This window comes from Dorea sp. AM13-35 (assembly GCF_003473885.1).
GTDB classification, from domain to species: Bacteria; Bacillota; Clostridia; order Lachnospirales; family Lachnospiraceae; genus Dorea_D; species Dorea_D hominis.
In genome coordinates this window covers 1-212,843 of the sequence record NZ_QUCZ01000005.1, presented here as the reverse complement: position 1 = coordinate 212,843, position 212,843 = coordinate 1, and the positions used below count along the sequence as shown (strand labels likewise).

Sequence of the window (212,843 nt, the reverse complement as noted above, 5' to 3'; positions counted from 1 at the left end):
AACTCTTTGTCAATAATTATTTTAATCTTTTTTGCAACTCATTTCTGAGTTATCCTGCTCTCTTGCGACAGCCTATCTAGATTATCATATCCAGATCTTATTGTCAATAGCTTTTTCATTATTTCCAGAAATTTCTACATCTCATTCGAACCGTATGCAAAACGGCAGGATGCGACAAGAAACTACTCATGAGTGCCCTGTCTACCGGAAGTTCATTGCAAGTTTTAATAACGGATTATAATCATATATTATTTTCAATATTGCATTGCTTTGTATCGTCTGATACATTTCTCTTCCAACAGAAGTTACATACATTAATGTAACTATAATAAACAGGAACCATATAATGATCAGTGCAATCAAAAGCCCCACTGCTCCTCCACCAAGCCGGTTAAAAAAGCCAAGCACAGGAAGGTTTGCTACTATATCTAATGCAAATACAACTGCCCGCACAAGAATTGTAACCAACAGGAATGTACAAAGAAACGCTACCATGTGTATAATGAGCTGTGCAAGGAATTCGCCAACATATTCTGCGAAGGTTTTTACCCCCAGATCTTTATATACACTATCATTATTATTGTCATTTAACATCGTTTTAAATACTTGCGGCAATTTTGCCATTTCAATCGCTTTATTTTGCAGGTCTTTTGGAATATCTGCGTTTTTAATCGCTTCTTCCACAGAAGAACTGTCCTTTTGGTTAAGTCCATCCAGAACACTGGAAGAAATTCCGTATTTTTTCAAATCTTCACTCGTAATCTTTCCATTTACAATATCATCTATTGTAACACCATGCTGTTTCAGCATTTCTTCAGTAATCCCTGCCGCCTTCAATACTTTCCTGACATTCTCAGCTGTCATGCCGGAATTATCTCCTTCAGAATCACCGGTTACAGCTGAAGTTGCCGCTCCTGCCATTGCTTTTACTACCTGGCTCTTGATCATCTCGTCTGCCGGTGTCAGTTCTGCGATCTTATCTGCTACAAACGGAGTCGCGATCACTACAACGATAAGCGTAAAAACGGTTGCTGCCAGCGACACTGCTATTTTCACCGCACCTTTATATATACCAACTGCAAATCCAATCAGAAAGATTGCTCCTATTGCCATTACCATCCAGTCCATATACTCTCCTTATCTGACAAGTCGTATGTTGTCCATTCCATTTACATCCAGCACAATATATTTATTTACCCCAAATACAGGGACAATTTCCAATATACTATCATCCATCGTGCCTTCAAATTTATGTATTCCATTTTTTAAATAAATACTGCATTTTTTACCATCGAAAAGAATCACCTGATTTCCGCAGATTCTGATGTTCCGGTAATTTTCTTTTATTTCTTTGGAAAGCACTTTTTTACCGGAAGTGTTGTACAAGCGAAGCTCGTATCCATCTTTTCCTGTGTTTTTAAGCAGCATACCAACATATTTTTCATTATGGGAGATGCTCTGGATCTGTTTATTGATCGTTACGGTTGTAACTTCTTTTGGTGTCTCTTTGCCATCAAAAAATGTCAGACAGTTGTCACCTGCAACAGCGGATACATTGCCTTTCATATAAAATCCATCAGCCAACACGCTGTCCTTATATTCTTTTTTCGCAACTTCGTGATCTTTTACATTTTCTCCTGCCGTTCCAAAATTGTAGTATGCTACTTTGGAAATAAGTTTTCCTCCCTGTACCTGCATATAAACTGCCTGCATGACTTCTCCATCCTCTGACATGGAAACATCCAGCGGATAGCCGGTTCCGCCAAGTGATGCCTGATGTTCCACAAGCAGATTACCGGCAGTATCATAGCAGACAATCTCCGGAGCGGATTCATTCTTTACAATTGCGCTTACGATTCCCTGTCCTGATACGGCGATCTTTTCAATAGGAAGGGTCGTGTGCACTTCTCCTTTTTCGCCATTTTTATCAAATATAAAAATATCATTTCCACCTTCATCCGCAATTGCGGCACAGTCTCCCATGACTTTTACGATCGGTGTCTTTAACTGGCAGGACTGGTTCCACTGCTCTTCCCCTTTTTCATTTACATAGGCTACACCGTCACGGCTGTATTTTAATACCCCTTTCGCAAATGTTTTATAACTGCTGTTCGCTGCTCCGCTGAGCGCATAAGTTTCAGATACGCGGACAGAAGTGTATGTTCTAAAATAAATAATCCCGAAAATCACCAGCACCAAAAGTAGCAACCCTCCCGCGAACAGAAGTGTACTCTTTTTCCACACTCTTTTGCGCTTTACATTCGGGATTCTCGGATCTGGAGAATGGTTCTCATCTACAACCCGGAATTTTCTATTTTTACTTTGCACGTTTTTATCCCCTTTGTTTTGATTTTGTGACCAGTATAGCACATCCCAGAAACAGACGCAAAGCCAAAACTTGTCACTTCACAGTTCCGGCTTTGCTTTTCTTATTTAAAATATTATGGAAGCAAAAGTTTTTGTCCTATATAAATCAGATTTCCGTCTGTCAGACCATTCATCTTACAGATAGCTTCTACATGATTTGCTGTTCCATACAGTTTCAGGCTGATCTTGTCCAGTGTATCGCCGCGCTGTACAGTATAATAATCTTCCTGCGCCTGTTTTCCTGTGGCTGTTGACTGTTCTGTCTTCTGCTGTTCATTTTCTGTTTTTTTTCGATTTTCGGTTTCCTTACTATCCGCTTTATTATCCACGGTTTTTTCTTCCGTTTTATTTTTCTGATTTTGTTTATCTTCTTTATTATTTTCAGCTTCTTTTACAGTTCCATTTGTCTCTTCGGTTTTGCCGATCGACATGGACAGCATGTCCAGGGATTTCTGTACCGAGCGCATCTTGTCCACATTATTCATGGTTGAGATTCCGATTGCAAGCACAACAACTACCAGAGATACACTCATCGCATAGCTAAATCTGGATGACTGCCTCTGTTCCCGATAATTCTTTTTGTTTCTTACTGTACTACGAAAATTCTTTGCAGCTCGATCCTCAACCAGCTCACTGGGTGTCACGCCATTTTCTTTTCTCGTCCGGATCATATAACTTTGCATCGTCGGATTTCTTTCATAATAAATATAATGTCCGCCCATCTGCATCAGCTCACCATATTTGCACGCATAAAAAATTTCATCCGTTTCCAGTGCATCACGCCATACGAAAACGGTATTTTCCTTTTCAAATAATTTCTTATGGAGCTCTCCCGCCCCCTGATTCAGTCCCATCGGATGACCGGTCTCAATCATACACCAGCCGACTGCTTCCTGTTCGGGGAAATGCGTCTCCCGCTCCTCCTGCGTCCGTTTCCATATCTCTTCATCCATCCGAATCTCTGTCCCTGCAACTTCGACCGTTTCAATCTGCAGCGCTCCTGATATGTATACAACTGCCTGTCCTTCCTGCTCCACAATCTCCCCTGTGAGCAGAGCTGCTATCGGCGAATCAATTGCTTTCATCCGCAATTGATTCAGATACGTATCTACATAGTCCTCCATGTAGATTTTTGGTTCGTCACTGACGTTCCCGATTTGCCTTACATTTTTTGGAAATTGTCTTTCCATATACTCCTCACCTCATTTATGAAATTTTTGTATATGGTAGCACGGGATTTTTGCAGATTTTAGCATATGATGGGGATAAAGTGGATAAAGTTTTCGACAGGGTGTGAATAAATGTAAAAAGGGGACGGGGATTTTCTAGAAAATCCCCGTCCCCTTTTAGGTCATATTTTTTCTTATACAAATGCTTTTACTTTTTCGTAAATGCTGTCTGCATCCAGTCCGTATTTCTTAATCAGTTCTACAGCCGGTCCAGACTCTCCATATGTATCATTTACACCAATCTTCAGAACTTTTGCAGGTGCTTTCTCAGCAACAACGTCGCATACTGCACTTCCGAGTCCTCCGATAACAGAGTGCTCTTCTGCTGTCACGATCTTGCCCGTCTTAGCTGCTGCTTTGATAACTGCTTTTTCGTCTAACGGTTTGATCGTGTGCATGTTGATTACTTCTGCACTGATTCCGTCTGCTGCAAGCTTCTCTGCTGCTACAAGTGACTCAGAAACAGTCAGTCCTGATGCGATAATTGTAACATCAGTTCCTTCTCTTAATGTTACAGCTTTTCCAAGCTCGAATTTGTAATCCGGATTGTCATTGATTACCGGAACAGCAAGTCTTCCGAAACGAAGATAAACAGGTCCTACATGTTCGTAAGCTGCTTCTACTGCTGCTTTTGCTTCAACATCATCAGCTGGGTTGATAACAACCATTCCCGGAATTGTTCTCATCAGAGCAATATCTTCGTTACACTGATGTGTTGCTCCGTCTTCTCCTACAGAAATACCTGCATGAGTTGCTCCGATCTTAACATTTAACTTCGGATATCCGACCGAATTACGAACCTGCTCAAATGCACGTCCTGCTGCGAACATTGCAAAAGAACTTGCAAATGGAACCATTCCTGTTGTAGCAAGTCCTGCTGCCACACCAATCATATTGCTCTCTGCGATACCGCAGTCAATATGACGCTCTGGGAATGCTTTCTTGAAGATTCCTGTCTTTGTAGCTGCTGCAAGGTCTGCATCCAAAACTACAACATTGTCATGTTTTTTACCTAATTCAACTAAAGCATTACCGTAGCTTTCTCTTGTTGCGATCTTCTTTACTTCTGACATAATGCTTCACCTACTTTCTCTAAATCTGCCATAGCAACTGCATACTGCTCATCGTTCGGAGCAGATCCGTGCCATGATACCTGATTCTCCATAAAGGAAACTCCTTTACCTTTCACAGTCTTGGCAATGATTGCTGTTGGCTGTCCTTTTATTTCTCTTGCTTCTTTGAATGCAGCATCGATTGCATCGAAATCATGTCCGTCGATATTGATTACATGGAAGTTAAATGCTTCAAACTTCTTGTCAATTGGATATGGGGAGTTTACTTCTTCTACAGTTCCGTCGATCTGAAGGTTATTGTTATCTACAATTACTACAAGGTTGTCCAGTTTTCTGTGACCTGCTAACATAGCAGCTTCCCATACCTGTCCTTCCTGAATCTCACCATCTCCAAGCAGAGTGTATACTCTGTAAGATGCATTATTTAATTTTGCAGAAATTGCCATACCAACTGCTGCTGAAATCCCCTGTCCAAGAGAACCACTTGACATATCAACTCCCGGGATGTGTTTCATATCCGGATGTCCCTGCAGGTAAGATCCCACTTTACGAAGTGTAGTCAGATCTTCAACCGGGAAAAAGCCTTTGTTGGCAAGTGTCGCATAGTAACCTGGTGCTGTATGTCCTTTGGACAGTACAAAACGGTCACGATCTGCTTTCTTAGGATCTTTTGGATCTACATTCATCTCTTCAAAATAAAGATATGTATAAATGTCAGCTGCTGACAGTGATCCGCCCGGATGTCCGGATTTGGCACTGTGAACTGCTGTGATGGCACCTTTACGAACTTCGTTCGCCATCTTCATTAATTCTAATTTGTTCATGGTGTTCCTCCTAATATGAAAATGCTCTCTATTCTCCAAATACAGCTTTGTAGTCAGCCTGGAATTTCGCGATTCCTGCGTCTGTTAATGGATGTTTTGTCATCTGCTCGATAACTTTGTATGGTACAGTTGCAATATCAGCTCCTGCTAATGCGCAGTCTGTTACATGCATTGGGTGACGTACACTTGCTGCAATGATCTCTGTGTCGATTCCTGCAACTTCGAAGATCTGAGCGATCTCTGTGATCAGGTCAGTTCCTCTTACAGAAATGTCATCCAGACGTCCAAGGAATGGAGATACATATGTTGCTCCTGCTCTTGCAGCCAGAAGTGCCTGGTTAGCAGAGAAGATTAATGTAACATTTGTCTTAATTCCCTCTGAAGAAAGTACTTTACAAGCTTTTAATCCTTCTACTGTCATAGGGATCTTAACTACCATGTTCGGATGAATCTTAGCGATTTCTCTTCCCTCTTTGATCATGCCTTCAGCATCAACAGTTGTAGCTTTTACTTCACCACTGATCGGTCCATCCACGATAGATGCGATCTCTGCGATTACCTCTTCAAATACTTTTCCTTCTTTAGCGATCAGAGATGGGTTTGTTGTTACTCCACAGATAACTCCCATGTCATTAGCCTTTCTGATGTCGTCAACGTTCGCTGTGTCAATGAAAAATTTCATTTTTTATTCCTCCTTTAATCATTCGTGAATCTCTTCACAGATCCTTATGTTCACATGATAAAATTATATCCTATCATGCGACATTTGGTCAATAGTTCATTTTTTTATTAATAATTTTCTCTATTAATAAATATGTTATATTAGTTAACATTTTTTAATTCCTTGTAAAATTGTTACGATATTTTTTCGATATTCTTTTATTTTCTGTTGTTTTCATGCCATGCTGCTTTTTCGATGCCATATTATTAATAATAATTTTCGAAAATATATTAATTTTCCATCTGTAATTTATTTTTATCCATAATTCTGCATGCAGATTTCACCCAACTCCCTGCCTTATTCCCACACACAAAGCTCACTTATTCTTGTTCTTTATTTCTGTATGTAAGCTTTATCCGTTCCCACTCTTTATTTCTATATGTAGCACCTACCTGCGCCTGCGTTTTATTTCCCGTGGGTAAGATGTTGTTCCGCGCACGATCAGTTGCGGTTCATATTCGACATGATAGGTACTGATTGGCTCAATGTCCGAATATTTCGTATTGTGAGATGCGATTTTCTTCATAATAATATCGCATGCATCCCTTCCTTTGAATATTACAAAATGTTCAATAGTCGTAAGATCTACTTTGTGCATCCGGGCAAATAATGTATTATCGCATCCCATCACAGACATATCTCCCGGCACTTTAAGTTTTGCTTCGTGCAGTGCATCGAGAATGCCAAAGGCGATCATATCGTTCAGGCCAACAATAGCCGTCACTTCCGGCGATTCTTTCAGGAGCTCACGTGTCAGCTCGTAACCAATCTTATACTCCGAATCAATATGTGCCACATCCAGATCAATTTCTTCTCTCGCCGCTTTGATGATGACTTGGTCTTTCAGACCTTTTTCCGCAAATCCATTCAGAAAACCTTCCACACGTTTTGACCGCTGTTTCTGCCTGGTCGTCAATGGCGGCGCCACATATGCCACCTTCCGGTGTCCCAGTTCAAGGAGATGTTCTGCCATCATGCGTCCCAGTTTGGAATTATCCAGTTCCACAGCATCTACATTCAGCCGTTCATTCTGGTTATTGATGATTGCAACCGGAATCGATCTTGACAATTCTTCTACCAGTTCCATAAAACAATGACTCGGATTACATGTATAAATAATGCCAAGTGGCTTTAATTCCCACATCATTTTCAGATATCGTTCTTCCATATGCAAATCACGCTGCGTATTGCAGACAAACAGTCCGAATCCCTGCTCTTTCGCTCGCGATTCAATCCCCTGCAGAAGCATTACATAGTATGGATTTGTAAGATTGGAGCAAAATACAACCAGAAGTTTTTCTTTCTTACTTTCTTTGCGGTGTTTACGTTTCTGCGGAACATATCCCAATTCTTTCGCCACACGCTCAACTTTTTCCACAGTCTCTTTTGAAAAAGACACATTATATTTTTTATTTAATACCATTGAAACGGTCGACTGCGACACTCCGGCAGCTTTTGCGATATCCATAGATGTCACTTTACGTTTTCCCATAGTTTTCCACACATCCTTCCACACTCTTTAAAAGGGGACGGGGCTTTTCTAGAAAATCCCCGTCCCCTTTTACTTTATAATTCCGTTCTGCCTTCCAGCGCTCGGAGCAATGTCACTTCATCAATATATTCCAGATCTCCGCCTACCGGAACACCACTGGCGATCCGGCTAACTTTCACGCCAATCGGTTTGATCAATTTGCTGATATACATCGCTGTTGTCTCACCTTCCAGGCTGGAATTGGTCGCGATGATCACTTCTTCCACATCGCCTTCCAGTCGTTTGATCAGCTCTTTCAGTTTAATATCTTCAGGACCGATACCAAGCATTGGTGAAATCGCTCCATGCAGGACATGATAAACCCCGTTGTATTTTCCCGTCTTTTCATAAGCTGCCAAATCTCTTGTATTTTCCACAACCATGATCGTCTTATGATCCCTGTTTCTATTACTGCAGATTGGGCAGAGTTCCTGATCGGTCAGTGTGCAGCATTCTGCGCAATATCTAACATTCTGTCTTGCTTCCACCATTGTATCTGCCAGTTTCTGTACATCTTCCTTTGGCATATGGATCAAGTGAAATGCAAGCCTTGCCGCCGACTTCGTACCAATTCCAGGCAGACAGGATAAGGCTTCGATCAGTTTGCTTATCTGGTTACTGTAGTAATCCATCTTCTGCTCACCATTCCCGTATTAGAATAATCCCGGCATTCCGCCGCCCATTCCGCCTGTAAATTTGGACATTGCAGAAGCAGACTCTGCATCTACTTTCTCAAGTGCTTCATTAACAGCCGCAACGATCAGGTCTTCAAGCATCTCCACGTCATCCGGATCTACTGCTTCTTCATCCAGTTTCAGTTTCACAATTTTTTTGGAACCTGAAACTGTTGCTTCCACAGCTCCGCCACCTGCTGTTGCTGTAAATTCTTTTGTTTCCATCTCTTTTGCCTGTTCTTCCATTTGACGTTGCATCTTCTGTGCCTGCTTCATCAGATTTGCCATATTTCCCGGCATTCCGCCGCCTGGGAATCCACCTCTTTTTGCCATGATTAAAATCCTCCTGTTTTGTAATAAAATTTGTAATTATCAGTCTATCTGTTGTATATAATTCTAATTATAATATCTGCGAGCGGTTCCGTATTCCGTATTCCGCATTCTCACACTTTTCCCCACCATTTATATGTCGTAGAATCTCAATCCCACTTTTATACATATACTGGGCAGTTTTCAAAATCTTTCATCCACTCATAAACAAGTTCAAGTTGATAAAAAAACCTAAAACCTGATATTTAAGTATCATTCGTCCTCAACTGTTATGTCCATGTGTATCAGGCTTTCAATATCCACAAACTGGTCTTCAAACCTATGTCCTTCTTCTACATGCCGTACATCGATCTCGACATCTTTGCCAATCTTCTCTGAAATAAGCTCTTTTATCTCTGCTTTATGTGCATCCGAGCCAACCATATCTGCACTCATTTCATCCGGAAGTACAATCATAAGCCGGTTGCCTTCACCTGCGCTGAGCCTTGCCCGCTTAAGAAAGTTACGCAGCATCGGGGATGCATCATTGGCGATCATCCGAAAATCTGCAGCAACCGCTTTCACATCTTCATTCAGTGCTTTCGGAAGCTCTGGCTTCTTCTCCTGTGCTGCAGAAGTATCCGATACCGGCATCTGGTAAGCTGCTACCGGCGCATTTGCAACTACCACGCCTTCATCCAGACGTTTTTCCACGGCGCGGATGCGGTCCAAAAGTGCATCCTGACTCGTCTCCATCGCCGGTTTGCATAACTTGATCAACGCAACTTCCAGCAACACTCGCTTCTGTGTTGCAAATTTTAACTGATTCGTAAGATCAGAAAATACACGGATATAACGGATCAGTGTATCGTTATCGATCATCTGCGCTTCTTCCTTCAGACGTGCAAGATTCTCCGTAGAAACATCCAGCACATCTTCCATGTCATCTGAACAGCGCACAAGTAACAGATTTCTCAAATACCATGTGAAATCAGCTGCAAGCTGCGACAGCTCGCGGCCCTGCATCGTCAGTTCTTCCACTGTCTCGATCACTGCATGCACATCCATGTCCAGCAGTCTGCGCAGAAGCTTGCTGAATACCTCGGTATCGACAGCGCCAAGCACCTCCAGCACATGGTCATATGTCAGCTTCTCTCCAATGTAAAAAGCCGCACACTGATCCAGGAGACTTAAGGAATCTCGCATAGAACCATCTGCCATCCGCGCCAGATACCGCACTGCTTTTTCTTCCACATCCCAGCCTTCCTTATTGATCAGCTCCCGGAGCCGTCCGGCAATCGTATCTATGGAAATCCGCTTAAAATCATACCGCTGGCAGCGGCTTAAAATCGTAATCGGTATCTTATGCGCTTCTGTTGTCGCTAAAATAAAAATAACATACTCCGGCGGTTCTTCCAGCGTTTTCAAAAGTGCATTGAAAGCGCCGATCGAAAGCATATGCACCTCGTCGATAATGTAAACTTTGTAGCGTCCTTCAGTTGGTCTGTAAGCAACTTCCTCACGGATCTCACGGATATTATCCACACCGTTGTTCGATGCCGCATCAATCTCGATTACATTCATGGAATTGCCGGCACTGATTGCCTTGCACATACTACATTCTCCGCATGGACTTCCGTCTACCGGATGTTCGCAGTTTACTGCTTTTGCAAATATTTTGGCAACCGTTGTTTTACCGGTTCCTCTTGTCCCACAAAACAGATATGCATGACCGATACGGTCTGCTTTTATTTGATTTTTTAAAGTCTTAACAATCGCATCCTGACCTTTAACATCTTCAAATTCATCCGGCCGGAATTTACGATACAATGCCATATAAGACATTTATTTACACTCCCTGTTTATCTGTCATTTATCTATTCATCACCAAAACTGATACCGGCAAGTTTTGCTTCATGCACGATCTCAGATTCTGGATCCACGTATTTTAATTTACCAGCCACCTCTGCCAGTGGGATACGGACAATCTTGTTATTTTTAACTCCGAGCATATTGCCGAAATCGCTGTCCAGAATTGCCTCTGCTGCCGCCGCACCGAGTCTTGTTGCAAGCACACGGTCATATGCGCACGGAGAACCTCCTCGCTGTGTATGTCCTGGCACTGTAATACGGACTTCCTGATCCGTCTTCTTCTGCACTTTCTCTGCCAGTTCGTACGCAACAGACGGATACTTTTCTTTTGCTTTTTTTGCTTTCAGGTCCTTCTTGGAAAGTTTCGCATCTTCTTTGGAAATCGCACCTTCTGCAACCGCAATGATCGTGAAATGTTTTCCGGCTTTTCCTCTCTTATTGATTGCTTCTGCGATCACATCAATATCATAAGGGATCTCCGGAAGCAGAATAATATCCGCTCCTCCTGCAATACCCGCATGAAGTGTCACCCAGCCAACCTTGTGTCCCATAACTTCCACGATAAATACACGGCTGTGGGATGTTGCAGTCGTATGGATCCGGTCGATCGTATCCGTCGCAATGTCTACCGCACTCTGGAAACCAAATGTCATATCCGTTCCCCAGAGATCATTGTCGATCGTCTTTGGGAGTGTGACTACATTCAGCCCTTCTTCTCTCAGCATATTTGCAGACTTATGTGTGCCATTTCCACCTAAGATCACAAGACAGTCCAAGTTCAGCTTATGATACGTGTGTTTCATAGCCTCCACCTTGTCTAGCCCATTCTCATCCGGAACACGCATTAATTTGAATGGCTGGCGGGATGTTCCCAGGATCGTTCCACCCATTGTCAGGATTCCGGAAAAGTCCTTTGCTGTCAGCATCTTAAAATTTGAATAGATCAAACCTTTATATCCATCTTGAAATCCATAAATCTCTACATCATCACGTTTCTCGCAGAGTGTCTTTACAACGCCGCGCATTGCTGCATTTAACGCCTGACAATCTCCACCACTGGTAAGCATACCTAATCTAAACATATTCATCATCCTTTCACAATTACACTTTTGTAAAGTATATATTTGCAAAATAACCAATCATTTTAAAATTATACATGATTTTTATCATCTACGCAATGGAGGATACCAAATTACCAAAAAGGTGCTATAATAAAATACAGTTCTAAATATTTTACAGAAAGCAGGTATTTAATGTGGATAAATTAGATGTGAAATTATGGTCCCTCGCAGCAAAGGGACAGATTGTACCGGATCGTTCTCTTTTAAAAACACCGGAGCAGATTGCTGCGATCCGAAAAAGTGCAGATCTTAATACAGCCGTGTTAGACCACGTTGCCGCGCACATCCATGCAGGCATGAGCACTGCTGAGATCGATAAGCTGGTTTATGATTTTACAACCGAACATGGCGGCATTCCGGCTCCGTTAAATTACGAAGGGTTCCCGAAGAGTGTATGCACTTCTATCAACAATGTCATCTGCCATGGTATCCCGGATGAAAATGAGATTCTGGAAGAAGGCGATATTATCAATGTAGATGTTTCTACTATATTAGATGGTTATTTTTCTGATGCATCCCGTATGTTTACGATTGGAAATGTGTCCCCGGAAGCAGAAAAGATCGTCCGTGTCACAAAAGAATGTGTAGAACTCGGATTAAAAGAAGCAAAACCATGGGGACATTTGGGCGATATCGCTTTTGCGATCAACCGTCATGCACAGAAGAATGGTTACTCTGTCGTAGAAGAAATCGGTGGACACGGAATCGGTCTGGAATTCCACGAAGATCCTTTCGTATGCTATGTCGCACCAAAGGGAAGCGAGATGGTTCTCGTCCCAGGTATGATGTTTACAATCGAGCCGATGATCAACGAAGGTAGCCCGGATTTCTTCGTAGACGAAGATAATGGCTGGACAGTTTTTACCATTGACGACGGTCTATCTGCCCAAATTGAATATATGGTGCTCATCACAGAAGATGGGGCTGAAGTATTGACAAAGTAATCCACATTTTCATCGGGAAAACGCTGAAATCAGCCTGTGGATAACTACTTGAAATGGGGACGGGGATTTTCTAGAAAATCCCCGTCCCCATTTCGTCTATCGTTTCGACAACTAACGCCGAATACGCTCCCATATTCACCACCAGTTCGCCGTCCCTGATAAGATATTTCTCATATTCCGTTGTATATCCATCCTTGTAAGAATACATCAGTCGTCTCATATTTGTTTTCACTGGCACTTCCGCCTTCCATACCGGAACCGTTACTTCTGCAAGTTCGCTCCGGTTATTCAGAATCACAATAATCTGCTCTTCTTCTGTAAATCTGCCGTAAGCCAGTATATTTTTCTCACAGTGCAGCATAACTACAGCTCCTGTCCGCAGCGCTTCATGCTCTTTGTGTATGCGGATCATTTCTTTATGGAATCCCAGCATCTGCTGATCTTCATGTCCCCACGGATAGGTTCGTCGGTTATCCGGATCTGTAAATCCACAGACACCAGCCTCGTCGCCATAGTATACCGTTGGCGCCCCGATCCACGTCATCTGGAAGGCAACCGCTTCGCGCATTACAGCCGGATTAACAAATTCATTCGCCGCTTCCGGTCCCAGTTCGGCAACACGGCCAACCATATGATTCGTACGCGTTAAAAATCTCGAATGATCGTGATTGGACAATTCATTCATGGATGTCAGAAGGGATGGAACCATCATATTTGCCATATGATACGTCATCGCTCTAGTAAAATTATCTGCATTTCCGCGGAGCTCTTCACGCATCTCATCACTGTGCTTTTCCATTCCGGTCAGGAACCAGGTGATTGGCTCCATAAATGCATCATAATTCATAACGGTATCCCATTCATCGCCTCCGAGCCATTCTCTCGGATCTCCGTAATGCTCTGCCAGAATAATCGCATCTGGATTCGCATTTTTTACCACTTCACGGAATTTCTTCCAGAATTGATGATTGTACTCGTTGCTTCGTCCGAGATCCGCTGCTACATCCAGTCTCCAGCCATCCACATTGTACGGCGGCGACACCCATTTGCGTCCCATATTTAAAATATAGTTCTCAAGTTTCACCGATTCCTCATAATTTAATTTTGGCAAAGTATCATGCCCCCACCAGCCATCGTATTTTCCATTATATGGCCAGTCTTTTTCCTCATCTGAGAAGAACCGGAAATAATCATGATACGGACTTTCTCTGGAAATATATGCTCCCGGAGCATAGCCTTTCTTCCTCTCGTAAATGCACTCCCGATCCATCCATTTATTAAATGATCCACAGTGATTGAAGACACCGTCCAGAATAATCTTCATACCGCGGCGATGCAGCTCTTCTACCAGTTTTATAAATAATTCGTTGCTTGCTTCCAGATTTGCAAAGGAAGTCGTACGTTTCTGATATTTCGTTGCTTTTTTATTCGATTTCTCGCCGGGCGAAAGCAGTTCGCCGCCATCTTCAACGATTTTTCCAAAATGCGGATCAATATAATCATAATCCTGGATGTCGTATTTATGATTCGAAGGAGAGACAAAAAGTGGGTTGAAATACAGTACTTCCACTCCCAGATCCTGTAAATAGTCCAGTTTGTCAATCACTCCCTGCAGATCACCACCGTAAAATTCCCGGACTCCCATCGCCGCCGGATATTTGTTCCAGTCCGTTACTTTGCTGCTGTAATCGCCAATATAGAAATACTCTCTTGTCTCCACATCATTTTCCGGATCGCCGTTATAAAAACGATCCGTATAAATCTGATAAATAACTGCGCCTTTTGCCCAATCCGGCGTGGAAAATCCCGGAGCCAGGCGAAAATCATAATATGGAATCCGCCCATCCGTGAGCCCGCTTCGATTGTAATACCAGACTTCCTCACCATCCTGAATCTCAAAATAATAGGAAGTCATCCCATCTTTCAGTTTCCATTCTGCCCGGTAATAAGTGAACGCACCATAGGTGCGTTCACTTTCCATCGTATATAATTCGTTATTGATCGCCAGCCTTATCTGTATATTATCTTCTTTTGCCGCCCGGAACTTAAGTGTAACTGTCTCCCCCACTTCCGGTTCCAACGGACACACATACCTCGCTGTTCCGTCACAAAATAAAGCCTGCTTATTCATGTTCTATCGTCCTTCCTTCTGCCGGTTCCGATTGCTACGCTTCCACTGGTTCATCGTGAAATAATGCTTCAAACTCTTCCCTTGAGATTTTCTCCTTTTCCAGAAGAAGCTCTGCACATGCATGAAGTACATCCTCATGCTCCTCAATGATCTGTTTTGCTCTGGCATAGCATTCATCAATAATACGCTTTACTTCCTTATCAATCACAGTTGCAACACTCTCGCCATAACCTCTGGATGTGTGTGCCAGGTCGCGTCCGATAAATACTTCATCGTTTTCATTATCATAACTTACCAGTCCGATCTCATCAGACATACCAAACTTTACAACCATGGATTTTGCCAGACCCGTTGCCTGTTTGATATCCTGCGAAGCTCCGGTTGTAATGTCGTCAAACACCTCTTCTTCTGCTACACGTCCGCCAAGCGATACCGTAATATCCTGCAGCATCTTGCCCTTTGTATTATACATCTCATCACGTTCCGGAAGCGGCATTGTATAACCGCCGGCTCCTCCGGTCGGGATGATAGACACGCTGTAAACCGGTCCGACATCCGGCAGTACATGGAACAGGATCGCATGTCCCGCCTCATGATAAGCTGTAATCTTCTTCTCTTTTTCGGAAATGATGTGGCTCTTCTTCTCCGCACCAATTCCGACTTTGACAAATGCTCTCTTAATGTCATCCTGTTTCAGGTAAATTCTCTCGTCTTTCGCCGCAAGGATTGCCGCTTCGTTCAGAAGATTCTCCAGGTCTGCTCCTGTAAATCCCGCTGTTGTTTGCGCAATCTGTTTCAGATCAATCTCTTCACTGAGCGGTTTGCCTTTGGCATGGACTTTCAGGATCTCCTCACGTCCCTTTACATCCGGTCTTCCAACCATAACTTTACGGTCAAATCGTCCCGGACGTAAGATCGCACGGTCCAGAATATCTACACGGTTTGTCGCAGCCATTACGATAATTCCTTCATTTACGCCAAATCCATCCATCTCTACCAGTAACTGGTTCAATGTCTGTTCTCTCTCGTCATGTCCGCCGCCCATACCGGTTCCACGGCTTCTTGCCACGGCATCGATCTCATCAATGAAAATAATACACGGTGCGTTCTTCTTAGCTTCTTCAAAAAGATCACGCACACGGGATGCTCCTACGCCGACAAACATTTCCACAAAATCTGAACCGGAAATTGTGAAAAATGGTACTTTTGCTTCTCCGGCGACTGCCTTGGCAAGCAGAGTCTTACCGGTTCCCGGAGGTCCCACAAGAAGTACACCTTTCGGGATTCTTGCGCCAACCTGGATATATTTCTTCGGGGATTTTAAGAAATCAACAATCTCTTCCAGATCTTCTTTTTCCTCCTGTAATCCTGCCACCTGTGCAAACGTAATTTTCTTATCCTGCTCTGTGCTGAGTCTTGCACGGCTTTTTCCAAAACTCATCGCTTTGGAATTTGCACCGCCACCCTGACGGTTCATCATCATAAAAATCAGGAAAAATCCAGCCATCGTAAGCAATACCGGGAAAATCGTTGTTGCAAACCAGTTATCTCTCGGAACATCCGACATCTCATAATCAATCTTTGCTTTGTCCAGATATTTCTGGATCTCATTTACATCAGATACATATAAGTAGTTCTTCTCATTTTCTCCGTTTTTCTTGTTCTTTAACTGCACTTCCACGCTTCCGGTCGGAACGTTTTTATTCTGTGTTATCGTCACACTGTCTACTTTTTCACTGGTAATCAGTTTTTCAAATTTCTGTCGGCTCAACTGACTCTCCTTGCTATCCAGTGTATTTGTAAACCAAAGTGCGCCAAGTACAATAAGTACAAACAGGAACAGAGTAATTCCACTCAGTCCTCTGTTCTTTTTATTATCTGTCACCGGCTCATCCTCCTTTTTTATTCTACGCCTTCTACTACACCAACATATGGAAGATTTCTGTATTTCTGTGCATAATCCAGACCGTATCCAACCACAAATTCATCCGGGATCTCAAAACCGACATAATCTACTTTTACATCGCGCACACGTCTGTCCGGTTTATCCAGAAGCGTACACAGCTTCATGCTGTTTGGATTTCTCTTCTTTAAGATCTCAAGCAGATAATATAAGGTACGTCCGGAATCAATGATATCTTCTACAACCAGAACGTCTTTTCCTTCCAGAGGCTCATCCAGGTCTTTTGCGATCTTAACAACACCACTTGAGGATGTTCCGTCTCCGTAACTACTTACGCTCATAAAATCCATGGAAACCGGAACCGTAATTCTCTTTGCAAGTTCACACATGAAGAACACTCCGCCCTTCAGCACGCAGATCAGATGCACCTGTTTTCCTGCATATGCTTCACTGATCTGTTTTCCCAGTTCCTGGATTCTCTTCTCTACATCTTCTTCAGAAATCATAACTTTAATTGTCTCTGCCATTTTCTTCTCCTCCGTAATATTGTATTTCTAATATCTTCGTTGTCTTCTCTGTAATCTGGTATTTCTGGCTCTGCCTGTAACCGACGATCCACAGCACTTCATCTCCGTCCGCTGCGATCCAGATCTTATCTCTGTCTTCCTGCGGAACCTTCTGGTCTGTGAAGTACTGTTTCAGCTTTTTCCTGCCTCCGTATCTGTTGATCACAATGGAGTCGCCAGCTATTCGATGTCTTATTTTTACAGTATTTTTAATTATATCATAGTCAAACCATTTCGTGTATATTTTTTCTGGAAATGTTACATTTCCAGGCTCTCTGTCAAATACACGAATGGAAAATAATTCATTTTCGTCTCCGGCATAAGACGCTTCAGGTATATTTTTTTCAAACCGGACACCTTCATATGTGCGGATTGCTGTCACCCCGTAAGGCAGATCGATCCTTTTGCCGACCTGTTTTGTAAATAAATCCCGCAGCATCTGTATATGCACTTCTTCAATGTCTTTGCGTCTGCCTGCTGTCTCACATAAAATCTCATGTAAGACATTATCCCGGAGTGCCTTCGGGATCTTTGTATATTCTGTCTGGCGAATGATCCGTCTACCATTCTTCCAGCCTGTACAGCTCTCTTTATACTTCCCGACTTCTTCTAATATATATTGCTCCAGTTCATACATCCGCTCCATCGTCTTTCCCATGTGCGAAACACTCTCCGTATTCACGCAGTCTTCCAAATACGGGATAACGTCCATCCGGATACGGTTTCTCATGTACCTGCGGTCTGCATTTGTCGTGTCTGTACAATAAGATATTCCCCGCTTTTTCAGATATGATTCAATCTCCCGCCTTTTTACGCAGAGCAGTGGTCTTATCCACACATCATTTACCGGCGCGATTCCTCCCAAACCCCGGATACCGGTACCCCTGCACAGATTCCAGAGCAGTGTCTCCACATTGTCATTTTCATGATGCGCCAGGGCGATCTTCGTTCCACCCCACTCTTTTAATACTTTACAGAAACAAGTACGCCGTATATCTCTTCCAGCCTCTTCTTCGGTCATACCATGTTCCTTCGCATATGCCGGCACATTTTCCCGGTACACTTTCAGCCGGACATTCCATTGTCTGCACAGCCGCTTCACATAAGCTTCATCGCGTTCTGCTTCTGCACCGCGGATGCCATGATTTACGTGCACTGCCATTAGGGCAAATCCCAGTTCCTTTTGCAGCTTTAGCAGCATGAAAAGAAGGCATACCGAATCGGCGCCTCCCGATATACCTGCAATAACACTGTCTTCTTTTTGAAGCATATGCCATTTCTTCACATATGCTTTTACTTTCTGATACATTTTCTTATATCCTTTGTTTTCCTGCTATTTTAAATTCGGAGCAAATTCTCCATCCATGATATCTAAAAATTGTTTTATGATATCATTTTTAATATATATAATTTTGCTGAAAATTGCAAGTTTTACAAGGGCTGCACCGTTTTTTCCCTCTTACAGTTTCCAGATGCCTGTCACAATGATCGTCATATCGTCCCCCGGAAGTGACTGTCCCCATTCCAGCGCCTGTCCAAGAAGATAATTGGCAAATTCTTTTGGATTTACAAGCGAAGACTGTTCGATCAGCGTACACATAATTGTGTCCTGCTCGCCTACCGTCAGCATATCCAGTACTCCATCCGTCACCATAATCACCATATCGCCGGATTCCAGTTCCAGTTTTTCCTGATCTGTTTCAATATCCGCAAGGACTCCGATTGGCAGGGATGTAGAGCGAATCATTTCCACTTTGTTCTTTCTCTTGATAAATGTCGTTGACGCGCCTGCTTTTACAATTTCGCATGTTCCATCATACAGATCAAACAAACTGACATCCACCGTGGAAAAACGCACCTCTTCTCTTCCGATTACAAGCGCCGTGTTCATCATCTGGATTGCTGTATTGACCGGGAATCCTGCCTCCAGAAGTTCTTCCAACATTTCCACAACCATTGTACTGTCCCGGAATGCTTCTTCCCCGGAACCCATGCCATCTGACAGGGCAATACCTTTCTTACCACCCGGAAGATCTGTCATCAAAAATGTATCTCCTGAAATACTCTCGCCTTCTTTGCCGATTCTGGCAACTCCCTGTATCGTCTGGTATTTTGCCCCTTCCACACAGGCGATGGACGCATATTCATTTCCGAGAATCGGGCGCTCATTCTGCCCCGGAATCATCGGGTGTCCCAGACATTTCCCCACTTCGTGTGCAAGCTCTTTTGTCGCAATACACTGCCCCTTCGGCGCTTTTACACTTAAATGTACTTCATATTTTCCCTGCGGGGTAATATAGAATACTGCCGACATCATTTTAATGTTCTGTTTTTTCAAGTAATTTTTTAATTTCTTTTCCAGATGCCGATCCTCAAAAATACTTGCCTCCAGTTCTCTTGTCGTATACTGGATCATTTTCGCAAAGCTCTGCAGCTGTCCTGCATAGCCTTCCCGGTTCTGCACCATCCGATTGTTCCATATGAGCTGCTGTTTTGCATTTTCAAATGCTTCCAATGTCTCCCGCAGAAAACGAGGTGCCATCACGCACTGTTTCTGAAGTTTTCTTTTTAATTCAATATTGATTTCCGCACCGTATTTCTCCACTGCACACAGGATGTCGTACATACGCTGATATGTCTGGATCTTTTTCTCGCCCAGACATTCTTCCCGGTTCTCACAATTTTCGCATACCTGCTCCGTCACTCTGGAAAACATTGTTTCCAGTTCCTCTCTTGAAAATGTTCCCTTATACCCTTCCAGTGTAAAGAATGTTCTGGATAAATGAACCAGCGAATCTGCAAATTTGTCCATCTGCATCACATACGGATTGGAAAATGCTCCTTTTTCTTTTAATTCTTCCACCCTTATCTCCCCTTTTATAATTGTAATGCCAGCAATAAATCAGCGATAAAACACGCGCTGCAAGTTTTATTCGCTGATTAGCGGTCGGTAAATGCTACCATGCAAGCATGGCGCATTTGCCTCGTCGCCATAACTGAAAAAGCTTTGGGAATTCTCCCAAAGCTTATCATCTGTATCTTTTATTTTGCTTTAAATATGATCTCATTCTTATGTACGAGATGTAACTTCTCACGTGCAATCTCTTCTACATATGCATCAGTATCTGCATACTTCTCCATATCTTCGATCTGTGCAGTCCGTGCTTTCTCCTGTTTGATCTGTTCTTCTAACTTTGTTTCTCTTGCAATACTCTGCTGTTCCTTTGCCTTAAGTGACATTCCACTTACGGTCAGTGTAATGATCATCAGCACCAGCACAGTTCCAATTGCAATCATGCTTCTCTTGTGTGTTCTGACACGCCTTCTCTGCCCAAAGCTCACGCGTCTCTTTTGTCTCTTTGCATTCATAATTATATACTCACCCTTTTGCCCGGTCCCACCCAGGCTTTTCCCTTAATTACTTATATATGATAAATGTTTTTCGGACATTTCGCAAGTTTTTAAGGGCATTTATTTTTCTTGCGTGTGTAGATTTTTTTTTGCACTTTTTTTAGATGAGTATACAGGATTGATATAAGAATCGCGCCTCCTACCACACCTAGTATGCAATACCATCTCATACTACCATTATTTGTGTGGTAATTCTGCACAAAGATATAAAATGCAGATCCAATCCAGAAAATTAGGTCTTCACTCTCCATAATGCGAAGATTATGTCTGACAATTTGACGGAACACATTCAGTCCGATATAAACCAACCGCACGATCATCCCAGTAAGCAGTGCAGCAAGAAAAATCACGACTTCTTCCCGAATCTGTGGCATGCGTTACCGGAACAATTTTGCAAAAATATTCTCGCCTCTGCTGACCGCCGACTGTACATCCGAATAAGCGATGCTGTCTATCGTCCCGGACAGATCCACCTCGCCTTTTTCCAGATTCAGCCGGTTCACATGCAGATCGCTCCCCTTGACCATAAGCATTCCCTGTTCCGTCTCCAGAAACACTTCATTCAGATCAAAAGACAACACATCCAGCACACCTGTCACCAGACTTGTCTTCCGGTTATTTACAACCAGTTTATGATTTTTCGATACCGTTGTTCTTTCTTCCATCTGTATCCCAACCTTTCTTAATCGAGCCGGACACGCAGGAGTTGCATACGCTTCTGATAAACACTGCTAACATTCACCTAAGAAAATTGCTGCACATTCCTGCGGAGCATTTATCTTAACCGAAATTGGCATTTCCTCCAGGCCATATTTATTGCCCGCCATTTATTCATAGAAGCAAGCGTCTCCTCCGACTAAAATAATTTTATGAAAGATCAGGATAAAATATGACATTTTATAAATATTTAAACAATTCTTTTGCTTCTTCTTTCTTCGTTGTCTCCTGAATTGCCAGGACTTCGACTTTAACTGTCTTCGTACCGAACTGGATCTCGATAATATCTCCGACTTTAACTTTCACGGATGCTTTCGCAACATTCCCGTTGACAAGCACACGTCCCGCATCACATGCTTCATTCGCCACGGTTCTGCGCTTGATCAGGCGGGATACTTTTAAAAATTTGTCTAATCTCATGTTTTTCTTCTCCTCGAAATTTTTCTCAGGAAATAAATTTTCTATATACCTTCACACTCTGCTGCCTGCAACTTATCTATTTTGTTTAAGATTTCTGCACACCACTTTTTTCTATATTTAGCTGAAAAAAATATGATATCTGTAATTTCATTTTGTATGTGATAAATTATTATTGTTCTTCTTGTACAATCTCTTTTAATTAATAATACAATTGACGAATATTTCATTACATTATTGAAGGTTTTCTTCATAATGTTAAAGTGCTTTCACCCAACCTGTAGATAGTCTGAAAGGTGTTGTTTTATAGGCAGCCTGCATTTCCTCATCGCCATAAATCACGACCACCGGCTTAGCCGGTGGTTTATTTGTTTTCCAAAGTTCCGTTTTTCGGATCAACGAAAAACTCCACAATGTAAAACAGGACTTTGCCCTAACAACAAAAGGAGTGCCTGACGCCACAGCGCAAGACACTCCGTTATAATCCACTACTATTACTGATTATGCATTAACAGCATCTTTTAAAGCCTTACCAGCTTTGAATTTTGGAGCTTTGCAAGCCTCAATCTTCATTGTCTTACCTGTCTGAGGATTTCTACCCTCTCTTGCAGCTCTCTTGCTTACTTCAAATGTACCAAAACCAACTAACTGGATTTTATGCTCTTTTTTCAGCTCTTCTGTAACAACATCAACAAATGCTTTTAAAGCTTTCTCGGAATCTTTTTTAGATAATTCTGCTGCGTCAGCGATTGCTGCTACTAATTCTGTTTTGTTCATGGATAATTTTCCTCCTCTTGTTTAACTATAGAATCCCTTATTTATTCTATTCTGTCATCGGTTTTCACGTCCCCGCGCCAACCGCCTTTAGTTACTGTTATACCTGTTTTCTTATTGTTTGTCAAGGAATTTCATCCAGAAAATGCCCATTTTCCGGCATTTTCACACTTTTTTGCAGTTTTCTGAAAGTCTCTTTTAAAGCCCCTGTACTGGTTCATTAAAAACAGCTTTTAAAAACTTCTTTTTCTGTTTCATCTGCATCACTGCCGTCTGCAATTTCTCGACATTTTTTACAGACATCCACGCCTTATTTGAATGATAGTACACACTCGCAACTTTCCAGAATTTTTCCGGATACATAAGCCGGATGCGCAGATAATCCATTTCATCCGAACTAATTGGACGGATCGCTGAATACGCATTTAACACTGCATCTGCAAAACGTTCTTTCCATCCATTTTTCTCCATTGTTTTTCTGAGAAAATAATACAGATCTTCCACCTGCACATCCTGATGAAACTTTTCGAAATTAGTGATCGCAGCGACCTTGCTGCTGCGCATATCCCGGCACATCAGTATATTATGATAATTGTATTCCCCATGAATCATCTTGCCCGTGAGAAAGCAGTCATTTCTAAGTTTCTCATAGTCTGAATTGCCAAGCCTTTCCGTTGCCGCCTGCGCCCATTCATACATACTGTCGAAAGCTTTCAGGAATGCACATTCAAACTCTCCTTTCAAAGGCACCTTTCTGATAAAACGGCGCACTTTTTTCAGTTCTCTGTCATGCTTTTCATATATTTTCACCAGATGTTCCGCCTGTCCGCATTTATTTTCCATGGGATGCTGAAGAAGGAGATGAAGCTTTGCAAGCTCTGCCGACGCCTCCACCAGTTCTTCTGATCGGCGTATTTCGCATTCTTTTCCATCACACCAGCGCTTCAATATATATTTCTCCCCATTTTCCATTTCTGTAATATGCCCGCCTTCCCTGTTCATTTCTATATGATCCAAATGAGTGTATCCTTCAGTTCTCAGATATTCATATAATTCACAGAGTGCAGGAATCCGGTTTGCGGTCAGCGACACTTCTTTAAGCAGAAACCATCCCCGATTTGTATCGCATAAAACAGCACCCCTGATCTTGCGGGTGCTGCTTATCTCCATATTATATTGTTCTAACACATTTTGTTCTAACTCCTGCATATCTATCCCCTGCACTTTACATATCATATTCTTTCTAAATGTATGTAAAAGCAGGCGTGAATATACCAAAAGGGGACGGGGATTTTCTAGAAAATCCCCGTCCCCTTTTGGTTACTTTATCCACTTACTTATTCACACATTTATACACTTAGTTATCCCAAATATTGGAATAACTTTTCTTTTGTATTCATATCCGGATCGTCAATTACAAGTTCCAGCAATTCTTCTAATTTTTCTCCGATTTTTTTACCCGGCTTCATTCCTGCTGCAATCAAATCACTTCCGTTTACTGCCAGTGTTTTCAAAGATACACACTGCCCAAGTGCGACAATTTTCCGGTATAACTCTTCTATTTCGTCCAGATTCTGTATTTTTTCTTCTCTTTTGTACAGGCTCTGCGCAAGTACATCCGCACGCCTTACTTCCATATAATATGGAAATAATTCTTCACCTATAATATTCATCGCGCGCCGCACATTTTTTTCCGTTGCTTCCATGCGGTAATCGTGATATTTTACAAGTTTTGTCACTTTACGCAATGTATCATTATCGAATTTCAGGCGCTTTAATACACGTCCGGCAATTTTCTCACTCTCTGCCGCATGTTTTTTAAAATGTGCAACTCCATTTGCATCCATCGTTTTTAGAGCTGGTTTTCCTGTGTCGTGTAAAAGCATAGTCAAACGCAGTATCTTATCTGCACGTACATTTTTCATCGCATGCAGTGTATGTTCACCCACGTTATACATATGGTGCGGTGTCTCCTGTATCGTTTCCATCATACGATCAAATTCTGGCAGAAATATCTGTGTAATTTTCAATTCCCATGCCATTTTAAGTAACTCCGGTCGGTCGGAAGTGAGCATCTTCACAAGCTCCACCTGTATCCGTTCCGCACTGATATTTCTAAGTGTTGGTGCCAGCTCACGCATACCTTCTTTTGTATCTTCTGAAATATCAAATCCCAGCTGTGCAGCAAAACGCACACCTCGCAAGATTCTGAGTGCATCTTCGCTGAAACGTTCTTTGGCATTTCCCACACACCGGATACATTTCCTTTGCAGATCCTCTTTTCCTCCGAAAATATCAATCAGTCCGTCTTTATCATTGTATGCCATTGCATTGATTGTAAAATCTCTGCGCAGCAAATCCTCTTTCAGGCTTCTTGTAAACGTCACTTCCCTCGGATGTCTGCTGTCGGTATATTCCCCGTCAATCCGGTACGTTGTAACTTCATATCCCTCTCTGCCAAATACAACCGTCACTGTACCGTGTTCAATCCCTGTGTCAAATGTTTTATCAAATAAAGATTTTGTCTCTCCGGGCATCGCAGATGTTGTGATGTCCCAGTCACCCGGCGTTCTATTTAAAAGTGAATCTCTTACACACCCACCAACTGCATACGCTTCATAACCATACATCTGCAATGTAGTGATAATCTTCTGCACATTCTCTGGTAATTGTAATTCTAAATATTCCACATTTTTACCTCCACTTATCCACATTCCATTTTATCATACCACATTTTTGAATTGGGGACGGGGTTTTTCCAGAAAATCCCCGTCCCCAATTCAAAAAGACCTGTCCCTAATTATCTAATATATTTCTTCTAACACTTGTTTTCTTATGTTTTCCACCATACATTGTGAAATATTAAGAGCCGTTTTTATTTTTCGATCAAATTCGTTTCTCATTGCTGAGTATTCTAATATTTCCTTCATAGATTCTTTATATTGCTGTGACATACTTTTTAATATCTCTACAGCAATCTCTTTCATTTGATCAAATTCTTCTTCCTTTATATCAATAAATAATAGCTTGTTACTACTATCCGGCAAATTATGAAATGCCCAGAACTGCTCTGCTGTTCCAAAAAATTCCTTGATTTTTTTATATACATTTTCATCCAAGATCTCTTTTTTTCTTATTTTACATAATTCATTCATGCTTCCATATTTATATGATCTTGGATCTTTACATAATTTTGCCTTTACGGGATTCAAATGAATATAGCGCAAACAGTTCCAAAAATAATTGGCATCTTCTATGCACTGGCTTTGAAAACGATTTTGAAAAACAACTCCTGATCTTTTATGTTTATAATTATAATATGATGCATATTTTGATGATATAACAGCCATAAATGCTGATAAATCTGATAAACTTGCTTTTATTAAAAGGTGAAAATGATTGGGCATGATGCAATAAGAATATATGCCCACATGATATTTGTCACAATTCTCCCGAATCAAATTTAACATTCGTCCTTTTTCTCGGTTTTGTGCAAATATAGATAAATGATTGACTCCTCGATTAGTTACATGATAAATATCTGATATACTTTTCTTCCTTGATTTACGAGGCATTCCTGTCTCCTTTCCTAAAAAGGGACAGGTCTTTTTCAATTGGGGACGGGGATTTTCTAGAAAATCCCCGTCCCCAATTATATTTTAATAAGATTTTCCCCAATATGCCATCTGTTTTGCAGGTTTTCCACAATAGATACATTTGTCGGAAATAAATTCTTCATCTTCAATCAGACATCTGGTTGCTGCTCCGCCTGTCAGATATTTTACTTCGCCTTCACATTCTGGATCTCCGCACCAGCAGGCTTTAACAAATCCACGATTTGCTTTGAACTTCTCTACCATTTCGTCCATTGTTGTTGCTGTATCGATGTGGCTGTTCAGGAACTCTTCTGCGCGGTTGTACATATCCTGCTGTTCCTGTTCAAGGATTTCACGCAGTTTTACAGCAATCTCATCCAGAGATACAACGATCTTCTCACGATTGTCACGACGTACAACCACAACCTGATTCTTCTCGATATCTTTTGGTCCAATCTCGATACGTGTCGGGATTCCGAGGATCTCCTGCTCAGAGAATTTCCATCCCGGGCTCTTGTCGGAATCATCAATCTTCACTCTGTATCCTGCTTTTTTCAGCTCATCAAACAGTGCATATGATCTGTCCAGAACGCCTTCTTTGTGCTGTGCGATCGGAATAACTCTACATTCTACCGGTGCAACATGCGGTGGTAATACAAGTCCGTCGTCATCACCGTGAACCATAATAAGTGCTCCGATACTTCTTGTAGACCATCCCCATGATGTCTCATAAGCACTGTGTAATTCGTTATTTTTATCTACATATTTAATATCAAATGCATCCGGGAATCCACTTCCGAAGAAATGACTTGTCGCAGACTGAAGTGCTTTTCCGTCATGCATCAATGCTTCAATCGTATATGTGTCTTCTGCTCCTGCGAATTTCTCGTGTTCTGCCTTTCTTCCTGCTACAAATGGAATAGCCATTGTCTCTTTATAGCAATCCTTATAAACTTCCCACATCTGAATTGTTCTTTCTTCAGCTTCTTCGTATGTTGCATGAAGTGTATGGCCTTCCTGCCACAAGAATTCTCTGGAACGTAAGAACGGTCTTGTTGTCTTCTCCCAGCGCAGTACGGAGTTCCACTGGTTCCATACCTTCGGAAGATCTCTGTATGATTTTACTGTTTTTGCCCACAGGTCACAGAATAAAGTCTCGGATGTCGGACGAATACATAATCTTTCCTGTAATCTCTCCATTCCACCATGTGTTACCCATGCAACTTCCGGTGCAAATCCTTCTACGTGATCTGCTTCTTTCTCAAGAAGTTCTTCCGGAATCAGAACCGGCAGGTATACATTCTCTACACCTGTTTCTTTAAAACGTCTGTCCAGATCTGACTGAATCAGTTCCCAGATCGCATAACCATTCGGTAAGTAGTTCATGCATCCTTTTACGCTGGAATAATCACAAAGATTTGCTTCACGTACAACGTCTGTGTACCACTGTGCGAAATCTTCGTCACGAGATGTGATATTTTTTACTAATTTTTCTTTTGCCATCTTTCTTTCTCCTTTTCTACTTTATTCTGGGAGCTCCTTTTATAAAGCTACAAATATAAATCCAACATTTTTACAGTGCCAGAAAAAAATATAATATGCTTTGACACATGTCTTGCATCAGCCGCATTACGGAACAACTATAACACTCATTTAGCAAGCCCTGATGTGGAACATAGATCGTTTGCGAATCTGCTCATAAATAAAATCATCTGGTACTCACTACGTTGTAAGCCTATAAGCGAAAAACATGGTGAAAGGTTTTGATTTCAACATCATCTTAATAAAACATCTACAGAACCTGCCACTGACAATTTTTTCCGGTGGTCAGGACAATAATGATAGCGATAGCATAAAACACGCTTTTCAAGTTTTATCCGCTGATTAGCGATCGTCAAATGTGATCATGCAAGCATGGTACATTTTCCTCGTCGCCATAATAAAAAACGCCGGACCTTTCAGCTCCCTAAAAAGGGACCGAAAAGCTCGGCGGTACCACCCTAGTTAACTGCAACCCTTTTGCAGTTCTCTTCATTCATCATTAACGCTGACGGAAACGCTGTATTTTCATACAGTGGCTCCAAGACCGGTTCCACAGTGCTCCTGCCAGACATCTTTCACCATTATGATGTCCTCTCTGCTGCCCGCTACCATGTACTAATTCTCTTCATCGCCATATTATTTATGGAATTGTTCATAATTTTAATCTATGGTTTTTCTTTTGTCAAGCAACAAGCATGATTATTTTTCGCTCCTAAATTGAAAATTTAAACTCCACTCTTAATCTCCATGATGGATCTTACTCCTGCATAAATAGAATTTAACCTTGCAAGCTCTAAATTCACATATGTAAAACACTTAACACAAAATAAATCATTCTATCAAGGCTCTACTCTATATTTTGCATATGCACAACAAATTACAATGTAGAAATTCAATAAAAGTCACAACTTTTAAAGTCTGAGTGGAATTTAGTTCCGCACTGGAATTTACTTTTTCAAGTCAGCCTCCTGCATTTGTATTTTCCGGCAATCCCGCTATAATTTATTTGCATATTCCATAGCTCTGTGCTTAAATAAAAAAAGAAATCCAGATTTCTGACAGGAGGAAATCATTCATGCAGAATCATATTCAAAAAAATTACAGAAAAAATAATTCTACTTTAAATATTTTATTCGAGGATTCCGATATTATCGTATGTGAAAAACCGCACGGCACAGCAACGCAGAGCCGCCGTATTGGTTCGCCTGATATGGTAAATCTGATCAAACGCCACATTTATGAAACATCTTCTGATAAAAGCGAGCCATATCTCGCAGTAATACACAGACTGGACCAGCCAGTCCGCGGTATTCTTGTCTTTGCCAAAACACCTGCTGCCGCAAAAGATTTAAACCGCCAGCTTCAGAATGGTGATTTTGGAAAATATTATCTTGCCCTGACAAACGGAATTCCGTCTGACACTTCTGGAACACTGGAAAATTATTTGTATAAAAATCCGCAGACTAACACTGCGTCTGTCTGTGATGCAAAAAAGAAAGGCGCAAAAAAAGCTCGCCTCTTCTACGAAATCCATAATGAGTTACGAGATTTTTTCACAGATACTTCCCGTTCCACTCCAGATACTATCAACACAAATTCCGAAGATATTTTTTTCAGTAAAAACCCCGTAAACGCCGGGGATGAACATGCTTCAGACATCCAGGATATTTTTTCAAGCAGCACCTCTGTGGACAACGGGCAGTCCACGAAGACACTTCTCAAAATCCATCTGGACACCGGACGCTTTCACCAGATCCGCTGCCAGCTCGCTGCTATCGGATGCCCGATCGTCGGCGACACAAAATACAATCCAGACTGCCGTGCAAAAAAAGGATGGCAGACATTATGTCTGTGTGCATATAAACTTGATTTTACACATCCTGTCACACATAAAAAAATGCATTTTTCTTTACTAGCCTGATTTTGATGACCAACCCGATATGAGCATACTTCTAAATACTATGACATCTGCAACAAAACGGGCAGTCGCGTAAAGTGCGATGATTCTTTCTCTTTTACAAGAAAAATTTTAAGGACGGAAGAGATGCATTTCTTCCGTCCTTAAACATTTCATTTCTTAATCAGTTTATATGATAGCGGCTACGCTTCCATAACTTCTTTACTCATTGCTTCTTCATACTTGCTAAGAATAATATTCTGGATACGCTCTCTCGTTCCGGAATTGATCGGATGCGCAATATCACGGTACTCTCCGTCCAATGACTTCTTGCTTGGCATAGCAATGAAAAGTCCCTTCTCGCCTTCAATCACTTTGATATCATGAATGACAAATTCTTCATCCATTGTGATCGAGACAACCGCCTTTAATTTGCCCTCCTTTGCTACCTTTCTCACTCGTACATCTGTAATCTGCATTTGTTCTAGCCCCTTTCTTTCAGCCGTTGTACTGTAATCTTTCTACAGCACATACCTCTCGTTCTTTTCGATGACCACTTTCACACCATCTTCCCCTACATGCCTTGTGTTCGCTCTGATGGTGTTACGACTTTCTACAATACAGTTTTCAATATAAGTATTGTCCCCAAGATAAACATCATTCAGAATGATAGAATTTTTAATTACACAATTATTTCCGACGAATGTCTTCTTAAATAATATAGAATTTTCGACGGTACCATTGATAATACTTCCACTTGCAATCAGACTGTTCTTTACAACCGCACCCGGATTATACTTTGCAGGCGGCAGGTCGCTTACCTTTGAATATACATCTGGCTGTTCCTTGAAGAAGTAGTTTCTTACCTCCGGTTTCAGGAAATCCATATTCGTCCGATAATATGCATCCACGGTCGAAATACTGTTCCAGTAGTCTTTTATTTTATAACCATATATTTTCTTCAGATTCTTGTATCTGATGAGAATATCGGTCACAAAATCATGTCTGTCCTCTTCCGCACAGTGCTCGATCATATCGATCAGATGTCTTCTCCTGATCACATAAATCCCGGTGGAAATAGTGTTGGACTTAGCCACCATCGGCTTCTCTTCAAATTCTTCCACGCGCATCGTATCATTCATCTTCAATGTTCCAAACCGGCTCGCATCCTCTCCTGGAGCAAGTTCTTTACACACGATCGTAATGTCTGCGCGTTTTGCTATATGATATTCCAGAACCTTGTTATAGTCCATCTTATACACCGCATCGCCGGATGTAATGATAACGTAAGGTTCGTGGCATCTCTTCAAAAAATCAAGATTCTGGTAAATCGCATCTGCGGTTCCTCTGTACCAGTATCCGTTATCTGCTGTGATTGTCGGGGTAAATACATAAAGTCCGCCCTGTTTTCTTCCGAAATCCCACCACTTGGAGGAATTCAGATGTTCATTCAACGAACGGGCATTATATTGTGTTAAAACTGCCACTTTCTGAATATGTGAGTTGGACATATTACTGAGTGCAAAATCAATCGCCCGGTAACTTCCTGCGATCGGCATTGCTGCTACTGCACGTTTCTGTGTAAGTTCTTTCATCTTATAACTGTTGCCACCCGCTAGAATAATTCCTACTGCTCTCATACCCGTTCACCTGCCTTTATCAAAGTCTCTCCGCTGTCCAGTACGCCATCCGGGTAATCCTCTGCCGTTGTCTTACCACTGATCGCAGTATTTTTTCCAATCTGTACTTTTTCCGGGATTACCGAATTCTCTCCAATCGTTACCAGTCCAAAAGAATATACGGACGGTTTCAGGCGGTTCGGTACATCTCTTCCGATTCCCATTACAACTTCATCACCGATTTTACAGTTCTCTGCGATAATCGCCTTGTCCACAACACAGTTTTTGCCGATTACTGCATCCTTCATAATGATAGAATCTCTCACAACGGTTCCTTCTCCTATCACAACACCAGATCCGATAACACTATTGTGAACTTCACCGTAAATTTCTGATCCATTACCGATAATGCATCTGTCGATCACTGCCTGTTCGGAAATATACTGCGGCGGCAGGATGCCACTGTTTGTATAAATCTTCCAGAACTCTTCATAAAGATTGAACTCTGGAATGATATCGATCAGTTCCATATTCGCTTCCCAGTAAGAACCAAGCGTTCCTACGTCTTTCCAGTAACCATTGTACTCGTAAGCAAATAAGCGTTCACCTTTTCTGTGACAATATGGAATAATATGTTTACCAAAATCACATCCAGACTCATCTCTCATCGTATGCAATGCTTCTTTGAGCACCGGCCAACTGAATATGTAAATTCCCATAGATGCGAGATTACTCTTCGGCTTCTCTGGTTTTTCCTGAAATTCTGTGATCCTTCCATCATCATCTGTGATCACGATTCCAAATCGGCTTGCCTCTTCCATCGGCACCGGCATCGCTGCGATCGTCACATCCGCATTATTCGCTTTGTGATAATCCAGCATAACTTCATAGTCCATCTTATAGATATGATCTCCGGATAAGATCAGTACATAATCCGGATGAAAAGTCTCTATGTAATCAATATTCTGATAAATCGCATTCGCAGTTCCGGTATACCATTCACTGCTCGTGCTCTTCTCATATGGTGGTAAAATCGTTACTCCACCATAATTTCTGTCCAGATCCCACGGAATTCCGATTCCGATATGAGCATTCAATCGAAGCGGTTGATACTGTGTCAGTACTCCCACGGTGTCAATTCCAGAATTAATGCAGTTACTCAGAGGAAAATCAATAATCCGGTACTTTCCTCCGAAAGCTACTGCAGGTTTTGCAACTTTAGCAGTTAGGACTCCAAGTCTGCTGCCTTGTCCGCCTGCCAGAAGCATTGCTATCATTTCCTTCTTTCTCATGTCTTCACCCCTTCACAGTCGTTTATTATCTTATTATAGCATATATTTATCCTTCCGTGAACATTTTTCACAATTTTAGTAAACGTTTCGTGACCTTTTTATGAAAATATACCAAGAAATTTTAGGTTGGTTTTTTTGCCAGATATGTTTATAATAATATGATAGAAGTAAGTAAATTATGAACACTTTCCGGCAACCCGCCGGAGCATTAAAACTAAGGATGGTAGCTTATGTATAAAATCAATTTTGAACAACCGGTACACGTACACTTCATTGGAATTGGCGGAATCAGCATGAGTGGTCTGGCAGAAGTTCTTTTGGAAGAACATTTCACAATCTCCGGATCAGATAACAAACGTTCTCCGCTTACAGAACAGCTTGAGAAAGCCGGCGTCACTATTTTTTACGGACAGAAAGCTTCTAATATAATAGAAGGAATTGATGTTGTTGTTTACACGGCAGCAATTCATGCAGACAACGAGGAATATCAGGCAGCAGTCCAGAAAGGACTTCCTATGCTGAGCCGTGCCGAACTCCTCGGACAGTTAATGACTAATTATGATACTCCGATCGCTGTATCCGGAACCCATGGCAAGACAACAACAACTTCCATGCTTTCCCACATTCTTTTAAGTGCCGAGATGGATCCAACGATTTCTGTCGGCGGTATTTTAAAAGCCATCGGTGGTAATATCCGCGTCGGTAATTCCGAAATCTTCCTTACAGAAGCATGCGAATACACGAACAGTTTCCTGCATTTCTTCCCGAAGATTGGAGTTATTTTGAACATTGATGAGGATCATCTGGATTTCTTCAAAGACCTTGCGGATATCCGTCACTCTTTCCGCAAGTTTGCTGAGCTATTGCCGGCAGACGGCACACTTGTTATTAATGGTGAGATTCCGGAGCTTCACGAGATCACAGACGGGCTTGCATGCCGTGTTGTAACTTATGGTCCGGACAGTTCTTATGACTACAGTGCAACAAATATTCTTCACGACCAGATCGGAGAGGCTTCTTTCGATTTCGTGAAAAATGGAGAGTTTGTAACAAGAATCGCACTCTCTGTCAACGGAGATCACAACGTATCTAACGCACTGGCAGCACTTGCTGTGGCTGATATTCTGAAAATCGATCCGAAGACGGCCGGACAGGGACTGAAAGATTTCCACGGTACAAACCGCAGATTTGAATACAAAGGTGAATTTGACGGCGTCACTGTCATTGATGATTATGCACATCATCCGACAGAGATCACTGCTTCCCTGACTGCTGCAAAACATTATCCACACCGTGAGATCTGGTGTATTTTCCAGCCTCACACTTATACACGTACCAAGGCTCTCTTCCCGGAATTTGCTGAAGCATTATCTCATACGGATCATGTGATCCTTGCAGATATTTATGCCGCAAGAGAGACAGACACACTCGGCATCTCTTCCAAAGACCTTGCAGACGCAATCGCTGAAAAAGGTGCAGATGTATATTATTTTCCTTCTTTTGAAGAGATCGAAAACTTCTGTCGCGAACATTGTCAAAAAGGTGATGTGTTGATAACTATGGGAGCCGGAGACGTTGTAAACATTGGGGAAACGCTCGTTAAGTAAGAGTTATCCACATTTTCCACAGGATTTTATCCACAAAAAACCTGATTTTTGGCTTAAAAATTTCTTTTTTGCCCGGTCAACTGATGTTATAATAATCCTGCAACATTTGAAAGACATTAGGAGGCTCATCAGGCGGGTATGAAAACACTGACTTTAACAAATCAGGCAAAAAAAACAGTTACGGTTCTGGAGAACGAATTCATTGACCGGTATATGCCAAAAGCAAATGGAGAATATGTAAAAGTTTATCTTATGCTTCTTCGCCACCTGGACGAGTCTGCCTCTTTGCCGGCTCCGTCCAGACTGGCTGATCTTTTAGAGTGTACGGAGAAAGATATTTTACGCGCTTTCAAATACTGGGAAGGTCAGGGACTTCTCGAATACAAAGAAGAAGCTCCGGACCGTTCTTTACAAGCTGAAGTTTCTCCATCAGAAGCTTCGCTGACTGTTGCACCGGTTTCGTGTACGGACAAGTCTGTGAACACCAGAAAGCATGGTAACCGCAAGGAATTTAAAGAATTACTTTTTGTAGCTGAACAGTATCTTGGCAAGACTTTATCTGCTACAGATATTAATGCGATTACATATTTTTATGAGACATTACAGATGTCAGCTGATTTGATCGAGTATCTAATCGAATATTGTGTTGAAAACGGACATAAGAGTATCCATTACATCCAGAAAGTTGCTTTATCCTGGCACAGTCAGGATATCCGCACTGCAGAACAGGCAAAGACCAATTCTGTTCTTTACAACAAGAACTGCTATTCTATTCTGAATGCTTACGGAATCAAAGGACGTGCTCCGGCAGCATCTGAGATCGCATATATCCGCAAGTGGCACGAAGAATATGCTTTTTCTCTGGAAATCATTCTGGAAGCATGTGACCGAACCATGAATATGATCCATCAGCCGAATTTTGAATATACAGATTCTATTCTGAAGAACTGGTATAAGAAAAACGTCCACACTTTAGAAGACGTCTCTGTTCTGGATGCTGCATTTACACGTGCGAAAGCAGACAAAGCCAGACAGCAGACAACGCAGCCTTCCAAACCTTCCGGAAGGAATAAGTTTAACAATTTTGAAAACCGCTCTTATGACATGAACGATCTGGAGCGCAGACTGATACAGCAATAAGCAGACAAGGGAGATTTTCTTTATGGCACTTTCAAATTCACAGTACAATGAACTGATGCGCATCTATGAGCAGCGCCAGCTGGACGCCGTCCATCAGGTGCAAGAGCGCTATGAACGCGTCACACAGGCGATCCCTGAGTTTGCAGAAATAGATAACGCCATCTCTTCTGCCAGTATCCGGCAGGCGAGACTTCTGTTAAATGGCGAGACTTCTGCTCTGGCAGATTTAAAGCAAGAGATACATACCTTATCTGCCCGCAAGAAAGAATTACTCAAATCACATGGATATCCGGCACATTATCTGGAGCCGCATTATCTCTGCCCGGACTGCAAAGACACGGGCTATATCGAAACGAATAAATGCCACTGCTTCAAAAAAGCAATTGTGGATTTATTATATACACAGTCAAACTTGCAGGAGATTTTAAAATCCGAGAATTTTTCTACACTTTCTCTGGATTATTACTCACGCAACCACATAGATCCGGTAACAGGACGATCCTCTCTGGATTCTATGAAGACTGCTCTACATGCATGTCATGAATTTGTAGATACATTTTCCACGGATTTTCGGAACATACTATTATATGGAGACACCGGTGTCGGCAAGACATTTCTGTCAAACTGTATTGCCAAAGAGCTGATAGATGCTGCTTATTCTGTCATCTACTTTTCTTCCAAGCATTTTTTTGATATACTTGCTGAGAATACGTTTGGCAAAAAGGATTCAGATTCTTACGATGAGGAATCCCCGGACACCAATTACATTTACAACTGTGATCTTCTGATCATTGACGATCTCGGCACAGAGATGGCAAATGGTTTTACATCTTCCCAGTTGTTTGCGTGTCTGAACGAACGTATTTTACGCCGGAAATCTACGATTATTTCTACGAATCTGGCATTAGATGATATCAAAAACATCTATTCAGAAAGAATTTTCTCCCGGCTCAGTAGCAGTTATACAATGCTTCGTCTGACCGGAGATGATATTCGCATCCAAAAAAAATTATTAAACCTAGGAGGTACAAAAGATGTTACGTCGTAACGAACGTGTTCTGGATAATATACCTGTTGGAGCTCTTGGAATCATTGCCCTTGACGGATGTCAGGAGATGGGAAAAAGAGTTAATGACTACATTGTAAACTGGCGTCGTGAAGACAGCCATGAATTTAAAAACGATGTAGTATTCAAGGGTTATGAAAGAGACAATTACCTGATTGATGCAAAGGTTCCGCGTTTTGGTTCCGGAGAAGCCAAAGGTATTATTGGTGAATCTGTCCGCGGTAAAGACCTGTATCTAATGGTTGATGTATGCAATTATAACCTGACTTATTCCCTGAGTGGACATACAAACCATATGTCTCCGGATGATCATTTCCAGAATCTGAAACGTGTCATCGCAGCCGTTGGCGGAAAAGGTCGTCGTATCAACGTGATCATGCCATTCCTTTATGAGAGTCGCCAGCACAAGAGAAGCGGACGCGAGTCTCTGGATTGTGCACTTGCTCTGCAGGAGTTAGTACGCATGGGTGTAGACAACATCATTACTTTTGATGCACATGATCCGCGTGTACAGAATGCAATCCCGCTCAGTGGATTTGAAACCGTTCGTCCTACCTATCAATTTGTAAAAGGACTTTTACGCAAATATAAAGATCTCCAGATCGACAGCGAACATATGATGGCGATCAGCCCGGATGAAGGTGCTACCGGTCGTGCTGTTTACCTTGCCAACGTATTGAATCTGGATATGGGTATGTTCTACAAGAGACGTGATTATACAAAAGTCGTAGATGGACGCAATCCGATCGTTGCACATGAGTTCCTTGGTTCTTCTGTTGAAGGAAAAGATGTAATCATCTTAGATGATATGATTTCTTCCGGTGACAGTATCTTAGATGTTGCCAGACAGTTAAAACGCCGCAAAGCAAAACGTATCTTTGCCGCCGCAACATTCGGACTGTTCACAAACGGACTGGACAAATTCGACCAGGCATACGAAGAAGGTACTATTGATGGTATCCTGACAACAAATCTGATCTATCAGACACCTGAACTTCTTGAGCGCCCTTACTATATCAACTGTGATATGAGTAAATATATCGCACTCCTGATCGACACACTGAACCATGACGGTTCTGTCAGCAGCATTCTTTCCCCGAACGAAAGAATCCAGCACGTTGTCGAGAAATATAAAAGAGGAGAAGAGATTTAAATCATCTCTTCTCACATTTAGAATCATATAGTCAAAAAGCCTGAAACCACGATGTGCTTGCACAGGAGTGGTTTTATGGCATCATACATTTTCCTTATTATACGGAATATGCATTTTCTTAAGCAGTTCTTCTTCCCGTTTCTGACACGTAAAAATCAACACCTGTTTTTTATTTTCTGCAAGCCACTGTAATGTATTTGCCAGACGTTTCTCATCATAAAATCCAAATGTATCATCCAGAATCAGTGGAAATTCTTCTTCATAGAGAAATTCTGCGGCTGCAATACGAAGTGCAAGATAGATCTGTTCCGCTGTTCCACGGCTCACCTGTTCTATCCGGATTTTCCTGTCCTCTGTAATGAGATAAATTCGCGTGTCTTCGTCTACAAAAAGCCGCTCGTATTTTCCACCTGTAAACGCACAGACAATCTCAGATACTCTGCCATTTAACAACTTGTCCGTCTGCTCGCGCAGTCTTCCCGACAAAGCTTCCAGTTGTTCATACGCCATCGTAACCGCTTCTCTCGTCTGCTGTAATCTCTCAATAACATCATCTGTCAAATCTAGTTCTTCCAGCTGTTCTTTCAGATTCTCATATTGTGTCTGTTTCTCTTTCAATTCTGCTTCTATGCGGTTCTGTTCCCAGAGCAGTTTCTCTCTGGATGCTTTTTCTTCTTCCGGTCGGATCTTTTCAAGTAGAATCTCCGACTCTGTTTTTTCCTTACGTTTACTTACTTTCATCCGATTCCAGATATAAATCAGGCAGCACAGGAAAATGATGATCGCCATCAGATAATTCCACGGTTTTGACACAATAAATAATGGGGAAATAATCAAAAGAACAAATACGATCAGCTCCATCGGATGAATCCGCCATTTGGAAACTTCTTCTGTATAAGCCAGACTGTCTTTTTTATTTTTCTGTTTTCCCATCTCCCGGAGTGCCAGTTCTTCACTGATGCGGTTCTTCTCTTCGGTGTACTTATGGATATCTGTCCATACATAGGATGCTTCCTGCTCCGTAATTTCCTGCTTTTTCTGTCGTTCTTCCAGTCTTATTTTTATCCGGCGTTCTATGTCCTTTTTTCGTTCCTTCAAGCGGGCAAATGCCGCCCCCAGATCGATGTCTCCCTTATCCTGCGCACAAGCATTGGTTGCATAATTGCGAAGCTCTGTTCCAAGTGAAGCATCCGGTGTTACTTTCAATTGCCCACAGGATATTGTATTCTCGTATCCTGAAGCAGTCAGCCCATCGAGTAGCATTTCCAGATCTCCATTTTCTACCGAAAATTCTTCTCCGTCTTCCTCACAGAACAATTCTGCCTTTCTCCCTGTTTTTTCAAATGATCTCTGTAGGCAGAATGTCTTGCCTCCCGCTTCAAATCGCAACACACCTGCATAGTAATTAGGATTTTCCCACGGTTCATACAGATGGCTTTCATCAGTTGCTGAAGCACGTCCACGTTTTCGCTCCATCCCAAATAACATCCCTTTCAGGAATGTGTGAATCGTTGATTTACCTGCTTCATTTTCTCCATAAAACAGTTGTATGCCGTCATTTACAGTAATTCTGCGATCTGCAAAACGCCCGAAATTCTTCATCCAGATCTCTCGTATACGCATAACTAACCCCTTCTTGTATCCATCAGCGCCTGTACTCCCTCACAAAGCGCACGATACTGTATGCTTTCCTGTGGATATTCTGATAATTCTTCGATAAATGCCCCCAGGATATCTTCTTTATGCTGTTTCATAAGCTGCCCAAAATCATATGCCGGCGTTGTCCGATCAGCGATTTCCAGTATATTCCATCCATGTTCATTTCCAAACGCCGGATGACCATATAAGCTGTCACTGGGAGAAAATCTCCGGACCGTCTCAAACATAATATCAGGATCCCTGAAGCCGGTCAGTATAAATTTATAAAAATGCTGTTCTCCCTGTTCGCGGATACATGCTTCTATTCGCTCCTGCAGCTCCTGATCGGTAAACTGCGGTGTCACTGTGATTTTCTCATGGATGTAACGTCTGACACTTGCCGGCACAAAACGTATCCTGCAGCCTTCATCTGTTATTTCACCTCTGATAAAACCATGCTTTCCGGTATCATTCTTATCGATTGGTTCCAGCGCACCACTGTATGCCGCTTTCCCATCTATCACAGTCTGTGGCTTATGAATATGTCCGAGTGCCACATAATCATAATCTACGCGCCGCAGATCCTCTTTGTTAAATGGAACATGTGTCTCATCTCCTCCATGCAGCAGCAAAATTTCGTATTTTTGTCTTCCCTTTTTCAACTGGCTGATATCCAGACGTTCTCTTATCTCCCGCGAATGGTAACTAAACCCACAGACAGATGTACTGATTTCCGGAAGTTCGATACACTGTGGCTCATCTGCCGATATCATATGCACATGTTTCTGCCAGTGAAATGTACGGTAATAAGAATCTTTTTTTATGTAATCGTGGTTTCCTGCGACCAGAACCACCTGTGTTTTTGTCAATTTTCCAAACAGGTAACTGACCTCTTTTAATTCACGAAGCAGCGGTTGTCTGTGAAACAGATCTCCCACAATCAGTAAAAGATCTATCTTCTCCCGCTCACATGTCTCGATCACATTGCGGAAACTATTCCAGATCTCCTTTTTTCTTTTCTCTGTGAGTCCGTTTGGCAGGTCTGGACTTGCCCCTAAATGTATGTCCGCGAGGTGCAGAAACTTCATCTTCTTCTCCTTCCTCCTGCTCCTTCTTTGAAGGCAGTGTTACAATAAATTCTGTCTTCTGATCGTTGCTCTTCGCACGCACATGCCCACCGTGCAGTTCTACGATTTCCTTCGCGATCGCAAGCCCCAGTCCGGCTCCACCGGTACCGCTGGATCTCGAATCGTCCACACGGTAAAATTTCTCAAAAATTGTCTGCAACATTGTTCCCGGAATCTTATCCCCTTCATTGCTGAATACAATCTCTACGTCATCTTCTTTTTTCTGTGCATAGATCTGGATCTTCGTTCCGGCATAGCAGTATGCAATTGCATTTCTTAAAATATTATCAAAAACTCTGGCAAGCTTATCCGGATCTCCGGTCACTTCCAAATTTTCTTCCACTTCCACTTCACAACACAGATTCTTGTCCTGCAGTACGCCGTACAGTTCGTCCGCAATCTGCTCCAGCATCAGAGATAAATTAATCTCAACCGGTTCCAACTCTATGTCCTGCAGATTATAGCGGGTAATATCAAAAAATTCATTGATCAGATCGCCAAGCCGCAGAGATTTCTCTAATGCGATGTGAATGTACTTTTCCCGTTCTTCATCTGACATGTCCGGATGGCTGTCCAGCATCGTAAGATAAGCTACGATGGACGTCAGCGGTGTCTTCAGATCATGTGCAAGGAAAAGCACCAGATCATTTTTCCGTTTCTCGCCTTCTTCCGATTCCAGTTCCTGTCTCTTAATCGTTGCCTTGATCTCATTGAGACGGATCTCAATTGGCTTGAGCTCCGTGATCAGATGCACCGGTTCGTTGGAATCTGATACAATATTTTCGATTCCGTCTCCCACCTGATCCAGATATTTTGTCATCTTTGAGAGCGCAATATAGAAAAAGAGCGCAAATAAAAGCAGGAAACCGACAACCATGAAAAAGGTCTTATTGTCTCCGATCAATTTCCAGTATAAATGAATCGCTGTCGATTCATCAATATTCAGGTCTTTCAGATATTTAATGAAAAACTTGCTGAATTTGTCATTATACGGTCCATCGATAATATAGCGCAGAATAAATCCACCTACCAGCACGGTCAGTGCCGTTACCAATACCGTCTGCAATAATATACTGAATTTGAGTTTCCGATAATTATTCTTCAACTTTATATCCCACTCCCCATACGGTCTTTATGAAATCAGATTTGCCGGTCGGTATGTTCATCTTCTCCCGCAAATGACGAATATGCACCATCACCGTGTTATTGCTGTTCTTATAGTAAGTCTCGTGCCATACTTTCTCGAATAATTCTTCTGAGCTTATGACTTTGCCTTTGTTCTCACAGAGCAGCCAGAGAATATCAAACTCAATCGGTGTCAATGTCAGCGGAACTTCATTGTAAACACACTCATGAGACTTTCGGTTTAATAAAAGTCCGGCAAAATCAATGATATCTCCGGTGTCTTTACTGCCTTCATTGTACTGCGTATAACGTCTGAGCTGTGCCTTGACTCTTGCAACAAGCTCCAGCGGATTGAACGGCTTCGGAATATAATCATCTGCCCCCAGTGTAAGCCCTGTGATCTTATCCATATATTCCGTCTTTGCAGTCAGCATGATCACCGGAAATGTGTATTTCTCCCGGATCTGTTTTAAAATCTGGAAACCATCCACATCCGGTAGCATAATATCCAGAATTGCAAGATCAATCTTCGTGCTGTTAATGCAGTCCAGTGCCTCCTGCCCTGTATAAAACTTCAGAACCTGATACTGATCATTCTGTAAATACAGTTCAATTACATCTGCAATCTCTTTCTCATCATCCACTACTAATATATTCATACAATCCCTCCTGAAAACCAGGGGACGGGGCATTTCTCAAAAAGCCCCGTCCCCAATTAGTAATTAAATCTTACAGTTCGCAGTTATTGACTGTTCTTGGGAATGGAATCACGTCACGGATATTTCCCATACCTGTCAGATACATCACGCATCTCTCAAACCCCAGACCGAATCCTGCATGTCTGGTAGAGCCATATTTTCTAAGATCCAGATAGAACTTGTAGTCTTCTTCCTTAAGTCCCATCTCGTTCATACGTGCAAGCAGCTTGTCGTAATCATCCTCTCTCTGGCTTCCTCCGATGATCTCACCGATTCCAGGAACCAGACAGTCTACAGCGGCTACCGTCTTATTATCATCATTCATCTTCATGTAGAATGCTTTGATTTCCTTCGGATAATCGGTTACGAATACCGGACGTTTGTAGATCTCTTCTGTCAGATAACGCTCATGCTCTGTCTGAAGATCTGTGCCCCAGGATACTTTATATTCAAACTTATCATTGTGTTTCTCCAGGATCTCAATTGCTTCTGTATAAGTCACTCTTGCGAAATCAGAAGATACGACATTCTGCAGTCTCTCTAAAAGTCCTTTGTCAACAAATGAATTGAAGAACTTCATCTCTTCCGGGGCATTCTCCAGTACATAATTGATGACATATTTTAACATAGACTCTGCAAGAATCATGTTATCATCCAGATCTGCAAATGCCATCTCTGGCTCGATCATCCAGAACTCTGCTGCATGTCTTGTTGTATTGGAGTTCTCTGCACGGAAAGTCGGTCCGAATGTGTAAATATTGCGGAATGCCTGTGCGTATGTCTCACCGTTGAGCTGTCCGCTTACAGTAAGACTTGTCTCCTTGCCGAAGAAATCCTGTGAATAATCTACCTGCCCGTCTTCTGTCTTCGGTACATTCTCCATATCAAGTGTTGTCACACGGAACATCTCTCCTGCTCCTTCACAGTCACTTCCTGTGATCAGTGGTGTATGCACATATACAAATCCTCTCTCCTGAAAGAACTTGTGAATTGCGTAAGCTGTCAGTGAACGCACACGGAATACAGCCTGAAATGTATTCGTTCTCGGTCTCAGATGCGAAATAGTTCTGAGATACTCAAAGCTGTGGCGCTTCTTCTGAAGCGGATAATCCGGTGCGGATGCACCTTCAACTTCGATCGTATCTGCCTGAATCTCAAATGGCTGTTTTGCCTGTGGTGTTGCTACCAGTGTACCGGTTACGATAATTGCCGCACCGACATTCAGTTTGGAGATCTCTGCGAAATTCTCCATTTTATCATGATATACGATCTGCAGTGGTTCAAAAAATGTTCCGTCATTCACTACAATAAATCCAAATGTCTTTGAATCACGGATGCTGCGAACCCATCCACCAATCGTGATGGTCTTATCCAGATAGTTTTCTTTGTTCTTGTATAAATCTCTGATTGAAATCAATTCCATGCCAATTTAACTCCTTTTCCTGTACAGCGACAAAAATAGCCGCAATATGCTCTTGGTATTATAACATATTGCGACCCGTTTTTAAAGTCTCATACCTATTAAATCCTGTGTAGATTCTTAAGTGAAATGTCCAGGATCGGTGCGGAATGTGTCAGTGCACCGCTGGAAATATAATCCACTCCGATATCTGTCAGTCTCTGGATATTTTCCAGTGTTACATTGCCGGAACATTCTGTCTCGGCTCTGCCGTCAATATATGCGACTGCTTCTTTCATCTGCTCCGGTGTCATATTGTCCAGCATGATAATATCTGCCCCTGCTGCCACCGCTTCTTTAACCATGTCAAGCGTCTCAACTTCTATCTCGATCTTGCGTACAAACGGCGCATATGCTTTTGCCATCTGTATCGCTTTTGTCACACTTCCGGCTGCTCCGATATGGTTATCTTTCAAAAGCACACCATCGGACAGATTATACCGGTGATTATATCCACCGCCTGTGCGGACTGCATATTTCTCAAAAATACGCATATTCGGCGTTGTTTTTCTTGTATCCAGAAGCTTGATCTTACTTCCTTTCAGATAACCCGCCACCGTATGTGTATACGTTGCGATTCCACTCATTCTCTGTAAATAATTAAGCGCCACACGCTCTCCGGATAACAGTACGCGGATATCTCCTCTTACTTTTCCCATCAGCTGTCCTTTTTTCACTTCATCTCCGTCTTTGCAGAAAAAAATCACTTCTGTATCTGCATCCAGCAGTTCAAATACCCGTTTGAAAACATCCAGTCCTGCGATCACGCCATCCTGCTTGCAGATCAGTTCCACTTCTCCGTCTACCGCCTCCGGCATCACCGCATTCGTGCTGACATCTTCGCTTGATATATCTTCTTTTAACGCCTCCAGTATCAGATGATCTGCCTGAAGTGTCATTGAAATCTTATTCATCTTTGTTCCTCCTACGCTGTCTCTTTTTCCATCCGTGCATATTCTTCCGTAATGCAGTTCGCCGCACGCTTCGCAAATACCAGACTTTCCAGCAGTGAATTGCTTGCAAGACGGTTCGCTCCATGTACACCGTTGCAACTTGTCTCTCCTACTGCAAATAAATGCGCCATCGATGTATGACTGTTCCGGTCTACCCAGATACCGCCCATAAAATAATGCTGCGCCGGAACTACCGGAATACATTCTTTTGTCACATCATAGCCTTCTTCCAGACAATGCTCATAAATATTGGGAAAATGCTTTAAAATTGTCTCTTCCGGAATGTGTTCCATAGAAAGCCATACATATTTTGTGCCATCCTTTGCCATCTGCTCCCGGATTGCCTTTGTCACAACGTCCCTCGGCAGCAATTCATTTACAAAACGTTCTTTATCTTTATTATATAATACAGCGCCCTCTCCACGTACAGATTCGGAGATCAGGAAACGTCTGCCCGGCTTCTCGGAATATAATGTTGTCGGATGGATCTGCACATAGTCCAGATGCTCCAGACGGATATCATGTTTCTTCGCAACTTCCAGTGCATCTCCTGTTAAATGCGGGAAATTCGTAGAATGTTCATACAGACCACCGATACCACCGCTTGCAAAAATCGTATAATCCGCTTCGATCTTTAACTGATCTCCATCCTGCTCTGCCGCATAAATGCCACAGCATTTACCAGCTTCTTCTATAATATCTGTCATTGTTGTATATTCCAGAATCTCAACATTCGCTCTCTTCTTAACCTGAGCAAGCAGTTTGCTCGTAATCTCTTTTCCGGTAATATCTTCATGGAAGAGAATACGCGGTTTGGAATGTGCACCTTCTCTTGTATAACAGAACTCGCCGTTCTTCTTCTCAAAATCTACTCCGTAAGATACCAGATCATCAATGATCTCTCTGGAACTGCGGATCATAATGTCTACGGATTCTTTCCGGTTTTCATAATGTCCGGCTTTCATTGTATCTTCAAAATAACTATCATAGTCTGTCTCATCTCTCATTACACAGATTCCTCCCTGTGCCAGAAATGAATCACTACTTTCTAAATCTGCCTTTGTCAACATCAGAATCCGCTTATCTTCCGGGAGATTCAACGCATGGAACAGACCGGATACTCCGGTTCCGACGATAACCACATCCACTTTTCTCTCTTTCACTCTTATCCCTCCTAATTATATAGCAAGAGCAATTTTTTATTTTGCAAGCTGTAACATACGCTCCAGCGGAAGCTTCGTCTTCTCGCGAAGTTCTGCATCAACGTGTACTTCATTCTCTCCGGTCTGAAGGACATGCAGAACCTTGTCCAATGTAACCTTCTTCATATTCGGACATACCGGAACACTCTTTGGATAATAAAATTGTTTCTCCGGATTCTGACGCTTAAGCTCATATCCGACACCTTCTTCTGTGCAGATGATAAATTCCTCTTTCTCACTTGCTGTCGCATACTGGATAATTCCTTTTGTACTGCCTATGTAATTCGCATGCTTCAATACCCACTGGTTACATTCCGGATGTGCCAGCACTTCTGCTTCCGGATGCAAAGCTTTCTGTTCAAGAATTTCATCCTCTTCCATCCGCTCATGTGTCGGACAGAAGCCTTCATTATATATAAAATGTTTTTCCGGCACCTGCTCTGCAACGTGGTGTGCCAGATTTCGATCCGGGATAAAGAAAATGTTCTTCTGTGGAAGTGCTTTTACAATCTTCACTGCATTGGAAGATGTAACACAGACATCGGAATATTTCTTAAGCTCTGCTGTAGAGTTGATATAACAGACAATCGCCAGGTCATCATATTCCGCACGCACCTTCTGGATTGTCTCCACATCTGCCATATGTGCCATCGGGCAGTCTGCATCTGCTGCCGGCATTAATACGGTCTTATGAGGACTTAAGATCTTCGCACTCTCTCCCATGAATCCAACACCGCAGAATACGATCAGCTGTGCGTCCAGATCTACCGCTACTCTGCTCAGATAAAAGGAATCCCCGATATAATCTGCTATCTGCTGCACTTCCGCCGGCACATAATAGTGAGCCAGGATCACTGCGTTCTTTTCTTTTTTTAATTTCTTTATCTCTTCAATTACTGACATTGCTCCGTCACCTCGTTTATTTAAAGTCATACTATTATACCATACTGTCTTACAGGTGACAAGACACTTGTATTATCCAAAACTTTACACATATAATTACTAATATAAAACAACAGTCAGGTATGCAATAAATATCGCATACCTGACCGTTGTTTCATATTAACACTAAGAATTTCCCTTATATAGGATTATATTGCCTCTATACAAAATCCTGATGAAGATGCAAATGCTTCCGGATTTATGATTGACTGTCGAAATAACATATAATGAACTTATAGAATTAAATCTGCTATTATTGAAGAAATCTTGCACTAAATAAGCCCCGCTGTGAACTTCAAATTCACAGTGAGGCTATTTTTTTATCGCTTATAATAATTAGCAGCAGTCGCGGTTGTGATCTTCTGCAAATGTGTAAGTATAGCTGAAATCTTTTGCGTTGTAGCAAGATACATACTCACCATCAAATTCTCCATAAGGATATCCGAAGTTATTAAGTGTTCCATCAGCATTCAGGATTCCACCGGTGGCAGCTTTTGCACTCTGTGCCGGAGATAATGTGATATCTCTTTCTATAGAAAGCATTACCCATTTCTCGTTATTTCCTCCCCAGTATTTGTCTTTTACTGGTTCGACATAAGAGTTCCAGTCTGCGTCTGTATTACTCTTTCCGTCAGTCAGAGCCTGTTTTAATACATCAGCAGGATCCGCTTCTACCCATCCTGTTCCAGGTAAGTAGAATTGTGCACGACAGTGCTGGTTTCCTGTAATATCAGCTGCATTAATGCGGATACCGAACATTTCTCTTGCCGGGATTCCTTCTGCACGTAACAGTGCTACAAATACAGAGTTAAGGTCTGTACATTTTCCACCTTTTGTTGTTGTAAGGATATTTTCAACATCACCAAGACCGCATCCTGTTACGGAATTATCACGATGAAGGTTTGCAACTTCCCAATCGAAAATAGCTTTTGCTTTCTGAAGAACTGTCTTTGCATTGGCATCTTTGACAATCTTGTCAGCCTGTGTTTTTACAATGCTTCCTTCTTTAAAAGATCCGCTCTTTTCTGTTTCTTTCAGATATTCAGCAAATTTAGCTTTGTCTACAGATCCTTTTTCAACTAAGTTCGGACGTACAACTTCTTTTCTTGTTACATGATAAGAAAGTGTTGCAGTACGATCAGCAGGAACTACAGAAGCATCCCATTCGATATAGCATGCTGTATTTCCGGCAGAGTCTTTCGTTGCTTTTATAACTTTTGTTGCTTTTGGGGCATCAACTTTTACATTTGTAATCTTCTGGTTGTCATCACTTGTAGGAACCGGAAGCCATACTTTGGCAACTTTTCCAGCCGGTTTGTTAGACATGTCAACTGTATTTTTAACAGTACCGGACTGAGCGTATACAACGTTGAGTTTAACAGAAGCTTTTACTTTCTTGTTTATCTTAGAAGTAGCTGTGATAGTTACAGTACCTTTTTTCTGAGCTGAAACAAGACCTTTCTGAGTTACAGTTGCGATGTCTTTATCGCTTGTAGAATATGTAACAGCTTTGGAAGCAAGTTTCGGATTTACAGATGTAACAGATACCGTACATGTTCCTCCTTCGCATACATTTGTGCATGATGCGGCAATCTTAAGAGATTTTGCTACCGGATTCTTTACAGTAATCTTAACAGAAGCTTTTACCTTTTTGTTCTTCTTTGAAACTGCTGTAATTTTGACTTTTCCTGTTTTTTTACCTGTTACAACACCTTTTGATGTAACAGTAGCAATTTTCTTGTTGCTTGATTTGAAAGTAACTGCTTTAGAAGCACTCTTTGGCTTTACAGTTTTCACTTTCACTTTTGTTTTACTGCCAACAGTGACAGTTGTTTTAGAAGCCTTCAATGTAATCTTGGTTGGCTTCTTTGCTGCGGCGTTAGTGGTTGTTGGCAGAATCATAGAAAATGCAACAGCCATCATCAGGCCGAACAGTGCGAGACGTTTTACACATTTTTTCATAACATCCATCCTTCCTTTCCTCTTTTTGTAGGATTATAAGCACACTATAAGCCTAGTATGTTTATATCTTCCATATTAGAAAACATGCTTGTACAAGTCAAATTTATAATTATAATAAACGTTATAAAGGAAATCTATAGTGATATTTTTTCAACATGTTCAACATTCTGTTGTGGCTGGTGTAGTTTGCCACTACATCATCAAATGGTTAGATAGTGACAATTAGCCTGTGGAGTTAAGCCTTTCCACACCAGAATTAGGAATAGCATTATCTTTTTGCCTATTGGCGTTATATCATATGTATTTTTGCAATACAATATGCAAATTTCATTAGAATATGGTACGAAAATTTAAAAATTCATGCATAAATGTGCGATTCACTGCCCTTCCCGCTTGAATCCTGCCGCCGGATATGCTATACTATCACCCGTTATAACCCCACAAAAACAAGGTCTTATTGGGTTGACCGCCGATTTCCGGCGTAGGCCATATACCAACTGTATATGCCTCCGTGGCATTCGTCAGACATTCATGCAAGCATGACGCCTGACTCATTGCCGCGCGAAAATGAATCGAGTGTTCGTGACCTTCCACTCGTAAAACAAAACTAAAGGAGATATGAAAAATGAAAAACAAAAACATCACTTACATGACACAGGCTGCCATGATTGCTGCCATCTATGTTGTCATCACCTATGTCGGTGCAGCTTTCTCGTTCGGAGAAGTACAGGTTCGTATTTCGGAGGCGCTTACAATTCTTCCGGTCTTTACTCCGGCTGCCGTTCCAGGATTATTTGTCGGATGCCTGATCGGTAACATCTTAGGCGGAGCAATCCTTCCGGATATCATCTTCGGAAGTCTTGCCACTTTGATCGGTGCTTTCTTTACATGGAAGCTTCGCAACCAGAACCGCATCCTCGCACCACTTCCACCAATCATTGCAAATATTATTGTTGTTCCATTCGTTCTGCGTTATGGCTACGGTGTAACTTTACCAATTCCGTTCATGATGCTGACGGTAGGTATCGGCGAAGTGATTTCCTGTGGTATACTCGGACTGATCCTTGCATATGCGCTGGACAAATACAAACACATCGTATTTCAAAATGCATAAATAAAATAGAATGTGCCTTGGCACATTCTCGCGCCGAGCGCGTTGCTGAGCGCCTGTGACGCTCGTTTAGCAACGACCGGAGTGGAACGTAGACAGCTTGCAACGCTCTACGTTTCGTGCGAGTGCGCATCCTCCCGGAGGGTTTGTTATGTAATAGAAACGAAGTTTCCTATTACATAACAAAGAGCTGCGTCAGTGTGAATTCTTCACTCTGTCACAGCTCTTTCTCAGTTAACTCCCAATATAATTTCCATTGGCTTTTTTATCCATCTTCTCCAGACTTACCGTATGGCTCTTGCCATTTTTCGCTTCAACATATGTCACATCCGTCTCCGTATAACCGATCAAAATCACATATTTTTTATTTTCCGTAACTGCGATCACAGGTTTTCCCTGGTTCATTACATATGCAATCTGTTCAGCTTTACAGCCACTCAAGTCCAACGCATCCTCGCCAAATATCTTGCTGATCGCTTCCATCGGTGTCGCGCCGCCATTCAATTCAGAACGCAGTCCTTCTACCGGCTTACTTGTGGCGCTGATCTTATATTGCAGATCACGGTTGCCCCGCTGCCAGATATATTCCTGATTCTGATCAACCACTACACCTCCGTAGTTATCCGCTGATTGAATCGCATCGCCCGCCTGTTTGTAAATTTCCTGCAATTTTCCATATCCAAATACATAGTATTCTTCTTTACTTTCTGCTTTCTGTACATTTACAACTTTCGGTTTCTCAAACAATACCTGTTTTGGTCTTAACAGCTTCGGTTCTTTGTCAGAAACTCCGTCTGCATAAGTCAGACGCATCTGTGCGCCTTTCAAATCAGTCTTATAAGTCTCCAGCATAATATTGCTTTCGTCTTTTTCTTCATTATTTGTAATATATTCTTCGGTTGTCTTAATGTATGTGCCGTTCTTTTTCTTTGCCTGCTCCAGAATAATACGGTTATCTTCTACTTTCGCATCCAGCACATAGATCTTCTTCTGGCTGTATTTCTTCACAACCTCCCCTTTACTGCTCCGAATTTCTACCTGATACATCGGATCTGTAGATTCTCCCGCCGCTGTCTTTCCAACGTCCGACAGGTGGAAACGTCCGTACACAAAATCACCACCGATAAATCCAAGCGGACGAACACCTTCTTTATTCTTTGCAGAAATTGTCCGTTCTTTTCCATTCTGCAGGTTCAGAATTGTAATTCTGGAAAAGTCCTCATCTGCACAGTATGCTAACAGATGACTGTCTCCGGAAATAACATATTTGCCTTCCGTCAGACCAGTCTGTAATTCTTCACTCCGGTTCTTATTTACATCTGTCTTTCTTAAAACGCCATCATTTAACAGATATAACTCTCCGTTATCTTCACTGTAGTAAATTAATTTGCCGAGTTTCTGTGAAGTAATTCCATAGGACTGATCCGTCTGCACAAACACTTTCTCTTCTACGGAATTTTTCTCTATATCATAGTAGTAAATGGCAATACCGACCTCGCCTTCATGTTCGCCGCGGTTCATATAACCACATACGGCAAATGTGATATTTCCCGCTTTATCTGCTGTGAGCAGACGGATCTCATGTTCAGATGTAAGGTTTCTTGCATCATTGTTCTCTGTACTTGCAAAGCTAAATACAAGTGACAGCTCGTCGCGGTCCTTGTTATAATTCCACAGTTCATCCGCCTGCACAAATGACACGATCGTACCTTTTTTATTGATTAGATACGGAACGTCTGCATCCGTAATTCCAAGCAGTATTCCTTTTGCTGAAAGCACTTTGGAAGAAGGATCAAATACCTGTTCCGCAGTCCGGTCATAATCAAGCAGATAGACTCTGCGTGCAGTCTTGTCGTAACGCACGCGGAAAAATTCTTTTACATTATACGTATCCTGTTTGTTTTTTTCGCCTTTGCATTTCACCCGATATTCAAGCTGGACACTCGTTCCTGTAGAAGTCGTCTCCTTTACGCTCCAGCGTTCACCGCCCTCAATCTCGGGCTTTAAATCGCCCCACGTAACCTGTGAATAATTGGAATGAATCGTTACATGCCCATAGGATGTATTGCTGCTCTCTTCATCCGCTTCCAGTGCTGTGCTGATATCCGTATCCGTATTCTTATCGACCGTTGCCTCATGGAATGCCTTGATATAATCCATGCAGGCACTCATATTTGTCTCATTCGTCTGCGCAACTCTTGTATAAAAATACACATCTTTTCCCGTCTCCAGATGAAGGATCACTTCCATTACACGCTCTTCACCGAGTACACTTGCCGAGCCAAGCGGAAGACTCACATCTGTTCCCGGATTCTTCACCGTATCTTCATGCAGACATTCTGTCCCATCCAGTGTATAAATCTTATATTCCAGACTGCTGATCTTATTGTCATATGGAATCAGCTCCATATCCAGTTTATTTTTCAATACAGGAGTAATCGTATCACGGACCTCTGTAATATTCATCTGTTTTGCATATCCCGGCACGGCATTGACACCAAATCCGTCACAATCAAATGAAATCTGTGGAAATGTCGCTGATCCGAGATCTGCTGTCATGGAGTCATCCCCTTTATTTGTCAGATAACTGAATACCAGAACAGCCATGATAAATACACCGGCTAAGATAATTCCATCTCTTATTCTTTTTTTCAAAATCATTCCATCTCCTTCAACAGTTGTCCCAGTGTCGGTTTCACATGTAAGAATGCTTCGCACTTACGGATTTCTTCTTTACTCTGCTCTCTGCTCTGTTCTTTTTTGTCATTCTTTATTGCACGGATAAGCAGATTTTTCGGCGTATGTTCCATATCGATAAATTCCAGTATCTGTACATCATAACCGACAGATTCCAGATATTCTGCACGAAGTCCGTCTGTCACAATCGCCGCAAAACGTTCTTTTAAAAGTCCGTATTTTAATACCGGTTTTAATGTATCACTGGCAATCTGGCGGTTCACTTCATGCTGGCAGCAAGGCACCGACAAAATTACTTTTGCATTCCAGCCAACCGCCTTCTCAAGTGCGAAATCCGTTGCCGTATCGCAGGCATGCAGTGTAACCACCATATCTACTTCACTCGCCCCTGTATAATCGGCAATATTTCCCTCCAGAAATTTCAGTTTCTCATAGCCATATTTCTCACTCAGTTCATTGCAGTGACGGATTACATCCGTCTTCAGATCCAGTCCGATCATGCAGACATCGTATTTCTTCAGTTCATGCAAATAATAATACATGGCAAATGTCAGATAAGACTTGCCACATCCAAAATCAAGAATTGTAACTTCCCTGTCTTTTGGAAGCTGCGGCAACACATCTTCTACAAATTCAAGAAAACGGTTGATCTGCCGGAACTTGTCAAACTTCGCATGCACGACCTTCCCCTCGGCAGTCATAACACCCAGATCACGCAAAAAAGGCACCATGGTTCCTTCTTCCAGAATATAGTGTTTCTTCCGGTTGTGCGTAAGATCTACCTGTTTCCAGTTTCCCTGCTGCATTCGTCTTTTGATGGTCACTTTTCCTTTCTTACTGACAAGAACCGTATAATTGTAAGTTCGCGTCTCCATCTGCATCTGTTTCATTGACTGCATATATGCAAGGATCTTCTCACAGGTCTCTTCTACTGATAAGTTCTCATGAAATGCCTGATTGTTGCGGAAAGACTCCAGCTGAAAGAGCAGTTCTCCCCGTTTTATAAGTGGACGGACGCGCACTTTCGTCACCCCCGTCTTATCATGGGCTCCGCTTAATACAGCGGAGCCGAAATCTTTATTTAATTGTTCATTTAATAATTTTCTTAATTCTTCCATAATCATATATTATAACAGAAAAATCAGATTTGTGTACTTTGTTCTTCCTGTACTTTCGGAAATGTAACGGTTGCCTTAAACAGATCACCGTCCAGATACAGTTCAAACTTACCTTTCTGCATCTCTGTCAGTGTCTGGGCAATGGAAAGTCCCAGTCCACTTCCCTCTGTACTTCTGGAAATATCTCCGCGGATAAAGCGCTCTGTCAGCTGATCTGCATTGATATTTAACGGCTGTTCGGAAATATTTTTAATGCTGAAGATAACCGCACCTTCCGTCACTTTCAGATCTGTATAGATCCTGCTGCCCGTCATTGCATACTTGGCGGCATTATTGTATAAATTCGCAAGGATCCGCCATGTTCTTCTTCCATCAATATAAACGAGTGCTTTTTCTTTTGGAAGATGCTGAATTTCCGTCAGATTTCTTTCTTCAAACTTCTCTTCATACTCTGCACTTGTCTGCAATACAAGCTCTGTGAAATCCAGTTTCATACATTCCAGCTTAATATTACCGGAAGTAATCTTAGATGCTTCCACAACATCTTCTGTCAATGTTTTCAGACGCATGGATTTCTGTTCCAGCACTTCGATGTATCTCTGGATTCTCGGATCATCGAAATTCTCATTTTTCAGGAGATTCACATAGTTAATGATCGATGTCAATGGCGTCTTAATATCATGCGAAACATTCGTGATCAAATTCGTTTTCAGACGTTCATTCTTAACGCTCGCTTCCACAGCCACTTCCAGACCGGCACCAACAGAGTTAATTCCTTCTGCCACTTCCTTCTGACTGCTAAACATACCTTCTGTCGGCACTTTATAGTCCAGTTCCCCTGCTGCAATCTTCTTTACACCGTCTTTGATCTTCGCTCTTCCGATTCCATCATAGACCAGATATACAAACACTGCAAGCTCCGCCAACAGCATCATGAACAGCGGAAATCCATAAGTATCTGTAATCATGACAATCCAGTGCAAAACAACAAAAAGTACAAAAAGCATGATATTACGCCACAGCGAAGACATATTCTGCGCAATATCTCTGACCAGGTGACAGAACATTCGTGAAAGACTGTTTTTCCAGACGATATGCGCTTTGATCCTGCGGACGAAACTTAAAAATCCGATCAGAAACATACTGCATGTATATGAACCGAAAATTCCTCCCACAATAATATATGGAATCGCATTTTTTACATAATCTGCCTGACTATAAAAAGTCCCCTCTGTTTTCTGTAAATAATCATCAAAGCAAACAAAATTACCCACTACAGCTGCTGTCACCCAGAGACCTATGATCAATACTGCGGCAATCTCCGTTTTCCACCGATCAAATCCCGCCAGATGCATTTCTTCATCTTTTGCTCTGCGTCCCGCAATCGCTGTGAGCCAGATTACACAGATCACAAAAAGTGCAAATGCAATCACTGAGAGCATACAGATTCCACGGATAGCTGAACCGTATTTTTCATAAAGCTGATTTTCTGAATAAAAATGATCTGCAATCGGATAGTTTGTATTTACACATGCTGCAAAGACAAAATCCTTCTTTTGGATTCCTGTATTTTTAATCTCATCACGCCATGCTTCTGCAATCTCACTTCGAAGATTCGTCTTAAAATCCTTTAATTTGGATTTTACAATTACATATTTTCCGGTTTTACGGAGCAGCTTTAAATTGTTGTCCAGTTCCTGAAAATTTTCAAGTCTTTTCTGATTTGTATAAATCGTTCCCGCCTTCATATCTGCGTAAATATAATAGAAGTTCGAGTCTCCTTCTTCAATATCTTCATTCGTGTTCTGATATTCTGAATAACGCTCACTCAGACTGTCTACCACACTTGTCACAAGATTATAAGCATCATTCAGTCTGCCATTCCATCTGGAATCTTTATTGGCAAGATTCATCAGGCTGTCGGCTCCTACCGGGGCATACGGCTCTTCCATCGAATATCCATCATAGCTCCAACAATCTACATACTTTAATTCATTATTGCTGCCCTGAATCCCTCGAATCTCACTGCCCCCAACATAATTCTCGCTGTCATAATCATAATTTCCTGCCTTTAAAGAAGAAAGAATCTCTTCTGTAGATGTTTCGCTTCCTGCATTCAAAATAAATTTCAGTTTCTTTGCATTAACAAGCGCTGCAAATTTAGAATAGCGATAATAATGATAAGAACCATCTTTCTTTCTGCAGACAATAATCGGATTCTCCGCATTCGTATCTTTTGTGGAATTCATCGTGTCATTCCATTTCAGCAAATCCTTTAATCGATACGCCAGTCCGCTCTCATTCCTGCCCGTATATTTTTTTTTCTGATCATAAGCTTCAATATCTACGATTTTATTCGGATCAAATTTTCCTTCTGTTTCAAAATACTTTCGCGCACTGATTTCGTTCACAACCTGTGCCGTATAGTCCTTCATCTGAGTATTAAAATTCCTGGAATCCTCGTATTTTTTTGCCGGTTTTCCTTCAAAAATCTCCTGTCGGAAAATCGGATACGCGGTTACCCAGAGTCCACCTGTCGTCGCCGTGATCACAAAAATGTGCGCCAGAATAATCAGGATGAATTTCATTCCTTTTGACCGGTACCATTTACTTTTCATACATCGTCTCCTATATCTTTTATACCCTGCTACTTATAGGCAAATCTTTTCAATCTTATAACCGACTCCCCATACAACCTTCAGATATCTTGGTTCTTTCGGGTTGATTTCTATCTTCTCACGAATGTGCCGGATATGTACCGCAACTGTATTATCTACACCGATTGCATCTTCATTCCAGATATTTTCATAAATCTGGTCAATGGAAAATACTTTTCCCTGATTCTTTACAAGAAACAGTAAAATATTATATTCAATCGGTGTCAGTCTTACTTGTTCCCCATCAACTGTTACTTCTTTCAGATCATCGTTGATCACCAGTCCACCGGTCGTATAGACTTCTTCCCGCTCCTTACCGGATGTACTTCCAAGCTGTGTATATCTGCGAAGCTGGGATTTGACTCTTGCAATCAGCTCCAGCGGATTAAACGGTTTTGTCACGTAATCATCCGCGCCGACATTCAGTCCCAGGATCTTATCCGCATCTTCCGATTTTGCTGACAGTATAATAATCGGAATATTATTCGCTTCCCGAACTTTCAGTGTTGCACGGATTCCGTCCAACTTTGGCATCATGACATCTATGATCAGAAGTTCCACATCTTTTTCTGTCTCCAGAATCTTAAGTGCTTCCTCACCGTCATATGCTCTCAGGATCTGATGTCCTTCCTGACTCAGATAGATCTCAATCGCTTCTACGATTTCTTTATCATCATCACATACTAATATTTTCGCCATTTTTCTTCACCTCATCTCTTACTATACAAGAATAACAGAAAAAATTTAAGGACAAATAAGGAATTTCCTTAAGAAATTATGAAAAGAGCCAAAAAATGTGTGTCGATGTCTGTCGCAGTTTTCCTTATTTTGTAGTATTATTAAGAAAAGTACCGATTTTCTATTATAATAGTCGAATAATAGTCATCACTTTTTTACTTTTGCAGGCGGTTTTAATCTCGGAAGAAGTGCGAGGTAATTTATGAGAAAACACGAAATTGAACAGCTTATCCGCTCACTTGGCATTGGAGCCACTTACCGTGGATATCATTATCTTGTCTATGGCGTATCCCTTTGCATGGACAATGAAGATTACCTGCTATCAGTAGGTAAATTATTATATACCCGTATTGCAGAAGCTTACTTCACAACCGGAAGCAGCGTAGAACGTGACATACGCACAGTGATCCGCATTTGCTGGGAACGCGGGAACCGTCCCCTTCTTCAGGAAATTGCCATGTATCCACTGCATGCCCGTCCAACCGCGGGAGAATTTTTCGATATACTAGCCAATTACCTTAACAATCAGTTGCGTACAGAGGCCTGTCTTTAGGTTTTCTTCCCATCATCTTAAGGTCGTCTTAAGATTTTTTCGATTTCTTTTATAGTTTTAACATATTTTGGACATATTTATCTAATATAATAAGAGACAGATAGATGAGAAACACTTATCTATCTCCCCCCTCATAAAGTTAAGCATTGACACAAGTTCAATGCACACTTTACTCTCATTCCTTTAGATAACTATAAAACAACGAAGCCCGTTAGCCCTTGTGGTTAGCGGGTTTTCGCTGTTCTGTACTTGTTGCAAAATCCGCTTCGGTCAAATCTCGGTCAAATAATTTTCTAAAGAAATGTTGCACCTTTTCTATTCTCTTTCTTATTCTTGTTCTGATTATATGATTTCCTTATACAAATTCTGTAATTTATCCATTTCCGATTTTGCTTTATCATCTGTGACGTGCGTATACAAATCCAGTGTGATTGCTATGGAATAATGTCCGAGGAATCCTTGTACTACCTTTGCGTCAATCCCGGCTTCAAAACAACGCGTTGCAAAAGTATGACGAAGTGCATGTGGATAAAAATGCGGAATCGGTATAAACACTGTCTTGTTTTTCTCTGCCTGCTTTTTTCGTTCCTTATTGATAGATTTTTCTATCCAGTCTAACGTCACTTGAAAGGTGTGTTCTGTAATCGGTTTTCCGTTCTTTCCAACAAACACAAGATTTTCAAATCCCTCTAATGGTTGCCATTCACTAGCTGACAACTGCATTTCTTTCAACTGAATCCACTGACGTTTTAAAGCCTTATACACACTGTCCTGCATGGGAATCGTCCGTATACTGTTCTTTGTCTTTGGTGTCTGGTACTTGAATACATACTTCTTTGTTTCCTTATCTTTGATATACACCAACGTTTTATTTACAGAAATTTCCCGTTTCCGAAAATCTACATCATCCCATGTAAGCCCAAGCAGTTCTCCGCCACGCATTCCCGTTCCGAGTGCTACCTGTATGAGATTCTCGTGTATTCTCTCCTTTGCGTGTTCCAATACTTCCCGTTGTTCTTTCACAGTCAGTACCCGTATCTGTTTTGTCTTTGTTTTGGGAACTTCCACTCCTGCACATGGGTTGAATGTAAGAATCCTGTTATGCACTGCATATTTGAACATAGCATTGAGAATATTATACACATCCCGTATAGTCTTTGTGCTGTAATCATCATCTGCCATATTCTGAAGCAGACGTTCCAAAATAATCGGATTAAAATCTGCCACACGTTGTTTTCCTATCTGCTTCTTTATGTAACGTCTGTAAAAATCATCATAACGTACTTGTGTACTCTCCTTGATAGTCCGCTTCTTATGGGTATTCAGCCAGATATCAAACCATGTATCCAGAGTGATATTATCGCCCTTTCCTTTCAACCCATGCTTGACTTCATAGCGTAAATCTTCCATTTCTTGAACTAACTTTTTTAAGTCCGCATTATCTTTTGTATACGTTTCTCCTTTGTAATAAAACCGCCCTCTGTAAATTCCGCTTTTTCTCTGCATAATTCCCGGCGGTAATGGATTTCCTTTTAAGTCCTTGCCCAATCTGCACGCTCCTTTCCGTGCAAGGACTATCAGAACTGGTCTGACAGTATTATATGCTTATTTGTGTTTATACTGCAATTACTTCATATTTATTTTTCAGATTATGCCCTTCGTTTTTCTTCAAAAACTGGTCTAAAACCTCAGAGCGTATAAGAATCTTATTTCCAATCCTTATGACCGGAATCTTCTGCCATGTAATCAGCTTTCGCAGATTATTTCTTCCAATTCCCGTATACTCTGACGCTTCATTCACTGTAAGGGCTTTCTTTGTCTGTATCGTTTTCTGTGTATGTTCTGTCAAAGATTCTCCTTTCTTCTTCCCTCAAAAGGAAAGATTTTTTATAGTCCTCATATATGCGTTGTTGTTCTTCGTTCATCTGCCCCCGTTCTATTAGCTGGCGGATATAATCTCTGTTATCCAGTTTTCCGATTTTATCCATTAGCTTTAAAGAGGGCGAAACTGCTACGTTCAGCCACTGCCATGTTCGTTCCAGTGTCTTTTTCTCTGGATTCATGGTCAACTTTATCTTCCCTACATCCTGCATGAGTTCTTCCCACGGGGGATAAGTAGGATAAAGCCGTTTTCTTGTAACCGTGCTGTTTTCCGGCTTCTGTAAAAACCGCACTTTCTCGTTTAATACAGACAACGCAATCCGTGCCACATCCCTGTCTTTCAGAAGTTCTTCTACTAATCTGACCGCTTTTTTGTGCCGGAATCGAAGTTCATATCTGTTCCAGTCCGGGTTGAGTTCTTTTCCGAACTTTTCTGCCTGTTCATATCCCTTTTCATAGAATGTAATCCGAAAATCACTGTGTTTACTGCCGAGATATAGTGTTTTTCCCTGCGCTTCTATTTCATCCTCTTTCAGTCTATCAGAACGATTCTCTGCTGTATCACGCAACTGACTAGATATCAGCCCCTCGTTTTTCAGACGAATCAATTCCGGGATAGACAGATAAGGCTTTGTATCGTCGATTGCCAAGTCTATCCTCGGAAAATTCACCGGGTATCTGCAAACTCTTTCCAGAAAATCAAACCATGTTTCCTTATTCATCATAAGGAAATTTTCATAATTCCTGCACCCCGAACCACTCATAAGAATCTGAAATCCCTCATACTGTGCATTTCCTGTCGGTTTCAGAATCTTGATATTGTCAAATCTTGCTATCAGTTCGTGTCCAGCAATTCCTTTTTCCTTACCATGCAGTTCCATAAAACTCAGTGGAATCCGCAAGATATCTTCTATGATTATGAACACGTCTACACCTTTGACAGTAATCTGACACCAGTCAATCAGTGCTGTCAAATCTTCTTTCTGACGAGTTACCCCCCCTGTTAGTATAGGGGGGTTCTGAAATTTTCATTACCTCTGTTATCATCATCCCTGCCTTTCGTAGTATGCCGTGGCTTTCGCCACGTTCCCGGAACTTCTCTACTCCCTTTGCTCCTTTCACGCTGTACGGAGCAGTCCGCAGAGAATTTCCGGGAACAGTCTCTACACGTTTCCTTTTCCGGTAACAACACGGATACCCTTGCAGGAGATTCTGTCCACCAATACCGGGAAGTTTCCTCTCTGCACATAAGGGGCATATACCGCTTCTTCTAGTTCTACCACTGTGTAAGGCTCTACCTTTGGAAGTTCTGTTGCTTCCAGACGGATATCTACGCTGTTTCCAAGTTTCATGCTTCCGAGGTGAAGTTTCAATGCTTCCACTTCCTCGGTTTTCTTCCGGGTTTCCTTATCATACTTGTAGCAGTAGTCTGCTCCCATGTAACGGAGTTCCCCGAACGCTTCTCTGACCTGTTCTTTTGTCAATGTAATCTGCATGCTACATTTCTCCTTTTTTGAAATCATGGTGAATGAGTGTCTGGTAAGTGTGACAAGTCCTTTTCATATCCACGTCTATATTTATTTCATTACTTTTCTCCTTACCTCTTAACCTCATCATAGACCTGTTTTTTCTTCTTGTCAACAATTATTTTACTTTTTCCCTTACTTTTTATTTTTGTATTTCAAACGCTTAACTATATCTTTTTATAACTTATTATAATTTTACCCTTACATTTATCCTTATCTTGTGTTATGATGAAAACAGAAACGAGGTGTGCATATGTTTGTGAATAAAGAAGCAGTAGGAAAACGAATTTTACAGATACGCAAGAAATACGGTTACAGTATGCAGAAGTTTGGGGAAATCATAGATAATGCCCCGAAAGGCTCTGTAAACAGTTGGGAAAAGGGTGTGAATCTTCCCAATGAGAAACGCTTGAAGCAGATTGCCACGTTGGGCAATATGACGCTGAATGAACTTCTGTATGGTTCATTTAAAGAATATGTAGATATGCTTGTCACAGAAAAACTGGGGATTGAACTGCCGGAAGAATTTACCAGAACTTTCTATTCTCTTTTAGAGCAGAACGGATTTACCTACGGGGATGATATCGAGATTGTCCGGCTTGTAAACGGCTTTCTGACTTATCATAACCTTACAACAAAAGAAACCGCCATTTTCTATCAGCCAACTGCATACTCCGGCGATTATTTTGACGGTATCATACAAAAAGCGGATTCTTCCGTTCTGGTCTGCCGGGCATATGCAGATAAGGCAAACAACACCTTACATATCATTCCGGCTTTTGAGAATGGACAGACTGAGGAAGTAGCAGACTTCTTTCATGCACTGAAAAGCATAACCGCTCCACACAACAACAATTATTTCACTTCCGGCTTTCTGACACTCGGACTGGCATTGAGAGATTCCAAAGTAATTATCTATGGAATTGATGAAAAACAGGGAACAGCACAGGTAATCCCTTACGAATATGATTGCGAATCAGACGCTTATATCCAGAATGAACATCTGTCATATACCAGACAGGATAGCTTTTTCCGAGAAGCCACGAAAGAAGCGGTCTATTGGAAAATGCAATCCGACAGAAGTAACCCATAAGATAAACAAGAGGACTTGCAAGGTTTGTGACCTTTCAAGTCCTCTTATGTATCATGATGGTATTGGCTGTGTCCGTTCCGTAAAGGACTGCCCTACGGCGTCTCGGCTTCGCCTTGTTCCTTTACCTCACTAATAATAATGTTCTGATAGCAGAACTCTTACTTATACTTTTATCTTACTATTCTTTCAATTTTTACCGTTTCACCATCAATATTATACTTAAAAAAATAAAATTTAATAACATTTCCTTCTGATACTTGTTCTAGATCACCTTTACACTTAGTACAATCTAAACTAACTTTTGTCGTATCAAAAAATAGACTACTTTCTTCCTTCTCATTTAGTTCTATTAAAAGTGTATCAAAAGTTTTCTCTACAACAACCCCACTCAAATGAAACCAATGAGAATTATCATCTCCACTAGAACGCAACTCCATATTTTGACGATTCTCCTTAAAAACATTTCCTTTTACGCCAAGCACAATTAATACTATTGCAAGCAAAAGTATGATTAACAAAATCAATCGTTTCTTATCCATTAAATGTAGTCCCCGATATGTCTGTCCAACTATCAAAATCAAAATTCAAATAACGTACTGTATCCCCCCATCCATCAAATACCATCAATGTATGTACTGTATTTCCAGAATTATATGCTCGCAAAGTTGCATATCCCTCTGCTGCCATTGAATGCCCCGCACGTTCTCCAGTATCACTGCTAATTATACCACAATGGACAACTGCTATATCTCCTCTATCAATGCAATTAGTGAAAAAATTATAATTGGGACTATAGTCAGTATTTTGTGTTACAGAAACATTCTTTCCAGCACAAAAGTCCACAAATCCAGGTCCAATATTGCCAATAGTTGTTGAACCATATGTTATTCCTCCACTCTCCGATGAAACTGTCGTTCCTGTTGAATCCCAAATATCCATATAATCACCTGCAATATCTGTATAATCAACAGCATTATAATATGCACCACATGCTAATAATGCACTAACTGCACATGCATAATGTCCTGTTACACTTTCTATATACGGCTCATTAAAGGAAATAAATTCTTGAAGATGATTTGTTGAAACAAGCGTGTAGTTTTCATAAACTTCATCAATATCTAGCAAAACCTCATCCCAAGTAGCTGGGTCTTTTCCCCTACTCTCATTCAAGGACAGTACTGTTTTTTCTAATGTTTCACCATAATTCGTTCTAATCTTTCCCAAATTATCAACAATACCATATTCAAACGGAGCTATTTTATATATTTCAGAGGTATTTGCTTTTTCACTAAATACATTTGCTTCACTTTGATAAATCACCTCATATGGATTTGCTGAATTATTACCAAATGAGTATTCTGATATCAAAGATTCACACGTAGTATCAAAAACTACATATCCATATGGTTTGTTTTCTAAATTGTAATTTACAATATATCCAATAGCTTGACCTGTTGTATCATAAAATTTTCTCGGATTATTAGCAACAATATTGCTATTTTCTCCTATTCCCTTTGCAAAACGTTCTGCCATCTGTATCGCCAAATCATCCGTAACATTTACAACAGAAGTATTCTCCGATGCATGGACAGGAACTATTGACATAATAGTCAATATAAAGATTGTCAAAAGTGAAGCAAATCGTTTAAAAATTTTTCTCATAAATATCCTTCCTCCTTAGATTATATATTTACTTTAATATTATATCTTATTCCCTATTTTGTCTATATTTTTTTATGTTTATTTCAAATATTTCATTCTATTTTATTTTTATCAAACTATTTTCAAACAAATCCAAACAAAGAATCTCGGGGCAAATTTCGGTCAAATCAGGATAAATAAATATAACACTTTATATGTAAGTCAATTTTAAAAAAGCCTGTAATTCCGGGCTTTACAACACTTTGTAACACAATATAAACCAGTTCGATAATCCCTCATTCCTTTAGATAACTATAAAAACAACGAAAACCCGTTAGCACAATGCTAACGGGTTTTCGCTATTGTTGAATTCTTTTATCTTCTTTAGAATTTATCCCAACTTCAGATAATATTCTTTCTCTTCCATTGATAATATCTTTCCAGTCATTCAGATTGTTTTCTCTACCCCGGTAGAACCCCGCAGTCTGAACCTGGAACACATGGACGATCCACAATTGGGATCTGAACTTTCATAGTCAAACCTTCCCTATATTCCGATACAGCATATAATTTCAAGCCCAGATCTGTCGCCATCTCTCTTGCAAGATAAAGCCCCATGCCGGTTGGTTTCTTGTTGACATTGATATCACTGCCGGTGAAGCCTTTATCAAAAATATACGGGAGATCGCAGGCTTTTACGCCACAACCGTTATCTTCTATATAAAGTATCCACATTTTCTTCCTGTTTTCTTCTCTTTTTTCCACATGGATACGGATTTCCGGCTCTTTATCACAATATTTGACCGCATTGCTGATAAACTGTCCCAGCATAAATTCAAGCCCTCTCCGGTCACTGTAGATTTGAATCCCTTCCGGCTCCATCTGGATATCCACGTGAAATTTCTTCTCCTCCAGAAGCGGACCGTAATCTTCCAGGACTTTCCCCAGTGATTCTTTAAGATTCAGCATTTCAAACAGATAATCTTTGTGACCACCCTTTAACCTTGCATAAAATAACATCTGATCGATCGATTCCTGCATACGTGTCTGAATATATTCCAGCTTATATCCGACCGGCTCTGAAAATTCTTCTTTATGATTTCCCAGTATAAATGCAAGCAAAGATAACGGCGTTTTTACCTCATGTGACCACCCTTCAATATATTCTTCATAATCTTCTGTCTTTTTCAACAGATTTTCTTTTTCTTTTCGTTGTATTTGCAAATAGTCGAGGAGATTCTGCATCCGTTCTTTCTCTGCTTTCCCGCAGTATAGCAATAACTGTTCTGCAGTCTTTTCCTCTGGTTCCTTTAAAAATAGAGCAAATGCCTCTTCTTTTTTCTGTTCTTTCTTTACGATATAAATGCAGACCCCGGCATACATTAATACGGTCATCAATGTGAGAACTCCTGCAAGTACTTGTAACACCTGGACGTCTGCAAGCGCAAGAAATAAAATACAGATACCTTCCACACACCCTGTCAACAAAAGCCAGGGCATATATTCTGCTATTCTCTTTCCGTAGTTCTTCATCCTGTACGTTCTCCTTACATCATTTTTTTACTTTTCTTTTAATGAGTTGCCTGACATCTGCCTTTTATCACCGAATTTCCAAACGATAGCCTGTTCCCCGGATGGTTTCAATCTCTTCTTCCATATGAAGTTTCTGCATGGTTTTCTTTAATCTCGTCAGATTTACCTGCAATGCATTTTCATCGATAAAATCTATTGTATCCCAAAGTGCAATCGACAGTTCTTCTTTTGTCACGATCTGCCCACGCTTCTTAAGAAATACTTCCAGTAATTTTCCCTGATTCTTTGGCAGGACAATCGATTCATCATGGATATAAAGTGTATATGTCTGCTGATCCAGCAAAAATTTTTTCCCTTCCAGCAAATGCTTGCGGCCTTCATATCTTTTTAACACATTGGACACCCTCGCCAGAAGTCTTTCTTTCCGGCATGGCTTTGTCAGATATTCATCCGCACCCAGTTCCAGCGCACGCAGTTCATCTGCCATCTGGTCTCTCGATGTCAGTACACAGACCGGCGTCGTTCCTTTATGCTTCAACTCCCGACAGATCTGGAATCCGCTCTTCCCCGGCAGATTAAGGTCAAGCAGAACGAGATCAAGAGGAGCTTTAGAAAGCTCCTCTTCCACCTTTTCAAAATCTTCTACCGCCACGACTTCATATCCGGCCTTTTCCAGTATTTCTCCTAATTCTTCACGTATGAAGGCTTCGTCTTCCACAATTCCTATTCGTTTCATAAAATCATACTTTCTTTTATTCTTCTCTTTCCGGCACCATCAGATACAACAGATATCGGTCGCTGAGTTTCTTGACTTCCAGAATATAGATCAATTCTACGATCAGAAGCAGCAGGATCATCCCGCTTGCACTTAAGAGCAATACTTTCTGTGTACCTTCTCCTGTTTCCACAAACAGGGAAAATAAGCTTGCCATCGCCGGAATACTTCCGGCTGCTCCTAAGAATACCGGAATGCCAAAATACCAGTTAATCTGCTTTCTTGCGGAACGGCAGAGCGCATTGGAGGTTGCTCCGAGCCGTATCAGAGTCTGATACCGTCTGCCAATTTTCTGCTGATTTGTCAGGAACTGTACACTGATTACCGTATTTCCAATAATCAGGAAGATCACTGCCAGATAGATTGTAATATAACTTGCACATACACCGTAGAACATACGTCGTCCAAGGCTCTGCAAAAAACAGTCATACGAAATTCCGACTTTGTCAAGTTTCTGGTTCATTTCCTGATATACACGGATAAGTCCCTGTTTTTCCGTTTTTGAAGGTTTTAGCACGCCATCCAGATATGTGGTGCCCTTTCCGGCTGTCATCTGTTCATAAGCCTTGTCCGGTACGATCAGCGCAAATCCAAGTGTAATCGCGCGGTCGGCAACGATTTCTTTATTCATAACCTTTTCCCCAAGGCTCCATGTCTTTCCGTCCATTGTAACATGTATATTTCCCTGTAAGGCTTTACTCATTATTTCTTTAAACTCATCGGAATAAAGTGCCGATCCAAGGTAAACTGCTGCCTGGTGATCTTTCAATGCAAGAGGCTTTTCTCCTGCCTGTTTTAACAGCTCATTATACCCGGATAATGCAATAATATGCGGTGTATCTTCCCGTTCTATCTCCATTGCAAATACATTTTCATTCGGTGTCTTTCCATCTTTTTTCAACTTGTCTACGAGTTCATCTGCGTTAAAGCCAACTACCCGGTTCTTCTTTTTCGATGGTTTACCTTCCTTATCCAGATTTTCGATCGAAGATTCTATATATCCGGTTTTAATCTGGATCAGCTTTTCAAAATCTGAGCGAAGCCCGGACTTCTGCAATTTTTCAATAGTTGTACTGACGTCCTCATTGTCATCGTCAAATGTATAATCTACGACACGCTCGCTCTGTACCGTATAACTTCTGGCAATCCCGATTCCTGCACCGAACAGGCAGAGTGCTGCGAGGATCAGAATACAGCTCACCGCCGGGACGCTGCTCTTGCGGATAAACATTTCTTCCAGCTGGCGGAATGTAAACATTCCCAGTCTCTCGTGTCGGCTGCCCCATCTGCCCAGTTGTTCCAGTATCAGCCGGAAACCATAGAATACAAGAAATACTCCGGCAATTCCAAAGACTACTGTCCGTGCAAGAATAAGAAGGTCATCCCAGATATGTCCACGGATTCCATCATAAAATGCCACAAACAATAACACGCATCCTGTCGCAAAGGCAAGCACATACAGAACCTTCGGTCTTGTTTTTCCCTGCTCTTTTGCCTGCGGATTCATAAGATTGCCGATCTCGTCCTTAACTACCGCGCCGCTTAAGAACAGGCACGCAAATAATTTTACCAGTATGAAACCGACAGCGGTTCCAATCACTGCGGCGAATGAAAATGTACTCTGATGACCGAGGATTCCAAGCCCCTCTACCTTCGCTGTGATCAGGCTGACCAGCTCGGAAATGCAGACTGCAACCGGGATTCCTGCCACAAGGATCAGAAGACTGCTCTTAATATCTTCTGTCATCAACATAAAAAACAGCCGGCTCCGGCTCATGCCCATCATACGGTACACACCAAATTCATGTTTTCTCCGCTCCATCTGGTAACGTCCTGCAAAATATACGAGAAAGAACAAAATGCATAACGATGCGCCAAACAGTATCGGAACCATTTGAAAGATTTTCTGTATAGCATCACTTTCCATCTCTTTCAGGAAAATGATCACATCCTGCTTCGGCAGTGCCAGAATCACATAAAATGCAATTACGACAACGAGAAGTGAAGCATGAAACAATCCATTTTCCCTGCGGCTTCTCTTACTGTTTCTGGAGACAAGTTTAAAGAACATTTGCACTGCCTCCTCCCAACTGCGCCAACACTTTCAAAATGCGCTCGTAAAACTCCTGCTGGGATTCTTCTGCGAAATCTCTGCGCAGCTCATGGAAGAGTACTCCATCCTGGATAAATAAAATCCGTCCGCAATAACTTGCTGCATTTGCATCATGTGTCACCATCATGATTGTTGCTTTTTTGTTGCGATTTAAACCGAAGAGTTTCTCCATCAATGCTTTTGCATTACGCGAATCCAACGCCCCGGTTGGTTCATCTGCCAGAATCAGGTGTGGATCCATGATCAATGCTCTGGCTGCTGCTATACGCTGTTTTTGCCCGCCGGACATCTGTGTCGGAAATTTGTCCAGTACATCCTGTATCTCAAGATATGCTGCCAGTTCTTTTAACTTCTGTTCTCCTTTTTTCTCTTCATATTTATGAAGAGCCAGCGGAAGAAGAATATTTTCTCTTCCGGTAAGGTTCTCTAAAAGTTCAAAGTTCTGGAAAAGGTAACCGATCTGGCGTCCTCTGTAATCGGAAAGTTCTGCGCCTTTCAGCGAACGGATATCGGTTCCATTTACAAGAATCTGTCCTCCTGTCGGACGGATCACACTTGCCACGCAGTTAAGAAGTGTGGATTTTCCGGATCCGCTGCTTCCCATGATTCCTAAAAATTCCCCTGTCTGTACTTCCAGGCTGATTCCATCCAGTGCCTTTGTCTCATTTTTCTTGTTTCCATAATATTTACATAAAGATTCAATTTTTAAAATACTCATTCTCTGCTCTCCTTTCATTGATGTAATCATAGCATCTGTGGCTTCCAAATAACACTTACAGTGAATGAAAGGTTTCGCAGGCTTTCGTTTCTGGTATTTGATAATAATATGCCTTACAGCAGATCATCCTTAATATCTTCCTCTGTCATGCGAAGTCCGACCACACTCGAAACAGGCAGTGAAAATACGATTGCCTTCTCCTTACTCTTCAATCCGGTTTTCTCCATGATTGCTTTCATAATCTGTGCTTTCTGTGAGGAACGAGTAACAATGAAGATCATTTCCTTCTCTTCCACGAGGGAAACACCAAGATATTTTCTGGCGAGCTCTGTTCCGGTTCCTTTCGCATGGACAACTGTACCGCCTCCCGCATTTGCTTCTCTTGCGGCTTCCATAACCGTATCGATATATCCCTGATTGGCAATGGCAATCATCAGTTCATAATCTGTCTCCTTCAATGCTGTTTCCTCCTCTTTTTCAAATGGCTGTTCCTGTATCAGATATTGCAGTGTCTTTTTGCCGCCTATGCTCGCAAGCGGCACTGCAAAAGCAATTCCCGTTCCCGGAACATCAATTTTCATATCAATGATCAGTCCGCGTTTCAGTCGTTTCCATGTATCTCCGGTCACGATGGAGAGAAAAAGAATCTTTTCTGTTTCTTCTAATCCAAAATAATTCAGCACCTCACTGTTCGCTGTCCCTTTTCCCAGTATTTCAAAAAATACCTGCTGTTCGTGTGTCTTATAAAATTCGCGAAACTTTTTTCTTGCGCTGCGGCTTGTGATCGCAGCCATCATATATAACCGGCTCATATTTTTCCGCCTTTCTAATTCCAATAAATCGTTTCATACTGTACGCTCTCACATCTACACTCCACTCTGGTCGGCACTAAACATGTGTCGTTGACATATAGCTCTTCTGGTATCATCATAACTCTATAATATCCATGTCGCCGTATGCTTCCAGTGGCAGTACAGGAACCGCCTCTTCGGTCTGGCGTTTCTTCTCCTGATGCTGGTAAACCGCACCCAGTATCTGTATCGTGATAAGTGGTGTCATCGCAACCATTGCCACAACACCAAATGCATCCGTAACTACATTTCCGCCAATCGCTTCGCATGCTCCCTGTGCCAGAGGCAACAGAAAAGTTGCCGTCATTGGGCCAGAGGCCACACCACCGGAGTCAAATGCTATCGCAGTGAAGATTTTCGGTACCCGGAACGCAAGAAGCAAAGAAACTGCATAACCCGGTATGAGAAACCAGAAAATAGAAATTCCGGTCAGTACACGGATCATTGCAAGCCCCAGTGAGACCGCAACGCCGCAGGACAAACTCAGTCCCATTGCCTTCCCAGGTATCGCACCCGAAGTCAGCTCTTCTACCTGCTCCATGAGCACATAAACTGCCGGTTCCGCTTTTACGATGAAATAGCCGATCACCATACCGATCGGTACAAGCACAAACGGATTCGGTAACCCTGCAAGTACCTGTCCCAGATAATTACCGGTTGGGAGAAATCCTACATTTGCCCCTGTCAGGAACAGCACAAGCCCAATGTATGTATACAGGATTCCAATTGCAATTTTCACCAGTGTCCGTTTCATCAGATGCAAAGCCAGTACCTGGAACACAAGGAAAAATACAACAATCGGAAGCAGTGATAATAGCATTTCTCTTATATAAAGTGGAAGTTCCGCTGTGAACAGTCTTCCAAGTTCTATCGAATCCTTCACATCCGGAATATGGATGCCTGCATAAACGCCACTCTCCGGGCGGTAAAGAATGCCTAGAAGCAGGACGGCAAGTACCGGCCCGATTGAACAAAGTGCAACCAGACCGAAACTATCCGTTTCTGCATATTTATCACTTCGTACTGCGGAGAAGCCGACACCAAGCGCCATAATGAAAGGAACGGTCATCGGTCCTGTCGTGACTCCGCCGGAGTCAAATGCGACCGCCAGCGAATCTGCCGGCACAAAAAACGCAAGAATAAATATCACCGGATAAAACAAAAACAATAATCTGTAAAGCGCAATTCCAAATAACATACGAAGAACCGCAACCACAAGAAATATCCCAACGCCTGCCGCTACTGCAAAGATCAGAACATTGTTCGGAATAGACGGAACTTGTTCGGCAAGCACTTGCAGATCCGGCTCCGACACCGTAATAATAAATCCCAGCGTAAAACACAATAACACAATAAATGGAAGTCTCCTGGAACCGGAAATTCTCGTTCCAATTCTCTCTCCCATAGGCGTCATCGCAATCTCAGCTCCCAATGTAAAAAACATCATTCCCACAACAAGAAGAATCGCGCCCACTAAAAAAGCCATCAGAATTCCTGCCGGAATCGGAGCGATCGTAAAACTAAGCAACAGAACAATCCCTATGATCGGCAGTACGGCTTCCAATGACTCTTTTAGTTTTTCCAATAATTTTGACTGATATAACTTCAATCGATACCATACCTTTCCTTTTATTTTTTACGTTTCATGTGGACTAATTGTAACATACTCTGGTTAATTTTTCCTTAAGAAAATTTCGTTTTGTTTAAGAAAAGGAACATACTTTAGACACATTTTCCCTGTATACTAAGAGTCAGATAGTTGAAGAACACATCAACTATCACCCCCTCATAAAGTAGCACCGGTCAAGCCGGTGTGCACTTTACTCTCATTCCTTTAGAAATGACCCGTCCCCTTTTCAATTTGCACCTGGCACTTTCTAGAAAATCCCCGTCCCCACTGCGCGGTGGAGTTCATCAAGGATCTCTTTTTCCACAGTCAGTGGAAAACCATCCACACTCAGTACCTGTTCTTTTGTCACGCCATCGATGCTGCCGAGATCTACGATTGCCTGCAGATAGGATTTGATTTCTTTATATGTAGGAAGTACCTGTATCTTTTCTATCTTTTGTATATATGCCGCTAATGCATATGCGCCCCAGTTAGATACGGTTGCGATAATTAGATTGTCAACTTCTACCTTGCATGGTACAAGCGCCAGTTTATCTACAATAACTTCTTTCAGATTGCCCATACCGATTTCATTTCCGCCATCTCCGACACCAAATGTCGGGATTCCGCGCTTTTTGGCAAGATCAAAAAGGATATCGGCTTTTGCTGTATTTTTCTTAATGCTTACACCGCGCATATTTGCATAATCATCTTCAATATTTTTGCCACAGCGTTCAATGGAAATCAGTGCAACCGGATCGTAATCTTCCAGAACTTCTGTATATTGTTCCACGCCATCACAGATATGTGCATATTCTACGTCCAGATTTTCAAGTTCAAAAAATCCACGACAATATTTATCTGTTACGATGATCGGTCGGTATCCGACAGCCCGCAGTGCTTTTGCGAGTGTCATCGTTCCGAGAGGACCGTCCGTCTCTGCATGTCCCGCTACATAAAATCCGGTTGTCAGAAATATATTTCCTTTCGGAAGCTCCAGAATCTTCTCAGCTGCCCTCTTGCAGTAGAAATCGCCCATATATTTGCGCAGGATAGTCATACCGCGCTTGGAATGACGCAGTACAATATCTTCAACGGTTTCTTTTTTTATATTTACTTTTGTCTGTGCCGCCTGTGCCTGTGCTCCCACTTCTAATCTCTCCTTTATTTTTGCTGTCGTCTTCTGCCTGTTTTATTTCCCAATTACTTCTTCGATTGATGCAATCCTGATGTTTTCTGCTTCCAGCGCTTTACGGATCTTCTGAACAAATGCCAGTGCTTTCGGTCCGTCTCCATGCACGCATACAGAATTTGCTTCAACCGGAATCTCTTTTCCGGTAATCGCTGTTACGGTTCCTTCCTTTATCATCTTGATGACACGTGCCACAGCTTCGTCTTCATCGGTGATCATTGCGCCCGGTTTGCTTCTTGCTACCAGCGAGCCGTCTTCTTCATATGCTCTATCCGCAAATACTTCTTTTGCCACGCGAAGTCCTACTGCCTTTGCGGCTCCCATCATTTTGCTACTGCTCGGTGCAAGAAGGATAAGCTCAGGATCGACTTCTTTGATTGCTTCTGCGATTGCTGTTGCCAGTTTTTCATCTTTTCCTGCCATGTTATACATTGCACCGTGCGGTTTTACATGCTGCAGTTTAATTCCCTGTGCTGTGCAGAATGCTTTCAATGCCCCGATCTGATACTGCACCATTGCTTTTACTTCTGCCGGCGATGCTGCCAGATTTCTTCTGCCGAATCCGACCAGATCCGGATATCCCGGATGTGCGCCAACACGGACGCCCTGCTCTTTCGCAAGTGCTACGGTCTTTGCCATTACCACCGGATCGGATGCATGAAATCCACATGCTACATTTGCAGAAGAAATAAAGGGAATGACTTCCTCATCCAGTCCGCATTTATAATTTCCAAAACTTTCTCCAAGATCACAGTTCAAATCTACTGCAAACATTTTTCTTCCTTCTTTCTATGTTTCAAATCTTTTTTCAGACTACTTCCATCTATTCTCAAAACCGCACAATACTCGTGTTCTCCCATCACTGCACTGCTACGCTTTTACTCATATCATGGTGAGTGGCTCTATTAGAACCTCTTTAGTACTTCAATTCTACATTCTTTACATCCGTAATCAGCATATGTCCCGGTGCGTGTGTGATCACAATATCCGGTTTCACATTCATAACAACATTCTGCGGTGTTACGCCACATGGCCAGAATACCGGAACTTCTCCTTCATTGATCGTTACACTATCGCCGAAATCCGGTTTCATTACATCAAAAATACCAATTGCTTCCGGATTGCCAATCTGTATCGGTGCACCGTGTACTCTTGGCATCTCACCCGTGATCAGTGCGGATTTCACAACCTGGTCATTCGGGATCGGACGCATGCTGACTACCATATTTCCTTTGAAAATACCTGCCGGTGTGCAAGCGATATTTGTCTTGAACATCGGCACGTTACAGTTTTCCTCGATATGTCTGACCGGAATTCCTGCTTCCAAAAGTGCAGATTCAAAAGAGAAGCTGCATCCGATCAGAAAGCTCACAAAATCATCCTGCCAGAACTCTTCAATGTCGGTATACTCTCCGACAAGTTCACCTTTTTTGTAAATGCGGTATTTTGGAAAATCCTTTGCCAGATCCACATCATCTGCGATATAGTGAAGGTCTCTGCTTCCTACGTCGCTGACTTCAAGGATCGGACACGGTTTCGGGTTTCTCTGGGTAAATAAGAGAAAATCATAAGCCAGATCCTTTGGCAGGATAACCAGATTTGCCTGTGCATATCCCGCACACATACCAGATGTCGGACATGTTATTTTCCCTTCTCGGATCAGTCTTCTGACCTCTGCCGGTTTCAAATCACTGTAATTTACTGCTTCACTCATCTTTACCTTTCCCCGCTTTCTGTTTTCCATATCTTTGCTGCTTCATCTAACGAAATTTTCTGAAATCTCACCTGATCCCCCGGCTTGCCCTGTACCAGTTTCGGGATATCAAAAGAACACACTGTAGCAATCTTTGCATATCCTCCGGTTGTCTGCCGGTCTGCAAGTAGAATGATTGGTTTTCCATTTGTCGGAACCTGAATGGAACCAAGTGCAATTCCATCGGAAATAATATCCGTTCCGTTTACACTTTCAATCGGTGCACCTTCCATCCGGTAGCCCATCCGGTCACTCTGATCAGATATCGTATACGTTTCATTGTAAAATGTTTTCTTTCCCGCCTCGGTAAAATACTCTTCCTGCGGTCCTTCGATTACACGGACAGTGATTGGTGATGTATATACATCCGGCTTTGCCATCCGGTCTTTCAGTGCTTCATAACTTCTGCCATTTTTGCCAATTTCAAAAATATCTCCGGCTGCCAGCGCCCTTCCTTCGTAACCACCCATCTTACACTTCAGATTTGTTGAACGGCTTCCGAGCACAACCGGAACATCAATACCACCGGCGAAAGCTACATAAGTTCTGCAACCTGCAGTCACCATTCCAAGAGATAAGATATCTCCGGCTTTCACCTGGTATGCACGGTACATTTCTGTCGGTTCCTCATTTATCTTTACGTCCATTGTTGCTCCTGTAACAGCAATGACTGCATCTTCCGTAAATTCCATCGTTCCGCCGAACAAAGTTATTTCCAGTACGGCTTCTCCGTTTTCATTTCCCACAAGATAATTGGCTTTCTTATAAGAAACTTCGTCCATGACTCCGGATGTCCCGATACCGGAATTCATATATCCGTATCTGCCCGCATCCTGTACTGTTGTAAGCGGTCCCGGAATAACAACTTTTACTGACATCCTTCATCACCTTCTTCCACAACCTCTACCTGATACTCTCCTTTTACGATCATGTGGCGGATATCGTAGTAATCGCCAATCGTGATCGGTACAAAACGGATATATTCTCCTGCTTTACAGAGGATCGGATCTTCTCTGTACGGATCATAGAAATCAACCGGTGTACCACCCATCAGTCTCCATCCTCCCGGTGAAGCCAGCGGATAGACTCCTGTCTGATTGCCGCCGATGCCGACAGCCCCCGGAAGAATCCTTACGCGCGGGCTTTTCAGTCTTGGCATTTCAATTCGTTTATCCAGACCACCAAGATAAACAAATCCCGGCAGGAATCCCATCATATAAATTTTATAATCAACGGAACTATGGATCTTTATGATCTCGTCACGATCCAGTCCGGTATGTTTTTCCATATCTGCCAGATCCAGTCCGAATCTTGCGCCATAACAACACGGAATTTTTAAAATCCGTTTCTTCTCTGTTGTCTTCCCAATCAATTGTCCGGTCAGCTCTGCTGTCTGCTTCCTTACATTTTCAAAAGAGGTAATTGCCGGATCATAATAAATCATCAGAGAGCGAAACGTTGGTACCATTTCCTGTACACCCGGAATCCGAGTTTCTGCAATTCTCGCTGCCAGCGCATGTACTTTGTCATTGATCGCAGGATCGATCTGATTGCCAAATTCCACAACCAGCGCCCGGTCCCCTGCCGGCATATATTTTATTTCTCCCATGACTTCACCTTCTCATTTATTTATCTGTTGCTTTGTAAAATTCATCCAGAACTGCTACACGGATCTTCTCCAGAAGTTCCGGTGCTTTTCCGCCAACCGGCTTGCCATCGATCTCATTTGCATGCAGACATAAGTTGCTGGAGCTGGATACGATAACTTCATCTGCGTTGAACAAATCATCCAGTGTGTACGGTGTCTCGCTTACCGGAATCTCCAATTTCTTGCAGGCTTTGATAATATGTGCTCTTGCAATACCTGGAAGAATCAGGTTGTCAGTCGGTGCTGTTATCAGTTTGCCATCTTTAATAATATGGACATTACTATGTGCACATTCTGTTACACGTCCACCCGGTCTGTAGAATACACATTCCTGACATCCGGCTTCTTTTGCTTTCTGTGTCGCAACTACAGAAGGAATTAAGTTCAATGTTTTGATATTACAATGGAAGAAACGTGTATCTTCTCTTGTGATCAGCTTGATTGGCTTCGTTCCATCGGAAATTTCTGCCGGTTTCAGCATAATCCATAAGTTTCCAGGACCCTCTGTATATGCATGATCACGGATACCGGTTCCTCTTGTGACCTGATAGTAAACAAATAAATTACCTGTATCCATTTTATTTACCATTTCCTGAAGGAGTTCTTTCAACTCTGGCTTTGTTACCGGCATTTTAATGTCCAGAAGTCCCGCACTGTTAAAGAATCTGTCGATATGTTCATCAATTGCGAAAATCTCATAATTTCTGGACGGACCTGCATCGTATACACCATCTCCAAACCAGCTGACACGGTCGTTCATCGGGATTGTCATCTCATCCAGTTCACCGTATTTGCCATTGTAATAACCTAAAGTTTTCATTGTAAATTCCTCCTTCTCCTGACCTTTTTACACTAAAAAAGGCGCACAAACTCATGTTTGTGACGCCTTCGTCCTGTACGCTCTATTAATTTCACCTACATTTTATGCTCACCCATTAGTTTTGTCAATGGGTTTTACTTAATTAAAGTGATAAATTTTCTTCCATCCATAAATACAGATCTTCAAATACCTGACTGCGGTCTGTTTCATTCAGGATCTCATGCCTGTCATCCTGATACAGCTTCATCTCTACTTTTTCAAATCCGGCATTCTTGTACTTGTCATATACTTTCTGTACTGCTTTTCCAAAATCTCCAACCGGATCGTCTGCACCGGATACAAAGAATATCGGCAAATCCTTCGAAATCTTCTCTATGCTCTCTTTGCGGGCAAGCACTTTCATTCCTTCAAACATCTGATAATAACCGCCAACCGTAAACTGGAAAGAGCAAAGTGGATCTTTCTCGTATTTTCTGCGCACATCCAGATCTGAACTGATCCAGTCTGTTGCTGTTACTGCCGGATGAAATTTCCTATTATAATTACCAACGCTCATCTTATGCACAAGCGGGCTGTGATAATGCCAGCCCCTTGCTGCCGCAAGCCCTTTGCAGAGCTTCTGCCCCATGTTCAATTCCGCCATGCTGTGTTCACCGGTTCCCATGATGATCGCACCGGCAAGTCCGTCAGCATACATCGTCAGATACTGACGAAGCAGAAATGAACCCATACTGTGTCCCAGCATAAAATATGGTAGATCCGGATAATTCTTCTCACCGACTCTGCGGACTCTGTGGATATCTCCGATTACATAATCGTTACCGTATTCTTCCGGGAAATGTCCGTATTCTTCCGGCTTTGCTGCAGTCTTTCCATGTCCCAGATGGTCGTGCCCGATCACAAGATAACCATGTCCGTTTAAGTATCTGGCAAATTCATCGTAGCGGTCTATATATTCTACCATTCCGTGACAGATCTGGAGGATCGCACGCACTTTACCTTCCGGAATCCAGATGATTCCATGTGAGCGCGTCTTCCCTTCTGCACTTAAAAAGCTGAAATCTTTCTTCATTTTATATCAACTTCCTTCTCCTAACGATCTTCCATTTTTACATATTCTTTGTAGGAAGCCAGTGGCTTATACGCCGGACGGATAATCTTATCCGCATTCTTTAACTCTTCCAGACGGTGTGCACTCCAGCCGACAATACGTGCCGCCGCAAAAATCGGTGTGTAAAGTGCCGGAGGAAGATCCAGCATACTGTAAACCAGTCCGCTGTAAAAATCTACATTGGCATTAACACCTTTGTAAATCTTACGCTTCTGTGCGATCACTTCCGGAGCCAGACGTTCTACAAGCGCATACAGTCCGTATTCTTTTTCACAGCCTTTTTCCTCTGCAAGCTGTTTTACAAATTTTTTGAAAATGTCTGCACGCGGATCTGAAACAGAATAGATTGCATGTCCCATTCCGTAGATCAGACCTTTCTGGTCAAATGCTTTCTTCTCCAGCAGATCATTTAAATACTGACGTACTTCATCTTCATCTTCCCAGTCTGATACATGCGCTTTCATGTCTTCAAACATTTTCGTTACTTTGATATTCGCACCACCGTGTTTTGGTCCTTTTAACGAAGCCATCGCTGCTGCCATCGTTGAATAAGTGTCCGTTCCGGAAGAAGTTACAACGTGTGTCGTAAATGTTGAGTTATTACCACCGCCGTGATCCATATGCAGAACCAGAGCCATATCAAGGAGCTTCGCTTCCAGTTCTGTGTATTTACGATCCTCACGGAGCATCATCAGAATATTTTCAGAAGTAGACAGATCCGGTGATGGCGCGTAAATAAACAGGTCATCGCCCATACGGTAATTATATGCATGATAGCCGTACACCATCATCATCGGGAACTGGCTGATCAGGTTCAGACACTGTCTTAATACATTCGGGATACTTGTATCATCCGCTTTGCGGTCGTAAGTATACAGATTCAAAATACATTTCGCCAGCGTATTCATCATGTCCTGGCTCGGCGCTTTCATAATGACATCACGCACAAATGTCGGCGGCAATGTCCGGCGCTCTACGAGTGTCTCATGGAACATCTCCGACTCTTTTATATTCGGAAGCTCGCCAAACAACAACAGATATGCGATCTCTTCAAATCCAAAATGTCCGTCCTCTAAAAATCCACGCACCAAGTCTTTGATGTTATATCCACGGTAATACAGATTACCTGCACACGGAACTTCTTTGCCGTCCACGATCTTAGTCGCACAGACATCGGAAATATTAGTAAGGCCGGCAAGTACTCCTTTTCCATTCACATCACGGAGTCCGCGTTTTACTTCGTATTTGCTGTACAGGTCTTTTTCTATTGTCGTATTCTTCTCACACAGTTCTGCGAAATGCTCAATCTCCGGTGTGATCTCGAACAGTGCATATTTGTTTTTTTTCTCCATGCGCATCATCCTTTCTTTGTTAATATCTTTGTTTTTCAATCCACAATTGTTTTTTTCTGCAACAAATTTATTGTTATTTACCATTTATATGATGTCAGAAACCACAATGCAATTACACCAGAGTGATTTTATGACTTAATGGCCCGCCCCGATATGAGCATAAACAGGAAGCATAAGCTTCACGATATACGATTATGCAGATAATTATAAATTTCATTGCTCAGTCTTGCAAATTCCTCCAGTGATAATGCCTCTCCTCTGACGCTTGCGCCTTTGCCTAACGTCTCGATTGCTTCTGCGATCACTTCTTTCGGGAGATCCCATTTGCCTGCATTTTTCAAACCATTGGCAAGTGTCTTCCGACGCTGGTTGAAAGACGCTCTGATAATATCAAACATCAGCTTCTCATCTTCTACTTCCACCGGAGGTTCGGCATGTCTTGTCAGACGGATAACTGCTGAGCCTACCTTCGGTCTTGGCATGAAGCAGTTCGGTGGGACATTTGCAACAATGTACGGGTCTGCATAATATTGCACCGCCAGTGACAGAGCACCGTAATCCTTGTTACCCGGTCCGGTCTGCATACGGTCTGCCACTTCCTTCTGTACCATGACCGTAATGCTCTGAAGCGGAACATGATTTTCAAAAAGTCCCATAATGATCGGTGTCGTAATATAATATGGCAGATTCGCAACCACTTTAATCGGTTTTCCTCCGTTCTGCTCCTCTACGATCTTCGCAATATCAAGCTTCAGAACATCCTCGTTGATAATCTGAACATTTTCATATTCATGCAGTGTATCCGCAAGAATCGGAATCAGATTTTTATCGATCTCAACCGCAATGACCTTGCCGGCTGCCTCTGCCAGATATTGTGTCATCGTTCCGATCCCCGGTCCGATCTCCAGCACCATGTCTTCTTTTGTAATCTCTGCGGAATAAATAATCTTATCCAGCACATGTGTATCGATCAGAAAATTCTGTCCGAACTTCTTCTGAAAATTAAATTTATATTTCTGTAATACTTCAATTGTATTCTGCGGATTTCCCAGATCTGGTTTTACCATTTTCTCACTTCTCCCTGAATTTTAGGTATTTTCTAATTATACAATAAGTTTTGTCTTAATGATATACCCAAAATCGAAAATAGTCTTAAGAAAATATAAAGAAAACTCCGAAAATATATGGAAAAATTAAAATATAGCGAAATACATATAGAAATGTAGAAAAACAGGTAGCAAAAATCCAACCGGGAATTTCCTGGTTGGATTTCATAAAATTAATTTATTTGTACTTAATAAAGTTCACTATCGCTGATTCATTGCAAATAATGTCTTACACGTCCAGACCATACATGATGCGTGCATATGCTTTATGCATCCAGACCATACATGGCACGTGTGCATATGCTTTATGCAGCCAGACCATACATGATGCGTGCATATGCTTTATGCATCCAGACCATACATGGCACGTGTGCATATGCTTTATGCATCCAGACCATACATGATGCGTGCATATGCTTTATGCATCCAGACCATACATGGCACGTGCATTTTTCTCTGTCTGTGCAACAACTTCTTCATATGAGATCTCTTTGATCTCTGCAATCTTTTCCGCTACATATTGGATATATGCAGACTGGTTTCTCTTGCCGCGGAAAGGCTCCGGTGCAAGATACGGGCAATCCGTCTCCAGCACGATTGAAGTAAGCGGAATCTCTGCGACTGTCTCTTTTACTTTTTTCGCATTTTTAAAAGTAACGACACCGCCGATGCCGATGTAAAAGCCCATTTTCACATACTCTTTTGCCATCTCTTTGGAATAGGAGTAGCAGTGAATCACACCATTTAACCCCTGCGCATGCCCCTTCATGATCTCCATCGTATCTGCCGCAGCTTCCCGGCTGTGGATCAACACCGGAAGATTATGCTTACGTGCAAGTTCAAGCTGACGGATAAACCATTCTTTCTGCAGATCATGAGATTCATGATCCCAGTAATAATCCAGTCCAATCTCGCCGACGGCAACAACCTTTTTCTGATCCAAAAGCGCTTCCATCCGTACAAGTTTCTCTTCGTCCAACGCACCGACTTCATCCGGATGTACGCCGACTGCGGCATACATAAACGGATATTTTTTCACCATTTCTGTCACACGTGCACAGGACTCATAAGTTGCCGACACATTGACGATCGTGCCGACACCATTTTCCTCCATGGACATCAGCAATTCTTCTCTGTCTGCGTCAAACTGCTCATCATCATAGTGCGCATGCGTATCGAAAATCATCATCTTACAGTAACTCTTTTCTGAGTTCTTCCGGTGTCTTCTGTGACAGCATTGCCGGTGCGATGTCAAATACAGATTTTGCTCCGCTCTCTCCGGCTTTGGAAAGTCTATAAGCTGCTCTTGCATAACAGATCAGAACGCTTGCTGTAAATTCCGGGTTGGAATCCAATTTCAGAGAATATTCGATCACGTGTTTATTTCCTTCTGTTCCTGTCTCTCCGCTGCGGATAACAAAACCACCGTGTGGCATCTTGCTGTGATTTTTCTTTAACTCTTCTTCTGTGATAAATGTTACAGTTGTATCATACTCATCGAAGTAGTTTGGCATTGTCTTGATTGCCTCTTCGATTGCTTTTAAGTCAGCTCCCTCTTCCGGAACAACATAACACTCACGAAGATGTTTGTCTCTTGTTGTCAGCTCCGGCTCACTTCCGGTTCTTACTTTCTCTACTGCAGCCTCGATCGGTACAGTATACTGGATACCATTTTTTACACCTTCGATACGGCGGATTGCATCAGAGTGTCCCTGGCTGACACCTTTTCCCCAGAAAGTATAAGTGCTTCCCTGTACCAGAATGGATTCTGCATACAGACGGTTCAGTGAGAACATTCCCGGATCCCAGCCAACAGAAATAATACTTACATTGTTTCCTGCTTTTGCTGCAGCATCCACATTTGCAAAATACTCCGGAATCTTTGCGTGTGTGTCAAAACTGTCAATAGTACAGAAGTTCTTAGCAACTTCCGGTCCCATAACCGGCAGATCTGTTGCAGAACCACCACACAGAACCATAACATCGATATCTTCTTTCATAGATACCATATCATCAAAATGTTTTACTTCTGCGCCTTCTGTTTTAATAGAAACTGTCTTCGGATCTCTTCTTGTGAATACAGCCTTCAGTTCCATATCATCGTTACGCGCGATTGCCTGTTCTACACCACGTCCAATATTTCCATATCCTACAATACCAATTCTAATTTTTTCCACAATTCTGTCTCCTTTTCCACATTTTATTTATCCACATCCGTGGGATAATTTAATTGGGGACGGGGCTTTTCGAGAAAATCCCCGTCCCCAATTAAATATTAACAGATTTCAGCACCTGCCGGCATATCTTTTTCTGGTGATACAAGTGCCAGATTGCCATTGGCGTCTTCTGCACAGAGTAACATTCCTTCAGATAATACGCCTGCAAGTTTTGCCGGTTTTAAGTTTACAAGTACCATAACTTTCTTGCCGACCATCTCTTCTGCACTGTAATGTGCTTTGATTCCGGAAACAATCTGTTTTACTTCGCTTCCGACACGCACCTGTGAGCAGAGAAGTTTTTTGGATTTCTTCACTTCTTCGCAGGAAATGATTTCTCCTACCTGGAACTGCATTTTACCGAAATCTTCAAATGTGATCTCTGGTTTTGCTTCGATATCGATCACTTCCTCGTCAGAAACTTCTTCTTTCTCTTCTACATGTGGATGCAGTTCTTCTACTCTCTTCAGCACTTCGTTGATGTCCTGTCTTGCGAACAGAATCTCCGGCTTGTCTGTAACTTTTCCGTCACCTAACTGTGCGAAGATTTTCTCTGCTGTTTCCGGCATGAAGGATGAAAGTAATCCTGCACCAACCTTGATACTTTCGATTAGATTTGCAAGAACAGTTTCAAGACGGTCTTTCTTGTCTTCTTCTTTTGCCAGTGCCCAAGGCATTGTTTCATCGATGTATTTGTTACAGCGTTTGAAGAGTGTGAAAATCTCTGTGATTGCATCTGCTACACGCAAGTCATTCATCTTCACATCAACGTTCTTCGGTGTGTTCTCTGTAACTGCTTTCAGATCTGCATCGATTGCAGCACCTTCTTCATCTAATGTCACATTTTTATTTGTAACAACGCCGCCGAAATATTTATTTGTCATGGAAATCGTTCTGTTTACCAGATTTCCTAATGTATTTGCAAGATCAGAGTTAATACGCTCTACGAGCAGATCCCAGGAAATGACTCCGTCATTTTCGAATGGCATCTCATGCAGTACAAAATAACGGATCGCATCTACGCCAAAGAAATCTACCAGTTCATCTGCATATAATACATTTCCCTTGGATTTACTCATCTTACCGTCACCCTGTAATAACCACGGATGTCCGAATACCTGTTTCGGAAGCGGCACACCAAGAGCCATCAGGAAAATCGGCCAGTAAATAGTATGGAAACGAATGATATCTTTACCGATCAGATGCAAATCCGCCGGCCAATATTTATTAAAGCGCTCAGAATTATTTCCGTCGCAGTCATAACCGATTCCTGTGATATAGTTTGTCAGCGCATCCAGCCATACATAAACAACATGTTTCGGATCGAAATCTACCGGGATTCCCCATGAGAATGAAGTTCTGGATACACACAGATCCTGCAGTCCCGGAAGAAGGAAGTTGTTCATCATTTCATTTTTTCTTGCTACCGGCTGGATAAATTCCGGATGCGTATTGATATGCTCGATCAGGCGGTCTGCATATTTACTCATTTTGAAGAAATAAGCTTCTTCTTTTGCCGGTTTTACTTCTCTTCCACAGTCCGGGCATTTGCCATCTACTAACTGAGATTCTGTCCAGAAAGACTCACATGGTGTACAGTAAAGTCCTTCATAAGAGCTTTTATAAATGTCTCCCTGATCGTATAATTTCTTGAAAATCTTCTGTACCTGTTTCTCATGATCTTCATCTGTTGTACGGATAAATTTATCATAAGAAGTGTTCATCAGATCCCAGATTTCTTTTACTTCTCCGGCAACTTTGTCAACGTATTCTTTTGGTGAAATACCTGCTTCTTCTGCCTTTAACTCGATCTTCTGACCATGCTCGTCTGTTCCTGTCTGGAAAAATACATCATAGCCCTGACTTCTCTTATATCTTGCGATCGCATCTGCAAGTACGATCTCGTAAGTATTACCAATGTGCGGTTTGCCGGAAGTATAGGCAATCGCTGTTGTAATATAATATTTTGGTTTATCCATGTTTTCCTCTCCTTTTGCTTTTAGATAATTATGAGTTTGTGCAAGCACAGTGTGATGACTTCAACATTTTTTTACCTTCGGATTACTCCGTGCTTTCGCACTCCCGCAATTCTACCCGCAATTCGGATATCGCCTGGCTTCGCCATGCTTTTATCCTCATTGCGGGGCAGGTCATGAAGTCATGCTGTCACCCTTGTGCAAGCACAGTGTGACAGCATGACTTATGACCTTGGTAAAAAAAAATCTCCAATTTTTCAAAAACTGAAAAATCAGAGAAGACGGGATATCCCGCGTTACCACTTCTGTTCGCTTCTGCCTCACGACAGCAGCCTTACCGGGTGCATGTAACACCTCCCGCTGTAAAGGGCGATCCCTTCATGACCTAACCTCGCGGCTCAGCCATCCCACTCCGAAGCCATCTTCCATCTTCCTTCATCTGTTCCTCTCAGCCTGCCGGAACTTCTCTGTAAAATGTACGGAAAATGTACTCTCTTCTTCACTGTGTTTGCTCATATGATTAACATATTTCCAATACATGAAATCGTAGCATAATCAGCGTGCCTGTGTCAAGTCATTGAGACGATTAACGATTAAAAAGGTTAAAAGATATTCTCCCCTTCCTCTGCATATACTCTAGTAATAATGTCTTCCTTCCGAAAGGTTTCTTATGTTCCGACAACTATTCCGTAAACGTTTCTATTTCTTTATTCCCATTATAATTATTACCGCTTGGCTCGCGCTGCATTTATTGCCTGCATCCCTGTCTCAATTGCTGCCGCAGTCCCTGCCTTTTTCCGCTCCGGTCAAGACCGCAAATTCCAAATTCCGCACTTACACGCGTGAGCTGTTCCGGCAGGAATTATCCGGTAACACGCTTTCGCTGCATTACACTTTAAAAAATCCGTCCGCTTACGGCATACAGGAAGAGAACATATCGCTTGGCTCTTACAATATCGATCCGGAAGCGTCCTGTGCCGCTGCGGAAAATGCGCTTTCCCGCTTACATACTTTCAATCGCAGAAAATTATCCTCTGAAAATCAGATTACTTACGACATTTTGCAATATTCCTTCCAATCCGCAAAACAAAATGCCAATTACCAGTGGTATGAAGAACCGCTGTCCTCGCTGACCGGTGTGCAGGCACAGTTCCCGGTTCTGCTGTCTGAATATCAGTTTCACACGCGCGATGATATAGAGACTTATTTTAAATTGCTCGCCGAAACTCCGGAGTATTTTGACTCATTATTGCAATTTGAAACGAACAAAGCAAAACGCGGATTATTCATGTCTGACTCACAGGTGCAGGCGATCATAAAAGAATGTGAGTCATTTTTAAATTTACAGGAAAATAATTATCTTTACTCAACATTCCAGACACGGATTTCCAAGCTGTCTCTCTCGAAAAAAGAGCGGATCAAGTGCATACAGAAAAATGAATCCGGGCTAAAAAAATATGTTTTTCCCGCCTACCAGAATCTGATCAAAGGTCTGCAAAATCTGCTTGGAAATGGAAAATACACAGGTGGTCTCTGCCAGTACCCGGGCGGTGCCGGTTATTATGAACATCTCGTTGCCGAAGAAACCGGTTCTTCCCGCAGCATTTCCGAATTAAAAAGCCTGATCATCCACCAGATGAGAGAAGATCTTGCCGGGCTGAAAAAATATTATATTTCCAATTCATCCCTGTCTTCCGATCTCTACAAAACTCAGGGGACAAAACTTTCCGACACCAACCCGCACTCCATTCTCGCTTCTTTGCAGCAGAAAATTAAAAAGGATTTTCCGAAAGCAGCCAAAACCGAGATTACGATCAAATATGTAGATAAAGAAATGGAGGAATATTTAAGCCCGGCTTTTTATATGATTCCTGCCATTGACGATACAAAAAATAATACAATTTATCTGAACCGCGGGCATCTGCCGGATGACCTGTCCCTTTACACCACGCTGGCGCATGAAGGCTATCCCGGTCATCTCTACCAGACGACTTATTTTGCCGCCAGAAAACCAGATCCTATCCGCACAATTTTCAGCTTCAGCGGCTACACCGAAGGCTGGGCGACCTACTGCGAAATGCTGAGCTATTACTATGCGCCTGTCGATAAAACGTATGCAGCCATGGCGCAAAAAAATACTTCTCTCATTTTAGGTCTCTACAGCCTTGCCGACATCGGTATCCACCATGAAGGATGGGGACTTTCGGAGACAACAACATTTTTCCGGAGCCACGGCATTACCGACACCGATTCCATCCGGGAAATTTATGACCTCATCATTTCCGATCCGGCGAATTATCTGAAATACTATGTCGGTTTTCTGGAATTTCTGGAATTAAAAAAAGCTGCTGTCGAGAAATGGGATTCTCACTTCTCGCAGCAACGTTTTCATAAAGCGGTATTGGATATCGGACCTGCGCCGTTTGAGATTTTGCGTGGTTTTACATTATCAGCCAACAATTAATCTAATCTGGCAGGGGATTTTACTCCATTGTAAAATCCCCTTGCATTGATCTCAACAATCCAGTTTAAACCGTATGTCATTCTGTGTGAAATTTTTCCGTCCATCGTTCTTCATTTGAACATAGTTCTTCTTATCCATAATAAAAATCATCCTGATTAACTCGCAGTTTCTTAATCTTGAAACACCGCGGATAGTCTTTAAATCCTTGTACCTGTGAACGATATTTCTTCATCACCTGCCGCGCTTTCTTCCAGCTTCCGAAGTAACCTATCACTTTAATCTCTACACCTCTCACATGTGTCAACTGATATACATACATAAATCATCACTCCATCTCGTTAAGCCTAATTGCTTTTAAATTCATATCCGAAATTCCATAAGTTTCCTGTAAATGTTTCTTCATTTCTACTACAACGTTTGAAACTCTGTTTTTGTTACAATTTTTTATAATTTTATTGAAAAAATTGTAACAAAATACCGCTCCTACTGCTCTACTATAAGTAACAATCGGAAACGGTATTTCGTGACACTTTTTTATAAATTTTTTTATTTTGTTTAATATTCCTCGATATTGACTTCCTTCGTGGTCGTCACATCATAAGGCAGGATCGAATCGGCGAATTTCGTAAATTTCTCCGCCGCATCACTGACATAGAACTCATAGGACGCTTCTCCTTCAGACGAATTCGCCATTCCGTTCTCTGCCAGCACTTTTTTAAGATCCATGGCTGTCTCATATGCCGGATTGACAATATGTACGCTCTCTCCGAAATATTCCCGGATGCTGGAACGCAGAAGCGGATAGTGAGTACAGCCTAAGATCATCGTATCAATATCTGTTTTCTTCATCTCAGACAGGTAAATGTCGATGACTTCTTTTGTAATGCTGTGTTTTGCAAATCCCTCTTCTACCAGCGGTACGAACAGCGGGCATGGTTTCCCGATGACTTTGATATCCGGATTCAGTTTATGGATCTCTTTGTTATATGTCTCGCTTCGGATCGTCGCTTCGGTTCCGACGATTCCGATGCAGTTATTTCTCGTCTCCTGCACAGCAGCTCTCGCTCCCGGAACAATTACGCCGAGAATTGGAAGATCCGTCTCTTTCTGCACAGTTTCCAACGCAAGCGCACTTGCCGTGTTGCAGGCGATTACAACTGCCTTTACATTTTTCGTCTTTAAGAAACGGATGATCTGTCTGGAAAACCGGATAATGTTATCCTTGGATTTACTTCCGTATGGCACACGCGCCGTATCTCCGAAATAAACGATATTTTCATTTGGAAGCTGACGCATGATCTCCCGCGCTACCGTCAGCCCGCCGACACCAGAATCAAACACTCCAATCGGTGCTGTATTTGTAATCTCTTGACTCATAATCATACTCCCTTGATTTCATTATATGCTAACTATCATATCACACTCGAGTTCGGATTTCCATACTCAGCGAAAATGTTCGCCACCTGATCACAGGCACTTACTCCTCAACCAACTCATCGAAATCGCACTTCTCAAACTCCTGGATGGAAATGTGCCGTTTATTCGGATTGGCATAGACAAATGTCTTATCGACATTCTCCAGATAATTCTGGATCTTGTCATTCGTAGCACTGATGATCGCCTGAAATCCAAGTCCGCGGATCAGCGAAATACAGCTTGCCACTTTCTCAGCGTCCATCTTGGAAAACGCTTCGTCCAGCACAACGAGACGGATTGTAGGGTTGCGGTGCATTTTCGGAGACAGGTTAATCCGGTAAATCTGTGCAAAGCTGGCAAGAAGTGCCACATACAGCGGGTTCTGCCCTTCTCCGCCGGAATTTTTCTTGATCATTTTGCTCAAGCCGATTTTCATGTCTTTTTCGCCATGCACGATCTGCTGCATATCGAAGGATAAATACGTTCTGTAATCTGCATATTTGTCCATATTTTTCTTCGCTTCTTCCAGCTCTTCCGGTGTTGCATTCTCCGGCGGCAGGAAAATACTGATCAACTCATCCATCAGATCCGCGTACTGCTCCTCATGCTCCATCGTGAAAAGATTCATCTGATTTTCCATACCGTCATCCAGTGACGCCGGATGGATCTGGAGCGAATCATCCATGAACATTTTATAATATTTTCCGTCCGGTCCTTTGTTCTTCGTAATGACAAACTGGTATTTATCTTTACCGAAATCAAGCTTACTGATAATGCGGTTCAGCTCATCCTGTCTTTGATAAGCTTCTCTTATGGCACTGCGGATCTTAAAAATAAAATCGTCTTTGAAATGCTCTACTGCTGCCCTTGCCTGATCTTTTGCTGCATCCTTAAATGTCTCTAATTCTTCACACTGCAGCTCATCCAGCAGTCTGTCATATGCTTCATTGTCTCTGTTTGTCGCAGAAAATGTCCGGTTCGCATAACTTCTGAGATAAGTACTTCTTTCTTCTACCAGCTTCTGATAAGCCTCTTCCCGCTCATCCATCTTCGGATACCGTGAAGCAATCTTCTGTTTCTGTAAATATTCATAATTTTCCGAGCGTCTGCCTGCAAGATATTCCTGAAATTCCTGTTCGTAAGCGTCATCCCATTTGCTCTGTTCCATTTTCTGTTTCTGCACAAGCAGCGCTTCTTCCGCATGGAGACGTTCTTCCTGCAACTGCTGCATTTCCTGCGTCTGCTTCCAGATTGCTTCCTGCACTTCCGTGATCTGTGCCTTCTTTACATCCTGTTTCTTACGGATGTCTTCTTTTTCCTCCTCCCAAGCATCCACAGACGCTTCTTTCATTTGCTGCATCTGTTTTACAAGCTGACTTTTCCGTTTCTCACGCTCTGTAATCTTCTCTGCATCTGCCTGCAAAGTAAGATATTCTTCTGCCGGCTGGGAGAGCATTTCCAACTGCATGGTCTTCTTGATCTCTTCTAATAATTCCTGCAGCGGCATGCGTTCTTCTACCAGTTTCTCACAACGCTCTTCCAGCTGGCGGACACGCTGACGCATACTCGTCTCACCGATGTACGCTCTTCTTGTGTACTGATCCGGATTCATATGCTGCAAACGGAAACTATGATACAATACACAGTCCGGTGTCACACCGATCTTGCAGTTACGGAGCTGTTCTACGGAATCACATTTTTCTACATTTCCAAGGAAGAAATCAATATAATCCTGCACATATGCTTCTTTCGCTTTCACTTCTTTTGCAAGTCCGTTATCTTTGACTGCATAGCCATCCTTGCCTGCGCCTGCCACCACTTTTTCTGTATCGAGAATGGACACGCGGTGGTATTTCTTCCGATCCATCTGTTCATACAGTTCCATCGCTTCTTTTGCATACTTCGGTTCCACGATCAGAAGCAGCTTGTTGTTGCCAAGATAACCTTCGACAGCGTTGTGCCATGTCTCGTCTTTCACATCGAGAAGGTCGGCAAGGATCTGCACATTTACAAACTTTCCGCACTTCTCATGTAGGCGGTTGCGCAACTCATATCTTGCTTCCTCCAGCTCTTTCGGATAAGCTTTCTTTCCCTGTTTCAGCTCTTTTAACTCTTCTCTTGCCTCTTTCTCTTCTTTCTTCACTTTGCGGAGCGACATCTGTGCTTCCTGTCTCTGCTCTTCCAGTTCCTCGCGGACTTCGCCAAAGCTCTCCTGCAGACGCTCCAGTTCTTCTGCCATAATCGTTCCTTTTGTAAACTTTTCCATGTCCCAGAGCATCTGGTTGGAAACCACATCCTGCTCTTTCCATGCTTCCAGCCGGTCACTGATCTGCTGCCATTTTCCCTGGCTTGTCTGTAAATGTTCCAGTGTCTCATTTACCGCCGCAAGTTCAGCTTCCAGATTTGCATATCCGCTGTTCGCAATTCTTAAAATAATCTCTTCATACTGTTTCTGCAGTTCAACTTCTTCTTTCTTAAGCAACGATAAAATTGCTTCCTGCTCACCGGTGCCTTCTTTGCGCACTTTTTCCTTATCCATGCAGGCCTGGATCTGTCCTTTCAGCTTCAGCATTTCCAGGCGGTCAATCTGATAAGTACATAAAAGAACTTCTTTTTCTTTCTCCTGAAATGCTTCATATCTGCCATGGATATCCTGCAACTTTTGAATTTCGTTCAATGTCTCCTCGATCTTGCTTCGCATTCTCGCATACTGCATAACGCTTTCCTGCAAGTCTTCTATATGAATATCCTGCTCCATGCAAATATATTCTTTCACAAAATCTTCCAGTTTAATATTCATTTTAAATGGAATCGCACGTTTGAAAAGTCGTGGGAATTTCTCCGCATCCAGTCCGCCAAGATAAATATCATACATCTGGCGGCGGAATCTCTCATTGCTCGGTCCACAGTAAAACTGCTCCGCCGGGAAAGAACGCTGTAAATATTCACGCATTTCCATCGTCGTCAGGCATCTGGATGTGGTACGGTAATTATTTTCCAGAAGACCTCCCATGTGCCAGAAAAACAGTCTGCTGATATCATTTGTCGCTGTATCTACGTCAAACACAACGCCGATACACTGCTTTTCTTTTGTATCACTCTGCTCTAATTCCAGTACGATCGTGCTGGAAAAATTCTGATTTCTCAGATACTGAAATTCATTGTGTTCATTAATGTTGACCATTCCACGCAAATATTCAATGAGGGAACGGTCGGAATCATCTGCTGCCGCTTTATTAAAAAATCCACGTCCGTCTGTATTTGCATATAATACAATCTGCATCGCGTCAATCACGGTTGATTTTCCACTTCCCGAATGTCCGGTGAAGAAATTAATTCCTTCACTAAATGTCAGTATTTTCTGATCAATGTAATGCCAGTTATTCAGACAGATCTTCGACAGTATTTTGAATGGTTGTTTCGTCTCCAATAGTATCCTCCTTACTGAATGTCTCTAATAATGCCCGCAGGTCATCGCCCAGAAGTACCGTATGAATGCATGGGTAAATGACCAGTCTCGTCTCTTCGTTTAATTCTTCCAGAACATCAAGTGGTTCTATGATCTGGTATTTTTTTAAAAGTGCAATCGTTCTGCGCATTTCGGTCGGTGACGGCAGACCGCGTAGCACGCGGAACTCGCCGGCTTTACCGTTTAATGCGCCAACCGTTGTCACAATGTGGCTGCTCGAAGAAACCGTCTCCATCTGCTCATCGTAAATCAGTTTCAGAACAAGCAGATAAATCGTCGCAAGCCGCGATAATTTCTCACCCCAGAGCTGTTCGCCCTGAATGTAAATCACACCCATATGCGCATTTTCCCGCAAAGTAATTCCTGCCACTTTGAAGTAGGCACGGATAAATTCCAGATGTTTGCTCAACACACGATATTCTCTCACCGGAACCATGCGTCCCTGTCTTTTATCAAACTTCCGCTCCAGAACAAAGGTCTGTCGGTACAGAATCTGGATAACTTCTGTTATTTCTTCCTGCTCTTCCTGCGAAAGTTGTTCAAAATATTCGATCATAAGCGTCTCCTTACAAATTTGAGTGCCGGATATTTATAAGAACCATTTTCAATCTGATCCGGTTCTTCCTCCAGCACCATATATTTACTGTTCTTTCTTGTACTGTAATCGTAAGCAAGAATCAGTTTTTCAAACGCCTCTTCATCCATCAGCGAAATCTTGGAAGCGTCCATTACTTCTCCGTCCATATAAGACTCAATAAATTCCTCAATCTGGCTTCTGCTGTAGCGCATCTGAATCCGGTTTAGCTTGAGTACATCATCTTTATCAAGATCCGGCAATGCCTGATCCGGCGCCATTTTACTGATAAAATCCGTTCTTGGTCTTCGTCTCTTATACAGCGATTTCTCCGAAAGAATTTCCAAAAGCGAGAGATTCATCCGCTCCCCGGTTTCACGGATCATCGCATCCTGTTCCTGCGCATCCTCCGTTTGGGACATGCGGTTCAAGAGCTGCACGACCAGACCTTTCGTATCCGTTTCACCACTTAACAGATAGTTAAGTCTCGTCACTGTCGCACGCACATATTTCGCATGCTCTTTATCCATATTGGCGATCCGGTGCTCAATGTCATCAAATCCACGCTCGATCTGATCCAGAAGATCCAACACATCATCTTTCGTATCACCCATCTGCGCCGCCCGGGTACGGATCTCTTCTATCCATTCTTCATCTTCCCGCATGTCGCGCAGACATTTTTTAATATCCATCTTATAAATATAGAAGTTATCCGATGTTTTCAAAATGTGGTATTTCTTCTGTACGATTTCTTCCACATATCCATCCAGATGTTCCCGTAGCAGATCTTCATAATTATTCTGCTCCAGAAGTCTTGCAAAAAATTTATCCATATTATGAAGCATATCCTGCAAAGCTTTATTCAGCCGCTTCGTGTTGACAAGCGCCGTCCGCAGCATTCCGAGGTTCGCCCTGCTGTCGTTCTTAAAAGAAAATAATGTCGCATACACATTCTGGATATAGATTTCCGTGTCCTGCATATCTTCTGAAGACAGCCGCTCAAACGCCTCAATAAAAACAGCCGAATAATCCGGAATGACAATGTTCGTAACCAGCGTTTGATAATCTTCAATCCGCTTCAGCCATCCGGTCTTCAAAAGCCAGTTCAGAATCCTCGACGATGGCGTCTCCAGCATGTCGAACTCTGTCTCATTTTCCTCCCACTGGAGCTTGAACCGCTTTCTCGCATTCATGTCCCCCAGCACTTGGATACACACTTCCCTCGTCAGAAAATAATTATTATATTGATATTCTTCATTGATGCACAACAGTGCTTCAATATAAATGTCCCGGTTCACCGAACGGAATAAACTCCAGAACGTATCCGGGATTTCATTTCTTAATTGCATCTGTTTTCTCCATTTTATAATCCAAATCCGTTATTGCCCACAAACCATCTGCAAACAACAACTAAAATCCATCATTTAGTATAAATGTTTCCGGCTTCCATTGCAATGTTCTATTTTTCCTGTCATAATGTATATAATACCAAGGGATAAAAGTGTGTCATCCGTCTGAACTTGTTCAGAGACGGATGACACACTTTAAGACCTGCCACGTTATGAGCATGTAAGAGGAGCGTAAGCTCCACGATATGCGAATAGCGGGGCGGGCGCTATGTGCCAGCGACACATGCTTAGCGCCGACCGAAGCGGAGCGTAGACGCGAGAGTACGCAGTACGCAGCAATCCGATGGGATTATATATAAGTGTGCAAAAGGCGGTATCCGTCTGAACTTGTTCAGAGACGGATGACACACTTTGAGACCTGCCACGTACGTTATAAAATGGAGGAACAGACATGGCTGAAACAATCATGAAAGAAACAACCGAAGAGCAAAAGAATAACACCACTGAAAATGTGGTAACTCCTTTTGAGAAAAATACAGGAAATGAAAATGCTACAAAAGAAACTGAGGAGAAAACTTCTGCTGCTGAAAATTCAGATTCCGTTAAGACAGATTCCATGAAAAATGATTCTGTAAATGCAAACACTACAAATGCAGACACTACAAATGCAGACACTACAAATGCAGACACTGCAAATGCAGACACTACAAATGCAGACACTATAAATGCAGACACTACCGGATCAGCTCATTATCGTACGATTGACGATCCTTCCGATAATTTTTCCAGAGATCAGTGGATTCTTTCCCACATCAAAGACGAGGATCTGATGGAATATCTCCGGTTAGAACAGCATCGCATGGAACTTTTACAACAGGCAAAAGAGAAACGCGAAAAACGCATTTTCACACTGGTTCAGCTTTTACTTTCACTTGCCGCTGTCATTGCAGTTACTTATCTTTTAAAAGACAATCCGACAATCCTTTTAAGCATCCTTTATATTGTCGGCATTATTGGCGCTTTCTGGATCATGAAGAATCCAAAAGATAAGAGCGATCGTAAAAATAAAGATACTAAATAGCTATCTGTTTCATATTTATTTTGTATTTAACTTAAAATCAATTTTACTATATGATCCGGTCTGGAATTTCCAGGTAGGATTTTGTTATAGCTACGAGGAAAATGCACGCATTTATACAGGTGCATTTGACGGCCGCTAATCAGAGCGAGATATGAAAAAGCGTATCTCGTCTCTGTCAATAATCACAACATCGCTCCCGCAAGTATCACACTTGCTGCAAGACCGGCGAAAGTTGCAAGCAATGCACCAGTCAGTGTGTACCTCGTCTTTGTAACTTTTGCTGTCATATAATACACACTCATTGTATAGAAAATCGTTTCGGTACTTGCCATGCTGATGGACGCAATTAATCCGTTTCTCGAATCTGTCCCAAATTCCTTATAAATATCTAATAGCAAACCGGTTGCTGCCGAAGAAGAAAACATCTTTACAACTGTAAGCGGCACCAATTCGCCCGGAAAGCCAATCCATTTCGTAAACTTTCCGATTTCTTCCGACAGACAAGTCAGCAAGCCTGAAGCCCTCAAGATTCCGACTGCCACCATAAGCCCTACCATTGTCGGTATGATTTTCGCCACAGTCAGAAAACCGCTTTTCGCGCCTTTTACAAATACATCATAAACCGCAACCTGCTGCAGGATTCCATAGCATAAAATTCCAAGAATGATCATCGGAATCAGCAGATCCGACACGATAAGAAACCATTTCATTTCCAGATTCTCCATTTAGCATATATTTTTGTTCTTTCTAATCAAAATGTCAAAAAACAACAGCTATGATACTTGCATATCGTTCCTTTTTTACTCCCCTAATCCTATACCAATATTTCTATACTATTACTGTATGGCTGTTTTTCTTTATAAATTCTTATTTTTTTATTCCGGAATATTTTTTTATTCTATGCACACTTTGTTGCAAATATCTCCTTTATCTTAAGCATAACTTTTTCCTTTCTTTCATAAAATACTTTAAGTTTGTAATAAAAAATGCTTTCGAGGTATCCTATGTTAAATCTTCTCTGGGCAGGCATGATCATTGCAGGTGTTTTCTTCGCCGCATTCACCGGGCAGATTCCGGAAATAACAAAAGCGGCGCTGGATTCTTCTAAAGAAGCAGTGACGCTTTGCATCACAATTTCAGGAGTTATGGCTTTTTGGACCGGAATGATGGAAATCGCCCAGGAAGCAGGCATGATCCGGAAACTTTCTGCGAAACTTTTGCCCTTCCTACATTTTTTATTTCCAGAACTACCCTCTTCCCATAAAGCAATACCACATATTTCTACAAATATTATTGCCAACATATTAGGGCTTGGATGGGCTGCGACTCCTGCCGGATTAAATGCCATGCAGGCACTTTCAGATTTGGAAAAGGAACGGCGGTCTGGAAAAGCTCCCGGTCCGGTGCTTCCTCCAGGCACTGCGAGCAAAGAAATGTGTAATTTTCTCATTCTGAACATTTCCTCACTACAGCTGATTCCAGTAAATATTATTGCATACCGCAGTCAGTACGGAAGTGTCAATCCTGCTGCCATTACCGGTGCCGGAATTCTTGCGACCAGCGCTAGCACGCTGACCGCTATCTTATATTGTAAATACAAGAATCATCACCCCTATTAGAAAAGCTTCTTTTCATATTGATATGTTAAAAAGTAGCTATACAAATATTTATTTTTCTATATATGGAAAACACATAATAGTCACCAAATACTTTGATTTTCAAATTTTTTGTTTCAGGGGTTGCTTTTTTTATTTTTTGAGATATAATATGGATATAAATAAACGTAGTATTGAAAACTACATGTCGAACTATCAATTTCTAGGAGGCGGTATTTATGTCAGATACAATACAAAAATATATCAAAGATCCAGGAAGCGCGATCACTCATTTTATCGGAATGTTAATGGCAATTTTTGCAGCTATTCCACTTCTGATCAAAGCAGCAAGAGAGCCTTCCCGCATTTATATTATTTCCATTGCGATTTATGCGGTCAGCCTGATTCTGCTCTATGCAGCCAGCACCACATACCATACATTTAACCGCACGCCGCGGATTAATAAAATTTTGAAAAAAATCGACCATATGATGATTAGTGTCCTGATCGCCGGAAGCTACACTCCGATCTGTCTGCTTGTGCTTGGTGGCAAAACCGGAATCATTTTGCTCTCTATTGTGTGGGGTATTGCGATCGCCGGAATCATCATCAAGGCTTTCTGGATCAACTGCCCGAAGTGGGTATCTTCCGTTCTGTATATCGGCATGGGCTGGACCTGCGTACTTGCATTTACACAACTTCTTAACTCCATGTCACAGGCAGCTTTCGGATGGCTCCTTACAGGTGGTATCATTTACACTGTCGGCGGCGTGATCTACGCACTGAAACTGCCGATTTTCAACAGCCATCATAAGAATTTCGGAAGTCATGAGATCTTCCACTTATTCGTTATGGGTGGAAGCTTCTGCCACTTCATCGTTATGTACAACTTTGTTCTCCGTTAATTGAAATGTAGCGAGCAGAAGCTCTTTCTTCTTCCGCGGCAGTTGTTTGATCTCATACTCCCGTCGCATAGCTTCAGATTTTGTCTGGAATGTCTCATAATAAACCAGCTCAACTGGGCGCCGGTACTTCGTGTACTTGGCGCCCTTTCCTTCGTTATGCATTTTCACACGCTTTTCCACATCATTCGTCCAGCCTGTGTATAACGTGCCATCCGCACATTTTAAAATATATGTATAATTCATTTTCCACACATCTTTCCACATCTTATCTACATCACAGTATAACTTATCCACGATATCCCGTCCAGTTACGAAAAAGGGACAGGGACTTTCGAATAGGGGACGGGGATTTTCTAGAAAATCCCCGTCCCCTATTCGACTAAGAACTCAATCGGATTGACCGGCTGCCCATTTTTCCGCATTTCAAAATAAACATTACTGCCTTCTGCGCTGTAGTATTTGGTCGGTTCACTAACATAACCGAGTGTTGTTTTTGCCGTAACCGACTGCCCGGTCTTCACCGGCACTTCCTTGAGTTGTCCATAAATCAGCTCATAGCCATTACCAATATCAACGGTTACGGTTGTTCCGGTCTGTGCAGTTTTGTCAATCGATTTTACGACGCCTGTTGTTGCTGCTATGACTTGATCTCCGACTTCTGCGGAGAAAATAACTGCCGGATTGTATTTGTACTGATCCAATGTCTTAAAGTACACGGTTTTATCCATGCTGTAGTTCATCAGGATGCTGCCGTCTACCGGCCAGAGCAGTTCACTCTTCCCGTCAAATCCGGATATTGCCCGACTTCCGGTTGTTTGTGTTTCTCCGGCTGTTGTTCCATCTGAATCATTTTCATTATCAGATGTACTTTCTCCGGCTCCTGTATTTTCATCGTTATTATCCGGTTCTTCTGTATTCGGGACGTTGTCTAATGGTGTGTTTCCTTCGCCTTTTTCTTCTGCACTCTTTTCCGGTTCGTTCACAATCTTGTCCGTTCCGGCTTCTTTCTTCTCTTGTTCCATTTTTGCCTGCAACTGTTCTTTCTGCGCCTGTTTGTAGTCTTTAAATGTATATGTTCCTACTATTGCGATAGCTGCCACAAAACACAAAACGGCTGCAACGGCAGGCCCTCGTTTTCTTTTTTTCGGCCCTGGTCTCTTTTTTTGCTCTTGATTCATCTAATCACCACCTCTGACTTTATTTTTGCCAGCGCATGGTAACCTTATTCACATAGTTTATTCATTTTCTAAATTTTATATTATCACCTACTTTCCCACCTGATTTTTACGTCCTCCTTCCCCCTGTACGATCTCCGCAACCTCCCGGATTTTCGTCTTTTTATAAAAATAACCGAGTATCTCCTTATAAGTTTTTCCCTTTTTCGCCATTTCATTTGCCGTATACTGGCTCATTCCGTATCCATGTCCGACACCGCATGTGATAATCCGCAGTTTTCCAGCGTATTTTTGTAAAATAAAACTCGACGACACCAGATGATATTTCTCCCGGAACGCTTCACCGCTCATTATTTCTTCCCCAATCCGCACTTTTTTCACATATCCGGCGCTATCGAGTGCAGTCACTTTTGCATCTAATTTTTTCTCCATTGTTGTCTGGATCTGCCATTCATTTTCCAGATCTTTCGGACAGGTCACTTTTTTGAGATAAGGATATTCTTCACCCAGCGACTCTTTTGCATCTCGTGTACTTCCGTTTGTCAGCCTGCAAAATGGTGCATACGCCGGTTTTCCTTTCCATGTCAGGATCTCGCCATCCGTCTCCTCCCACGCTTTTTTTAATTTATTATAGTAGGAATAATATTTATTGCTTCCCCACAACTGTTTTTTCTGTGCATCGGTCAGATAGCTCTGCTCAAGTACAGTATCACTTCCGTCGTGGTTCATTCTCTTGCAGATTGCGGTACGCACAAGTACTGCCTGCGCTTTCCATGCTTCTTTTCTGTATGAACCGGGCATTTCTTTCGCCATGACACTAATTCCGTAATTTTCTAAGGGCATTTCTATAATTTTCTTACTACCTCTCAAATTACTATTATTTCCATTTCTCTCTTTTGATCCACTGTTCTTCACACTATCGTCATCCACATCTCTCCCTCCCGAACCATCTCTATTTTTCGAGCCACCGCCATTCTCATCCCCATCTGCTATATCTGCACCATTTCCCGAGCCATCTCCCGACTCACTACTCTCCACCCGCACATACGTCTCATCCACTTCCACGCTTCCTCCCCGCCCGGAGCCATTTAAAAATGCTGTCACAAAATACGGCACACAGATCAGTATCGCCAGATAACACACTGCTTTTTTCAAATATCTATGCATACAAAAAGCCCTCCCATACACTGTATGGAAGGACTTGTCTGCTTATTCACAAATTTATTTGCAAATTTTATTCGTAAATTTCTTCTGAAATTGTCTCTTTGTCCAGTTTCCAGATATCATCGACATATTCCTGAATCGTTCTGTCTGATGAGAACTTACCGCAGGATGCTGTATTTAACAGGACCATCTTAGCCCATCTGTCTTTATCTCTGTAAGCTGCCTCTACTTTCTCCTGTGCCTCGGCATAAGAGCGGAAATCTTTCAGGATGAAATATACATCTGCCTGATTATTTCCCTGTGGCATTAACAGTGAGTTGTAAAGATCGCGGTACATCTCTGTATCACCCTGTGCATAAGTACCGTCTACCAGCTGGTCAACCACTCGTTTGAGTTCTGGATCGCTGTTGTAGATCTGGCGTGAATCGTATCCACCATTCTGCTCATAGTTAATAACTTCATCAGAACTCAGACCAAAGATAAATGCATTATCCGCTCCGACTTCTTCTACAATTTCCACATTTGCTCCATCCATCGTTCCCAGAGTTGCGGCACCATTTAACATAAATTTCATGTTACCGGTTCCGGATGCTTCCTTGGATGCTGTAGAAATCTGTTCACTGACATCTGCTGCCGCAAAAATCCACTCAGCATTAGATACACGGTAATCTTCGATAAATACAACTTTCAATTTACCGTTAATACTGCGGTCATTATTTACAACATCTGCTACGGAGTTGATCAGCTTAATGATCTGTTTTGCACGGATATAACCTGCGGAAGCCTTCGCTCCAAAGATAAATGTTCTTGGATAGAAGCTCTTCTCCGGATGCTCTTTAATCTGATTGTATAAGTACATGACGTGTAAAATGTTAAGAAGCTGACGTTTGTACTCATGCAGACGTTTTACCTGCACATCGAAAATAGATGTCGGATCTACTTCGATACCGTTATGCTCCTTGATGTATTTGGCAAGACGTACTTTATTTTCATATTTGATAGACATAAACTCTTTCAGAGCTTCCTCGTCATCCAGCCATTTTTTCAGTCCGGACATCTTCGGCAGATCTGTGATCCAGTCTTTTGTTCCGAGTTTTTCTGTTACCCAATCTGCAAGCAGCGGATTTCCGTGCATCAGAAAACGTCTCTGTGTGATACCGTTTGTCTTGTTGTTAAATTTCTCCGGCATCATCTCGTAGAAATCACGCAGCTCCTGTTTTTTCAGGATCTCTGTATGCAGGCGCGCAACACCATTGACAGAATATCCGGCAACGATTGCCAGATGTGCCATCTTCACCTGTCCGTCTCTTAAAATCTGCATTTTTGCAACTTTTTCTTCATTTCCTGGATACATCTCACGTACCTGGATTACGAAACGACGGTCGATCTCCTGAATGATCTGGTAAACTCTAGGAAGCAGTTTTGAGAACAGGTCGATCGGCCATTTCTCCAGTGCTTCTGCCATGATCGTATGGTTTGTGTAAGCACAGGTCTTTGTTGTAATCTCCCATGCATCGTTCCATTCCATATTTTCTTCATCCAGAAGGATTCGCATTAACTCTGCAACTGCTACAGTCGGATGTGTATCGTTCATCTGAATTGTAATCTTCTCCGGCAGTTCATGTAAATCTGTATGTTTTTTCTTAAATTTGGCAATTGCTGCCTGTAAGCTTGCAGATACGAAGAAATACTGCTGTTTCAGACGCAGTTCTTTTCCTGCGTAGTGATTATCGTTCGGATACAGCACTTCTACGATATTCTTCGCAAGGTTCTGCTGCTCAACCGCTTTGTGATAATCTCCACGGTCAAAGGAATCTAACTGGAAGTCTACGATTGGCTCTGCATCCCAGATTCGTAAAGTATTGACGATATGGTTGTTGTATCCGACAATCGGATAATCATACGGAACAGCCAGTACAGATTCGTAATTTTCCTGTACAAAATGTGTCTTTCCATGCTCGTCATACTCTACACGGATGTTTCCGCCAAAACGTACTTCTTTGGCATACTCCGGACGTTTCAGTTCAAACGGGTTTCCGTCTTTTAACCAGTTATCCGGAGTCTCTACCTGATAGCCGTCCTCAATCTTCTGCTTGAACATACCATAGCGGTAGCGGATTCCACAGCCGTAAGCTGCATATCCCAGTGTTGCAAGTGAGTCTAAAAAACAAGCTGCCAGTCTTCCAAGACCGCCGTTACCAAGAGCCGGATCCGGCTCCTGGTCCTCGATTGCATTAAGATCGATGCCAAGCTCATCTAAAGCTTCCTTCACCTCTTTGTAAGCGGTCATATTGATCAGGTTATTTCCAAGCGCACGTCCCATCAGAAATTCCATAGACATGTAATAAACCATCTTCGGATCATCTTTCTCATACTGTTCCTGAGTCGCGATCCAGTCATCGATGATCGCTTCTTTTACAGCATAAGAGACTGCCTGGAATAACTGCTGCGGGGTTGCTTCTTCAATTGTCTTACGAAACAGGGTTTTTACATTATTTTTAACTTCTTTTTTAAACGCCTGTTTTTCAAATCTTGGATTGATCATTTTCACATTCCTTTCTTTACGGAGGGGCACAGATTACTGTTTTTCCACGCCGAGTGTTACCTTCTCTCCGTTGATCTTCCATTCTTTCACATATCCTGACGGTGTCTGTTTCACTGCGCTTATGCCCAGAGTCTCTCCGGCGATCTCATCTGCATGCTCCGCGAAAATCTTTTCAGCCTTCTCGGTTCCCTCGTATGTGATCGCAATCTGATCCATAACTTCAAATCCGGCTTCTTTACGCATCGTCTGTACTTTGCTGATGATCTCACGTACAAATCCTTCTGTCAGAAGTTCTTCTGTCAGGTTCGTATCCAGAATAACGGTAATTCCGTTATCATTTTCAGATACATAGCCTTCCATCTGTGCAGTGTCAATCAGAAGATCCTCGCGGAATAAAGTAATCTCCTGTCCATTGATATCCAGTTTTAAAGAATCGGTTGCATTCAGCTCATCCATTGCTGCGTTTCCGTCTAATGAGCCAAGTGCAGCTTTGATTCCACCTAACATTTTACCATATTTTGGACCTACCGTCTTTAGCTGAGGTTTGAAAGAATAGGAGGTGAAATCACGAACTTCTTGTGTAAATTCCATAGTTTTTACATTCAATTCGTCTTCGATAATCTCCTGATAGAACTCCGGAAGTTCAAAATCAGCTTTCACATACATTTTTCCAATCGGCTGACGGTTTTTGATATTTGCAGTATTTCTGCAGGCACGTCCCATAACAACCAGTTTCAGAAGTTTCTCCATGTTATCTTCCAGTTCTTTGTCAATGTGCTCCTCATTTACAGTCGGATAATCGCACAGATGGATACTCTCCGGTGCGCTCTCATCCAGACTTCTTACGAGGTTCTGGTAAATATCTTCTGTCATGAACGGAATCATCGGTGCAGCAACCTTGCTCACTTCAACAAGCGCTGTGTACAGAGTCATGTAAGCATTGATCTTATCCTGCTCCATTCCTTTTGCCCAGAAACGCTCACGGCTTCTTCTTACATACCAGTTACTCATATCATCTACAAATTCCTGAAGTGCTCTTGCTGCTTCCGGGATTCTGTAATTTGCAAGATGATCATCTACGTCTTTGATCAGTGTATTTAATTTGGATAATAACCATTTATCCATAACAGATAATTTATCATATTCCAGTACATATTTTGTTGCATCGAAATTATCAATATTTGCATACAGTACGAAAAACGCATAAGTATTCCACAGAGTTCCCATGAATTTTCTCTGTCCTTCTACAACAGCTTTTCCATGGAAACGGTTCGGCAGCCACGGTGCACTGTTTACATAGAAATACCAGCGGATCGCATCTGCTCCATATTTCTCCAGTGCATCAAACGGATCAACTGCATTTCCCTTGGATTTACTCATCTTCTGTCCATTCTCATCCTGTACATGTCCCAGAACGATAACGTTCTTATACGGAGCTTTGTTGAAGATCAGTGTGGAAATAGCCAGTAAGGAATAGAACCATCCACGTGTCTGGTCTACCGCCTCGGAAATAAAGTCTGCCGGGAAATGCTTCTCGAACAGATCCTGATTTTCAAATGGATAGTGGTACTGTGCAAACGGCATAGATCCACTGTCAAACCAGCAGTCGATAACTTCCGGTACGCGGTGCATTGGCTTGCCGCACTTCGGACACTTGATCGTTACATTGTCGATATATGGACGATGTAATTCGATCTCATCCGGACAGTTGTCTGACATAGATTTCAGTTCTTCAATACTTCCGATTGAATGCTGGCATCCGCACTCGCACTCCCAGATATTTAACGGAGTTCCCCAGTAGCGGTTACGGCTGATACCCCAGTCCTGGACATTTTCCAGCCAGTCGCCGAAACGTCCTTTTCCGATGCTTTCCGGGATCCAGTTGATCGTGTTGTTGTTGGCGATCAGATTGTCTTTAACTTCTGTCATCTTGATAAACCATGACTCACGAGCGTAGTAAATCAGTGGTGTATCACATCTCCAGCAGTGTGGATAGCTGTGTTCAAACTTCGGCGCGTCGAAGAGAAGTTTTCTCTCATCCAAATCTTTTAATACTTCCGGATCTGCTTTCTTTACAAAAATACCGGCAAATGGTGTAGTCTCTCCCATATCACCTTTTTCGTCTACTAACTGTACGAACGGCATGTCATATTTACGTCCGACTTTGGCATCGTCTTCACCAAATGCAGGTGCGATATGAACAACACCGGTACCATCTGTCAGTGTTACATAAGTATCGCATGTAACGAAGAATGCTTTTTTATTCTGTTTCGCTGCGCAGTCATATGCACACTGGTACAGCGGCTCGTATTCTTTGTATTCCAGATCCTGTCCTTTGTATGTTTCCAGGATTTCATAATCCGGACCTTCGTTTCCTGATTTCTCAGCAAGTCCACCAAGAACAGTATCCAGAAGCGCCTGTGCCATGTAATAAACATATCCGTCAGCAGCCTTTACTTTTGCGTAGTCTTCTTCCGGATTTACACAAAGACCGATGTTGGACGGCAGTGTCCAAGGTGTAGTTGTCCATGCGAGGAAATATGCATCTTCTCCGACAACTTTGAAACGTACAATTGCAGAACGTTCTTTTACATCTTTATATCCCTGTGCTACTTCCTGTGCAGAAAGCGGAGTTCCACAACGAGGGCAATAAGGAACAATCTTGAATCCTTTGTACAGAAGACCTTTGTCCCAGATCTTCTTCAGTGCCCACCACTCAGACTCGATAAAGTCATTGTGATAAGTAACATACGGATCATCCATGTCAGCCCAGAAACCTACAGTATTAGAGAAATCTTCCCACATACCTTTGTATTTCCATACGCTTTCTTTACATTTCTTAATAAATGGCTCTACACCATATTTCTCGATCTGTTCTTTTCCGTCCAGTCCAAGAGCTTTCTCAACTTCCAGCTCAACCGGCAGACCGTGTGTATCCCATCCGGCCTTTCTCGGTACTTCATATCCCTTCATTGTACGATAACGCGGGATCATATCTTTAATAACACGAGTCAGTACGTGACCGATATGCGGTTTACCATTTGCTGTCGGCGGTCCGTCGTAAAACATATACTGTGGACAGCCTTCACGGTCTTCCATACTCTTCTCAAAAATGTGATTCTCTTCCCAGAACTTCTCTGTAGCCTTCTCGCGGTCTACAAAATTCATGTCTGTCGAAACTTTCTTATACATGATTCTCCTCCTTCTCTGATGGGGGACGGGGCATTTCTAGAAAATCCCCGTCCCCTTTTAATATCTTTTGATAGTTTTCCACATTTTCCACATCTTTTTTCCACATCGTGGGGGAAAATTGGGATGAATATTAACATTTTTTGCATGTATAGGATATATAAAATAGAATGTGCCTTGGCACATTCCCGCGCTGAGCGCGGTTGTTTACAACAATCTACCTCTTCGCGCGAGTGCGCATCCTGCCGGAGGCTTTTTTATATAATAGGAAATGCAATTTCTATTATATAAAAAAAGCTTCCATCCTGTATAGGACGAAAGCTGTGCCTGCGTTTATAAACCACCTAAACATACTATCATATGCTTTTCCTGTAACGGGGAAATGCCGTCAGCATCTACTAAGCTTGCGCTTTTGGATGTCTGCAACTCGGAAGTGATCTTCGGATATCGTTACTTGTACCGGACTTCCACCATCTCCGGCTCGCTGTGACGTTCTGCTATATCGTACTGTCTCCGTCAACGTTTTATATCTTTTCATATGCGTTCTTATTATACGAGTTTTCGCTTTATTTCGTCAAGGTTTTATTTGCCATTTTTATTTTTTTCTTTTATACTAAAATAAAAAATTACAATATTCGGAGGATTTTATGCATATAGGTAAGAAAGCGCAGAAAAGAGAAAAATCAGCTATGTCGGTTTCTTTATACGGGAATCTGATTTTTGTTGTTATCGAGCTTCTCATGGCTATTTTTACAGGTTCACAGGCAGTGCTTCTGGATGCAGTCTATGATGGAGTAGAATTTTGCATGCTACTGCCATCGCTTTTCCTTATTCCGTTGCTATACCGCCCATCCAATGAACAGCATCCGTTTGGATACACCCAGATTGAATCCATCTTCGTTGTTGTCAAAGGAATCACCATGGTCTCTGTAACATTCGGACTGATCTTCAATAATATTCATCTGATGCTCCACGGCGGGCACATCGTATCCTTCCATACGATTGCGTCATTTGAATTTTTCGCATGTTTCCTTGGCATTGTAGTCACTATTTATCTGAGTATAAAAAATAAAACGATGGCATCTCCTATGATCAATATGGAAATGCAGGGATGGAAAATTGACAGCTTTCTGTCTCTCGGCATGGCAGTTGCCTTTTTACTGCCGATACTGCTGCCATTTGCATGGTTTAAACCAGTTATTCCTTACCTGGATCAGATTATCACGATTACGTTGTCTGTCATCATGCTTCCGGCACCGATCCGCACTATTATCACAGCATTCCGTGATCTTATGCTGATCCCACCGGAAGAGGACACCATTGAAGAAATCAAAAACCTTGTGGAACCGATCATCCGCACTTATGGTTACCAGAAATTATATTATGATATTCTGCGTACAGGACGTAAGCTGTGGATCAGTGTCTATATCACATTTGAAAAGGACCTCGTATCACTTGCTAAATTCAAAGCCATCCAGTCAGAGTGTATTGCAGCTCTCGCTGAAGAATATCCTGATTTTTATTTTGAACTTCTGCCGGATATTGCTTTCACCGGAGCAGAGAAAGCTGCACTGGAGCAGAAAATTCTTGAAGAACAGATGCAAGAAATGCAGGAAGGAACAAGGGAAGTGTAAATAATTGTACACTCCCAATTGCAACAGGAAACGTGAAAATACCAATAGGAATTGTCTTTATTGTTAGTAAGGATATAAAGAATATAAAGCAAGGAGCGAGAGGCTTGTATAAAATCAAGCTTTCGCCCTTGCTTTATACATTTCAGTTATAAAATGCATATCAACTGCAGGCAACAATTACAAAGAATTATTTCCCATTTTCGATTGCCTGATCAATGAGCTCATTCAGTCTCTTTGCCTGATCTTTCGCTGTGATGGCGCCTACGATTGGCTCTCCTACGATATTACCCTTCTGGTCAACGACGTATGTCGTCGGGTAAGAGAAGAGTCCGGAAGTAAATTTTCCTGCTTCACTATTTGTGGCAAACCATACATTTTTGTAAGTAATTTTCTTTTTTGATAAAATATCTTTCGCTTCTTTGATGGCTGCTTTGTCGCCGTCGATTGTAAAGGTGTTGACACCTATCACTTCGCCGCCTTTTTTCTGAAGCTTTTTATTGAGCGCCTGCAGATCTTTCAGCTCACCGACACATGGGTTGCATGTAGTGAACCAGAAATTTACGACTGTCACTTTATTTTTCGCAAAAAGCTTCTTGCTGTCTACTGCATTGCCGTCAAGATCTTTTCCTTTGAAGCCTGGGAAACTTATCGCACTACTTTTTTCTGTACTCTTATCATCTTTATTATCGGATGTACTCATGCCTGCTTCGCTTGCATCCACGCTGTCGCCAGAACCTGGTTTCGTTCCGCAATCCGGATATTTCTGTTCTAAAACAGTCAGTCTTCCTTCGATCTTCTTGATTTCTTCTGCTCCTTCTTTCAATGTTTTCAATTCGTCTTTTGAAAATTGATCCTTCGCACCGTCGATTGTCTTAAGGAGAAAATCTCCATAGTTTGTACCATCTTCAATCATCGGATTGTTCTTATTGGCTGCCAGGAATACTTTTTTCCAAAGCTTGGAGTTGGCTGCCAGAATATCATTTTCTTTCTGCATCAGCTTCTGATAAAGCTTTGCCGCTTCTTCTTTGCTGTCCGGATTATTTTTGCTGTCACTTTCTGTCTGGGCAGTTTTCCCGGAGCTGCTATCCTTGCCGCTATCCTTGCTGTTACCAGAAGTACATGCACTGAGTCCAAGTGCTAAAATGAGTGTCATTGTTACAGCTGTTGTTTTTAAAAGTTTTGTTTTCATCATAATTATTTATCTCCTTTACATTTATTATTTTTACTAAAACCATATCGAAACCTAAGTGCTTCGGCCGGGCATTCTTTTATACATTTGCCACAGCGGATACATTCCGTGTGGTCAGGTGTCTTCGTGATATCCACATCCATCTTGCATACGCGGGCACATTTTCCACAGGAAATGCATCTACGATCGTCCACTTGGATACCTAAGAGGGATACTTTATTCATCAATGCGTAAAATGCACCTAATGGGCAGATCCATTTGCAAAACGGACGGTAAAATAAAATACTTAATACTACGATTACAAGCAGAATAATTAATTTCCTTGTAAATAATGCTCCAAGCGCCTGACGGATTCCTTCATTTACGATGGCCAGCGGGATGGCCCCTTCCAACACACCCTGTGGGCAAATGTATTTACAGAAAATTGGATCCGACATTCCCACATCATTTACAAGAAAAGCCGGCAGCAGGATAACCGCGAATAAAAGCACGATATATTTGATCCAACGAAGAGGCTTTAACTTCATTGTGGAAAACTTTTTGCAAGGAATCTTATGCAGCAGATCCTGAAGCCAGCCGAAAGGACATAAGAATCCACATACAAAACGCCCCAACAGGACACCGATCAGGATCAGAAATCCACTTATATAGTAGGAAAAGCGAAATTTTGATGCGCCTACCACTGCCTGAAATGCGCCGATCGGACAGGCACCTGCTGCCGCGGGGCAAGAATAACAGTTCAATCCCGGCACACATACGGCTTTCCCTTTACCTTGGTAAATACTCCCCTTTATAAAATTTGGCAAATGTATATTTGTAAGCAACGCCGCTCCCGCCTGGATCCATCCACGGAAACGACTTATAATTATAGATGTTTTTTTCTTCTTATTCTTATCCAATGCCAACACACTCCAGACACAATCGGATTGCCTTACTGAATACTGAATCCACTTCGCCTCGCATTGCTCCGAAGCATACCATGCATATCGCGGCTATTAGTAAAGCGCCCTGGATCATAGCTTTTTTTCTATGAAACAATTTGATCACTCCCTTCATTTCTGCCTCATTATAACACGGCATGTATAAAATCCTTGTTAAGAAGCAAAACTTAACAAAGATTTTATGTCCATATGCTATACTGATACCAGGAGGAAACATATATGCATATTTTAATAGTAGAAGATGAGAAGGTGCTCTGCGACACGATCGTACGCAGCTTAAAACACCTTTCATACAGTGTAGATTATTGCCACGATGGGCAGACTGCGATCGACATGCTCGCTGTGGATCATTTTGACCTTGTCGTTTTGGATCTTAACCTTCCAAGAAAAGATGGCATGAGCGTTCTTAAGGCACTTCGAGAAAATGATTTTGATACGAAAGTTCTGATCCTTTCGGCCCGAAGCGAAGTCGCCGATAAAGTTGCCGGATTAGATGCCGGCGCCAACGATTACCTTACAAAACCATTTCATTTGGAAGAACTGGCCGCAAGAATACGTGCTCTTACACTTCGACGATTCACACAGCACGACGTCGTGCTGACCTGCCAGGAGCTTTCCTTTGATACAAAGGCACGCAAAGCTTCTGCCAAAGGTTCGGACATTTCTCTTACAAGGAAGGAAACGGGGATTTTAGAATATCTAATGTTGAATCAGGGGCGTCCGATCAGCCAGGAAGAATTTATTGAACATGTGTGGGACAGCAGCGTCGATAATTTCAGCAATTCCATAAGAGTGCATATTTCTTCTCTCAGAAAGAAGCTGCGCACCGCTTTAGGATACGACCCGATACACAACCGCATAGGAGAAGGATACGTAATGGAGGAACGCCAATGAAAAAATTATCTTTACAATGGCGGATCACTTTAATGACTGCCGTTTTAATCTGTGTCACATGCGTACTTATGAATTGCCTGATCGGCTATTCCGGTAAGCATTATATGGATACAATTGGAAATGACATCTCTACTTACAGTGATACAAACAGCGACAAAACCGAATCCTTTGACCCAAGCAGCAAGGACCTCGATAATGCGCTTACGATCATTGTAAGCGGCGCCCAGAACTCCTTCAGTCTGACAAGCTGGTATATTACAGCGGCTGTCACACTGCTTGGCGCGGCGCTCGCTTATTTTGTCAGTGGACATGCACTAAAGCCACTGAAAAGCTTTGCCTCTCAGATTGAAAAAGTACAGCCTGACAATTTATCAGATATGAAAGTGAGTGAAGATGTGCTTCCGGAGTTTCGACAGTTCTGTCGCTCTTTCAACAGTATGATCGACCGTCTTGATGAAGGATTCAAAAGCCAGCGGCAATTCACCGGCAATGCTGCCCATGAACTTCGCACCCCGCTTGCACTTTTGCAGGCACAAATGGATTTATTTTCCATGGAACACCCGGATGTAGACGATGAGACGCGCAACGTTCTCGATCTTATAAAAGAACAGACAGAACGCATGTCACAGATGACGAAAATCCTTCTGGAAATGAGCGAGCTCAACAGCGTACCATGTGAGGATGCGATCGAACTTGCTCCGATGGTGGAGGAAATATTTACCGACCTTGCCCCTCTCGCCGAAGAGAAACATATCGCGCTGTCTTCCGATGGAGACGCCCGTTTCATTGGAAGCGATACTTTAATCTATCGTATGCTTTTTAATCTTACTGAAAATGCAATTCGCTATAACCGAAAGAGCGGCGCTGTTCGCATTTCCGTCTGTGAAGATAAGAAATATCATCTGATCCGGATAAAAGATCATGGTTTTGGAATTGCCAAAGCAGATCAGCAAAGCATTTTCCAGCCATTTTTCCGTGTCGATAAATCCCGCAGCCGCGCCCATGGCGGCGTAGGACTTGGTCTTTCTCTCGTTTGGGAGATTGCCTCACTTCACGGCGGGTCTGTAAAAGTGGAAGAAAGCTCCAAAGAAGGAACTACCATTCTCGTAAGCCTGCCGAAAGAAAGATAGCACAAAAAAAGGGTGTGTTACGATAACGACTAAAAAAGGTCCACCGGACCTTTGGGTTTGTCAAGCAAAGTGTGTAAATTTTTTGATTTTTTATCGGCGGTCAAATTAGACCGCCGATTTTGCATTATTTTTGTTGATTCGCATATTATTGGAAGGGCAAGTCATCGTCTTCTGCATCAGTATCTAAAAGGTGGATATATCAAAATAAATCTCGTCTGTTTCGGTAGCATACTGATAACTGCGACCCTGTCTTTCCGCCTCTTTTTCTGCTTCTGATAAACTGTCAAACCAATCTTGTAATTCTTTTTCGGCTCGCAAAGCACTGATGAAATCAAGGGGATACCCACCGGCTCCACAGATATAATCGCCATTATCATAAGGACTCCTGCCTTTTGCTACCCATTCATGAAGTTCCCTACACCTTTGATGTTTTGCTTTTGGCCATGCCTTTTTGAGTGCTTTTGCAAAACCTGTACCCCCATCAGACACTACCATCCTTGGCTCAGCAATACGTTTCATCAAAGCGATCCAGGCTCCTGCATGTTCATAACGACACAAATACCATCCCAACACATGCTTTTCATCACAGCAAATCAAAACGCATGCTTTCCGACCAAGATAGATCCCATCGAGAAATACTACATCTCTAGATTCTGCTATCTTTGGCGGCATAGCCCATATATCCCAGAACTTTGCTGTCTTTCTTCTAAAGGATCTTCCTTCTCCAGACATTGTTGATTGAGATTCTTTTCCAAACAGCCAATCCAAAAAGATTTGCAGTTCCTTGGATTCATTATTAATTTTATGCGTTAGTGACGTTTTGCAATTCTTACAAAGCCAACGTTGCGAACCAGCTTTTGTCTTTCCAGACTTCACACATTTCATACCACAAACAGGACAATTTACTTGATTCATCTAATCTTCCCTCCATGGTTCTTATTTTAAGGAAGATTAAAAGCCTTTAGTTCCTTTATTTTCAAGGGTTTGGAGACTTTTTATCAACACGTTTTGTCCACCCTCAAAGTTGTTTAAAAAAAGATTAAACCGCCTTCAACCCTTTATTTTCAAGGGCTGAAGGCGGTTTCTATCAACACATTTTGTCCTATAACTCAAATTATAAGAATTCGCAGGCGCAAATCCAACTACAAAAAAAGCCTTTAAATACTAATTCTATCAGTACTTAAAGGCTTTCTATTATTCATACTTAAATGCCGTGCAAATTAGTCCTGTACGTATGGCATAAGAGCAACGTGACGTGCTCTCTTGATAGCTACTGTAAGAGCTCTCTGATGTTTAGCACAGTTTCCTGTGATTCTTCTCGGAAGGATTTTTCCTCTCTCAGAGATGTACTTTCTTAATTTTGCTACATCCTTGTAATCGATCTCGTTATTCTCTTTTCCACAGAATACGCAAACTTTTTTTCTTCTACGTCCGCCGCCTCTTCTCTTGAAGCCGCCTTCTGGACGATTTCCTTTATCGTAAGCCATGATTAACTCTCCTTTCAATTCTTAGTTGAACGGTAATTCTTCGTCAATTCCATCTGGAATATTCATGAAGCCGTCGCCTGCATCCGCTGCCGGAGCTGGTGCCGGTGAAGGAGCCGCCTGGCGGAAACTTCCTGCGTTAGCATCACTGACTGCTTTGCTCTCTGCAAATTCCTGATCTTCTACAACAACATCTGTTGTGTAAATTTTCTGACCTTCTTTGTTCGTGTAGCTTCCTGTCTGAATACGTCCTGTAACGATTACCTTCAGACCCTGACGGAAATACTTCTCCGCGAACTCTGCACTTCTTCCGAATGCAACACATCCGATGAAGTCTGCAGTCTGCTCTCCGTCATTGTTACGACGGAATCTGCGGTCAACAGCTAATGTATATCTGGCAATTGCCATAGAGTTATCACCCTGTGAATATCTAACTTCCGGATCCCTTGTTAAGCGTCCCATCAAAATTACTTTATTCATATTATACCTCTACTTCCTGTCTATGCTTCCTGTCTAACGCATAAATATCTGACTACATTATCCATGATGCGAATTCTCTGTTCGATTTCGCCTGGAGTCTCAGCATCAGACTCGAAGTGGATGAAATAGTAATATGCTTCTTTCATCTTCTGAATCTCGTAAGCTAATCTTTTCTTACCCCATTCATCAACGTCAGAGATCTTGCCACCGAAACGCTCAACTAATGCTTTCACTTTTTCGATAACCTGTGCTCTTTCGTCGTCTTCGATTTTTGCACTGACAACAACAGCTAATTCATATTTGTTCATGTCGTCCTGCACCTCCTTCTGGTCTTTTGGCCCCCGCCCGCTTATGTGGGAGCAAGGATTTCCGCGCATGGTTATACACGGAATAATAGTGTATCACAATTTGATATGATAACATAAAGGCTTAATTGTTTCAAGCTTTTTTCTTCAAATCTCTTGTATTTTTTTCAACAAGCTTTCTCGCGGTCATGATCTGATGTCCGCACCCCATACATTTCAGCCGGAAATCCGCTCCAACACGCAGGATCTCCCACTCTTTGCTTCCACACGGATGCGGTTTCTTCAATGTAACGATATCGCCCACTTCATATATATAAGCCATTTTAATTCCCCCTTACTCCAGCTCTTCTTCCTGCACTCTTACGCCAATCACAACAAAACGATGTTCATCACTGGCTCCTGTGCAGGTAGAAAGTGTAACACAACTGTCACTATTTGTCACCTCTACGCCAGTATCGTAGAGTGCCATACTTTTTGCTGCTTTCGTAAATAATTGAAACATTGCATCATCCGAGAAATCTGTCTGGTACACATCGGATTTCTCTGTCGTCTCTCCCGCAGCATATATAATGTAAGTTAATTTTCTTCCATCTAATGTGTAAATGTAAAAATACGGATATTTCTTCCAGAATTTCTTCGTATCATAATCCTGCAAATGCCGGAACATGGAGCCATCTTTCATGCGATGCCCGTACACGATACTGTTGCCGTCTGCAAAATCCGCATTTGCATTTGAATCTAAGAAAATGCTTCCCAGCGTATTCTCATTATTTGAAAATGTTTTATGCAGATAAGTCTGGTTGTCTTTCCCCTGCACAATCGGATAATTAATTTCCTTCGGTTTCGGGGAAAAACGAATCCATCCTATCGTATCTGCATTTATTTTCTTCAACTTATCAAAATCCACCTGAAACTCATCTACGGATCTTCCCGAATCTTTATCCTGTGTCACCGCCAGTTTGCGTACTTTCTTATATTCATCCTGTCCGTCTTTGTAGCCTTTTCCGATTTTCAGAAGGTTATATCCGGAAACGCAGAATACAATCACCGCAATTACTAAAATGATATTCAGTAGTAAATTATTTTTCTTCCTTCTTCCTCTGTGATGTTTTCTTTCACTCATCCGCACCACTCCTTCAACTATTGTCTTTACATTATAACAAGCCTTGTCTACTTCTACCAGTGTCAATTAATAAAGCGTGTGCCTTCCCCCCCATTCTTGTGCCAGATGCAATTTTCTGCAATACTCTGCTGTCCTCGCAAGTACGCGTCTCCTTTGGTTTTTCTACTATAATAAACCAATAAAATACCATAATCGGTGTTCAAAAAAGAGTGTACTTCCTCCCGAAGAGTTTTATATATCAGAAACGACGTTTCCAGTTCTCATTATATAAAAAGACAGCTCATCATCTCCTCATAACAGAAAAGCTTTCTATAGCTGTCTTTTTCTCGCATTATTTATTTAATTTTAATCGTTATTGTACCATATTTGCCTGAGCCGTCTTTTGCCTTTGCAGTAATCTTCACTTTTTTGCCTTTTCCGGCTTTCATATTAGACAAATAAATTCCCGGATAAGTTTTATAAAATATAAAATATTTTAATTTATGTAATCGACGTTTTCAGTATACCCTCCCCCAATTTTTTTGTCAAAACATCATTTTATACTTTTTTAATGACCTTTCACTTCTTCTTAATTGACTTTAAAATCTGTGGGTATATCATTATGAAATATAGAAATAATCTTATAGAAATCAGAGGTGTGAGATATGAATCGGTTCAAAGAAAAATTTATGCAATTCATGTATGGAAGATACGGAATAGATACATTAGGAAAATGGACAGTCGGGCTGGGACTCGCAATTATGCTTATCGCCGGATGGACATCTAATTCCAAGTTGTCTCTCCTTTCCTGGGTGCTCATTATTTATTCCTATTACCGGATGTTTTCCAGAAATATTTATAAACGTTCCCACGAAAATCAACTCTTTCTTGGAAAGACCGCGAAGATCCGCAGCTGGTTTTTCCATAAGAAAAGTATGATGCTGCAGCGCAAGACACATCATATTTACCGGTGTCCGGGATGCAAGCAGAAAATAAGAATCCCGCGTGGCAAAGGACGGATTGAGATCACCTGCCCAAAATGCCACACGACATTTATAAAGAACAGTTAAAAATCAGACAACGGAGTCCTGTTTCCAGTCCTTTCTTCCGGATGCTCCCGGTATTCCTTCCTGATCCCGGTATTTTGCAACGGTTCTTCTGGAAATCTGGATTCCCTTTTCATTTAATAATTTTGTTATAACCGCATCACTGCACGGTTTCTTTTTGTTTTCCTGTCTTATCAATTCTCTTATCATCCCCTTAATAGCAGCACTGGATTGTTCTGCATTTTCCTGCATACCACGAACGAAGAAATAACTTAACGGGAAAATCCCCTGGCTGCATTGTAAATATTTTTTATTCACCGCACGACTCACTGTCGATTCATGTATTCCGATCTCTTCCGCTGCGTCTGCCAGACGATATGGTTTTAAATATGCACTGCCATGTTCAAAAAAATCTTTTTGATGTACTACTATTGCTCTTACCACTTTTAACAAGGTTGTATTTCGCTGCTCTATGCTCTGTTTCACCCAGTTTGCCTGTTTTATCTTCTGTTCCAGATAATCTTTCACTTCCTGAGATGAATTATTTTTTTGCATCTGACTGTAATATGGACTGATCGATATATCGGCATACATCCAGTCATTTAACAGAATGTCGTAATATTCTTTAAATTTCACAACAATTACATCGGGAATAATGTATTTCATCTGTTGTCTGTTACTGAAAGATCCACCCGGCTTTGGGGAAAGCGTTTTCAGTCGTTCACACATAACTAAAATTTCATCTATTGAGAGTTTCATCTTTTTTGCAATCTGTGGAATTTTATTTTCTCCAAGCAACGGAAGACATTCTGTCACCAGTTTTTCCATATTATGATCCAGTTCCCCCCGTCGCTGCAATTGCAGTTGAAGGCATTGCTGCAGATTCATTGCTGCAACACCTGCCGGCTCCAATGTACGCACCTCTTCTATAAGCTGTATTACATGTTCTTTCGTCTCACCTACACTGTCCACAATATCTTCTACAGTATCTGTGAGATATCCCCGGTCATCCAGACTGTCCAGAATAAATTTAAAAATCTTCTCATCCCTGTCACTGTGCTCCTTCCATAGAAACTGCGACCAGAGATAGTCCTGCAGTGTTTCTTCGTTGTTTGGATCCACATTCCATTTATTTTTCAGATCGGAAATATCATCATCATCGCTTTGTCTCTGTGTCAGATAATGATACTGTTCCTTTGCAGATGTCTGCTGTTGCCTTTCTTCAATAGATTCTGTTCCAGTATTTTCATTTACATGTTCATCCAATTCTACAACCGGATTCTCCAGCATTACTTCATTCACATATTCTTTTAATTCCTGCGAAGTCATCTGTAAAATTTCCACGGACTGTATCATTTTCTCTGTCAAAATCTGTTTTTGTTTCTGTCGTAATTCAAGTCTCATACACTCCACCGCTGTCCTTTTTCGCATTTTTCTCGTCACCATAACACAAAAATCCTGCCCGAATCGGACAGGATTTTTATTATAAAGGCGCCAACCAGATTTGAACTGGTGATAGAGGTGTTGCAGACCTTTGCCTTACCACTTGGCTATGGCGCCATCTATGTGCATTTGTTATTATAGCAAATGCACAGGTATTCGTCAATAACAGAATCTTAATTCTACTGTCAGATTTTTAATATTTTTCTAAAATCCCAGGTCTTCATTTACAAGGATTACTTTAATCCGGTTTGGATGTTTAGAATAACGTGTCACCAGAAACTGACAGCAAATCGTGTCCGGATTCTTACAGTCAAAGCAGGAACCTGTTTTGCAGCAAGGTGTATCCAGCCCGAAGCGCTGCGCATTGATCGGCGCCGCCTCATTTCTTGCGCGGGACCATGCATTTTCCAGATCCTTTGTAACCTTATTCATACCGATGATCATAATAACATTTCTCGGTCCATATGCAATTGCGGACACACGATTGGCATTGCCATCAATATTTACAAGCACACCACTTTCCGTAATCGCATTAGCACTTGTCAGGAAGAAATCACTGTCGTAAGTTGCCAGCTCAATTTCCCGTTTTTCTTCTTTGTCCTTTGCCGCATCACGATTATAAACTTTATAATTACCTTGACAGACTGCATCCTTTAATCCGATCTCGGCGATCGACATCGAACCGCCCCAGGCAATTGAACTTCCTTCCGGAATGAGCCTGAGTGCGATCTGCAATGCTTCTTCCTTAGAGTCCGCATAGTAGCCTTCCATATTGCGGGTTTCCAAATTCTTAATCATGCGCTCGCCCAGGAGCACATTTCTCTTGATACGATTTTCATCCATAGTCTTCTCCTCCTGTCCACATATTTCACATCATTCCCTCCACATTCCCTGTGGGAAATGTGGAGGGCTTTTAAAAGGGGACGGGGCTTTTCTAGAAAAGCCCCGTCCCCTTTTAAGCTTTACGATTATTATACCACATCTCGCCGATACGCAAAATATAAAATGAAAGCATAATCTTTGTGCGGTTCTCATTATTTAAAATATCATACCCCAGTATTTCTTTGATAGCATTCAATTTGTAAGTCAGTGTATTCTTATGGCAATATAATGCCTGTGCTGTGCAGACTGTGCTGCACTCATTCTCAAAATATGCCTGCAGGATTGCCACATAATCTGTCTGATGTTCTCTGTCATACTGGAGCAGACTGCCCAGTGTCTCGTTCACAAATTTCGTATATAATGTCGGTTCTTTAAAGTCAGTCAGTATTTTGTAAATGCCAAGCTCATTATATACAAGATAATTCTTCGGAATTGCTGTCTTCGTAAGCTGATATGCAATCTGTGCAGATTCAAAAGAGCGGTGGATCTCATTTAATTTGTTCACCGTAATTCCAATTCCTGCATAAATATTCTCATCATTTTCACACATATCCCTCACACATTCCTTCACCCACGCCTCAAAATGACCGGCTACCAGAACTGTAAGAATACCCTGTTCTTTGTAAATAATACTCTTCTTCATAGAATAACGGATATCTCGCTCCAGATCTTCCAGAATACTATTGCCTTTATCTGTATCATAAGTGTGACAACTGATACGGATAACAATATAAGAATAATCTTCAAAAAAGCCATTACGTTCCAGATGATTCTGATACATATCCTGACTGTCCGGATAATAAATTGCATTTTTCAGTGCATTTACCAGATTCGTCTCAATCTGCTCATTCTTCAGCAAAATTTCCGAGAAAAGCCGCATAATATCGATATAAGGCGTGTCCCATGACGCTGAAAATAACGGAAGTTTCTTCTCATTACAGTAATCTACAATCTCCTGCGGAAATCCCATTCCATCATGCATTCCCACAATCAATCCCCCCGCATTTTTTTCACAGAGACAATCGATAAATTTCTTCAGCCATTCATTGGATTCATAATTAAGTCCCGAATTAAACAGTAGTTCATTTCCATGCAGAAATTGTGTAAATTCAATATCCTCTACCATATGTATCCAGCTGATTCTTTTTTCAAAGCAGCTCTGCGTACAAAGCCTGATATTGTACTCTGGAATCAGCTGTACGTATAATTTTTCCAGTTCTACGGCCATAAAACATCTCCTTTTTTGAAACTATTGTATCATTTTTGTGATCAGAGCACAATTTATATCTGTTTTTCTGTTTACAAAACCTATGTTAAATCTGGATAATTCATGTTATATTGTCATTGAAGCACAAAGCTATTGATAGCATCCCCGAAATTTGTGCTCCATATTTGAACTTCAGATTATTGAATATTAATAAAAGCCGAAGTATTTCCACTTCGGCTTTTATTAATTATCTAAAAGAACGCTTTTAGCGTCAAGAGGGGCTTATTTTACTGCCTCAAATGCTGCATCTAATGCTGCAATCAAATCTTCTACTTTTTCAATTCCGATAGAAAGACGGATTGTGTTTGGTTTAATTCCCTGATCTAACAGTTCTTCCTCTGTGCACTGGCTGTGTGTTGTTGTTGCCGGATGGATTACAAGAGATTTTACATCTGCAACGTTTGCAAGCAGTGAGAAAATGGACAGGTGATCAATGAAATCCTGCGCCGTCTTGGCATCTCCTTTAATCTCAAATGTAAAGATAGATCCACCACCGTTCGGTAAATATTTCTTATATAATTCGTGGCTCGGCTCACTCTCAAGAGACGGATGATGTACCGCCTCTACCTGTGGGTGATTTGCCAGGTAATCTACGATTTTCAGCGCGTTGCTTACGTGACGTTCTACACGAAGTGATAATGTCTCTAATCCCTGAAGGAATAAGAATGCATGAAACGGAGAAAGTGTTGCTCCTGTATCACGTAAGATAATTGCACGAATGTATGTAACGAAAGCTGCCGGTGCAGTTGCGTCTGCAAATGAAATTCCGTGGTAGCTTGGGTTCGGATCAGAGATCCATGGGAATTTTCCGCTTGCCTTCCAGTCGAAGTTTCCTCCTTCAATGATGACACCACCGATTGCTGTTCCGTGTCCACCGATGAATTTTGTTGCTGAATGTACAACGATGTCTGCGCCATATTCAAATGGACGGATCAGATATGGTGTTGCAAATGTTGAATCTACAACCAATGGAATATTGTGTTTGTGTGCAATTTTTGCAATCTCTTCCAGATCAACTAAGTTAGAGTTCGGATTTCCTAATGTCTCAACAAAGATTGCTTTTGTATTTTCCTGGATTGCTGCTTCAAATGAACCTTCAACTTCCGGATCAACGAATGTTGTTGTTACACCGTTTGTAAGTGGAAGTGTATGTGCCAGAAGGTTATATGTTCCTCCGTAAATAGTCTTGGATGCTACGATATGCTCACCTGTTTTTGCAAGTGCCTGGAATGTATAATCGATTGCTGCTGCTCCGGATGCAACTGCAAGTGCTGCAGAACCACCTTCCAATGAAGCAATACGCTGTTCAAATACATCTTCTGTCGGATTTGTAAGTCTTCCGTAAATATTTCCTGCATCGCGAAGTCCAAATCTGTCAGCTGCATGCTGTGAGTTATGGAATACATAAGATGATGATGCATAAATCGGAACTGCTCTTGCGTCCGTTGCCGGATCAGCCTGCTCCTGTCCAATGTGTAACTGTCTTGTTTCAAATCCCCAGTTTTTTGAATCCTTAATATCTGCCATAATTTTGTCCCTCCATATTACGCTTACTGCGTTTCCTTAATTTGCCCTTTTTTGTTGTGTTTCTTTGTTTCTGTAAACATACTAACATGGTAGGTAATTCTCGTCTAATACATAAGAAAAATATCCGGTTATAGGATGAAGCTATAACTCAGGGAACAAAAAACAAAACAGACTATCACTTTATTTTCTTAAAATGACAGTCTGCTTTTCCTAGAGGGTGTTTATTTCATTTTTCCTTATTTCTTAATCATGCATCCGTTTTTCTACCAGTCTGCACCAAATCTGTACACCATATTCCAGTGCCTTTGTATCAATCACAATATTTGGATTATGGAATCCCGGAACTGCATCCGCTCCCAGTCCCATATAAGTCGTTTTGCAATGCAGTTTTTGTGTATAGTAATGGAAATCTTCTCCGCCTGAATTTTTGAAGATTCCAATTGAACCATGTTCGCCAAATACATCCAAGATCGTTTCTTCTGCAAGTTTAATCATATCATCATCAAATTCTGCTGCCGGAACTCCACTGTTGAATGTTAATGTCGCTTCTGCTCCGACTGCTTCGCATGCTTTTGTCACAGCTCTGACAACCAGTTCTTTCATATGTTCAATCTCTTCATTGCTCTCTGAACGAAGATCCAATGCCATAAATGCTTCTTCAGGGATATTATTATATGTTTCTCCCGGGATCTTAACATTTGTCACTTTTACAGAACTCGGGATTGCCGGATTTACACGGATCATATTAACAGCCTGTGTAGACAGCGACAGTGCATCTGCTACGTTGACACCAAGATGTGGTTTTGAACCATGCGCAGTTTTTCCTTTGATAGAAAAATGCATAATACAGCTTGCATTATGATACATTGCCGGTATTGCCCTTCCCAGTCTGCAATCCTGTTTCGGGCGCAAATGCATGCCAACCATTTCCTCAACATCATTCAGTACTCCTGATTCAATCACTTTTAAAGCACCAAATAATTTTTCTTCTGCCGGCTGGAATAAAATTTTCAGTCTTCCTGCCTTCACCAGTCCTCTGTTCTTAATTTCTCTTGCAGCAACCAACAGCATGGAAATGTGTCCATCATGTCCACATGCATGAATAATTTTGCGTTCTCCATTGATAATAAATTCCAGCGCATCTATATCTGCTCTTAACGCCAGTACAGGTCCCGGTTTACCAGAATCAATCGTCACAAGAATACCTGTTCCTGCAATTCCCGAAACAATATCTTCATCCCTGAATCCACATTTCTTTAATTCACTCAGAATAAATGCAGATGTCTTATACTCTTCAAATCCCAGTTCTGGAATTGTATGTAAATAATCATAAACCTCATGTACATAAGTGATATAATCTTTCTGTTCTGCCATTGTTCTTTCTCCCTTCTGCTACATTATTTTAAACAATAAAGTAATTCATGATCAGCATTGCAATAATTCCATTTACAGTTGCAATCGTAAACATATGAGGATAGTATTTCGTATCCAGTTCAGCTGTTCCAAGCATACGTCCCATGAACTGCACCTGTGCTCCGGAAAGCAATAATGCCGGAAGCATAATTGCAACCTGTGCACTTGTCATCTGTCCAGCCGTAAAAAGTCCGGCGATAACACCTGCGGCTCCTCCCATAGATACAAAAATTGCCATCCATGCTGTTGCAGCAACACCCGGGAGTCCAAAGATTCCCATGATCGGTGTAAATACTTTTCCGATAATTTCCATTAATCCGGTCAGATTTAAGATTGAAATCACAGCAAATCCAAAAATAATATTCGGAACCATAGAATTTGTACCGATCTTAAATCCATTTCTCGCTCCGCCTACAAATGCGTCAATAATATTTCCCTTCTTCTCTGTCTTTGCTTCCATATGTTTATGCCTCCTCTTTCTTATCCATTTTGTTTACCCAGAAACGCATTGCATTTGCACCCACAAATTTCAACACAATAATCAATACCAGCGGTTTCCAGATTGCCAGGTCTCCAATAAATGGGAATAATGCGGCTCCTGATGCAAAAAAGTTTGTAATTACAGACGCTCCTGAAAACTGGAACGCACAGAAAATCGCTTTTTCTTTCTCTGTGATATAACCATTATCACTTAATTCTTTTGTCATAGCTGCTGCAGCATCTGTTGACTGAATACTTGTAATCAATGTAAGTCCGGCACTTCCCGGAAGTCCCATCAGTGGTTTTAACAACGGGCTGAGTAATTTCTGTGCTGCTTTCATTCCATCCAGATGTTCAATGATCTTTACCATACCAAGCGCAAACATAACTGACGGCAATAATGTAAGTGCATATAACCATCCGTCCTTCGGTCCGGATCCTCCGACTCCACGGAAGTTTTCCGCCAGCGTACCCGATCCTTTTGTTAATTCTCCAAGCGTTCCAAAACTTCCCATTACATTATTGAAATCTAATGCTTTAAGCGCTCCTGGTGCTTTCTGAAATAATCCTGAGAAAAACAGAATACCTACCAGTAATGCAATATAACCATACCATTTTACCTGTACCTGTTCTTCTGCTCCCTTTCTCTTTTCCTTTGTTTCTGTTGCCATTCCTTTTCTCCTCCTTTATGACTGATATATTTATATAGAGCAAAAACCGTGCCAACTTTCTTCCTGCTTTATTTCGCGTTTTTTCTCTATTTTTTCTTTTCTTCGAGTATTTTTTAGGATATAATTGGATAAAACAGGATATTATCCATTATATTCAAAGAAGGATGGGAATTCAATGAAGAAAAAGCTGATTTTAATTACCTACGATTTATTAAATGCCATGCATTACCGCCAGGAACTTTTAGATTTTTTTGGTGGATTATTCGAGCTGGAAACACATACAATTACAGATGGAATCGGCGAACACCTGAAAGCTGATGCTGTTCTTGCTCTTTCTCCGATTAATAATGAAGAAATACTTAAACATTTTGACGATGAACCAATTATTATTCATGGCGTAAAAGCAATTTCAAATACTGGTTATAAAAAGCTCATGAATATCGTACCCGGAACAAAAGTCCTGTTAATGACTACAAACCGTACTTCTGCGTTTGATATGGCTGCTTATCTTTATCAACTGGGAATTAATCATATTGATTTCGTTCCATCTTATCCGGACAATCCGGAAACTTACAGTGTTGATATTGCGGTCACTCCGGGACAGATGCGTTTTATCCCATCATATATCACAAAAGTTATCGACATTGGATGGCGTCTGATTTCAGCAGACACATTAATGTCTGTGATGGTTGCACTGGAAATCAAAACGAACTCTCTGCTTGAGAAATTGTATCAGACATCGAAAGAAATTTTGAACAGCGACTTTTCACACGCACCGTTGGATCTCTATTCAAACACAAAAGACCTGTTAACTCTGACGATCAACCTGATCGATGATGGTCTGCTCTTTTTAAACACAAGTGACCATCCGGCTTTTGTCAATCAGGCTTTTTTGTCTATGATGAATTTGAACGAACAGACTATTGACACCCGGGAACTGATCCGTTATCTTCCAATGGAAGTCCGGGAACTGATTACGGATCCGTCAGAACGGGATAATTATATTTTTAAATTAGAAAAACAAGAAAAAATATATACATTTTCCAAGCATATATTTTCACTTTACAAAGATACAAAAGGATTCTTAATTATCTTAAAAGATGCAAAAAAAATCGAATCTCTGGAACATGAGATCCGTAAAAAATCAATCCATAAAAATGCTGCTGCCAAATATCAGTTTTCTGATATTATCTGTAAAAGCAGTGTTATGAAAGACTGTATCCAACGAGCCAAACGAATGGCTCTTACAGATTTTCCGATTCTTATCAACGGAGAAAGCGGAACCGGGAAAGAACTGTTCGCCCAGTCTGTGCACCAGTATTCTGCACGCAGTGCTCATCCGTTTATCGCACTCAACTGTGCCTCCCTTTCAAATGAATTACTGGAAAGTGAACTTTTTGGTTATGAAGAGGGTGCCTTTACCGGTGCAAAACGCGGTGGTAAAAAAGGCTTATTTGAACTTGCGCAAAACGGAACCATATTTCTCGACGAAATTGGCGAAATGCCTGTCATTCTGCAAGCGAAGCTCCTTCGTGTTCTGCAGGAACAGGAAATCCGAAAGCTCGGAAGCAGCACGACGATTCCGATCAATGTACGGATCATCACGGCAACAAACCGAAACCTTCCGGACATGATCGAACAGGGACTCTTCCGTCTGGATCTGTATTACCGTATCAGTATGTTTACACTCGTGATCCCGCCACTCAGAGAACGTATCGATGATATCCTGCCATTGTCCGAACATTTTTTGAAAAGTTTTAAAATCCATCATTCTATCACGCCTGCGCTACAGGAACTTTTGCTGTCTTATTCATGGAAGGGAAATATCCGCGAATTACAAAACTGTATTGAATATATGGCATACATGGGTTCCAGAGCTTTAACACCGGATGATCTTCCACCTGGATACAACAAAAAAATAATTACAACCTCCCAGACAGATCTCATACATTCACAAAAGGATTCACCTATTTCCAATTCTTCTGTGGAATTTTCCGATTTGTTTTCCAGAGAAGAAACTTTATGCCAGCGCATTCTGTCTCTTCTCTACCAACAGCCAATGGGGCGGATGAAAATATTAAAAGAACTAAATTATGACTATACCGAACATGAGATAAAAAAAGCTTTTGAATATTTACATGAAAAAAACTGGATTAAAAGTTCCAGAGGACGCGGCGGAACATCACTGACTTCCGCCGGAGTACAGCAATTCAGACTGGCTACTCAATCCGCAGATACTTTTTAATCTCTTCTATATAATGCTCGCCCATGCGGCTTAAAATAGAGTTTTTTCTCGTGACATACCCGATCTCCATCTCACTGTTCGGGTTCATTTCATCATCTTTAAATGGAACTGCGCGGTACTCATCACCGTTCAGTTCCTCACAGATGATGCCGGAGCACAGCGTATAGCCATTCAATCCGATCATCAGATTCAGCATCGTTGCACGATCATTTGCCTTGATGATCTGCGGATATTCATTCGTAGACAGGATTTCTTCTGCAAGATAAAATGCACTGTCATCTCCCTGTTCAAATGCAAGGCACGGATATTTGCCAAGCTGCTCAAAAGAAATAGATTCTTCGTTTGCCAGCGGATGTCCTTTCCACAAATATACATATGCCTGGCAAATGGTCAGATGATGAAATTCCAGTCCCGCGGAGCGAAATAATTTTGTCATAGATTTACGGTTGAAATCTGACAGATAGAGAACGCCGACTTCGCTCTTCATCGTACTGACATCCTGAATGACTTCTTTGGTCTGCGTCTCCCGGATTGCAAATTCATACTGTGACATATCATAAGCTTTTGCCATATCTACAAACGCTTTTACAGCGAAAGAATAATGCTGTGTGGAGACACCAAATTTCTTCTTATAGCTGCCGCCACCGCTGTATTTTTCCATCACTGTTTCATATTGTCCATAAATCTGCTTCGCATATAATAAAAATTCAGTTCCGTCATTCGTCAGCGTAACTCCACGTCCGCTTCGGTAAAATAATGTAATTCCAAGCTCTTTCTCCAGTTCTTTTACCGCACTGGTCAGCGACGGCTGAGAGACAAACAGCTGCTCCGCTGCTTTATTCAGGGATTTAGTCTGTGCAATTGTAATAATATAATGAAGTTGTGTTAATGTCATAATCTTTTATCCTCATATTGTGGCAAGTCACTAAGCCATTTTTATTCTGGGCTCCACCGCTATATTCGCAAATCCGCACGTCACTACGTGCTCTTTCGCTGCTTCGCAGCTCATTTTGCTCATATCGAGGCGGTGACTCTATTTTTCTGTTTCCTATATATAAACACCTTACGGATTGCTCCGTGCTATGCACTTCCACAATCCTGCACAATATTCGGATATCGCAGGGCTACACCCTGCTTTTATCCTCATATTGTGGCAAGTCACTAAGCCATAAAACCACTCTCGTGCAAGCACATCGTGGTTTCAGGCTTGTGACTCTGGTGTTTATATATAGTACATCTCCGCTGAATATGCAGTAATCTCTTCTGTCTTTTCCACTAATCCTTTTAAGGTCAGTCCCCGCAACAGTTGATTGGTCTGCTCATTGACCGGATTGATAATGCATCTCTGAATCACCTGTGCAGTCGGCAGTTCGGACACTTCTTCATCCAATTCATAGCTTCCGTCCATCGCTTCAACTACATCAGATATGCGAATTTCCTCCGGTAATTTTCCAAGCAGATATCCGCCCTGTGGACCTTTGATACTTTTTACAAATCCTGCTTTTCTGAGCGCAGTAAATATCTGCTCCAAATATTTGACGGAAATATCATTCCTCTCCGACACATCCTTTAACTGTACACATTCCGTTTTTGCATATATCCCCAGATCTATTAACGCCTGTATGCCATAGCGGCTTCTTTTCGAAAATTTCATATTACCCCAATCCTTTATCTTTTATTTTTAACTGGCAAAATACAGAGTAAACATTTTAGGTTTACTCTGTATTTCTACTCATGGTATCTACTTTATGATTATGCCTGTCCGGCGAATGTTTTACTCACTTTTACAGGCATTTCCGCTCAGCAAATGTTTTACTCACTTCGCAGGTTATTTACTCTGTAAATAATGGTGTTGAATAATATCTGTCACCTGTATCTGGCAGTAATGCTACGATTGTCTTGCCTTTATTCTCTGGTTTCTTCGCATATTCGATTGCTGCATGAAGTGCTGCTCCTGAAGAAATACCTACCAGTACGCCTTCTTTCTTGGCAAGCAGTTTTGCTGCTGCAAATGCATCTTCATTTTCTGCTTTATAAATCTCATCGTATACAGATGTATTGAGTACGTCCGGTACAAATCCGGCACCGATTCCCTGAATCTTATGTGCTCCGCTCTTTCCTTCAGATAATACCGGTGAAGAAGCCGGCTCTAATGCTACGATCTTCACTTCCGGTTTCTGCTCTTTCAGATATTCACCGGTTCCTGTCAGTGTTCCTCCGGTTCCGACACCTGCGATAAAGATGTCAACTTCACCATCTGTATCTTTCCAGATCTCCGGTCCTGTTGTTGCTTTGTGCACAGCAGGGTTTGCAGGATTTACAAACTGTCCCGGAATGAAGCTGTTCGGAATCTCTTTTGCAAGCTCTTCGGCCTTGGCAATTGCTCCTTTCATTCCTTTCGCGCCCTCTGTCAGCACTAACTCTGCACCGTATGCTTTCAGAATATTTCTTCTCTCAACGCTCATTGTCTCAGGCATTGTAAGAATGATACGATATCCTTTGGCTGCTGCGATGGATGCAAGTCCGATTCCTGTATTACCAGATGTTGGCTCAATAATCACAGAACCTTCCTTTAACTGTCCTTTGCTCTCTGCATCTTCGATCATTGCCTTTGCGATTCTGTCTTTTACACTTCCTGCCGGGTTGAAATACTCTAATTTTACAAGTACTTTTGCTTCCAGACCTAATTCTTTCTCAATATTTGCTACTTCTACAAGTGGTGTGTTTCCAATTAATCCTAATGTTCCTTTATAAATATTTGCCATTTTAAATCCCTCTTTCTATTTATCTGTAACCGTTCTACGTTTTTCTTCTATGATGCCAGGGGCAAAAGCCTAAAACTATGATGTGCTTGCACACGAATGGTTTTATGGCATCTTCCTATATAAAATATGCGATGATACTTCATCTTAAAACTGTGGGCAGCAACATCGGCTGCAACACCTTGCCACACAGCACAATTGATAAACTAACATTCGCCAGTGTTTTCTCACTGCACTACAGTTTCTGATCATCTTGTTCATCTCCTTATCTCTTCTTCATGTAAAGTATACTATCACTATAAACCTACTATGTCAATAGGTTTTATTCAAAAAAAGAAGCGATACACTCATATGTGCACCGCTCTTATTTTATAAACACTTATTTACTCTGCTCTTTTGCTTTCATTCTTTCTTTTTTAAACACTCTTGAAAGAAAGTAAACAAATCCACCAACATATCCTACAATTGTAATTACCATCATAATAATTGCATCCATCGTCATAACACATACCTTCTTTCTATTATTTTGCGATCTCGTCTTCTTTCATCTCGCCTTTTGCAGTTTTACTATTGAAGAATTTGGAAAGTGCAATACCTACAACAATAACAACTGCAAACTGAAGTAATACTGTTCCCGTATTATCCTGTATAATAAATGGATTCAGCCATGTATTCGGGAACCATTCTTTTGTCTGAAAAAGCCAGTAACCAACCATTCCTACTACTAAAACAGGAATAATATACATACATGCAGTATAGTATGCTTTTGGTAAATGTACGTCTGCGCCTTTTGCATTGACTTCTTCTGTACGCAATTTTTCTACTCCATATTTCCATGCAAGCACTGCAATAAACGCACCACTTACTAAAAGTCCAATTCCCCATACCCAGTCCTGATTATCGATGTTGATTAATGACCAGCATGAGAAACATCCTACAAGGAATCCTGCAAAGCAAACACCAACAACTGCTTTCTTACGGGATACGCCAAGGTCAACTACACATTTGACTCCGACCTCGATCATTGAGAACAGTGATGTAATAGCTGCAATTGCAAGCAGTCCGAAGAAAATAAATGAAATAAATCTTCCACCCGGAATTGTTGTAAATAACTGATAAATATAAATAAATGTAAGTCCGAAGTTACCCTGGCTAAGTGCCTCATTTGCTGCTTCCGGTGTTGCAGAAAGTGCACAGATTGCAGGAATTACTACAAGTGCTGAAAGGATGGCTCCAAGGTTATCACCAAGTCCCATGATCAGACAGCTTGTCGGAACATCTTCATCTTTTCCAACATAGTTTGCATATGTAATAATGAATCCCCATCCGGCGCCGGTACTCCATGCTGCCTGGATAAATGCCTGGATCCATGTATTCGGACTGAGAAGATATTCTTTCTTAATTGTAAAAAGATACTGCAGTCCCTGACTTGCTCCATTTAATGTAACTGCGTAAATTGCAAGTCCGACAAGAATGACAAATAATGACGGGATTGCTACTTTACAGAATCGCTCGATACCACCGGCAATTCCCTGATAAACGATAAAACATGCAACTGCAAATCCGATTGCGTGGAATAAAATAACCTGCCATTTAGAATCTGTAAATGCTGTCCACATTGCTGATGTAGTCTCGGTTGTCAGATTCGCTTTAAATGTGGTAACTGAATTTACCGCATATTTCATGCAATATCCCTGAAGTACACAATAATAACTCATCAGGAAAAAACAAACTGCTGCCACGAAAAATCCCATCCATGTATATTTCTTTCCACCAACATTACGGAAAGAACCGATACATCCAAGCCGGGTCTTCTTACCAATTGCCATCTCCGTTGAGAGAAGCGGTACTGCAAAAATCAGCATTGCGATCGTCCAGGCTAAAATAAATGCTCCTCCACCATTCGCCGCACATACTCGTGGGAATCGCCAGACATTTCCTGTACCAATACACATACCTAAAGCGGCTGCAATGTAACCTATGGTACTAAACTTTTCTTGTTTCTGTTCCATAATTAAACCTCCGTCCGAATACTACACTCGTCAGAAGCTCTAATTTCTTTCCTACCACCTGTTTCTTTCGCAACCGTAAAACTTCCGTGTGTATTCTAATTTTTCTTTCTAATCAGTATTTTTTGTAGATAATTACAGTTTTTTCTGATTTATCCGATTTATCCGAATTTTCTAATCACTGATTGATTTTATTTTAACGTTCACGGGTTCAAAAGTCAATATAAATATTACATTTTTTAATTTTAGGTATTAGTATTTCTTATATGCTATTCTCCTTTACCGTTTCCTCTTCCGCTTTTTCTTAAACCGTCGCATCTTAATCAAACGCGCAATAAACAGCAGAATCAGTACGATCAGAACAGCTACCAGCCCGGCGAGTTCATAACTCTTCGTTCTTCCGTATTGCTGATATTTGGCTGCAAGCTGCTTCCAGATTTTCTCCGGAAGGATTTTTTTGACTTTATTTTTAATCATCCTCTCAGTTTTGCCAGGTTTTGTAACTTTACTCTGATTTTTCACAGATGATTTTGGCTCAACTTTTGCCTTGTGTGCATCCAGATAAGACTGGCTCAGCTTCGCTCTTGCACTTCCGACAAGATTGTCTCTGTAAGTATAAGTTAATGTTGCTTCGGACGGCATGCTCTTGTCTACTTCCATCTTCATCTTCAGATCTGAAAATTTTACCCCCTTTGGCAGCATGACATAACCGCTGTTTTCATCGGCAAGAATCTCCCCGACATCTTTTGATGTCTCATTGCCGGAAACCGGAGTCTTTTTGAAATTCTTAAATGCATAATCGAATAAATGTCTCGTATCCGGGAAAATATTTCTTCCGTGTGTACGCATCACAACACAGACGAGTTTCGTATCGCCTTTTTTTGCCATCGTGATCAATGTTGCCAGTGCATCCGAAGTAAACCCGGTCTTTCCGCCAACTACATATTTATAATAGTTCGAATTGCCCGGCCATAACATCTTATGTTTCTGATAAAATTCGTGCTTCTCTACGGTCTTTGATTTTGGAATTGTGTAATTCAGTGTCTGCACAATCTTGAAAAATTCCGGATGTTTGAACAACTCTCTTCCAATCAGTGCCATATCTCTGGCGCACGTATAATGATTCGGATCATGCAGACCATTCGTATTTGCAAAATGAGAATTATTTCCACCCAGTTCTTTACATCTTACATTCATCTGCTGCACAAACCAGTTGTAATCATGTCCGGCATTTTTACCGACATTTGCCCCGACTGCGTACGCAGCTTCATTTGCCGATGCAAGAAGTGTCGCATACAACGCCTGTTCCAGCGTGATCTTATTCCCTTTTTTCAGCCCGATGGAGGAATCGCCCGGTTGAATAAATGACACGCAGTCTTTTGTAAATATAACCGGATCATCCATCTTGCCATTCTCCAGTGCAACCAATGCTGTCAGCACCTTTGTGATACTCGCCGGATATTCGTGTGTGTCAATGTTTTTTGCATACAGAATCGCACCTGTACCGGCATCCATTACAATTCCGGACTCTCCGTAAGTTCCCGGTCCTTTCGGCCAGCCCTTGATCTGGTTCGACTGGATCTTCATCTTATAGACTTTCTTTAATTCTTTTTCCCGCTGCTGTTCCGGTGTCAGCTTCTTTTTTGTTCTGCGTTTTTTTCCGGTCTTTTTCGCGGCTGTAGTTTTTGCAGTTGCTGAACTGTTTGTTCTCGCTGCATTTGCCTGCACCACCGGTCCCAGGCATAAAGACAGTGCAAGAAGCGCTGCCAGACATCTTCTTCCTATTTTTTTCCTATTAAACATATATTGCCCTTACCTTCGTTTACTGTTCTCTGCCGTTCCCCGTATGCGTCCAAATCAGACTTTCGACAGTTTTGTTCATTATACCACATTTTTCTCACTTCTCAAACCTTGCCGCTGGCAGCTTCTAGGGACGGGGCTTTTTGAGAAAAGCCCCGTCCCCATTTCAAAAAGCCCTGTCCCCATTTCAAAAGGCCCCGTCCCCATTACACAAAAAGGGCAAGAGCCATCGCTTTCGCGGTGGCTCTTTTATTTAAGGGGTTCCCTTCTCTAATTATACAATGTATATTAAGGGAATGGAGGGTTATTTATATTATTTTAAAATGTGAATTGTCGGATAAATTAGTTTTTCTTTTTCGGCTGTCCGTAGCTCTTAAAGCTTTCCAGTACTTCTGCCATTTCTTCTTTAGACAGATATACAGGACCACCGATTGTCTTTGTACGGTACTCTAACTCAGCACAGAATTCCATTCCACATGCCAGAGAATAAGCGCTCTTTAAGCTTCCGCCGCAAGCGAGCATACCGTGGTTAGCAAGCAGAACTGCGTTGCTGTCACCGATTGTATCAGAAGCTGCTTTCGCAAGCTCCGGTGTTCCGTATGTGCAATACGGAGCACATGGTACTTCATCTACACCGGCATCTGCGATTACATAGTGAGCTGCTCTCAGTGGCTGACGAAGTGTTGCAAATACTGTACAGTACATAGAGTGTGTATGAACAACGGCTCTACATTCTGGTTTTGTTTTGTACATTGCTGTATGAAGTGCCCACTCGCTTGATGGTTTCTTGTCTCCATCTACGATATTAGCATCCAGGTCCATGATAACTACATCTTCCGGTTTTACATCGAAGTATCCGATTCCTGAAGGGCTGATAGCCATGTAACCTTTTTCTGCGTTATAAATACTGATATTTCCGCTTGTTCCGGATGTCAGTCTGTCAGCGCTCATCTTTTTGCCATATTCTACAATCTGTTCTCTTTCTTCCTGCATTAACATTGTTTTTCCCTCTTTCTTCATTAATTTCTGTTTCTTTTTCATAATCTATGCTAACTCCCTTAAGGATTTAACATCTGACGGTTTTTCAACCATTCTTTGTAATATTCCAGAATCAGGCTGTCCTCTTTCGGTGTGTAAATCGTTTCTGCCTGCTCTGTCTCTTTTTCGGATTCAATTCCGTAATATGCATTACAGATTCTTAAGCAGCCATTGATGGATGCTTGGCTGAATCCGTCCCGGATGATCAGATTCTTTCCTGTCAGATCTGCCAGATGCTGGCATAACATCTTCGACTGGAAACCACCTGCACATCCTAAAATGTATTCTTTCTCATGTCCTGTCATCTCGCACAGACTTCTGTACTGTACATAGATAGAACATGCAATATCAGCTACGACTGCCCAGATCAGATGGATTGGTTTCATCGTTGCGTCAAATGGTGCTTTCATGACAAATCCACCCTTTTTCAGAGAACGTTTCTCTGAGAAATATAAGGATGAAAAAGACGCGGTACATAAATACTCGGTCTGTTTTGCCATCTCTTCTTCCAACTCCTCATAAGAAGTATCCGGAAAGAGAAAAGCTTTCATCTTCTGATAGTTCAGTCCGGTAACGCCCGGGTTTGTCTCAACCTGGTAAGTATCCCCGCCAAGGTTGGAATCTGTCCAGCAGCGCTCCTGTTTGTCATAATATTTATAATCTGTGATCGTTGCAACCGGCGAAGTCGTTCCGGATACTACCGCAACATCTCCGACACCCATTCCAACACTCTTCAGCGCAATCTGTGTATCAGCTCCGCCGACGATGAATTCTGCATCGTTGCTGATTCCCAGCTCATCTGCCATTTCTTTCTTAATCGTGCCAAGGCTGTCTCCGGCTTTGGCGATCTCCGGCAGAATGTCCATGGAAATTCCATAGTCTTTACAGAGTCTTTCGGACCAGTCTTTTTCTTCGATATCAAAGAGCTGTGTCTCGCATGCCTGTGACGGTTCAATGACCAGTTTTCCAGTGAACATCTCTCCGATCCATTCACTAAGACTTGTGATCTTTGCAATGCTCTCGAATTCTTCCGGGTATTTTTTACGGTATCCCATCAGCTTTGCTGCCGGGAAGTCTTCTGTTACCCAGCGACCGGTCTTTTCATAAATGAATGTGCAGTCTTCAATCTCTGCCATCCATGCACGGCCTCTGTTATCAATATTCGGAAGTCCCAGATAAGCCTTTCCTTCTTTATTATAAAGGACAATACTTTCTCGGGCTCCGGATGAAGTGATCGCACGTACCGGATGATCCGGAAACTCCTCCAGCAGCTCTTTACAGCCGTCTAAAAGATTCTGTTCCCATTCTTCCGGGAGAAAATACTGTGCATCTTCATACTGTTTATCTTTGTAATATTGATTTTCGTAATTTCGAATTCCCCAGATGGTTCCATCGGCACTGACAAGTCCTACTCTGGAATTTCCGGTTCCCATATCTACAACCAGATAATTTGTTTCCATCTGCTTTTCTCCTTATTTAACTGAATTAAATTATTTATTTTCCTTCATCCATGCATCGATGCGGTCAGCCAGAATTCTTGACTGATGATCTGTTACTTCATAAGTTGCACCGCAGATATGTGGTGTCAGAAGTACATTGTCCAGTCTTGCAATCTCCAGTGCTTCCTCTGTCGGAGGTTCAACTTCCAAAACATCCAGGATTGCTCCGCGGATCTTCTTATTTCTTAATACTTCCATCAGAGCCGGCTCATCTACAACTGCACTTCTTGCTGTATTTACGAAAATAGCTGTCTCTTTCATCTTTGCAAATAAATCTGCATTGATCATTCCCTTAGTACTGTCAAGTACCGGAAGATGAATAGAAACGATATCTGAATTTTTGAAAATCTCTTCCAGTTCACATTTCTTGTAGCTGTCTTTTACAAAATCTACAAATGGATCATAGAAAGAAATCTCACAGCCATATGCTTCAAGGATCTTAGCTGCATGTTTTCCAACTGCTCCAAAGCCAACGAATCCGACTTTCTTTCCGCAAAGCTCGTTTCCCATCCATGTGTAGTAAGGAGTTGTTCCTTCTACCCATTTACCGTCTTTGATCCACTGTACTGCCGGAACCAGGTTACGCATATAGCTTACAAGAAGTCCTGACAGCATCTCTGCTACAGCCTGTGCATTTCTTGCCGGTGTGCAGAGAACCGGTATATTTGCTTTCTTGCATGCTTCTACATCAATATTTGCCGGATTTGCACGACAGTCTCCGATGAAAATCAGTTTGTCATATCCGTTTAATACCTTTTCTGTTACACGGTCAAGCTCTGTGATCAGTGCGTCCGGCTGTTCTTTCTTCAGAACTTCCAGCATCTCATCTTCATAATAACGCTCTCCGGTAGTTGTCCACGGATCATATACAATCTCATCAAAATAAGCTTCAAGTCTTTTTCTTTCACTTTCAATAAAAGGTGCTCTGATTAATAATTTCATTTTATCATTCTCTCCTTTTTACTCTTGTCCTGTTCGCTGTCGTTTCTATTTTCTACTAAATCTACTCTCCAAGTGGTTCAAATACAAGTTCTTTGGAAAGATTACTTTTCACAAGGCAATCATCATAAGCTCTCTTCGCTACATCTTCGGATACTTCTTTCGGAACTCCTGTAACTTCGATCTTATGTCTGATATATGTTTTTTTATCATCGTGATAATCAAGTGCTACTGTTACAATAACTTTTTTGAATTCAATTCCATCTGCTTCACAAATCTTACGTGCGCATACGTCCAAACATGCTGCATATCCGGCTTCGATGAAATCATGTGGTCCGAATACATATCCGTCTCCGCCATATTCTGTCGGATTGTCACAGTCTACGGAAACTTTTCCGTTAGAAATAACAGAGCCATATTTTCTCTCTTTATTCATACATGTAACCATTGCTCTTACCTCTTTTCTTTATCTAAAGTCGGGGCAAAAGTCCCGGCTATAATGTTTTAATTTTAGTAGAAGTCTTTCACTTCACCTTTGAAGTAATCATTTAACAGATACGGTACATAGACACCTTTATCTGTTACAACACCACTGATGAGATGTGGCGGTACTATATCGAATGATGGATAGATTCCTTTTACTTCCGGAATTGTATTCGGGATACCTCGGTAAGAAAGTACCTGTGCAGGATCTCTTTCCTCGATAACGATATCTTTTCCGTACATTTTGTCTTCATCCGGGATTCCTGTTACATAGTATGGAATTCCGAAATATTTTGCCAGAATGGAAATCTGGAAAGTACCGATCTTATTAGCAATATGACCATCTCTTGCGATCGTATCTGCTGCTGAAGTAAAGAGATCGATACCTTTGTGCTGCATAGAATAAGCTACCATATTATCTGTAATAACTGTTGTATCGAATCCCATCTGTGCACAGCATGTAGATGTCAGTCTAGCTCCCTGCAGATACGGTCTTGTCTCTGCACAGAAGATTTTAATATCGTTGTTGTTCTTTCTTGCTGCACGAAGCATCATTCCGATGATTGTCTCACCGAAGCACTGTGTAAGGATTGTTCCGTTCTTCGGGAACAGAGCTGCCAGGTTCTCTCCGACTTTACCCATTGTTGTATATCTTCTGTTCAGAGAATCAACAGTTCTGTTGAAACATGCTTCTACTGCACTTTTTCCTTCTGCAAGTGCTTCTTTTGCAACCTTCAAGCAACCTTCTGTGATAATTCCCATACGGTTTGCTGTTGTCGGCCTTGCATGTGAAATATCATAAGAAGCCTGTGTTAAGAACTTGATCTGCTCTTCTTCTGTCTTTCCTTCTACTTCGTGTGCTGCCAGTGCCATTCCCATACCAGCTGCTGTATATGGTCCTGCACTCTGCGTAACCATATCTGTGATTGCCTGTGCAACTTCTTTATAAGTTGTACACTCAACAAATTTTACCTCTGTAGGATAAATTCTACGGTCTAATATTCTTACTTTTCCATTCTCATACCATGCTACATTTTCATACTGGAGCATGAATGCCAAATCCTGATCACATCTTTCCATCATACATCTTCCTTTTCTTATAGATACCTTCCGGACCGTTTTACCAGCCCGGAAAGTGATTTCTTTACTTATTTTAAATATTCTTTACCCACAGCTTTGATTGCTGCTCCGTCTTTCAGAGTTCTTCTTTCCTTGATCAGCTTAATACCAATCTGGATCAAAGCTCTCTCCATCGGTACTCTCTGGTCAACATTTGTAACAGAAGTAACTTCTTTTACTTTTGAGTCTCCAACGACACGACGGATGATTTCTGTTCCGGCATATCCAAAGGAATCTGCCATTACTTTGTCTGTGTAATATTTCTTGAATCCTTCTGTCTTGTACAGCGGGAATTCAACAAGCGCATCCCATTTTGCTGAGAATTTTTCTTTGAATTTATCTGTAACTTCTCCGATTGTCTTCTCAATCCATGTCAGGAATTCTGTATTTTCAGAATCTGTGTAGTATTTGTTTGCCCAGGCAAAGAACAGGTTTCCGATTACATTACCGATATCATATCCCATTGGTCCATAGAATGCAAATTCAGGATCGATTACCTTTGTTCCTTCTTGATTTACGAAAATAGAACCTGAATGTAAATCTCCGTGGATCAGTGCCTGTGCATGATTCATAAAGTCATCACGAAGCTGTCCTACCTCTGCATGCAGGTCTTCATCTCCATAGAGTTTTTCTTTTACGAAATCCATGTTCTGATCCAGGATGATGTTACGTCCCTTGTAATCATAGTATGGCTCTGTAAATACCAGATCTTCTGAAATATCGCAAAGTTCTGGGTTTGTAAATAATTTTACTTTTTCTTTCTTCTCTGCTCTGTTCATGATCAGATCTGTTGTTGGAAGCAGCGTATCTGCCATAAAAGTTGCAATATCATCTGCAAGTTTCGGGAAAGTCTTACCTGCTGCCATCTCTGTACGAAGGTTCTTGTAAGCGGAAATATCTTCCATAGATAATGCATACATGTTCTCATCATAGAGGTAAATTTCCGGAACAAATCCTTCTGATAATTTTCCTTCAATACCAAGAATCTCTGCTTCAATTTTATTACGATGCATATCAAGCGGTCTTCCTGATGAACGAAGAACGGTATCTGCCTGTTTGATGATCAGAGATTTTCCTGTTTCCGGATTCCAGACTTTAAATACATAGTTGATGTTTCCATCACCGATCTCGATTGCTTCTAATTTTTCGTCTTCTTTAAAATATCCAACTTTTTCTACTGCATATTCTTTTGCTGTATCAACATTCAGCAAAAAATGCTTTGAATATTTATCCATTTTTAAATTCCTGCTTTCTGTCTTTAATTTCTGTTCTTAATTTGCTTTTGCAGCTTTTCCTTTGAATTTCGGCCATCCGATGACAATAAAGATTACACCGAAAATGATCATGAGAATGTCATACCATACATATGGCATAATAGTTACAGGAGCGATCTTAGCCATAGCACCGGCTGTCAGTAACTGTCCTGCATATGGTGTTAAACCATTGAATGCAGATGAGAACAGGTCAAGAATGCTGGCTGTTCTTGCCGGAGCGATATCAAACTCTTCTGAGATATCTTTTGCGATCGGTCCAACAGCGATGATTGAAATTGTGTTGTTTGTTGTTGCTACGTCTACTAAACTTACAAGTGCTGCGATACTAAGTTCTGCACCTACTTTGGATTTCATTCCCTTAGCCAGTTTGTTCAGCAACCAGTCGATACCACCCAGATACTGCATGATTGCAACAAGACCACCTACGAAGATAGCGATGACTGCCATGTCCTGCATACCCATCATACCTTCGTGTACAACCGTGAATGATTTTACAAATGAGAAATCTCCGTGGAAAACTCCGATAACCATTCCGGAAATAACGGAAATTGTCATAGCCATTACTGCATGCATTCCTGCCAGAGATAATGCAATGATTAAAATATAAGGAACTAAGTTCACAAAGTTGATTGCTCCGCCTGCGGAAATCTTAGTTGCATCAATCGGATACAATGCAAGTGCTACTACTGTAATGATAACAGCAGGTCCAACCATGAAAATGTTTGCTTTAAATTTTTCTTTGTTTCCAATTCCCTGTGTTGTTGTTGCTGCGATTGTTGTATCAGAAATGAAGGAAAGGTTATCACCGAACATTGCTCCACCTACTACTATACCGCTGACAAGTGCTAAGCTTACGCCTGTTTTAGATGCGATATCAATTCCGATTGGCATCAAGGCTGCTACAGTTCCCATTGAAGTTCCCATTGAGAAACTCAGTACACAACCGATTAAGAATAATCCCGGAAGGATCATGTTGGTCGGCAAAATTGAAATACCGATGTTTGTTACTGTATCTGTTGCGTGCATTCCGCTTGCTACTCCGTAGAATGCTCCGGCCAGCATGTAGATGATTACCATCAGGATCAATGTGTCATCTCCGCCACCTTTGCAGAACATAACCATTTTCTCTGTAAATGTTTTTTTCTCAGCTACCGGGCTTTTCATAAATAATGAAATTCCGGATGCTAAAAAGATACCGATCATTAATGGGAAGTTACCGAAATCTCCGGTTCCGATGCCCATTGCGAAATAAACTACTAGGAATATTACCAGAGGTAATAACCCCATAAAGCTTCCTTTCTTGTTGTTAGCATTTTCCATTTTACTCTTCCTTTCTTAACGTTATATGTATTTTCTTTTTTTAATGAAGTTCCTGGATTATCTTGTGGTCTTTTGTTTTGTATCCGTTTCTTCATTAACAATAACGTTCGCTTGAATTGAATTTTGATACTGTGTCATGTTGTTGTGCGCTTGCATTCAACATAAAATGTCATTTTTCCTAAATACCTCTCAAAATCACATTTTATTACGTCTACCCTCCTTCGTCTGTTTTGCTATAACAACAAATTACAACATTGTTACACATTTGTCAACACTATTTTTGTTGATTTTTTTTACTTTCTTTGGTATTTTCTTGACTTTTATAGTCATTTTCACAACTCACTCCAATTTTTCTCAATTTTAATGTTGAAAAATGCGAGTTTTTTTGGTATTATATTCATGCATTCAATAATATTATATATTTTTCCTATAACAATATTGAAAGGATCTACGAGTTATGTTAAAGATTGACAGACAAAAACACCTGGACGAGGAACTTCATACATATGGAAGCATCTTGATATCCACAATGAGTCAGAAGCTGAATTGTAGTGAAGAAACGATCCGAAGGGATTTAAAGGAAATGGAAGCGCAGAACAAGCTGAAGCGTATCCATGGCGGAGCATTCCTGCCGGATGCAGATGACAAAGGTGCACCTGTACAATTACGTGAAACATTTTTCTCACAGGAAAAAAAACGACTTGCAGCATGTGCAATTGATCGCTTTATTAAAGAAGGAGATACTATTTTTTTAGATTGCAGTACAACCTGCCTGGCACTTGCTAAGGAACTTGTGCAACGGAATCAGAAAATGACCATTATTACTAACTCTCTTCGTATTATAAATTTATTTGGCAATCAATCTTCTGCCCTGAAGCTTATTGCACTTGGCGGAACATTCCGTCAGCGTTCCAATTCATTTACAGGATATCAGACTACGGATGCGATATCCTATTACATTGCAGATAAGTGCTTTATCAGCAACTCAGCCATCGACTTAACCCACGGTCTACTCGACAACAATATGAACGAAAGCCAGGTAAGAAAAGCTTTCATCTCTCAATCACGTAAACATTATCTGGTCGCTGACCATACCAAATTTTCAGATACTGCGGAATATAAGATCACAGATTTGAAAGATATTGATATGATTATCACAGATAAACGTCTATCCGATGTATGGGAAGATAAATTGCAACAATGCAACATTCCCATTTGTTATTGCTAAATACTATAAATCAGGTATAGAACCCTCAGGAGGCAATACAAATGTTAAACTTTCACTATAGAAACCCGGCCCGCATCTTCTTCGGTGACGGAGCTGAAAATAATATGTACGATCTTTTAAAAGAATATAAAGTTACTTCTCTGATGTTTGTTTACAGCGGAGATTTCATCAAAACACTTGGTATCTGGGATGTTATCAAAGATGCCTGCGATAAACTTGGAATCGATTTCCAGGAATGTGGGGAAGTTGTTCCGAACCCGAAGATCGAACTGATTCGTGACCTTGTTAAAGTTTGTAAAGAGCACAAGACAGACTTCGTACTCGCTGCAGGCGGCGGAAGTTCTGTAGATACAGCAAAATCCATCGCACTTGGTATTCCTTACGATGGAGATGTATGGGATTTCTTTGATGGATCAGCAACACCGGAAACAGCAGTTCCGGTTGGCGCTATCACAACTCTTCCGGCAAGTGGATCTGAAACATCTAATGCAGCTATCATTTCTAACGGACTGATGAAATTAGGATTCGAAGATGACATGATCATTCCGAAATTTGCGATCATGAACCCAAAATATACCATGGGACTTCCGGCATACCAGACATCCTGCGGATGTGCTGATATCCTCTCCCACCTGTTAGAGAGATATTTCTCTGATGTTGCTCACACCGATACGACTGACTACATGATCGAAGGTGCTGTTCAGGCAGCAATGATCAATGCCAAACGTCTGATGAAAGATCCTGCAAACTATGATGCCCGTGCCGAGATCCAGTGGCTTGCATCTGTTGCTCACAACGGAATTCTGGATACAGGACGTGCCGCTGACTGGGGTTCACACAGAATCGAGCACGAGCTCAGCGCCCAGTATGGTATTACACACGGCGAAGGAATGGCAGTAATTCTCATAGCATGGTGCAAATACATGGCTGAAGTTAAGCCTTACAAACTTGCCCAGCTTGCTGTTCGTGTTTTCGATGCTGATCCATACAACTACACCGAAAAAGAACTCGCTTACATCTTAGCCGATAAGTTAAAAGAATTCTTCCAGTCACTGAATCTTCGTACTTCCCTCACAGAGATGGAAATCGACGATGCACACTTCGAAGAAATGGCTAACAGAGCTACACACAATGACACCGCTCCGGTAGGACATTACGTACCGCTGCATGTGAAAGAGTTTGTTGAGATTCTGAAGCTTGCGATTTAAATTAAAAAGGGGACGGGGATTTTCTAGAAAATCCCCGTCCCCTTTTTAAGTTGCACCTGGCACTTTCTAAAAATGCCCCGTCCCCTCTTTATTTTCCACATGGTTTCCACAGATTATCCCCCGTTTTTCCACGAAGTTATCCACATTATTGGGATAACTTGTAAATTTCGTACATATCTTCCTCGTGTAATACTTTTGCAGATCCCTGGCTTCCACCACATGCTGCGGCACATCTTTTTGCCATTTCTCGCATCTGGGCATCTGTAGGCTTGATTCCAAGTTCTTGCATATTTGTCGGCATATTGATCTCACGGTAAAATGATTCCATTGCCTGGATTCCTTTTTCAGCGATCTCTTCGTCTGTACCTTCTCCGGTCACGCCCATTACGTTTCTTGCATAGCGTTCGAATCTTGGAAGCGCGTCTTTGCATACATATCTTGCCCAGCTTGGCCAGATTGCTGCAAGACCGGCGCCGTGTGTCACATCAAACATTCCGCCCATCTCATGTTCCAGCATATGGGTTGCAAAATCTCCACCATCATTGCCACAACCGGTCAGATTGTTATGTGCCAGTGAACCGGCCCACATTACTTCTGCTCTCGCTTCGTAATTTTCCGGATCCGTATGCAAGATCTTTGCATATGTCATGACGGTGCGCAGTAAGCCCTCCGCGATAGCGTCTGTCAGCTCCATATTTCCGCCATTTGTAAAATAACGCTCCATGGTATGCATCATGATATCTGCGCAGCCACACTCTGTTTGATAGTCCGGCAGGGACATGGTAAGCTCTGGATTCATAATTGCAAACTTCGGGCGACTGATATCATCGTCATAAGCCCTCTTATCCTTCGTATCTGCCTTTGTAATAACGCAGCTGTTACTTGTCTCGCTTCCTGCTGCCGCAATCGTTAAAACGGACGCTACAGGCAAGAATTTCTTTGCTGTTCTTGTATGTGCAAATAAGGTCCACACATCTTCTTCCGGCTCCGCCAGTCCATAGGAAATCGCTTTCACGGTATCTATGACAGATCCTCCACCGACTGCCAGTACAAAATCCGCTTCCATTTTCTTGCCGAGCTCGATTCCTTCATATACTTTTGACAAATGTGGATTCGGCACAACACCACCAAGCAGCTCATATGTAATTCCTTCTGTCTTTACAGATTCCGTAACCGCATCCATCACCCCATTTTTCAACACCCGGTCACTTCCATACACGATCAGAAGCTTTGTTCCGCCATATTTCTTCACGTATGCGCCTGTCTGTGCATGTGTCCCCTTTCCGAATACAACTTCCGTCGGTGAATAATAATTGAAATTATTAGCCATTTTTCTCCTCCTGTTCTTTAGCAAGCTCTTTCCTGTTCTTTCTTGTGTAAGCTTTCTTGCTTGTTTTTCAGCTTACCTTCTATATCTGCAGTTTCTCTCTGCAAGTATTGTATACTGTTATTTTAACTCACTAAGGCTAAGATAGGCAAAGAATTTTTCTTTTATCTTCTTCTGCTTTCCAATACACATTTGGGGATACTCTCCCGTATCTCCTTCTGGCTTACCGGCTCGCTTAGGGATATTTCACTATATCCCCTCTTCTCCAACACTCTCTATCAGGGATATCAAGCTGCCTCCATCACCATAATTTGCCGAATTATTACTGACATCTTCCTTCGGATGCTATAATCAAAAAAAAGCGCTGCTCTGCAGCGGATCTCCCGCCACAAAAACAACGCCTCTTTTTTCATTTTACTCACTCAGACATGTCTACTTATAATTTAATCACATCTGAGCAATTTTTCTTTGATCCAGTCTCTCTGTCTAATCTATATCTTCCGCATTCGCATCAGCAGCTTCCTCTGCCTAATCTGCGTCAGAACTGTCAGCTTTCTCTCCATCCGCTTCTTCTACGTCCAGAGAATCATCTGCATACAGGTCAGACAACTGATCTTCCAGATCTTTCTGTTCGCTTTTTAAATTATGGCGTCTTACCGCCCACACGATCACTACTACAAGCAGAATGATCAGTGCCAGGAGGTCGAGCCAGTCAAAGCCGAGCTTTGTATGTTCGATAATATATCTCATCTGCTTACCTCCTTTTTATACTTTGGCAGTTCCATTTGCCTGAACTGCTTCTCCTGCCTGTACAGTTTCACCTGCTGCCATTTCCGGCTGGTTTTCTGCCATCTCTTCGCGGATTTCCTGGATCTTCTGATCCAGGTCATCCTCAAAGTCATTTAATCGTTTCTTCTGATTCCGGTGATGTACCAGGATCATGACAACCAGTATAACTGCAACGATCAGTGCCGGTATATCCCAGGAATGTATTCCTAAGTTATGCACAAATTCATAATAACGCATATGTTTTACCTCCTTTTCCTGCTACATTTTCTACTGTTGCTTCTGCTCTTTCGTCGTTGGAAGTCCTCTCTTTGCAAGTTCGGTATCAAGTTCCTCTCTCACTTCGAATAACTTCTTCTGACGTTTCTTCAGGTTATGTGTAAAGAATCCATACAGGATTGCTGTTAACAACATAATCAGGAAATGGAGTACACAACACTTATGGTCATCCAATTTCTGGTTTCCAAGTGGTACATTGTTATCGCCTGCATTTACTAACTCACGAACCTTCGCGCCTGTTTCCTGTACTGCTTTTGCGATTCTTGAAGGTACGTTTCTTACAGAAGTTACAACTCTCTGAACAACATTTCTGTTCTGTGGTGTCGGGTTTGCCGGCGTATTCTGCGTATTCGGTGGTGTTACCGGTGCCGCTGCTGTAATTGTCAGCTTACCTTCTACCTTCTTAATGTTGTAGTTTGCTGCTTTTGTTCCATTCTTCAATGTGTAAGTAAATGTATTCTTGCTGGTTCCGGTATTGGTCCGTGTTCCGGTTACATCGTATGTAGCTCCTTCACCCTTCGCAAATCCTTCTCCGCTTACAGTTACTTTCTTGCTTGTCAGTGCTTTACCATCATATACTTTATTCTGGGATGCACTTGTCATGATCACTGTACGTTTTTCGATGGTTAATGTTCCATCTACAATGACGAATTTCACTTTGCTGAAGTTCTTATTCGTATTCTTGAAGTCGCCTGCTTTCACTTCCATATTGTAAGTTCCGGCATTTGTTCCTTTGACTGTTGCGTCTCCGCTGAATGTAAAGTCTTTCTCTGTGTAAAGCTTGTTGCTGATATTTGTTACATCATAGCCTTTTACAGTATGTTCTTTACCATCGTATTTAGCAGTGCCACTCTTCTCTGTAATTGTTACGACTACTTCATCTGCATTTTCTGTTACGGTCAGTTTACCGTTTACAGTCTTGATGTTGTAGTTGTCTTTGTTTGTACCTTTGTTCAGTTCGTATGTAAATGTGTTATCACTTGAACCTACTTCTGTCTGGCTTCCGGTTACGTTGTATGTTGCTCCGTCATTTCCAACAAAGCCTTCTGCTGTTACATTTTTATTTTCCAGTGCTGTTCCGTCATATGCTTTGCTGTCACTTGCACTTGTCAGTGTAACGTCACGTTTGTCGATCGTCAGTGTTCCGTCTATGATCTCGAAGGATACATTACTGAAGTTCTTGTTAATGTTCTTGAAATCTCCCGGTTTCAACTCCATGTTATAAGTTCCGGCGTTTGTTCCCTTCACAGTTGCATCGCCGTTAAACTCAAAGTCTTTCTCTGCATACGGAAGTTTGCTGCTGATATTTTCAACAGTGTAACCGGTTACGGTCTTCTCTGTTCCGTCGTATGTCTCTTTTCCACTGTTTTCTTTGATCGTAACTACAACTTTCTGATCAGACGGTGTTACTTCAAGTTCACCATTTACAGTCTTAATATTGTAGTTATCCGGATTTGTTCCTTTCTTCAGTTCGTATGTAAATGTGTTATCACTCTTACCTACTTCTGACTGACTTCCGGTTACGTTGTATGTTGCTCCGTCGTTTCCAACAAAGCCTTCTGCTGTTACTTCATCTTTTGTCAGTGCCTTACCGTCATACATCTTTGTTGCGGATGCAGAAGTCAGGGTGACATCTTTCTTGTCGATCTTCAGTGTGCCGTCTTTGATGATAAATTCGACATTGCTGAAGTTTGCATTGTTGTTAGCAAAATCTTTTGCTGTAAGTTCCATATCATAAGTTCCGGCATCTGTTCCCTTCACTGTATCCTTACCACTGAATGAGAAATCATTTTTAGAGTACAATTTATTGCTGATGCTTTCTACTTCATATCCTTTTACGGTCTTCTCTGTTCCGTCATAAGTGAACTTACCGCTGTTCTCCTGGATAGTTACTGTAACTTTGTCTGTTACCGGTGTTACTTCCAGAGTTCCTTCTACCTTTGTGATCGCATAGTTCTTTGCAAGTGTTCCACTCTTAAGTGTATAACCAAATGTGTTCTTGCTTGTTCCCACAACGGTCTGTGTTCCGGTTACATTGTAGTCTGCTCCGTCGTTTCCAACGAATCCTTCGTTCTCACCTCTGCTTGCAACAACTTCTTCCTTCGTTAATGCTTTACCGTCATAGACTTTCTTCGCATCTGCTGATGTCAGTGTTACTGGTCTAGGTGTGATCTTGTACTCTTTTGTAACCGTTCCTGTGTAGTTACCTTTTCCTTTGATTGTTACTTTAATTGTTGATACATCCGTAAAGTTATCTTTGTCATAACTTACTTCGTAATCGGTTCCTTCTTTCAAGACATTTCCATCTTTGTCTTTTACTTCCGGCGCCCATTTGTGTGCTTCGCCATCGTAAATGTGATCGGATGGATCATTGATCGTAATGCCTTTGTAAGAATCTGGATTTTCCGGATCCGGATCTGGTGTAATGCTCTGTGGTGTTACTACCAGAGTTCCTTCTACTTTCGTGATCGTGTAGTTACCGGCTTTTGTTCCATCGTTCAGTTTATAGTCGAACTTGTTCTTGCTGTTTCCGACTGCAGTCTGAGTTCCGGTTACATCATAAGATGCGCCTTCACCTTCCACAAATCCTTCATCTGTTACATTTTTATTTGTCAGTGCCTTGCCGTCGTAAACTTTCTTATCGGATGCAGAAGTCATTGTAACTTCTCTCTTCGCGATATCAAGTTTTCCGTCTTTCACTACAAATTTTACATTTTTAAAGTTCTTATTGCCATTTGTGAAGTCTGTTGCCTTAAGACCCATCTCGTAAGATCCGGCGTCTGTCTTCTTCACTTCGGTTTTTCCGCTGAACCGGATATCGGTTTCTGTATATTTCTTCTTATTTGTATTACTAATGTCTGTAACCTTATATCCTGCTGCGGTTTTCTCTGTTCCATCGTAAGTATCGGAAACTGTATTACCAACAATCGTTACAACTACTGTATTCTCATCCGGTGTTACTGTCAGTTTTCCTTCTACCTTTGTGATGGTGTAGTTTTCTTTCTTTGTATTTGTGTTCAGAGTGTAAGTAAATGTGTTATCACTTGTACCTACTTCTGTCTGGCTTCCGGTTACATCATAAGATGCGCCTTCACCTTTCACAAATCCTTCATCTGTGCCCTTGCTCTCTGTAACTTTCTTATTTGTCAGCGGATCGCCATCGTACGCTTTGCTGTCTGTTGCAGATGTCAGTGTTACCGGTCTCGGTGTGATCTGATATTTCTTCGTGATCGTTCCTTTATAATCGCCTTTTCCGGTAATGGTTACTGTAATTGTCGTCACGTCTTTGAAATTATCTTTGTCGTAACTTACTTCGTAATCGGTTCCCTCTATCAGAGCTTTGCCAGCTACATCTTCGACTGTCGGATTCCATTTATGATTCTTTCCGTCATATACATGATCAGATGGATCATCTACAGTGATACCTTTGTAAGATGGATCTGGGTTTTCCGGATCCGGTCCCGGTGTAATACTCTGTTCTGTAACAGTTAATGTACCAGGTACTTTTGTAAAGTTGTAGTTATCTTCGTTACCGGTCAGCTTCTTAATCGTGAAGTTGTTCTTGCTGTTTCCGACTTTTGTCTGGCTTCCGGTTACGTCATAGGTTGCTCCTTCACCTGCTGCAAATCCGTCACCGCTTACTGTCACTTCGTCATTTGTCAGTGCAGTTCCGTCGTAAACTTTCTGATCTGTTGCAGATGTCAGTGTTACATCTCTCTTTGTAATTGTAAGCTTTCCGTCTGTAACTACAAATGTTACTTTGCTGAAATTGTCATTTACATTAGAGAAATCTGCTGCAGTAAGTCCCATCTGGTACTCGCCTGCATTTTTCTTTGTTACTTCTGTTGTCGTTTTTGCAAAGTGGATATCGCTTACTCTGTAAAGGCTGTTGCTGATACTTACGATCTCATAACCGCTTACTGTCTTGGCTGTTCCGTCGTATTTCTTAGTCTTTGTATTACCCTTGATCTGAACAACAACTTCATTCTCGTTGCTTGTTACAGTCAGCGTACCTGCTTCGGTTGTAATCTCATAGTTGCCTGCTTTTGTATTGGCATTTAACGTATAAGTAAATGTATTATCGCTGCTTCCGACAGTTGTCTGACTTCCGGTTACAACATATGTTGCACCCTCGCCATCTACAAATCCTTCATTCTTGCCTGTGCTTGCTGTTACATTTTTATTTGTAAGAGGCTGTCCGTCATATACCTTCTGATCACTTGCGGATGTTAATTTCACTTTACGTTTTGTAATCTTGTAAGTCTTTGTTACAGTTCCTTTATAATTGCCCTGTCCGGTAATCGTTACCGTAATTGTCTGGACATCTTTGAAGTTCTTGTCTTCTGTACCATACTCATAACTTACTGTGTAATCTTTTCCTTCTGTCAGAGCCTTATCATCAGCATCTTTGACTGTCGGACTCCACTTATGTTCCTGTCCGTCATATACATGATCGGATGGATCATTGATTGTAATTCCCTTGTAAGAATCCGGGTTGTCCGGATCTGGTGTAATACTCTGCGGTGTAACTGTCAGTGTTCCAACAGACGTTGTAATCGTGTAGTTACCTGCTTTTGTATTCTTGTTAAGCTCATAAGCAAATGTATTATCGCTGCTTCCGACTGCTGTCTGGCTTCCGGTTACGTCATATGTTGCTCCTTCACCTTCTGCAAATCTGTCACCGCCAACAGTAATGTTTTTGCTTGTCAGAGCTGTTCCATCATATACTTTGCTTGCTGTTGCAGATCCTAAAGTAACGGTTCTCTTCTCAATTGTAAGACTTCCGTCTGTAACTACAAATGTTACTTTTTCAAAATCTGTACTGTTATTTGCAAAGTCAGACTCTTTCAGTCCCATCGGATATGTTCCGGCATCTTTCTTCGTAACGTTATCTGTTCCCTTGAATGTGAAATCAGATGCGTGATATTTCTCATTATTAATGCTTACGTCATATCCTTTTGCTGTGTAATCTTTGCCATCATATTTTGCACTGTTTGTATGACCTGTGATCGTTACAACAACTTCGTTCTTATCCTTGGTAACTGTAAGTGTTCCTTTTACAACTGTAATGTTGTAGTTGTCTTTCTTCGTGTTGTCTTTCAGTATGTAAGTAAATTCATTGTCACTGCTTCCGGCTTTTGTCTGGCTTCCGGTTACGTTATATTCTGCTCCTTCGCCCTTAACAAATCCGTCACCGCTTACAGTTACTTTATCTTTTGTTAATGGTGTTCCGTCGTATACTTTCTCATCTGATCCGGATGTTAAAGTAACGTCTCTCTTGCTGATAATCAGCTGACCATCTTCCACAACAAATTTTACATTTGTAAAGTTGCCACTCGTATTTGTAAAGTCTGTTGCCTGTACATTCATATCGTATGTTCCGGCATCCGTTCCTTTGACTTCTGCTGTTCCGCTGAATGTAAAGTCATCTTGGCTGTACAGATTGTTACTGATGCTCTTCACTGTATATCCGGAATCTGTGTGTTCTTTACCGTCATACTTCGCATTCTTGTCATTTTCTTTGATTGTTACTGTAACTTTATCTGTTATCGGTGTAACTTTCAAAGTACCAGGTGTTTCCGTGATATTGTAGTTCTTAGCTTTTGTATTATCCTTCAGCTTGTAAGTAAATGCGTTTGGTTTTTCACCAACATTTGTAATGGTTCCGGTTACATTATATGTCGCACCTTCGCCATCGACAAATCCATCGCCGCCAACTGTCACGCCATCTTTGGTTAATGCTGTTCCGTCATATACCTTCTCAGCATCCGCAGTTTTTAAAGTAACGTCTCTCTTCGTAATTGTGAGATTTCCATCTGTAACTACGAATTTCACTTTGCTGAAGTTCTTGCTGGTGTTTGTGAAATCGGATGTTTTCAGTCCCATTGCATAGTCACCGGCATCTGTTCCTTTTGCTTTTGCTGATTCTTTGCTGAATGTGAAATCATTTGTTGTATACAGACCTGTGCTTGTTCTTACATCATAACCTGTTACGAACTGCTCTTTGCCATTATACATCTTTGAATCTGTATGTCCGGTAATGTAAACATTTACTTCCAGAGTGTCATTCTTTTTAACAGTTAATGTACCTTCTGTCTTTGTAATGTCATAGTTGTCAAGGTTCGTTCCGTCTTTGGCAATGTAAGTAAAGCTGTTTGCGCTGCTTCCGACTGCTGTCTGTGCTCCGGTTACTGTATAAGTAACGCCTTCGTTCTCGACAAATCCGTCTTCACCGCCAACTGTAATCTCATTGCTTGTAAGTGGTTCACCATCATACTCTTTGGAAGCATCCGCAGATGTTAATGTAACTTTACGTTTCTCAATTGTGAGTTTACCATCTACAATTACAAAAGTTACATTTTCAAATCTGTCATTGATGTTTTCAAAATCGTCTGGTGTCAGGTTCATATCATAAGAACCTGCATTTTTCCCTTTAACTGTAGCCTTTGCACTATTTTTAATCTGGAAATCTTCTTCTGTATATACGTCGGTGTTTTCTCCGCCACGCTTAATACTTTCAACAGTATAGCCTGAAACAGATTTTTCTGTTCCGTCGTATGTCTCTTTTCCACTGTTTTCTTTGATAGTAACAACAATTTCCTGTGCATTCTTTGTTACAGTTAACTGACCAGGCTCCTTTGTAATCTGATAGTTTTTAGCTTTTGTTTTATCATTTAACGTATACTCAAATGTATTATCACTTGTACCGACTTCTGTCTGACTTCCGGTTACATTATATTTATCAATACCTTCGCCGGATACAAATTCTCCACTAACAATCTCTACATTATGATTTATTAATGGTTTCTTATCATATGCTTTGCTGTCAGATGCTGATTTTAATGTAATCTGACGAGGATTGATTGTAAGACTTCCGTCTACTACTTCAAATGTTACATTTGTAAAGTTCGCATTCTTATTCTCGAACTGGGATGTCTTAAGTCCCATTGGATAAGTAGCCGCATCTGTTCCGACTGCTTCTGCTTTTCCGCTGAATGTGAAATCATCTGCTGTGTAAAGTTCATTACTGATTTCTGTTACATCATATCCTGTAACTGTATGCTTTATTCCATCATAAGTTACTGCATTCTGACGTCCTGTAATCTTAACTTTTACTTCCGTTGTTACCGGAGTAACTTTGAGCGTACCATTTTTAGTGCTAATGTTATAGTTCTCTTCTTTTGTGTTTTCCTTCAGCTTGTAAGTAAATGCGTTTGTTTTTTCACCAACATTTGTAATGGTTCCGGTTACTTTATATGTCGCACCTTCGCCCTTAACAAATCCGTCTTTTCCGCTTACTGCTACGTCATGGTTTGTAAGCGGCTGTCCGTCGTAAACTTTCTCATCACTTGCAGATGTCAGTGTTACATCTCTCTTTGTGATCGTCAGTTCCTCTGTACCGGTTAATTCACCGAGCAGATCATCGCTTGTCACGCGGACCTTCACGGTAGTACTGTCAGATACATTTGTTGCTGTAATCTTGCTGAGATCTGTTGTCCATGTGTCTGTGCCAGGAATCTGATATTCAATCTTAAGATTTCCAATATCCTTATTATCTTTTCCTGCTTTTGCTACCGCAGTAGCTTGTCCTGCCTGATGTGGCTGTCCGTTATATTTTTCTGTTACATCTTTCGTTGTTAAGGAAACGTAATCTTCAATATTTTTAGCTTTCCAGTTTGCCGTAAGTTTTACAGTGTTGCCCGGCATCTTGAAATTATCTCCACTATTAATAGTAGACACATCCAGTCCTTCAACTGTCCAGCCTGTAAATGTATAACCTTTACGTTTAGGTTCTGTTCTTACAACTACGTTTGTACCTTCATCGTGTTTTTCTGTTGCACTTGTTGAGCCGTCAGAAAAACTTCCACCTGCCAGATCGTACATAACCTGATATCCGGCAACATATTTTGCATAGTAAGTAATTGATGTTGTAACCTTTGCCGGGAAAGCAGGTGCTGCCTCTGTAAGTTCCCGATTGGTATACCATCCGGAGAATGTATATGTTACACCATTAACTGTCTTTGTTGTCGGAAACCGCTGTGAAGTAACATCACCCGGTTTTGTTGTGGATGTTCCGTTAATCACATAGTTCTTGGAACCTAACATATTAAAGTTTGTACCGCCGGCATCATACAGATAATATTTTACTGTCGCAACATTCTTACATCTGATATTTACATTACAGTCCAGATGTTTGTCCGGGTTTGTTCCATTATTTCTTGAAATCTTTGCCGGAACCAATGTGATCTCTTCTACATCATCTTCGGTGATAGTTACACCAAGCTGATTCTGAATAGAAGATTTATAATTGTTAAATATCTGAGTCCATGCATCTGAACCTCTCGTAACTACATTTGTTCCGTTCGGCCATGATACAACACGCTGATCGACGTTATCAAAACAGTTTTTGTCATTTGTCCATGTAGCATTCGTTACATTCACTGTAGCGGTTCCATATGCAGGTCCCCAGTTACCTGAATCATTGGAGTTTGCATCTTTTGTAGGATCTAACAGATAGTAAACGATTGCGCTATCTGTTGATTGTGTGTTTGCTACAACCTTGATCGTCTTTGTTGCAGTGATTGCAGTATCGTTGCTGCCCTGAACACTTGCTGTAACATTAGCCGTTCCCTGACGTAAACCACTGACTGTTCCGTTGGAGTCAACTGTCAGAATCTGTTCGTTGGATGAACTCCACTGAACCTTGCCTGATGCATTGGAAGGTGTCAGTGTATAACCAAGATTGATCGTCTTGAACTGTGTAACTTTATCTGCTCCGGTTATTGCGATTGCTGTTGGTAATACGGCTGAACGAACAGTGATCGTATATTTTTTTGTGTATTGTTGCCTATTCCCCCATGAATATGTATCTGTAACAGTTGTTGTCCCTTCCTGCAATCCTGTCACTTCAATACTTACGCCACTATTCGCTTCTAATCTAACTTTATTTTTATCTGCAACAGTCCAGTTATGAGTATAAAAATTATACCTGTCCTGATCGCTTGAATCCAATGTCACTGTCTGCCCAACTCGGATTGTTTGAGTAGTATCTGTATCCGCTACTGTCGCGATCTTACCTTTTTCAGATGCTGCAGATACGTTCTTATCCTCGTTCGCCTTCGAGTCTGACTCCCCATCGTCAGATGCATCAGCATCATCCTTCTTGTTGTCACCAGACTTGTTCACATCCGTTTTGGATTTGTCTGAATTAGTTTCTTCCTTATATAATACATGAAATGTCTTATCTGATTTTACATCAGCAATTTTGTATGTATAAACATTTCCATCCACCTTCTTCGGCTGGATCGTATTATTATTTTGGTCTGTTACTTTGTCCAGCTTGAAAGAATTCTTTACAGTGATCTCAAAATTAAAAGAGTCGCCTTCTTTTACTTCTTTCATATATTTGCTGTCTGTGTAAGCAACAGTCTCTTTCTTTCCGTCAGAGCCCCATGCTTTAATATCGCCGCCATCCAGTTTTGATTTCTGGATTGTAGCTTTATAGGCTTTCTCCTCGGAATCTTTCTTTGTATCGCCGGAGCTTGCATCTGCTTTCTTTGCAGCGTTAGCTTTCTTTGCAGTGTCAGCTTTCTTTGCTGTCTGCTCCTGCTTTTTCTCAGTTTTTTCTGTAACCTGAGTCTTCTTGGAAGTGTCCGAAGCATTCTTATCTTCCTCCGTATTCACCTCCTGAACTTTGGCTTCTCCTGAGTCTTTTTGTGTGCATTCGAAGCCGCCTCCTGCTGTGCTTTCTCCTCAGCAGAATCGTCCTGTTGCGGTGCTTCCGTTGTACTGTCCGATTCACTTGCACTCATATTGGTGCCAAGCTGATAGATTACATTCGAACTGACTAAAACTACAGCGAGAAGCATCGCCAACCAGCGTCTTGTCTTCTTCATACATGTTCCTCCTTACTTCTTTATCTATAAGTCTACATAAAATGTCTCTGTATACTTATTAAGACATTGGTTCCCGTCAAAAAGGGTCATTTTTTTATTATTTTTTTCATTTTTTCTTAATATAATATAATGATTAATAGGTCAAAAAGCATTATTACTAATTAAAAGACATTTTTATTCTATTCCTTTCACTTCCTTTCACTAAAAATTGTCATCTTCTGCCTTATTGCATTTTTATCACCTAATATTAAAGAGCCCAGAATTAAATCCAGGACTCTTTATTCTCGCGGAAACACTTTTATTATACGTTAACTTTTTCTTTTTTCTTTTCCACTTCCTTTTCTTTATTCTTGGTACACTTTTTCTCTTCCGCTATTCCGTTTATCAGAAACCATATTCCCTGCCCCAATAATACAAAAGGTAATAACATCTGTGCAAAATTTGTTACATCCACCATTTTTCATTCTCTCCTTTGTTCCTTATTTTGGTAAAATATGCTCGTTTTCAATCGTTTTTCTAATTTATAATGTCTCCCAAATGTGTTTTTTTATCCTCTGAATGATACTTTTAGCTGAACATAGAAAAAGCGGGGGATAAAATCTATTTGAATAGCTTAGACTTTATACCTCGCTTTTATTTTTTTGTCTCTCTTATCTGATTCTTATCTGATCTTTTTCACTGCTGAAAACGAACCATATATTTTCTTATTTCCTGATTTCTTTAATGCACGCACTTTGTAAGAACCATTCTTCGGCGCATTTTTATACTTGTAAGATGTCTTACCTGTCGTTGTTACTTTCACCCATTTTTTATTCTTGTAACGATAAATTTCATAAGCAGTTGCGCCTTTCACTTTCTTCCACTGCAGCAGAACTGTTTTGGAAGAACGTCTGCATTTTCCCCAGCTTACTTTTGCAAGAGAAGATCTTTTGACCGTTACTGTAAATGTCTTTGCAAGAGACGGCGCGGCTTGCGGCGCTACTTTAATCTTTGTCTTACCTGCTTTCAATCCGGTTACTTTTCCGGACGCTGACACTTTACATACGGACGGTGTATATACCGTATATTTCATTCCGCCTGCAACAAGCGGCACATTTACAAAGCCGTTATATATACTGTAAGAAATGCTTCTGGACGTTCCTTTCTTCATGCTGAAAGAATATAGCGGATTGATATAAAACAGATTTCCGTCCTGCTCTTTCGTTACCTTTACGTTTACATTTGCACTTTTATTCTTATGAGAAGAAGCCGATGCTTTCTGCACTGTGGTCGTTGAAAAATTCTGTACCCAGTAATGCACGCCGTTTACGACAACTGCACCCACGCCGATTCCCGTATAAGCAGACGTAAGAATATTTTTCTTATGTCCCTGCGAATTCATCCATGAAGTCATGGCGCTCTTGCTGCTTGTCTGTCCGGCAGCAATATTCTCGCCCAGCATAATATAACCCTGTTTGCTGTCATAACAAACCGTATTAAAATCTCTTCCTGACGGACGTGTATGGGAAAATGCAATCGCAAGTTCCGCTGCACGAAGCATAGAGCCCTTAATCATCCGCTTATCCATCGTAAGCGTCTTAAGTCCTCTCTTGCTTCTCTCACTGTTTACTCTTTTTACAACATCAAATGCTGCACTGTAATCATATTTCACCTTGACCGGCAGTTTTTCCATCTTCATATAAGAGCCATCATCCATCTTTGCCAGGCCACTTATTCCGGTCATCACTGTGCCTGCCGGAAATGCTTCCGGTCCGATATAAGTGACAGAGGACGGAATCTTTACCTTTTTAATTCCGGTTCCGTAAAATGCTACCCGGTTAATCTTTTCCAGCGCTGATGGGAACGTCACTGATGTCAGTTTTCCACAATTTAAAAATGCCTGAAATGCGATCTCTTTTAATTTCTTTGGAAATATTATCTTTTCCAATGCAGAACATTCTCCGAAACATCCATTTAAAATCTGAGTCACATTATCCGGAATTGTAATCTTCTGTAAAGATGTACAGTATGCAAATGTCAGACTATCCAGTGTGTTTAATGTACTGCCAAGCGATACTTCTGTTAAAGAACTGCATTTATAAAACATTCTATAGGAAAGGCTCTTAATTCCTTTTCCAATCGTCACCGACTGAAGTTCCGTGCAGTTTTCACACAGATATAATCCAAGACTTGTTATGGAACCAGGCAGATTCAACGTTTTTATTTTTGCTCCGGCAAAAGCACCTTCATTAATCGCACTGACCGTCTTTGGAATTAGAATTTCGGAGACATTCGCATTGTTAAATGCATTTTCTCCGATCGTTTTTACGGAACCCGGGATTTGATAGGATTCAGCCTGTTTTCCCATCGGATATAGAACTAACGTTGTCTTCTTCGCCTCAAATAATACACCTTCTGAAGCACTGTATTTCGCATTTCCGGCTGCTACCTGAAATCCCTGTAATCCACTACATCCATAAAATGCAAGTGATGATATATAGTTTACAGATGCCGGAAATGTCATCTGCGTCAATGCACAATTCTGGAATGCATAATCTCCGATCTGTTGCAGTTTTTTCGGAAGTACTAAATCAGCAAATGCACTGCAATCAGCAAATGCTGCTGTCGACAGTGTCGTCAATGCCCCCGGTAATTCTGCACTTGTCAGTTCGCTACATCTGTAAAATGCCGCTTCCCCGATTTTCTTCAATGTTGACGGAAAATCAACTTCTGTCAAATTTGAGAAATTAGCAAACGCCTTTGTACCAATCTCTGTAATTCCATCCTGTAAAATAATTTTACGAGCCTTATTTTTATAAGCGCTCAGCGGATAACTGGTGTCATAATTCCCGACAACTTTTCCTGTTCCGCTGACTGTCAGCGTCTGCGTGGTGTCATCCCAGTCATATGTCATGGAATCTACACTTGCTGCCCGTGTACGAACACCGGCAGCCTTCTTTTTCTTATCTTTCAACACATATTTTCCCGATTTTTCTGTCTGTTTTCCGTTCTGATCCTTTGCAGAATCCTGCAACGTCACACTCTTACTCTCCACGCTGTCAGCAGCTGCCACATTCACCGGCGCAAATACCGTGGACACCGCCACCGCAAACGCCAGGAGCACACCTTCTAATCGTTTCTTTTTCATTTGCTCTCCTCCATCCTACTGCAATGTATTTATAGATAACCTTTTATTATGAACTGTCCCTTCTACTAATTTCATTATTTTCTTTACTGCATACATCTATTATATAATTCCCAATTCAAAAGCCTCCGGCTCCGATATCAGCTTTTCCGCGAATTCCGCATGTCCTTCCTCAGACAAATGCACACCGTCATATAGAAGCGGCAGCTCCCATTTACCGCAATTTATGCATTTAATGCCAAGCTGCTCTGCTAATGCCCCGTACAATTCGCCAATCTTCTGTGATTCTGTCACAATCCGGTCATCCGAAACCCACGAGCCACGCTTCATCATCGGCGGGACAAGCAGACATAATTCTATTTTGCCCTCACTTACTTCCGGCGTTTCCTGTAATCTTTCCAGAAAATGCTTCATTTTCTCTGCAGTCTTTTCTGCCGATGGTTCTGCCGCATTCAGGATATCATTCGTCCCGAGCATAAGAAACAACCATATCGGTGCAGCTTTTTTTGCCCAGGATTTGATCTGTTTGCAAATAAAATCCATCTGTCCTGTCATCTCCGGAATACATCTTCCGCAGATTCCATGATTTTTCACTTTGTATTCTGTTCTGTCATCCAGAATTCCCGTCCATCTTATCTCTTTCGGAAATCTTCCTTCTGTACCCATGCGGGAATCATACCCGAACGTGTTCGAATCTCCGTAACAAATGATCGTTCCTGCCATCTTATTCTCCATACTGCTCCACAAGCCTCTTAATCTCCTGCTTCATCTGTCCTGCCACTTCATCCGGTCCGATGATCTTAATACCCTCGCCAAGCGAGATCACCTAGCCAAGGAACTGCCTGCTGACATGCACCTGTACTTTCACAGAGAAATGCTCCTTATCCACCGGCACCATCATAATATCCTTGCCAAAGCGGTCAATCATAACGCCCGCCAGATGATTTTCCACCAGCATTTTCACATCCTGCTCTTTTCCACCGTACATCCCGAAACTCTTCTTCGCATAATCTGCCATGTCCAGCTTCTTAAAGTGATCTCTGCCCTCCCGACGCTCATCTATCATCCGAAGATTCAGCATCTTATCCACCCGGTAATGCTTGATCATCTGCGCATCTGAATCATAACCAACCAGATAATAGTTCTCATCATCCCAGGACAGACCCCACGGACTGATACGATAATATGCTCCACCATGGCGCAGTTCCATTTCCTTCTTCACATTCCACTGGAAATATTGAAAACAGATCTTTTTATTTTCGGAAATCGCATTATGGATCTCGTCTACAGTATAATAGATACTCTCATTCATCGTCTTGATCCGTCCGGAGACATATACCTGCCTCTGCAATTTCATGGCATCGTATCTGCTGACAAACGTCTCCAGTTTGCGAATCAGATCATTCGTCTTTCTTGCGGTAATGAATTTGGAAGACTGAATCGCATCCACCAGAAGCTTCAGCTCCGGCATCTCAAATGGGCGGTTCACCACATGATAGTGATAACGGTTTCCGACCTGTTCTCCCTCCACATCGATCCCAAATGTCTCCAGATCCCTGAGATCCGCGTAAATGCTCTTACGCTCCGCAGTGATATCGTATTCTTTCAGTGCCTCCATGATCTCCGGCATTGTAATATAATGCTCTTCATCTGTCCGCTCCAGCATGATCTGCGCCAGACGATAGAGTTTGAATTTCTGATTCGTTCCTTTTGGCATTGCGCTCTCTCCCTTGATTCTTTTGTGAAAATGATTTAATCCGGCAACTTATCAGTCATAAAAGCCTCAAAAATATAATCCGGATTTTCACAATAAACGATACTGTTATAATCATCTATTTTATCACTGATAAATGAATGATACACCTCAAAAATTGCATCCACTTCATCTACATTTTTTACTTTCACTACCTGTTTAATCAATCTCTTATACACTCTTCCAATATCCCAGTGTGACGGAATATCATATTGACACGCTCCGACATTATCAAAATCGCCCGGCTCAATCTGGGATTCTTTCATTAACACTCTGCATACTTCTTCCAAATTACTGTTGCCATAAAAATCAGCTAACTCTCCGGCTCTTCCAATTCGTTCCTGCCCTAAAACATCCACGATCACACTTCTTTTATTCTTTGTTTTTCTCGCAATATAATCGATTAGTGCACATATATAAAACAATTTCTTATCTTCTTCACTTTCATCCGCATAAAATGGACCTGTTATCTCAATCATATCTTTTCGTATCATTTCCCTATAATGCTCTTTCGGCTCCTTCTGGTTATACTCCGGTTCTTCCTCTTTCAAGAACGTTCCATAAAATCAGCGTAAGTATTTCTACTTTAATTTTTACAATCCAGATAATGTTCGCATTACCAGATCTACATCTTTGTTTTCAAGTTCCTGAATAATGTGTAAATACGTTTTCTGTGTTGTTGTCATGCTGGCATGTCCAAGTCTTCGAGCAACACTCGCTATTGAAACACCTGCAAATAGCAATAGCGAGGCATGGGTGTGTCTTAAGCCATGAATCGAAATCTCCGATATCCCGCATTCTCTGCAATGTCTGGTTAATGCATCATTCACTGTAGAATTATATATTTTCGATTCACCTACAAAGATCGGCTGATCTTCCGGCAGTCCTTTAATCAACTCTGAAAATTTTACAACAATCTGCCAGTCAATCTGGATTTTTCTAACCGAAGATTTATTCTTTGTTGGCAGGAAACCACCTTCGCCCTTGTAGTCCCATGTTTTACTGATAGATAATGTCTGTCTTGCAAAATCAAAATCTCCCGGCGTAATCGCAAGTGCTTCTGAAAAACGCATTCCTGTTTTCGCGACCAGTAAAATAAACCAGTCCCAATTCGGTTCTTCTTTGAGATCCAGATCAGAAATCAAAGTATGTAACTCGAATTGACTTAAATATTTAATCTTTTTGACTCTCGGCGTTTTCCCTTTAATGATTGCTTTTCTGGTTGGATCTCTTTCAATCAGACCATCGTCAACCGCATCTAAAATCGCTCCCTTTAACTGATGGTGAAAATCCAATGTTGTCTGGCGCTCGTGTTCTTTTGCGTATGCATTCAATAATTGCTGATATGCTGTTCTGTTCAGCTCCGCAACTTTTAACTCCGGCATAAGCTTCTCTACCCATCTCTGTGTCATACGGTATTTTGCCATAGTCGCTTCCCGGATTGCGCCTTTCTTGTAAATATCAATCCATTGCTGAAAATATTCACTGAAAAGCAATGTCCTGTTCATATCATTTATCATAAGCCTTTTCCTTTCCCGAAATAACTCACGCTGATATAAACATAAAACTACACCTTCACCTTGCTTTACAATGGATTAATTAAAGGCTTAATTTCGGTATCTAAGACCTCTTTTAATTCATCCATACACATCTTATAGTATTTGAACTTCGGAACCGCTTTTTCTGCATTTGCCTTATAACATGTATAATCAATTGTAGCTTTTATAACACCTTCATTCGGTATCTCATCGTTTCTGTAATGCATGGCAGCATACATAACATCATCAGGTTCCGCATACCACTTCTCACAAAAGTCAGAAATCCTGTTTTCAATGTATTTCTGCTTTGTTGTTTCTACTATGTTCAAAATCGAATGTCCTTTATACCTGTCTGCGTCCACTTCAATCTCTGAAACCAGATTTGACATAATATCTGCCATCTTCGGATTACCATTTCGTAATTCTGCTATATATTGCTTAACTTCATCTATCTGCTTCTGTCTTTCCTCTGGTGAAATATCCTCTTCATCTTCTCCCGGTGATACAATATTCTGAATCAAATTGATAATGTACTCATAATCAATTTTCGTATTACTGTATGCCATCAGCTCATACTCTGAATCTAAGTCTGACGTTTCCTCTTCATCTTCTCCGCCATCATTTCCTTCTTCTTTTTCTCTTTTTATCTCTTCTATTACATTTTTATAATGCGCTACATAATCTTCGTACTCTTCTTCTGTAATATCATATTCTTCCAACAGCTTGTCACTGTAATTTGAAAACGATTTAAGCTGTGCAAATAACCGGTCAAATGTCTGAAATATTTTTGCAAATACTTTCTTTTCAGCCAATGACATTCCCGGTATAGCTGTCGGCGCTCCTGCTGCAATACGAAGCGCTTTCAGCGCTGTACGGAATGCCTTTTCCACCTCGTCCCATTCTGCCAGAATAGAATCATTTGTACCACCTGCGGAATACAATTTTACTGCGTTATCTACACTCTCTTTGAAAAGCTTCGGAGCCTGAAATGTAACAATCTGTCCATATGTTTTATTCTTATCGAAAATACGATTTGTTCGCGAAAATGCCTGTATCAGATCATGCGGTCCCATAGGTTGTCTGTCAATAAACATCGTAGACATACAAGGGGCATCAAATCCTGTCAGCAATCGATCAACTACAATTACCAGATCCAATTGTTCATGTCGTCTCTTAAATTTAGGATCTTTTCTCGCAAGCCTTTTATTCAGATTGCCATTGTAAGACTGGATCTGTGCCAGATCAAATTTTGTCCCAAACATATTGTTATAATCATCCAACGATTTCTGCATCTTCTGCTGATTTACCTGTGAACCTTCTTCATTTTCCGTCACAGAATATGTAATTGCAAATTTCGGAAAATCAGGAAGTACCTGCCGGATCTTTTCATCAATCCGCAATGGAGTATTTCCTTCTTTTACTTTCGTTAATAATTCATAATACTTCTGCGCCAGAGGAATCGAACTTGTTGTCAGCAATGCCTCATACGTCTTACCTTTTCCATTCTGGAATCCCAATTTATGATAGGACTTGTTCAAAATCACATCCAGAACTTTTAACATATGTGCTTCATTATCATACAATTTACTATCTGTTTCATCAGACATCGTCTTCGGTCCATTATGCTCTACCTGAAAGCCAAGAACCGCATTATCATGGATTGCATTTTGTATCGTATATCTGTGTAAACGTTCTCCGTATAATTCGTCTGTTGTGCGCGGCAGATCACCCATCTTCGGATAAGGATTTTCTGAAAATCTTGGTGTTCCAGTGAAGCCATACCATAATGATTTTCCAAAAAATCTCTCCAGTTCTCTCTTCGTTCCCGGTGTAACTGCTCTGTGACACTCATCTACTACAAATGCAATCCTCAGATTTTTAATCTTGTTATATTCCGGCGTTCCTTCCTGCAATCTCTTTGTAATTAATCGTTGCAGCTTTTGGATGGTTGTAACGATTACCTGCCGGTCTTCTGATTTTAATTTTTTCTTCAAATCATTTACATTGTCTGTCTCATTTACGTCGATCAGATCATTGTTGGCATATGCCTGAAATGCCATTGTTGTCTGTGTATCCAGATCCTTTCGGTCAATTAAGAAAATCGTTTTATCCAAAGACGGAATGTCCATCAGCAGGTTACGGGTTGCCTTATACGAAGTCAACGTCTTACCTGAACCCGTTGTATGCCAGACATAACCAGACTTCCCTGTCTTGGAAGCCTCTCGTATTGCTTCAATCGCATGAATCTGATACGGCCGCAATAATATTAATCGTTTCGCATCTTCATCTAATACCGTATATCTCGCAATCATCTCATGCGCTTCCGGGATGCGCAGTACACTCTTTGCGAACTCAATATAATCAGATACCGGATTATTATCCTGATCCAGCCATCCACTGATAAATTTTTCATTTAATTCCGTGTCGCTTGCTGCAGAAAAATACTTTGTATTTACGCCATTGCTGATTACAAACATCTGTACCGCAGAGAAAATTCCAGTAAACTTCCCTTCTCCGATATATTTCTTAATCTGCCAGAATCCATCCATATAAGAATGCTGCTTATTCTTTAATTCTATATGAATCATCGGAAGTCCATTAATCATCAGCGTTACATCAAATCTGCGATTACGTCCGTCTTCCTCTGTCTTCAATGCACTGTATTGATTAATCACCTCATACACACTGCTTCCCCCTGCAATATGCTCGTGATTCATCACTACGAGATGTAATCTCTTCGTATCTCTCTGCACATGTACCTGAACCTTACCGTTCTCTCCAACAAGCCATTCTCCCGCTTTATAGAAGGATGAAAACTGCAACTGGTTCTTCACCTGTTCAAACTCGGTATCTGTTAAAGGCTCTCCATCCAATCGCTCCTTATTATTCTGTTCCAGAATATACCGGAAATTCGCCCACAAATCCTCTTCCGTCTTCAAATCCGGTCGATATGTCCACTGCGAATCTCCATATACCAGTTGTTCAATTAACTTTTGTTCTATCATTGACTCTAATTCAGGCATAATTTTTGTCTCCTTTGTGATTCTATGTATCTAATATACATTATTTATTTTATACTTACACTGATTTCAAGTGTTTTTTGACCCTTTTTTACGTTTGTCCTGCTTACGAAGGTGAAGAGTGATGAGGTTATCGAGAGAATCAAAATATTGACCTATTTTCTTTTGCTCATCTACACTTGGTATTCTTACTTCAATCTTCATGAAATCTGTTTCATGAATTTTCCATTGTCCATAGACGACCCCCTGGCGCCATCTAACCATTTCATTTATAAAATCTTTTCTAAGAAATCTTCGTCCAAGGAAATCCAATTCAGCTTTTCCTGTTGGCTTAAATATGCTATAAACTGGTGAAATACAAGCATTTCCGTATTTATTCAGTCCTATTGAACCAGTCTCTAAATTATTTGAGCTATATATAAAATCTCCAAATTCTGTTCTTTTATATTTTTTTCCTGTTTCATCATTTACTAAAGCACTACGGTCATATCGCTCTCCTTTTGGTGCCACTCCCTGATTAGCAATAAATGCCATCAAAGGATAGTCCTCACTCATAGGAGCTTGTTCGTTACGTTCTTCAAGCAATTCTCCAACCTTACGCTGTTCCCAAACGTTTTTTGTTCTTCATCTACTCGTCATACACTTGCGTTGGTGAAGAGTGATGAGGTGGTCGAGAGACTCAAAATACTCCCCAATTTTTTGCTGCTCCTCTAAAGTCGGATATGGAATTGGCATTTCCATAAACTGTGTTGACGAAATCGTAAATCTGTCAAATCGAGCACCTGAATCTCCGTTTAGTTTCATGAAGCGATGCCACCTCGTAGTTTTGAAATAAAATTCCAAATACAAATTATCTATATCATGAGTTCTAAATACCGTATAAAGTGGCGACATTACGCCATTTCTACCAAGTCTGTTACGATTTATCGGTCCAACAGGAGCCGTTACAGAAATTCTTGGATTATAAATAAAGTCATCATTCCTGACAATATAATAACCATTCAGATTTTCATTGTTTACAATCTCTCTATCAAAATAATCCTTCTGGCTAATGATTCCCTGTTCTGCTGAGTTTGTAAACGGCTCTGAAAATTCATTATTTTTATTCTTCTCTGATACCTTATCGGCAATCTCGTTTAACTTACGCTGTTCCCAAACGTTTTTTGTTCTTCATCTACTCGTCATACACTTGCACTGGTGAAGAGTGATGAGATAGTCGAGGTTTCTAAAATAATCACCAATCTTTCCCTGTTCTTTCACTGATTTAGGATAAACAATATCGGTATCCTGCATAGCAGCTTTTGAAATTGATGTAACCTTAATTCCCTGCATCAAAGGTAGCAACTGATTATGATAAGCACTGGAGTTTAGATAATATCCCAAGTACCCAGAAGCAAATTTTTCTATCGGTCTGTATGGAATAGTATGTAATCCAGACAACACGACTTCATCATCCAATCCGGCTATTTCACTGCATTTTCCAACAGTTGAGTCCTCAGCAGTATCGGCAATAATTACATCTCCATTTTGCAAAAATGATGATTTATATTTTGATAACACGCTCTCATCTGAAATCATTGGAAGCTTCTCTTTGCTTACATCCAAGACTTCTCCAAACTTGATCAGTACATCACCATAGTGAACGTTCTTTGCAACTCCTGCCTCAGTCGATAACTCAGCTCTGGAAAGTGTATTATTCTGCAAGCCAATTAGTATATCTCCCAACTTACGCTGTTCCCACCCATCTATTTTAATTCGCAAAAACTTGCCTACTTACGCTTTATCGCAGTATGTAACACTATTATCACCTATATCACAATACATACGATTATTCTAAATTCAATCGCTCTCGCACCATCATCAGTGTATATCCAAGCAAATTTTCTCCTCTCCACTTGCTCTTGTCGTATCTATTTTCATCTTTCATAGACAATCCAATACCCCAGATTCGATCTTTCACTGCACATTCTGCTAATATCACATTCCCAGTATTTACAAGGTTATCTTTCAGCTCGTCATTCTGTGAAAACTTTGCAAGCAATCCTTCGTATACAATAACCTGTCTTACTCCATTCCAATAGTTTTCATCATAATCTTTTACTGCACGTCCTAACGCTTTGATCTCTGCTACATCTTTCGTGTCGAGTATCTGCTCTGCAATGCATTCATCTTGAAAACAAATTGCTTTCCGATACATCATAAACTGTTCCATGGACGAAAAATGAACACCATCAACTATAAAATTAGACGGATACCAATTACTTAAGTATCCGTTCTCTTCATCTGGATTGTGAAAGCAAATAATCTGCATTACACTTCACCTACTTTTTTTACTGCCAGATCCAGTTCCAGATCATGAAGCCCAGAATACGCCTTTTCCAAAAAGTCTACTGGAATCTTCTGAATAACTTCTGAACTCGGCATATTGTAATACCATTGATAATACGCATAAAACTCGCCAATCCAATCCGGCATAAAACCATCAAGACCTTTTCCAGCTTCCAATTTATACTGATCTGTTTTTTGAAAATAATTCCATAATTCCTTATAATCCATCGTATTTACATATGCCTGCGATTCATCAATACTTTTTCTTGTCTTACTTTTCATATAAAAGTTGATAAATTCTTCTGTATCTTTATCAGGAAAATTCTGCGCCACATAATCAAACAACTTTCCCTGATTTTCTACAACATCATTCAAATACTCTTCTGCATATGCCTTCATTGTCATCTCTCCTAAAATAATGTACTAAATACATTTGTTACTTTATTTGCATCAGAATCTACTAATTCTCGCATCTTTCGTCTTGCCGTTATATCACGTTCATTATACTTTTGGCTATATTCCTTGTAATCAACCGGCAGTAACTTTTCTTCTACTTCCTGCAATTTAGAATATGCCCGCTCAGATTTAATACAATATTGAATGCCAAGACCGCCCAATGAAAGCAACTCCGGTAATATTTCAAGATCAATATTGTCTCTTACAAACTCTTTTGCGATATAAAAGTAAGAAGCGTTTGCTCTCCAACCTTTTATAACATCATAATCACTTGCATCCACACCATATTTTTCAATAAACTTTGCTGCCAACATACGATAACGCTTAGAATCTGCTGCATCTCTATGTTTCATCAATTCTGCAAGCCACGCCAACACATCTTTTTCTTGAAAATCTAATATTTTCAGACCTTCTGTGCCCAATTCATATTGATGAACCCAGCCATTTTTCTCATTCGGTCTGCAAACAGCCCATTCCTTAGCAAGATCTATATTGTCCGTTAAGTAAAATCCAATTCCATAATCATGTCTTTTCTCACCAAGTCCATATGTCGGAACTACAATTTTATCAGGTGTTCCATGAAATAAAGTTATTTTTCCCATTTTCTCGCCCTTTTCCTTAAACAAACATGTTTTGTAACATAAATTTCTTAACTTCTTTTAGTTCATCACACTTGCGCTGGTGAAGAGTGATGAGTGCTTCTAACTCTATAAAATACTTTCCAATCTTTTTTTGTTCTTCTATATCTTGTGGTATCATCAGCCTTGTTGCAAAAAAATCTGCCGGCGCAATATTCAAAAGTCCATGATTTCTCGCTCCTTCTGCAGCAATCTCATGAATACCTTTATGCCACAGATTTGTGCTGTAATACGATACCAAGAAATCGGAATCTACGGGATTATTTTCTTTTATTCCAAATATGATATAAAGTGTTGATAATACGCCATTTTCATAACGATCCAGCCTTTTAATAGCTCCCCAAGGTGCATCTGTTGAAGTGCTTTTATTATAAGCGAACTCTCCATTCTCAATCAGGTAGTAACCACTGACATCTTTACTAGCAACTCTCTTATCAAAGAATTCATTTTGATCAATAAGTCCATATTGAGCTGATATTGTAAGTGGTAACTCTGAGACTAAATCTTGATTTTTTCTTGTAACACGATCGACTAAATCTCCCAACTTACGCTGTTCCCAATCTTCCGTAAATCCTTCAAATCTTATCTGTGGAACTTTTTCACCATCTTGTGGAAACATTTTTTGAAGCATATATTTTTTTAATGTTTTTGTCTGCTCACACTTACGTTGGTGAAGAGTGATGAGATGGTCAATGTTGCGGAAATATGTTCCGATTTTGGTCTGTTCTTCCTTTTTGGGAACTTCAATTTCAAATTCTGCATATTCCTGTGCATTTACTCCGGGCTGTCCAGAACGTTGAGAAGTCACAGCAATATACTTGTTATATCTATCTGTCAAAGTATTCTGAAATACAAATTCCGCATCATATTCTTCTTTAATTCTTGCTCGAATCAAGAATCCTGCATAGTAAACTAATCCATCTGAATTCCTGTAAATATAAGATTTTCCGACACTTGCACCTGTTCTTGCAAATAAAATATCTCCTTCAGTTAGTTTATAATTATCTGCACCAGTTAAATCAATATCTGGGGAAGTGAGATTGTCTGTTAAAAACTCATGTGTGTTATCGTCAATATCTGTAATTCTAATATATTTATTTTCTCCATCATATTCTTTCGCTGCTGCATTCAATCCGTATTCAAAAGATGATGCAATATCCCCTAACTTACGCTGTTCCCAATCTTCTGTATACCCATTAAATCTAATCTTTGGTTTTGCCATATCCATCACCCCTCAATCTTTACAATCAGGTCGTTCAGTGATGACATAATTGTCTCATCATTCGAAGTTAAATCCTTAAGAAGTGATAAAAACTCTCCCTGCACCTGTTCCAGTTCTTCATCTGTCTTCTTCATATCTGTTAAAAGTGCATTCAGATCTACATCTTCTTCTTTTTCAAAAGTATCTACATAACGCGGAATATTCAGGTTAAAATCATTCTTTTCGATATCTTCAAAGCTTGCAAGAAATGCCTCTTTTTCTACCGTCTCTCTATTGGAATATAACTCCAACACTTCATCGATATGATCATCTGTCATGGCATTCTGTTTCTTTCCTTTTTCAAACTTCTTAGATGCATCTATAAAAAGGACATCTCTGCCATCTCTGTGCTTTTTCAATACGATAATACAAGTCGGAATAGATGTATTGTAAAAGAGATTTGCAGGCAACCCAATAACTGCATAGATATTACCTGAGCGAAGTAATTTTTCTCTTATTTTCCCTTCTGCTGCCCCTCTGAACAACACACCATGAGGCAGTACAATCGCCATTGTTCCATTACTCTTCAAATGATACAATCCATGAAGCAAGAATGCATAATCTGCTTTTGACTTTGGTGCTAACACGCCATAGTCGCTGAATCTTTCATCCTGTAAGAAACCTGCTGCCGCACTCCATTTTGCTGAATACGGAGGATTCATAAGTACCATATGGAAATCTGTCTCTTCTCCGGTAGGCCAGTCTCCATCCAGAGTATCACCATTCCGAAGGTTCTGATTCTCCGGTGTGATACCATGTAAGAACATATTCATTCTTGCGAGATTGTAAGTTGAAGTATTCAACTCCTGTCCGTAGTATTTGATATATTCCGGCTCTTTCGCATATTTCTTTGCATTTAACAATAATGAGCCTGATCCCATACACGGATCATATACGGAAAGTCCTTTTCTGTCTTCCTGACCGGCGATCGCAATTTTCGTCAAGATCTTTGATACTGCCTGCGGTGTATAGAACTCTCCGGCTTTTTTTCCTGTCTCTGACGCAAACTGTCCAATCAGATATTCATATGCATTCCCAAGAATCTCTGCATCGGAATTTAACAAGTCTGCTTTGTCAATTTCTTTAATCAGATTTGCGATAGTGTCACTTTGCTTCTGATCTCCGTTTCCTAAACGATTGGAATACAGATCAATATCTGTAAAAAGGTCCGCAAATATTAGATCACTCTGTTCGATATTGTTGAATCCTTTCTGCAACTGTTCTCTGTTGAATGCATTATTTTTCGCTGCATCTGCAAAGCTGGTATAAGTTAAGTCCGGCTCAATAATGTAATGACATTCGTCTTTCAGTTCCTCTTTTAACTCTTCCGCACTCTCATCCTCTAATGCTTCTATATATGCATCTAATGCGGCTTTCATCGTCTCTGGTCTTTCATCATAAAGCAGATCATATACTTTGATCAAAAATGCATCTGACAAATATTTGTAAAATACAATTCCTAACAGATAATTTTTATATTCGTTTGCATCCATCTTTGAGCGGAGAATATCCGCTCCGCTCCATAACACACTGATTAAATCTTTACTGTTTTCTACCTCCGCCATCTATCTTTCCTCCATCTTTATTTATCGCTTATACATCCAGTTCTGGAAGTCGCTCTTCCGTCTCGCATAATGCTTCGCTTTCTTCTCATACATCCGCTGGTCTGCGAGCTTCGCAATCTCACAGACAGACTTCCACTGCCGTTCATCACTCCAGACTGCTCCGCAGGAGACACTCATATGTGGCACTGTGTCACCGGACCAGTTATCCACAAGCAAATCAAAATTCTGCTTAATAATCCCAAACTGTTCCTCATCTGTAAACAGGATTGTGACAAATTCATCACCGCCGATACGGTAGACTTTTCCATAATCTTCAAAGCTCTGTTTCATGCAGCCTGCAACACCGCAGAGCAACTCATCTCCGGCGGCATGTCCCAGCCGGTCATTGACCGCTTTCAGACCATTTACATCCGCGGACAGATACAGGAATTTCTTATCTGCTGTCAGTTTCTTTATATCCTGCTCATAGGCACGCCGGTTATAGCATCTTGTCAGCTCGTCTGTAGTGGATGACCGGAGCAGCTGCTCTTCTTTCCGTTTTTCATATTCAATACTTCGCACCGCAAATATTACACTCACCGGACGTTGTTCTTCATCCTGCTGAATCGCAATAAACGACGCTTGGAACCAGCCAAGCGTTGTTCCTATAAAATCTCCGGCTATATATTTCTCTCCTTCCATTCGTTCAGGAAGTGTATGCAGATCTACAAATTCTCCTGCTGCCTCCCGGTACTCTTCTGCGGTTCTATTTTCCAGAAGCGCACGCAGACGCACATCTGCATCTTCATAATAACTTCCTTCTATATTTTCTTCACCGATTTCAGCTCCGCCATAACGCATGATCTTATTTTCCCTAAGTTTGATCACATACATACTGTGGTTGCGCCCTGCCATCGTTGCCAGCACTGCATACTGCTCTTCCTTTTCCCTGTTTATTCTCAATACTCTTGCGATCATAATCAGAAGTATAATCGTTGCAATAAGCAGATACAACATCACACTCAGCATTGCCACTGCATTACTTCCGTTAAGATGTGTCATATCGTATACCACTCCGACTGTATAGCCGTCGATATTCCGTGAAACACTTCTGCTCTTGCTGATTTTTAACTGTTTCAGTTTATTGCCAATCTTTCTGGAATCCGTTGCACCATAAATCTTTCCGCTTTTTCTGTCTGCTACATAGATGTCGATTCCTTCATACACCGGCATATTGCTGACAACGGATTTTATTTCATTTCGTTTCAGTTTTTCCAGAAGACGCACCGGCTCTACACCTACCTGGATCATACGGGTTCCTGCATCATTCCATGTGATCGCATACATCATCTTCTTTCCTTCTGATGTATTCGGTGTCACATCCTGACACATCGTAAGCTTTTTATTTTTCAACATTGGTTTAAAATATGCGATCTGCTTGCCGGAGCTGAAATTATATCCGTAGTATTTCGGCACCGTTCCGCTGTAAACCTTACCGCTCTTATCAAACAGATGCACTTCATCGACAGACATCAGCTTCGCGATCTTCTGTAGTTCCGGCACATCATGCTCTATCTTCTCATTTGCATCCAGAATATATGCTACCGCCTTTGCCCGCACCATATAATCTTCCTTCAACGACTGGATCATCTCTTTTTCGTCATCTGTATTTCTCTCAATGATCCCTGCCACCTGATCCAGCAGAACTTCTGACGTATTCCTTATGTTCCGGTTATTTACATAATCGAGAAGCCGGTCTTCCAGAAATAGCGCCGATATCAGGATAAAAATAATCAGGCAAATCACTTTCATCCATTTTCTTTTTTCCACTTGCTTTTTTCCAAATCCCATACTCTAACTTTCCATCCGTTATCTTTATTGTCGGTCTTTTGTATATTTTGTGATCACAGGTTCTTACATTCTCCATTGTCATAGCAAAAAGTAATTAATCTTCACAAACTAAGTCACTTTTATTATAGCATAATTATTGTTATAGTCATAAAAAAGAGGTCAGATAATTTCTTGAATATCTTGCTAATATATAGAAACGAGGTCCTTTACTTTACGTAAAGAACCCCGCTTTGTTGAAAGATGTATAATGATTTATTCTAATTGTAATATGAAAAACTTTCTTAAATCGCTCTTGTATATTTCTTCAGCCATTCTCTTTCCTCTTCGTTAAGATGTGGCGCAATTTTTTCATATACCAGTGCATGATAATCATTCAGAAGACGTTTCTCTTCTTCAGACATCATGTCCGCTTTGATTCCGTCAAGATCCATTGGTACGTATGTGATTGTCTCAAAGCAGAGGAATTCTCCATATTCATTCTTCTTCCATTCTTTTACAAGAAGTTCATTTTCCAGACGGACTCCGTGGGAACCTTCAAAATAAATTCCCGGCTCATCTGTAATAACAATTCCCGGTTCAAACTGGTGAGTATCATTTTTGCGATATGCCCAGCGGAAATTTGTCGGTCCTTCATGGATATTTAGCAGGTAACCCATACCATGTCCGGTTCCATGATTAAAGTTCAATGCTCTATCCCAGAACGGCTTTCTTGCCAGAATATCCAGATTCATTCCATTGCAGCCTTTTAACATTTTTGCGCTTGCAAGCTGGAGATTACTGATTGCTACCAGTGTAAAGTGCTCTTTCATAATATTCGGGATCTCACCTAATACATAGGTTCTTGTAATATCTGTAGATCCTTCGTAGAATCCAGCTCCTGTATCTGTTAAGAATACATTTCCTTCTTTTAGTTCTACGTCTGTCTCTTTTGATGATGTGTAATGGCAAAGTGCTGCATGTTCTCCATATGCACTGATTGGTTCAAAACTTGGACGGATGAAATTTCCCTGCTCTATACGCAATTCATCCAGCTTGTCAGATGCGCTCATCTCTGTAATCTTCATCTTACCTACATTTTCTTTTAACCATTTCATAAAACGAACATGTGCAATGCTGTCTTTGATCTGTGCTTTACGGATATTTTCAATCTCTACCGGATTCTTAATTGCTTTAAAAAGAATCTCCGGATTGCGTGTGTCTACTTTTTTCATTTCTTCCGGAATGTTCTTATAAATTGCATAATTAGTCTTTGACGCATCCAGAAGTGCTGTATTTTCTATAGAAAGATGTTTCATATCTTCATATATTGCATTATACGGATGAATTGTAACACCATCTTTTGCATAAATAGCTTTCATTTCATCAGATAATTTTCTCTCATCAATATATAATAACATTTCATCCATTGTAATGACTGCATAAGACAATACCATTGGGAAGAAATCAATATCATTTCCACGCATGTTCAGAGTCCAGCAGATATCGTCCAGTGTTGTAAGAATATGTATATCTGCTCCTTCTTCTTTCATTACTTCACGGATTCTCTTTAATTTATCAGCTACGGATTCTCCTGCATATTTCTCCTCAAGAATAAATGCAGGCTCTTCAGAAAGTTTCGGGCGATCCTCCCAGAACTTATCTACCAGATCATATTCGTAAACAATTCCTCCGTTTTTCTTTCGAGCAATTGTCTCATATCCAAGACCTTCTCCCATAGATACAACACGTCCATCAAATCCGATCACACCATTTTCCGGCAGGTGTTCTTCTAAATATTCTTCGATAGTCGGAACTCCCGGCTCACGCATTTTCATAAGCTCTACGGTTGTACCTTCCATCTGTTTTGCCGCCTGGATAAAATATCTTCCGTCTGTCCACATTCCTGCCCAGTCTTTTGAGATTACAGCTGTTCCTGCAGATCCGGAAAATCCAGTCATATATTTACGTGCCTTGAAATATTCTCCTACATACTCACTCTGATGAAAATCTGCAGTCGGAATTACATAAAAGTCAATTCCTTTTTCTTCCATTAATTTTCTGAGACAACTAAGTCTTTCTTTCACTCCCATGAAACATACCTCTTTTCTGTTATATTACATGAGCTATATAATTCTGCACGAAATATATAGCTCATAAAATTCATTATTAATCTACTAACGCGGATAATCGTTTGTCTAACGCGATCATAATTGCTGCTGCCACAAAAGATACAACGGCAATTCCGATACATGCTGTCTTGAATGGAATATTTCCACCAAATAAGATTCCGTATACCGGACCGTAGCTCTTAGCTGCAATAAATGTTGCAAATCCCCACATAGACATCATCAGCGCCAGGTAACGGCTTGGGGAATATTTACTGATGAATGAATGTCCCAGTGGTGAGAAGAACATCTCTCCAAGTGTCAGAAGGAATGCGAATACGATCAGCCATAATACGCTTGCCTTGTGTCCACCTCTTGCAATATCAATTACTGCATAGAAGATGTATCCAAGTCCGATGATCGCGATTCCAAGTCCTGTCTTTCTGAACAGACTCATGTCTCCCTGCGGTCTTGCAGCCAGCTTTCTCCAGAGTGCTGCTGTCACAGGTCCTAAGATTACACAGAACATTGAGTTTGCTGCATCAAACCATGTAGATGGAACTTCATAGCCTGCAACTACCCAGTTCATGTTATCTGCCCAGTAATAATATACCGGAAGGTATCCAAGATACCAGAAGATCCAGAAAATAATGGAGAACAGAGATGCAATAAGGATCGCACCGATACGTTTTTTCTCAATCGTAGTAAGTGGCTCTTTTTTCGTCTCTTTTTTCTCTTCTACTGTTTTTTCTGCATCAATTGCAAGCTCTTCCTGTGTCTTTGTCTTCTTGAACGGACGTTTTCCAACATCTCCGAGGAAACGCCAGCATACGAAGAAATACCAGCATGCTCCAAGGAACATGATCAGTGCTGCAATTTTAAAGCAAGGAGCAAATCCTAATACTCCGTCTTTTGCAAATACATCTTTGTAAAGAATACCTACAAGGAAAGTACCTATGAATGCACCGACATTTACAAGTGTGTAACGCATAGCGAACGCCGGGTCCATCTGCTCTTTTTCAGTGATAACACGTCCGATGATCGGTCCGTTTTTAAATAACGCAAGCCCTAAACTTACAAGGAAGATCATGGCGTAAACACCGGTTGCTGTTGTTGCCACAGAACCCATATAATATCCGATTCCGGCGATCATCATACCGACCGGTGTCGTATATTTTGCACCGATATAACGGTCAACGACGATTCCTCCGAATAACGGAAGCAGATAAGAAAATGCGGTCAGGTTCGACTGCATATTTGCTGCAACAGTGTCGGACAGTCCAAGTCCTCCTGTTGCTACGGTTGCTGTTGCGAAAATCAGGATCAGTGAACGTCCCAGATAGTAAGACAGACGCTCAAAGATCTCGGTTGCGGCACATGTCCAGAATGCCGTAGGAAATCCCTTTTTCTTTGTCTCCATTTCTTTTAAACCTCTCTTTTCTCTTGTTACGCGCCGGTATTCCCCTTCCCGGCAGCTGCTATAACTGATTTTATCGCTTTAATCCGATAATTTCCAACATTGAAAACATATACCAAAAGAAGAAAAACTTATAGGTTAAAATATTTACTTTTTCACACGCAACGTCCGCAGATACACTTTCTGTTCTGGCGTTATCCGGTAGCTCTCGATCGCTTTCTGGATTGTCTTATTGTGCGTCCACGTATCCATCCGCTTCTCTTCCAGATAAGGAATAATTGCTTCATACTGCTTCGCCAGCGCAGTTGCAAAATACCAGGCACGCATCATGTTGACATAGTATTCCTCCGACCGGATAGCTGCAACTTTTTCCGGATATTCCAGCTTAAATTCATCTTCCAGATAATAGCGCATCAGCATATTTATCCCAAAACGGATCGTATAAGTATGCTCCGATTCCATCCAACGGTAAACCTCTTTAATGAATAGATCCAGATGTTTCTTTACGATTTTCACGGCCAGAAGATCACAGGTCGCCCAGTTATCCACATAAGGAAGAAAACGATCCAGATCTTTTACACATTTTTCGTAATTTTTCCCCTGTTCCAGCAGAAGTCCATGTAAATTATTCTCTTCATAATACTGATGTGGCAATACTTCTACGAACTGTTTTGCTTCTTCTGTCTTTCCATACTTTTTTGCAAATGCACGTAGTGCCGGAGTCCTTACTCCGATCACACGCTCCGGATCTACCGTAGGCATCAGTTTCATATGGAAATCCCGATACCCGGTGTCCTGCATGGCAAAGAGTTCTTTTTGTACATTATCAATTACTGCCTTTTTATTCATTTTATTTCCACCTCTTATTCATTGCATTTATTATTTTCCACAACATAATCATAACATTACTTAAAGCCAACTCTATATTATACATTGTAAAAAATTCCCTTTCTTTGAATTACCAGAATTATTCTAGCGCCTCAAACTAGCGTTAAGTCAAGCGTTTTTTTGTAAAAGAAAAATCCTTTCACTTACCCGCAGGTAAATAAAAGGATTTTCCACATTTTATTTTGTAAGTCCCGATTTTGCTTTGCTCCATGCAGAATAAAGTTTCACAGATTTTCCGTTTACTTTTACCGTTTTATAAGTGCGGATTCTTACGTAATATTTCTTCTTTGCTTTTAACTTGGAAATCGCTTTGCTCACTGTTTTATTCTTCGTGATCGTCACGGTCTTTGCACCCTTGAACTTAGACGATGTTCCGTACTGCAACTGATATCCGGTCGTCTGTGTCGCCTGTTTTTTCCACTTCACAGTCAGCTTTTTCTTACCTGTTGTCAGTTTGGAAATGCTTGTTGTCTTCGGAACGATCTTAAATGCCTTCTTCACTGTTCCGCTGTAATTATTCTTCAGTGTGATCGTAACAGTATAACTTCCGACATTCTTGCGTCCCTTCGCATAAGCTATGGAATAATCTGTTTTTGCAAGTGTTTTGCCTTTTCTGTTCTTTACTGTTACGGATGGTGTTTTCGTCTTGCCGTCATATACATAACTGTTTCCGGAAAGTTTTACATCTGCAATCTTTGCAATTGTTTTTGTTCCAATCACTTTCTTACATATCTTACAACGCTCTTCTATCTTACCATCCGTTTTTAAAGTTGCTTTTGTAAGAATATTTTCTGTCTGATGTCCTCCTGCACACGGATCTTCCGGATCCGGTGTCGGTATGGAACCTGCTTCGTCTGTAATTTTATCTGCAAAATCCGGCAGGATTTCCTCTTTAAATTCCTTCAGGAGCGAAGTTTTTACCCGGATGGTCAGATCTTTATGACATCCTTCAAATGCACTGGAATAGATTCGCAAATACGGTGGTTGTTCTTCTTTTTCAAATACCACTTCTTTTAAAGCAGAACAATTTCTAAACACTTCATTATTGATAACCTGTATTGTGTCCGGAAATGTCACTTTTACAAGAGACGAACATTCTTCAAATGCACTGTCATAAATCGAAGACACCCCTGGCATCTCCACATTCTTTAAAGACTTGCATCCATAAAATGCATATTTTCCAATTTCCCGCACTTTTGAAGATAGTTTCACAGTTTCCAGATTTTCACAGTTTGTAAACATCCAGCTGTCAATCTCTTTTACATCTCCGCCTATGGTAATAGATTTGACTTTTTCTTTACACTTATCATCTGTTTCATTGCAAAGCGTATTCCATCCAAGCATCCCCTGATCTGTAATAATCGTAAGCGCCCCTGTTTTTTCATCCAGTTTATAGCCTTTTGTCTCTAGTTCTTCATCACTGTCTTCTGCCCATTTTGCATATAGATTCCGGTCAAAACCATTATCCGTACATTTCCTTACCCAGTCATAATTACTGGTATCTTTAATCAGACTGTCATAATATGCCGTCGGTTTATAACACCAGCCAAGGAATGTATATCCCTTCCTCTTCGGTACATATTTCCCGATATCAAAGAAATTATCACTTTCCTGATCCAGTTCATAAGTGATCTGTTCTTTACCATCGATAGTCCCGCCATTTCCATGGAATGTGATGGTATCACCTTCCTCAAAAACCGGATACAGTTCCTCATCACCCCAGTTGTACGTTGCCTTTTCTATATTATTTTCCCAGTCAAATGTATAAACCGTGTCACTGCCATCTCGCTTCTTATCTGCGAAATACAATCCTCCGCTCCACTCTTTAAAATGAAATCCGGGTCTTACGATTGCCGGGAGTCTTATTTCCTGTTTTTCTCTTTTTATATAATAGCGATCCGGAAAATTTTTAGATTCTTCTTCCGTCACATCTTTATATGTCAGCAGATAATATGGCTCAAAGAAACAAAGCGTACAGCCGCTCCATGTATTCTCGACCGTATTTGCGACTGTAAGTCCTGCACTGTCTTTTACTTCACTTACAAAATCAAAGCCGCTCCCCCGGATCGCTTCCACAATGCATGGCAAACCTGTCTTGTTTCTGTAGCCTATAGGTGATATTGACATGATATCCATATCCACACTTTTTTTCACGGACTCTGACAGTGAATTTTCACCCATTTTCCAGATATTATACGTATTCGTAAGCACCGGATCACTTGCATCTGTTATAATCTTGCTTGTATCCAGCTTGCTTCGTACCAGCTTGGAATCATAGGCACGCAGCTCTTCAAGTTCTAATCTTGCACGTAGCAATGTCAGTGTTACATAAGGAACGCCATCTGTTCTGGTATCATGTGTCACCTTAAGCTCCGGATCAATATAAAAATATTCATCCGGCATGATCAGATGCTTCGCATTTTCTGAGTTATCATCTCCCATCAGATGCCCGATCTTCTCTGCTGAGATCTCATCTGCCTCCCGGACATTCTGCATCAATGCCTTTTCGTCCGCTTTTACTTCGCTCATTCCTGGCATTAATGACGCCATCATTGTAATTGCAAGCACACCGCCAAGTACGCATTTGCCTAATCGTTCTATTTGTTTCTTTTTCATACGCAAAACCTCACTTTTTGTTTCTACATAATTTTCCTGTTTTCATTATATCAAGCCGGATTTTTTTCTATCTACTGTATTTCCTTTCTGGCAATGCCAATTTGGAAACTATTCTGTTGTAAATAAGATTATCTATTGTATACTGAAAATAACTACACTATCAGGAGCTGTATTTCTCGGAAAAGAACAATATACTTATCAGTTTACCGGAGGGATTGCATATGGATTTTAAAGAAAAATTAAACGAATACATAGAACAGTTAGGCTGTACTTCTAAAGAGCTGGCGCAGGCAAGCGGACTTTCTGCTGCTACGATCAGCCGCTATCGTTCCGGTGACCGGCTTCCGCAGCGGGACTCAGAAAATTATAACAAACTGATTGCCGGTCTTTCCGGACTTGCACAGGAAAAAGGCATCTCTTCTCTTACAGAGTCTGCCATTTCCGAAACGTTATCCACATTTTCCGGAACTGCATTTGTAGATATCCACCGGTTACAGACAAATTTCAACCATTTATTAAATGAACTCTCGCTGAATGTATCCGAACTTTCCCGTGCGCTGAATTATGATGCTTCCTACATTTCACGCATTCGGAATGGACAGCGAAAACCGGCAGATCCACAGGAATTTGCGACGAAAATCACCGACTTTGTTACACAGAAATATCAGGATGACTCACAGAAATCGCAGGTAGCCGCTCTGATCGGATGTGATGCAGACGAGCTTGAAGATCCAGACGCTTACAGAACTTCTCTTTTTCACTGGCTGACTGATCAGACGCAGCCTTCGAAGAATTATATGGCAGATTTTCTGGAAAAACTGGAACAGTTTGATCTCAACGAATATATCCGTGCCATTCATTTTGATGAGATGAAGGTTCCGACTGCACCTTTCCAGTTTCCGACTTCCCGGAGTTATTACGGATTAAAAGAAATGATGGACAGCGAACTCGCTTTCTTAAAAGCAACCGTGCTTTCAAAATCTGTGGAACCCGTTGCCATGTACAGCGATATGCCTATGGGCGAGATGGCAAAAGATCCGGAATTTCCAAAAAAATGGATGTTCGGTATGGCAATGATGTTAAAAAAAGGACTGCATCTCAACCAGATCCATAACCTTGACCGTTCCTTTGAAGATATGATGCTTGGTCTGGAGAGCTGGATTCCAATGTATATGACCGGACAGATTTCTCCTTATTACCTGAAAGGATCGCCCGGAAATATATTTTCTCATTTTTTAAAAGTCTCCGGCACTGCTGCGCTCTCCGGCGAAGCAATCTGTGGCTATCACAGCGAAGGGCGCTATTACCTTACAAAAAACAAAGAAGAAGTTGCACATTACCGCAAACGCGCGGACAGACTTCTCTCCAAGGCATCTCCGCTTATGAAGATCTACCGTCTGGAACAGGCACAGGACTTCCAGAATTTCCGTCTGCAGAACGCACATACGCACGGAGAGCGGCATTATATTCTCTCTTCTCTGTCACTTTACACAATGACAGATGGGCTTCTGGAACAGATTCTGGCTCACAACCAGTTAACACCAGACGAACAGGCTCAGATCATAGATTATGTACGATCTTCCAGAGATTTTTCAGAAGAGCTCCTGGCTCACAGCCCGGTTACAGAAGAAATACCACTCCTGACAGAAGAGGAATTTGCAAAATATCCGATGACTTTATCTCTTTCCGGTATGTTTCTGGAAAAAGATGTCTTTTATACATGGGAAGAATATCAGACTCATCTACATCTGCTGCAAGAATACCACGAAAAACATCCCCTGTACCACGTAAAGCCAAATTCCTCGCCTGCCTTCCGCAACATTCAGATCTGTATTCTTCGCGGGAAATATGTCATGGTATCTAAAGAGAAAGCTCCTGCGATCCATTTTCTCATCCAGCATCCGAAGATGGTAAACGCTTTTGAAAATATGATCATTCCTGTGACAGAAGAAGAGACAGCCCCTTACTGATTGTGATTCGATTTTTTAACAATTGCCAGTTACAACAGTTTTCCCCAGTCAAAAGGAAAATCCTTTCACTTATACGTTCAATCATCATTGAAAATTTCTTAACTTATAACACTGCAATACAAAGATTTGTAACGCAGAGATGCTGTGGATATATAATTTACAAGTTTTATATTATACGTTAAAATATAAACATGATTTTTAAGAAACGAGGGAAATAGAATGGCAACTACAGAAGAACATTGCACAGGCTGTGAGAACGCCTGTCCGATCAATGCATTAAGCTGTGCAAAGGGACGCGCTCTTCACGGAATTGCTGAGACAGCAACGAAAGAAACTCTTGTCCGGAAGCTGATCCGCTGCGGTGCACGCGCCGGACAGATTGCAGATGATCTCGACAGTTGGGGACTGGAAGAAGATATGGTAATCAATGGTTTGAACAGTGAACAACAGACACAATTATCCGATGCTCTGGATAAATTAGACGAATTATGGAAGAAGAATTTCGGGTAAATCAGAGAATAAAGAACTTTTCGTTTCCATAGCAAGCGAAAAAATGAAGAAATAAGAGAAAAGGCAAGGCACGATTCTTAAGAGTCATGCCTCGCCTTTTTATTTTTTATTTTTTTACCGGAAAGTACATACTTTCCTTAATTTCATTCAATCTCTATGCTCAAACTCTAAGCTGTCGCTTTCTTATCGTCCGTTTTTTCAAGCAATTTCTTCACTCCCTGAATAGCTACAAGCACACCAAGAATCAGCAGTAATACCGCAAAGATAAGCTGTAAAGTATTTCCAACATCCAGTCCGGTTGTCATGAATGCTTTGCTTAATTTAACGATTGTCATGCTAAGTGCTGTAAATGTAACTGCCATCATGAATACCATTGGTCCCCAGAGCATGAATCCCTGACGTTTTGTTTTCTTTAAGAATACAGCGCAGGCTACCAGTGCAAGTACAGATAATAACTGGTTTGCTGAACCAAACAGTGGCCAGATCTCTGCATATCCGACTTTTGTAAGTAGATAAGCAAGTACTAAAGTAATGATGGTTGCAAAATATTTATTTGTTACTACTTTTAAGAACGGACTCATGTTGTCCTGATCTACATCGTCATCAAGGAAGAATTCCTGGAAAGAAAGACGTCCTACTCTGGCTACAGAGTCAAGTGATGTCAGTGCAAATGCAGATACTGCAAGGTTGATAAGTGTAAATACAAGGCTATGTGGTAAACCAACCACTGACAGGAAGTTTGCGATTGCTCCCGCAAAAATCTGTGGCTGTGTTGTCAATCCCTGTGCTGCTGCTTCACCTTTTGCAAAAGAAGCAACTGCGATCAGTGCTATAACTGCAAGCATACTCTCCATTAACATTGCTCCGAAAGATACAGGAAGCATGTTTTTCTCATTCTTGATCTGTTTAGAAGCAGTACCGGAAGATACCAGTGAATGGAATCCGGAAACTGCACCACATGCGATTGTTACGAATAAGATTGGGAACATATACTGTCCGTCAACATTAAAGCTTGTAAATGCTTTCAGGTTGCAGGATGGATTTGATACAAATACACCAATAACTGCTCCAACGATCATGAAGATCAACAGATAACTGTTCAGATAATCTCGCGGCTGAAGCAATGCCCATACCGGCGCCACACTGGCAACCAGGATATATGCAAAAATGATGACATGCCATACTCCAAGGCTTAAGTATACCGGGAAATGAAGTCCAAGTGCTACTGCTAATACTAATAATACAATTGCTACTGCTGTGTTTACCCATTTGTTGAATTTTGTATATTTCAGGAACATTCCAAGTCCGACAGCTTCAATGATAAATAACATAGAAGTTGTTGCTACAGCTCCGTTTGCAACTACTTTTGTAATCTTTCCGGCTTCATCTGCATTGAATCCGTTAAATGTTCCGGCTACAACATCTGCAAATGCTGCTACGACCAGAATACAGAACAGCCAGCAGAATAACAGGAATAATTTCTTTCCTAATTTTCCAATATACTCTTCAATAATGTAACCGATTGTACGTCCTTTGTTCTTAACAGATGCATACATAGATGCAAAATCCTGAACAGCGCCGAAGAATACACCACCGACCAGGATCCAAAGCAGAACCGGAAGCCATCCGAAAATGGCTGCCTGGATTGGTCCGTTGATCGGACCTGCACCTGCGATTGATGCAAACTGATGTCCAAATACTACGTTTGTGTCAGCAGGTACATAATCAACTCCGTCTTCCATCTCATATGCCGGAGTTTTGGCATTCGGATCAATGCCCCATTTGTTTTGAAGATAACGGCCATACAGAAGATATGCTCCTCCGAGTACAACAATGGCAATTACCATCATCAATATTCCACTCATAAAGTAATTCCTCTTTTCTTTTTATTATTTATTAGTAATCTATATAAAAAAACGCCTTTGCTGTCCTTCCGGACAACAAAGGCGGAACTTTCCGTGGTACCACTTTGTATTATTGTAATTATTGCTAATTACAATCACTTGTTACTGTCTACCCAAAATATTTTATGCAGATTCTTTATTATAATCTGTCTGTTCAACTTCTGAATAAAATTTTCTTTAAACAGTTTCTTCTGTAACGTGAAGATTACGTCCCTGCCTACTTTTTATGCTCTTCCTGATTCCGTCTGTTCAGCGGGATGCTCCTGGGTGATATCTCAAAAGTCTTTCTGTCGTTTCACACCAACCAACGACTCTCTGAATTCCGGATGTTTTGTGACGTATCCCTTTCATCGCATTTCTTATATATATGTTTTTATCAATTTATTTTTTATACATAATGTTTTACACTTTTTTGTTTTGAATTTCAAGATTATATTTCAACAACTTTATTGATTTTTCCGAGTATTTTTTATGCATATTTATAAAATTTTCGTTAATAATATACTTTTCTGTTCCATTTACAACATGCATTTGCATTATTGTAAGAATGACCATTGAACATCAGCCTGATATTATGCTTCTTTATTCCACAGGCAATGCTTATATTCATAATGAACTTTTTAATAACATCTGCGAACTAAAAAACATTTCCTGGCAAGCACATCGTGTTTTCAGTTTTTGCCTCTGGCATTATATACTGTGAAAAGGTATAATAAATTGTAACTTATAATATACATATTCTACTGCTCCGACCTGGAGTTTACAGAATATGAAAAAGTATAATAACAGGTGATATTATGCAAATAACTTACATTAACCACAGTGGATTTTTGGTTGAAACTGCGGACTGCTACTACATTTTTGACTACTATAAAGGGGAGCTTCCAAAACTTGATAAGAGTAAAGAGGTTATCGTCTTTTGCAGTCATTTTCATCCGGATCATTTCAATCCAAAGATTTTTAAGATTCTGAATGATATGGAAATGACTTATCAGGCAGTTTTAGCGAAAGATATCAGCAAAAAGAAGTACCCGGCAGGAGTGAAGATCACAACTGCTCATCATGATCAGGAATATATTCTTGACAACGGTACGCGCATCCATACACTGCTTTCTAACGACAGTGGTGTCGCATTTATCGTCAAAACAGACGATGGCACGATCTACCATGCCGGTGACCTGAATGACTGGTATTGGGAGGGCGAGCCTGATGAAGACAACCGCCAGATGACCTCTATGTATCGTGCTGAGATTAACAAGATCAAGGGCGATCATTTTGATGTTGCTTTCGTCCCTCTTGATCCAAGGCAGGAAAGCCACTATGCAGACGGAATGATTTATTTTCTGGATAATATAGACTGCAAAAATGTTTTTCCAATGCATTATTGGAATAAGCCGGATATAATCACCAGATTCATTACCGAATATCCACAATACCCATCACGAATCAGAAATACAGAATTAGCAAAAGGAGAAGAACTATGAGCTTTAAGATGATTCACGAAAACTACAATGTGTCCGACCTGGACAAATCCATCAAATTTTACAATGATGCACTTGACTTACATGAAGTAAGAAGAAAAACTACAGACGATTTTATCATTGCATATTTAAGCAATGATTCCAGTGATTTCGAACTGGAACTGACCTGGCTTAAGGAACACCCGCAGGCATATGATCTTGGCGAATGTGAATTTCATCTGGCATTTAAAGCAGATGATTATAAAGCAGCTCACAAGAAGCATGAAGAAATGGGCTGCATTTGCTTTGAAAACCCGGAAATGGGCATCTATTTCATTGAAGATCCGGACGGGTACTGGCTTGAAATCCTGCCTTAAACAAAACGAAGGGGGGTCGACATAATTAACAAGTTATTTCACGGCATAACTCTAAAGGAAAAATGCACTGCCTTTTCAGGCAGTGCATCTTAAACGTTGCAACTGGCTGTCATTTTACAGACCCTATAGCTTTGCGTCTCAGCCTTTCGACTGATTTGCCGACGAATCTTTTATTTGTATTATATTGTACATTTTTCATTAATTCTGTTTATTATAAATATTTCATCATTGTTGGCACAAGAATGTTCATATCAACAGGCTTTGCAACATGAGCATTCATTCCAACAGAAAGAACCTTTTGTGTATCTTCTGCAAAGGCATTGGCAGTCATCGCAATAATCGGAATCCTGGCTTTTTTCGTATCCTTCATCTTTCGGATTGCTAATGTGGCATCATATCCGTTCATAACCGGCATCTGAATATCCATAAGGATCATCTTGTAATAACCGGCATCCGCTTTTTCAATCATGTCAACGCATGCAACACCATCATTTGCGGTCTCAACAATACAGCCTTCTTCCTTCAATAGTTCTGTTGCAATCTCCGTGTTGATCTTATTATCTTCGACTAATAAGATTCGAACACCATTCAAGCAATTCTTATTGCTCAGATTACTATTTTTCTTCACTATAGAGTCTTCTTTTGATGCTTTCCTGCATGGAATAGTTACTGTAAATGTGGAACCTTTACCTTGCTTGCTTTTCACTTCTATAGTTCCATCCATGAGTTCAACAAGCTTTTTCGTAATGCACATTCCGATGCCGCTGCCCTCAATATGACTGGATGTAGTGTTACGTTCTCTTTCAAAAATTTCAAAAATACGCTTTTGAAATTCCTCAGACATACCAATTCCATTATCGGTAATAGTAACGATCATATTGCACCAATCTTCTCTTTCGCAAGATTTCTGTATAACATTACAGGATATCGTACCTCCTGTATTTGTATACTTTATTGCATTGCTTATAATATTAAGACAGACTTCTGACAGGTGCGGTGCATCCATATATACATACGGATACATGATTTGTTCTGCCAGAGAGATCGTCTGGTTTTTACTTTCTGCCTGTTGTTGGAACATAATGACACAATTTTCAAAGCATTCATGGACATTCGAAACAGTGTATTCCATTTCGACCTTGTTATTTTCAATTCTTGCAATGTCCAAAACATTACCTAGCATCGACAAAAGTTCTTTTCCGCATATTTGGATTTCTTCAAGATATCTGCCAAGCTTATCTGTTTCTTTCAAATGTCTGGATGCGAGATCTGCATAGCCAATGATCGCATTCATAGGAGTCCTGATGTCATGAGACATATTATACAGAAATGATGATTTTGCTTTATTTGCACATTCTGCTTTTAATTTAGCTTCCCGCAATTCTTCCTCTTGCTTTAATTCCCGCATTTTTTCATCTGTCACATCTCGATTCGCAATCAGCACGGATGTAACATTTCCATTTTTATCATAACTCTGCGGAACAACCATGGAAAGAAACCATGATCCATTCTTCTTTTTGAATTCAGAAGACATAGATTCTTTATTATGAAGACGTGCCGCCATGGTTTGTATATCAAAAAAATCTATATACTTCTGCACAAATGGCTCTGCTATAATATCTTCTATAATCTTGAACTGAGGCTTCCAATCTGCGATATTATCTTTTATATCCAAATCTGTTTTTCGGGATCTTTTGACAAGTTCGATCTTTTTCGTTTTTAAGTTCAGCCTTGAGATTTGATAATAGGCAGTGCCTAATGCATGAAAGGCCTGCCGGTTTTTTTTCACCTGCTTTCCCAATGTAAGAGGGAACTCTTCGCCGTCCATCTGCTCCAAATCCGGTGTTGACTGATGCAGATGCTGAACCAGCCATTTTCCATTCGTCCACTTGTAGATAATCGTAAATCTTGTCTCCATTTTAAAACAGATCGAACCATCTTTAAACAGACCAATAAAATCTACTGTTCCATGTGCAAGAACATGGTCATCATCAAGCCGTTCTTCTTCCTGATGTAAATTTTGTATTTCGATTCTGCTTTTACCTCTTCGTTTTATACCAACTTTAAATGATTCTAAAAACTCATGTAGATTCGTAAACAACTCATGTTTCCCGGTTCCAATCAGACTAATATTTTCATCAAAATAATTCTCTATACCAAAATCATTTATTGATTCGGCATTAATATATATTGTCAAAAGTTGCTCTGTAAGTTTTTTGAAATCATTCATACACTTCCCTCTCCCTTAAAAAAGACTGAAAAGGCTTTAAGTTTTCTGTTTTATTTTTAAAATTTATCCACGTTTCATTCTCTTCCAAAAAAGTCTGAATATACATGTCAAATTGCTCACTTTATTATATCACAGCGACATATTATTCCGCCATCATTTTTTCATGACATATGTTCATGACAATTTCCCCAAGAAGAAATAATAATATTTTGCAGCTGTTTCCTCACCACCGCCGTGGCCGCCTTTCCACGCTGGGTTCATATCCCATGCCATCAGACACCAGTTAAGCATAGCAACCAGACAGCCCTTATATTCAAATTCCATGCCGGTTCTGATGGTTGCAACTTACAACGAGGACGGCAGCGTCAATGTCATGAATGCCGCATCCAAAAGTGTTAAATTTTGAATCATCTACAATGAGTATTTTTTGTTTCTTGTCCTTCTTATTTCTCTTTAGTGATTATTGATCAATAAATTGGGCTTCATCCCCTCCAAATTTTATATTTCTTATGGTTTTCTTCAGCAACTTCATATCAACTGGTTTTGAAATATGAGCATTCATTCCAGCAGCGAGAGTGTGCTGCATATCCTCTGAAAATGCATTGGCAGTCATGGCAATAATCGGGATCGTCTTTGCCTGTTCATGTGAACTTCTACGGATTGCCTCCGTTGCCTCATAACCATTCATAACAGGCATTTGTACATCCATCAAGATCATATCATACTCACCGGGCACGGACTGTTCAAATGCTTCCAAAATCCTTTTGCCATTTTCACAAATAGTACACTCTGCACCTTCAAGCTTTAATAATTCCATTAGGATTTCTGCATTCAACTCATTATCCTCTGCACAAAGGAAGCGCATTCCATCCAGAATATCACTATCTGTCTCATGCATTTCTATCTGTTCTGTCGAAGAAACTACTCTGTTCTCCACAATTTTTAGATTTAAGATTACTTCAAAACTACTTCCGCGATTCGGTTCGCTTTCAACCTCAATCGTTCCCCCCATCGATTCAACCAGATTTTTAGTGATTGCCATTCCCAGACCAGTTCCCTGTATTTTGTTTGTTACAGAACTTTCTGCACGAGTAAACGCGTCAAAGATAGTTTCTTTAAAATCAGCAGACATTCCCATACCATTGTCACTGACTATAAAATGATATTTTCCATATGTAGAAGAGTTTGTCTCACTTTCTTCTGCGATAAACTGGATTACTCCACCTTCCTGTGTGTACTTTATTGCATTAGACAACAGATTACTGAAAATCTGCATCAGATGAACCTTGTCGCCATTTACCCACTCATGTTTAAGGTTTTCTTTTGTGATTATAAAACTCTGATTTTTTTCGTTTGCCTGTGAATGAAATATTGTATTGAGTTCTTCTATAGAATCCAGAATAGAAAAATCAGAATATTTGAAAACTGTTTTTCCAGCTTCAATCTTGCTCATATCCAAAACATCATTAATAATTCCTAATAGATGCTGAGAAGAAATAGCTATTTTATCTGCATACTCTATAACTTTTTCTTTGTCTCCGGCATTATGTCTGATTAATGATATAATACCAATGATTGCGTTCATAGGTGTGCGAATATCATGCGACATATTGGATAAAAAATCTGTTTTTGCCTTATTTGCATTTTCAGCGGTCTGTAGAGCCTCAGTAGCAATGTTCTTAGCCTTTTTCAGATTTTTATTAGCTTCTTCCATTTCGCTTATAGCCATTGCCTGAAGCTCATTGTTTCTTTTTTCAAATTTAACTTTTTGATTTGCAATACTGAATCTGGAAATACTGTAGAATAATCCAGCAAAAAGCAAGATTATAAATCCTGTCATGAGCATTGTAGTAAACCCAATCATTTTCTGGTATTCTTTCAACACATTATCTACTGTCGCTTTTTTTACAATACAAATCAACATCGTATTGTTGCTTTCTATCGGACAATATCCCAAATAATAAGGCTCATCTTTCCCCAAAAGTTCTACTCCCTTTTTTCTCCCCGCAATCTTTTTATTCAGAGAATCAAACTCTTTTGCTGTTATAGCATAATCACTTTTCAAATGTTTCAGTAATGAATAATTTCGGAAAAAAATGTCATCCTTCTGGTTCGTATAAGTAATATTTCCATCATCATCCAACATGAAGAGATATGCACTTCCATCATATCCTCCAAGATCTAACATAGAGTCTAATTTCGAATGATCATACACTGTTCCAATCGCTGTATAAGTTTCCCCATTAATCGTATATTTCTGACATGGAATTGCTACCAAATAACCGTCTTTTTTCACTTGTTCAAATTCAAAAGCGACCAATTTCCCAATATTAAATCCGTTTCTCAAATCCAGCAAAAGCTTACTAGGCATATCAACTTTCAGTTTTGTTCCATCTGAGGTTATAGCTTTTCCATTTTCCTGTAGAAATAAAAGTGTACTCTCAGATTCTTTTTCCCATGCCTTAAAAAAGTTTCGGTTATTATCCGTTTCAAGGGATATTTTCTTCTCTTTATGCAGATAGCTCTCAACTAAATGTAACTGTCTATAGTATCCACTCACTTGCATATCATAGGTTTGTTGAATCTGTTCGACAACAGCTTCCATACTGATTTCTCCATTTACCTCAATATATGTATTCATCCTATTCAACAGAAACTTTACAAAAACAAAACTTGAAAGGATGAAAATTATGACAAACAATGGCATTATTATTTTTTTCTCTTAATTATCTCTTGTTCTATTTGCACTTTATTTTTCAACCTCTATATAGTCTTCTGGTGCTGACGGTTGCTGCCCATTTGACATGGCCGCAATCCATGCACTAGATAATGTTGTATCCCCTATTTGCTCAATAGCACATTTTGGATTAATTTTTTTCAAAATAGATTTTGTCGTATCCGTAAGAAGAATGGAATATTCTTTTTCTGTGTCTATTTTTTTATCATTTATTGTTATATCCTTTAATGAGAATCCGTTTTCTTCGTTTTTGACAATTATTTTCATACCAGATGCAATCGGCAATTCGTATTTTGTGGTTACATAAAAATTCTCATCAGCCTCTGTAAGATATTTTTTAACGAGTTCATAAACCTGCTCACCGTTGAGCTTTACAAGATATAATGGGGTATCTGAATTCTTCGCTGTCATCAGACCGACCCGGCTGCTGGTGCATTCTCCTTTGTAAATAGAAGAAGTATAATAATAATATGGTGTCAGAGCCAACTGTGCGTCATTTTCTTCTCTGATTGTAGTTAAAATAGATGATGCTGCATCTCGACCGCTCTTATCATTCAATGAAATGGAATACTCGTTTTCAAAATTCACTGTACTTTTTTCTTTTGAATCTTTACTATTCATTGCACTACGAAAAGCATTATAAGCCTGCATTTCATCCATTTTTCCTGATAATAATCCGTGAACAGCTTCAAGACTGGCATCGAATGATTTTTGAGCAGAATATCGGATATAAATAGAAGTATCCTTAATTTCTTCTTCCAAGCCTGGTACATTCTGCATCATTGATGGAACATCTGTGTTAAACGAAATCACACCACTTCCATCTGCAATCAGTTTTTGTCCCTGTTCCGAGTTCATACAATCCAGCACATCTAATGCTGTATCCAGTTTTTCCTGGTTTTTTTCCAATTCTTTATTGAATGCAATATTTAAGGATGGGAACATATACACAAAAGAACTATCTGAAGTCTGTGAAAAATAAGGAATACGAATTAGTTCCGCATCCATCTGATCTTGTAATTTTTGCATATCTGTAGGCTGTCCATGAAACATTGCTGATTTTCCTTCAACAAACATCTGAGTTCCTGTATTACTATTAACATTAATATCCTCTTCACTAAAATGCGAATCTTTAAGGAACTGACTTGTTTCCGAAAAAATTCTTTTCCATAGTACGTCGTCAAATTTTATTTCACCAGCTGAAGTTTCGGCTTTGTTTCGCCAGTCAATACCATCCAAACTTGTAAATTCACCAATCGCTGCCGCCTGAATTATTTCTTGATTTGACCAGTCTTCTGCAAGGTCCATCGAGTAAGGTTTTATACCCTTATCATAAAATTGCTGGCAAACCTGTACGTATTCTTCATAATTTTCCGGAACTTTGATTCCATACTGATCAAACAGTGTCTTGTTGGCAATAATCGTCTGCGGAAGTGCACAGATTGGCAACCACTGAATTTCATCATCTGTATTCTTATAATATTCCACTGCATAGGAATAGTACTTAGAAACCACATCATAAGAAGCAAAATCCATAAGATATGGCTGTAAATCCTGCGCATCCGTTCCAGAGAATCGACGTACTGTCATGATGTCCGGCAACTCACCATGCTCTTTAAAATAGCTATATAAATCAGTGTCATTATTTCCAATAATAAATTCAATATCCTGATCCGGAAACTGCTCATGGATATAAGGAGCAATATTTTTCATTAAACGATTTTCCCACAGATACACGGTAAGGTGATCGTCTTTTTTAGATTGTCCACATCCAGCCAAAATACCAGTTACTAAAAGTACACCTGACACCAATGCGGCCAGATAACATTTTGTTTTTTGCATACGTCAACTTCCTTATTCTTTCGATTAAAACACATTTCAATATTTTCGTTTTACAAGCCCTTTAGCTTTGTGTCACAGATTTTCATCTGCTTTGTCTCAATTCTTCTAATTATAGCATTCTATTTTTTCATGTCTATATTTTTCACGTTAATGTAAAAAAATTTTTATTTTTATTTTTTCTTTTCCCCCACTGTAAAACAGCCTCTGAGCGTTTCGTTATATAGAGGGGGACAAATAAGAGCAAGACCGCTCCTTGAAAGGGACTTATACCACAGAACAATTACTCCACACTTTAAAAGACATAAAATTTACGGATATAGAAGAACAGGGCTTCATGCCGGTATATGAACGTCAGGAAATCACTGACGATCTCCATGAAACCTGCGGATTCAGAACAGACTATCAATCGGCCATAATTTTCTGAGTGCCGCATAAGAAATCAAAAAGTTTGCGAGCCATCCAGCCGGTACAGCAAGCCAGACAAATGCAATACCAAAACGAGGAGCACAAATTAAGGCAACTGACAACCTTATTGCAAGATTTACCATATTTGCAATAAGAAATGGCCGCATGATTCCAAGCCCACGAAGGACTCCATCTGTTGCCATCTTGATACCCATGAAAATGAAAAAGTAGCCTAGCCATCTCATATAATCCCCTGATACCTGATAAGCTAAAGCAGTTCCGTCTTTTCCTAAGAATAACGAAGAGATTTGCGTATGCAATGTCTCAATAACTATAAAAGCAAGAACTGCAAAACATAAATCTAACACCAGTGCAGCATGATATCCTTTTTTGATACGTTCGTTTTTCTTTGCACCAAGATTTTGGGAAACATACGGTGAAACTGCATTTCCAATAGATATAAATATCAGTGAAAATACATTCTCTACTCTCATCGTTGCCGAATAACCCGCTAGTGCCTGTGTACCAAATGGATTTACAACCGCCTGTACAATCATCATCCCAATTGACACTGTAGACTGCTGAAGAACCGAAGGTACAGCAATTCGAAGCATTGAACGTAACTCCTGCCCGTCAAACCAGCTAAAGTGACTTTTATATCGGCGCATCCGACTAAAGAAAATCAAAAGTGAAAATACTGCAGAAATTCCTTGTGCAATAAGAGTCGCAAGGGCTACACCAAACACACCAAGACCAAGTCCAGCCACCATCCAAAGGTCCATAAATATATTTAAAACCGAAGAAAATATTAAAAGACCTAACGGAATCTTTGATTCGCCGATTGAAGTGAACATCGTTGAAAGGATATTGTACATAAACAGAAACGGAAATCCCACAAAATAAACTCGAAGGTACAATACCGCTTCATCCAATATATCAGCAGGTGTCTGTAATAAACTCATCATTGGATGGGAAAAGCAAAATCCAAACAGACCAAGAAGTATACTTAGAATCAGAAAACTAATTAATGATGTCGACACAATCGTTTTCATTTTGCTATAATCCCGGGCACCAAAATAACGGCTTACAAGAACCCCTGCACCTACACCTGCACCCAATGCTACACAAATGAATACATTCGTAAGTGCGGCGCAGGCACCAACTGCAGCAAGTGCAGATGAGCCAACAAACTGACCAACAATAATAGAATCAGCCATATTATATACTTGTTGAAAAAAACTGCCTAGAATCATAGGCATTGCAAAAACAGTCAGCGCTTTAAGAGGCGCATCTGTAATTAAATATTCATCTTTTGACATTGTCTTATTCTCCTTAGTATAAATCTGCACATTCAACAATACAGCTTTGCAAGCAGACTTTTGGCGGTTATTCCCTGTTACTATTACAAAATGTATATGCGTATTTTTATGTAATGCACGAATCCAAATATAAAGAACCTATTCATAACACGAACGGGAATAGAAAATCAAAAAGCGATCATTCTTCATGATGACTATACAGCGATAGCTCCTTATATTTTCGGAAATCGGAAAATAAAACTCGTTCCGATACCTTCGATACTTTCGACGTGAATGGTTCCATTGTGGAGATTTACAATCCAACGCACCATAGAAAGGCCGAGTCCGGTACCGCCATTTTCTCTGGAACGGCTTTTGTCTATGCGATAGAAACGTTCCCAGATTCTGTCCAGGTGTTCCTCACTTATTCCAATACCATCATCTTTCACTTCACCGACAATCTGGTCATTTTCGACCTTCAGGATAACATGGATATGTCCATTTATTTTTCCGTAATTGATGGCGTTGGTTATTAAATTCATCATCATACGCAAAATCAATGTCTGGTCGCCGTTCATAAATAAGTCATCCTGCTTTTGCAGGGTGATCTCGATATTTTTTTCCTGTGCTTTTGTCTGCAGTTCTTCTATTACGAATTCGCTTAATAAACCAAAATCCAGTTTTTCCATCAGATGCTGCTCGCCCTGTTCGTTTCTGGCGATCATTAACATTTCGTTTGTCAGCTTTGACATTCGTTTTGCCTGCTTTAAGATGACTGCAATCTCTTCCTTATCTTCCGCAGATAAGTTTTCATTTTCCAATAAGTACTCACACTGGGAAATGATAACAGCAACGGGAGTCCGCAGTTCATGGGATACGTCTGATGTGAATTGACGCTCCTTCTCAAATGAAAGTTCCAATCGCTCGAACATTCCGTTAAATTTCTCCGACAATTCGTATAATTCATCTTTTGCTTTTGGCAGAGACAATCGTTTGGAAAGATCTTTTCCATTGCTGATGTTTTCAACTTCATCGCAGATAAGATCCACCTGTCTCAATGCCCGTTTGATCATAAAATATCCGATGACCCCGATCAGAATAATAAGTAATGGAAATACAATCAACAGCATTTTCTCGGATGTCTGCATGAAAAGTTCTATAGAATGTACAGAGGTAATTCCTCGTACCCATATTTCGTCATCATCACCGTAAGTATAAATGCTGTCATATATCATCCATTTTCGATTTGATCCGGTTATCATTCGCGGTGTATTCGACTTGAGGATAGTTTCTTCTGGAAATTGGGTTGGAATTGTTCCATAAAGTAAGCGTCCGTTTTTATCATAAATACAAAACATAATACCGTCATCGTAAAATTCGGTATCGCCGTCAAGATAAAAGGAATCATCCTGAAAATTAATATTTGAAGAGAAACCGGTCACTGCGGCACTGATTTCTTCTTCTGTCGCAGAAATTCCAACCCTATCCACAAAAAGAAGGACGAAAACTAAAATAGTCCCAAGAACTACGGCAATGATTCCGGTGTACCATAGCGTAATTTTTTTCTTGATCGTCAGCTGTTTCATTCGTTTTCCCTCATTACATATCCGACACCGCGAACAGTGTGGATGAGTTTTTGTTCATATTGTGCATCGATTTTTTTTCGCAAATAGCGAATATATACGTCGATCACATTGGAACCACCTTCAAAATCAAAGTCCCACGCATTCTGCTCAATCTGCTGTCTTGTCATTACGATATTTTTGTTGCGCATAAGACATTCCAAAACCATAAATTCTTTTGCAGAAAGATCAATCTCATTCCCGGCTCTTGTAACCTTTCTTGTGTCACGATCCAGAATAAGATCTGCTATTTTTAGTTGATTGGATGTAAATTGTGGCTTTCTACGCATCATGACACGGATTCTTGCAAGCAGTTCTTCAAATGCAAATGGTTTGATCAGGTAATCATCGGCACCAAGATCCAGTCCTTTGACGCGATCTTCAATGCTGTCTTTTGCTGTCAGTAACAGAACCGGTGTATCATCTTCTCGCCGCCTTAATTCTCTTAAGATTTCATATCCGTCCTTTCCCGGCAACATGATATCAAGAATAATACCATCGTAGGAAGTCATATCGATATAATCCATCGCTTCCAGACCATCCCCACAGGCATCTACACTGTAATGTTCCTTGACAAGCCTTTTTTTGACAATGTTTCTTAAATCATTTTCGTCTTCTACAATCAGTAATCTCATAATGTAATTATTATAATACCAATCGTTTTCTGGTGCTAGAGCCCTTTTTTTCATTTTCTGAAATTACTATTTGTTTTAATCTTTTTTTAATCTTCCCCCTATATGATACATATAACAGCAAAAACAAAACACCCAAGAGCCGAAAGGAGAATATGTTATGAAAAAATTATTAGTAGTTTTATTATCCCTCACATTAATATTTGCTTTTACAGGATGCACCTCATCCAATAATGAAGCTGCAGAAGATATGGAAATTAAGACACAGGAAGTTGTAACATCAAATACAGATGACGATGATGATAACATCAGTAACACAGAAAACGCAGTAGAGAATGTGAACGAAAAGGATTATGATTTCTCTTCTTATGAAAACGATATCCGTAATATAACAAAAAGTGTAAACAAGGCAAAAAGATCTACAAATGCATCTGAGAATCACAAACAATTTTACACTTTGAAAAAACAGATAGACGCAGTCGATGATGAACTGGATAAACTTGATGATGAATTTGAGCATGCTTACCAGATGAAAGAGATTAGCTTCGAGACATACAAAGCGAGAGAACGCGCGATTGAAAAACTGGAAGATGAACTGGAATTAGCAGAAGAAGCGCTGGAAAACAAATACGGCATTGATGATTAATTCCGTCTGGGCTACAAGAATGTGGCAGAACTTTCTTAATTTCTAAAATCGGGTAGGAGGTAGATAATTATTTTATGAAAATTTTGTATTTTTCTGAAATTTAGTACAGAAAAGAGCATATGGCTTTTCTCCACATGCTCTTTTTTAGTAAACTGTTAATAGACATCAGATATAATAAGATTCGATCATTATTCTGTCATAGATCAGCAACAGTTGGGAGAGATTGTTTCTTTTCCCGCCTTTTTCTGATTTACATCCCCGAATAAGGGGTGACAACAGAGCGAAACCCAAATGTTAGCTGGAAATTGATCATTTTTCATTTCCCAATTGCAATTTTATAGGACTCATTATACTCTTTTTCAATTACTCTGTCACCGGCTCTATCCAACTAATCGATTGGAAACGGATTTGAAATAAGGTGATCTGTAATTATAATTTTCGTTATTTACACTTATCCAGCCAGCCTTCTTTCCATACTTGAACTCAAGATAAATCTTTCCGTTAGAGAGTGTAAGCTTTTTCAAAACTACTTTCTTTCCTGCCGGAACTTTACATGCGACTTTACTACCGTTATAGAGGTTTACTTTTTTTGCAGTTACAAAAGTGTTTTTCTTAAATAATTTACTGTAGTAATCGTTGCGGTCATTGCCGATTATACTTTTTACAGTAGATGTTGTTGTATCTGCTAATACAAGCTTGTTGTTGCTTACTCGATAATCCATCGTCCAATTGAGCCAACCTGTTTCAGCCGGCTGACCTGCATGTTTGAGCGTCAGGCTGTTTTTCTTTGCAGATACGATCTCGCATGCTGTATCATCTAATTTACTTACACATACAAACTTTTTGGATTTGTTATCATATCTGTAAATTTTGTTGTCATTGATACAGTCATTATCACCGATCGCCATCAGTCGGTCATTTTTTGCGGACAGTTCATACATGCTATCCTTTTCTGTTCTCTGCTCCTGCGTTTGCTCTCGTTTGATTTCTCCCTCCGTATCTTCTTGGCACAAGCAGGACAATACCTTGATGCACCAGAGCCCGGGACATATTCAACGCCGCACACCGTACAATTTTTAGCGGGCATTGCTGCCCACCGTTTTGTAGGTATGATATGTAATTCATCGACAAAGCCGATGAATTTATAGTAAATCTTGATTTCCTGCTTCACTGTTCCGTCTGCCATCTTCTCACGCTCCGAAACAAGTATCTTGTCTATGAGTGCGTTTATAACTGTTGCATCCAGTTCTTTTAAGCCTTGATAATTTCGGATAAGGGCGAGGAAGTCACGGATTCCCCGTGATTTCTCGTAGCTTTCATTAAGAGTTTCCGTCACCTCTTTCAGCCTTGCTTCAATTTCAAGCTGCTCTTTCTGGTATTTCCCCGACATCATCTCAAAATTCCGCTCGGTAATACGCTCCATGACCTTATCCTCGTAGAGAGAGGAAAACAGCCTGTCCAGTTCCGCAAGGCGTTTGTTCAGCTTCTTACGTTCTTTCTCTAATGCTTTCGCCCTGCTCTGGTCTGTTTCCGTGAGCCGCTTTTCTATGGCCCTGACCGCCTTTTCATCATTCACTGCCATATCCGCAAAACAGTTGATGTCGGCAAGAACGGCATTGAATAAATCCCTTGCTTCTATATTGTGGGCACTACACTCGCTTCTTCCGTTTCTTGCATAATTATTACATGAATACTGTACACAGTCGATAATCTCTGGGCGTTTCCTCCTGTGTACGTTCATTGCCCGCAGAGCACATCCGCAGTCCACACACTTGATAACGCCTGCAAAAATATTTACAAATCCTCCCTTGTTCTGTGGAAGCCTACGACTTGTAATAAGCTGTTGGACAATATCAAATTCCTCCTGCGTGACTATTCCCTCATGGGTATTGGGTATCACTTCCCATTCTTCGGGCAGCTTAGAGGGGCGTTTCTTGCTTTTCATATTGGCGGCAATCCGTTTGTAGCCTACAAGATTTCCCGCATATATCGGGCTTCTTAAAATGCTCCTCACGCTGTTCCCACTCCAAATATAGCGTTTGTCCTCGTTCCCCTCAAAATGACGTTCAAAGCCTGTTTCGCCACGCTCCGCCGCATAAGCGGCAGGGCGTAGGATATGCTGTTTATTAAGATGTCTGCAAATTTTGGCAACTCCATTCCCTTTTAATGCAAGGTCGAATATCTCTTTTACAACATGTGCCACTTTATCATCTATCAGCAGATGGTTGTGGTCGGCAGGGTCTTTGATATAGCCATAAGGGGCGGTAGTTCCCATGAATTTCCCCTGTTGAAACCTCGCCCGATATGCCGATTTTATCTTAACAGATATGTCAGCGGCATACATTTCGTTTAAAATGTTGCGGAAAGGCGTGATGTCCATAGCAGATTTATTCAAGGTATCTACGCCGTCATTGACCGCTATATACCTCACGTTATGCTCTGGGAAGAAAACTTCCAGATATAACCCACAATCAAGATAGTTTCTCCCCAGACGGGATAAATCTTTCGTAATCACGCAGTTTATCAGACCGCTTTCAATGTCTTTTATCATATTCTGGAAACTTGGTCTTTGGAAATTTGTACCAGAATAACCATCGTCCACATACGTTTTTGCTATGTGCCATCCCTGCTTTTTCACATAATCCGTGAGGATGGATTTCTGTGTCGCAATGCTCGCACTCTCGTTATCCGTACCATCGTCTTTAGATAAGCGGCAATAAATGCCGACTAAATAGATTTTCTTTTCTTCTTTGATTCCTGCCATACTGTAAAACCTCCGTATCTGTCCTATCTGTTTTCATGTCCCATTGCGTACATTCTAAGCGGACAGCCCCTCATTGTCGAAGGTGTCGCCCTCGGCAATCTTCTTCCGAATATCCTCGGAGATAATCGGGACAAACGCTTCTGTAACGGTCTGTGTGCCGACATATTCACGGCTGATTATCATCTGCACTGGTGCTTTTGGCACGATACGCTTTCTCTTTTTATCTGCTTTCTTATCCTCGCCCATACTTAAATCTTCCTTTCCAGACAGGGCAGGGAAGAGTTTGGAAATGTCCCCGCCCTGCCAATCAGATACCATTAATCCTCGCTGTTTAATTCTTTCTGTAATGCTTTAAGGAGTGCCGCCGCTTCATCAGCGTTCAGCGTGATTCCCTTGCCGCACTTTTCACGGTTCGGGGAAAAGCTGCGGATGTCATACTTCGGCTCTTTCCCATTCCATGAAATGAGATTGATTTCCTTTGTGTAGCCACTGTCGCCCGTAGACAATACTGCGATTTCCTTTACGATTTCATACTGGATTTCTCTCATTCTCCATACCTCAACTCTCTGTATTTACTTCCCGAAAAAAGAAGATTAGCGGCTGTCACGGTTGCGTTTCCTCTGCAACTCACGCTCCAAAAGTTTGATGATGGTTTCCTCCATCTGCTTCGGCGTTGTGTTCTTCGGAAAGTATTTTTTCAGCTTGCTTGTGTTGATTTTCAAGGTTTCTTTCTGGTTGCCCTTTTCCTCCGTCATAATCGCAAATATCGTATCCATGTCAAGCCGCCCGCTCTGGCTTAACTGTTTCATCCGCTGTGCCTGTGAGAGTGAGGGCGTTGCTTCTTCGCTCTCCATCGTGGCAAAGAGGTTTTCCTGCTCGTCTTTCTTCAAGAAGGACAGTTCCACCGCAGGCGTGAGGGCGATTTTCCCCTCGTCCACCATCTGCAAAATCGGCGGTATCAGTTCCGTCAGGCGGATAAAACGCTGCACGGTCATCCTGCCCACGCCGAAGCCCTGTGCCACCTTGTCGTCCGTCCGCAACTTCGTCACAACTTGTGACGAGGTTAAGTCTGTGCGGAAACCCTGCCGCTTCATGGCTTCGGATTTCATCTTGTAAGCAAACGCCCGCTCCGATGGCAGGATATTCTCACGCTGCAAATTGCTGTCTACAAGGGTGATGATGGCTCGGTCACGGTCTAAGGGCAGGACAAACGCAGGCACGGTATTTATCCCTGCAAGTTCAGAAGCACGGACACGCCGCTGTCCTGCAATCACTTCATAACCGTCCCCGTCCTCTTTCGGGCGTGTGATTATCGGCGTGACAATGCCAAATTCCTTGATGCTTTCCGCTAACTCTGACAGTGTTTCATCTTCTGCCACATGAAACGGATTGTCGGGGAACGGGTACAAGTCTTTGGTCTTTAACACCTTAAAATCCTGTTTCTTCATTCACATATCTACCTTTCTTTCGCTCTGCTTCTATGATTTTTCTGCAATTCTTCCAACACTTCGGGCGGTATTTTTGACAGCAGCCGCCCCATCTGCTCGTTGGTTCTCTGCAATTCAAATATCTTCTGATTCGCTTTCTGCACCTTTAGTTCCTGCTCGTACTTTTCATCACGCATACGCCCCGCATAGTCTGATTCCTGCCCAATTCTCTCTTTCAAACTGTCGATATACGCCTGCTGTTTCCCGATTTCCTTAGAGAATTTCTCCACGTCTGGCAGCCATGCAGAGAGTAAATCTAACGCTTTATCCCTTTTCTTCCCTGCGTTAAAGGCGTTGATGTCGGATAGGGCAGACACGATTTCTTCATACTGTTTATCAAGCCTGCCGCCTAATTTATAGAGCCATGTGGGGACGTGTTTCCGCTTGGTTTCCATTGAGGACTGCCCCCGTTCAAGCTGATTCCACCGTGAGGACATCCGCTCATGGTAGGCGGTCTGCCACTCGGATAATGATTTCTGGTTGCCTAAGATAGCTTTCGCTGACAGCTTATTGTCTGGCGTAATCGGCACAAAGCAGAGGTGCATATGGGGCGTTCTCTCGTCCATATGGACGACAGCGGAGAGGATATTCTGCTTTCCAACACGCTCCGAAATGAAGTCAAGAGCCGTCTGGAAATACGCTTTTTGTTCTTCGGGCGGTAACTGGTTCATAAATTCTGGTGAAGCTGTGATGAGCGTTTCCACCATCATCACGCTGTCTTTCCTTGTCCTGCACCCCGCTTCGGCTACCATGCGGTTAATCTCTTTCTTGTAGGTGTACTTTGGTGGTGCTATGAGATGGTAATTGTTTTTAGAGCGTTCCATATCTATATCTGGGTTGCTTTTGTAGGCTTCTTTCTTCCGCTCGTTGTGGCGTTCACAAGCCGCAACGCCGCCCGCTTTTCGTTTCTGGAAACGCAGGATTGCATAAGGCATAGGCGGATTCCTCCTTTCTTTCGGCGGGTGACCGTCCTTTGGGGTGACAGCGGTGACGGTGGTGACAGCAGTTTTGGGATACCCCCTGCCGACTGCCGCAACTGTCACCCTCACCCCCTGCATGACGGTCATGTCGATGATGACGGTGTTTTTGGGATACCCCCCTCGCAAGAGCCGTCACCGTCATGCCGCCATTCTTTTATCCGAAGCCGTAAGGCGTAGGATAGCAGGGCACAGCCCTGCCTTAAGGGAGTCCAGAGGGAACGTCTGGCACACGACTTTGCAGGGCAAAGTGTAGTGTGTTACACCCTGTAAACGCAGTCGGAAAAATCGGAATGATTTTTCTGACCGCAGGGGTGGTTTTACACGACCGAAAAGGGCGAGTAAATCTCACGCCTGCATTTTGCGTTTACGGGGTGTTCTCCCGTAGGGATGACAGCGGCAGGGTATCCTAAAATCACTGTCACCACCGTCACTGCTGTCACCCGCAGGGCAGAGCCGCCAGCTTTACATGGCTTTAAGCGTCAATGACAGTAACAGGGGGGTATCCTAATATCGCTGTCACCACCATCACCGCTGTCACCCGCCCTCCTTGCAAGGGCAATCCGCCTGCCGTCTTTCCTGCGGCTGTACTGGTAGCAGATACGGTTCTCGCTTAAAAATGTGGTGCGGTATTCATTCAGCCATTTCGTAATCACCGTGGGTATGGTTTCCGTTTCCCCCATAGCGGCTAACAGTTCCGTTGCCGTGCCTATCCATTCTTCCTTATCCCTCATAAAATCCACCAACCGAAAAAGGACATCTGGTATCGTTTCTTTCGCAAGCTGCTCCTGCGTTTTCCGCTCCACAAGTTCCCAACTGCAATCACGGAAACGCAGCGTGTATTCCTGATAGGGCGTGTCCCTGCCCGTCACATACAGCTTGGCGGTGTCGGATGCCCGTTTCTCCTTTTCCAGAACAAAGGTAGCGTCCGCACTCCCCGTTAAGCCTGTCGTCCCAGACACCTTGTTGAACACATCGCTGTCATTCTGCTTTCGGATGTGGTGTACGACAATGACCGCCAATGAATGCCTGTCGGCAAAGTCTTTGATTAGTGAGATGTCCCCATAGTCGCTTGCGTAGGCATTGTCTTTTGAAGCTGTACGGACTTTCTGCAAAGTGTCAATGACAATAAGCCTGCTGTTTGGGTAATCTTTCAGATAATCTTCAAGCTGCACGATAAGACCGTCTGACAGCTTGCAGCTTGCCACGGCAAAGTGAAGCCGCCTGCTCGCTTCGTTCGTCAATCGGAACAGCCTGTCCTGTATACGGCAGAACGTGTCCTCAAGGCAGAGGTAAAGCACGTCGCCCTCCATTGTCGGCATATCCCACAAGGGAAGTCCCTGCGACACGCATAAACATAGCTTCAGCATGAGCCAGCTCTTTCCTATCTTCTGTGAGCCGCAGAACAGCGACAAGCCTGTGGGGATAAGGCTGTCCACCACAAAGGACGGCTTCTCAAGCGGTTCATAAAGGAGCGTTTCGGCGTTGACTGTCTGTAACTTCTGCATGGCTTTCCTCCTTTCGGGCGGTGTTTTTGTTTTCGTTGCACATAGGCGTTGACCTCCTTAAAAATAGATTTACTCCCACGAAGAAAAAGTGAGAGTATGTAATGCCGCCAATCCCACACAAATAAAAAACAGATTTCTTTTTCGGGCGGTGTCGGTCACGGTTGGAGATACTTCCTCATTTCCGCCTTTACTTTCTCCTTTGCAATCGCAACAGATTTCTGTATTGCCGAAGCGGTGCAATGCTCCATAGCGGCGATTTGGTAAAAATTGAACTCATACTCGTAGTAGAGCAGGAAACGCCGCCTTTGTATCTCTGGCAGTCCGTCAACCGCCTTACAGAGCAGTTCTGCCCGTTCTGCCTCAATCATTTGTTCCTCTATGCTCTTAGGCAGCTTCAACGCCCGCCTGTTCAGCGTTTCGTCCCATACTTCCGAAAACTCCCTGTGCCGCTCGTCCCATTGGAGGAGATTCCTGTTCCTGCGTTCCATCTGCCGAAACTCCATAAAGAACTGTTCCGACACTTCCAACTCGTGGGATTTGCCCTGCCCGTCCTTAAAGCTGATAAAATACCTTGTGCCGCTTTCCGTGGATTCCTCCCGAAGCGTGTACGCCTTAACTCTGTATGCCATCCCGCTTGCCTCCTGCAAAAAATAAGTGAGGGGATTTCCATCCCTCACCCAGTAGCCCGCAGGACGGCAGGCTGTTTTAGACGCTATAAAATTTTCGTAGCTTCTTCCGCAGATGGTCTAACCTCGCATAGATGGCACCAGTCGTCAAATGCACGAGCGGGGCAATCTCCTTTGTGGAATACCCCTGCATTTTCAGCAGGACGATTTTCAAGGTACGCCCGTCCACCGCGACTAATACTTGATAGAGATTTTCGCTCTCAATCTCGTCCAGTAACTCCGCAACCGTACCCACTTCCGTCTGCCGCTCCCTGTCTGCCATGTCCTCAAGGTATTCCGCAATGTCATTCGTCCATCGGTAAAACCGCCTGTTGGAATTGAAGTCTGCCCTGTCCGCAATGCGTATCTGCTCAATGGTCGCTTCATCAACGCCGCACTCACGCAGCAGCTTTTCCTCCGCTTCTTTCCAGATACGCCATTTCCTGTCCTCCCGTCCGTGGTTATATGCCATGCTTCTTTTCCTCCAATCAGAATTGATTGAGAGGGCAGAGAAAAACCCCCTCATTTTCCCAAAGGAAAAAACAAGGGGGCTGAACGCCTTAAATTTTAATTTTCTATTATCTTTCTTAGTTTTCTTAGGATTCTGGCTTTGCGTTTGTTCACAACGCTCTGGGTTATGCCGAACCTCGCCCCGACTTCACGCTCAGAAAGTCCGTCAAAAAAGATTGCCTGTATCAATTCCTGTTCACTATCCGACAGCAAAGGCAGGGCGGCTTTCAGCCTGTCCACCATAACCGCATTGACAACGGTTTCCGCAATGTCTGCCGCTTCATCAGCGATAAAGTCTAAAGGCTTCCCCTCGCTGTCCGTAAATCCATCCAGAGAAAGCAGGCTGTTCTTCGTATCTAATTTTTTCAGATAACGCCACCGTTCCTTATCTCGGTAGAAGTCCGTGTATTGCTCCCTCACGACTTCAAGCAGACAGCCTTGAATGGGGATAAACAGCTTGTCCATATAGGTCTGGTCGGATTCCCTGCGGCGGCAGAAATCCGTATAGGACAGTTCCACATATCTGCCGCTTTCCTTGATATATACCTTTCTCGGTGCGTATTTCACTGTAAGTACCTCCCATCTGAATTTTTGAAATGTTCAAAATCCAGATGGAGAGGTGGCGAACGACACCTAACACCACTAATAGCCCTATGGCACTTTCCAACAAAAATCGACAAAAGAAAAACCGCAAAGGCTCTATGACCTTTACGGTTATGGGAAATATTAATTCTGTTGTATGGAGATTGTACTTCTACATTCAAGGCAGGAAGTGCCGTTGCATAGGCAGAAATTTTTTTAACTGGTTTCCTGCCGTTCTCTGATATGCTATGTATTGATAAATTTTGCTTCGTATGAGCAGATAGATAACTGCCCGAAAAAAGGACATAAAAAAATCCCTCCAAATTTAAAAACAAATTCAGAGGGTAATTTAGGGTATAACAAAATAACCCACCCGAATATCGTTTTTTTTATTTGGTGAGTTTGTTCTTTCAAATACGAAACAAATGCTCATGTACGGTAAAGTATCACAAGAAAATTATGTCGAATTGACAGCCGCCTCCGCTATACCGAATAAGGAAATAAAGAGTCCTCAAATTTTGCGCTACTAAATGAAGACGAGCGGAAGTAATCTCCCGCTCGTCAGTAAACTTAACTATGCCATATCAATCCCGCTTCTTTCCCGCCACCGGCACTAAGAACAGCGCGGGCAACAGCAGGAAAGCGGTACAGACCAGCCCCCAGGGTATGGACACCTGCTGGGCTACCAGCCCCACAATAGGCCCGCCGATGATCTGCCCGAAAGAGTCCAGCTGTCCGCTGGTGGAAAAGACTGTGGCGCGCATTTTCTCATCCACTTGGTCGTTCATCCAGGCGGCCAGCACAGGCTCCTTGATGGTGCGCATAAGCCCCGCCAGCAGGAACACCAACAACATGAACCAAAAGCTCCGCCCCACCGCGAAGAGAACCAGGAACAGGATATACCCGGCGCTGGTGGACATGACCACACTGGTTCGGCTGACAGTCCCTTTTTTCTCCATGCGGGCGATGAGCAACTGAGAAGCCAGAATACCTAAGCCGTTGCCGATAAGACTGATAACACCGAACCAAGTGACGCTGTTCAGCGGCCCGATAACGGGTATTACCGTGTCATCCAGAAAATGAGCGGTGGAGAGCCGGTCAAAGCCTTCACTGGCAAGTCCCCCGCATAGTGTGATTGCTAAGAGCGCCAGCAACACAGGTGCGCCTTTCACAAAGCCCAGGTTGAGCTTGAACAGGCAGACAAAGTCTTTAAGCAAGCCCTGCCGTTCCTCAATAGCAGGGGAGAAGTTGGTTTCTGGCATGATGCGAACCATCACCAGCCCCAACAACAAGCACAAACTGCCCCCCAAGATGAGAGGCATTTGCAGGTTTATGTTTCCCAGCAGTGTGCCCAGCACCACGCCCAGAACGCCGCCGATTTGCCCCATTTGACTGCCCCGCAGGAACACCTTGTCTATGGGTTTGTCCTCTTCCTCCGAGGCAATCCACGCCTCCAGAGCGCCGGTGATGAAGGTATCACCGCAACCCCAGACAACCTGGGCCAGCAGAACCGGCGCGAACCACGGTAGCGCACCCTCCATCAGAAAGCCCAGGCCGTAGAGGAACATTCCAATCAGCACCGAGCGCCGACGGCTATACAAATCCGCCACCACACCGGTGGGCATCTCGAACAGAAAGCAGGAGGTCTCCTGAACCGTCCCTACCAGGACAAGCTGGAAAGCATCCAGCTGCACCACCTCCAGGTGGTACACGATGGAAAGCACTGTGGACATAGAAACCGCCAGGGAACAGACAAATCGGAACAGCAGGTAGACAGAATATGCCTTTGAATTTTTAGCAAACATGAAGTTACATTCTCCTTTCAAATCTCATTTTATATGACTTTTGCAAGCTGTTAAGCTAACTTGTGGAACATATGCCGAACCTTATCTATACGGCTATTCGGGCGGCGGGGTTGGCAAATAAATTTACCAATAGCTGGCTGGTATCCTTTTAACTCTGTCAAGCAGACTCCCTGCCCATTTGTGAAATAAGTTAAATCGTTCCTGTATTCTTGAATACATCTAGCAGGGATTTCTCCTTTCAGAATGACCTCGTCATTCTTTATCTGAGTACTTACAATATCTGCACAATACCTTGGAGCATCATGATACGCCCGTGAGAGATATTCCTGCGGTGCATAAATTTCAAAGTGGAGATATGGCTCTAATAGTTCTGTCCCTGCTTTTTTTAAAGCCTGCTCCAATACGATAGGGGAAAGCAGCCGAAAGTCTGCGGGGGTACTTACAGGACTATAATACAATCCATATTCAAAACAGATTTTACAGTCTGTCACTTTCCATCCATACAGCCCCTGCTCGCAGCCATAAAGAACCCCCTCCATAACCGCATTTTGGAACGATTGATTTAAATATCCAAGTGAAACTCTGCTTTCATACTGCACTCCGCTTCCAATAGGGAGCGGCTCTATGGACAACCCGACAGAAGCCCAGAAAGGATTTGGCGGGACTTCTATGTGGATGGTATATTCTGCTTTTCTAAGCGGTCTTTCCATATATATAACAGTAGGCTCTTTTATTTCTGCCTCCACATGATATTTTTCCTCAAGGATGGCACAAATGACTTCCATCTGCACATTCCCCAAAAAAGATAACATAATCTCATGGGTAACAGTATCAATGTCAAAATGCAAAAGAGGGTCTGTATCAGCAATCTCTGCGAGGGCATTTAACAGGGCTTCCCTTTGCTCCGGCTTTTGCGGCTCTACCGTTGTCCGAAGTAATGGCATGGGATTATCAATCCGTGTTTTGTGAGGCAGGAGTTTTTCATTTCCCAGGATATCGTTCAGTTTCAAAGTATCATCAGCTAAAATAACAATTTCTCCCGGACAGGCATGGTCAGCCGGGACGATTTCACCGTTTGTCGGAACACACATCTCTGTGATTTTTATTTTCTCTTTTTCAGATATTCTAATAACATCCCTCAAATGCAATGTTCCGCTATATATACGCACATAAACAAAACGCCGCCTTTTCTCTGAATATTCAATCTTAAAAACCTGCCCGCATAGTTCAGATTGACCTTCAGGCGTTGATGAATAAAATTTACTGGCAATTACTTCTATAAGCTGCCGAATCCCCAGATTGTTTTTAGCGCTTCCGTGATAAACGGGAAATAACGTTCCGTTTTGGAATCTCCTGTTTTCTTCCTGTTCCAGTTCTGACATTTTAAACGGTTTCCCTGACATATATTTCTCTAATAGTTCATCGTTTCCCATAATTACCGCATCCCACTGTTCCATATCGTCATTGTCCGTTACATTTATATGGGGATGCTGCCCAACCTTTTGCTTCACTATAATTTCCGAAGAAAGCTTTGCTTTCATTTCTCGATATACCATTGGCAAATCAATCCCCTCTTGGTCAATTTTATTGATGAAAAAAATTGTCGGAATCTTCATTGTCTGTAGTGCATGAAACAGTATACGGGTCTGTGCCTGTATGCCATCCTTTGCAGAAACTAATAATACTGCTCCGTCTAATACGGATAAAGAACGGTATACTTCCGCCAAAAAATCCATATGGCCTGGCGTATCTATAATGTTGACTTTTACATCCTCCCACTGAAAAGATGTCACTGCTGTCTGGATAGTGATTCCCCTTTGACGCTCCAAATTCATTGTATCTGTCCTTGTTGTGCCTTCATCTACGCTCCCTAGTTCTGCAATTGCACCACTGGTATACAATAAACTTTCCGTTAATGTTGTCTTTCCTGCGTCAACGTGAGCCAGAATGCCTAAGTTAATTATTTTCATGTGATTTTCCTCCTATCAACACCCAAAAAAGGGCATAAAAATACCCAGTGATAAATACTCCTATCACTGGGTAAATAACTCCAATAGCCCCAAAACACTTATATGTTTTCGGGCATATAAAATTACATGATAAAAGTATTCTTAAACTGGGTACAAAAAACTAAGCCCCATATTAAAAGTGAAACGAGACTGCTACTTTTTGTTCCCACTATCAAATTGACAGTTTATTTAAGAATACCTTGCCGCATATTTATTAACTCCTTGTATAATACTGAATCTAATTATATTCCTTAACCCTTTATTTGTCAAGCTGACAAACTAAAGCAGAAAAAGCGGCAGGATTTCCCCCTGCCACTAATCATCTGTTTATGCAAAAATAATTTCCTTTTCCACAATCTCCCTCGCACAAGCCCTTATGTTATTGAGGCATCCTGTCCATTCTAAGGCGTTTTCTGCCTTTAGCTGTTCCGTTATGCCCTGTGCCTGTTTCATACCCTCTATGAGCCTTTCAAAGCGTTCCTGTGCCTGTCTGTTGATGTCGGCAAGGTAGGCGTTTAGCCTGCCGCTTGTAAGAAGATTGGTGTATGTAACTTTACGGTACTGTTTTAGATAATCTAAATGCCGTTGCCCCCAGATGCCTATTGCCTGTTCTTCTTCGGCGGGTACAGTTAAGCACGGTATCAAATAATCCCCTTGCCTTTCGTATTTGCCGCCCAGTTCCTCAAATAATGATTTTGCCATTGTCTGTTACCTCCACATTCTTTTTTATTTTGAATGTCCGCAAAATCCGTCCTACATCAGCTGGACGAATTCATTTTTATTTGTCATTCTGGCATACTTCGCATTCACAGAGTTGATGCCCTGATTTGCATAACTCTTAGAATATGCCAGCTTATTATTTACTGTGATTTTCACTCGACTTACACAATCATCTTTTCCTATGATTGTTTTTACGAGTATCTTATCCATCTTACCATCGCCGGTAACATCCGCCGATATTTCCTTTTTGACCGGCACATTTCTTACAGATGCCGCCTTCGTCATCGTCGGAAATGCCAGACACATAGATGCCACAATGGCACAGGACAAAGCTACTTTTACTGATTTGAAATAAGTATTTTTCATGATGATTTCTCCTTCTATTGCACTACACAAAAACACTGTTCTAATATAAAGATATGCTCTTCATTTACGAAATTATTATAGCAAACAATTATTAAAAATATAGAATAATATTCTTAATATTTCTTTACATTTATCAATCCAGATGATAGCGTGGTTTTCCAACGCTCTTCTTTCCATATTCGATAGCTTCCGCCGGGCAATAGCAGATGCATGCCATACAATGTGTACAGGCATCACAATCTGCGCTGTTCCCATATACTGCCATTTCTTTTTCTCGGCAAGCCTGCGATTATATTTTGCTGCATCTCCGATTTCACTGCCACAATCCATCACAAACCAGATTCGCTTCGCACCTGTAAGCTTTCATTTTTTCATAAAACCTATTCTGTTTTTCGATTTCTGTGCTATAATGCTTTATTGTAAAAATTCCCATAGACAAAACGAGGTGAACCAAGTGAAAAAAAAAGCACTTGTGCCTCTTATCACTTTTTTACTGGGCATATGCCTTGTTAGTTTGATTGTATACAAAACAGACACCCACGAAAAAGAGCAGAGACACATAACAGCACAATTAAACGTAGCCACCTATGGCGAACGAATAAAGAATGAAATTACAAATGGAATTGAGATCACAGATACCTTGAAGCAAATCTTAATAAGTGAAGATGGCGAAATCCATCAGTTTGAAACAATTGCAGGAAATCTTATGTCTGATTCTATTGAAAGTGTACAGCTCGCTCCTAATGGTGTTGTTACAGATATTTATCCGGCTAATGGAAATGAGACAGGTAAGATTGATTTGATCCATGATAAAGACCGCGGAAAAATTTCCTGTTACGCAAGAGACAACCATACAATCATTACGCAGGGCCCCTTCAAATTAAAACAGAGAGGATATGGAATTGCAGTCCGCAATCCCGTATACCTGAAAGATAAAAACGGACATGAGTATTTCTGGGGATTTACTATTGTTATCCTGCGTGTTCCGGATATTTTTTCAGATTCAATCAGTGCACTTTCAAATTTTGGATACGAATATAAAATTTCAAAAACAGTCGCTCCATGGAGTGATACTTATAAAGTGGTTTATCAATCAGATGGGCAAACAAATCATCCTGTTTCTTATACATTTACAATAGGAGATGAAAACTGGAAATTTGAAGTAAGTCCTAAAAGTGGATGGAGAAATGCCACTCTACTGATAATCATCATCGGAATGTTTCTTACAATAAGCCTTCTCCTGTCAGTTCTTACCAGAATATGGTTAGTAGAAAATGAACATAAGAAAAAGTTTCAGATACTGGCGCGCACAGATTCTCTTACAAATATTTATAACCGCTATGGATTTGATGAATTTGCAGAAAAAATGATTCAAAAAAATCAAAAAGCACATTTTGTGGCTGCGCTCCTTGATATCGATGATTTCAAGTTTATTAATGATATCTATGGACATAATTACGGAGACAGGGCACTAAAGAATCTTGCAGACAGCATGAAGACTTTTTTCCCATCCGATGCATTACTTGGAAGAAATGGTGGTGACGAATTCTGCATTCTTTTACCAAATTGTACTTTTGCAGAAGCAGATATACAGCTGCAGAAATTCACCAAACTTCCTAAATCATTCTCATACCATGGTAAGGAACATGCATTTTATATTTCTCTAGGATATGCAGAATATCCAACATTTGCATCCAATCGTTCACAACTCATGCGCTGCGCAGATGCCGCTCTTTATGAAATAAAGCTTCGTGGAAAAAATGGATGTATGGTCTACAGAGAAGGATTTCGGTCAGGTGCCCGCAAACAACTTGGATTCACATTCAAGGATATCTCTGAACATCTTCCAGGTGCATTCATCATATACAGAGCTGACAAAGAAGATGATGAACTATTTTTTGCAAATGATGAATTTCTTCATATGTCCGGATATAAAGATATAGATGAACTGTTCAGACTTACTGAGAAAAGTTTTCGCAACTTGATTCGTGAAGATGAACAGCAACAGATAGAATCAAGTATCTGGGAACAGATTGACAATGGCAATGAAAATGACTATATTCACTTTCATCTTCGAAAAGCTGACGGAACTTATTTTTCTGTTCTTGATCAGGGAAGAATTGTAGAGAGCCCGCAATACGGGAAAGTATTTTATGTATTGTTCATGGATTGGGAAGATATGCATATTCGTTACAATGATAAATTCGCAAGATAAAATATTGCAAAAAACAGAGCGTATGATCTATTTTCATATAATGTTTATGTCGGCAAGCTCTATCAAAAGGAAATCGACTTTGTTGCTCAGAGAAGCAACGAGAAGTTTTATATTCAGATCAGCGACAACATTTCCGGGCAGTAAACATTTGAGAGAGAATGCTTTCCTCGGCTTCAGATTCGAGATGCTTATCCGAAAATGATTATTGCTAGAACCAAACATCCCCAATATAGCTATGAAGGAATCGTAATTCACGATATAGCCGATTGGTTACTACAAGAATAAGCAAGGCGAACTGACACCCCCAAGCCCCTGTAGAATAAATAACGCCAGTACTGGATATCAAAAATCCCGCACCGGCGTTATTTATTAAAATATTTTGTTTTTTAATCTTCAACACTCTCTACTGAAACTTCTTTTTTCTTCCTACTTTTACCAGAAATCATCTTGTGTCCTGTATAAATAGCCATAATCATACAAAGCAAAGAACTTGCTGCAAAGTACTTATGACCTTCTTTTGATCCCTTATAACCTGTATAAAAAGTTCCAAGCATTGTAATCAGTGCACCGATAGACCAATATTTATGTGATTTCATTCAGATACCTCCTGCCTGATTATTCCGGGGCTCTCTGAGCCACCTGTCCGGACTTTGAGAGCCACCTGT

At 41.3% G+C, this 212,843-nt stretch carries 174 protein-coding genes, 1 tRNA gene, 7 pseudogenes, 1 riboswitch and 2 other annotated features; of the genes and pseudogenes, 27 read left to right on the top strand and 155 right to left on the bottom strand.

The window, feature by feature from the left end:
- Nucleotides 1-201 precede the first annotated feature (201 nt).
- From DW152_RS07650 to DW152_RS07600, 11 genes are all read right to left on the bottom strand, one after another.
- Entirely contained in the window at nucleotides 202-1,128 is a 927-nt protein-coding gene (locus DW152_RS07650; protein WP_117537880.1) for a CvpA family protein, read from the bottom strand.
- A gap of 9 nt (nucleotides 1,129-1,137) precedes the next feature.
- Nucleotides 1,138-2,328: a DUF5711 family protein gene (locus DW152_RS07645; RefSeq protein WP_118288330.1), complete on the bottom strand. Its 1,191-nt coding sequence runs from the start codon at nucleotides 2,326-2,328 to the stop codon at nucleotides 1,138-1,140.
- Between the two features lie 113 nt (nucleotides 2,329-2,441).
- On the bottom strand, nucleotides 2,442-3,557 hold the full coding sequence (locus DW152_RS07640) for a LysM peptidoglycan-binding domain-containing protein (protein WP_118288329.1): 1,116 nt from the start codon (nucleotides 3,555-3,557) through the stop codon (nucleotides 2,442-2,444).
- 173 nt (nucleotides 3,558-3,730) lie between these two features.
- Nucleotides 3,731-4,669, bottom strand: coding sequence for a transketolase family protein (locus DW152_RS07635; RefSeq protein WP_118288328.1), 939 nt, complete (start codon nucleotides 4,667-4,669; stop codon nucleotides 3,731-3,733).
- A complete protein-coding gene (locus DW152_RS07630; protein ID WP_118288327.1) occupies nucleotides 4,657-5,493 on the bottom strand; it encodes a transketolase in 837 nt (278 codons plus the stop codon). Before DW152_RS07630 ends, DW152_RS07635 begins: the two co-directional genes overlap by 13 nt.
- Nucleotides 5,494-5,521: 28 nt before the next feature.
- Nucleotides 5,522-6,175 carry a fructose-6-phosphate aldolase gene (gene fsa, locus DW152_RS07625; protein WP_021859930.1) on the bottom strand — a complete coding sequence of 218 codons (654 nt, stop codon included), beginning with the start codon at nucleotides 6,173-6,175 and terminating at the stop codon, nucleotides 5,522-5,524.
- 427 nt (nucleotides 6,176-6,602) lie between these two features.
- Complete coding sequence (locus DW152_RS07620; protein ID WP_117537884.1) at nucleotides 6,603-7,706, bottom strand: LacI family DNA-binding transcriptional regulator; 1,104 nt, start codon at nucleotides 7,704-7,706, stop codon at nucleotides 6,603-6,605.
- 74 nt (nucleotides 7,707-7,780) lie between these two features.
- A complete protein-coding gene (gene recR, locus DW152_RS07615; RefSeq protein WP_118288326.1) occupies nucleotides 7,781-8,377 on the bottom strand; it encodes a recombination mediator RecR in 597 nt (198 codons plus the stop codon).
- A gap of 21 nt (nucleotides 8,378-8,398) precedes the next feature.
- Entirely contained in the window at nucleotides 8,399-8,752 is a 354-nt protein-coding gene (locus DW152_RS07610; protein WP_021859873.1) for a YbaB/EbfC family nucleoid-associated protein, read from the bottom strand.
- Between the two features lie 249 nt (nucleotides 8,753-9,001).
- Nucleotides 9,002-10,573 carry a DNA polymerase III subunit gamma/tau gene (gene dnaX, locus DW152_RS07605; RefSeq protein WP_118288325.1) on the bottom strand — a complete coding sequence of 524 codons (1,572 nt, stop codon included), beginning with the start codon at nucleotides 10,571-10,573 and terminating at the stop codon, nucleotides 9,002-9,004.
- 32 nt (nucleotides 10,574-10,605) lie between these two features.
- Nucleotides 10,606-11,682, bottom strand: a complete 1,077-nt coding sequence (locus DW152_RS07600; protein ID WP_118288324.1) for a 6-phosphofructokinase — start codon at nucleotides 11,680-11,682, stop codon at nucleotides 10,606-10,608.
- A 173-nt stretch (nucleotides 11,683-11,855) separates the two neighbouring features.
- On the opposite strand from DW152_RS07600, the gene map reads away from it, so the two are divergent.
- Entirely contained in the window at nucleotides 11,856-12,665 is an 810-nt protein-coding gene (gene map / locus DW152_RS07595; RefSeq protein WP_021859870.1) for a type I methionyl aminopeptidase, read from the top strand.
- A 70-nt stretch (nucleotides 12,666-12,735) separates the two neighbouring features.
- Here map and DW152_RS07590 read toward each other — a convergent pair whose 3' ends face one another.
- The 14 genes from DW152_RS07590 to proS form a co-directional block, all read right to left on the bottom strand.
- Complete coding sequence (locus tag DW152_RS07590) at nucleotides 12,736-14,796, bottom strand: glycoside hydrolase family 13 protein (RefSeq protein WP_118288323.1); 2,061 nt, start codon at nucleotides 14,794-14,796, stop codon at nucleotides 12,736-12,738.
- Nucleotides 14,797-14,830: 34 nt separating this feature from the next.
- On the bottom strand, nucleotides 14,831-16,681 hold the full coding sequence (gene ftsH, locus DW152_RS07585; protein WP_117537889.1) for an ATP-dependent zinc metalloprotease FtsH: 1,851 nt from the start codon (nucleotides 16,679-16,681) through the stop codon (nucleotides 14,831-14,833).
- Between the two features lie 17 nt (nucleotides 16,682-16,698).
- Nucleotides 16,699-17,226 (bottom strand): hypoxanthine phosphoribosyltransferase, encoded by a 528-nt coding sequence (gene hpt, locus DW152_RS07580; protein ID WP_117537890.1) that lies wholly within the window; start codon nucleotides 17,224-17,226, stop codon nucleotides 16,699-16,701.
- A complete protein-coding gene (gene tilS / locus DW152_RS07575) occupies nucleotides 17,210-18,574 on the bottom strand; it encodes a tRNA lysidine(34) synthetase TilS (protein ID WP_117537891.1) in 1,365 nt (454 codons plus the stop codon). The genes hpt and tilS overlap by 17 nt, the downstream gene beginning before the upstream one ends.
- A gap of 150 nt (nucleotides 18,575-18,724) precedes the next feature.
- Complete coding sequence (locus DW152_RS07570; RefSeq protein ID WP_117537892.1) at nucleotides 18,725-20,128, bottom strand: SpoIIE family protein phosphatase; 1,404 nt, start codon at nucleotides 20,126-20,128, stop codon at nucleotides 18,725-18,727.
- Between the two features lie 179 nt (nucleotides 20,129-20,307).
- On the bottom strand, nucleotides 20,308-20,634 hold the full coding sequence (locus DW152_RS07565) for an FtsB family cell division protein (protein ID WP_021860643.1): 327 nt from the start codon (nucleotides 20,632-20,634) through the stop codon (nucleotides 20,308-20,310).
- Nucleotides 20,635-20,726: 92 nt separating this feature from the next.
- Entirely contained in the window at nucleotides 20,727-21,050 is a 324-nt protein-coding gene (yabQ, locus tag DW152_RS13740) for a spore cortex biosynthesis protein YabQ (RefSeq protein WP_117537893.1), read from the bottom strand.
- 3 nt (nucleotides 21,051-21,053) lie between these two features.
- Nucleotides 21,054-21,341, bottom strand: a complete 288-nt coding sequence (gene yabP, locus DW152_RS07555) for a sporulation protein YabP (protein WP_021860642.1) — start codon at nucleotides 21,339-21,341, stop codon at nucleotides 21,054-21,056.
- Nucleotides 21,342-21,573: 232 nt separating this feature from the next.
- Nucleotides 21,574-21,813, bottom strand: a complete 240-nt coding sequence (locus DW152_RS07550) for an RNA-binding S4 domain-containing protein (protein WP_021860641.1) — start codon at nucleotides 21,811-21,813, stop codon at nucleotides 21,574-21,576.
- Between the two features lie 498 nt (nucleotides 21,814-22,311).
- On the bottom strand, nucleotides 22,312-22,587 hold the full coding sequence (locus tag DW152_RS07545; RefSeq protein WP_021860640.1) for an HU family DNA-binding protein: 276 nt from the start codon (nucleotides 22,585-22,587) through the stop codon (nucleotides 22,312-22,314).
- A 195-nt stretch (nucleotides 22,588-22,782) separates the two neighbouring features.
- Nucleotides 22,783-23,793, bottom strand: a complete 1,011-nt coding sequence (locus DW152_RS07540; protein WP_118288322.1) for a MarR family transcriptional regulator — start codon at nucleotides 23,791-23,793, stop codon at nucleotides 22,783-22,785.
- A gap of 152 nt (nucleotides 23,794-23,945) precedes the next feature.
- On the bottom strand, nucleotides 23,946-25,274 hold the full coding sequence (locus DW152_RS07535; protein ID WP_117537894.1) for a CCA tRNA nucleotidyltransferase: 1,329 nt from the start codon (nucleotides 25,272-25,274) through the stop codon (nucleotides 23,946-23,948).
- Nucleotides 25,275-25,388: 114 nt separating this feature from the next.
- Nucleotides 25,389-26,159: an REP-associated tyrosine transposase gene (locus DW152_RS07530; RefSeq protein ID WP_118288321.1), complete on the bottom strand. Its 771-nt coding sequence runs from the start codon at nucleotides 26,157-26,159 to the stop codon at nucleotides 25,389-25,391.
- Between the two features lie 84 nt (nucleotides 26,160-26,243).
- Nucleotides 26,244-27,683: a proline--tRNA ligase gene (gene proS, locus DW152_RS07525; protein WP_117537895.1), complete on the bottom strand. Its 1,440-nt coding sequence runs from the start codon at nucleotides 27,681-27,683 to the stop codon at nucleotides 26,244-26,246.
- Between the two features lie 466 nt (nucleotides 27,684-28,149).
- Nucleotides 28,150-28,360 (bottom strand) — a binding site (T-box leader).
- Between the two features lie 437 nt (nucleotides 28,361-28,797).
- Between proS and DW152_RS07520 the strand changes: the two genes are divergently transcribed.
- Nucleotides 28,798-29,643, top strand: a complete 846-nt coding sequence (locus DW152_RS07520) for an RluA family pseudouridine synthase (RefSeq protein ID WP_118288320.1) — start codon at nucleotides 28,798-28,800, stop codon at nucleotides 29,641-29,643.
- A gap of 179 nt (nucleotides 29,644-29,822) precedes the next feature.
- Here the strand turns inward: DW152_RS07520 and spoVG are convergent, their stop codons facing one another.
- From spoVG to DW152_RS07505, 3 genes are read right to left on the bottom strand one after another with little or no spacing between them, the layout of a single operon-like run.
- Nucleotides 29,823-30,098 (bottom strand): septation regulator SpoVG, encoded by a 276-nt coding sequence (gene spoVG / locus DW152_RS07515; RefSeq protein ID WP_021860634.1) that lies wholly within the window; start codon nucleotides 30,096-30,098, stop codon nucleotides 29,823-29,825.
- Between the two features lie 42 nt (nucleotides 30,099-30,140).
- Nucleotides 30,141-31,259 (bottom strand): glucose-1-phosphate adenylyltransferase subunit GlgD, encoded by a 1,119-nt coding sequence (glgD, locus tag DW152_RS07510; protein WP_021860633.1) that lies wholly within the window; start codon nucleotides 31,257-31,259, stop codon nucleotides 30,141-30,143.
- Nucleotides 31,256-32,530 carry a glucose-1-phosphate adenylyltransferase gene (locus DW152_RS07505; protein WP_117537898.1) on the bottom strand — a complete coding sequence of 425 codons (1,275 nt, stop codon included), beginning with the start codon at nucleotides 32,528-32,530 and terminating at the stop codon, nucleotides 31,256-31,258. The genes glgD and DW152_RS07505 overlap by 4 nt, the downstream gene beginning before the upstream one ends.
- Nucleotides 32,531-32,760: 230 nt before the next feature.
- On the opposite strand from DW152_RS07505, the gene murC reads away from it, so the two are divergent.
- The 4 genes from murC (at nucleotide 32,761) to DW152_RS07485 (ending at nucleotide 37,496) form a co-directional block, all read left to right on the top strand.
- Entirely contained in the window at nucleotides 32,761-34,137 is a 1,377-nt protein-coding gene (murC, locus tag DW152_RS07500; RefSeq protein ID WP_118288319.1) for a UDP-N-acetylmuramate--L-alanine ligase, read from the top strand.
- Nucleotides 34,138-34,275: 138 nt separating this feature from the next.
- Nucleotides 34,276-35,277, top strand: coding sequence for a DnaD domain protein (locus tag DW152_RS07495; RefSeq protein WP_118288318.1), 1,002 nt, complete (start codon nucleotides 34,276-34,278; stop codon nucleotides 35,275-35,277).
- 22 nt (nucleotides 35,278-35,299) lie between these two features.
- Nucleotides 35,300-36,325 (top strand): ATP-binding protein, encoded by a 1,026-nt coding sequence (locus DW152_RS07490; RefSeq protein WP_118288317.1) that lies wholly within the window; start codon nucleotides 35,300-35,302, stop codon nucleotides 36,323-36,325.
- Complete coding sequence (locus DW152_RS07485) at nucleotides 36,312-37,496, top strand: ribose-phosphate pyrophosphokinase (protein ID WP_021860628.1); 1,185 nt, start codon at nucleotides 36,312-36,314, stop codon at nucleotides 37,494-37,496. Before DW152_RS07490 ends, DW152_RS07485 begins: the two co-directional genes overlap by 14 nt.
- Before the next feature lie 81 nt (nucleotides 37,497-37,577).
- On the opposite strand, the gene DW152_RS07480 is transcribed toward DW152_RS07485, so the two are convergent.
- From DW152_RS07480 to DW152_RS07440, 9 genes are all read right to left on the bottom strand, one after another.
- Nucleotides 37,578-39,119, bottom strand: a complete 1,542-nt coding sequence (locus tag DW152_RS07480) for an ATP-binding protein (RefSeq protein ID WP_118288316.1) — start codon at nucleotides 39,117-39,119, stop codon at nucleotides 37,578-37,580.
- A 2-nt stretch (nucleotides 39,120-39,121) separates the two neighbouring features.
- On the bottom strand, nucleotides 39,122-40,222 hold the full coding sequence (locus DW152_RS07475; protein ID WP_118288315.1) for a metallophosphoesterase family protein: 1,101 nt from the start codon (nucleotides 40,220-40,222) through the stop codon (nucleotides 39,122-39,124).
- Entirely contained in the window at nucleotides 40,128-41,366 is a 1,239-nt protein-coding gene (locus tag DW152_RS07470; protein ID WP_118288314.1) for a sensor histidine kinase, read from the bottom strand. The genes DW152_RS07475 and DW152_RS07470 overlap by 95 nt, the downstream gene beginning before the upstream one ends.
- Complete coding sequence (gene vanR, locus DW152_RS07465; protein ID WP_117537905.1) at nucleotides 41,356-42,045, bottom strand: VanR-ABDEGLN family response regulator transcription factor; 690 nt, start codon at nucleotides 42,043-42,045, stop codon at nucleotides 41,356-41,358. Before vanR ends, DW152_RS07470 begins: the two co-directional genes overlap by 11 nt.
- Nucleotides 42,046-42,115: 70 nt before the next feature.
- A complete protein-coding gene (gene asnS, locus DW152_RS07460) occupies nucleotides 42,116-43,507 on the bottom strand; it encodes an asparagine--tRNA ligase (protein ID WP_021860623.1) in 1,392 nt (463 codons plus the stop codon).
- 98 nt (nucleotides 43,508-43,605) lie between these two features.
- A complete protein-coding gene (nadC, locus tag DW152_RS07455; RefSeq protein WP_118288313.1) occupies nucleotides 43,606-44,457 on the bottom strand; it encodes a carboxylating nicotinate-nucleotide diphosphorylase in 852 nt (283 codons plus the stop codon).
- A gap of 11 nt (nucleotides 44,458-44,468) precedes the next feature.
- Nucleotides 44,469-45,659, bottom strand: a complete 1,191-nt coding sequence (locus tag DW152_RS07450) for an L-aspartate oxidase (RefSeq protein ID WP_118288312.1) — start codon at nucleotides 45,657-45,659, stop codon at nucleotides 44,469-44,471.
- 36 nt (nucleotides 45,660-45,695) lie between these two features.
- On the bottom strand, nucleotides 45,696-46,601 hold the full coding sequence (nadA, locus tag DW152_RS07445; RefSeq protein WP_118288311.1) for a quinolinate synthase NadA: 906 nt from the start codon (nucleotides 46,599-46,601) through the stop codon (nucleotides 45,696-45,698).
- A gap of 375 nt (nucleotides 46,602-46,976) precedes the next feature.
- Nucleotides 46,977-48,602: an Ig-like domain-containing protein gene (locus DW152_RS07440; RefSeq protein ID WP_158570029.1), complete on the bottom strand. Its 1,626-nt coding sequence runs from the start codon at nucleotides 48,600-48,602 to the stop codon at nucleotides 46,977-46,979.
- A 625-nt stretch (nucleotides 48,603-49,227) separates the two neighbouring features.
- Here DW152_RS07440 and DW152_RS07435 point away from each other — a divergent pair.
- Entirely contained in the window at nucleotides 49,228-49,716 is a 489-nt protein-coding gene (locus DW152_RS07435) for a QueT transporter family protein (RefSeq protein ID WP_117537923.1), read from the top strand.
- 231 nt (nucleotides 49,717-49,947) lie between these two features.
- Here the strand turns inward: DW152_RS07435 and DW152_RS07430 are convergent, their stop codons facing one another.
- Genes DW152_RS07430 through DW152_RS07415 form a run of 4 tightly spaced genes read right to left on the bottom strand, consistent with a single transcriptional unit; the run spans nucleotide 49,948 to nucleotide 56,884 of the window.
- Entirely contained in the window at nucleotides 49,948-52,374 is a 2,427-nt protein-coding gene (locus DW152_RS07430) for a hypothetical protein (protein WP_118288309.1), read from the bottom strand.
- A complete protein-coding gene (locus tag DW152_RS07425) occupies nucleotides 52,371-53,528 on the bottom strand; it encodes a class I SAM-dependent methyltransferase (RefSeq protein WP_117537989.1) in 1,158 nt (385 codons plus the stop codon). Before DW152_RS07425 ends, DW152_RS07430 begins: the two co-directional genes overlap by 4 nt.
- A 23-nt stretch (nucleotides 53,529-53,551) precedes the next feature.
- Nucleotides 53,552-56,146, bottom strand: coding sequence for a sensor histidine kinase (locus tag DW152_RS07420; RefSeq protein ID WP_118288308.1), 2,595 nt, complete (start codon nucleotides 56,144-56,146; stop codon nucleotides 53,552-53,554).
- Nucleotides 56,147-56,179: 33 nt separating this feature from the next.
- A complete protein-coding gene (locus tag DW152_RS07415) occupies nucleotides 56,180-56,884 on the bottom strand; it encodes a response regulator transcription factor (RefSeq protein WP_118288307.1) in 705 nt (234 codons plus the stop codon).
- A 241-nt stretch (nucleotides 56,885-57,125) separates the two neighbouring features.
- Here DW152_RS07415 and DW152_RS07410 point away from each other — a divergent pair, with 241 nt between their 5' ends.
- Nucleotides 57,126-57,476 carry a sporulation initiation factor Spo0A C-terminal domain-containing protein gene (locus DW152_RS07410; RefSeq protein WP_118288306.1) on the top strand — a complete coding sequence of 117 codons (351 nt, stop codon included), beginning with the start codon at nucleotides 57,126-57,128 and terminating at the stop codon, nucleotides 57,474-57,476.
- 342 nt (nucleotides 57,477-57,818) lie between these two features.
- On the opposite strand, the gene DW152_RS07405 is transcribed toward DW152_RS07410, so the two are convergent.
- The 4 genes from DW152_RS07405 to DW152_RS07390 all read right to left on the bottom strand — a co-directional run bounded on the left by DW152_RS07405 (nucleotide 57,819) and on the right by DW152_RS07390 (nucleotide 60,853).
- Nucleotides 57,819-59,024, bottom strand: a complete 1,206-nt coding sequence (locus tag DW152_RS07405) for a tyrosine-type recombinase/integrase (RefSeq protein ID WP_009244191.1) — start codon at nucleotides 59,022-59,024, stop codon at nucleotides 57,819-57,821.
- 67 nt (nucleotides 59,025-59,091) lie between these two features.
- On the bottom strand, nucleotides 59,092-59,277 hold the full coding sequence (locus DW152_RS07400; RefSeq protein WP_004844108.1) for a helix-turn-helix domain-containing protein: 186 nt from the start codon (nucleotides 59,275-59,277) through the stop codon (nucleotides 59,092-59,094).
- Nucleotides 59,270-60,331 (bottom strand): replication initiation factor domain-containing protein, encoded by a 1,062-nt coding sequence (locus DW152_RS07395; protein ID WP_119210454.1) that lies wholly within the window; start codon nucleotides 60,329-60,331, stop codon nucleotides 59,270-59,272. Before DW152_RS07395 ends, DW152_RS07400 begins: the two co-directional genes overlap by 8 nt.
- Before the next feature lie 189 nt (nucleotides 60,332-60,520).
- Nucleotides 60,521-60,853, bottom strand: coding sequence for a hypothetical protein (locus DW152_RS07390; protein WP_009244196.1), 333 nt, complete (start codon nucleotides 60,851-60,853; stop codon nucleotides 60,521-60,523).
- A 283-nt stretch (nucleotides 60,854-61,136) separates the two neighbouring features.
- Between DW152_RS07390 and DW152_RS07385 the strand changes: the two genes are divergently transcribed.
- Entirely contained in the window at nucleotides 61,137-61,976 is an 840-nt protein-coding gene (locus DW152_RS07385) for a helix-turn-helix domain-containing protein (RefSeq protein WP_118288305.1), read from the top strand.
- A 170-nt stretch (nucleotides 61,977-62,146) separates the two neighbouring features.
- On the opposite strand, the gene DW152_RS07380 is transcribed toward DW152_RS07385, so the two are convergent.
- The 20 genes from DW152_RS07380 to metG form a co-directional block, all read right to left on the bottom strand.
- Complete coding sequence (locus DW152_RS07380; RefSeq protein WP_004844112.1) at nucleotides 62,147-62,515, bottom strand: hypothetical protein; 369 nt, start codon at nucleotides 62,513-62,515, stop codon at nucleotides 62,147-62,149.
- Nucleotides 62,508-63,641: a hypothetical protein gene (locus tag DW152_RS07375; protein WP_004844113.1), complete on the bottom strand. Its 1,134-nt coding sequence runs from the start codon at nucleotides 63,639-63,641 to the stop codon at nucleotides 62,508-62,510. The genes DW152_RS07380 and DW152_RS07375 overlap by 8 nt, the downstream gene beginning before the upstream one ends.
- Nucleotides 63,642-64,082: 441 nt before the next feature.
- Nucleotides 64,083-65,153 (bottom strand): sensor histidine kinase, encoded by a 1,071-nt coding sequence (locus tag DW152_RS07370; protein ID WP_118288304.1) that lies wholly within the window; start codon nucleotides 65,151-65,153, stop codon nucleotides 64,083-64,085.
- A 67-nt stretch (nucleotides 65,154-65,220) separates the two neighbouring features.
- Nucleotides 65,221-65,889 (bottom strand): response regulator transcription factor, encoded by a 669-nt coding sequence (locus DW152_RS07365; RefSeq protein WP_021860612.1) that lies wholly within the window; start codon nucleotides 65,887-65,889, stop codon nucleotides 65,221-65,223.
- A 16-nt stretch (nucleotides 65,890-65,905) separates the two neighbouring features.
- A complete protein-coding gene (locus tag DW152_RS07360) occupies nucleotides 65,906-67,999 on the bottom strand; it encodes an ABC transporter permease (RefSeq protein ID WP_118288303.1) in 2,094 nt (697 codons plus the stop codon).
- Nucleotides 67,989-68,759: an ABC transporter ATP-binding protein gene (locus DW152_RS07355; RefSeq protein WP_118288302.1), complete on the bottom strand. Its 771-nt coding sequence runs from the start codon at nucleotides 68,757-68,759 to the stop codon at nucleotides 67,989-67,991. Before DW152_RS07355 ends, DW152_RS07360 begins: the two co-directional genes overlap by 11 nt.
- A 113-nt stretch (nucleotides 68,760-68,872) precedes the next feature.
- Nucleotides 68,873-69,571, bottom strand: a complete 699-nt coding sequence (locus DW152_RS07350) for a P-II family nitrogen regulator (RefSeq protein WP_021860609.1) — start codon at nucleotides 69,569-69,571, stop codon at nucleotides 68,873-68,875.
- 115 nt (nucleotides 69,572-69,686) lie between these two features.
- On the bottom strand, nucleotides 69,687-71,219 hold the full coding sequence (locus tag DW152_RS07345) for a DUF1538 domain-containing protein (RefSeq protein ID WP_118288301.1): 1,533 nt from the start codon (nucleotides 71,217-71,219) through the stop codon (nucleotides 69,687-69,689).
- Between the two features lie 268 nt (nucleotides 71,220-71,487).
- The gene (locus DW152_RS07340) at nucleotides 71,488-72,369 is read right to left on the bottom strand and encodes a DUF4392 domain-containing protein (RefSeq protein WP_243059857.1); all 882 of its coding nucleotides are present in this window, start codon (nucleotides 72,367-72,369) and stop codon (nucleotides 71,488-71,490) included.
- A 42-nt stretch (nucleotides 72,370-72,411) separates the two neighbouring features.
- Entirely contained in the window at nucleotides 72,412-73,185 is a 774-nt protein-coding gene (locus DW152_RS07335) for a LamB/YcsF family protein (protein WP_118288300.1), read from the bottom strand.
- Between the two features lie 142 nt (nucleotides 73,186-73,327).
- Entirely contained in the window at nucleotides 73,328-74,125 is a 798-nt protein-coding gene (locus DW152_RS07330) for a putative hydro-lyase (protein ID WP_118288337.1), read from the bottom strand.
- A 2-nt stretch (nucleotides 74,126-74,127) separates the two neighbouring features.
- Nucleotides 74,128-75,042, bottom strand: coding sequence for a biotin-dependent carboxyltransferase family protein (locus DW152_RS07325; RefSeq protein ID WP_118288299.1), 915 nt, complete (start codon nucleotides 75,040-75,042; stop codon nucleotides 74,128-74,130).
- Nucleotides 75,033-75,773 (bottom strand): 5-oxoprolinase subunit PxpB, encoded by a 741-nt coding sequence (gene pxpB, locus DW152_RS07320; RefSeq protein ID WP_021860597.1) that lies wholly within the window; start codon nucleotides 75,771-75,773, stop codon nucleotides 75,033-75,035. Before pxpB ends, DW152_RS07325 begins: the two co-directional genes overlap by 10 nt.
- Before the next feature lie 16 nt (nucleotides 75,774-75,789).
- Entirely contained in the window at nucleotides 75,790-76,632 is an 843-nt protein-coding gene (locus DW152_RS07315; RefSeq protein WP_021860596.1) for an aminotransferase class IV, read from the bottom strand.
- 142 nt (nucleotides 76,633-76,774) lie between these two features.
- On the bottom strand, nucleotides 76,775-77,704 hold the full coding sequence (locus DW152_RS07310; RefSeq protein ID WP_118288298.1) for an alpha/beta fold hydrolase: 930 nt from the start codon (nucleotides 77,702-77,704) through the stop codon (nucleotides 76,775-76,777).
- 20 nt (nucleotides 77,705-77,724) lie between these two features.
- Nucleotides 77,725-79,095, bottom strand: a complete 1,371-nt coding sequence (locus DW152_RS07305) for a citrate/2-methylcitrate synthase (RefSeq protein WP_021860594.1) — start codon at nucleotides 79,093-79,095, stop codon at nucleotides 77,725-77,727.
- 179 nt (nucleotides 79,096-79,274) lie between these two features.
- Nucleotides 79,275-80,162 (bottom strand): 16S rRNA (adenine(1518)-N(6)/adenine(1519)-N(6))-dimethyltransferase RsmA, encoded by an 888-nt coding sequence (gene rsmA, locus DW152_RS07300; RefSeq protein ID WP_118288297.1) that lies wholly within the window; start codon nucleotides 80,160-80,162, stop codon nucleotides 79,275-79,277.
- Nucleotides 80,163-80,619: 457 nt separating this feature from the next.
- Nucleotides 80,620-81,387, bottom strand: a complete 768-nt coding sequence (locus DW152_RS07295) for a TatD family hydrolase (RefSeq protein WP_118288336.1) — start codon at nucleotides 81,385-81,387, stop codon at nucleotides 80,620-80,622.
- Nucleotides 81,388-81,391: 4 nt separating this feature from the next.
- The gene (locus DW152_RS07290) at nucleotides 81,392-82,378 is read right to left on the bottom strand and encodes a diaminopimelate dehydrogenase (RefSeq protein ID WP_118288296.1); all 987 of its coding nucleotides are present in this window, start codon (nucleotides 82,376-82,378) and stop codon (nucleotides 81,392-81,394) included.
- Nucleotides 82,379-82,476: 98 nt separating this feature from the next.
- Nucleotides 82,477-84,444: a methionine--tRNA ligase gene (gene metG, locus DW152_RS07285; protein WP_279209275.1), complete on the bottom strand. Its 1,968-nt coding sequence runs from the start codon at nucleotides 84,442-84,444 to the stop codon at nucleotides 82,477-82,479.
- 223 nt (nucleotides 84,445-84,667) lie between these two features.
- Nucleotides 84,668-84,905 (bottom strand) — a binding site (T-box leader).
- Nucleotides 84,906-85,165: 260 nt separating this feature from the next.
- Between metG and DW152_RS07280 the strand changes: the two genes are divergently transcribed.
- Entirely contained in the window at nucleotides 85,166-86,857 is a 1,692-nt protein-coding gene (locus DW152_RS07280; RefSeq protein WP_243059854.1) for a DUF885 domain-containing protein, read from the top strand.
- 130 nt (nucleotides 86,858-86,987) lie between these two features.
- Here the strand turns inward: DW152_RS07280 and DW152_RS07275 are convergent, their stop codons facing one another.
- From DW152_RS07275 to DW152_RS07255, 5 genes are all read right to left on the bottom strand, one after another.
- The gene (locus DW152_RS07275) at nucleotides 86,988-87,176 is read right to left on the bottom strand and encodes a DUF7336 domain-containing protein (RefSeq protein WP_021860588.1); all 189 of its coding nucleotides are present in this window, start codon (nucleotides 87,174-87,176) and stop codon (nucleotides 86,988-86,990) included.
- A 236-nt stretch (nucleotides 87,177-87,412) separates the two neighbouring features.
- Entirely contained in the window at nucleotides 87,413-88,234 is an 822-nt protein-coding gene (murI, locus tag DW152_RS07270; protein ID WP_118288293.1) for a glutamate racemase, read from the bottom strand.
- Between the two features lie 100 nt (nucleotides 88,235-88,334).
- The gene (locus tag DW152_RS07265) at nucleotides 88,335-91,703 is read right to left on the bottom strand and encodes an ATP-binding protein (protein WP_118288292.1); all 3,369 of its coding nucleotides are present in this window, start codon (nucleotides 91,701-91,703) and stop codon (nucleotides 88,335-88,337) included.
- The gene (locus DW152_RS07260; RefSeq protein WP_118288291.1) at nucleotides 91,654-92,298 is read right to left on the bottom strand and encodes a DUF4194 domain-containing protein; all 645 of its coding nucleotides are present in this window, start codon (nucleotides 92,296-92,298) and stop codon (nucleotides 91,654-91,656) included. Before DW152_RS07260 ends, DW152_RS07265 begins: the two co-directional genes overlap by 50 nt.
- Nucleotides 92,295-93,665, bottom strand: coding sequence for a Wadjet anti-phage system protein JetA family protein (locus tag DW152_RS07255; protein ID WP_021860580.1), 1,371 nt, complete (start codon nucleotides 93,663-93,665; stop codon nucleotides 92,295-92,297). Before DW152_RS07255 ends, DW152_RS07260 begins: the two co-directional genes overlap by 4 nt.
- 451 nt (nucleotides 93,666-94,116) lie before the next feature.
- On the opposite strand from DW152_RS07255, the gene DW152_RS07250 reads away from it, so the two are divergent.
- Complete coding sequence (locus DW152_RS07250) at nucleotides 94,117-94,746, top strand: hypothetical protein (RefSeq protein ID WP_118288290.1); 630 nt, start codon at nucleotides 94,117-94,119, stop codon at nucleotides 94,744-94,746.
- Nucleotides 94,747-94,928: 182 nt separating this feature from the next.
- Here DW152_RS07250 and DW152_RS07245 read toward each other — a convergent pair whose 3' ends face one another.
- Nucleotides 94,929-95,456: a spore maturation protein gene (locus DW152_RS07245; protein WP_021860578.1), complete on the bottom strand. Its 528-nt coding sequence runs from the start codon at nucleotides 95,454-95,456 to the stop codon at nucleotides 94,929-94,931.
- Nucleotides 95,457-95,750: 294 nt separating this feature from the next.
- Between DW152_RS07245 and DW152_RS07240 the strand changes: the two genes are divergently transcribed.
- Nucleotides 95,751-96,365, top strand: coding sequence for a hypothetical protein (locus tag DW152_RS07240; RefSeq protein WP_021860577.1), 615 nt, complete (start codon nucleotides 95,751-95,753; stop codon nucleotides 96,363-96,365).
- 215 nt (nucleotides 96,366-96,580) lie between these two features.
- Complete coding sequence (trhA, locus tag DW152_RS07235) at nucleotides 96,581-97,246, top strand: PAQR family membrane homeostasis protein TrhA (RefSeq protein ID WP_118288289.1); 666 nt, start codon at nucleotides 96,581-96,583, stop codon at nucleotides 97,244-97,246.
- Here the strand turns inward: trhA and DW152_RS07230 are convergent.
- The 5 genes from DW152_RS07230 to ileS all read right to left on the bottom strand — a co-directional run bounded on the left by DW152_RS07230 (nucleotide 97,184) and on the right by ileS (nucleotide 105,322).
- Nucleotides 97,184-97,489 (bottom strand): GIY-YIG nuclease family protein, encoded by a 306-nt coding sequence (locus DW152_RS07230; protein WP_117537994.1) that lies wholly within the window; start codon nucleotides 97,487-97,489, stop codon nucleotides 97,184-97,186. The two genes, trhA and DW152_RS07230, sit on opposite strands and share 63 nt — an antisense overlap.
- A gap of 128 nt (nucleotides 97,490-97,617) precedes the next feature.
- Complete coding sequence (locus DW152_RS07225; RefSeq protein WP_021860574.1) at nucleotides 97,618-98,424, bottom strand: M23 family metallopeptidase; 807 nt, start codon at nucleotides 98,422-98,424, stop codon at nucleotides 97,618-97,620.
- Nucleotides 98,425-98,511: 87 nt separating this feature from the next.
- Nucleotides 98,512-99,588 carry a SpoIID/LytB domain-containing protein gene (locus DW152_RS07220; protein WP_118288288.1) on the bottom strand — a complete coding sequence of 359 codons (1,077 nt, stop codon included), beginning with the start codon at nucleotides 99,586-99,588 and terminating at the stop codon, nucleotides 98,512-98,514.
- Nucleotides 99,589-99,655: 67 nt separating this feature from the next.
- Nucleotides 99,656-102,130, bottom strand: a complete 2,475-nt coding sequence (locus DW152_RS07215) for a glycogen/starch/alpha-glucan phosphorylase (protein WP_021860572.1) — start codon at nucleotides 102,128-102,130, stop codon at nucleotides 99,656-99,658.
- Nucleotides 102,131-102,163: 33 nt separating this feature from the next.
- Nucleotides 102,164-105,322 carry an isoleucine--tRNA ligase gene (gene ileS / locus DW152_RS07210; protein WP_118288287.1) on the bottom strand — a complete coding sequence of 1,053 codons (3,159 nt, stop codon included), beginning with the start codon at nucleotides 105,320-105,322 and terminating at the stop codon, nucleotides 102,164-102,166.
- 644 nt (nucleotides 105,323-105,966) lie between these two features.
- Here ileS and DW152_RS07205 point away from each other — a divergent pair.
- The gene (locus DW152_RS07205; RefSeq protein ID WP_118288286.1) at nucleotides 105,967-106,953 is read left to right on the top strand and encodes a cation diffusion facilitator family transporter; all 987 of its coding nucleotides are present in this window, start codon (nucleotides 105,967-105,969) and stop codon (nucleotides 106,951-106,953) included.
- Nucleotides 106,954-107,140: 187 nt separating this feature from the next.
- Here the strand turns inward: DW152_RS07205 and DW152_RS07200 are convergent, their stop codons facing one another.
- Genes DW152_RS07200 through DW152_RS13820 form a run of 3 tightly spaced genes read right to left on the bottom strand, consistent with a single transcriptional unit; the run spans nucleotide 107,141 to nucleotide 109,105 of the window.
- A complete protein-coding gene (locus DW152_RS07200) occupies nucleotides 107,141-108,145 on the bottom strand; it encodes a TlpA family protein disulfide reductase (protein WP_118288285.1) in 1,005 nt (334 codons plus the stop codon).
- Nucleotides 108,146-108,147: 2 nt separating this feature from the next.
- A complete protein-coding gene (locus tag DW152_RS07195) occupies nucleotides 108,148-109,041 on the bottom strand; it encodes a 4Fe-4S binding protein (protein WP_021860568.1) in 894 nt (297 codons plus the stop codon).
- Nucleotides 109,034-109,105: a CD1871A family CXXC motif-containing protein gene (locus DW152_RS13820; RefSeq protein WP_330416744.1), complete on the bottom strand. Its 72-nt coding sequence runs from the start codon at nucleotides 109,103-109,105 to the stop codon at nucleotides 109,034-109,036. The genes DW152_RS07195 and DW152_RS13820 overlap by 8 nt, the downstream gene beginning before the upstream one ends.
- Nucleotides 109,106-109,302: 197 nt before the next feature.
- Here DW152_RS13820 and DW152_RS07185 point away from each other — a divergent pair, with 197 nt between their 5' ends.
- Both DW152_RS07185 and DW152_RS07180 read left to right on the top strand, forming a co-directional pair.
- A complete protein-coding gene (locus DW152_RS07185; RefSeq protein WP_021860566.1) occupies nucleotides 109,303-109,977 on the top strand; it encodes a response regulator transcription factor in 675 nt (224 codons plus the stop codon).
- The gene (locus DW152_RS07180; protein ID WP_118288284.1) at nucleotides 109,974-111,107 is read left to right on the top strand and encodes a HAMP domain-containing sensor histidine kinase; all 1,134 of its coding nucleotides are present in this window, start codon (nucleotides 109,974-109,976) and stop codon (nucleotides 111,105-111,107) included. Before DW152_RS07185 ends, DW152_RS07180 begins: the two co-directional genes overlap by 4 nt.
- 417 nt (nucleotides 111,108-111,524) lie before the next feature.
- Here DW152_RS07180 and DW152_RS07175 read toward each other — a convergent pair.
- The 6 genes and pseudogenes from DW152_RS07175 to srtB form a co-directional block, all read right to left on the bottom strand.
- Nucleotides 111,525-112,022, bottom strand: a pseudogene (locus DW152_RS07175) (transposase-like zinc-binding domain-containing protein); the annotation flags it as partial.
- 305 nt (nucleotides 112,023-112,327) lie between these two features.
- Entirely contained in the window at nucleotides 112,328-112,594 is a 267-nt protein-coding gene (gene rpsR / locus DW152_RS07170) for a 30S ribosomal protein S18 (RefSeq protein WP_004607925.1), read from the bottom strand.
- 21 nt (nucleotides 112,595-112,615) lie between these two features.
- Nucleotides 112,616-113,071: a single-stranded DNA-binding protein gene (locus DW152_RS07165; RefSeq protein ID WP_021860563.1), complete on the bottom strand. Its 456-nt coding sequence runs from the start codon at nucleotides 113,069-113,071 to the stop codon at nucleotides 112,616-112,618.
- Between the two features lie 20 nt (nucleotides 113,072-113,091).
- Nucleotides 113,092-113,379, bottom strand: coding sequence for a 30S ribosomal protein S6 (gene rpsF, locus DW152_RS07160; protein ID WP_021860562.1), 288 nt, complete (start codon nucleotides 113,377-113,379; stop codon nucleotides 113,092-113,094).
- 130 nt (nucleotides 113,380-113,509) lie between these two features.
- Nucleotides 113,510-113,698, bottom strand: coding sequence for a DUF951 domain-containing protein (locus tag DW152_RS07155; protein ID WP_021860561.1), 189 nt, complete (start codon nucleotides 113,696-113,698; stop codon nucleotides 113,510-113,512).
- A gap of 12 nt (nucleotides 113,699-113,710) precedes the next feature.
- Complete coding sequence (gene srtB, locus DW152_RS07150; protein ID WP_118288283.1) at nucleotides 113,711-114,499, bottom strand: class B sortase; 789 nt, start codon at nucleotides 114,497-114,499, stop codon at nucleotides 113,711-113,713.
- A 644-nt stretch (nucleotides 114,500-115,143) separates the two neighbouring features.
- Here srtB and DW152_RS07145 point away from each other — a divergent pair.
- Nucleotides 115,144-115,548, top strand: coding sequence for a hypothetical protein (locus DW152_RS07145; RefSeq protein ID WP_021860559.1), 405 nt, complete (start codon nucleotides 115,144-115,146; stop codon nucleotides 115,546-115,548).
- 3 nt (nucleotides 115,549-115,551) lie between these two features.
- Here DW152_RS07145 and rpoN read toward each other — a convergent pair whose 3' ends face one another.
- The 8 genes from rpoN to DW152_RS07105 form a co-directional block, all read right to left on the bottom strand.
- Nucleotides 115,552-116,928, bottom strand: a complete 1,377-nt coding sequence (gene rpoN / locus DW152_RS07140) for an RNA polymerase factor sigma-54 (protein WP_118288334.1) — start codon at nucleotides 116,926-116,928, stop codon at nucleotides 115,552-115,554.
- A gap of 85 nt (nucleotides 116,929-117,013) precedes the next feature.
- Nucleotides 117,014-117,084, bottom strand: a tRNA-Cys gene (locus tag DW152_RS07135).
- A gap of 87 nt (nucleotides 117,085-117,171) precedes the next feature.
- Entirely contained in the window at nucleotides 117,172-117,810 is a 639-nt protein-coding gene (locus tag DW152_RS07130) for a lactate utilization protein (RefSeq protein WP_021860557.1), read from the bottom strand.
- Nucleotides 117,811-117,922: 112 nt separating this feature from the next.
- Nucleotides 117,923-119,077: a PucR family transcriptional regulator gene (locus tag DW152_RS07125; protein ID WP_118288282.1), complete on the bottom strand. Its 1,155-nt coding sequence runs from the start codon at nucleotides 119,075-119,077 to the stop codon at nucleotides 117,923-117,925.
- A 261-nt stretch (nucleotides 119,078-119,338) separates the two neighbouring features.
- Nucleotides 119,339-120,643, bottom strand: a complete 1,305-nt coding sequence (locus tag DW152_RS07120; RefSeq protein ID WP_021860555.1) for an O-acetylhomoserine aminocarboxypropyltransferase/cysteine synthase family protein — start codon at nucleotides 120,641-120,643, stop codon at nucleotides 119,339-119,341.
- Nucleotides 120,644-120,886: 243 nt separating this feature from the next.
- Complete coding sequence (locus tag DW152_RS07115) at nucleotides 120,887-122,017, bottom strand: amidohydrolase (RefSeq protein ID WP_118288281.1); 1,131 nt, start codon at nucleotides 122,015-122,017, stop codon at nucleotides 120,887-120,889.
- Between the two features lie 28 nt (nucleotides 122,018-122,045).
- Nucleotides 122,046-122,516, bottom strand: coding sequence for a YjiG family protein (locus DW152_RS07110; protein ID WP_021860553.1), 471 nt, complete (start codon nucleotides 122,514-122,516; stop codon nucleotides 122,046-122,048).
- Between the two features lie 4 nt (nucleotides 122,517-122,520).
- On the bottom strand, nucleotides 122,521-123,207 hold the full coding sequence (locus tag DW152_RS07105) for a nucleoside recognition domain-containing protein (RefSeq protein WP_021860552.1): 687 nt from the start codon (nucleotides 123,205-123,207) through the stop codon (nucleotides 122,521-122,523).
- Between the two features lie 175 nt (nucleotides 123,208-123,382).
- Between DW152_RS07105 and DW152_RS07100 the strand changes: the two genes are divergently transcribed.
- Complete coding sequence (locus tag DW152_RS07100) at nucleotides 123,383-125,452, top strand: sigma-54 interaction domain-containing protein (RefSeq protein WP_243059852.1); 2,070 nt, start codon at nucleotides 123,383-123,385, stop codon at nucleotides 125,450-125,452.
- On the opposite strand, the gene DW152_RS07095 is transcribed toward DW152_RS07100, so the two are convergent.
- From DW152_RS07095 to DW152_RS07035, 13 genes are all read right to left on the bottom strand, one after another.
- Nucleotides 125,427-126,347, bottom strand: a complete 921-nt coding sequence (locus tag DW152_RS07095) for a LysR family transcriptional regulator (protein WP_118288280.1) — start codon at nucleotides 126,345-126,347, stop codon at nucleotides 125,427-125,429. The genes DW152_RS07100 and DW152_RS07095 overlap by 26 nt on opposite strands.
- Nucleotides 126,348-126,674: 327 nt before the next feature.
- Nucleotides 126,675-127,106: an RrF2 family transcriptional regulator gene (locus tag DW152_RS07090; protein WP_118288279.1), complete on the bottom strand. Its 432-nt coding sequence runs from the start codon at nucleotides 127,104-127,106 to the stop codon at nucleotides 126,675-126,677.
- 178 nt (nucleotides 127,107-127,284) lie between these two features.
- A complete protein-coding gene (gene cysK / locus DW152_RS07085; protein WP_021860548.1) occupies nucleotides 127,285-128,217 on the bottom strand; it encodes a cysteine synthase A in 933 nt (310 codons plus the stop codon).
- A 376-nt stretch (nucleotides 128,218-128,593) separates the two neighbouring features.
- Complete coding sequence (locus DW152_RS07080) at nucleotides 128,594-128,716, bottom strand: MetS family NSS transporter small subunit (protein WP_021860547.1); 123 nt, start codon at nucleotides 128,714-128,716, stop codon at nucleotides 128,594-128,596.
- A 19-nt stretch (nucleotides 128,717-128,735) separates the two neighbouring features.
- A complete protein-coding gene (locus DW152_RS07075) occupies nucleotides 128,736-130,226 on the bottom strand; it encodes a sodium-dependent transporter (protein ID WP_118288278.1) in 1,491 nt (496 codons plus the stop codon).
- Between the two features lie 276 nt (nucleotides 130,227-130,502).
- The gene (locus DW152_RS07070; protein ID WP_118288277.1) at nucleotides 130,503-132,026 is read right to left on the bottom strand and encodes a D-alanyl-D-alanine carboxypeptidase family protein; all 1,524 of its coding nucleotides are present in this window, start codon (nucleotides 132,024-132,026) and stop codon (nucleotides 130,503-130,505) included.
- A gap of 339 nt (nucleotides 132,027-132,365) precedes the next feature.
- On the bottom strand, nucleotides 132,366-133,022 hold the full coding sequence (locus tag DW152_RS07065; protein WP_117537961.1) for an L-fuculose-phosphate aldolase: 657 nt from the start codon (nucleotides 133,020-133,022) through the stop codon (nucleotides 132,366-132,368).
- Between the two features lie 59 nt (nucleotides 133,023-133,081).
- A complete protein-coding gene (locus tag DW152_RS07060) occupies nucleotides 133,082-134,521 on the bottom strand; it encodes an FGGY-family carbohydrate kinase (protein WP_118288276.1) in 1,440 nt (479 codons plus the stop codon).
- 30 nt (nucleotides 134,522-134,551) lie between these two features.
- Nucleotides 134,552-135,502 (bottom strand): 2-hydroxyacid dehydrogenase, encoded by a 951-nt coding sequence (locus DW152_RS07055; RefSeq protein WP_118288275.1) that lies wholly within the window; start codon nucleotides 135,500-135,502, stop codon nucleotides 134,552-134,554.
- 61 nt (nucleotides 135,503-135,563) lie between these two features.
- Complete coding sequence (locus DW152_RS07050; RefSeq protein ID WP_021860541.1) at nucleotides 135,564-135,947, bottom strand: OsmC family protein; 384 nt, start codon at nucleotides 135,945-135,947, stop codon at nucleotides 135,564-135,566.
- 62 nt (nucleotides 135,948-136,009) lie between these two features.
- Nucleotides 136,010-137,065: an S-methyl-5-thioribose-1-phosphate isomerase gene (locus DW152_RS07045; protein WP_117537962.1), complete on the bottom strand. Its 1,056-nt coding sequence runs from the start codon at nucleotides 137,063-137,065 to the stop codon at nucleotides 136,010-136,012.
- 65 nt (nucleotides 137,066-137,130) lie between these two features.
- Nucleotides 137,131-138,336, bottom strand: coding sequence for an S-methyl-5-thioribose kinase (gene mtnK, locus DW152_RS07040; RefSeq protein WP_021860539.1), 1,206 nt, complete (start codon nucleotides 138,334-138,336; stop codon nucleotides 137,131-137,133).
- A 36-nt stretch (nucleotides 138,337-138,372) separates the two neighbouring features.
- The gene (locus DW152_RS07035) at nucleotides 138,373-139,662 is read right to left on the bottom strand and encodes a Na+/H+ antiporter NhaC family protein (protein ID WP_243059850.1); all 1,290 of its coding nucleotides are present in this window, start codon (nucleotides 139,660-139,662) and stop codon (nucleotides 138,373-138,375) included.
- A gap of 490 nt (nucleotides 139,663-140,152) precedes the next feature.
- Between DW152_RS07035 and DW152_RS07030 the strand changes: the two genes are divergently transcribed.
- Nucleotides 140,153-140,923: a DeoR/GlpR family DNA-binding transcription regulator gene (locus DW152_RS07030; protein ID WP_118288273.1), complete on the top strand. Its 771-nt coding sequence runs from the start codon at nucleotides 140,153-140,155 to the stop codon at nucleotides 140,921-140,923.
- A 41-nt stretch (nucleotides 140,924-140,964) separates the two neighbouring features.
- On the top strand, nucleotides 140,965-142,131 hold the full coding sequence (locus DW152_RS07025) for an iron-containing alcohol dehydrogenase (protein WP_118288272.1): 1,167 nt from the start codon (nucleotides 140,965-140,967) through the stop codon (nucleotides 142,129-142,131).
- A gap of 145 nt (nucleotides 142,132-142,276) precedes the next feature.
- Here DW152_RS07025 and DW152_RS07020 read toward each other — a convergent pair whose 3' ends face one another.
- The 25 genes and pseudogenes from DW152_RS07020 to DW152_RS13460 form a co-directional block, all read right to left on the bottom strand.
- Entirely contained in the window at nucleotides 142,277-143,461 is a 1,185-nt protein-coding gene (locus DW152_RS07020; protein WP_117537966.1) for an iron-containing alcohol dehydrogenase, read from the bottom strand.
- A gap of 525 nt (nucleotides 143,462-143,986) precedes the next feature.
- Nucleotides 143,987-144,208: a hypothetical protein gene (locus DW152_RS07015; RefSeq protein WP_117537967.1), complete on the bottom strand. Its 222-nt coding sequence runs from the start codon at nucleotides 144,206-144,208 to the stop codon at nucleotides 143,987-143,989.
- A gap of 15 nt (nucleotides 144,209-144,223) precedes the next feature.
- A complete protein-coding gene (locus DW152_RS07010; protein WP_021860260.1) occupies nucleotides 144,224-144,484 on the bottom strand; it encodes a hypothetical protein in 261 nt (86 codons plus the stop codon).
- Between the two features lie 30 nt (nucleotides 144,485-144,514).
- Nucleotides 144,515-154,207, bottom strand: coding sequence for an MBG domain-containing protein (locus tag DW152_RS07005; protein ID WP_118288271.1), 9,693 nt, complete (start codon nucleotides 154,205-154,207; stop codon nucleotides 144,515-144,517).
- Nucleotides 154,204-154,419: a hypothetical protein gene (locus DW152_RS07000; RefSeq protein ID WP_118288270.1), complete on the bottom strand. Its 216-nt coding sequence runs from the start codon at nucleotides 154,417-154,419 to the stop codon at nucleotides 154,204-154,206. The genes DW152_RS07005 and DW152_RS07000 overlap by 4 nt, the downstream gene beginning before the upstream one ends.
- Nucleotides 154,420-154,720: 301 nt before the next feature.
- A complete protein-coding gene (locus DW152_RS13255; RefSeq protein ID WP_158570028.1) occupies nucleotides 154,721-154,876 on the bottom strand; it encodes a hypothetical protein in 156 nt (51 codons plus the stop codon).
- A gap of 204 nt (nucleotides 154,877-155,080) precedes the next feature.
- Nucleotides 155,081-157,546, bottom strand: coding sequence for a leucine-rich repeat protein (locus DW152_RS06995; protein ID WP_118288269.1), 2,466 nt, complete (start codon nucleotides 157,544-157,546; stop codon nucleotides 155,081-155,083).
- Between the two features lie 99 nt (nucleotides 157,547-157,645).
- On the bottom strand, nucleotides 157,646-158,278 hold the full coding sequence (locus tag DW152_RS06990; RefSeq protein ID WP_118288268.1) for a GDSL-type esterase/lipase family protein: 633 nt from the start codon (nucleotides 158,276-158,278) through the stop codon (nucleotides 157,646-157,648).
- A pseudogene (locus DW152_RS06985) lies at nucleotides 158,268-159,260 on the bottom strand (helix-turn-helix transcriptional regulator). Before DW152_RS06985 ends, DW152_RS06990 begins: the two are co-directional and overlap by 11 nt.
- Nucleotides 159,261-159,295: 35 nt before the next feature.
- Nucleotides 159,296-159,790, bottom strand: coding sequence for a hypothetical protein (locus DW152_RS06980; RefSeq protein WP_243059847.1), 495 nt, complete (start codon nucleotides 159,788-159,790; stop codon nucleotides 159,296-159,298).
- Between the two features lie 99 nt (nucleotides 159,791-159,889).
- On the bottom strand, nucleotides 159,890-160,816 hold the full coding sequence (locus tag DW152_RS06975) for a site-specific integrase (RefSeq protein WP_118288267.1): 927 nt from the start codon (nucleotides 160,814-160,816) through the stop codon (nucleotides 159,890-159,892).
- A gap of 65 nt (nucleotides 160,817-160,881) precedes the next feature.
- Nucleotides 160,882-163,857: a type I restriction endonuclease subunit R gene (locus DW152_RS06970; RefSeq protein WP_118288266.1), complete on the bottom strand. Its 2,976-nt coding sequence runs from the start codon at nucleotides 163,855-163,857 to the stop codon at nucleotides 160,882-160,884.
- A 66-nt stretch (nucleotides 163,858-163,923) separates the two neighbouring features.
- A pseudogene (locus DW152_RS06965) lies at nucleotides 163,924-164,451 on the bottom strand (restriction endonuclease subunit S); the annotation flags it as partial.
- A gap of 27 nt (nucleotides 164,452-164,478) precedes the next feature.
- A pseudogene (locus tag DW152_RS13815) lies at nucleotides 164,479-164,997 on the bottom strand (restriction endonuclease subunit S); the annotation flags it as partial.
- A 27-nt stretch (nucleotides 164,998-165,024) separates the two neighbouring features.
- Entirely contained in the window at nucleotides 165,025-165,615 is a 591-nt protein-coding gene (locus DW152_RS06955; RefSeq protein ID WP_118288263.1) for a restriction endonuclease subunit S, read from the bottom strand.
- A 67-nt stretch (nucleotides 165,616-165,682) separates the two neighbouring features.
- The gene (locus tag DW152_RS06950) at nucleotides 165,683-166,165 is read right to left on the bottom strand and encodes an NADAR family protein (RefSeq protein WP_118288262.1); all 483 of its coding nucleotides are present in this window, start codon (nucleotides 166,163-166,165) and stop codon (nucleotides 165,683-165,685) included.
- Nucleotides 166,165-166,581 carry a hypothetical protein gene (locus tag DW152_RS06945; RefSeq protein ID WP_186855653.1) on the bottom strand — a complete coding sequence of 139 codons (417 nt, stop codon included), beginning with the start codon at nucleotides 166,579-166,581 and terminating at the stop codon, nucleotides 166,165-166,167. The genes DW152_RS06950 and DW152_RS06945 overlap by 1 nt, the downstream gene beginning before the upstream one ends.
- Before the next feature lie 11 nt (nucleotides 166,582-166,592).
- Nucleotides 166,593-167,240: a DUF3990 domain-containing protein gene (locus DW152_RS06940; RefSeq protein ID WP_118288260.1), complete on the bottom strand. Its 648-nt coding sequence runs from the start codon at nucleotides 167,238-167,240 to the stop codon at nucleotides 166,593-166,595.
- Nucleotides 167,241-167,256: 16 nt separating this feature from the next.
- The gene (locus tag DW152_RS13465) at nucleotides 167,257-168,498 is read right to left on the bottom strand and encodes a restriction endonuclease subunit S (RefSeq protein ID WP_243059844.1); all 1,242 of its coding nucleotides are present in this window, start codon (nucleotides 168,496-168,498) and stop codon (nucleotides 167,257-167,259) included.
- A 5-nt stretch (nucleotides 168,499-168,503) separates the two neighbouring features.
- Entirely contained in the window at nucleotides 168,504-170,102 is a 1,599-nt protein-coding gene (locus DW152_RS06930; RefSeq protein WP_118288258.1) for a type I restriction-modification system subunit M, read from the bottom strand.
- Between the two features lie 21 nt (nucleotides 170,103-170,123).
- A complete protein-coding gene (locus tag DW152_RS06925) occupies nucleotides 170,124-171,932 on the bottom strand; it encodes a GGDEF domain-containing protein (RefSeq protein ID WP_118288257.1) in 1,809 nt (602 codons plus the stop codon).
- A gap of 281 nt (nucleotides 171,933-172,213) precedes the next feature.
- Nucleotides 172,214-174,001 (bottom strand): aminopeptidase P family N-terminal domain-containing protein, encoded by a 1,788-nt coding sequence (locus tag DW152_RS06920; protein ID WP_118288256.1) that lies wholly within the window; start codon nucleotides 173,999-174,001, stop codon nucleotides 172,214-172,216.
- Nucleotides 174,002-174,077: 76 nt separating this feature from the next.
- The gene (locus DW152_RS06915) at nucleotides 174,078-175,436 is read right to left on the bottom strand and encodes a peptide MFS transporter (RefSeq protein ID WP_118288255.1); all 1,359 of its coding nucleotides are present in this window, start codon (nucleotides 175,434-175,436) and stop codon (nucleotides 174,078-174,080) included.
- 144 nt (nucleotides 175,437-175,580) lie between these two features.
- Nucleotides 175,581-176,282: a DNA alkylation repair protein gene (locus DW152_RS06910; protein ID WP_118288254.1), complete on the bottom strand. Its 702-nt coding sequence runs from the start codon at nucleotides 176,280-176,282 to the stop codon at nucleotides 175,581-175,583.
- Between the two features lie 216 nt (nucleotides 176,283-176,498).
- Nucleotides 176,499-178,937 carry a leucine-rich repeat protein gene (locus tag DW152_RS13460; RefSeq protein WP_118288253.1) on the bottom strand — a complete coding sequence of 813 codons (2,439 nt, stop codon included), beginning with the start codon at nucleotides 178,935-178,937 and terminating at the stop codon, nucleotides 176,499-176,501.
- 221 nt (nucleotides 178,938-179,158) lie between these two features.
- Here DW152_RS13460 and DW152_RS06900 point away from each other — a divergent pair, with 221 nt between their 5' ends.
- Together DW152_RS06900 and DW152_RS06895 are read left to right on the top strand one after the other, a co-directional pair.
- Nucleotides 179,159-180,907 carry a helix-turn-helix transcriptional regulator gene (locus DW152_RS06900; protein ID WP_118288252.1) on the top strand — a complete coding sequence of 583 codons (1,749 nt, stop codon included), beginning with the start codon at nucleotides 179,159-179,161 and terminating at the stop codon, nucleotides 180,905-180,907.
- A gap of 219 nt (nucleotides 180,908-181,126) precedes the next feature.
- Nucleotides 181,127-181,417 carry a hypothetical protein gene (locus tag DW152_RS06895; RefSeq protein ID WP_021859509.1) on the top strand — a complete coding sequence of 97 codons (291 nt, stop codon included), beginning with the start codon at nucleotides 181,127-181,129 and terminating at the stop codon, nucleotides 181,415-181,417.
- A 167-nt stretch (nucleotides 181,418-181,584) separates the two neighbouring features.
- On the opposite strand, the gene DW152_RS06890 is transcribed toward DW152_RS06895, so the two are convergent.
- Complete coding sequence (locus DW152_RS06890) at nucleotides 181,585-183,282, bottom strand: carbon starvation CstA family protein (RefSeq protein ID WP_117537978.1); 1,698 nt, start codon at nucleotides 183,280-183,282, stop codon at nucleotides 181,585-181,587.
- An 836-nt stretch (nucleotides 183,283-184,118) separates the two neighbouring features.
- Here DW152_RS06890 and DW152_RS06885 point away from each other — a divergent pair.
- The gene (locus tag DW152_RS06885; protein ID WP_021859507.1) at nucleotides 184,119-184,805 is read left to right on the top strand and encodes an MBL fold metallo-hydrolase; all 687 of its coding nucleotides are present in this window, start codon (nucleotides 184,119-184,121) and stop codon (nucleotides 184,803-184,805) included.
- Nucleotides 184,802-185,158, top strand: a complete 357-nt coding sequence (locus DW152_RS06880; protein WP_021859506.1) for a VOC family protein — start codon at nucleotides 184,802-184,804, stop codon at nucleotides 185,156-185,158. Before DW152_RS06885 ends, DW152_RS06880 begins: the two co-directional genes overlap by 4 nt.
- A gap of 94 nt (nucleotides 185,159-185,252) precedes the next feature.
- A riboswitch (cyclic di-GMP riboswitch) is annotated at nucleotides 185,253-185,328 on the bottom strand.
- A gap of 41 nt (nucleotides 185,329-185,369) precedes the next feature.
- On the opposite strand, the gene DW152_RS06875 is transcribed toward DW152_RS06880, so the two are convergent.
- The 7 genes from DW152_RS06875 to DW152_RS06835 form a co-directional block, all read right to left on the bottom strand.
- On the bottom strand, nucleotides 185,370-187,388 hold the full coding sequence (locus DW152_RS06875; RefSeq protein ID WP_118288251.1) for an ATP-binding protein: 2,019 nt from the start codon (nucleotides 187,386-187,388) through the stop codon (nucleotides 185,370-185,372).
- A gap of 174 nt (nucleotides 187,389-187,562) precedes the next feature.
- Complete coding sequence (locus DW152_RS06870; protein WP_243059842.1) at nucleotides 187,563-187,712, bottom strand: hypothetical protein; 150 nt, start codon at nucleotides 187,710-187,712, stop codon at nucleotides 187,563-187,565.
- A gap of 136 nt (nucleotides 187,713-187,848) precedes the next feature.
- Complete coding sequence (locus DW152_RS06860; protein ID WP_118288331.1) at nucleotides 187,849-189,993, bottom strand: ATP-binding protein; 2,145 nt, start codon at nucleotides 189,991-189,993, stop codon at nucleotides 187,849-187,851.
- A gap of 144 nt (nucleotides 189,994-190,137) precedes the next feature.
- Nucleotides 190,138-191,967, bottom strand: a complete 1,830-nt coding sequence (locus DW152_RS06855; protein WP_021859503.1) for an ABC transporter substrate-binding protein — start codon at nucleotides 191,965-191,967, stop codon at nucleotides 190,138-190,140.
- Nucleotides 191,968-192,356: 389 nt separating this feature from the next.
- Entirely contained in the window at nucleotides 192,357-193,691 is a 1,335-nt protein-coding gene (locus DW152_RS06845) for an MATE family efflux transporter (protein WP_118288250.1), read from the bottom strand.
- 212 nt (nucleotides 193,692-193,903) lie between these two features.
- Complete coding sequence (locus DW152_RS06840) at nucleotides 193,904-195,256, bottom strand: sensor histidine kinase (protein WP_118288249.1); 1,353 nt, start codon at nucleotides 195,254-195,256, stop codon at nucleotides 193,904-193,906.
- A complete protein-coding gene (locus DW152_RS06835; RefSeq protein WP_044919842.1) occupies nucleotides 195,253-195,927 on the bottom strand; it encodes a response regulator transcription factor in 675 nt (224 codons plus the stop codon). Before DW152_RS06835 ends, DW152_RS06840 begins: the two co-directional genes overlap by 4 nt.
- Before the next feature lie 157 nt (nucleotides 195,928-196,084).
- On the opposite strand from DW152_RS06835, the gene DW152_RS06830 reads away from it, so the two are divergent.
- On the top strand, nucleotides 196,085-196,570 hold the full coding sequence (locus DW152_RS06830) for an entericidin EcnA/B family protein (RefSeq protein ID WP_118288248.1): 486 nt from the start codon (nucleotides 196,085-196,087) through the stop codon (nucleotides 196,568-196,570).
- A 380-nt stretch (nucleotides 196,571-196,950) separates the two neighbouring features.
- Here the strand turns inward: DW152_RS06830 and DW152_RS06825 are convergent, their stop codons facing one another.
- The 15 genes and pseudogenes from DW152_RS06825 to DW152_RS13585 all read right to left on the bottom strand — a co-directional run.
- The gene (locus tag DW152_RS06825) at nucleotides 196,951-197,511 is read right to left on the bottom strand and encodes a hypothetical protein (RefSeq protein WP_118288247.1); all 561 of its coding nucleotides are present in this window, start codon (nucleotides 197,509-197,511) and stop codon (nucleotides 196,951-196,953) included.
- Nucleotides 197,478-199,334 (bottom strand): recombinase family protein, encoded by a 1,857-nt coding sequence (locus DW152_RS06820; protein ID WP_001820670.1) that lies wholly within the window; start codon nucleotides 199,332-199,334, stop codon nucleotides 197,478-197,480. Before DW152_RS06820 ends, DW152_RS06825 begins: the two co-directional genes overlap by 34 nt.
- 54 nt (nucleotides 199,335-199,388) lie before the next feature.
- On the bottom strand, nucleotides 199,389-199,580 hold the full coding sequence (locus tag DW152_RS06815) for a hypothetical protein (protein WP_001820669.1): 192 nt from the start codon (nucleotides 199,578-199,580) through the stop codon (nucleotides 199,389-199,391).
- 71 nt (nucleotides 199,581-199,651) lie between these two features.
- On the bottom strand, nucleotides 199,652-199,882 hold the full coding sequence (locus tag DW152_RS06810) for a YdbC family protein (protein ID WP_001206986.1): 231 nt from the start codon (nucleotides 199,880-199,882) through the stop codon (nucleotides 199,652-199,654).
- A gap of 45 nt (nucleotides 199,883-199,927) precedes the next feature.
- Nucleotides 199,928-200,782 carry a ParB/RepB/Spo0J family partition protein gene (locus tag DW152_RS06805; RefSeq protein WP_000743700.1) on the bottom strand — a complete coding sequence of 285 codons (855 nt, stop codon included), beginning with the start codon at nucleotides 200,780-200,782 and terminating at the stop codon, nucleotides 199,928-199,930.
- A gap of 8 nt (nucleotides 200,783-200,790) precedes the next feature.
- Entirely contained in the window at nucleotides 200,791-201,756 is a 966-nt protein-coding gene (gene mobV, locus DW152_RS06800) for a MobV family relaxase (protein WP_001820668.1), read from the bottom strand.
- 517 nt (nucleotides 201,757-202,273) lie between these two features.
- Nucleotides 202,274-203,306 (bottom strand): annotated as a pseudogene (locus DW152_RS06795) (AAA family ATPase).
- Between the two features lie 155 nt (nucleotides 203,307-203,461).
- Entirely contained in the window at nucleotides 203,462-203,935 is a 474-nt protein-coding gene (locus tag DW152_RS06790) for an RNA polymerase sigma factor (RefSeq protein WP_002596254.1), read from the bottom strand.
- A gap of 76 nt (nucleotides 203,936-204,011) precedes the next feature.
- Entirely contained in the window at nucleotides 204,012-204,443 is a 432-nt protein-coding gene (locus DW152_RS06785) for a sigma-70 family RNA polymerase sigma factor (protein WP_002596253.1), read from the bottom strand.
- Nucleotides 204,444-204,538: 95 nt separating this feature from the next.
- Complete coding sequence (locus tag DW152_RS06780) at nucleotides 204,539-205,048, bottom strand: sigma-70 family RNA polymerase sigma factor (protein ID WP_002596252.1); 510 nt, start codon at nucleotides 205,046-205,048, stop codon at nucleotides 204,539-204,541.
- A gap of 599 nt (nucleotides 205,049-205,647) precedes the next feature.
- The gene (gene tet(40) / locus DW152_RS06770) at nucleotides 205,648-206,868 is read right to left on the bottom strand and encodes a tetracycline efflux MFS transporter Tet(40) (protein WP_109215034.1); all 1,221 of its coding nucleotides are present in this window, start codon (nucleotides 206,866-206,868) and stop codon (nucleotides 205,648-205,650) included.
- Between the two features lie 50 nt (nucleotides 206,869-206,918).
- Nucleotides 206,919-208,838 (bottom strand): tetracycline resistance ribosomal protection protein Tet(O), encoded by a 1,920-nt coding sequence (tet(O), locus tag DW152_RS06765; protein WP_117874544.1) that lies wholly within the window; start codon nucleotides 208,836-208,838, stop codon nucleotides 206,919-206,921.
- Between the two features lie 366 nt (nucleotides 208,839-209,204).
- On the bottom strand, nucleotides 209,205-209,579 hold the full coding sequence (locus tag DW152_RS06760; RefSeq protein ID WP_001129922.1) for a TnpV protein: 375 nt from the start codon (nucleotides 209,577-209,579) through the stop codon (nucleotides 209,205-209,207).
- Nucleotides 209,580-209,630: 51 nt separating this feature from the next.
- Nucleotides 209,631-209,963, bottom strand: coding sequence for a hypothetical protein (locus DW152_RS06755; RefSeq protein ID WP_118288245.1), 333 nt, complete (start codon nucleotides 209,961-209,963; stop codon nucleotides 209,631-209,633).
- A 133-nt stretch (nucleotides 209,964-210,096) separates the two neighbouring features.
- A pseudogene (locus DW152_RS13585) lies at nucleotides 210,097-210,192 on the bottom strand (EFR1 family ferrodoxin); the annotation flags it as partial.
- 225 nt (nucleotides 210,193-210,417) lie between these two features.
- On the opposite strand from DW152_RS13585, the gene DW152_RS06745 reads away from it, so the two are divergent.
- Together DW152_RS06745 and DW152_RS06740 are read left to right on the top strand one after the other, a co-directional pair.
- The gene (locus tag DW152_RS06745; RefSeq protein WP_118288244.1) at nucleotides 210,418-212,178 is read left to right on the top strand and encodes a diguanylate cyclase domain-containing protein; all 1,761 of its coding nucleotides are present in this window, start codon (nucleotides 210,418-210,420) and stop codon (nucleotides 212,176-212,178) included.
- Nucleotides 212,179-212,214: 36 nt separating this feature from the next.
- Nucleotides 212,215-212,463 (top strand): annotated as a pseudogene (locus DW152_RS06740) (ATPase); the annotation flags it as partial.
- 101 nt (nucleotides 212,464-212,564) lie between these two features.
- Here the strand turns inward: DW152_RS06740 and DW152_RS06735 are convergent.
- A complete protein-coding gene (locus tag DW152_RS06735; protein ID WP_008392833.1) occupies nucleotides 212,565-212,774 on the bottom strand; it encodes a DUF6219 family protein in 210 nt (69 codons plus the stop codon).
- Nucleotides 212,775-212,843 lie beyond the last annotated feature (69 nt).

Coding starts and splice junctions, on each gene's coding strand:
- DW152_RS07650 (WP_117537880.1), bottom strand. CDS start 1,128: ATGGACTGGATGGTAATGGCAATAGGAGCAATCTTTCTGATTGGATTT.
- DW152_RS07640 (WP_118288329.1), bottom strand. CDS start 3,557: ATGGAAAGACAATTTCCAAAAAATGTAAGGCAAATCGGGAACGTCAGT.
- DW152_RS07635 (WP_118288328.1), bottom strand. CDS start 4,669: ATGTCAGAAGTAAAGAAGATCGCAACAAGAGAAAGCTACGGTAATGCT.
- DW152_RS07630 (WP_118288327.1), bottom strand. CDS start 5,493: ATGAACAAATTAGAATTAATGAAGATGGCGAACGAAGTTCGTAAAGGT.
- fsa (WP_021859930.1), bottom strand. CDS start 6,175: ATGAAATTTTTCATTGACACAGCGAACGTTGACGACATCAGAAAGGCT.
- DW152_RS07620 (WP_117537884.1), bottom strand. CDS start 7,706: ATGGGAAAACGTAAAGTGACATCTATGGATATCGCAAAAGCTGCCGGA.
- recR (WP_118288326.1), bottom strand. CDS start 8,377: ATGGATTACTACAGTAACCAGATAAGCAAACTGATCGAAGCCTTATCC.
- DW152_RS07610 (WP_021859873.1), bottom strand. CDS start 8,752: ATGGCAAAAAGAGGTGGATTCCCAGGCGGCGGAATGCCGGGAAATATG.
- dnaX (WP_118288325.1), bottom strand. CDS start 10,573: ATGTCTTATATGGCATTGTATCGTAAATTCCGGCCGGATGAATTTGAA.
- DW152_RS07600 (WP_118288324.1), bottom strand. CDS start 11,682: ATGTTTAGATTAGGTATGCTTACCAGTGGTGGAGATTGTCAGGCGTTA.
- DW152_RS07590 (WP_118288323.1), bottom strand. CDS start 14,796: ATGAATAAGCAGGCTTTATTTTGTGACGGAACAGCGAGGTATGTGTGT.
- hpt (WP_117537890.1), bottom strand. CDS start 17,226: ATGGCAGAGACAATTAAAGTTATGATTTCTGAAGAAGATGTAGAGAAG.
- tilS (WP_117537891.1), bottom strand. CDS start 18,574: ATGTATCAGAAAGTAAAAGCATATGTGAAGAAATGGCATATGCTTCAA.
- DW152_RS07565 (WP_021860643.1), bottom strand. CDS start 20,634: ATGAATGCAAAGAGACAAAAGAGACGCGTGAGCTTTGGGCAGAGAAGG.
- yabQ (WP_117537893.1), bottom strand. CDS start 21,050: ATGCCACAGATTCGGGAAGAAGTCGTGATTTTTCTTGCTGCACTGCTT.
- yabP (WP_021860642.1), bottom strand. CDS start 21,341: ATGGAAGAAAGAACAACGGTATCGAAAAATCATAAACTGGTTGTAAAT.
- DW152_RS07550 (WP_021860641.1), bottom strand. CDS start 21,813: ATGAGATTAGACAAATTTTTAAAAGTATCCCGCCTGATCAAGCGCAGA.
- DW152_RS07545 (WP_021860640.1), bottom strand. CDS start 22,587: ATGAACAAAACAGAATTAGTAGCAGCAATCGCTGACGCAGCAGAATTA.
- DW152_RS07540 (WP_118288322.1), bottom strand. CDS start 23,793: ATGCAGGAGTTAGAACAAAATGTGTTAGAACAATATAATATGGAGATA.
- DW152_RS07530 (WP_118288321.1), bottom strand. CDS start 26,159: ATGCCTCGTAAATCAAGGAAGAAAAGTATATCAGATATTTATCATGTA.
- proS (WP_117537895.1), bottom strand. CDS start 27,683: ATGGCAAAAGAAAAATTAGTAAAAAATATCACATCTCGTGACGAAGAT.
- DW152_RS07520 (WP_118288320.1), top strand. CDS start 28,798: ATGCAGAATCATATTCAAAAAAATTACAGAAAAAATAATTCTACTTTA.
- spoVG (WP_021860634.1), bottom strand. CDS start 30,098: ATGCAGATTACAGATGTACGAGTGAGAAAGGTAGCAAAGGAGGGCAAA.
- glgD (WP_021860633.1), bottom strand. CDS start 31,259: ATGAGAGCAGTAGGAATTATTCTAGCGGGTGGCAACAGTTATAAGATG.
- DW152_RS07505 (WP_117537898.1), bottom strand. CDS start 32,530: ATGAGAAAGAAGGAAATGATAGCAATGCTTCTGGCAGGCGGACAAGGC.
- murC (WP_118288319.1), top strand. CDS start 32,761: ATGTATAAAATCAATTTTGAACAACCGGTACACGTACACTTCATTGGA.
- DW152_RS07495 (WP_118288318.1), top strand. CDS start 34,276: ATGAAAACACTGACTTTAACAAATCAGGCAAAAAAAACAGTTACGGTT.
- DW152_RS07490 (WP_118288317.1), top strand. CDS start 35,300: ATGGCACTTTCAAATTCACAGTACAATGAACTGATGCGCATCTATGAG.
- DW152_RS07485 (WP_021860628.1), top strand. CDS start 36,312: ATGTTACGTCGTAACGAACGTGTTCTGGATAATATACCTGTTGGAGCT.
- DW152_RS07480 (WP_118288316.1), bottom strand. CDS start 39,119: ATGCGTATACGAGAGATCTGGATGAAGAATTTCGGGCGTTTTGCAGAT.
- DW152_RS07475 (WP_118288315.1), bottom strand. CDS start 40,222: ATGAAGTTTCTGCACCTCGCGGACATACATTTAGGGGCAAGTCCAGAC.
- vanR (WP_117537905.1), bottom strand. CDS start 42,045: ATGAATATATTAGTAGTGGATGATGAGAAAGAGATTGCAGATGTAATT.
- asnS (WP_021860623.1), bottom strand. CDS start 43,507: ATGGAATTGATTTCAATCAGAGATTTATACAAGAACAAAGAAAACTAT.
- nadC (WP_118288313.1), bottom strand. CDS start 44,457: ATGAATAAGATTTCAATGACACTTCAGGCAGATCATCTGATACTGGAG.
- nadA (WP_118288311.1), bottom strand. CDS start 46,601: ATGTCAGTAATTGAAGAGATAAAGAAATTAAAAAAAGAAAAGAACGCA.
- DW152_RS07440 (WP_158570029.1), bottom strand. CDS start 48,602: ATGAAAAAATGTGTAAAACGTCTCGCACTGTTCGGCCTGATGATGGCT.
- DW152_RS07435 (WP_117537923.1), top strand. CDS start 49,228: ATGAAAAACAAAAACATCACTTACATGACACAGGCTGCCATGATTGCT.
- DW152_RS07430 (WP_118288309.1), bottom strand. CDS start 52,374: ATGATTTTGAAAAAAAGAATAAGAGATGGAATTATCTTAGCCGGTGTA.
- DW152_RS07425 (WP_117537989.1), bottom strand. CDS start 53,528: ATGGAAGAATTAAGAAAATTATTAAATGAACAATTAAATAAAGATTTC.
- DW152_RS07420 (WP_118288308.1), bottom strand. CDS start 56,146: ATGAAAAGTAAATGGTACCGGTCAAAAGGAATGAAATTCATCCTGATT.
- DW152_RS07415 (WP_118288307.1), bottom strand. CDS start 56,884: ATGGCGAAAATATTAGTATGTGATGATGATAAAGAAATCGTAGAAGCG.
- DW152_RS07410 (WP_118288306.1), top strand. CDS start 57,126: ATGAGAAAACACGAAATTGAACAGCTTATCCGCTCACTTGGCATTGGA.
- DW152_RS07390 (WP_009244196.1), bottom strand. CDS start 60,853: ATGCAGATTACATTGACAAAAGAACAGGTCAGAGAAGCGTTCGGGGAA.
- DW152_RS07385 (WP_118288305.1), top strand. CDS start 61,137: ATGTTTGTGAATAAAGAAGCAGTAGGAAAACGAATTTTACAGATACGC.
- DW152_RS07380 (WP_004844112.1), bottom strand. CDS start 62,515: ATGGATAAGAAACGATTGATTTTGTTAATCATACTTTTGCTTGCAATA.
- DW152_RS07375 (WP_004844113.1), bottom strand. CDS start 63,641: ATGAGAAAAATTTTTAAACGATTTGCTTCACTTTTGACAATCTTTATA.
- DW152_RS07370 (WP_118288304.1), bottom strand. CDS start 65,153: ATGAAGAACTACGGAAAGAGAATAGCAGAATATATGCCCTGGCTTTTG.
- DW152_RS07365 (WP_021860612.1), bottom strand. CDS start 65,889: ATGAAACGAATAGGAATTGTGGAAGACGAAGCCTTCATACGTGAAGAA.
- DW152_RS07360 (WP_118288303.1), bottom strand. CDS start 67,999: ATGTTCTTTAAACTTGTCTCCAGAAACAGTAAGAGAAGCCGCAGGGAA.
- DW152_RS07355 (WP_118288302.1), bottom strand. CDS start 68,759: ATGAGTATTTTAAAAATTGAATCTTTATGTAAATATTATGGAAACAAG.
- DW152_RS07350 (WP_021860609.1), bottom strand. CDS start 69,571: ATGAGCCGGTTATATATGATGGCTGCGATCACAAGCCGCAGCGCAAGA.
- DW152_RS07335 (WP_118288300.1), bottom strand. CDS start 73,185: ATGTTTGCAGTAGATTTGAACTGTGATCTTGGAGAAAGTTTTGGAAAT.
- DW152_RS07330 (WP_118288337.1), bottom strand. CDS start 74,125: ATGAGTGAAGCAGTAAATTACAGTGATTTGAAACCGGCAGAGGTCAGA.
- DW152_RS07325 (WP_118288299.1), bottom strand. CDS start 75,042: ATGTCAGTAAAAGTTGTTATTCCGGGACCGCTTACAACAGTACAGGAT.
- pxpB (WP_021860597.1), bottom strand. CDS start 75,773: ATGGGAGAAATAAAATATATGCCGGCAGGGGACCGGGCGCTGGTTGTG.
- DW152_RS07315 (WP_021860596.1), bottom strand. CDS start 76,632: ATGAAAACTTTAGGTTATTACAATGGCAAATACGGTGAACTGGATGAG.
- DW152_RS07310 (WP_118288298.1), bottom strand. CDS start 77,704: ATGAAGAAAGATTTCAGCTTTTTAAGTGCAGAAGGGAAGACGCGCTCA.
- DW152_RS07305 (WP_021860594.1), bottom strand. CDS start 79,095: ATGGAGAAAAAAAACAAATATGCACTGTTCGAGATCACACCGGAGATT.
- rsmA (WP_118288297.1), bottom strand. CDS start 80,162: ATGGTAAAACCAGATCTGGGAAATCCGCAGAATACAATTGAAGTATTA.
- DW152_RS07295 (WP_118288336.1), bottom strand. CDS start 81,387: ATGATTTTCGATACGCATGCGCACTATGATGATGAGCAGTTTGACGCA.
- DW152_RS07275 (WP_021860588.1), bottom strand. CDS start 87,176: ATGTATGTATATCAGTTGACACATGTGAGAGGTGTAGAGATTAAAGTG.
- murI (WP_118288293.1), bottom strand. CDS start 88,234: ATGAGTCAAGAGATTACAAATACAGCACCGATTGGAGTGTTTGATTCT.
- DW152_RS07260 (WP_118288291.1), bottom strand. CDS start 92,298: ATGATCGAATATTTTGAACAACTTTCGCAGGAAGAGCAGGAAGAAATA.
- DW152_RS07255 (WP_021860580.1), bottom strand. CDS start 93,665: ATGCAATTAAGAAATGAAATCCCGGATACGTTCTGGAGTTTATTCCGT.
- DW152_RS07250 (WP_118288290.1), top strand. CDS start 94,117: ATGGCTGAAACAATCATGAAAGAAACAACCGAAGAGCAAAAGAATAAC.
- DW152_RS07245 (WP_021860578.1), bottom strand. CDS start 95,456: ATGAAATGGTTTCTTATCGTGTCGGATCTGCTGATTCCGATGATCATT.
- DW152_RS07240 (WP_021860577.1), top strand. CDS start 95,751: ATGTTAAATCTTCTCTGGGCAGGCATGATCATTGCAGGTGTTTTCTTC.
- trhA (WP_118288289.1), top strand. CDS start 96,581: ATGTCAGATACAATACAAAAATATATCAAAGATCCAGGAAGCGCGATC.
- DW152_RS07230 (WP_117537994.1), bottom strand. CDS start 97,489: ATGAATTATACATATATTTTAAAATGTGCGGATGGCACGTTATACACA.
- DW152_RS07225 (WP_021860574.1), bottom strand. CDS start 98,424: ATGAATCAAGAGCAAAAAAAGAGACCAGGGCCGAAAAAAAGAAAACGA.
- DW152_RS07220 (WP_118288288.1), bottom strand. CDS start 99,588: ATGCATAGATATTTGAAAAAAGCAGTGTGTTATCTGGCGATACTGATC.
- DW152_RS07215 (WP_021860572.1), bottom strand. CDS start 102,130: ATGATCAATCCAAGATTTGAAAAACAGGCGTTTAAAAAAGAAGTTAAA.
- ileS (WP_118288287.1), bottom strand. CDS start 105,322: ATGTATAAGAAAGTTTCGACAGACATGAATTTTGTAGACCGCGAGAAG.
- DW152_RS07205 (WP_118288286.1), top strand. CDS start 105,967: ATGCATATAGGTAAGAAAGCGCAGAAAAGAGAAAAATCAGCTATGTCG.
- DW152_RS07200 (WP_118288285.1), bottom strand. CDS start 108,145: ATGATGAAAACAAAACTTTTAAAAACAACAGCTGTAACAATGACACTC.
- DW152_RS07185 (WP_021860566.1), top strand. CDS start 109,303: ATGCATATTTTAATAGTAGAAGATGAGAAGGTGCTCTGCGACACGATC.
- DW152_RS07180 (WP_118288284.1), top strand. CDS start 109,974: ATGAAAAAATTATCTTTACAATGGCGGATCACTTTAATGACTGCCGTT.
- rpsR (WP_004607925.1), bottom strand. CDS start 112,594: ATGGCTTACGATAAAGGAAATCGTCCAGAAGGCGGCTTCAAGAGAAGA.
- DW152_RS07165 (WP_021860563.1), bottom strand. CDS start 113,071: ATGAATAAAGTAATTTTGATGGGACGCTTAACAAGGGATCCGGAAGTT.
- rpsF (WP_021860562.1), bottom strand. CDS start 113,379: ATGAACAAATATGAATTAGCTGTTGTTGTCAGTGCAAAAATCGAAGAC.
- DW152_RS07155 (WP_021860561.1), bottom strand. CDS start 113,698: ATGGCTTATATATATGAAGTGGGCGATATCGTTACATTGAAGAAACCG.
- srtB (WP_118288283.1), bottom strand. CDS start 114,499: ATGAGTGAAAGAAAACATCACAGAGGAAGAAGGAAGAAAAATAATTTA.
- DW152_RS07145 (WP_021860559.1), top strand. CDS start 115,144: ATGAATCGGTTCAAAGAAAAATTTATGCAATTCATGTATGGAAGATAC.
- rpoN (WP_118288334.1), bottom strand. CDS start 116,928: ATGAGACTTGAATTACGACAGAAACAAAAACAGATTTTGACAGAGAAA.
- DW152_RS07130 (WP_021860557.1), bottom strand. CDS start 117,810: ATGGATGAAAATCGTATCAAGAGAAATGTGCTCCTGGGCGAGCGCATG.
- DW152_RS07125 (WP_118288282.1), bottom strand. CDS start 119,077: ATGGCCGTAGAACTGGAAAAATTATACGTACAGCTGATTCCAGAGTAC.
- DW152_RS07120 (WP_021860555.1), bottom strand. CDS start 120,643: ATGGCAGATATTAAGGATTCAAAAAACTGGGGATTTGAAACAAGACAG.
- DW152_RS07115 (WP_118288281.1), bottom strand. CDS start 122,017: ATGGCAGAACAGAAAGATTATATCACTTATGTACATGAGGTTTATGAT.
- DW152_RS07110 (WP_021860553.1), bottom strand. CDS start 122,516: ATGGAAGCAAAGACAGAGAAGAAGGGAAATATTATTGACGCATTTGTA.
- DW152_RS07105 (WP_021860552.1), bottom strand. CDS start 123,207: ATGGCAACAGAAACAAAGGAAAAGAGAAAGGGAGCAGAAGAACAGGTA.
- DW152_RS07100 (WP_243059852.1), top strand. CDS start 123,383: ATGAAGAAAAAGCTGATTTTAATTACCTACGATTTATTAAATGCCATG.
- DW152_RS07095 (WP_118288280.1), bottom strand. CDS start 126,347: ATGACATTAACACAACTTCATTATATTATTACAATTGCACAGACTAAA.
- DW152_RS07090 (WP_118288279.1), bottom strand. CDS start 127,106: ATGAAATTTTCGAAAAGAAGCCGCTATGGCATACAGGCGTTAATAGAT.
- cysK (WP_021860548.1), bottom strand. CDS start 128,217: ATGGCAAATATTTATAAAGGAACATTAGGATTAATTGGAAACACACCA.
- DW152_RS07080 (WP_021860547.1), bottom strand. CDS start 128,716: ATGACGATGGATGCAATTATTATGATGGTAATTACAATTGTAGGATAT.
- DW152_RS07075 (WP_118288278.1), bottom strand. CDS start 130,226: ATGGAACAGAAACAAGAAAAGTTTAGTACCATAGGTTACATTGCAGCC.
- DW152_RS07070 (WP_118288277.1), bottom strand. CDS start 132,026: ATGTTTAATAGGAAAAAAATAGGAAGAAGATGTCTGGCAGCGCTTCTT.
- DW152_RS07065 (WP_117537961.1), bottom strand. CDS start 133,022: ATGTTAATGCAGGAAGAAAGAGAACAGATTGTAGAATATGGCAAAAAG.
- DW152_RS07060 (WP_118288276.1), bottom strand. CDS start 134,521: ATGGAAACAAATTATCTGGTTGTAGATATGGGAACCGGAAATTCCAGA.
- DW152_RS07055 (WP_118288275.1), bottom strand. CDS start 135,502: ATGAAATTATTAATCAGAGCACCTTTTATTGAAAGTGAAAGAAAAAGA.
- DW152_RS07050 (WP_021860541.1), bottom strand. CDS start 135,947: ATGGTTACATGTATGAATAAAGAGAGAAAATATGGCTCTGTTATTTCT.
- DW152_RS07045 (WP_117537962.1), bottom strand. CDS start 137,065: ATGATGGAAAGATGTGATCAGGATTTGGCATTCATGCTCCAGTATGAA.
- mtnK (WP_021860539.1), bottom strand. CDS start 138,336: ATGGATAAATATTCAAAGCATTTTTTGCTGAATGTTGATACAGCAAAA.
- DW152_RS07035 (WP_243059850.1), bottom strand. CDS start 139,662: ATGGGGTTATTACCTCTGGTAATATTCCTAGTAGTTTATTTCGCAATG.
- DW152_RS07030 (WP_118288273.1), top strand. CDS start 140,153: ATGTTAAAGATTGACAGACAAAAACACCTGGACGAGGAACTTCATACA.
- DW152_RS07025 (WP_118288272.1), top strand. CDS start 140,965: ATGTTAAACTTTCACTATAGAAACCCGGCCCGCATCTTCTTCGGTGAC.
- DW152_RS07020 (WP_117537966.1), bottom strand. CDS start 143,461: ATGGCTAATAATTTCAATTATTATTCACCGACGGAAGTTGTATTCGGA.
- DW152_RS07015 (WP_117537967.1), bottom strand. CDS start 144,208: ATGAGATATATTATCGAACATACAAAGCTCGGCTTTGACTGGCTCGAC.
- DW152_RS07010 (WP_021860260.1), bottom strand. CDS start 144,484: ATGCGTTATTATGAATTTGTGCATAACTTAGGAATACATTCCTGGGAT.
- DW152_RS07000 (WP_118288270.1), bottom strand. CDS start 154,419: ATGAAGAAGACAAGACGCTGGTTGGCGATGCTTCTCGCTGTAGTTTTA.
- DW152_RS13255 (WP_158570028.1), bottom strand. CDS start 154,876: ATGGTGGATGTAACAAATTTTGCACAGATGTTATTACCTTTTGTATTA.
- DW152_RS06995 (WP_118288269.1), bottom strand. CDS start 157,546: ATGAAAAAGAAACGATTAGAAGGTGTGCTCCTGGCGTTTGCGGTGGCG.
- DW152_RS06990 (WP_118288268.1), bottom strand. CDS start 158,278: ATGGAGAATAAGATGGCAGGAACGATCATTTGTTACGGAGATTCGAAC.
- DW152_RS06980 (WP_243059847.1), bottom strand. CDS start 159,790: ATGATACGAAAAGATATGATTGAGATAACAGGTCCATTTTATGCGGAT.
- DW152_RS06975 (WP_118288267.1), bottom strand. CDS start 160,816: ATGATAAATGATATGAACAGGACATTGCTTTTCAGTGAATATTTTCAG.
- DW152_RS06970 (WP_118288266.1), bottom strand. CDS start 163,857: ATGCCTGAATTAGAGTCAATGATAGAACAAAAGTTAATTGAACAACTG.
- DW152_RS06950 (WP_118288262.1), bottom strand. CDS start 166,165: ATGCAGATTATTTGCTTTCACAATCCAGATGAAGAGAACGGATACTTA.
- DW152_RS06945 (WP_186855653.1), bottom strand. CDS start 166,581: ATGAAGGCATATGCAGAAGAGTATTTGAATGATGTTGTAGAAAATCAG.
- DW152_RS06940 (WP_118288260.1), bottom strand. CDS start 167,240: ATGGGAAAAATAACTTTATTTCATGGAACACCTGATAAAATTGTAGTT.
- DW152_RS13465 (WP_243059844.1), bottom strand. CDS start 168,498: ATGGCAAAACCAAAGATTAGATTTAATGGGTATACAGAAGATTGGGAA.
- DW152_RS06930 (WP_118288258.1), bottom strand. CDS start 170,102: ATGGCGGAGGTAGAAAACAGTAAAGATTTAATCAGTGTGTTATGGAGC.
- DW152_RS06925 (WP_118288257.1), bottom strand. CDS start 171,932: ATGGGATTTGGAAAAAAGCAAGTGGAAAAAAGAAAATGGATGAAAGTG.
- DW152_RS06920 (WP_118288256.1), bottom strand. CDS start 174,001: ATGGGAGTGAAAGAAAGACTTAGTTGTCTCAGAAAATTAATGGAAGAA.
- DW152_RS06915 (WP_118288255.1), bottom strand. CDS start 175,436: ATGGAGACAAAGAAAAAGGGATTTCCTACGGCATTCTGGACATGTGCC.
- DW152_RS06910 (WP_118288254.1), bottom strand. CDS start 176,282: ATGAATAAAAAGGCAGTAATTGATAATGTACAAAAAGAACTCTTTGCC.
- DW152_RS13460 (WP_118288253.1), bottom strand. CDS start 178,937: ATGAAAAAGAAACAAATAGAACGATTAGGCAAATGCGTACTTGGCGGT.
- DW152_RS06900 (WP_118288252.1), top strand. CDS start 179,159: ATGGATTTTAAAGAAAAATTAAACGAATACATAGAACAGTTAGGCTGT.
- DW152_RS06895 (WP_021859509.1), top strand. CDS start 181,127: ATGGCAACTACAGAAGAACATTGCACAGGCTGTGAGAACGCCTGTCCG.
- DW152_RS06890 (WP_117537978.1), bottom strand. CDS start 183,282: ATGAGTGGAATATTGATGATGGTAATTGCCATTGTTGTACTCGGAGGA.
- DW152_RS06885 (WP_021859507.1), top strand. CDS start 184,119: ATGCAAATAACTTACATTAACCACAGTGGATTTTTGGTTGAAACTGCG.
- DW152_RS06880 (WP_021859506.1), top strand. CDS start 184,802: ATGAGCTTTAAGATGATTCACGAAAACTACAATGTGTCCGACCTGGAC.
- DW152_RS06875 (WP_118288251.1), bottom strand. CDS start 187,388: ATGAATGATTTCAAAAAACTTACAGAGCAACTTTTGACAATATATATT.
- DW152_RS06870 (WP_243059842.1), bottom strand. CDS start 187,712: ATGGAATTTGAATATAAGGGCTGTCTGGTTGCTATGCTTAACTGGTGT.
- DW152_RS06860 (WP_118288331.1), bottom strand. CDS start 189,993: ATGGAAGCTGTTGTCGAACAGATTCAACAAACCTATGATATGCAAGTG.
- DW152_RS06855 (WP_021859503.1), bottom strand. CDS start 191,967: ATGCAAAAAACAAAATGTTATCTGGCCGCATTGGTGTCAGGTGTACTT.
- DW152_RS06845 (WP_118288250.1), bottom strand. CDS start 193,691: ATGTCAAAAGATGAATATTTAATTACAGATGCGCCTCTTAAAGCGCTG.
- DW152_RS06840 (WP_118288249.1), bottom strand. CDS start 195,256: ATGAAACAGCTGACGATCAAGAAAAAAATTACGCTATGGTACACCGGA.
- DW152_RS06835 (WP_044919842.1), bottom strand. CDS start 195,927: ATGAGATTACTGATTGTAGAAGACGAAAATGATTTAAGAAACATTGTC.
- DW152_RS06830 (WP_118288248.1), top strand. CDS start 196,085: ATGAAAAAATTATTAGTAGTTTTATTATCCCTCACATTAATATTTGCT.
- DW152_RS06825 (WP_118288247.1), bottom strand. CDS start 197,511: ATGTATGAACTGTCCGCAAAAAATGACCGACTGATGGCGATCGGTGAT.
- DW152_RS06820 (WP_001820670.1), bottom strand. CDS start 199,334: ATGGCAGGAATCAAAGAAGAAAAGAAAATCTATTTAGTCGGCATTTAT.
- DW152_RS06815 (WP_001820669.1), bottom strand. CDS start 199,580: ATGGGCGAGGATAAGAAAGCAGATAAAAAGAGAAAGCGTATCGTGCCA.
- DW152_RS06810 (WP_001206986.1), bottom strand. CDS start 199,882: ATGAGAGAAATCCAGTATGAAATCGTAAAGGAAATCGCAGTATTGTCT.
- DW152_RS06805 (WP_000743700.1), bottom strand. CDS start 200,782: ATGAAGAAACAGGATTTTAAGGTGTTAAAGACCAAAGACTTGTACCCG.
- mobV (WP_001820668.1), bottom strand. CDS start 201,756: ATGCCTTATGCAATCCTGCGTTTCCAGAAACGAAAAGCGGGCGGCGTT.
- DW152_RS06790 (WP_002596254.1), bottom strand. CDS start 203,935: ATGGCATACAGAGTTAAGGCGTACACGCTTCGGGAGGAATCCACGGAA.
- DW152_RS06785 (WP_002596253.1), bottom strand. CDS start 204,443: ATGGCATATAACCACGGACGGGAGGACAGGAAATGGCGTATCTGGAAA.
- DW152_RS06760 (WP_001129922.1), bottom strand. CDS start 209,579: ATGGCAAAATCATTATTTGAGGAACTGGGCGGCAAATACGAAAGGCAA.
- DW152_RS06755 (WP_118288245.1), bottom strand. CDS start 209,963: ATGAAAAATACTTATTTCAAATCAGTAAAAGTAGCTTTGTCCTGTGCC.
- DW152_RS06735 (WP_008392833.1), bottom strand. CDS start 212,774: ATGAAATCACATAAATATTGGTCTATCGGTGCACTGATTACAATGCTT.